The organism is Polaromonas sp. P2_G11, from assembly GCF_056403595.1.
In genome coordinates this window covers 625,620-848,974 of the sequence record NZ_JBFUFE010000002.1, presented here as the reverse complement: position 1 = coordinate 848,974, position 223,355 = coordinate 625,620, and the positions used below count along the sequence as shown (strand labels likewise).

Below are 223,355 nucleotides of genomic sequence, written 5' to 3'. Positions count from 1 at the left end.
TATGGCCCGAAGGTGTCAGGCTGGCGTTCAAGCCCGGCGCCGGGTGCCAGTGTTTGCCGCTGGGCACCGGGTGCAGCAGCTTGAGGCAGCGCAGCGCGTCCTCGCGCGTGTACAGCGGCAGGGCCGGTGCGTGCTTCGAAAAGCCGTGCCGGTTGGCGTATTCGGCTTCTTCTTCCTGCAGGTGGCCGGCGTCGGGCAGCAGGATGCGGCACAGGTCGGCCGTGCCCGGGGTGCAGAATACCTTGCCTTTGAACCCTTGTCGCGCCAGCAGCGGAAGGTAGCCGCTGTGGTCGATATGAGCATGCGTGAGGATCACGGCATCGATGCTGGCCGGGTCCACCGGTAACGGAGACCAGTTGCGCAGCCGCAGCGGCTTGTAGCCCTGGAACAGCCCGCAGTCGACCAGCACCGTGGACTCGCCGTGGCGGACCAGGTATTTGGAGCCGGTGACGGTGTCGGTGGCACCGAGGAATTGGATCTTCATAGCGCCAGCTTAGGCGCGTCGTAGACCGGCGCGTTTGATATAGCGCAGACAGTGCGCATTTTGAGACTTGGAGGGGGCGGCCCCTGATGCTGGATCAAGGTACCAGTACGGCGGCCCCGTTGAGCCGGCCGGCCCGCAGGTCGGCCAGCGCCTCGTTGTAGAACTGGAATACGAAGCCCACGTGCCTGCGCCTGTACCCGGTGAGTTCCGTATCGCCGGCGCCGTTGAGCGCATGGCCGTCGAATTCAAGCTCGCCGCTCGTGGGAACGTCCAGCCCGCCGATGATGTTCAGCAGCGTCGATTTCCCGCTGCCCGATGCGCCGAGAAGCACGATGAACTCGCCGGCCCGGACCTCCAGGTTCACGTCGCGAAGCGCGTGCACGGCGGTCTCGCCCGACCCGTAGGTCTTGCAAAGCCGGCGTACGGAGAGCACCGCTGGGCTGGACATGGGTACGGCGCGTGGTTCAGGCCGCCGCGGGGTAGCCGATGGTCTGTGACAGCAGCACCTGCTGGTCGTGCGTCAGGCCCAGCGCATCGGCGATCGCCGCTTGGTCTATCCACGCGCGTATCACCGCGCCCAGGCCGCTGCTGGCGGCGTAGAGGTAGGCGTTCTGCGCCATGGCCCCGGCCGCGACATGCGCATAGGCCTCGCGGCGGCCGGCGGGGATAAAGCGCATGCGCGCATGGTCAGCGACATAGACCAGGTCCAGCGGCGCATCGTCGACAAAATCCTGGTAGCCGGTGATGCGCCGCAGGTCGGCACCCGCGGCCAGATGCAACTCGTGCCTGGCGGCGTCGTAGCGGTAGGCGCCGGCCGGCAGGGCCGCGAAAATCTCGATCTCATGCGCGCCCAGCGCCGAAGGCGCCGTGCGCCCGCCGTCGTCGCGGTTGACGCCGCCGGCCGCCCACAGCAGGCTGGACAGCAATTGCAACGGCAGCGCGTCCGGCTTGTAATCGCGACGGGAGCGGCGCGCGGCCAGGGCCTCCATCAGCGGCAGGCCGCCCTGCCTGTCGGGCGGCAGCAGGGTGATCACGGCGGCCGCGCCGCCCAGCGCGGGCAGAGGCCGCAGCCTGCCCATCAGGCCGAGGGCGATTTTGCTCATGGTTGTCATGTGATGTCTCCTGGGGTGTTGGTGGGGCCAAGGGCTTCAGTTCGGACGGATTCCTGCGTCCGCGGTCGCGCTGAGCTGGCGCACGGCACGGGCCAGCAGGGGCGTCATGCGGATGGCGTTGGAGGGGTGGGTAACCGTGTCGCATGTCAGCACGCGTGACACGCCGCCTTCGAGCAGGCGGCGATGGGCCTGCGCGTCAAACAGCGCGTGCACGGCGATGCACAGGGGGGCGCCCAGCCCGGCTTTGACCAGCAGGCGTGTCGCGGCGAGCATGGTTTCGCCCGTGGAAATGATGTCGTCAAGCAGCACCGGCACGCGCCCCGGCCAACGTTCGGGGCTTGCCAGCCTGACGCCCACGTCCCGGTCGCCGCGCCGCGTTTTGCGCAGCACGGTCCAGGGGGCGTTGGCCAGCCTGGCCACTTCGGCGACCCACTGTGCGCTTTCCTGGTCGGGCCCGATCAGCCAGGGTGATGCGACGTGACCGCTCAGCCAGCGGGCAATCGTGGGGGCGGCCGGTACCACCTGCGTCCGGATGGAATAGATCTCGTCCAGCCCGTGCACGCGGTGCAGGTGCGGGTCAACGGTCACCAGGAAGTCCAGCGACGCGGACAGCAGCCGGGCATAGCTGCGCGAGGTGACGGCTTCGCCGGGATGAAAGCGCTTGTCCTGCCGCATATAGGCCAGGTAGGGCGCCACCAGGCCGACCTGCGAGGCGCCCAGTTCGCGCGCCGCGTCCGCCGCAAAAATCAGAGGCAGGGTCTTGGCGTCCGGCTGGTCCAGGCTGCCGGCCAGCATGACGCGGCAGCCCTTGACCTCGGCGTCTATGCGCACGCCGGTTTCGCCGTCGGGAAAGTGGTGCAGCGCCAGTTCGCTCCAGCCGCAGCGCAGGCTGCGCGCGAGCGCCGTGGCCAGCGGCGCGCCGCCGGGCAGGGCGAGGACCACCATCGGTTCGCGCTTCATCGCGCGTCCTCCATCACATGCACGGCCTCGGCCTGCGTGGTGGCGTATTCCAGTGCGTAGGCCAATTCGCCCGGTGAGGCGGCGTGCAGCGTGAACAAGGGCTGGCCGCGCTCCACGACCGCGCCCAGTTGCACGTTCATGTCGATTCCGGCGCAGGCCGAGGTGGGCGCTCCCGCGAGTTTGGCGATGCGGGCCAGACGCCGGTTGTCGATGGCGATCACGGTGCCGGCGCGCGGCGAAGGCACGGGCTGCCGGCAGGCGGCGACCGGGGGTTCGCGCAGGCCACCCTGCGCTTCGCATATTTCCTGGAATTTCTTCCAGGCGCGCCCGTCCTCCAGCACGGCGGTGGCCAGCGCGATGCCGCCGCCGACCGGCGCAGCGCCGCCGAATTCAAGAATCTGCCCTGCCAGGTGCAGGGAGCGCTGCGCGAGATCGGCCGGCGCGCTGTCCTCTCGGCGCAGCACCGCCAGCACGTCGCGCGCTTCGAGGGCGGGACCGATGCCGCGGCCCACAGGCGCGACGCCGTCGGTCTGTAACACGCGCATGCGCAGGCCCAGCGCCTGGCCGACCTGCTCCAGCTGCCGCGCGAGCTGATTTGCGGCATGCGCGCTGCGGACTTTGGCGGTCAGGCCGACGGGCATGTCGATCAGCACGTGCGTGGCGCCGGCCGCCGCCTTTTTTGAAAGTATCGATGCGACAAGCTGCCCCTGGCTGTCGAGGTCCAGGGGACGCTCGACACGGATCAGAACATCGTCGGCGGGGCTGAGCCGCACGGCGCCGCCCCAGGCGATGCAGCCGCCGGTGCGCTCGACCACGCGTCGTATCTGCGCCACGTCCAGGTCCACCGGCGCCAGTGTCTCCATGGTGTCGGCCGTGCCGGCGGGCGAGGTGATGGCGCGCGACGAAGTTTTGGGCATGCGCAGCCCGCAAGCCGCGATGATGGGCACGATGACCATGGTGGTCCGGTTGCCTGGCAGGCCGCCCACGCAATGCTTGTCCATGACCGGTCCTTCGCCCCACTGCATGCGCTCGCCGACATTGACCATGGCGCGCGTAAGCGCGATGGTCTCGTCCATGTCCAGGTGATCGCCCGCGCAAGCGGTGACGAAGGCCGCGAGCTGCAGGTCCGAATAGCGGCCTGCCGCCACGTCCCCGATCACCGCGTCGATGGCCGCCTGGCCCAGGCGCTTTCCGTAGACCTTGGCGCGCACGTGGCCCAGCGATTCAAGCGGCGCGGGATGATGCAGGGAAACCTCCGCGCCCGGCCGCGCGTCAAGCAGGCGCCAGGCAGCCTCGGAAAGGCCAGCTTCATCCGGCGGCAGGAAATCGCCGCTGACTACGTTGAGCGTCGCGACGATGGTGCGGCCGTCCAGCCGCAGTTCCACCCGCGACTGTGCTTCGAAACCTTCCGAACGGCAGACGGGGCAGTCGCGGTGCATGTACAGCACCGGTTCCTGGTAGGTGTCTATGCCCAGCCTGCGCAGGCGCAAGCGATTGGCGGTAGCAGCGTGGAGAGGTTCTTGCATGGCAGTCCTTCTTGCCACTGTAGGTGCGGCAAGCGCCTTCAGCCTTGATAAAACGCAAGTTCGGGCCAGGTGCGTCACCCGGCGGGGAGCGCCTGGACGAAAGCGTGCTCTCGCGCGGACAGTGGTTCTGCCGTTTTCCGTAAACCATCCAGTACGGCGGCATCGGCTTCGGAGGCATCGCCGCGGCGCGCCAGCAGGCGCGCGCGCAGCACGTCCAGGGGCGCTTCGCAGTCCACGATGCAAAACGGTACCCGCATGTCCAGCGCCAGCGCATGCGCCTCCTCGCGTTCGGCGCGGCGCAGGAAGGCCGCGTCGAGTATCACCGGGTACCCCGCGCGCAGTGCCGTGCGCGCCATGGCGAAAAGGTGGGAGTAGGTGCGCGCCCCGGCCTCGGCCCGGTACAGATCCAGGCCTTTGGCGCGCGAATCCTCCAGCATGCCCAGGCCGTGCAGGCGTTTGCGTTCAACGTCGGAGCGCAGGCGAATCGCGCATTCCCGCTCGACGATGCGCTGCGACGTGAAAGTTTTGCCGGACCCCGGCAAACCATGGGTTATGAAGAGCCGGACGTTCGAGCGGGCATCTCCGGGCGCGGCCCAGGCAAGCGCGGTATCCAGGTAGCGGCGCGCGACAGGGCCGCCGGCATCGCGCAGCTGCTCCACCTGGGCCCGGACCAGCGCCCGGTAGATCACGGCAAAGCGCAGCGCCGGCAGGCCGCCGTGGTCGCCCGTCCGGTCCAGCCAGGCATTGAGAAAACGGAAACACAGGTCTTTTCGCTGATGGGCCCAGAGATCCATCACCACGAAGGCGATGTCGTCAAGGACGTCGATCCAGCGTAGCGCCGGGTCGAACTCGATGCAGTCGAAGGCCGCAACACCGCCATCGAGGCTCACGATATTGGCCAGGTGCAGGTCGCCGTGGCATTCGCGCACACGGCCGTCCGCCAGCCGCGCGGTCCACAGCGCGGCGAGGGCCGTCGCCTCGGTCTCGAGCCAGGCTTTGAGCGCGACGTGCGCAGCCTCGTCCATAAGCGGCCGGGCGCCTTCGAGCGCGGCCAGTGCCGCCTGCCGGCGTTGCGGTGCGCCTGCGAAACCGCTGGCGGTTTCCGCACGCGGTGCGCTTTCATGAAAGCTGGCAAGCAACGCGGCGAGTTCGTCAATGTCGCCCGCGCCCAGATCGCCCTCGTCGGCTTTTTCGCTTAACAGGGCGCCCGGCGCAAAGCGACGCATGCGCACCGCGTATTCAAGCGCCGGCCCCTCGCCATCCAGCCCCGGTGAATGCGGCGCTCCCGTGATACGGGTGACCCCCAGGTAAAGCGAAGGTGCGAGCCGCCGGTTCAGGCGGACCTCTTCTTCGCAGAACCGCAGCCGGGCTTGCGGGCTGGCGTAATTGACGAAAGGAAGGTGCACCGGCTTTTTGATTTTGTAGGCCCTGTCCCGCGCGAGCAGCACCCAGGAGATGTGCGTCTCCATGATCCGCGCGTGCAGAACACCGGCCAGCGCATAAACCAGTTCACGGGCGGGCAGAAGGGCATCGTCTGCGGTGTGCATGGGAAGAGGATAGGCCGGGATCGGGAACTCCGTTTGATTCCGGTCAAGCGGGCGTATCAAACACGGTTGGCGCCGCATGCGGCCGCAATTTCGGGCACAGCGTATCCCGCTTAAGAAAACCCTAAGGACGGCGCAGCATCATGAAGTCATTCAAAGAAAGAGGTGTCCCCTATGAACTTTTCGTCGCCGCCCCCATGCTGCAGGAGTCTCTACCTCGCAATCGCCGCAGCCTGCCTCGCCGGCACTGTATATACGCAGGTTGCCCAGGCAGCCACGCCGGCGGAGATGTTGGGCGGCTACACCGCCCAGGCCGGTGCGGCTGCCGTGCCGGCCCGGGGCCAGCAGTTGTTTACCACACGACAGGGCCGCGAATGGAGCTGCGCCTCTTGCCATGGCGCTGTGCCCACGCAGGCCGGCAAACATGCATCCACCGGCAAGTCGATTGGCCCGTTGGCGCCGGCCTTCAACCCTGTGCGTTTCACGGATGCAGCGAAAACCGAAAAATGGTTTCGCCGCAACTGCAACGACGTGCTGGGCCGCGAATGCAGCGCAGCCGAAAAGGCCGATGTGCTGAGCTGGCTGCTCACGCTCAAGCCCTGACGCGGGCAACACACCCTCCGGAAAGGAAAACATCATGGTTCGCCGCCTTCGTTCCCGCTTATACAAATACTGCGCCGGCCTGCTTGCTGCCGTGGGCGTGGCGCACACCGCGCTGGCCGATGGCGGGAGTCTGGTGCCGCTGCTGCCCAAGTACCAGCAGGAGTGCGCGGCGTGCCATGTGGCTTACCCGCCGGGCATGCTGCCAGCCGCGTCGTGGCAGCGCGTGATGGGCAACCTGAAGAACCATTACGGCACCGACGCTTCGCTGGACGCGGCCACGGTCAAAGAGCTGTCCGTCTGGCTGGACGCGCACGCGGGTACCTACAAACGCGTGAGACAAGAGCCGCCGCAGGATCGCATCACCCGTTCCGCGTGGTTCATTCGCAAACACGATGAGGTGGCACCCGCCACCTGGAAACTGCCGGCGGTCAAAAGCGCAGCCAACTGCATCGCCTGCCATACACGAGCTGACCAAGGAGAATTCAATGAGCGCGACATCCGCATCCCCCGCTGACACGGCGGGAACCCCTTCGGCTGAAATACCCGCCCAGGCCCAAGGTAGGGGCAGGGTACTTGTCTGGGATGCGCCGGTGCGTGTTTTCCACTGGTTGCTGGTGCTCAGTTTTACGGGGGCCTACATCACCGCCGAAAGCGAAAGCTGGCGACTGCTGCATGTCATGCTGGGCTACACCATGGCGGGTTTGGTGATCTTTCGTGTGCTCTGGGGTCTGGTCGGCACGCGTTACGCGCGCTTTTCCAGCTTTGTGCGCGGCCCGCGCGCGGTGGCAAGCTACCTGCGTGCCCTGCTGCGTCGCCGGCCGGAGCACCATATCGGACACAATCCGGCCGGCGCGATGGCCATCGTGGCGCTCCTGGGGCTGGCCGCGCTCATCGCCGCGACGGGCTGGGCCACCTACAACGACCTTGGCGGCGGCTGGCTGGAAGACCTGCATGAGCTGGGCGCCAACACCATGCTGGCGGTGGTGGGGCTGCACATTGCCGGTGTGCTGGCTGCCAGCTGGCTGCACCGTGAGAACCTGGTTTGGGCCATGGTCACCGGCTACAAAACCGGCCGCCCTCAGGACGCAGTTGCACGGGCCTGGCTCAGCGTGGCAATCCTGATGCTTGTAGCGGTGCTGGGCTTCTGGTGGCTGCAATGGCAAGGCGCTCCCTCGGGCCGCCTGATGGACCGGCCCGCGGCAGCGACGAAAGCTGCCGGCCTGGAGGGTGACGACGACTGAGCGCCCCCGGAACAAATGGGAGAATTGCCACATGCGCATCCTGCTTGCTGAAGACGACATGCTGCTTGGTGACGGCCTGCAGTCCGGCCTGAGGCAGCTTGGCTTTCAGGTTGACTGGGTTCGCGATGGTACGGCCGCAGAACGCGAGTTGCGCGCACAGGTCTATGACGCAGCCGTGCTCGACCTCGGATTACCGCGCAAGGACGGCCTGGAGGTTCTGGGCGCTATTCGGCGGGCGGGCTTCTTGACGCCCATGCTGGTACTGACGGCCCGCGACGCGGTTCCGGACCGCATACGCGGGCTTGATGTCGGGGCCGACGACTATGTGGTCAAGCCGGTCGATATGCAGGAGCTGGCCGCCCGCCTGCGGGCACTGGTGCGCCGTGCTCACGGCCAACCGCAGGAGTGCCTGCGTGTGCAGGATGTCGTGCTCGACCCGGCCGCCCGCTCCGTGCACCAGGCCGGTCAGTTCGTCACACTGTCTACCCGCGAATTTGACCTGTTGCAGGCGCTCATGCTCAGTGCCAACCGTGTTCTTTCCCGTGAACAGCTTGAGCAGCAGCTCTACAGCTGGGGCAAGGAGGTGGAGAGCAACGCCGTGGAAGTCCATGTCCACAACCTGCGGCGCAAGCTGGGCAGCAAGCTGATCCACACGGTGCGTGGGGTCGGTTATATGTTGCAACGCGACGCGCCGAAATCGTGATTCCGCGGCCGCACTCCCTGCAGGGCCGCCTGACGGCCATGGTGCTTTCCGTGGTGCTGACGGTCTGGCTGGCGACCGCGGCGCTGACATGGCTGGATGTGAGCCATGAGCTTGACGAGTTGCTTGATGGCCACCTGGCCCAGGCCGCCGCCCTGCTGGTGGTGCAGCAGGCACAGGAGCTGGAGGAGGGCGACCGTGGCGTTGATACGCCCACACTGCACCGCTACGCGCCCAAAGTGATGTTCCAGGTGTTTCATGAGAACCGGCTTACGCTGCGTTCTGCCAACGCACCTGTCACGCCCATGGTCGAGCGCAGCAAACAGTTCAAAACCGGCTTCACCACCGTGCAGATGGCCGGTTCAGCGTGGCGGGTGTTTGCCACCTATGGCGCAGAGGACGACGTGCAGGTGTATGTAGGGGAGCAAACGGGCTCCCGCAACGACATCTTGCTGGCGGTGCTGCGCAGCACGCTGTGGCCCATGGCGCTGGCTCTGCCTTTGCTTGCCCTGGCGCTGTGGTGGGCCGTGTACCGCGGCGTTGCACCCATGCGCCGGCTGGGCCACGCGCTGGCCGAGCGGCAACCGGCGGCTGTACTGCCGCTTGCCCTGAACGACGTGCCATCGGAGATGGTGCCCATGGTTGATGCCCTGAACGCCCTGTTTGTGCGCATAGCGACGCTGCTGGAGTCTGAACGGCGCTTTACCGCCGATGCCGCCCATGAATTGCGCACACCGATTGCCGCCATCAGGGCACAGGCCGAGGTGGCGCTGGGCGAAACCGCCGAAGGCCCGCGAAGGCAAGCGCTGCACAACACGCTCGAGGGCTGCGACCGGGCGGCCCGGCTTGTGGAGCAGTTGCTCACCCTGTCGAGGCTGGACGCTGTTGCAATGCCGGCGTCTGCGCCCGTGGACATGAGTGCACTGGTACGGCGCGTGGTCGCAGAGCTGGCACCCAAGGCCATCAGTAAAAACCAAACGCTGGAGCTGGACGCCGCGGAATCCTGCCATCTTCAGGGCGACGAAATTCTGCTGACCGTGCTGGTGCGCAACCTTGTAGACAACGCGGTGAGATACAGCCCTGGGATGGCGCGCGTGAAAGTGTCGGTTCAGCAGCAGGATGGACGGGTGGTTTTGCGTGTGGAAGACAGCGGCCCGGGCATGACCGAAGGCGAACTCCAGCGGCTGGGTGAGCGGTTTTTCCGGGTGACCGGCAACACCGAAAGCGGTAGCGGCCTTGGCTGGTCCATTGTGCGGCGCGTCGCGGCCGTGCATGGGATGCGGCTGCAAGTTGAAGCTTCGACCGAGCTGGGCGGTCTTGCGGTGCGGGTGCTTGGGCCGCAGGCATCGAGCCCGTTTTAAATGGCCGCGAGGATTCCGGTTGTTGGACCTGACAGTGTTGAGTCCCGTGGTGCAGTCCGAGGGATTCACTCCAGTCATGTATCAACCTTTTCACTTTTTCGCCACAAGTCTGGACAACTCCACCACGCCGACCGGCGGACGGATCAGCCAGGGCAATATGAAGACCCGTTTGGCCAGTCCGCCGGCCATGCGATCCATCTGCTTGCGCTCACCGGCAAGCCGCGCCGCCAGCAAGCGGTCCGTGGTGCCGGCCGCCAGCACGCTCTTGTTGAGCACCCACGCATAGGGCTCGATGCCGGCGCGGCGCAGGTCGTCCTGCAGGGCGGCGGCCTGTGAGACCGGGGTCACCTCCGGCAGGGCCACCAGAATGATTTTTGTGTACGCCGCATCCTGCAGCCTCATCAATGGCGTGACAACGCGCGTTGCGCCCTGGCCTTCGTACTCCCGCATCATCTGCCGGTGGTAGGCGCCGGTGGCGTCCATCAGCAGCAGGGAATGGCCGGTCGGTGCGGTGTCCAGCACCACAAAGGCACTGCGTCCTTCACTGACAACGTGCGAGAAGGCGTGAAACACGGCCACTTCCTCTGTGCACGGCGACTGGAGGTCTTCCAACAGCAGGGCCTGCTCCTGCGCATCCAGGCCGGGTGACCTGGCCGCCATGATCTTGTCGATGTAGCGCTGCGTTTCGACTTTGGGGTCTATGCGGTCCACCCGCAGGCCCGGCACTTCGCCCCCTATCGTGCCCGCAAGGTGGGCCGCAGGATCGGTGGTGCTCAGGTGCACGGTTTTGCCGCGCTGGACCAGTCCAAGGGCCAGCGCGGCGGCTACTGTCGTTTTGCCGACGCCACCCTTGCCCATGACCATGATCAGCCCGTGTCCGCTCGCAACCAGTTCGTCGGCCAGGGCGTCCAGACCCGGGAAAGGGCCGACGGGCTCTGCCGCAAGCGTCTTGCCGGCCGCCATGCGACCGGTGTCTGCCGCAAGAAGCGCGCGCAGGGCCGGCAAGCCGACGGTGTCGAACACCCTCAAGGGCACTCTGTCCTGCGGCAGTGCACGCAGGGAAGAGGGCATTTCTGCCAGGGCCTGCTGCCCGACAGCCTCGATGGCCGCCGCCACCGCATCGGCTGCATCGCTGGCGTGAAACTCGCCATTGACCACCAGCCGCTGGTTGTTCAGGCTCAAGGCCAGGAGTTCCCCAGAGGTGCGCGCCGCCTCCGCAATCGCGCCCCGGTCCGGCCGGGTAACCAGAATCACCGTCGTTTTAGCCGGGTCGCCCAAAGCCTCTAGCGCCGCCTTGAACCGCTCCTCCTGCATCTTCAGGCCCGAGTGCGGGCCCAGACAGGATGCACCGCGGTCGTTGCCATCCAGAAACCCGCTCCATGCCTTGGGCAGACTAAGAAGGCGCAAGGTGTGTCCCGTCGGCGCCGTGTCAAAAACGATATGGTCGAAGTGGTCCGCATCGTCGGACAGCAGGGATGCGAACTCATCGAACGATGCGATTTCCGTGGTGCAGGCACCTGACAACTGCTCACGAACCGTTGAAAGTTCCGCTTCGCTGGCCCGCGCGTCCATCTGGGTCAGCACACGCTGACGGTAGGACTCTGCAGCCGTGTCCGGGTCGATGTTCAATACCGACAGCCCGGGAGCGCCGGGCACCGCTGTGGGGATGTTGCGCAGCTCGATGCCCAGCATTTCGTCGAGATTCGATGCCGCGTCGGTACTGACCAGTAAAACCTTTTTCCCCGCGTCGGCCAGCGCCAGCGCCGTGGCGGTGGACAGCGATGTCTTGCCGACCCCACCTTTTCCGGTAAAGAAAAGATATCGTGTCGGCATCTTGAGAAAGCCCATGGCCTCGGGCTGCGACCAACGATGTGCTTCTTCATGCGCGCGGATGACGCCGGTATGCGCGATGCCGTCAGTGGTGATGGTGCCGTGTGTGAGCATCTTTGATCGACCTTACATTTATCCCGGATTGAAATCGAAACAACGAACCGCATCCGGCGGCATTCGACGCGTATCCGCCCGGAAGATGTCCGGAGCGGCTTCAGCGCTCACAGGGAATCCTCCGCGACGGCCCAGACAAGCTGAGTCCGACAGGCGCTGGGCGCGGATGCCGATAACCGGCCAATTCCGCGACGTCGGTCTCACTCCTTGTGGAGGGTAAGTTCATGGAGTGACTGTGCATGGGCATCAAAAGGTGTCCGTTCGCCAGCAGACTTAAACCACAGCGCCAAACAGCGCGCCTACACCCGCGGTAACGCCCATGGCCAGTGCACCCCAAAAAGTCACGCGCCACGCGCCAGGCAGAACTGCGGCGCCGCCCGCCCGCGCGGCCATCGCGCCCAGGGATGCCAGAAATACCAGAGAGGTTCCAGACACCCACCAGATCAGCGTGCCGCCGGGCGCCACCGCGGCGACGGCGAGCGGCAAGAGGGCGCCGCACGCAAAGCTGGCTGCCGACGCGAGCGCGGCCTGTAGGGGCCGGGCGGCCATGTCGTCGTAAATGCCCAGCTCGTCGCGCGCATGCGAACCCAGGGCGTCATGGGCCATGAGTTGCTCCGCAACCTGTCGGGCTAGCGCAAGGTCCAGCCCGCGCGCGACATAAATAGCCGTCAGCTCGTGATGTTCGGCCGCGGGATCCTTCTCGAGTTCGGCATGCTCCCGGGCCAGGTCGGCCTTCTCGGTATCGGATTGCGAATGCACCGACACGTATTCGCCCGCGGCCATCGACATCGCGCCGGCCACCAGGGCAGCCACGCCCGTCATCAGCACATTGCCATGAGTCGCGCTGGCGGCGGCGACCCCCACGATCAGGCTGGCGGTGGATACGATGCCGTCATTGGCGCCCAGGACGGACGCGCGGAGCCAGCCGATGCGTGAGGTTCTGTGCCGTTCAATGTGTCTCATGCTTTGTCTTTCGTTGCAAGGGGGAATCAGCGGCGGCCCGGGAGCATGCGTATCAGGGTGTTATCGCGCAGTATGTAGTGGTGATACAGGGCAGCCACTGCATGCAGGCCCACCAGAAAATACCCAACAGTCGCTCCCGCTTCGTGGACTTTCTTGATCCAGTCCGCCGCATCCTTGTTGCCGGCCATCAACGCGGGCAATTGCAGCCCGAAAAAAGGAATGGGTTGCCCACGGGCACTGAGTACCAGCCACCCGGCCAGGGGCATCCCTATCATCAGTAAATAAAGCCCTGCCTGTACCAGCCGGGCCAATTGGCTTTGCCAAAGTGGCGGCGCTGGAGCGACCGGTGGGGAGCGAGTCCAGAGATTAATCACCAGGCGAAGCCAGGCGAGAACAAATACAGACAGGCCCAGCATGTAGTGCCAGGTCCTCAGCTCACTTCGTATGTCGCTTCCCTTGGGAAAAGCCTCGCTGACCTCCATGCAGATGTAAACCGCCGCCAGCAAGAAGAGCATGAACCAGTGCAGTCCCATCGAGAGCAGCCTGTAGCGGTTTTCCAAGTGTTTTTTTAAATTCATTGTCTGTCTCTTCTTATCATTAAAGTGAAGTGTTGACTGCAGGCCCCAACGTTGGTCGGTTGGCGTGACTACATATCTGTGCCACCCTGGCTTAAGTGAGTGCCTCATTCAGCTTTCCCGGATGGCGATAAATGGCAGGGCATCTTCCAGAATAGATAAAGGGCGTGCGTGATACTGGGCCACAGCAGGCTCCTGAGTTATCGGCAGCATGAGCCAGCAGCCGCTGCGGGCACTTGACCTGCGTCAACCGAGACGGACTTTCGGGAGCCACACTGCACACCCCTCGGGTCACCCTCAGCACAATTCAACAGTCGCTCATTCTGCTTTCACAGAGATTGCCGGGAATTGCAGGCGATAGCACCTGGTAAAGCCTGGCGGCGGTGGTACCAGTCCAAATCGCGCTCCATGAATGGCGGCAATCTTTTCGACCACACGCAGACCGGTGCCCAGACCCAATGAACGCGAATTGCTCGCGTTAAGGCTGACCGCAAGGACTTGAATGTCTTTTTTGGCCGAATCACACACCTGGAGCCAACGGGCCACAGGGTCCAGTTGCACTTCCACGCGGGTTCCCGGTGGCGTATGGCTCAAGGCGTTTTCAACCAGATTGCGAAGCACCAGCCTTAGCAGTACCGCGTGCCCCTCAATGCTGAAGAAGCCCGGGCTCACCAAGGATAGATCATGTCGGGTTTCCATGGCAGCCTGGCCGAACTCGGCTATCTCGCTCAGCGCTATTTCATCCAGGTTCAACGCTTGCCGTGCTTCGAGCAAGTCGGTCCGGCTTGCGCGCGCCAGCGCCAGTAGGTTCGCCAGGACCTGGCCTGCCCGCAAAGCGTCCTGCTCGAGTTGCGACAAAAGTAAATCGCGTTCCTCGCCGGAGGCAGCTCGCCTCAAGGCGTGCGCCTGCAGGGTCAGCGAGGCCAGAGGCGTGCGCAGTTCATGCGCCAGTTCACTGGCCAGTTCCCGCTCTCTTTCAACGGCCGATTGGTAGCGACTCGCCAGCGTGTTGATCGAATCCACAACAGCCCGGAACTCACGCTGCGAGTAGGGCCCTTGAAGCGGGGCGGCCCTGTGAATGTCCAGGGCGTCCACATCGCGCGACAAGGCGTACAGGGGTCTTAAACCCCGGTGGATTGCAAAGCCCAGCGCCAGCGCAACCACGGGCAGCAGCCAAAAACCGGGGCCGGCAACTTGCCCGGCAATGTCTTTTGCCAGGTCATCACGCTCTGCTGAATCAAGCAGCACGGTTACCTTGCGCGTTCGGTCAGGCCCGTCCCAGCGCGAAAATGCCCGCCAGGGAACCGGCGGTGAGCCCAGCGTCAGGTTCTCAAAGCCTTCGCGCATATTGAAAGCGACAGGCGGCGCGTCTCCGATACGCATAAGCGTTTTGCCTTGCCCGTCCCACATCACCACGCTCATGGAGCGCTGGTAATCGTGACTCTTCAGGTTGGACAGCGCGGCGGTGTTGCTGAAGTCAGTGCGTGAGTCGACACCGGCAAAACTTTCCGCAAGTTCAAGAAAAGCGACGCTGGCCAAGTGGCCATCCGTGAGCTCGTCAGCCTCGTGAATACCCGTGCGGTAGCCCAATGCGATAAAACCACCCCAGACAATCAATAGCGCGCCCAGCGCCCAAGCCATAAGGCTCGTGGTCAGCGACATCTGCGCAACCCTCATGGTTTCTCCGGTACGAAGTAACCGACGCCGCGCAGTGTGCGTATTACGTCCTCACCCAGCTTCTTTCTCAGGTGATGCACATGAACCTCCACGGCGTTGCTGTCGAGCGCATTGCCCCAACTGTAGAGCCGGGCTTCAATCTGCGGCCGTGACAGTACGCGGGGCCTAACCTCCACTAAAGCCAGCAAGACACCGAACTCCCGCGGGGCCAGCTCAACCGATTTTCCGTTCAGGTGAACGGCCCGCGTGGCCGGATTGATTACTAAGGCGCCGGCCGTTATCGTAGCTTGGGCGCGTCCGACAGCCCTTCGCCGAAGCGCGCGCATGCGCGCGGCCAATTCATCGGGATTAAAGGGCTTCGTCACGTAATCGTCGGCTCCCATATCCAGGCACTCGATCCGTGCGGCAACCTGGTCACGCGCGGTCATGATCAGCGTTGGCGTGCCGGCATCGGGAAGGGAGCCTGCGGGAGCCAAGCGTAGACGCTTAAGCACTTCCGAGCCGTCGCCATCCTCAAGGCCGAGATCGAGCAGAACCAGATCAAAGGGTTCGACCTTTAGCGCGGTCCAAGCCGATTCAACACCGCTAGCGATATCGATAGCCCAGCCCAACTGCTTCAGATGACTTTCAAGCCCTTTGGCAATGCCTTCATCATCCTCGACAACTAATACGCGCATGCAGCATTGTCCGCCGGACCCGCGTGGAAAACAAAGGCATGTAGCCGGTCTGCACCTGCGCACAGGGCTTTAACGCCGCCTTAAGAATGCGTTAAGTATTGGGCGACCTTTTCCTGGGCTTTTGTCAAAATTCGCAGCGTCACCAAATCGTTAAGGAGGATTTAAGACAAGACACCGAAGCTCCACGCCATGCAAAATTCTTCCCAAAAACGGTTTGCGGCGATCACGGTTGCCTCGGCCGTCATTTTTCTGGCGTGGGACGCATCGGGGCTCGATCTGCCGATGGCGCACTGGTTCGGCGGCCTTGCCGGTTTTCCTTTGCAAGATAACTGGTTCCTCACCGTTATCTTGCACGACGGCGCTCGACGGGTGGCCTGGTGCCTCGCTTTACTGCTGTGCCTGGGGGTGTGGTTTCCACTTGGTGGCCTCAAGCGGCTTGAATTCACTAAGCGCCTGCAGTTCGCCTCCACGACTTTGCTGGCAGTTATGACGGTCAGCTCGTTGAAGTTGATGAGCACCACCAGCTGCCCTTACGCCTTATCCGATTTCGGCGGCGTGGCGCATTACGCCTCACATTGGGCCCACCTTTTTCAGCACGACGGTGGTAGTGGAGGGTGCTTCCCCGCAGGGCATGCGTCATCCGGGTTTGCCTTCTTAGGTGGTTACTTCGTTTTTAGCGGCAGCGACAAAATTGCTGCGAAAAAATGGCTTGTCGGTGCGATCACCGCCGGCGTGGTTCTAGGATTCGCGCAGCAGCTGCGCGGCGCGCATTTCATGAGCCATACCTTATGGACTGCATGGATCTGCTGGTGCACTGCCTGGGGCGTCGACAATTTCACGTGCAGGCTCAATTTCATAGGCTTGACAGCTGACCTCGGAGTGACCGGCACCCAAGAATCCATCAAAGGGCGAGCCTAGTCGCAGGCGCCGCTTTTTATTATTTAACATAATATACATCGTGGAATTTCAGAGTGGTTTTGGATGTCTGCGGTGGGCCTAAAGCAGACTCTACTCGTGCTTCTTTCGGATAGCGTCAAGTTTTGCTTTTGCCGCCCGCATTTCATCAGGCGACCGATCGCGCAAAAGCCAACGTGCGCCCAACCCGATTAATGCGACTAGTATCAGCAACAGTAACCAATGCATAGAAGATATTGTGAATGTGGTCGGCGCGGAGCTTCGACTAAAGCCGTCCTAGATCTACTGAGCGGCGGTCCACCGACTGGTTGCTCGGTCAAAATCAATTAGATAGCGCCCAGTGGAAACGTCAGCATGACGAGCCAGGAAAATCCCGCTACCGCATGGTGCGAAGCCTATAAATCCACACCACGCGAAGTAACGCCACCCAATCATTTTCTCGGTAGGCTCATCTCGTTTGACTCCACCCATTTCGGCCCTCACGGAGAAAATGTTACGTTGCGCTTTTCTTCCTCCTTATTAAAGATAAGACGAGCGAAAAAACCATTATTTTTGTCCATGCAATCAATCAATTCATCTACATAGGCCCGCGCTTCGTTTTCATTTTTGAAATTTGGTTTTGGCTTGGATTCAGACATAGTTTTCATGCACTTGGTCATTGACCTTGCGACCTGTATTCCGCCAACGGTTCTAATTGCAAAAAAGCCGCCTATAAGCAGAACTGAAACAATAATAATTTTGGGGAGTGTAATTTTCACGTTGAGCCCTAGGCCTTCTCGGCTAGCGACAGGAGAGATGCGGTTAATTCAACCTTCGCACGACTTGGCAGGATAGGAAAAATCTGTGGGTAGCTATTAGACTTGATTACGCTGCCCTCCTCCAATTCTCCTGAATCGCTCAGGCGTAAAAAACCCTCCAATTAGGGGAGGGTTTGCTTAGGAATACTGACTTGGGCCTAAGCACCCTTAATGCGGCGAAGTTTTTTGCGTTTCGCCGCGCACTTTACAGAATTGGTTCCGCGGATCGCTCCACTGCAGATTCGAGCCGCCTGGCGTCAAGCCACTCGTGCTCATTTCGTCAGGGAATCGAGCGCGCGTTCGCGCTGGGCGCGCGTCATCTGACGTGCTTGTCTGGGAGCGGGTGCGGCCGATACAAACGCGACATTGGTGAGTTGCGGGACGGCACGGCGTACGTCTATCGCCGGGCAATTGTTGCTCGTGTCAAAAATCAGATGGCCACTGGGAAAAACTGCGGGCAGCTTTTCGTGGATCTGGTAGCTCATGTCTATGGGCGGCGCTTCACCGGAATAAAGGATCTGGTTGCTGGGGTTATAAACGGTGTAGCACGCCATGGCTGGCGCGACCAAGGTCGTTAAGGACAGCGCCATTGCGCATTTCAAAGAGGTCATAAGTTTCTCCTGCACGCTCCGGATCAGAGACGTGGTTCAAAGCATATGTCTTATGTGGGTTGCGTCAAGTCGGACGGCGCCGCCACATTCGCAAGGCAAGTGCCGACCGGATAGGGGGGGTGTAGCATCACAAAGATCGCGTCGTGACCTCTGCCGCAGCGGGCAACCAGAGCGTCATGACCAATCCCCCACCCTCACGCAGCCCTGCTTCTACGCGGCCGCCGTGCAACTTCATGGCGCGTCGCGCGATGGCCAGACCCAGACCTACCCCGCGCACCGACTCCCCTCCTTCGACCCGGGTAAACGGCTCGAAGATTTCCTCCAGCATGGGCGCTGGAACTCCCTGGCCACGATCCAGGACTGTCACCACCAGTTGCGTATCGCCGGTGCGGATCCCCGCTTGAATTTCGACGACTGTGCCCGGTGCCGTGTATTTCACCGCATTGCGAATGACGTTTTCAAAAGCCCGGTACAGCAGTTCACCATTGACCTGGGCGACGAACTGGCCTGGCGCGTCGATGCTGACCTGGCGTGACAGCGATCGCGCCTCGAAATCGGCATCTTCGGCAATGGCATGCAAAAGCTCGATCACGTCGACCCGTTCACGCGCCAGGCCGGTGGGTGCCTCCAGGCGATGCAGCGTGAGGAGCTCCTCTATCAGGACATCGAGCCGCTCGCTCTCGCGCTGGATACGCTCGACCATCGCATCGGTCTGGGAAGGGTCCTGTCGCAGCAGGCCGATAGCGGCTTGCAGCCGCGACAACGGGGAACGCAGTTCGTGGGAAATATCGTGCAGCAGCACCTTGCGCGACTCGGTCACCTGCTGCAGCTGTGCAGCCATGCGATCGAACTCTTCAGCCAGGTCCGCTATTTCATCACGTCGCCCTTTCATCAGCGGTTGCACACGCGTGTCGAAACGGCCTTCAGCGGCACGGCGCAAGGCCCAGCGCAGATGCCGCAACGGGCGGGACAAATACCATGCAAGCACCGGGCCGATGATGAGGACGGCGACTATGGCCGATATCAACGGTACGAACGGCACAAAACCGAAGGTGGCGACGTCGTCCGGAGGGGGATGTCCTGTCAGTGTGAAATACGCGATGGTGCCGGCGAACGAAAGCACCATGCTCAGCCACAGCGCGAGCAGCAGCTTCCAGAACAACCGGCCGATGCGGCGCGTCTCCATATCTGTCAGTCCTCCAGCAACTGGTAGCCCATACCGCGAACACTCTGGATCCAGGACTCGCCGTCTGCACGTGTCCCCAGCTTCTGGCGGATGCTGCTGATGTGCACATCGATGCGCCTGTCGAATCGGGCCAGCGGGCGGCTGAACGCCTGCAGCGAAATATCCTGCTTGCTCACGAGCTGGCCGACGTGGCGAGCAAGGACTTCAAGCAAGCTGAACTCCGTGCCTGTCAAATCCAGGGGAATCCCGTGCCATGTTGCCTGTCGGTTGCCCGGCGACAAAACCAGCTCACCCGCCTGCAGCACACGCTGCCCGGAATTGGGCGCCGCCGCTTCACGCGCGTCAGTGCGCCGCAGGATGGCGCGGATGCGCGCGACCAGTTCGCCGGGTGTGCAGGGTTTCGGGACGTAATCGTCGGCGCCCATGTCCAGGCCAACGATGCGATCAACGTTGTCACCGCGCGCCGTAAGCATGAGCACCGGGACTTTGCTAAGGGCGCGAATGCGGCGCAGTGCCTCCATGCCAGACAGCCGGGGCATCATCACATCCAGCACGACGATGTCGTAGCGGCCGGAAGTGGCCTCGGAGACACCGGCCTGGCCGTCGTGTACGGCGCGCACATCGAAGCCCTCGCGGACGAGATACTGCGACAGCATCGCCGTGAGTTCGAGGTCATCATCAACAAGCAGAACCGGAATCATCTCGACATCAGTATCGCTTGAAAGCCCCGGTGCCGGCCAGCGTGGGCCGGTTTTTTACCCAGCTTAACTTTCGCCAACGTTGGCGAGCATTCGCGATACCTACCATGACTGCTGATTTTCAGGAGCAGCATGCAAACCTATCGACTCACCGGCTGGCGACACTTTTCCATTCCTGGGATTGGCCTTGCTATCGGTCTTGCCATCGCGCTTGGCGGCTGTGCGGCGGTCGGGCCGGATTATGCAGAGCCCAACCCCGCAGCGGCGGCGCTTTGGCAGGGGCCCCTGCCCCATGGAGGCAACGTGACTGCGCTCAGCGACTGGTGGAGCCAGTTCAATGACCCGGTGCTGACCCGGCTCCAGCGTTCAGCCGAATCCGGCAGCCCCACGCTCGCCAAGGCATGGGCCAACATCGAGAAGGCGCGCGCCACGTTGTCCAGCGCCGGTGCTTCAGGTCTGCCAGGTGCAAATGGGCAGGCATCGGTGACACGCGGCACACAGCAAACCGGCGAAGTGGCGACCGCCCGCAGCGCAGGCCTGGATTCTTCGTGGGAGCTGGATTTGTTTGGCAAGGTAAGGCGCAGCACCGAATCAGCCAGCGCCCGTATACAGGCGCGCGAAAACGACTGGCACGACGCGCGCGTTTCTCTTGCGGCGGAAGTGGCGGATACGTATGTGCAGTACCGAGCCTGCGGGTTGTTGGCCACCGCTTACGAGCAGGAGCTGGCTTCCATGAGCGAGACGGCCAAAGCCACGGAGTCGCTGGTACGCGCCGGCTTGACCGCCGGCACAGAAGGCTCACTGGCTCGTGCCAGCCTGGCCAGCACCACCTCTGCCGGGCTCGCGCAACGCGCGCAATGCGAGCTGCTGGTGAAGTCATTGGTGAATCTCACTGGAATCGACGAACCCGAGCTGCGTCACCAGCTGGTGCAGGGCGGCACCGGCATCCCGCAGCCGGCGGGCCTCGATGTGCAAGGCGTGCCGGCACAGGCGCTGCGCCAGCGGCCTGATCTTGCCTCGCGCGAGCGCGAGTTGGCAGCTGCAAGTGCAGACATCGGTGTGGCGCAGGCAGACCTCTACCCGAGCCTGTCGCTTTCAGGATCTGTCAAGGTTTCTGCGACCGGCCTCGCTTCGTCATTGACCACCTGGTCGTTCGGCCCCAGCTTATCCATTCCACTCTTCGACGGCGGGCGCACGCGGGCCGCTGTCCACAGCGCTCGGGCCGGCTACGAAGCCGCCTATGCCGACTGGCGTCAAAGTGTGCGAACGGTCGTGAAGGAGGTGGAGCAGTCGCTGGTTCGCCTGGACGGCGCTGCGACGCGCACGGAGCAGTCAGAACGCGCCGCCCACGAATACCGGAGATACCTCGTGGGAGCGGACGCGCAATGGCGCGCGGGCACCATCAGCCTGCTCACGCTGGAAGAGTCAAGGCGCCAGGCGCTGTCAGCCCAGATCGAATTGATCGGCCTGCAACGTGATCGCGTCGAATACTGGATCGCTCTGTACAAGGCACTGGGAGGGGGCTGGCAACCCGCGACCCCGGCAAGTCCCCCCGCAGGCGCCGCCTACGAAGAAAAAGCCAACTCATGAAAAGAATATTCAACGTCAACCGAAAACTGGTGATCACTGTCGCGGCAGCTGTCGCCGTCCTGCTGATCGCGCTACTCGCATGGCGCGCTTTGACGGCCAAAGATCCAGGCACGGCGGCAGGGTCAAGCGCGAGTGCCCTGACGGTCAATGTCGTCTCCGCCGAAACACAAAGTTGGCCGCAGCAGTTGCAGGCCAGCGGCGCCTTGACTGCCTGGCAGGAGATCATCGTCAGTCCTGAGACGGGTGGGTTGCGCATCGCGCAGTTGCTGGTTGATGTGGGTGATTCGGTCCGGCGAGGCCAGCTGATGGCGACGCTTGCCGACGATACGGTACGCGCGGAGCTACACAAGCAGGAAGCCCTGGTGGCACAGGCCGGTGCCAGCTGGGCTCAAGCCAGCACCAACCGGCAACGCGCGCAGTCGGTGGACGTGGCCGGCGCCCTGGCGCCACAGAAGATGGACGAATACCTTACGAATGAGGCGGCAGCGGTGGCGTCTTTATCTTCGGCAAAGGCGGACCTCGAGAGCGCATCCCTGAAACTCAAGCACACGAAGATCGTGGCAGCGGACGACGGCGTCGTCTCTTCCAGGTCGGGGATTCTGGGTAATGTCGTCAACACAGGCGCCGAGTTGTTCCGCCTGGTGCGCCAGGGCCGTGTGGAATGGCGCGCAGAACTGGATTCACGTCAGCTTGCAGGCGTACGCGTGGGCCAGACTGCCCGCCTCGTTTTGCCTGGGGGCAGGAATGTGGAAGGAAAGGTGCGCCTGGTTTCGCCCACGCTGAGCACGGCCACGGGACGTGGGATCGCCTACGTCAGTCTGGCATCCGGCGAAGGGGTGCAGCCAGGGCTTTTCGCCAGCGGCACGATCGAGCTCGACGCAAAGACGGCATTCACCTTGCCGCAATCCGCGGTCGTGTTGCGTGACGGCCGCAGCTACGTCTATGTAGTCGACTCCGTCAACAAGGTAGCCGGCCGGCTGGTCACCACCGCGCGGCGGCAAGGCGACCGGATCGAGATACTGTCCGGGCTCGATGGCACTGCCCGCGTGGTGGCCAGCGGTGGGGCCTTCCTGTCGGAGGGGGCTGCGGTTACCGTAGCGCCAGCGCCCGCGGCGGCAGCGCAGAAAGTGGGTGCCAAGTGAACCTCTCTTCCTGGTCCATCCGCAATCCAGTTCCTGCGGTCCTTCTTTTTTTTCTTCTCACGGTGCTGGGTGTAGTGGGTTTTCAACGCCTGGAAATCCAGGATTTTCCGGACATGGACCTGCCGACTATCCAGGTCAGCGCCTCGCTCGAAGGTGCGGCACCGGCGCAGCTTGAAACCGAGGTGGCACGGAAAATCGAGGACAAGCTTGCTTCACTCACGCGCCTGGATCACGTTACCACCACAATCACCGAAGGTGCGGTGAGCATCAGTGTCAGTTTCCAGCTCGACAAAAACAGCGAGGAGGCCCTGAGTGAAGTGCGTAACGCGGTCGACAGCGCCCGCGCGGAACTTCCGGCAGGCATGAACTCCCCTACCGTCTCCAGGTTGACGGCTGCGGGATCGGCCATCCTCACCTACACGATCGAGTCAGGCCGGATGGACGAGCAGGATCTCACCTGGTTTGTCGACAACGATGTGTCGAAAGCGCTGCTGGCTGTCAAGGGTGTCGCGTCGGTGGCGCGCGTCGGCGGCGTTGACCGAGAGGTGCACGTGGACCTCAATCCCTCGCTGATGGCCGGCCTTGGGGTCACGCCCGCGGCTGTCTCTTCCCAACTCAAGTCTGTGCAGAAGGAAAGCTCAGGCGGCCAGGGGCAGGTCGGATCCCAGCGGCAGTCGACCCGCACCATCGCGACGGTCGGCTCGGCGGCAGAGGTTGCTGCCATCAGCATCCCGTTGACCGACGGGCGTTATGTGCGACTGGACCAGATCGCCCGCATTACCGATACCTACGCCGAGCGCAGTACGCGCGCCTTCCGTGGCAGCAAGTCCGTCGTTGGTTTTCAGGTCAAGCGCTCGAAAGGTTACTCCGACGTGGGTGTTGCCGAGGAGGTACGCGCCGCGGTGGACGCTTTTGCAAAGGCCCACCCGGAAGTGAAGATCGCCGAGGCGAGCAACACGGTGACGCCAATTCAGGAGAACTATGAAGGCTCCATGTTCCTCCTGGTCGAAGGTGCGTTGCTGGCCATCCTGGTGGTCTGGTGGTTCCTGCGCGACTGGCGGGCCACCCTGGTCTCGGCGACCGCACTGCCGCTGTCGATCATCCCTACCTTCGGCGCCATGGCGCTCGCGGGCTACTCGCTCAACACCGTGACGCTGCTGTCGCTTTCCCTGGTGGTGGGCATCCTGGTCGACGACGCTATCGTGGAGGTTGAGAACATCGAGCGGCATCTCCAGATGGGAAAGACACCCTACCAGGCGGCCATGGAGGCAGCCGACGAGATCGGCCTGGCGGTGATCGCCACAACCTTTACCCTGGTCGCGGTGTTTCTTCCCACTGCTTTCATGGGCGGCATCCCGGGCCTCATTTTCCGGCAGTTCGGGATTACTGCCTCGGTCGCGGTGCTGGCGTCGCTTCTGGTCGCGCGGCTGCTCACGCCCATGATGGCGGCCTATCTGCTCAAGCCGCACCAGCCCGGCAAACACAGCGGCAGTACGGACGGGCCGCTGATGACGCGCTACCTGCGGTGGGTCCGCACCACACTGGCACGGCGCAAGGGCACCGTGCTGGCAACCGTGGTGTTCTTTGTGCTGTCACTGGCATTGATCCCCTTGCTACCCACCGGTTTCCTGCCGGCACAGGACAAGGCCCAGTCGAGTGTGAGCCTGAAGCTGCCGCCGGGTGGCACGCTGGAAGAAACCGCGGAGGCCGGCCGCCGTGCGGCCGCATTGCTGCGCGGGCTGCCTGAGGTGAGCGGTGTATTCGTTTCCGCCGGCACCGCGGCCAGCAGTGGCGGCTTGGGCGGCGCCAGCGCATCGACCGATGTCAGCAGCACCACGCTCACGGTTGAGCTGGTGCCGCGCGGGGAACGTAAGCTCAAGCAGTCAGGCGTCGAGGCAAAAATGCGCCAGACCTTGCGGGCCTTGCCCGGTGTACGGGTCTCGGTGGGGAGCGGCGGTAGCGGGGAGTCACTGGACATTACGCTGGCCGGCGATGACCCCGAAGCGCTGGCCTCAGCCGCTACACGGGCCGAGGCCCAGCTTCGCACGCTCAAGGGTATCGGCAACGTGACCTCGAGCGCCGCCATGCAGCGGCCCGAGATTCAAATCCGGCCCAACGCTGAGCGTGCGGCAGCGCTGGGTGTGACCACCGAAGCGCTTGCCGACGCGGTGCGGTTTGCCACCTACGGTGACTATTCCACGGCCCTGCCCAAGCTCAATTTGCCGGAACGCCAGATCCCCATCCGGGTACGGATGGATCCGTCAGTACAAACCAACCTTCAGGCTGTAGGCCAATTGCGCGTTCAGGGCAGCGGCGGCACGGTGAGTCTGGCGTCTGTGGCCGAGATCGTCATGGGCAGCGGCCCTTCCCAGATTGCCCGCCTGGACCGTTCACGTAACCTGACGCTCAGTGTCGAGCTCGGCGGGCGCGCGCTGGGCGAAGTCCAGCGCGAGGCCATGGAACTGCCGGCACTGAAGAACCTGCCCGCGGGTGTGAAGCGCGTGGAGCAAGGCGAATTGCAGCGTATGTCCGAGCTCTTCCAGAGCTTCGGCGTCGCGATGGCCATCGGTATTTTCTGTATCTACGCCGTGCTGGTGCTGCTGTTCCATGATTTCATGCAGCCCGCCACGATCCTGTCAGCTCTGCCGCTGGCGATGGGAGGCGCGCTGATCGCATTGTGGGTGTCGCACCAGGCGTTCTCGATGCCGGCGGTGATCGGCGTTCTGATGCTCATGGGCGTCGTGACCAAGAATTCTATTTTGCTGGTGGAATACGCCATCATGGCGCGGCGCGAGCACGGGGTAAGCCGCCTGGGCGCGCTGATCGACGCCTGCCATAAGCGGGCCCGGCCCATTGTGATGACCACAGTGGCCATGGGTGCGGGCATGTTGCCAAACGCGCTGGGCCTGGGCGCGGAGCCGAGCTTTCGACAGCCCATGGCCATTGTCGTGATTGGCGGCCTGCTCACTTCTACCGTGCTGAGTCTGTTGGTGGTGCCGGTGGTGTTCACCTATGTTGACGACCTGCTGCAATGGTTGCGGCGCCGTTTGGGTCACAAAGAACGAGTGGCCCTGGCGTCCGACGTGCCGTGACAGAAGCATCTGCGCGGATCTCGGGCTTTACTCCCGAGCATCACGTGGTCACCATTGCCCGGCAGGCCGCCTCTTCTGCAAGGCGGTGGTGATGGCTTCTGCGGCGTCGGGCCGGTTGCCTTGCTGGGCAAACTGCAGGGCAGTCAAACCCAGCTGGTTTTTGAGCTGCGGGTCGGCACCCTCCTCCAGGAGAAGACGCACTGCTTCCGTGGTGCCATACATGGCGGCCATCATTAGCGGCGTGGTGCCGTTGGGGGACTCGGCATCAATATAGGCGCTGTTTTCCAGCAGCAGGCTGATGATGGCCACGTGCCCGCCGCTAGCGGCGTAATGCAGCGGCGTCCAGCCGGTCTTGTTGACGTCGGCGCCCTGTTTGACCAGCTTCTCAGCCAGGCCCTGATGGTTCTTGAGGGCGGCCAGCATGAGTGCGCTTTCCCCCTTGTCGTTGAGGGTGTTGACGTCGGTCTTGGGCCAGTCCACCAATACCTGCGCTGCTCTGAGCGATGGCTCCTTCAGCGCGAGAAAGAGCCCACGCTCGCCTTTTGGGTCAGGTGTGTTGGGGTCAAACCCCCGCTGCAGCAGTGCCTGAATAGTGCGGGGATCGTCGCGCTTGACTGCGATGAAAAAATCATCATACGACCCTGCATTTGCCGAAGAAAGTCCATAAAAAACAACGGCAATAATTGCTTTCTTAAAGTAATTCATGAAGTTGTTTTTCATGCTTTAACCCCGCTGAAAAGCTGCTCGAAGTTTCGGCTTGTGGCCTCTGCAATGGCCTGGATGGGTTGTTGGGTGAGTTCCGCAATCTGCTTGGCCACCAGGGGAACATACGAAGGATTATTGGTTTTACCGCGGTACGGCATGGGCGCGAGGTAGGGGCTGTCGGTCTCAATCAGCATACGGTCCATGGGGACAAATCGGGCCACCTCCCGCAAATCCGCCGCGTTCTTGAAGGTCAGGATGCCGGAAAAAGAGATGTAAAACCCGAGGTCCAGGGCGGCTCGGGCCACCGCCTGGGTTTCGGTAAAGCAGTGAAAAACTCCAGTGGCGCTGTCGGCCTGGCCGGCGTTGCCGCCCTCTTCCTTGAGCAACGCAATCGTGTCGTCGGACGCGCTGCGGGTATGAATCACCAGGGGCTTGCCGGTCTGGCGAGCTGCCCGGATGTGCACGCGAAACCGCTCCCGCTGCCATTCCATGTCCGCCACGGTCCGGTCACCCAGCCGGTAATAGTCGAGCCCGGTCTCGCCAATGCCGACCACTTTGGGCAGGCTGGCGCGTGTCAGCAGGTCGTCCAGGCTGGGCTCCCGGACATCTTCGTTGTCGGGATGCACGCCGACGGTTGCCCAGAAATTGTCGTAGGCCGTGGCTAGCCCATGAACAGTTTCGAACTCTTCCAGGGTGGTGCAGATGCACAGCGCGCGGTCGACCTGGGCGGCCAGCATGGCCTGGCGGATTTGCGGCAATTGGGCCTGAAGCTCCGGAAAGCTCAAATGGCAATGGGAGTCAGTGAACATCGCGGTACAAGGTTAGGTATCAAAACAGGCTGCAAGCCTTATTGGCCGTGCGCAAGCAGCTATAAATACCATAGCAACCACGCGCTTGCCGGTGCGGCAGGCCGCGTTCGGCAAGGCCTAAATGGTCTGTGTGGGGCGGTCGGACGCCAAGTGGGCGCCGAGGATTTCTTCAATCTTGATCTTCAGAAGACGGGATTTATCGTCCGACGGGAATCGGACGCCAACGCCTTGCGTGCGGTTGCCGGCCGCCCTTGCGGGTGTGACCCAAGCCACTTTGCCGGCCACCGGATAGCGTTGTGTATCTTCAGGAAGCGTCAGCAGGACGTAGACGTCGTCGCCCAGCTTGTAGTCGCGTGCAGTCGGAATGAAAACGCCGCCTTCCGTGAACAAGGGAATGTAGGCGGCGTAAAGCGCTGCTTTTTCCTTGATGGCCAGCTGGACAACGCTGGGGCGGGCGGTGGCGGCTGCGGGTGAACTGGCGGGCGGTGGTGTGCTCATGGCGCTAGTTTATCGGTTTGACTGCTGCGGCGTCTGCAATTGCAGCATAAAAGAAACGGTTTGGGTTTATTTCGCATTCAGCGCTGTGCGGGCCCGGCTTACCAGCGATTCAAGCATCAGGCCCGGGTTGTAGGGGTGTTCCACCGTGCGGGCAATGGCCGCCAATTCTTTGGACCAGCTTGCAAGGGCGTAAAGCCCGCCACCCGTCTTGCCGGCCGCAGCGGGAAGGGCCGCCGGAAGGTCGCTCGCGTGGAAAAACCGCGGCGCGGCGCCCATGCGCACAGCCAGTACGTCGTGGCAAAGCTTTTGCAGTGCATCCACAGCCTGCGCTGGCGCCCAGTCCGACAGCGCGCTCACGTCGCCGCGCGCCATGGCTTTGGGCAGGGCCTGCCAATGTTGGGCGGCTTCCGCGGGCGGATTGTTCTGTGCCCAGTTCAGCGCGTCGGCGGGTCGCCCGCCCGCGGCCACCAGCAAGGTTTGCAATTCAGCGGCTTTTGGCGCTGCCGCGGCTTTTTTGGTGCTACCGGCGCTATCACCTGCCAGCGTGATTTCCTGCTGGAGCCAGCCCAGAGCCTGGTCAAAGTCCGGCCAGACCATGGTGTGGCCAAGGCACCGGCTCCGGATGGTGGGCAGCAACTGGTGCGCGGCCTCGGTGGCCAGGACGAACTTGACGGCGCCTGGAGGCTCTTCCAGGGTCTTGAGCAGGGTATTGGCCGTGACGTTGTTCATGCGCTCGGCCGGGAACACCAGCACCACCTTGGTGGTGCCGCGTGACCGTGTGAACTGGGTGAAAGACACGGCTTCGCGCGCCGCATCGACCTTGATTTCCTTGCTGGGCTTGCGTTTCTTGCTGTCCAGGTCGTCCTGCGTCTTTTCGTCGAGCGGCCAGCCAAGCGCCAGCGACAGGGTTTCGGGCATCAGCATGCAAAGGTCCGCATGCGTGTGTACATCTACCGCGTGGCAACTGCCGCAGTGCCCGCAGGCCCCCTGCGGCGTGGCTTCTTCGCAAAGCCAGGCCCGCGCCAGTGCCAGCGCCAGTTCAAACTGCCCCAAACCCGAAGGTCCGCTCAGGAGCCACGCATGGCCGCGCTGGGCCAGCAGGCTTTCAAGTTGCGCCTGGAGCCACGGCGCCAGGCGCGGATTGCTGGATTCGGCCGTCGCCGGCAAAGTATCCAGAACGCTCATGACAACCAGCCTTTGGCGATAAACACCTGCTGCACGGCCTGCCAGACTTCGTCGCGGCTTTTCGATGCGTCAATGCGGGCGAAACGTTCGGGGTGATTTTTCTGCCGGTCCGCGTAGCCTTGCGCCACGCGGCGGAAAAACGCCACCGGCTGAGCCTCGAATTTGTCGGGCAGGCGCGCGCCGGTCAGCCGCCGGGCCGCTTCTTCAGGCGCCAGGTCAAACCACACCGTCAAATGCGGCTCGATCACGGTTTCCACCTCGGGCTTCATGGGTGAATTGCCCGCGGGGTCGCCCAGCAGCCCTTCGTCGGATTGCACCCAACGCTCCAGGGTTGAGAGCAGCTTCAGGTCAAAACCGCGCCCTGCGCCCTGGTAGGCAAAGGTTGCGTCGGTAAAACGGTCGCACAGCACCACGTCACCGCGCAGCAGCGCCGGCGCAATCACATTGACGATGTGGTCACGCCGCGCGGCAAAGATCAGCAGCGCCTCTGTCAGCGGGTCCATGGCGTCGTTCAACACCATGGCACGCAGTTTTTCGGCCAGCGGCGTACCACCCGGTTCGCGTGTCAGCGTCACCGCCCTGCCCTCGGCCTTGAAGGCTTCAGCCAGGCCGGCAATGTGCGTAGACTTGCCGGCACCGTCTATGCCTTCGAAGCTGATGAAAAGGCCGCTCAGAGGTCTATTACTCATGATGTCATTCGCGTAACGCCAAGCCGCCAACTGAGCGAAAGTGACACGCAAGCAGGGGCCGCGGAACCGGCTTTGCCGGGCCGCAGGCGCAGCGCCCCCTCGGGGGGCAGCGCAGTACGCGAAGCGACAAGCGTGGGGGCCATAGTTATTACTGGCCTCTTATATATTTGTTCACCGCGCGGTTGTGCTCGTCCAGGCTGCTGCTGAAGTGGCTGGTACCGTCGCCGCGCGCCACAAAATAAATGGCCTTGGTCGGTGCCGGTTGCACGGCGGCCAGCAGGGCGGCCTTGCCCGGCATGGCGATCGGCGTGGGCGGCAACCCGGCGCGGGTGTAGGTGTTGTAGGGCGTATCGGCCAGCAGGTCGCGTTTTCGCAGATTGCCGTCGAACTTGTCGCCGAGCCCGTAAATCACGGTGGGGTCGGTCTGCAGCAGCATGCCCAGGCGCAGCCGGTTGGTGAAAACGCCGCCGATCTGGGCCCGGTCCGACGGCTTGCCGGTTTCCTTTTCGACGATGCTGGCCAGGATCAGGGCCTCGTCAGGGGTTTTCAGCGGTGTGTCCGGGCTTCGCAGTACCCAGGCAGCGTCCAGCCGCTTGTCCATGGCCCGTGCTGCGCGCTTGAGCACGGCCAGGTCGCTGGAACCCTTGGCGTAGGTGTAGGTGTCGGGGAAGAAACGGCCTTCGGGGTGCACACCCGGCCTGCCCAGCTTTTGCATGATGATTTCGGGCGCCAGGCCAAGCGTGTCGGGCGCAAGCTGCTCTGCTTTTTGTAGCGCTGCACGCACCTGGTTGAAGGTCCAGCCTTCTACCAGGGTGACGCTTTTGAGGGCTTGATCGCCGCGCACCAGCATGGCGAGCAGCTTTTGCGGCGTGGTGCCGGGTACCAATTCATAGCTGCCGGCCTTGATGAGCCGGGCCTGGCCCGAAAAGCGAAACCAGGCATGGAGCAACAGGGCCGGGACATCGGCGCCGCTGGCCACGATGACCTCGGCCACGCCGCTGGCGGGCGTGCCGGGCTCGATTTCAAGGTCTACGACCTGGCTGCCGGGGGCCAGCCGCAGGGGAATCGGCTCGTGCAGCCACCACAAACCCGCGCCAAACAACAGCAGGGTGCCGGCAAATACCAGTATCAACAGACTTGTAAAGACACGACGCACAACCCAGCTACCTTTTCTGTACAGAACGCAAAACCTCGAGCCTATGATAATTCAGCCCATCTCCTCATCGAATGTGAACGCCCCATGACCCTGCCTTCTGCCGCTCACCTGATTTCCGGCATCACCGAACTTGCGCACCTGGGTGTCATCCGTGCCTCCGGTGAAGATGCCGTCACGTTTTTGCAGGGCCAGCTGACCCAGGACGTGGCCCTGATGGGGGCTGGCGAAGCGCGCCTGGCGGCTTTCTGCAATGCCAAGGGCCGGATGCAGGCCAGTTTTGTGGTGTTCAAGCGCAGCAGCGATGCCGGCCAGCAGGACGTGCTGCTGCTGTGCAGCCGCGACATCCTGCCCGCCACACTCAAGCGCCTGTCGATGTTTGTGCTGCGTGCCAAGGCCAGACTGACCGACGCCAGTGCCGAATTCGCGCTCTATGGCGTCACCGGAGCCGCTATGGATTCGATAGCTGGTGGCGCCCGTCCTGTATGGTCAAAAGCCGATTTTGGTGATGCAAATATGGTGTTTTTGCAGCCCGGCGCGGGCCAGCCGCGTGCGATTTTGTGCGTACCTGCCACTTCACCCGCTCCCGAAGGACCGCGCATCGACAGCGCCTTGTGGCACTGGCTGGACGTGCAGTCCGGTATTGCGATGATCACGCAACCCATTTTTGAAGCCTTTGTGCCGCAAATGCTGAATTACGAATCCGTCGGAGGGGTGAACTTCAAAAAGGGTTGCTACCCGGGCCAGGAAATCGTTGCGCGCAGCCAGTTCCGCGGCACGCTCAAACGGCGCGCATACCTTGTTCATACCGCCGGAACACCGGCAACAGGCCAGGAGATATTTCACGCCTCCGATGCAGGGCAGCCTTGCGGGCTGGTCGCCGCGGCGGCGGCCAATCCCGCTGGCGGCTTTGACGCCATCGTGTCGATGCAGACCTCTGCCGCCGCCGATGCCGGCGACGGCCGGTTGACGCTGGGAAGCGCCACAGGCGAAGCCTTGAGCCTGCTTCCCCTGCCCTACCCGCTGCTGGAAGATATCTGATGCACGGCACAGGGGCGCGGGGCTCATGACATGTGCCTGATCGCGTTTGCCATTGGCGTATCGGAGCGCTGGCCGCTCCTGATTGCGGCCAACCGCGATGAATTCCTGGACCGGCCGACGCTGCCGCTGGCCCGCTGGCGAACCGCTTCGGGGCAAGAAGTCCTTTCAGGCCGTGACTTGCGTGCCGGCGGCACCTGGATGGGCATGACACCGGGCGGCAGGATTGCTTTTCTCACCAATGTGCGTGGAGCCCGCGCAGATGCCGGGGCCCGCTCGCGGGGGGAACTGGTGACGCGTTGGCTGGAAAGCCGCGATGATGCGGCAGGTTTTGCTTCAGCTCTCGAAGAAGAAGGCGCGGACTACGCAGGCTTTAACCTGGTGGTTGGCGATTTTCAGCGGAACGTCTGGGCCTGGGTGACAAACAAGCCGGCCGTGGTGTCTGGCGCTTCAAACCTGCATCTTCAGGTTCTGTCACCAGGTCTTTACGGGTTGTCCAATGCGGCACTGGATACGCCGTGGCCCAAAACCCTGGAACTCAAACGCTCCCTCCATGCCGCCCTGAAGACGAGCTCAGGCCTGGAAGCAACGGAGCTTCAGGCATCTCTGTGGTCGGCTCTGGGTAATCGCCAGCGCGCGCCGCGCGAAGACCTTCCGGTCACCGGCGTGCCGTTGGCGCTGGAAGAAGCTCTGTCCAGTGCCTTTGTGGATTTTCCGGACCATGCGTACGGCACACGGAGCAGCACCGTGCTGCTGGCAGCAGCAGATCCGGCCGATCTGTCAACGCGATGGGATGTCCAGGTCGAGGAGCATATGTACGTGAGCCCGTCAGCTGAAGAGCCCAGCCACCACCATCAGCCGGCATATCCCGTTTCGCACCGGTTCACTGTTCAATGGCAGAAAGCCGCACCCGCTTCTCAGAGCCTGGACCGGTAGTCGGGGGGAATGCGCTGACGCGTGGCTTCCTTGTCTTTTTCGGGTGATGCGGCCATGGCCGCCTTGTAGAACATCAAAGCCTTCGCGTCATCTTTTTTCCGGATGGCATAGAGGTAGCCCAGTTTGACCAGCCCGTCGACCTGCTGGTCAGGAAAGCTTTTGTTACGCAGTTCCATGCTCTGGACGGCCAGATCCAAGTCGCCGTTTTTCACACCCAGTATCCACCCGGCATCCAGGAGGTCATAGTCATATATACCTTCTGCCAGGTATTGTTTGGTCAGCTTTTGGGCCTCTGCCGTTCTCCCCGACCGGCTCAGCAGGACGACTTCCAGCGATCGGACTGACGCCGCTTTCGGCTGGAGGTTCTTGCTGCGTTCCAGGTATTCGAAAGCCTTGTCCATGGCTCCCATCTGGGCATGCCCACGGGCAATATTCGTCAGCAAGGCCACCACGTACGGACGCGAAGACACCACAGACTCCCAGATCCAGACGGCGTTTGGCCAGTCGCCCCAGCGCGCCAGTTCGTCAGCCACCATGGGCGTCAGCTTGCGGTAGTGGGGATTGATGCGGGTGCCTTCTTTGACCAGCTCCAATATTTCCCGCTTGGTGGCGTTCCAGCGCGGGTTGTTGACATCCCCGGACTGCGTGATGGTTAGTGCCAGTCTGACGGACCTGACGATCCTGCTTTCCGCCATGGCGGCCTGTTGCGATATATAGATCGCCAGCGCGAGGCAAAACATTAAAGTGATGCCCAGCAACTTCGAGTACACAGGCTTCCAGGAAAGTTGTTGGGCGGCAAACTTGCCTTGAACGCCCAGGCGGGCGTCGGAAGCAGTCAGGAACCCCAGCGCCAGCGCAAAGATCGCGTCGGTAGTGGCCATGCGCCAGGGAAAACCGATATTGCTGACGATCAAAAGCGCCAGCAAGCTGGACAGGACAAGCGCACGTTCCGGGGCCTCCTGCAACCACCCGAATCCCCGGTTTCTGAGCGTTTTCCACGCGGCCATGCTGAGATAGCCAAGAAGGGCCAGCAGGAACATCCAGCCCACCAGGCCATATTCGGCCAGCAACTGAAGGATCTCGTTGTGGACGTAATAGTCGGTTTCAAGTTGCGTGCCATCGGCCTGGTACAGCGGAATATCCACTTCCCAGGCGCCAGCGCCAATGCCTCTTAGCGGATGGGCCTGGATGATCCGCGATGTCGCTTTCCACATCACAAAGCGCACGCCCAAGGAACTGTCATTGACGGAAATTGTTGCCGTACGCTTGAAGGCCCGTTCGAAAGCCGTGTTGCCCCGGGCCTCTGCTGTCAGTTTCGGATTGCCGGTCTGGATCAAACCCAAAGCGAGGACGGTGGCCGCCAGAAGCCCGCATGCCAACAATTTCTGGCCGAGGTGCCACGAAGAAATCGCCAGTTGCCGGCGGTAGCGCATGGCGATGAGCGGCAGCAGAAAGATCAGCAGCAGCCATAACGCCATCAATGCCCCACGTGTCCCTGTCATCATGAGCGCCACAACGACAAAGCCGTTGGTCAAGGACAGCAGCGATATTTGCAGCGAGTCCCGTGCCCGCATCAATAGATAAAAGGAGAAGGGAACGGTGCAGACCGCAAATTCGGCAAAAAAGTTGCGGTTGACAAAAGTGGACGCCGGATTCGGACCCTGCGGAAAATAAGTGAAATCAAACCAGAACTGAAGTGCGGTCCAGAGCGAAGCCACGAGGGCGCCCGCATGAATCCCCAGGGCCAAATGAGGCAACCGGTCCCTTGACAGGGTATTGAGCCCCAGCCATAGCAGCAGGCTGAAGACGAACCACCGGATGGCCTCCACGCCACCGAGATAGGCATGCGACCACAGCATGCTTGCCAGGGCGTAAAACATGAGCGACAGGGGTAACCACATGAGGGCATGCCAACGCAGGGGCTCCCGCCGGTGGCGCTGCTGCCAGCAGAAAATCAGGCCGGCACTGATCGCGGAAAACGACACCACCATGGATTTCAGCGTGTCCTGCAGCATTTCTTCATGAGGCACGCCAATTGCCGGCGTCACAAACATCATGAAAGCAAGAAGCACGGTGATCCAGCCGCCGCCCTGCGCCACCTCTGCAGGCAGGGCCGCCGTGGAGTCCGCGCCAGGTGAGTCAGCAGGCTCCAGCTTGGCTACCGTACCTGCGACGGTGGAATGTCCCCGCGCATCGGGGCCGGTTTTTTGGGGGGGCATGAGATCGATCAGCTTTCTGAGTGTTTGAAACAGGCCGTACGCACAGGCGACCGCATGCACCAACAACGCCGTTACGGTGCTCTGACCATCTCAACGTGGGAGATGCCGGCTTCTTCGAAAGGCTCACCCCGGGCCTCAAAGCCAAGGCGCCGGTAAAAGCCCTCCGCACTGCGCTGCGCATGCAGCATGACCTCATGGTCTCCGCGATCCCGGGCGGCGTCCATCAACGCGTTCAAAAGATTTTGGCCAAGGTGAGCTCCGCGCAGCGCCTTGTGCACTGCCATGCGCCCGATCTTCGCCGTGCCATCTGCTTGCCGCACCAGCCGCCCGGTCGCAATGCCCTCTCCCAACCCGTTATAGGCCACGGCGTGCACGGCCGGGTGGTCCGCTTCGTCGCACGCCATCTCCATCGGAATGCCCTGCTCCTGCACAAACACGGCCGTGCGGACCCTGGCCGCGTCGGCGCCCAAGGCGGCCCAATCACCCGTCCTGATGTCCACCATGGCCTCACCGGCCTCAAAGCCCACGAGCAGATTGCGCAGCGCATCCGGCACGGGTCGGGACGTCTGGGTCAGGGGATCGGCAAACACGTAGATGAGTTCGCAGGCGATGAGCAGTTCATCGGCCCTGAACATCGCGCCTGTGAATGTCATCGATGAATTGCCGATGCGTGCGCACTTGAGCGCTACATCGATCCGGTCATCAAAGCGTGCCGAGCCATGGTATTCCAGTGTGGCCTTTTTCACGTACAAGTCACCGCCCATCTTGTGCATGGTTTCCTCGTACGGCAGCGCCAGCGCGCGCCAGTAGTCGGTAATGGCGGTGTCGAAGTACATCAGGTAATGCGCGTTGAACACGATTTTTTGCATGTCCACTTCGGCCCAGCGAACCCGCAGCGGGTGAAAAAATCGGAATTCCTGTCGTTTCATGGCGTGTTGTCCGGAAGATTGAATGCCTGGCGCAGTGCCCGAGCCGCGTCCGCATGGGCTTGCCGTGCTTCGGGAATGATGCGCCCCATCTTGATGAACTCGTGCGTGACGCCGCGGTAGATTTCCAGGTCGACCGGCACGCCGGCCGCGCGCAGCTTGTCGGCATACATCACCCCCTCGTCGACCAGGGGATCGCACTCTGCCAGGCCCAGCCAGGCCGGGGCCACACCGTCCACATCCGGCGCATTGAGCGGCGCGAAGCGCCAGTCCTCGCGGTCGGCGGGGCTTCGCACATAGTGGTTGAAAAACCAGGTGATGTCAGCTTCCTCGAGCACAAAGCCATCAGCAAATAGCCGGTGCGACGGTGTGTCCTGGTGGGCGGCGCAACCGGGGTAAAACAGCAGCTGCAGCGCCAGCGGCAAACCGGCATCGCGGGCCAGGATGGCGCACATGGTTGCCAGCGTGCCGCCCGCGCTGTCGCCGCCGACCGCCACACGGGTTTCGTCAAGACCGAGGCTGGTTGACCGTGCCGTCAGCCACTGCAGGGCATCCCAGGCATCATGGGCAGCTACAGGAAATTTGTACTCCGGTGCCAACCGGTAATCCACGGAAATCACCGCGCAACCTGACAGATGGCTGAGCTGCCGGCACAGCACATCATGCGTTGCCACACTTCCGATGGTGAAGCCGCCGCCATGAAAGTAAATCAGCACCGGCAGGCGGTCATTTAAGGAGGCGTAGAGGCGCGCAGGCAGGCTGTAGCCATCCCTGGCGGGAATGAGCAGGTCTTCGACCCGCGCCAGGGCCGGCCGGGGAATTTCCAGCACGCCCGCACCCGCCTCGTAGGCCGCTTTGGCCCCTGCGGGGGGGAGCGTATGAAACGGTGGGCGCCTGGCCCGCGCCATGCGGCTGAGTACATTCCGCATCGCGGGAGTCAGCAAGTCTTCAGGGGAGGTGCGGCGCATTTATTTGAATGTTACCGACACAGGCTGCGCTCCGGCCAGTCCCTGGTAAGCCGCTGTGGCGGTCAACCCTGGCTTGGGGGGCAGCAGGGGTGAAAACGAGCCCAGGCTGATCAAATCGCCTGGCTTCATGGCAAGACCTTCTTTGGCCAGGGCGCCGGCCAGCCAGACGACTGCGTTGAGCGGATGACCGAGGATGTCGCTGCCCTTGCCTCTTCCCAGTTCTGCACCGCTGCCGTCTGCAAGCACCACGGTCATGTTTTCCAGCATGACCAGCATGGCGTGGCGCTCTGCCCTTGTCACGGGCACGGCCAGGGGCGTGCCGGCCACACCGAACCGGGCACCGACATTGATGGCACTGACCGCCGGGCCATTGAGTCGGGGTGGTGCCTGAACGACCAGATCGGGCAATTCGATAAAGGGAATGATCTGGTCAACGGCTTCAAGCACGTCCAGGGGTGTCCGGGCCTGGTTGATGGCTGCACTTTTGACACGCACCAGCATGTCGGCCTCAAAAAGCGGACGCGCGCCAAAAGCCGCATCGACCACGGACCCGCCGGGCAGCACCATGCCCTCATACAGCTTGCCCCACACGGGTTGGTCGTAGTTGAAGCGTTTTTGTACCGCCGGGTTGGTAAGGCCTGCCTTGTAGCCGACCACTTTGCCGTGGCGTTTTTCCAGCAGCGCATTGAGTTTGGCGCGGGTACAGGCGCCATCGGCTTCGTTGAGACCTTCCGGGTTTGCCGCAGGCTGTCTGGCAGCGATCTTTTCGGCCAGGTCGCCGACTTGCGCATCGCTCAGACATTCGGCCCTGGCCTGAAGAGCCGCTATCGCCAAGGTGACCAGCATCAGGGTTTGCTTGCAATTCATGGGCATCTCCAGCTATTAAAGTAGGGCCAAGCCGATTGGGGCAACCGATTGGGGCAAGATGAGCGGCACGGGAAAACCGCCCAGCATCGTACAACGCGAAAGACAGCAAAACCATGGCCTTTATCTATTACGTCACCCAGATCCAGTTTGAATTCGGCGCGATCAAATTGCTCAAGCAGGAATGTGAGCGTGTCGGCATCACCCGTCCGCTCATCGTCACCGACCCCGGTGTCAAGGCTGCAGGTATTTTGCAAAAAGCGCTTGACGCGCTGCCCGGTGTGCAGGTGACGGTGTTTGACCAAACCCCTTCGAATCCCACCGAGGCAGCCGTTCGCGCAGCCGCCGCGCTGTACAAGTCCGCCGGCTGCGACGGCCTGATCGCGGTCGGTGGAGGCTCAGCCATTGATTGCGCCAAAGGCGTGGCGATTGCCGCAACCCATGAAGGCCCGCTCACGACCTACGCCACCATTGAAGGCGGTTCACTGAAAATCACGGACCGCGCGGCCCCGCTGATTGCCGTACCCACCACCAGCGGCACCGGCAGCGAAGTCGCCCGCGGGGCCATCATCATTGTGGATGACCACCGCAAGCTTGGGTTTCATTCCTGGCATCTGGTGCCGAAAACGGCGATTTGCGATCCGGAGCTCACATTGGGCCTGCCGGCCAAACTGACAGCGGCCACCGGCATGGACGCGATTGCGCATTGCATGGAGACCTTCATGTCAGCCGCCTTCAACCCGCCGGCCGACGGCATCGCGCTGGACGGCCTGGAACGCGGCTGGGCCCATATCGAACGGGCCACGCGCGATGGCAGTGACCGGGATGCCCGCTTCAACCTGATGAGCGCATCCATGCAAGGGGCCATGGCGTTCCAGAAAGGACTGGGCTGCGTGCATTCGCTGAGCCACAGCCTGGGCGGAGTGGACCCGCGCCTGCACCACGGCACGCTGAATGCCATGTTTCTGCCTGTGGTCGTCGACTTCAATGCGGCCGCCGAATCGGTGCAGAAGGACCGGCGCCTCGACCGCATGGCGCGTGCCATGGGCCTTGCTTCGGGCACCGACATTCCGGATGCCATTCGTGAGATGAACGCACGGCTGGGGTTGCCTGACGGCCTCGCAGCAATGGGCGTGCAGCCGCAGAGTTTCGGCAGGATCATCGACGGCGCGCTGGCTGACCATTGCCACAAGACCAATCCACGCATCGCCGACATGGATGATTACCGCCTCATGCTCGAAAAATCGATGTAGCGCAGGTGGGGGGAGAATACGTTCTGCCCAGCTTCCAAGGTTTGCTTGAATTGCCAATTTCAAAATTTCTGCGTTTTTTGATAGTCGGCTTGCTCAACACCGGTTTCGGTTACGGACTGTTCGCAATTCTGAGCCTGCTTGGCATGCCATATCCCGTAGCGATCGGACTGGCGACCGTTGCCGGGATCGCGTTTAACTTTCAGACCACCGGTCGACTCGTGTTCGACGGCGCGCCGCGCAGCAGGCTCGTGCGTTTTGCCGCGGTTTATGTCCTGATTTACGGGCTTAATGTGGGTGGGGTTGCACTCTTGCTTGCGGCAGGTCTCAATCTTTATGCCGCCAACGCGATAGTCCTGCTCCCGCTTGCATTGATCGCCTATAAGATGCAACAGAAATTCGTCTTCGCCATGCCATGAAAAAAATCACAGTAGTCACCCCTTGCTATAACGAAGAGGACAACGTCGAAGAGGTCTATGCGCAGACTCGCGCGGTGTTTGGTGAAATCGAGGGCGTCAGTTACGAACACCTGTTTATCGATAACTGTTCGACTGATCGTACCGAAGCGCTGCTACGCAAACTGGCAGCCGCCGACCCGAAGGTCAAGGTCATCCTGAATGCGCGCAATTTCGGCCATATCCGCTCACCCTACTATGGACTGCTGCAGGCGACTGGCGACGCTGCGATCCTGCTGGTGGCAGACCTGCAAGATCCGCCGGCACTTATGAAAGATTTTGTCGCGCACTGGCTTGACGGTGAAAAAATTGTTGTCGGCGTGAAACCAAGCTCCGAAGAGTCCTCGCTGATGTTCTCGCTGCGCCGCCTTTATTACCGTACCGTCACAAAGATCGCCGACGTCAAGCTGATCCAGAATTTCACGGGCTTCGGCCTGTACGACCACAAGGTACTGGAGGTACTGCGACGCATCGACGATCCATATCCTTATTTGCGCGGCCTTGTTTCCGAGGTTGGTTACGAAGCGGTGCAAATCCCCTACAACCAGCCGCGACGCCTGCGGGGCATTACCAAAAACAACTTCTATACGCTCTACGATATTGCGATGCTCGGCATTACCTCTCACTCGCGCGTGCCGTTACGGCTCGCGACGATGATCGGTTTTGCGCTGTCGGGCTTGAGCTTGCTGGTCTCCCTCGTCTATCTGTTACTCAAACTGCTGTTCTGGAACCAGTTTTCGATGGGCACGGCACCGGTACTGATAGGCGTGTTCTTTTTCGCATCGGTACAGCTGTTTTTTATAGGCTTGCTCGGAGAATATGTCGGCGCGATCCTGACCCATGTCATGAAACGTCCGCTCGTCGTCGAACGTGAACGCATTAATTTCGATAATTGAGACGGCCGAGCCGACAACTCCATTCGGTAGTGTAATTTTCTGAGCCTTGTTCGAGCTGCTGCTCGGGACCTGCACCGATCTGGTTGTCGTCGATCGAAATGTGGGATGGTGTCATCGGTGTCCACGCGCTGGCCAATCACGACTGTGCCACGCTCAGAAGCTGGCTGCTCGACAGCAACTGGTACCTGACCTACGGCCGCTTTTACCTTGCCGATACGCTTCGGCCATTGCTGTCAATCTGGATATTTTCAAGCTCTGGATCACCGTGATGGTGCTCGGTATCGCCGGGGAAGTACGCCGCCTTGGGAGGACATCTTTAAAACATTGAACCAGCGGTTGCCGCATGGCTACCTGCCGCCGTATTGAGCTTCCCGCTCTGGCATGTTTTCTTCGGCTACATGCCAATGCTCGGCTATATCGCCAGATCAGTAGCGAGCAGCCAGGCTGCGTTCTGGCCGAAGAATCAGTCGCAAAATCATTTAATTACTTTTTATAACCATAAATGTCATTGTTGGCAAGAGACTATTTACTTATTTTTTATAACTAAAACCCCATTAACCTCATGCAGTGATTAGCGATTTCACGCGGTGTTTGCTGTCCGCAAACAACAGTGCATGGGACCTGTAGGGCGGCGTCGAATCGATAAGCACGCTTATATCAACAACATTAGGAGACCTGATGAAGACCAAACTATTTGCACTTTCCGTGCTGTCCGCTGCCAGTTGCGCCGCTCAGGCCCAAAGCTCCGTCACGCTGTATGGCGCGGTTGATACCTATTTGGAAGTCGCGTCTGCTGGCAACGGCAATGTGACACGCGTCTCCAGCGGGGGAGCCATGGGTTCGCGTTTCGGGTTTCGCGGTACGGAAGACCTCGGCGGCGGCCTGAAGGCGAATTTCGTGCTGGAGGCCGGCTTTTTAACAGACACGGGCGCTGGCACAGGTACTGCGACCATTCCCACCAGCACTGTGCCGACTGGGGCTAATTACATGTTTCAGCGCCTGGCGATCGTGGGCTTGAGTGGTGACTTCGGCGCCGTCAACATCGGCCGCCAGTACACGCCGCATTTTGGAACCATGGCGGCTTTTGACCCTGCCGGATTCACGATGTCCGGCGCCCTGAACTATTACGCGGGGCCGGGCGTAGGTATCAACGGTGGCTCGCTCTCTGACGCCACCACCCGCCGGGACAATTCCATCCAGTACACAACGCCGACCTGGAGCGGCTTCAAGGCCAATGTGTTTTATGCTTTCGGCGAATCGACCGGCGCGGGCGGCCAACCCAAGTCCACCGGCAACGTGCTCAACATCGCAGCCGGCTACAGCAGTAGCACGCTTGCGGCGCAAGTCAGCTACCTGACGGAAAAAACCATCTACATAGTCGGCAATACCGATAAATACACTGACGTCGCTGTCTCCTACGATTTCGGGTTCATCAAGCCGTCTGCCATCTTTGTGCGCCGTCGCGGCGACACGACTGGTGCGCCCGCGCTTGACGCTTACCAGATCGGCGCCTCGGCACCTGTCGGCGTAGGCAAGCTGATCGCCACCTACGGCCAGCTCAAAAACAAGACCACGGCGAATTCGGATTCCAAGGCCATAGGCCTGCGCTACGACTATCCGCTGTCCAAGCGAACCACGATCTACGGCGGCGCGACCAGGATCAGCAACCAGGCCAACGCAGGCTACACCATCAGCGGCGGCGGTGGCAGTTCGGCTGGCCTGGCGCTCTCGGCGGTCGGCCAAAGCCCGAAGTCGCTGTACGCGGGTATTGCACACGTGTTTTGAGGCTTCCGCTCCAGGCTGATGTGCCTGGCAGCGATCTGGAATCGCCGTATGACGTGCCACGTCATGCGGCTTTTTTATGAGCGCCTCGCCGGGGGAACACTGCATCCAGGCGCGTGTTCCGGCCGGTTTATAAATGATGAACCAGGTTCATGTCCGGACGTTCCAGCCACCGGGCATATTCTTCGGCAAGCTGCCCGGCTTTCGACGTGGCCTGCGACCATGCGCGTATGCGTGCCTGGATATCGGGGCCGTAGCGCATGAAGTCCGCGCGGTCCGGAAGCTTTCCGCCTGGCAATGTCTTGATCCAGTCCGGGTTGGGGGCGAGCAGCACCATATTGTCCAGAAAATGTGTGGCTCCGTGCCGCCACTTCAGGCCCTTGTCGAGCCAGCCAGGCACCACGGCCCTCTGGAAATGCGGGTACAGCACCAATCCCGGCGATGACCCCGCCTCCCCTGCCGGGCCCCCGCGGTGATAGTTCAGGTGCAGGTGGTAGTCGGTGATGCCACCGTCCCAATAGGCGCCGGGCGGCGCACCGGGGATGTTGCGCACGGAGCGCAGCACAAAGGGGATGGAACAGCTGGCCTGAAGCGCCGGCTGAAAATTGGCTTCGTCCATCGGCACCTGGCGGGTCCGGTAGTCGGCCGTTGAAAACGGCAAGGAAGCGTTCTGCGTGGAAAACACCACGCGCTCCAGCCACGCGCCCATGGCCTTGCGGTGCAGGCTGTTGGTGAGGAATGCGCCAAAGTAGCCCAGCGGCGTGGCCACCTTGTGCTCACGGCCCAGCATGTGGCGGCCACGCGAGGTGACGATGTGCAGCCGATAGCGGGGATGGCCAATCACTTCCTGCACCCGGCCCCCGTAGAAAACCTTCAGGCTCTGGCCGAACTGCTCACTGACGGCATCGGCGGTCGGGCGCTTCTGGCCGGGCTTGAGTTCGTAATGCTGGTGGATGTAATCGGTTTCGAGGCGCTGGAATGCGGCCGCAGGGTTGTCCAGGCAGGCCGTGGCCATGCGCCACGCGCCTATGGACGCACCCACCAGGTCCACCGGATGGCTGCTTTGCGCCAGCCAGTCACCAAAGATAAAGCGGTCCAGTGCGCCAAGGATCAAGCCCTTGGGCCCGCCAGCCGCCCCGGGTACAACGGCAATGTCTGCCGGCTTGAGGCCGTTTTTCTCGATATACCGGCGTGCCTTGGGACCGGCGTAGATGCGGAGGGCTTGCATGAAGGTGGATGGTTGCTATTGTTTTGATAGCTGGTTGCGCCCGTCAATCAAGCGCCCGGGCCTGATTCAACCTTAAAAATAGGTCAAATCATGTCTTCCTGGCGACCTGACGTCATGCGCACAATTATTTCTTCAGTGCCGCCAGCTTGCTGAAGGCCGACTCCATGGCTGTCGCGGCGGCCGGTTGTGGTGCGCCTGGGCGGCCTCCATAGTTGCCGCCGCGGTTTTGCCCGCCCGGCGGCCGCGCGCTTTCAAAGCGGTTGTCACGCGGGCCGTCGCGGCGGGCCGGTGCGGCGTCGAGTTTCATGGTGAGGCCAATGCGCTTGCGCGCCACATCGACTTCGGTGACGCGCACCTTGACGATGTCGCCGGTTTTTACCACCTCACGCGCGTCGGTCACGAACTTGTTGGAAAGCTGGCTCACGTGGACCAGACCATCCTGGTGCACGCCGATGTCGATGAAGGCGCCGAAGGCGGCCACATTGCTGACCGTACCTTCCAGCGTCATGCCTTCCTTCAAATCCTTGATGTCTTCCACACCGTCGTTGAAGCGGGCCACCTTGAAGTCGGGGCGCGGGTCGCGGCCGGGTTTTTCAAGTTCGGCAATGATGTCCTTGACGGTGATCACGCCGAACTGCTCGTTGGCAAACAGCTCGGGCTTCAGGGTCTTGAGCATCTCGGCCCGGCCCATGAGCTCGGCCACCGGCTTGCCGGTGTGCACCATGATCTTTTCGACCACCGGGTAGGTTTCGGGGTGCACGCCGGTCATGTCCAGCGGGTTGCTGCTGCTGCGCAGGCGCAAGAAGCCGGCGCTCTGCTCAAAAGTCTTGGCGCCCAGGCCGGTCACCTTGAGCAAATCGGCACGGCTGGCAAACGCGCCATTGGCATCACGCCAGCGCACCACCGACTTGGCCACCGTTTGCGACAGGCCCGACACGCGCGCCAGCAGCGGCACGCTGGCGGTGTTCAGGTCTACGCCGACGCTGTTCACGCAGTCTTCGACCACGGTGTCCAGGCTGCGCGCCAGGTCGCTCTGGTTCACGTCGTGCTGGTACTGGCCGACGCCGATCGATTTCGGGTCGATCTTGACGAGCTCGGCCAGGGGGTCTTGCAGGCGGCGCGCAATGCTGGCCGCGCCGCGCAGGCTCACGTCCACGTCGGGCATTTCCTGCGAAGCGAATTCACTGGCTGAATAAATGGAGGCACCGGCCTCGCTGACCACGACTTTTTCAATGGCCTGTTCCACTTTGGCCATTCCCTTGATCAGGTCCGCTGCCAGCTTGTCGGTTTCGCGGCTGGCTGTGCCATTGCCGATGGCGATCAGGTTGACGCCATGCTTTTCGCACAGCCTGGCCAGCGTGTGCAGGGAGCCATCCCAGTCCTTGCGTGGCTCGTGCGGGTAGACCGTGGAGGTCTCCACCAGCTTGCCGGTGGCGTCGACCACGGCCACCTTCACGCCGGTACGAATGCCCGGGTCCAGACCCATCACCACGCGCGGGCCGGCGGGCGCCGCCAGCAGCAGGTCGCGCAGGTTGTCGGCAAACACCTTGATGGCGACTTTCTCGGCCTCTTCGCGCAAACGGGTAAAGAGGTCGCGCTCGAGCGAAAGGCTGAGCTTGACGCGCCAGGTCCAGGCCACGGCCTTGCGGATCAAATCATCCGCCGGGCGTGCCTTGTGGCTCCAGCCCAGGTGCAGCGCGATCTTGCCTTCGGCGATGCTGGGCTTGCCGGGCTCGGCCTGCTCGGGCAACACCAGCTTGGCATCCAGAATCTCGAGCCCGCGGCCGCGAAAGACCGCCAGCGCACGGTGCGAAGGCACACGGCCAATCGGCTCGTCGTAGTCGAAGTAGTCACGGAATTTGCTGTTGTCGGCGTTGTTCTCGTCTTTGCCGGTCACCAGCTTGGAGCTGAACAGCCCTTCGCTCCAGAGCCAGTTGCGCAGCGACTGCACCAAACCGGCATCTTCGGCCCAGCGTTCACTGAGGATGTCGCGCACGCCGTCGAGCACGGCTTGCACAGTGGTGAAGTCGTCACCGCTTTCGTTCTTTTCGGCCTTCACAAAGGCCGCGGCTTCGTCGGCAGGTACCAGCGACGGGTCGGCAAACAGCTTGTCGGCCAGCGGCTCGATGCCGGCTTCACGCGCAATCTGGCCCTTGGTGCGGCGCCTGGGCTTGAAGGGCAGGTACAAGTCCTCCAGGTCCTGCTTGGTGGCGGCAAACTCAATGGCTGCACGCAACTCGGGCGTGAGCTTGCCCTGCTCTTCAATGCTTTTGAGCACGGCTTCGCGGCGCTCTTCCAGTTCACGCAGGTAGCCCAGCCGGTATTCCAGTTCGCGCAACTGGATGTCGTCCAGCCCGCCGGTGGCTTCCTTGCGGTAGCGCGCGATGAAGGGAACCGTGGCGCCGCCGTCAAGCAGCTCTACGGCCGCCTTGATCTGGTGTTCCTGGACTTTGATTTCTGCCGCGATCTGGCGGATGATTTTCTGCATATTGAAGGAGATGTTCGAAAAAGCTCGGAAAAGAACCAAAAGGAAGTCAATAAGGGGCAAATGCCCGCCCGGCGATGCGGCCTGCCCTGGCGGAAAGCCGATACCTGTGCGCCGAGTACAAACTGACGCCAAGGGTCGGCATTGTCCCACAGCGCCAGCGCTGTTTTGCTTCTGATAATGGTCCTTGCCTTAAAGCAATTTCTTACATTTTCAGGGGAGAGACACATGCGGACTCGCACAATTTTTTTGGTGGTGGCCATGCTGCTGCTGGCGGGCTTTGTGGCCCTCAATGTCGATGAATTCAGCCGTGTGAGCATGCTCAGCCTGGGCTTTACCACCGTGGAGGTGTCGCTGGGCTTCGTGATGCTGCTCTTGCTGGTGGTTGCCACGGTGGTGTTTCTGGCCTCCACGCTCTACATGCAAAGCACCAACTTGCTGGAAACCCGGCGCTACGCACGCGAGCTGAACACGCAGCGTGAGCTGGCTGACAAGGCCGAGGCCTCTCGTTTTACCGAACTGCGGAGCTACCTGGAGGTGCAGGCCCTGGCCGCACAGCACCGGGAAGCCGCCGCCGCCACTGTGCTGGCCGAGCGCTTTTCGCAGCAGCAACAGGCATTGCTGGCGCGGCTGGAGCAGTCGGACAACACCATGGCCGCCCACATGGGCCAGCTCCAGGACCGGCTTGAGCGGCATGGCGGCATTCCTCATCTGGAAAAAGACTCGGAGACCATGCCGCTGGTTTGAGTGCCTGAATACCGGTTGCGCCGCGTCCTTCTTTTCTTTTATTAACCGGGCCCGGCAGGTGTAAGAACCGGCGAAGTCCATCGACCAATGGGGGTCTGCAATCCACGGAGACCCTCATGCTGCACACCGCGCCCCCACGGCCTTCCAGCCGCAATACCCCGCTGATCACCGCAATCGTCCTGATGGCATTGACGTCCAGGGCCTTGTCCGCACAAAACGCTTGCGCCATCAGCTCAGGGCCGACCATCACGCCGGTCGTTGAGCTGTATACCTCTGAGGGCTGCAGCTCCTGCCCGCCCGCTGACAAATGGGCTTCGTCGCTGAAAGGCAGTGGGGCCGTGGTGCAGGCCTTTCATGTCGGCTACTGGGACTACATCGGCTGGGTTGACCGCTTTGCCGCGCCCGCCTACACCAGCCGGCAACGCGAAATAGCGTCCAGGAACAATCTGCGCAGCATCTATACACCGCAGGCCGTACTCAACGGCAAAGACTGGCCCCGCTGGGGTGGCAGGCCTGCCGACAGCAAGGAACCCGCGCGCGCCAGCATCGTGCTCAGGCAACTCGGGCCGGACCAGTTTGAAGCCAGCGTCACCCCGATGTCCGCACCGCAGGTGTCACCGTCCTGGTCAGCCTACTGGACCGTCACTGAACATGGGCACAACTCCAAAGTGAAAGCCGGCGAAAACGCCGGAGAGGTTCTCCAACACGACTTCGTTGTGCGCCAGTACACCCAGGCCGGGGAATACAAAAGCAGCGACACCGGGCCGCAAAAACTGGCCTTTCGCAGCATTGCCCCAACCCAGGGCCATGAGCGCCAGGTGAATCTCGTGGTGTTCGACCCTCAAACCGGCAAGACCCTGCAGGCCGTCAGCCTTCAATGTGCCGCGTAAAGCACGGCCGCTGAAGGACTACCGCCTGGCGCACCGTACAGGCGGGGCAACGCGAGGCCTCGGGCATGCCGCACAATGGCGCAATGGATTCCCCGCAATCACCGCCCTGCGCTCCTTCGCTGGTTTTGCGGCCGCCCGGGGCCGCCGACTATGCGGCGCTGGCCACATGGGTCCAGGATGCCAGCACCTGTCTGCGCTGGGCCGGCCCCAAGCTGAAGTTTCCGTTTGAACCCGAGCGGCTCCCGGTACTGCTGGCTGAACCCGGCGCCTTCAGCTTTGTCATGAGCCGGGGTCCGGCAGAGGCGCTGGGCTTTGGGCAATTCTGGGTGCGTGAGGCAGGTGCTGCCCATCTGGCCCGCATCATCCTGGCGCCCGGCGCGCGCGGCCAGGGTCTGGGTTCGACGCTGTGCAGGCTGCTAATGGCCCAGGCGGCCCGTGACACCGGTGCCACAGCTTTCACACTGCGCGTGTACCGTGACAACCACCCTGCGCTGACCATCTACGAAGGCCTCGGCTTTGCAGTGATTCCCGAGTTTTCAGACGACAGCATCTTTTTCATGCGCAGGGAAGCGCAAAACGGCATGCAGGCGATACAGGCCGAAGGGTGTCCATAGTGCCCATCGATAAACTGTGGGGCCGTGCTGTTGCGGCCACGTCCCTGCACTCCTTTTTCTTTTCGATCGATGCTTTCACTTTTTCTTAAATGCCTGCTGGGTGCGCTTGCCGTGCTGGTTATTGCCCTTCTTTCCCGGTCGCGCAGCTTTTTCATCGCCGGCCTGGTGCCGCTGTTTCCCACCTTTGCCCTGATTGCGCACTACATCGTGGGCAGCGAACGCTCCGCGGCAGACCTTCGCACCACGGCACTGTTCGGCCTGTGGTCCCTCATCCCCTATGCGGTTTACCTGCTGGTGGTGTACTGGCTCAGCGTGCGCGCGGCACTGCCCGTCACGCTTGCCTGCGCCACACTGGCCTGGGCGCTTGCTGCGGGCGGGCTGCTGCTCGGCTGGAGCCGTGCCTACCCTTCGGCGCTTTAAGGAAAACAGATATGGGCAAATTCAAAAAAGTGTTGCGGGCCATTTTGCTTGCGCCTGTCGCGCTGTTTTTGCTATTTGAAGAATGGGGCTGGGAGCCGCTGGCCGCCGGCTTTGCAGCACTGGGGCGCCTGCCCTGGTGGGGGCGGCTGGAGCGCTGGATCACCCGCTTGCCGCCCTGGGCTGCGCTGCTCGCCTTCGGCGTGCCGGTGCTGGCGCTGATCCCGCTGAAGCTGCTGGCGCTTTACCTGTTCGGCCTGGGGCATGTCACTGTCGGCCTGGCGCTGATACTGGCGGCCAAACTCACCGGAACCGCGCTGGCGGCACGCCTCTTTCAACTGACCCAGCCTGCACTCATGCAAATGCCGTGGTTCGCGCGGCTCTACACCCCCTGGAAAGCCTGGAAGGACAAAATCATGACCCAGGCCAGGGCGTCGTTGCCATGGCGCATGGCCCGCCGTTTCAAGACGCGGGTCAAGCTGGCAGCTGCGCGGCTCCTGGCCGCACTGAAAGCCGTATTGTCATGAGCGCCAGGCTCACTGAATTCAACCGCAGCCCTTGACCATGTTCGACTTCATCACGCCACCTTTGTACATCCGCCTGTCGCCTTACCGGCTGACGGTGCGCAATGTGAAAACGGGCGCTTTCATTTCCGAAGTGCCCGAAATTGCGATTTCCCGCAGCCTCAAGCCCAAAGTGCTGGGCGCGGGCGATGACGCCGCCCTGCATAAATCGAGCAAGTCGGCACAGGTCCTCAATCCTTTCAGCCACCCGCGCTCCATGGTGTCCGACTTCACCCACGGTGAGCAGGTACTGAAGGCATTCGTCCGTAAACTTCAGGCCAGCCACGTGCTGGCTCCCGCGCCCCGCATGGTGTTCCATCCTCTGGGCGAGCCCGCAGGTGGTTTCACCCAGGTGGAAATACGGGCCCTCCATGAGATGGCCCTGGGGGCCGGCGCTTCAGAAGTCACCATGTGGCAGGGCCCGGAATTGACAGACGAGCAGGTGCTGTCGCGCAGCTACCCTTCCACGGGACAGGTACTGGAATGACCGCAACCGCCGGCACGGGCATCAGTGACCTGCGCGCGCTCACCCGGCAATTCCCCCACCAAGGGCGGCTTGAGCAAATTTTGCTGAGGCCAGCCCGCCGCAGCCCGGTGCTCAGCGTTGCAACCGTGACAGCACTGGCCGGCCGCGGGCTGGAAGGCGACCGGAGCGCGGCGGCGCCTGCCATTCGCCCGGAAAGCAGCAAACGCCAGGTCACCCTGATCCAGGCCGAGCACCTGCCCGTGCTGGCCGCACTGGCCCGGCTTGGCGCGGTGGAAGCCGCGAGCTTGCGGCGCAACCTGGTGGTGTCGGGCCTGAACCTGCTGGCGGCGAAGTCCCTTTTCAGGGACCAGCCCATGGTGCTGCACATCGGCGATGTGGTGCTGGAAATCACCGGCCCGTGCGAACCCTGTTCGCGCATGGAGGAAGTGCTGGGCCCCGGCGGATACAACGCCATGCGCGGCCATGGCGGGTTGACGGCGCGTGTGTTGCAGGGTGGCTTGCTGCGCGTCGGTGATGCCCTTGTCTGTGAATCTGCCAAATCCGATCGGGAGTCTCCGGCTCAACCGCTATTGATTTGATAGCTGCTTGCGCATGACCAGTAAGGAATAGGGCCATTTTTTGCATTATTTAAGATCTCAAGCCCCGCCGCCCAACCGCGAACCAGCACGGGTATTTCGCTTCCCTCATACTTGTTCCTCATCCACTTTTTGGCGCAGCGGCTTTCCATGAACAAAACTTCGGTCGACAAGCAAAAAATCAAATTCCTGCTGCTCGAGGGCATTCACCCCTCCGCGGTGGAGGTTCTCAAGGCGGCAGGTTACTCGCAGATCGAAAGCCTGGCCGGCGCGCTGCCCGATGACGAACTCAAGGCCAAAATCGCCGACGCGCATTTTGTCGGCATCCGTTCCCGCACCCAGCTCACTGCCGATGTATTTGCCCAGGCCGGCAAGCTGGCGGCGGTCGGCTGCTTTTGCATCGGCACCAACCAGGTCGACCTGAACGCCGCCCGCGAACGCGGCATTGCGGTGTTCAACGCGCCTTTTTCCAATACCCGCTCCGTGGCTGAGCTGGTATTGGCCGAGGCCATTTTGCTGCTGCGCGGCGTGCCCGAGAAAAGCGCCGTGGCGCACCGCGGCGGCTGGCTCAAGTCGGCCGAGAACGCCTACGAAATCCGCGGTAAAACGCTGGGCATCGTGGGCTACGGCTCCATCGGAACGCAGCTGTCGGTGCTGGCCGAAGCGCTGGGCATGCAGGTCGTGTTTTTTGACGTGGTAACCAAGCTGCCGCTGGGCAACGCCCGGCAGGTAGCCCAGCTCAAGGACCTGCTGGCCCAGTCCGACGTGGTGAGCCTGCATGTGCCCGAAACCAAAGCCACCCAATGGATGATGGGCGCGGCCGAGATCGCCGCGATGAAACCCGGCAGCGTGCTGATCAATGCCTCACGCGGCACGGTGGTGGAAATTGAACCGCTGGCCGAGGCGCTGAAGCAAAAAAAGCTGCTGGGCGCGGCAATCGACGTGTTCCCTGTGGAGCCGCGCAGCAACAAGGACATTTTTGAATCGCCCCTGCGCGGCCTGGACAACGTGATCCTGACGCCGCACGTGGGCGGCTCGACCATGGAAGCGCAGGAAAACATCGGCATCGAAGTGGCCGAAAAGCTGGTGAAGTACAGCGACAACGGCACCTCGACGTCTTCCGTCAACTTCCCCGAAGTGGCACTGCCGGCCCACCCGGGCAAGCACCGCCTGCTGCACATTCACCGCAACGTGCCGGGTGTGCTGTCGGAAATCAACAAGGTGTTTGCGGCCAACGGCATCAACATCGCATCGCAGTACCTGCAGACCAACGAAGCTGTGGGTTATGTGGTGATCGACATCGACGCGGCGCACTCCGACATCGCGCTGGCCAAGCTGGCCGAGGTGCCCGGAACCATCCGCAGCCGGGTTTTGTTTTGAACCGGGCTTGAGCCACGGCGCGCAACCGCTATCAAATATATAGCTGGTTGCGCCCGTCTCTATTGGGTTTCAGCCACTTTCCCAAGGAAAAGACCAGATTACTGCGCTGCCGGCGGCTGTAAACCCAGCAAGGTGGCCAGCGCCGCCGTTGACAATGAACCTTCATGTGACACCGTGGCGCCGGTCTGCGCGTGGGTTCCGACGATGGTGGGGATCGAAGCGAAACCCAGCCTGGTCATCAGCTCGGTGTTTTTGGCGACGGCTTCTTTTTGCGCGTCGATATTGCTGGCCGCACTGATGCCGCCACGCCGGGCCTGCAGCGACGTTTCATGCGCGTCCATGGCCGCCACCGGGTCGCTGGCCGCCAGCAGGGTTGCCCCCTGGGCCGTACTGGCGGCGTTGAGCATGCCAACCGGGATCCAGACAAACCTGGCCTGGGACTTCAGCGGTTTTGCCGCTTCCCACAGGGCGCCGCAGTGCGGGCATTGCGCATCAAAAAACACATACACCGTGCGCTTGCTCATCAGGGCGCCGGCTGAAAAACCTTTGGCGCCGGCTTCGATGGCGGCCACGGATACCGGTTCGGTGACAGCCTTTGCCGACGGGCTGCCGGGCGCGGTGCCCGGCGCATCGTTACAGCCGGCAAGCAGCAAGCCGGCCGCGACAACGGCAGCCAGGAAAAGGCGGTTCAGAAATTTGGACATCATCAAAAAAGTTGAATGAAGGAGCGGCAAGGATAGCGCAGCGGCGCTATTTCGACAGCTTGTCCGCCAATTCACCCGCCAGCATGAAGAACTCCGGCGCGCGCTGCACCGACACGTGGGTGGCGTTCATTGCATACGTGACGCGGGTTTTGACGCCGCGCGCCTGCAGCGCCCTGACATAGGCCTCGCTGAACTGGGGCAATGTGTTTTCGTCCTTGTTGCCCACCACCACGCTGATCTGCGTATCCGGGCTGATTTTCTCCGCTTCAGCCAGGGGTGAAAGGCTGCGGCTCCAGGCGCCGGATTTGCCCGCAGAGCTGTTGCGCCATTGCCGCCATGCCGGCACATCGCAGGGGCATCCGGCCAGCAAATAGGCGTCGGCACTGCCGGGAAAGCGGCTGGCGACCAGCGCCGCCATGGCTGCGCCACCCGAATGGCCGACGAGCAGGATTTTCTTGCCGGGGTTGAGGCTGCGCAGGCTGCCCAGCGCGGCGGCAATGATTTCGGCGTTGCTTGGCGTGTAGTCGTCGTCCCTTGGGCCGGACTCGCCGTCCGATACGCCCAGTTCGCTGCGGTAGCCGGGGCGCTGCATCGCCACTGTGACGGCCTGGAGCTTCTCGGCCAGCAAGGCTGCTGTGCCGCTGTCCGCGTTCAATTCCGTGCGCCCGCCGTTGTCGCCGTGCAGAAAGACGACCAGTACCTTGGGTGTGATGCGGGATGTTTGGCCAGGCGCCAGCTTGCGGATGACAAGGCATTGCCGGGCGTCCCCTGCCCGTTCAATGCCGTCGGCAAGTTTTCCGTCGGGGCACTTCACCGGTTGTGCCAACGCGCCTGCCCCCGCCAGCCCAAGCAGCAGGCCGGCCCAAGCAAGGTAGCCGCGGCCCATCAGGCCCCGCGAAGCGCGGCTTTCAGTTGCTGGCCAATTTCAGGCTTGTCGGCAAACGGATCCGTCGGGTTGCGCGCCTGCAGCACGTCTTCAAGCCGTGTCTGCACGGAGTTGATGGCTTTGGGGTGGCTGTAGATGTAGAACTGGTTCTTTGCGATGGCGTCAAACACCAGTTTCGCCACATCGGCGGCGCTCACCTTGCCGGAGCCGACTGCCTTGCCGGTCATGGCCTGCTGGATCATCTGGCTCCTGGTCGGCTTTTCCGCGCCGAGTTCGGCCGGGCGGTTGCGGTGGCTCATGCCGATGCCTGTGGCTACAAAAAATGGGCACAGCACCGAGGCACCAACCTGATCGGTCACCAGGCCCAGGTCCTGGTACAGGGTTTCGCTGAGCGCCACCACGGCGTGTTTGCTGACGTTGTAGACGCCCATATTCGGCGGGTTCAGCAGCCCGGCCATGCTGGCGGTGTTGACGATGTGGCCTTGCCAGAATGGGTCTTTGGCGGCTGCTTCCAGCATCATCGGCGTGAAGATGCGCACGCCGTGCACCACACCCATGACGTTGACGCCCAGCACCCATTCCCAGTCCTTGACGCTGTTTTCCCAGATCAGACCGCCCGAGCCAACGCCGGCGTTGTTAAAAACGAAATGCGGCGCGCCGAAGCGCTCGAACACGGCCTTGCCCATGGCTTCCATCTGCGTTGCGCTGGAGACGTCAAGCTTGAACGAAAGCACCTGGGCACCGGAAGCCTTCATCTCTTCGGTGGCTTTGTCCAGCGCATCCTGCTGCACGTCAACCAGCACGAGGTTCATGCCCAGTTGGGCCCCCAGGCGTGCGCATTCCAGGCCAAAGCCCGAGCCCGCGCCGGTCAGCACTGCCGTTTTACCTTTGAAATCCGTGATCATGGTTCGTTTTCCTTGATGAATATCTTGGTGTCTTGAAGAACAGGAAAATTGTCCGTGCACCCTGTCGCCACAGCTGTCGCTCAGGTAACTATTCAGGCAACCCGCAGCATCTCGATGTGCGGTATGCCGTCCTCGATGTAGGGCTGGCCGGTATTGGCAAAACCGTGCTGCAGGTAGAACTGCTCAAGCCGTGCCTGTGCACCTATGCGGATGGGTTGCGGGCCCCAGTGCTGCTGCAAACGGCCAACGGCCTCTTTCATCAGAACATGGCCAATGCCGCCGCCGCGTGCCGAAGCATGCGTGACCACGCGGCCTATGCTGGCCTCCGCAAACTTCACGCCCGCGGCAAAGCAGCGCGCGTAGGCTATCAGCCGCCCTTCCCTTATGCCCAGCAAATGCATGGCTTGCATGTCCGCGCCGTCCATGTCCTGGAAACTGCAGGCCTGTTCGACCACAAACACTTCGCTGCGAAGCTGCAAGATCTCATAAAGCTCAAGGGTGGTCAGCGCGTCAAAGGGAAGAAAACGCCAGGAAATAACGGAGGTGCCGGAGATGCTCATGCCGGGGCTGCAGCCTTCAGGGTGTAACCGATGCGCGGGAAATGCACATGCACGGTGCCGGCACGCGCATCGGTGCGGCGCAGCGTGTAATGCATGCGGGTGGCGGCGATCAGCTCGCCCTCGGTAGGCTCCGGTCCAAAACTCTCGCCGCTGACCAGCACCTGGCTGCCCAGCGCAATGCCGTGTTCGTCCTGGAACAGGTCACCCGGCAACGGCGCCGGCGTGGATGCGGCGGCCAGTGCCACAGCCTCGGTGGAGCTGAATTTTTCAATGCCGCCATGGCCAATGGCGGCCATGCGGTCCATCCATTCCAGCACGGCCGGCGTGAGGTTCAGGATGCCCGCGAGCACCGGTGTTTGCACCCGCGTGAACCACAGCGGGTGGTACATCGCGAAATCGGCGATGCAGGGCACATCACCCAGTAAAAAAGGCCGGTCGTCGAGCATGTCCGAGATTCGGCGCAAATAGGACTTGTAGGCTGCGGCGGCATCGCTGGCGCGCAGGCGCGGCATGCCGGTGCTCATGGCCTTGCGGTCTTCGCCGAAAGCCCGGGCGGCTTCAGGTGGCGCTTTTTCAAAAATCTGGGCCACGCCCTTGGGCTGCGTGTTGTAGGCCATGGAGGTCCAGAACAGCGTGTTGTCGGCCCAATGCGCCAGCGTGCGCGCCAGGCCCTTGCTGGGTTCCGGGTACACCGAAGGCTCGGGTTGCAGGTGTTCCAGCACGTCGCTGATCAAGGCGGTGTCGCAATAAATGTCGGCACCGATTTGCAGGATGGGCGTCTTGCGGTAGCCGCCGGTCAGCGCCACCACGTCGGGCTTGGGCATGATCATCGGGATGACGACGGACTTCCAGGGCAGGTTTTTGTAACCCAGCATCAGGCGGGTTTTTTCGGCAAATGGCGATGTGGGGTAATGGTGAAGGATCAGATCGCTCATGGTTGTCTCCGGGTGTTCTGCGTATCTTGAAATTCAGCGGGGCATGGCCCGCGCGATGAGGGTGTCGAAATCGGTACCGGCGCCCAGCGTACCGAAAGCATGGCCCCAGTTGCCTGCAATGCGCGAGTCGCAAAAAGCGCTGAAGACGGCAGCGGGCGCGGTCTGATACAGCAAGGCGGCCTGCACCGCCAGCGCGACGTCCTGCGCGAGCCGCCGTGCCTCCACTTCAGTCGCCATTTCTTCCACACGTGTTGGCAAGGCAGCGGCCAGCCGGTCCAGCGCCGGGTGCGCGCCTTTTGCGGCGGCCAGTTCCTGGTTCAGGGCCGCTACGGCGTCGGCTTTGCGCAGCGCGCGCAAAAGGTCCAGCGCCATGATGTTGCCCGCGCCTTCCCAAATCGAATTGAGCGGCATTTCACGGTAAACGCGGGCCATGACGCCCTCGCCGCCCTCCTCCACATAGCCATTGCCGCCCAGGCATTCCATCGCCTCCTGGGCGAAATGGCTACCGCGCTTGCAGATCCAGAACTTGGCGACGGGTGTCAACAGGCGCGCCATGGCGGCCTCGTGGGCATCGCCTGTGTGGTCGAAAGCCCGGGCCAGGCGCATTGCCAGCGCAGTCGCGGCTTCGGATTCAAGCGCGAGGTCGGCCAGCACGTTGCGCATCAGCGGCTGGTCAATCAGCAGCTTGCCGAAGGCTTTTCGCTGCGAGGTGTGGTTCAGCGCCAGGGCCAGCGCCTGCCGCATCAACCCGCTGGTGCCCAGCGCGCAGTCCAGCCGGGTCATGGTGCCCATTTCGAGGATCTGCGGAATGCCGCGGCCTTCGCCCCCGACCAGCCAGGCCTGGGCGTTTTCAAATTCCACTTCAGAACTTGCGTTGGCCTTGTTGCCCAACTTGTCTTTGAGGCGCTGGATGCGGATGGCGTTGAGGCCGCCGTCAGGCAGCACGCGTGGCAGGAAAAAGCAGGAAAGGCCGCTTTGGGTTTGGGCCAGAACCAGGAAGGCGTCGCACATCGGCGCCGAGAAAAACCATTTATGGCCGGTGATGGCATAACGTTCGCCCCAGCCGTCGCGGCCTGCGGGCTCAGCGCGGGTGGTATTGGCCCGGACATCGGAGCCGCCCTGCTTTTCCGTCATGCCCATGCCCATGGTGAGGCCGGCCTTGGCCTGCCATAGCTTGAGTTCCGGGTCATAGGCGCGGCTCGCCAGCTTGGGGCCCCAGTCGGCGTAGATTGCTGTGTTGCCACGCAGCGCGGGCGTGGCCGCGTAGCTCATGGAGATGGGGCACAGGATGGAGGGCTCGAGCTCGGTGAAGAGCATGAAGCCTGCTGCGCGCTGGACATGGGGTGACGGGTTTTCTTCAGACCACGGAGAGCCATGCAGGCCCGAGCCCGTCGCGAGTTTCATGAGCTCGTGATAACTCGGGTGAAACTCCACCTGGTCCACACGACGGCCAAAACGATCATGGCTGTGCAGCGCCGGCCCATGCACATTGGCCAGGCGCGCGTGGGTCTGCATGGCCGTGCTGCCCAGCTTCGCACCGAGCTGCCTCAGCTCGTGCGTGTCCAGCGCCGGCGCATTAAATTTCAGCGCGTCGCGCAGCGGGCGATTGGTGTCAAACAGGTTGTAGTCCGACAGCGCTGCGGGCTGGTTGAAGACTTCATGCGTCATGTCCACCTCCTTTTGACCGCGCCGTGGTCGGGTCAGATCAGCTTGACCAACTGCTTGCCGAAGTTTTTGCCTTTGAGCAACCCGAGGAATGCTTCGGGCGCCGATTCAATCCCCTGCGCCACGCTTTCACGCGGGCGCAGCTTGCCGGTGCCCACCAGCGTGCCGAGTTCCTTGAGCGCTTCGGGCCAGACTTCCATGTGCTCGGCCACGATAAAGCCCTGCAGCTTGAGGCGGCTGGTCAAAATCAGCGCCGGATAGGCCAACGGCATGGGCCGGCCGTCGTAGCCGGCGATCATGCCGCACAGCGCGATGCGGCCGAAAGCGTTCATGCGCGGCAGCACGGCGTCCAGCACCATGCCGCCCACGTTTTCAAAGTAGCCATCAATGCCATCCGGGCAGGCGTCCTTGAGAGCCTTGGTCAGCGAAGCGGCATCGGCGTGCACTTTGTAGTCAATGCAGGCGTCAAAGCCGAGTTCTTCGACGGCATATTTGCATTTGTCGGGGCCGCCGGCAATGCCGACGGCGCGGCAGCCGCGTGCCTTGGCGAGTGCGCCGAACGCGCTCCCCACTGCGCCGGTAGCGGCGCTGACCACCATGGTCTGTCCGGCTTGGGGTTCAATGATTTTCACCAGGCCGTACCAGGCGGTGACGCCCGGCATACCGACCGCGCCCAGATAGTGCGAGAGCGGTACGTGCGTGGTATCCACCTTGCGCAGCGCGCCGGGCTGCTCGGCATTGACCACACTGTATTCCTGCCAGCCGCCCATGCCGACCACCTTGTCGCCGGGCTGGAATTTGGGCGAGCGGCTTTCCACGACCTCACCTGCCGTGCCGCCCAGCATGACCTGGCCCAGCGGATGCGGCGCGGCATAGCTCTTGGCATCGCTCATGCGGCCACGCATGTAAGGGTCCAGGCTCAGGTAATGGTGGCGCACCAGCACCTGGCCATCCTGCAGGGGCGGCGTGTCGCTGGACACCAGCATGAAGTTGCTGGCGACGGCTTCGGCGGTGGGACGGTTGTCGAGCAGGATTTGCTGGTTGATGGGCATGGAAGTCTCCTGTGTGTTGTCGGGAAAGGCAGGCGATTTGCTATTGATTTGATAGCTTCTGGCGCCCGTGTTTATTGGCATGGTCTGTGATTTAACCAATACCTCAGTTCAATCGGTTGATATGCCGCCGCCGGGTAGGTCCGGTGCGCCGGTGTTTTGGGCGGCGGTGGCAATCCGCCGCACGTACTTGAAGGTGCCCGTGGAGTGTGCACAGGCGCGGCCTTCCGCGTCATACAGCGTGGCCTCGGTAAACGCCATGGTGGTGCTGCGATGCATGAGCCGCCCCTTGGCTGTAAGCCGGCTGCCGTCGCCGGGTGCCGGCCGCATGAAGCTGGTCTTCATCTCGATGGTGACCACGCCCATATCTTTCTGTACGCTGCGCGCGGCTGTCGCCATGGTCACGTCCAGCAGCGTCATGATGGCGCCGCCGTGCGTCACGGCAAATGAGTTGAGGTGCTCGGGCTTGGGCGCATAGCCAATGGCCGAAGCACCGCCTTCAAACAGCTCCAGCTCAAAGCCGAGGTGGTTGACGAAAGGGATGTCCGCGCCGAAGTTCATTAACTGTTCCCAGCCCATTTCTTGCTCACCCCCCGGTTACGACCGAAACGCCACCATCGACGGCTATCCACTGGCCAGTGATGTGCTTGCCGGCATCCGACGCATACAGCACGCACAGGCCCTTCAAATCCTCGTCGTCGCCCAGGCGGCCCAGCGGTGCGTGTGAGGCCAGTTTTTCCTCGCCCAACGCTTTCAGCGTGCCCACGGTCATCCGGCTCGGGAAAAAGCCCGGGCAAATCGCATTGACGGTGATGTTGTACTTGCCCCATTCGCAGCCCAGTGCGCGCGTGAAGTTGATGACGGCACCCTTGGAGGTGTTGTAAGCCACGGTGGTCATCTCGCGCGGATTGCCGCCCAGGCCGGCGATGGAGGCTACGTTGATGATGCGGCCGGACTTGCGGGCGATCATGCTGTGTTTGGCGATGTGCTGGCTCAGGATGAAATAGCCGCGGATATTGAGGTTCATGACCTTGTCCCAGGCCTCAACCGGGTGATCTTCAGCAGGTGCGCCCCAGGCGGCGCCGGCGTTGTTGACCAGGATGTCGACATGGCCCAGGCGCTTGATGGCCTCGTCGGCCAGCGCCCGGATGTCTTCTTCTTTGGAGCAGTCGGCGGCGATCCAGTCGACGTCGATGCCGGCGGCTTTGAGCTCTGCAGCGGACTCGACCAGGTCTTCGGCCTTGCGCGAACTCAAAATGACTTTGGCGCCGGCTTCGCCCAGCGCCTGGGCCAGTTGCAGTCCCAGGCCGCGTGAGCCGCCGGTCACGAGTGCGGTTTTGCCTTTGAGGTCGAACAGCTGCTGGATGGTACGGGTCATGAAAGTTGTCTCCTGTTGGGTGTCATCGGGCTTGCCGGGTGCCGCATCGGGACTCCGGCAAGGATGGGGTTGCAAATAATGTGTCGGGTTCAGCCGTGGTTGCGATCTCGATATCGGGATGCGGCGGTCTGCCATATTGGCACAACATCAGGCCTCCTGCAGGTTGCGCTGTCGTGGTGGCGACTTCCGGCCGCTACGAACTGACGTTGATGCGGGAGCGCACGTAAACCAGCGCCGCGCCAACCACCGCCACAATACCGCCCAGCACCACCATGGACCAGCCGATGGCATCGTCCAGGCGCTGAACCGACAGACCCAATACCAACGTCAGCAGCCCGCCGTAGATCAGGACCCAGATCAGGGTCTGCAAGCGAGCCACGGCCTTGTTGGAAACAGGGTCAGCGGACGGTTTGAAAAAAGCCATTAAAACGCCTCCTCGGGCAAATCGGCACAGGTCAGGTCGCGGGTTTCAACGACCTTGAGCCAGGCACCGATCTTCGGTAATTCGTAATGATAAAAATAGCGTGTAGCGCCCATCCGCCCTGCGTGAGCAGCTATCGAATTGGTAGCGGATTGCTGCAATGCCAGGCTGGCCAGCGCCACGTCCAGCCAGATCCACGCCAATACGGTGTGGCCGAAGGCCTGCATGTAGGGTACCGCATTGGCCAGCGCCTCGCCAGGCTCGCCCGCGGCCCACGCCGCCTTGGTGGCGCTGCCCACATGCTGCAATGCCTTGGCCAGTGCGTTGGCATGGGCTGCGAGTTCAGGCACCTGAATCGCCTTTTCAACCGTGGCGTTGATACGCGCTGCCAGCAATTGCAGGCCCCTGCCCCCTTCCATCAGCACCTTGCGGCCCAGCAAATCCATGGCCTGGATGCCATGCGTGCCTTCATGGATCATGTTCAGGCGGTTGTCGCGCCAATACTGCTCGACCGGGAAGTCGCGCGTGTAGCCGTAGCCGCCGTGTACCTGGATGGCCAGCGAATTGGCCTCCAGGCACCATTCGCTGGGCCAGCTCTTGGCAATCGGTGTCAGCACCTCGAGCAGCAGGCGCGCGTCGTCGGCGGCCTGCGCGTCGGCCGTGTGGTGTTCATCAACCAGGCGGGCGCAATACAGCTCCAGCGCCAGCGCGCCTTCGCAGTACGCTTTTTGCGCCAGCAGCATGCGCTTGACGTCGGCGTGCTCGATGATGCGGATCTGCGGCTGGGAGGCGTCTTTGCCCACGGCACCGGCGCCGTTCTTAGATCCTCCGCCGACGGGCCGGCCCTGGGGCCGGTTTTTGGCGTAATCGAGGCTGGCGTAGTAGCCCGCCATGCCCAGCATGGTGGCGGCCGTGCCCACGCCTATACGCGCCTCGTTCATCATGTGGAACATGCAGCGCAGGCCCTCATGCGGCTTGCCTACCAGGTAGCCGACCGCGCCGGCCTGGCCGTCCACCGGGTATTTGCCCTCGCCGAAGTTGAGCAGGGTGTTGGTGGTGCCGCGCCAGCCCAGCTTGTGGTTCAGGCCCGCCAGCGCCACGTCGTTGCGCACGCCGGTGAGTTCGCCTTGGGTATTGACCATTTTCTTGGGCACGATGAAGAGCGAAATGCCGCGTGTGCCGGCGATCAGCTTGCCGTCCGGCCCCGGTATCTTGGCCAGCACCAGGTGGATGATGTTGTCGGTCAGCTCGTGCTCGCCGGCCGAGATCCACATCTTGTTGCCCTTGAGGCGATAGCGTGGGCCCAGCGGGTCGGCCTCAAAGCCGTCGCCATCCGGGACGGCGCGCGTCGTCACGTCGCTGAGCGAGGAACCGGCCTGCGGTTCGGACAAACACATGGTGCCCGAGAAGCGGCCCGAGAACTCATTTTTTGCAAAGACTTCCTTCTGCATGTCGGTGCCGTGCACCATCAGCAGGTTGGCGTTACCAGTGGTCAGCAGGCCCGAGCCGATGCTGACCGAGGCCATGGCGAAGAAGGCATTGGCCGCCGCTTCCACCGTATAGGGCAGCTGCATGCCGCCGACTTCATAGTCCTGCGCGGCGCTGAGCATGCCCGAGGCCGCGTAGGCCTTTTGCGCGTCGTGCGTGGCCTGCGGCAGGATGACTTTTTCGCCGTCGAAGTGCGGCTCCTGCGTATCCACTATGCGGTTGAACGGTGCATACTTTTCACGCGCGATGCGTTCGCAGGTGTCGAACACCGCGTCGAAGGTTTCGCGTGAATGGTCGACGAAACGCTCGCGCTGATTGAGCGACTCGGCACCGAGCCATTGGTAGAGCAGAAAATCGAGGGTCGGCCTGAGGCTCATGACGACCTCCCCGAAACGGCGGGCGTCAAGGCAGGAAACGCCTGCCCTTTCTGAAGGAGCAGGGTTTCATTCATTATGATGCCCGGTTCAGAGGACTTCGTAAATGCCGGCTGCGCCCATGCCGCCGCCAATGCACATGGTCACGCAGACGCGCTTGGCGCCGCGGCGCTTGCCTTCGATCAGCGCGTGGCCCGTCAGGCGCTGGCCGGTCACGCCGTAAGGGTGGCCGACGGCAATCGCACCGCCGTTGACGTTGAGTTTGTCCATGGGAATGCCCAGCTTGTCGGCGCAGTACAGCACCTGTACGGCGAAGGCTTCGTTCAATTCCCACAGATCAATGTCGCTGATCTTCAGGCCCAGCTTGGCCAGTACCTTTGGAATGGCGAAGACCGGGCCAATGCCCATTTCATCGGGTTCGCAACCGGCGACGGCAAAGCCGAGGAAGCGGCCCAGGGGTTTAAGGCCCTTTTTCTCCGCCAGGGTTTCGTTCATGACAACCACGGCGCCGCCGCCGTCGGAGAACTGGCTGGCATTGCCGGCCGCGATCACGCCGCCAGGGATGGCCGGCTTGATGCCGCTGATGCCTTCCTTGGTCGTGCCTTCGCGGATACCTTCGTCCTTGCTGACGGTGACCTCTTTGGTGGTCAGGCCCATGATCTTGTCGGCCACGCCGGCTGTCACGGTGATGGGGGCGATCTCAGCTTCAAAGAGGCCCGCAGCCAGCGCGGCCGTGGCCTTTTGCTGGCTCAGCGCGCCGTATTCGTCCATGCGGTCGCGCGAGATGTTGTAGCGTTTGGCGACCTGCTCAGCGGTCTGGAGCATGTTCCAGTAGATCTCGGGCTTGTTCTTGGCGAGCCAGGTTTCCTGCAGCATGTGGGTGTTCATTTCCTGCTGCACGCAGGAAATGCTTTCGACGCCGCCGGCCACGTAGATGTCGGCTTCACCGGCGATCACGCGCTGGGCCGCCAGGGCGATGGTCTGCAGGCCGGACGAGCAGAAACGGTTGACCGTCATGCCCGATACCGTCACCGGGCAGCCGGCGCGCAGCGCAATCTGGCGTGCGATGTTGGCGCCGGTGGCACCTTCGGGCGTAGCGCAGCCGATGATCACGTCATCGACCTCTGCGGCCTCGATGCCGGCGCGCTTGAGCGCGTGCTCAACGGCGTGTCCGCCCAGGGTGGCGCCGTGCGTCATGTTGAAGGAGCCCTTCCAGCTTTTGGCCAGGGGGGTGCGTGCGGTGGAAACGATTACTGCTGAAGTCATGGAATTCTCCGGATTCTGGGACGTTGATCTGTGCGGTCTGCTGGACTTAGGTAGACAGGTTGAAGGTCTTGCCTTCGGCTGCAAGCTTGGCCAGCAGGGGTGCGGGCTTCCAGAATTTGGCGTCGTCCAGCGGGTTCTGCGCGAAGCGGTTCATGCTTTGCACCACATTGAAGAGGCCGACCTGGTCGGCGTACAGCATGGGGCCACCGCGGTAGACCGGGAAGCCATAGCCCATGATGTAGACCATGTCGATGTCGCTGGCCTTGGAGGCGATGCCTTCTTCCAGGATGTGCGCGGCTTCATTTACCAGCGAATACACCAGGCGCTGCACGATTTCCTCGTCGGAAATCTTGCGTGGCGTGATGCCCAGGCTCTTGCGGTGGTCTTCAATCATCTTGACGACTTCAGCGTTCGGGATCGCGTCGCGCTTGCCGGGTACATAGTCGTACCAGCCGGCGCCGGTCTTCTGGCCGAAGCGGCCTTTCTCGCACAGCAGGTCGGCCGTTTTGCTGTATTTCATGTCCGGCTTTTCGGTGTAGCGGCGCTTGCGGATCGCCCAGCCGATGTCGTTGCCGGCCAGGTCGCCCATGCGGAACGGGCCCATGGCAAAGCCGAATTTCTCGATGGCCTTGTCGACCTGCTCGGGGGTGCAGCCTTCGTCGAGCAGGAAACCGCCCTGGCGGCCGTATTGCTCGATCATGCGGTTGCCGATAAAGCCGTCGCAGACGCCCGACACCACGGCCGTCTTTTTAATCTTTTTACCCACGGCCATCACGGTGGCCAGCACGTCCTTGCCGGTCTTGGCGCCGCGCACGACTTCCAGCAGCTTCATCACATTGGCCGGGCTGAAGAAATGCAGGCCGACCACGTCTTGCGGACGCTTGGTGAAGTCGGCGATTTTGTTGACGTCCAACGTCGAAGTGTTGGACGCCAGGATGGCGCCCGGCTTCATCACGCGGTCCAGTTCCTTGAAGACCTTCTCCTTGACGCCCATTTCTTCAAACACGGCCTCGATCACGAGGTCGGCGTCTTTGAGGTCGTCGTAGCTCAACGTGGTGCTGAGCAGGCCCATGTGCTGGTCATATTTATCCTGCTTAAGCTTGCCCTTCTTGACCTGGGCCTCGTAGTTCTTGCTGATGATGCCGAGGCCTTTGTCCAGGGCCTCCTGCTTCATCTCGAGAATCTTGACCGGGATGCCGGCGTTCAGGAAGTTCATGGCGATACCGCCGCCCATGGTGCCGGCGCCGATCACGGCCACCGAATTGATCTCGCGCTTGGGCGTGTCTTCCGGCACGTCGGGGATCTTGGAGGCCGCACGCTCAGCCATGAAGATATGGCGCAGCGCGCGGCTTTCGGGTGTCCACATCAGGTTGATGAAGCACTCGCGCTCAAAAGTCATGCCGTCTTCGAATTTCTTCTTGGTCGCTGCTTCGACCGCGTCCACGCACTTGAGCGGCGCGGGGAAGTTCTTGGCCATGCCCTTGACCATGTTGCGGGCGAACTGGAAATAAGCGTCGCCATTGGGGTGCTTGGCGCGCAGGTCACGCACCAGCGGAAGCGGCCGGGTGTCGGAAATCGATTGGGCAAAGGCCAGGGCTTCCTGGGCCAGCGATTCGGGCGAGGCAGCAAGCTTGTCGAACAGTTTCTGGCCGGGGATTTGCGCGAGCAGTTCGCTCTTGACGGGTTCGCCGCTCACGATCATGTTCAGGGCCGGTTCCACGCCGAGCACGCGCGGCAGGCGCTGCGTGCCGCCGGCGCCAGGCAACAGGCCGAGCTTGACTTCAGGCAAGGCCACGTTGGTGCCAGGCGCGGCGATGCGGTAGTGGCAGCCCAGGGCCAATTCCAGGCCGCCGCCCATGCAGACGGAATGGATCGCGGCGACGATAGGCTTGCCGGAATTCTCGACCGCGCGGATCACGCTCAGCAGATTGGGTTCGATCAGCGCCTTGGGCGTGCCGAACTCTTTGATGTCGGCGCCACCCGAAAAGGCTTTGCCTGCGCCGGTGATCACGATGGACTTGATGGCGGCATCGGCATTGGCCTTCTGGATGTTGTCGGTCAGGCTCAGGCGCGTGGCGTGGCCCAGGCCGTTGACGGGTGGGTTGCTCAGTGTGATGAGCGCGACGGGGCCGTGAACTTCGTAAAGGGTGGTCATTGCGTTGCTTCTTTCCTTGATGGAGTTTCAGTTTTTGGTTGTCTCGGCTGGCGCTGCGGCCCGGCACGCGCTGGTCGGGCGCACAAAAAAGTACGACCGTTCTTTTTCCATTGTAGGGGGCGTTTGTGACGGCACAAGTCCCCGGATGGACTGTTCAGTCTATTTTTGTCCCTGCGGTGACAGCCGGGGACGATCCACACCGTTTTTTACACCTCGAGCCACTCTTTGCGGATGTAGGCATCAGCCCGCAGGCTGTCGGGGGTGCCGTCAAACACGATGCTGCCGTGGCCCATGACCAGCGCGCGATCGGAAATCGCCATGGCAATCGTCAGTTTCTGTTCGATCAGCAGCACCGAGATGCCCTTGGCCTTCAGCGTTTGCAAATACTGCCCCACCAGCTCAACAATTTTGGGCGCAAGGCCTTCAGTGGGCTCGTCGATGATGATGAGGTCGGGATCGCCCATCAGCGTGCGGCACAGCGTGAGCATCTGCTGCTCGCCGCCCGAGAGCACGCCGGCCTCGGTGTGCTGGCGTTCGCGCAAGCGCGGGAACATCTGGTACATGTCCTCAAACGACCAGCGCGAACCCTTGCCCGAGCCCTTTTGGCCCAACAAAAGGTTCTGGTGCACCGTGAGCTTGGGGAAGATGTCGCGGTTTTCCGGCACATAGCCTATGCCCAGGTGGGCAATCTGGTAGGCCTTCTTGCCGGCGATTTCCTGCTTCTTCCAGAGGATGGAGCCCTGGCAGTCAACCAGGCCCATGATGGCCTTGGCCGTGGTGGAGCGGCCCGAACCGTTGCGACCCAGCAAGGCGACGATCTGGCCGGGCTGCACGTCGAAATGGACACCGTGCAGTACGTGGCTTTTGCCGTAGAAGGCGTGGAGGTTCTGGATATGGAGCATCAGTGACCTCCTCCGTGAGCTTGTGCGTCTGCTACTGAAGAGCCCAAATACGCCTCTTGCACGCGCTGGTCGGCGCGCACGGCCTCGGGCGTGTCGTAGGCAATGATCTCGCCATAAACCACCACCGCAATCTTGTCGGCCAGGCCGAACACCACGCCCATGTCGTGCTCCACCGTCAGCAGGGTCTTGCCCACGGTGACCTCCTTGATCAGGTTGATGAAGCGGCTGGTCTCGGACCGGCTCATGCCGGCCGTCGGTTCGTCCAGCAGGATGACGTTGGCGCCGCCTGCAATCGTGATGCCGATTTCCAGCGCGCGCTGCTCGGCGTAGGTCAGGTTGGTGGCCAGCACGTCACGCTTTTTGTCGAGCTTGATCATGGCCATCAACTCGTCGGCGCGCTCGTTGGCGTCATCCAGGTCGGCCAGGAAGCGGAAGAACGTGTACTTGTAGCCCAGGCTCCACAGCACGCCGCAGCGCAGGTTTTCAAACACGCTGAGTTTGGGGAAGATATTGGTGATCTGGAAGCTGCGCGACAAGCCCAGCCGGTTGATTTCAAACGGCTTTTTGCCGTCGATGCGCTGGCCGTTGAGCAACACTTCGCCGCTGGTGGGCTCAAAACGGCCGCTGATGAGATTGAACAGCGTGGACTTGCCCGCGCCGTTGGGCCCGATGATGGCGACGCGCTCGCCGGCCTGCACCTTCAGGTTGGCGCCGCGGATGATTTCGGTCTTGCCAAAGCTCTTGCGCAGGTCTTTGAGTTCAAGCGAATAGTTCATATCAACCTCCCCACCAGCCAGGGCCGCGGAACCGGCTTTGCCGGGCCGCAGGCGCAGCGCCCCCTCGGGGGGCAGCGACGTACACGAAGTGACGAGCGTGGGGGCTCACAGTAATTCCCTTCGCTTGATTTCTTTCTCGATGTCATTTTGTATCTGGCCCCATTGCGTGAGGAATTGCCGGCGTGTGAGCTCAAACAGGCCCAGGCCGGTGACAAGCACGAAGCCGGCGCCCAGCCAGCTGTTGAGGTTGGTGGCGTTGAGCCGCACGCCCATGAAGCCGAGTTCGGGGCCCAGTGCCGCGTTGAGCTGCAGGTGGTAAATCATTTCCACCATGGCGGCCGCGCCGGCCAGCGCGGTGAGCGCTGTCACGGCCAGTCCCAGGTAGCCCACCCACAATTCCCGCAGCTTGCCGAAAGAGGCCACGCGCAAGTTCATCATGATCAGGCTGGCGATACCACCGGGCGCATACATCACCATGAAGAGGAAGATCAGGCCTACATAGAGCAGCCAGGCCATGGAGAGCTCTGAAAGCAGGATCAGCGCCAGCACCAGCAGGCCGGCGCCGATGATGGGGCCGAAGAAGAATGTCGCCCCGCCCAGGAAGGTGAACAGCAGCAGGCTGCCCGAGCGCACACCGCTCACCACTTCCGCCGTGACGATTTCCGAATTGATGGCCGCCAGACCGCCACCTATACCGGCGAAGAAACCGGCAATGATGAAGGCGTAGTAGCGCACGCGCTGCGTGTTGTATCCGATGAACTCCACGCGTTCGGGGTTGTCGCGCACCGCGTTCAGGATGCGGCCCAGTGGCGTGCGGGTAAACGCAAACATGGCCGCCGTGCAGATGAAGCAATAGAAGGCGATCAGGTAATAGACCTGGATCTGCGGGCCGAAGCTGATGCCGAAAACTGGCCTGCCATAAGCGCGGTTGGTGGTGATGCCGCCCTCACCGCCGAAAAACTCGGGGAACATCAGCGACATCGCAAACACCAGTTCACCCACGCCCAGGGTGATCATGGCAAAGGTGGTGCCGGCCTTCTTGGTCGTGACGTATCCCAGCAGCGCAGCAAAAACCAGACCCGAGAGGCCACCCACCAGCGGAATCAGCGTCAGCGGGATGTAGAAGCTGCCTTTGGTGGCCAGATTCATCGCGTGCACGGCGAGGAAAGAACCCAGCCCGGCATAGACCGCATGCCCGAAACTGAGCATGCCGCCCTGTCCCAGCAGGATGTTGTAGCTCAGGCAGATGATGACCAGGTAACCGGCCTGCGACAGCATGGTGAGCGCCAGGCTGCTTTTGAACATCAGCGGCGCGACGATGAGCAGCAGCGCGTACAGCGACCACAACAGCCAGCGGCCGACGTTATAGGGTTTGAATTCGTGAAAGGGTCGAGTCATATTGGTCTGCCTAGCCTTCGCGTGTGCCCAGTAGACCTTTGGGCCTGAAGATGAGGATCAGCACCAGGAACAGGAACGGCAGAATGGGGGCGACCTGTGAAATGGTGAGCTTGAGCAACGGATAGCCGAAGGAATCAGGCGTCACGGTGTAGCTGAATTTGGCCAGCAGCGTCATGAGCGACTGGTCCATGGCCACGGCAAAGGTCTGGATCAGGCCAATCAGCAGTGAAGCCAGAAAAGCGCCGCTGAGCGAACCCATCCCACCCACCACCACGACGACAAAGATGATGGCGCCGACCGAGCCGGCCATGGCGGGCTCCGTCACAAAGGTATTGCCACCAATGACGCCGGCCAGGCCCGCGAGCGCGGCACCGCCACCAAAGACCAGCATGAAGACCCGCGGCACGTTGTGGCCCAGCGCTTCCACCGTTTCCGGATGGGTGAGCGCGGCCTGTATGACCAGGCCGATGCGTGTGCGCGTGAGCAGCAGCCAGATGCCGGCCAGCATGGCCAGCGAAATGAACATGATGAAGGCGCGCGACTTGGGAAAGTTGGTGCCGAACACCGTGAACAGCGGGCCCTGCAAACCCTCCGGTAACACATAGTTGACGGCCGAGCGGCCCCATACCAGCTGCACCAGCTCCAGCAGCAGGTAGGACAGCCCGAAGGTAACCAGCAGCTCGGGCACATGGCCGAACTTGTGCACCTTGCGCAGGCAAAAGCGCTCGAAGGCCGCGCCCATCACAAACACCAAAAGCGGTGCCACCAGCAGCGACCACCAGAACCCGATGACCTGCGAGGTGCTGTAGGCAATGTAGGCGCCGACCATGTAGAAGGAGGCGTGCGCAAAATTGAGCACGCCCATCATGCTGAAGATCAGCGTCAGGCCGGAGCTCAGCATGAACAGCAGCAGCCCGTAGCTGAGGCCGTTAAGCAGGGAGATGGTGAAAAATTCCAAATTCATCAATGACCGCCTGAAGCTGGAAGGTAAAACAGATACGGGCAGGAAACTGCCGGGATAAAGAAAAAGGCCCGAATGGGTCGGGCCTTCGCCGGTCAGGCGGCCGCCAGGGTCTTAGCCCGGACGCTTCATCTGGCAAGAGGTAGGCGTGCTGGCCACATAGGGCTCATAGTATTTGACCGGCACAAAGGTGTAGCCTGTATTCTCGGCATCGTAAGGGTATTTGCCGCCGGCTTTTTCCCATTTGTCGATGTAGAGGCCCTGCTGCAGTTGGTGGTCGGTCTTGCGCATCTCGACATCGCCGTTGAAGCTCTTGAAGCGCAGGCCTTCCATGGCCTTGGCCACGACGGCGGGTTCAGTCGATTTTGTCTGCGCCATGGCTTCGGTCAGGATGGTGAAGGCATGGAAGATCGCGCCGGTGTAGAAGTCGTCGTTGAACTTCTTCTTGTAGTCGGCCTGGACCTGCTGGATCTCGCCGCCCATGTTGAGGTGGTTGTAGGACACCATGTAGACCCGCCCGGCCGAGGCCGCGCCCAGCGCGGTCGGCGTGCCGGTGACGCCGGCGTAATAAGTGTAGAACTTGACGTTGTTCAGGCCCGCTTCGTTGGCGGCTTTCACCAGCAGCGAGAGGTCGGAACCCCAGTTGCCAGTGATCACGGTGTCGGCACCCGACTGCTTGATTTTGGCGATGTAGGGCGCAAAGTCGCGCACCTGCGCCAGCGGGTGCAGGTCCTCGCCGACGATCTGGATGTCGGGGCGTTTGCTGGCCAGGTTGGCCTTGGCGAACTTGGCGACCTGCTGACCGTGCGAGTAGTTCTGGTTGATCAGGTAGACCTTCTTGATGTCGGGCTGGTCCTTCATGAAGGCCGTCAGCGCTTCCATCTTCATGGAGGTGTCGGCATCCAGGCGGAAGTGCCAGTAGTCGCACTTGCTGTTGGTGAGGTCCGGGTCCACCGCGGCGTAGTTGAGGTAGACGACTTCCTTGCCGGGATTGCGTTCGTTGTACTTGGACAGCGCGTCCATGATGGCCAGCGCCGGGCCGGAGCCGTTGCCCTGCACCACGTAGCGCGCGCCCTGGTCGATGGCCGACTTCAGCGCGTTGGTGGTTTCCTGTGGGCTGAGCTTGTTGTCGATGCCGATGATCTCGAACTTCACGCCGGCCCTGTTCTTCCTGCTGAACTGCTCGGCCAGGAACTGGAAGCCCTTGAGCTGGTTGGTGCCCACGGCCGCCATCAGGCCGGACAGTGGATCAAGCCAGGCGATCTTGACAGTCTGGTTCAGGTTGACGGCACCGGTGGCCGGTGCTGCCACTGCAGCTTTGGCCGGCGCTGCGGCCTTGGCGGGCGCCTGGGCCAGCGCCATGCCGCTGTAAAGCATGGAAGACACCGCCAGGGCGATGCCTGCATGCCGTGCGAAAAATCTGTTCTGGGTTGTCATCCCTTGTCTCCTGGAAATTGTATGAATGCGCGGTGAATCCGCAGAGGGAACCGGCAAAGGTTAGGTCAAATGATGTTGCACTGCGTCAGGGAATGCCCTAGCCGATGTCACGAACGTGACCCCCACGCTCCTCACTTCGTGTGTCGCTGCCCCCCGAGGGGGCCGCTGCGCCTGCGGCCCGGCAAAGCCGGTTCCGCGGCCCCTGCTTGATTAATACCGCCCCACTCTATGGCAGCGCTCAGGCCTGTGGCAATTTGTAATCTTTAAGAAGTTCGCGCAGCTTGGTTTTGAGCATCTTGCCGGTGGCGCCCAGGGGAATCGCGTCGACGAAGACGACGTCGTCGGGGATTTGCCATTTGGCGGTCTTGCCTTCGTAGAAGCGCAGCAGCTCGTCGCGCGTGACTTCCATGCCGGGCTTTTTCACGACCGCGATGATGGGGCGCTCATCCCACTTGGGATGGGCCACGCCTATGCAGGCAGCCATGGCGACGGCCGGGTGCGCCACGGCGATGTTCTCGATCTCGATGGAGCTGATCCATTCGCCGCCGGACTTGATCACGTCCTTGCTGCGGTCTGTGATTTGCAGATAACCGTCGGCGTCTATGGTGCCGACGTCGCCCGTCGGGAACCAGCCGTCCACCAGCGGGTCGCCGCCCTCACCCTTGAAGTATTCGCGCACAATCCACGGCCCCTTGACGTAAAGGTCGCCAAAGACCTTGCCGTCCCAGGGCAGCTCTTCACCGTTGGCGTCGACGATCTTCATGTCGACGCCGTAGATGGCGCGCCCCTGCTTGAGGCGTATCTTCATTCTTTCTGCTTCCGGCAGCGTGTCGTGCTTGTTCTTGAGCGCGCACAGCGTACCCAGCGGGCTCATCTCGGTCATGCCCCAGGCGTGCAGCACTTCCACACCGTAGTCTTCACGGAAGGCATTGATCATGGCCGGTGGACAGGCTGAGCCGCCGATAACGGTGCGGCGCAAGGTGGAGAACTTCAACCCTGACGGCTTCATGTGTGTCAGCAGCATCTGCCAAACGGTGGGCACGCCGGCGGCGTAAGTGACCTTTTCGGCCTCAATCAGCTCATAGATCGATTTGCCGTCGAGCGCAGGCCCTGGAAACACCAGCTTGGCCCCGGTGAGCGCGGCCGAGTACGGAATGCCCCAGGCATTGACATGGAACATGGGCACGACGGGCAGGATGGCATCCCGTGCGGAGATGGACATTACGTCAGGCAGCGCGGCCGCGTAGGCGTGCAGCGTGCTGGAACGGTGGCTATAGAGTGCGGCCTTGGGGTTGCCCGTGGTGCCGCTGGTGTAGCACATACTGGAAGCGGTGTTTTCGTCAAAACTGGGCCAGGCGTAGTCGGCGCTTTGTGCGCCCATCCAGCTTTCGTAGCTTTGCAAATCCGGAATGCCCGAATCGGCCGGCAACTTGTCAGCGTCGCACAGCGCGATGTAGTGCTTGATGGTCGGGCACCTGGCATGCACGGCCTGCACCAGCGGCAGAAAACTCAGGTCAAAGCACAACACCTGGTCTTCGGCGTGGTTGGCGATCCAGGCGATCTGGTCCGGATGCAGGCGCGGGTTGATGGTATGCAGCACCCGGCCAGATCCGCTCACGCCGTAATAAAGCTCCAGGTGCCGGTAGCCGTTCCAGGCCAGCGTGGCAACGCGGTCGCTGAATGCGAGCTTCAGGCCGTCCAGCGCATTGGCAACCCGGCGCGCCCGATGGGCGACATCCTTGTAGGTGTAGCGATGCAGGTCGCCCTCCACGCGGCGCGAGACGATTTCGGCGTCGCCATGATGGCGCTCCGCGAATTCGATCAGGCCGGAAATCAGCAGCGGCTGGCTTTGCATTAACCCAAGCATCGGGAAGTCTCCATTGGTTAAATAGTGTTCAGCAAGCGGTCATCATGCCGCAGCGCACCATGACGGTCATGCGGGATTGCCCGTGAAATCACGGGTTCATGTCAGGTAGGGGACAATTTGCCGATGACCTCTGCAAACCTTCCGGCGCCCGACGATGCAGGTTCCTCTGCCGGTACCTCGCTGACCTGGAGCAACAGCTTCGCCCAACTGGGTGGCGACTTCTACACCCGCTTGCGGCCGCAGTCCCTGCCTGACCCCTATTGGGTTGGCCGCAGCCGCAGCATGGCGCACGAGCTGGGACTGGGCGCAGAATGGCTTGAATCACAGGCAGCCCTGGAAGCCTTGAGCGGCAATGGCGTCCTGCCTGGCTCCGAGCCGTTGGCCAGCGTCTACAGCGGTCACCAGTTTGGCGTCTGGGCCGGGCAACTCGGTGACGGCCGCGCCTTGTTGCTGGGCGAAATCAGTACTCCGCGCGGGCCGCAGGAAATCCAGCTCAAGGGCGCCGGCAAAACACCCTACTCCCGCATGGGTGATGGCCGGGCTGTACTGCGCAGCTCGATTCGCGAATTTTTGTGCTCGGAAGCGATGCATGGCCTGGGCATTCCCACCACGCGGGCGCTGTGCGTTACCGGCTCCGATGCAGCCGTGCGGCGCGAGGAGATCGAGACCGCCGCCGTGGTGAGCCGCACCGCGCCAAGCTTCATCCGCTTCGGCCACTTCGAGCATTTCAGCTACAACGACCAGCATGCGCAGCTCAAGGTGCTGGCCGACTACGTCATCGACCGGTTTTACCCCGCCTGCCGCAAGGCAAAGCAACCTTATGCGGCGCTACTGGAGGCCGTCAGCGAAAAGACCGCACACCTTATGGCTGCGTGGCAGGCTGCAGGTTTTTGCCATGGCGTCATGAACACCGACAACATGAGCATCCTGGGGCTGACCATTGACTATGGCCCGTTCCAGTTTCTCGATGCGTTTGATCCTGGCCACATCTGCAACCATTCGGACACCCAGGGCCGATACGCCTATAACAAGCAGCCAAACATGGCCTATTGGAACCTGTTTTGCCTGGGGCAGGCTTTGCTGCCGCTGATTGAAGACCAGGAGCAGGCTCTTGCAGCCCTGGAACCCTACAAAACCGTGTTCCCTGAGGCATTGCAGGCCCGAATGCGCGGCAAACTTGGCCTGGCGGACGAGCAATCCGAGGACAAGGCCCTGGTGGACAACACCTTCAAACTGTTGGCCGCCAACAAGGTGGACTACACCATCTTCTGGCGGCGCCTGAATGGTTTCACGGCACAAAGCGGCCATGAACCCCTGCGTGACCTGTTCTTTGACCGGGAATCCTTCAACGCCTGGGCGCTACAGTATTCAGAGCGCCTTGCGCAAGTGGATCAAGGGCTGCGGGCTGATTTGATGCTTAACAACAATCCCAAGTTCGTGCTGCGCAACCATTTGGGGGAAGAAGCCATACGCGCCGCGAAACTAAAAGACTTTTCCGGGGTCGACACCTTGCTTGCCTTGCTGCAGGCCCCATTTGAGGAGCATCCGGGGCATGAGAGCTTTGCGGATTTCCCCCCAGACTGGGCCTCATCCATTGAAATCAGTTGCAGTTCGTAACACCTCCGCCAACTCACGCCAGGAACAGAACATGAGCACCAAGATCCAGAAAACCGACGCCGAGTGGAAGGCCCTGCTGGCCGAAAAAGGCGCTGAGCCTGCGGCCTTTGAAGTCACGCGCCACGCCGCCACCGAGCGCCCCTACACCGGCAAATACGAAGCCGTCTGGGCCGACGGCAGCTACCATTGCATCTGCTGCGGTGCCAAACTGTTTGAGTCGGAAACCAAATTTGACGCCGGCTGCGGCTGGCCCAGCTTTTCGGAAGAAGCCGTGCCCGGCGCGATTGAGGAAATTGTGGACCGCAAGCACGGCATGGTGCGCACCGAAACCGTGTGCGCCAGCTGCGGCGCGCATCTGGGCCATGTGTTTCCCGATGGGCCGTCTCCCACAGGCCTGCGCTACTGCATGAACTCGGCAGCGCTTGATTTCAAGAAGAAGTGAAGCCCCCACGGTCGCTCGCTGCGCGTAGCTTCCTGCCCCCCCGAGGGGGCCGCCCGCCTGCGGCCCGGCAAAGCCGGTTCCGCGGCTCATGCTTGCTAATTCGGGACCCAACGCCAGTGAGCTCTTTCGCTTCTTTTACCCCGCGATAATCTGTTTATGAAAATTCTTTTCGACTTTTTGCCGATCGCCCTTTTTTTCGGCATGTTCAAGTACGCCGAAGGCAACAAGGACTGGGCCGCCGCTACAGCCACCGAGTGGCTGGGTTTTATGGTTTCCGGGGGAGTGGTGGGTGCGGCTGAAGCGCCTGTGCTGCTGGCTACCGTGGTTGTGATCGTTGCCACGCTGGCCCAGATCCTCTGGCTCAAGGTAAGCGGCAAGAAGGTCGACACCATGCTGTGGATCAGCCTGGGGCTGGTGACGGTGCTCGGCGGCGCCACCATCTATTTCCACAGCGAGAGCTTCATCAAATGGAAGCCCACGGTACTGTACTGGGTGATGGGCGGCGCGCTGCTGCTGGGGCAGCTGGTGTGGAAGAAAAACGGCATCAAGTCGCTGATGGGCGCGCAGATGAACTTGCCTGACCCGATCTGGCGCGTGGTCAATTTCAGCTGGGTTGGTTTTTTTGCCGTGATGGGCCTGCTCAATCTGTGGGTGGCTTTCACGTTTTCCACCAGCACCTGGGTCAACTTCAAGCTGTTTGGTGGCCTCGGTCTGATGGTGGTGTTTGTGCTTGCGCAGGCGGTGTACCTGAACAAGCACATCAAACCAGGCGCCACACCATGAACGCCGGCGTTTCCAGCGCCCTGCCCGTGCGCACCCACGAGATCGAGCAGCAGCTCAAGGCGCGGCTTCAGCCCACCCGACTGGAAGTGCTGGACGAGAGCGCTTCCCATGCCGGGCATTCGGGCGCTAACGCGGAAGGCTACGGTACCCATTTTCGCATCCGCATTGCCAGCCCGCTCTTTACCGGCAAGAGCCGGGTGGCGCGCCACCGGCTTGTGTATGATGCAATGCAAAATTTCATTGATCAGGGCCTCCATGCCCTGGCGATTGAAGTCATCGAGTCACCCTGAATCTGCGCTGATTTGCCCCGGGGATTTCGGCACAGAGCCGCAGCAACGTCAGAACGCATTGCCAAACGCTTTCAAGCATTACCAAAAGGACTACAAAAACATCATGAAGAAACATCTTTTACTCGGCACCGCCGTAGCGGCACTGCTGGCACTGGGCGCGCAAGGCGCCATGGCGCAGAACGTGGCCATCGTCAATGGCAAGGCCGTTCCAAAATCGCGCCTGGACTCGCTGGCGCAACAGGTCGCCAAGTCCGGCCGGCCAGTAACGCCTGAGATGGAAGGCCAGCTTCGTGAAGAAGTAATTGCGCGCGAAGTGTTCATGCAGGAAGCGGAAAAGCGGGGCCTGGCTTCCAGCGATGACATCAAGGTGCAAATGGAACTGGCACGCCAGACCATCCTGATCCGCGAACTGTTTTCTGACTTCCAGAAGAAGAATCCGGTGACCGATGTCGAGCTGAAGGCTGAATACGACAAATTTGCCGAAGCCAATGGCGGCAAGGAGTACAAGGCCCGCCACATCCTGGTCGAAAAGGAAGCCGAGGCCAAAGAGATCATTGCCAGCCTGAAAAAGGGCGGCAAGTTCGATGACATCGCCAAGAAGAAGTCCAAGGATCCCGGATCCGGTGCCAAGGGCGGCGACCTGGACTGGGCCAACCCTTCCAGCTATGTGCCTGAATTCACCGAGGCACTGGTCAAGCTCAACAAGGGCCAGACCACCGATACCCCGGTGAAAACCCAGTTCGGTTACCACGTCATTCGTGTGGACGACATCCGCACGGCCCAGCTCCCGTCCTTCGAGGAAGTGAAGCCGCAGATCGCTCAGCAAATGCAGCAGCAAAAGCTGGCGGCGTTCCAGGAAGAACTGCGCAAAAAAGCCAAGGTCGAGTAAGCGGCACATCGCTGCGAGCGCCCTGCCCGCCTTGTCTTCCTGAAAAAGCAGCCTTTTGGCTGCTTTTTTCTTGAGGCTCACCGATCAGGACGGATTACGTGAATTGCCGGTTGACGAAGGTACTGGCGGCCGTTCCAATGGCTCACATTCCTCCAGAGGCTCGATGCGCAAGCGCCTTGCTTTTCCTCATCTCTTTCCCCACAGTCGAGGCGCACATGACCGAGCCCAATCCTCTTTCCGGCCCCAGTCTTCCCCAACCCGTGCAGGATGCCTTGCAACGCGGCAACCTGGTTGAAGCCATCCAGCTGATGCGCGCCGGCACCGGCCTGGGCCTGAAGGAAACCAAGGACGCGCTGGAAGCCTATATGCGCGGCGAGCCGCCGGTCACCGGCTTCGCGCCCAACGCCTTGCCCGCCGGCGCGCCCCTGCCCGCGCAGGTGCAAGAGGCGCTGGACCAAGGCAACAAAATAGAGGCGGTACGGCGCTTGCGAGGCCTGACGGGCATGGGGCTCAAGGAAGCCAAGGATGCGGTGGAAGCCGGGGGAATCGGACCGGGTACGGGCGCTGGCGAGGGATCTGGCCCGAGCGAAGGACAATCCCCGGGCCAGGTGAGCAACTCAAACGGCTTGTGGTGGTGGCTTGCCGCACTGGCCGTGCTGGCGCTGGCTGGTTTCGCGCTGCTGGGTTGTGTCTCTGCGCCGCCGGCTCCTGCCGCCGAACTGGCGCCGTCCGGCAAGCTCAGGGCTGCCATCAATTTCGGCAACCCCATACTGGCGGCTCGCATGCCGGACGGTTCACCGCGCGGCGTCTCGGTGGATCTGTCCAACGAACTCGGCAAGCGCCTGGGCGTACCGGTGCAGCTGGTGACCTTCACATCGGCCGGCAAGGTGGTCGAAGCGGTCAGGGATGTGCAGGTTGACATCGCCTTTGTCGCGATAGACCCGGTGCGCGGCGCAGACATGTTGCAGACGCCGCCCTACGTGATCATCGAGGGCGCGTACCTGGTGCGCATGGACTCGCCGATACAACGCAATGAAGAGGTGGACCAGGTGGCCAACCGCGTCGTGGTCGGCAACGGCAGTGCCTACGATCTCTATCTGACCCGTGAACTGAAAGCGGCCAGGCTGGTGAAGGCCCCCACCTCCCCGGCGGTGACCGATGTGATGGTCGCGCAGAACATCGAGGTGGCGGCCGGCGTCAAGCAGCAGTTGGAGGCTGACGCTAAACGCATAACGGGCGTGCGTTTGCTACCGGGGCGCTTCATGGTGATCAACCAGGCTATGGGCCTGCCCAAGGGGCGCGAGGCCGGTGCGCGCTACCTGGCGGCGTTTGTCGAAGAGATGAAGGCTTCGGGATTTGTGGCCACAGCGTTGGCGCGCCACGGCATTGAGGGCGCGGCAGTCGCCCCGCCCTCTACCCGCTAACGCCAAAGACTCATCCCACCCACTTGCGCGCGTTGTGCCAGAGGCTCATCCACGGGCTGCGTTCGCTGGCGCCGCCCGAAGTCCAGCTCTTCTGGATGTTGCGGAACACGCGCTCGGGATGCGGCATCATCGCCGTGAAGCGGCCGTCAGCCGTGGTCACGGCGGTGAGGCCGCCGGCGCTGCCGTTGGGGTTGGCCGGATAAGCTTCGGTCGGCTTGCCATCGTTGTCGGTAAAGCGCATAGCGGCAATCGCCTTGGAGGCATCGCCCCGGAAGGCGAAATTGGCATAGCCCTCGCCATGCGCGACGGCGATCGGCAGGCGGCTGCCGGCCATGCCCTGCAGGAAGATGCTGGGGGACTCCAGCACCTCGACCATGCTCAGGCGTGCTTCAAAGCGCTCGCTGCGGTTGGTGGTAAAGCGCGGCCAGGCCTCGGCGCCCGGGATGATGTCGGCCAGTTCGGCAAACATCTGGCAGCCGTTGCACACGCCCAAACCAAAGGTGTCCTGGCGCGCAAAGAACGCCTTGAACTCTTCGGACAGCACCGGGTTGAAGGTGACTGAGCGCGCCCAGCCGATGCCAGCCCCCAGCGTGTCGCCATAGCTGAAGCCGCCGCAGGCCACGATGCCCTTGAAGTCGGCCAGCCTGGCGCGACCGGTTTGAAGGTCAGTCATATGCACGTCGCAGGCTTCAAAGCCGGCTTCGGTGAAGACGTAAGCCATTTCCACATGCGAATTGACGCCCTGCTCGCGCAGCACCGCCACGCGTGGCCGCGCCGACAGGTTGAGCGCGGGCGCCGACAGCACTTTGACTGGATCAAACGTCAGTTGCACATGCAGGCCCGGGTCGGCGGGGTTGCCGGTGGTCGCGTGTTCAGTATTGGCGCAATCGGGGTTGTCGCGCTGCTGGCAAATCTTCCAGCTGATCGAATCCCAGACCTGATGCAAGTCTTGCAGCTTGGCCGAGAACACGGCCTTGGTGTCGCGCCAGACCTGGATCTCGCCCTTGCCGACTTCGAGCGAGGCGTGCTGTGGGCGCGTCTTGCCGATGAAGTGGCTGAATTTGGAGAGGCCGTGCTCGCGCAGGGTCTGCATCACTTCGTTGCGCGCAGACGTGGCCACCTGGATGACGGCACCCAGCTCTTCGTTGAACAGCGCCTTGAGCGTGAGCTCCTCGCGGCGCGCGCCGACCTGGCTTGCCCAGTTCTTGCTGTCGCCCGTGTCCATGCGGCTGTCGGAAATGCCGTCGCCTTCGACCAGCAGCATGTCGATGTTGAGCGACACGCCCACGTTGCCGGCAAAGCCCATCTCACATACTGCGGCAAACAGGCCACCGTCACTGCGGTCGTGGTAGGCCATGAGCTTGCCCTCTTTGCGCAGCGCATTGATGGCATTGACGAGGTTGACCAGGTCTTTCGGATCGTCGAGATCGGGCACCTTGCCCTCTTCCTTGTCCAGCGTTTGCGCGAGGATGGAGCCGCCCATGCGGTTCTGGCCCTTACCCAGGTCAATCAGGATCAGCGTGCTGTCGGCCTCATCGCGGTTCAGCTGCGGCGTGAGGGTGCCACGCACATCGGGCAGTGTGGCGAAAGCGCTCACGATCAGCGACACCGGCGAGGTGACTTTCTTGCTGTCAGCGCCCTCGCTCCACACGGTGCGCATCGACAAGGAATCCTTGCCAACCGGAATCGACACGCCCAGCGCCGGGCACAGCTCCATGCCGACGGCCTTGACGGTCTCGTAGAGCGCCGCATCCTGGCCGGGCTCGCCGCAGGCGGCCATCCAGTTGGCTGACAGCTTGACACGCGGCAGCTCAATGGGCGCGGCCAGCAGGTTGGTGATGGCCTCGGCGACCGCCATACGCCCCGAAGCGGCCGCGTTGACGGTGGCCAGCGGCGTGCGTTCGCCCATGCTCATGGCTTCGCCCGCAAAACCGCTGTAGTCAGCCAGCGTGACAGCGCAGTCGGCTACCGGCACCTGCCAGGGGCCAACCATCTGATCACGGTGCGTGAGGCCGCTCACGGTGCGGTCGCCGATGGTGATCAGGAAGCGCTTGGACGCGACGGTCGGGTGGCTGAGCACCGCAATCGCACTTTTCTGCAGATCGACGCCGGTCAGGTCGATGGGTTTGATCGTGTGTTTGACCGACTTCACGTCGCGGTGCATTTTGGGCGGCTTGCCGAGCAACACATTCATCGGCATATCCACCGGCGGGGCCGCGTCTTTGTCGGACAGCACCAGTTGCTTTTCTTCCGTCGCAATGCCAATCACCGCAAACGGGCAGCGCTCACGCTCGCAGAAGGCCTGGAACTGCGGCAGTGACTCAGGCGCAACCGCCATCACATAACGCTCCTGGCTTTCATTGCTCCAGATTTCCTTGGGCGAAAGGCCGCTTTCTTCCAGCGGCACGGCACGCAAATCAAACTTCGCACCTCGCCCCGCGTCATTCACCAGCTCAGGAAACGCATTGGACAAACCGCCGGCGCCCACATCGTGGATCGCCAGGATGGGGTTGGCCGCACCCAGTTGGGCGCACTGGTTGATGACCTCTTGCGCGCGGCGCTCGATTTCAGGGTTGCCGCGCTGCACCGAATCAAAGTCAAGCTGGGCCGCATTCGCGCCCGAAGCCATGGAGCTGGCCGCGCTGCCGCCCATGCCGATGCGCATACCAGGGCCGCCCAGCTGGATCAGCAGCGTGCCGGCCGGGAAGAGAATCTTCTTGGTGAGTGCCGCATCAATCGTGCCGACACCACCCGCAATCATGATGGGCTTGTGATAACCCCAGCGCTGGCCGCCGACGGTCTGCTCATATTCGCGGAAGTAGCCGTTGAGGTTGGGCCGGCCGAACTCGTTGTTGAACGCTGCGCCGCCCAGCGGGCCTTCCGTCATGATCTGCAGCGGGCTGGCGATGTGTTCTGGCTTGCCATAGGACGTGGCGGCGTCGTCAAACAGCCTGGACACGGTGAAGCCCGTCAAGCCCGCCTTGGGCTTGGAGCCGCGGCCGGTTGCGCCTTCGTCACGAATCTCTCCGCCCGCACCGGTCGACGCGCCAGGGAAGGGAGAAATAGCCGTGGGATGGTTGTGCGTCTCGACTTTCATCAGCACATGCATCAACACGTCATCCGTAGCGCTATAAGTTTGATAGCTGCTCGCGCTTGTTCCTGTTGGGCGAGGGGCCGGTTTTGTACTAGTTTTGGCATAAAACCGCTGTGTTTTATAGCCTTCCATGACCGAAGCGTTGTCCGAATAAGCCACCACCGTGTGCTGGGGATGCAGCTTTTCGGTGTTGCGGATCATGCCGAACAGGCTTTTCTCCTGCGCAACGCCGTCAATCGTAAAGTCGGCGTTGAAGATCTTGTGGCGGCAGTGCTCGCTGTTGGCCTGGGCGAACATCATGAGCTCAACGTCGGTCGGGTTGCGTTTGAGCTGGGTGAAGGCGGTGACCAGGTAGTCGATTTCATCGGCTGCCAGCGCCAGGCCAAATTCGGCATTGGCGGCTTCCAGGGCCGCTTTGCCACCGGCCAGCACGTCGATGGTCTGTAGCGATGCACCTTGCAATTCGGTGAAGAGGCCGGCAGCCTGCGCGCGATCCAACATCACGCTTTCAGTCATGCGGTCGTGCAGCAGGCCGGCGACCTGCTCGCGCTGGGCATCCGTCAGGGCCGTTTTGCTGAAAAAGCCGCTTTTCAAGGTAATGCGGTATTCGGTGATGCGCTCAATGCGTTTGATGGCCAGGCCGCAGTTGTGGGCGATGTCCGTAGCCTTCGACGCCCAGGGCGAAACGGTGCCAAAGCGCGGCGAGACAATAAAGGTCAGTGCATCATCGGTTTTTCCAGCGCCTGCAATGCAAGGGTCGCCATAGGTAAGCAGTGCTGCGAGCTGGCCCTTGACGGTGTCTGAAGGCGGCGCCTCCGTGGCAACCAGATGCACAAACCGGGCGCTGATGCCCACGATCTTGTCGTGGACGGCTTGCAGGCGGGGAAGGAGTTGCTGGACGCGGAAATCGCTGAGGGCGCTGATCCCGTGGGGTTCGCCCTCAAAAGTCGTCAGGTGCAGGGTCACGGTAGCGGTGGCCTTGTAATGGGAGGTGGGCAGCGCATGGCTGTTGGGTTTAACGGGCTAGCGTTAACCCGTAATTTTATCAGCGACTGAAGGCCTTCCCCGGTTTGCTGCCGGTGCGCCCGGGCACTTTTGCGATCCGTTCGGGCCACATTCGGGCCAAAGCCAAAGCCCCTTGGTCCCATGCTGAAAATGCATGTGCCCGGGAGCGGTGGGATAATCGGGGCCATGAGTATTACTTACAAAGATGCCGCAGGAATTGAAGGCATGCGCCTGGCAGGGAGGCTTGCTTCCGAGGTGCTGGACTACCTCACCCCCTTCGTGAAGCCGGGTGTCACCACCAATGAAATAGACCGGCTGGCCCATGACTACATGACCCAGGTTCAAGGCACCATTCCGGCCACGCTGGGCTATGGCCCTCCCGGCTATGTGCCATATCCCAAGTCGCTGTGCACTTCCATCAACCACCAGGTCTGCCATGGCATTCCCAACGACAAACCGTTGAAAAAAGGCGACATTGTCAATATTGACGTGACCGTCATCACCAAGGACGGCTGGCACGGCGACAACAGCCGCATGTACCTGGTTGGCGAAGCTTCCATTGCGGCCAAGCGGCTCTGCCATGTGACCTATGAAGCCATGTGGCAGGGCATCATGCGCGTCAAGCCTGGGGTCAGGCTGGGCGACATCGGCTTTGCGATCCAGACTTTTGCCGAAAAACAGGGGTTTTCCGTAGTTCGCGAGTTTTGCGGCCATGGAATTGGCCAGAAATTCCACGAAGAACCGCAAGTGCTGCACTACGGCCGCCCCGGCACGCTCGAAGAGCTCACACCGGGCATGACCTTCACCATCGAACCCATGATCAATGCCGGCAAGCGTGACATCAAGGACGGCCCCGAGAAAGACGGCTGGAGCATCGTGACGCGCGACCATTCCTTGTCCGCCCAGTGGGAACACACCATTTTGGTGACTGAAACCGGCTATGAGGTACTTACCCTGTCCGCCGGCAGCCCGCCGATCCCGGCGTTTGTCCCGCAAAGCAGCCCTGCCCAAGCCGCTGTCAGTGCCTGAGCCAGGCGCACAGTGGCGCCCCGCGCACTCTCCGACCCTGCGAGCTCCGCGATGATCGAGCTGGCCCCGGTCCGCGAGCAATACAAAGCGGGGAAAGCCGCCCTCCTCGCCACGCTGGCCGCCAGTGGCGCCTCGTCCCGCGGCATCCACAGCCTGCTGCAAAAATTCGCCCGGCATGCCGATGCGACCCTGCAGCTGCTCTGGCAGCGTGCCGGCTTTCCGGTTTCCGCCTGCCTGGTGGCCGCAGGAGGCTTTGGCCGCGGCGAGCTGTTTCCCCATTCGGATGTAGACGTGCTGCTGCTGCTGTCGGACAACGCCAACATCGACGGCGACCCGGCCCTCAAGGCCAAGGTAGAGAGCTTCATCGGCGCCTGCTGGGATGTGGGCCTGGAAATTGGCTCCAGCGTGCGGACGATTTCCGGTTGTGTCGAAGAAGCGGCCAAAGACGTCACGGTGCAAACCTCGCTGCTCGAAGCCCGCCTGGTCGCCGGATCCAAAAAGAATTTTCTGCAGCTGCAAAACCGGCTGGCCGTCGTGTTGGACCCGCAGGCTTTTTACGTGGCCAAGACGCTGGAGCTGCGCCAGCGCCACAACAAGTTCGAAAATACCCCCTACTCGCTCGAGCCCAACTGCAAGGAATCCCCGGGTGGATTGCGAGACCTGCAGGTGATTTTGTGGGTGGCACGGGCCGCCGGCCTGGGCAAATCCTGGGACGACCTGGCCCGCAACGGCCTGGCTACGGCCTTTGAAGTGCGGCAGATCAAGGCCAATGAAGCCTTGCTGAGCTTGATACGCGCGCGCCTGCACCTGATTGCCGGCCGGCGTGAAGACCGCCTGGTGTTTGACCTGCAGACCGCCGTGGCCGAGTCCTTCGGCTATTCCGCCGAAGCCGACGACGGCAGCAAGGTGCCGCGCCGCGCCAGCGAGGCGGTGATGAAGCGCTACTACTGGGCCGCCAAGGCCGTGACCCAGCTCAACCAGATCCTGTTGCTCAATATCGAAGAACGGCTCAACCCCAACACCTACCCGCTGCGGCCCATCAACGAGCGCTTTTACGACAAGGCCGGCATGCTGGAGGTGGTCAGCGACGACCTGTATGCGCGTGAACCGCACGCCATCCTGGAAACCTTTTTGGTATTCGAGACAACCGTGGGCATCAAGGGCCTGTCGGCGCGCACCCTGCGCGCGCTCTACAACGCCCGCGGACTGATGAACAGCAAGTTCCGCAGCGACCCGGTCAACCGCGACACCTTCCGGCGCATCCTTCAGCAGCCCGAGGGCATCACCCACGCCATGCGGCTGATGAACCAGACATCGGTGCTGGGCCGCTACCTCTGGATCTTCCGCAAGATCGTCGGACAGATGCAGCACGACCTGTTCCATGTTTACACGGTGGACCAGCACATCCTGATGGTTCTGCGCAACGTGCGGCGTTTTTTCATGGCCGAGCACTCGCACGAGTACCCGATGTGCTCGCAGCTCGCGGCCGGCTGGGACAAGCCCTGGATTCTTTATATCGCCGCGCTGTTCCACGACATCGCCAAGGGCCGCGGCGGCGACCACTCCGAGCTGGGTTGCAAGGACGTGCGCGTTTTTTGTCGCCAGCATGGTATTGGCGCCGAAGACTCCAAACTCATCGAATTCCTGGTCGGTGAGCACCTGAGCATGAGCCGCATCGCCCAGAAGGAAGACCTGAGCAACCCCGAAGTGATTGCCGCGTTTGCCAAACGCGTGGGCAACGAGCGTTACCTGACGGCTTTGTACCTGCTGACGGTGGCCGACATCCGCGGCACCAGCCCCAAGGTCTGGAACGCCTGGAAAGGCAAGCTGCTGGAAGACCTGTACCGCTACACGCTGCGCGTGCTGGGTGGCCGCGCGCCCGATGCGGATGCCGAAGTGGAGGCCCGCAAGCGCGAAGCCCTGACCACACTGGCCCTGCACGCCGAACCTTTCGAGGCACACAAGGCACTGTGGGACACGCTGGACGTCAGCTATTTCATGCGCCATGAGGCCTCCGACATCGCCTGGCATGCACGCCAGCTCTCGCGACACGTGGGCAAGGCCAAGGCGATCGTCCGCGCGCGTCGTTCGTCGGCAGGCGAAGGCATGCAGGTACTGGTTTACACGCCCGATGCGCCCGACCTGTTTGCACGCATCTGCGGCTACTTTGACGAAGCCGGCTTCAGCATCCTGGACGCCAAGATCCACACAGCGAAAAATGGTTATGCGCTGGACACCTTCCAGGTGGTCAGCCCCACGCTGGCCGACCACTACCGCGAACTGGCGGCCATGGTGGAGGCCGAACTGGATCGCACCATCGAGAACCCCGGACCTCTGCCGCCTCCGAGTAAAGGCCGTGTATCGCGCCGGGTCAAGAGTTTCCCGATCGCTCCGCGCGTGGACCTGCGGCCCGATGAAAAAGCCCAGCGCTGGCTGCTCAGCGTGTCGGCCAGCGACCGGGTCGGGCTGCTCTACCGCATCGCACGGGTGCTGGCCCGTCACCGCATCAACCTGCAACTGGCCAAGGTAAGCACGCTGGGCGAGCGCGTGGAAGATACATTTTTGATCGATGGACCGGAGCTGCAGCACAACAAGGCACAGATCGCGATCGAGACTGAATTGCTCGAAGCGCTCAATACCTGAAGCTTCAGGCGACTGGTTTCCGCAGGTATTGCAACAGACGCCCCTTGTAACTGCCGCCGGCCGGCAATTTGGTCACGCGCGTCTCGGTGCGCGAATAGCCCAGTGCATCCATTTTGCGATTGAAGCTGGCCCGGTTACCGCGGTCCGGATCGACGATCAGCACTTCGGTGTGCGGCAGCGCATGCAGCTCGATGAACTGCGACAACACCTCCGGCTGGCCACGGTCATACAGCACATCGCTGCCGATGATCAGGTCAAAGCGTTCCAGCAGCGGGTTCGCGCGCGACCAGTTGCCCGTCTGATATTTCATTGCAGGCAAGTGGTTGAGTTTGAGGTTTTCCAGCAGGAACGCCGCTGCCAGCGGATGGCAGTCACTGGCGGTGATGTTTCCGCCGCGGCGATGCACAACAAGGCTGGCTAGCGCCAGGCCGCAGCCCAGCTCCAGAATGCGCTTGCCTTCCAGCTCGAAGGTCAGCATGGCATGGGCCAGCACGCGGCCCGAGGGCCAGAGCAAACCGAATATCGGCCAAGCCGACGAGGAAATGCCTTCGCGTTCCGCTTCGCCCAAGGGATCATGGAATTGCTGGCGGTCCAGCAACGAGCGCAGCTGCAGGTCGTCGCCACTACCGCTCACGGTTTCAAATTTCAGCTGGTAAGGAGGTGGCGAAGCAGCTCCGGTGATGGGAACTGCTCCCGAAACGGGAGCGTGCGACATCCGGAAGCTTTCCTTGCGTACAACACGCTCTGGCGGGGCGAAATAGCCCTCGATCAGCTTCAGTGTACCCCTCGAGGCGTCCTCGGTCAGTCGTCGTCCGACGCGTCCAGTCCGGGGAAAAGCACCTCGGTAAAGCCAAACTGGCTGAAGTCGCGGATGCGCATGGGATAAAGCTTGCCAATCAGGTGATCGCACTCATGCTGCACCACCCGCGCGTGAAAACCGTCCACCGAACGCTCAATCGCATCACCGTACTGGTCAAAGCCGCTGTAACGAATTCGCGAAAGGCGCGGGACCAGGCCGCGCAGACCGGGTACGGAAAGGCAGCCTTCCCAGCCGCCCTCTTCTTCAGGCCCCAGGGGCGTAATCAAAGGGTTCAGCAAGACGGTGCGGGGCACTACCGGTGCATCGGGATAGCGTGGGTTGACCGTGTCAGTCCCGAAAATTACCAGCTGCAGGTCGACCCCAATCTGTGGGGCTGCCAGGCCGGCACCGTTGACAGCGCGCATGGTATCGAACATGTCAGCAATGAGCAGGTGCAGCTCGTCGGTGTCGAAGGCGGTCACGGGCTGAGCCACGCGCAGCAGCCGCGGGTCGCCCATTTTGAGGATTTCGCGAATGGTCATGCGCCAATTATCGTGTCGCAGGGCCTCATCGGGGAAGTTTTAGCGCCAATGCCGGTAGCCCCAACCCCGGTAATAGCCGGGCGCGGGAACCACCACCACGGGGGCTGGCTCTACGTAGACAGGGCGGGCCGGGTAAACAGCCACCGGACGCGGGGCAATCGGCGCCACCACGCAGCCAGACAGCAAAACAGCCAGGCCGGCAGCCCCTGCCAGGACAGATAAACGTTTGTAATTCATGAAAAACTCCTGTGTGTACAGGTCTTTTCAACGTCCGGCGTAGTCGCCTGGCGTGACGTCCGGCGTGCAAACCCCGGTAACGCCATGTAAGGCGCTTCCTTGACGCACTATTCCGTGGTGCTGGCGCTCCAGTAGGCCTGGCTGACCGCAGGCAAATCACCGAGCTGACTGACAAGGCGGTCCATCGCGGGGCCATCCACCGCAATGGCGACCAGCGTCGCCTGGATCTTCACGCCTTCCTCGCCGAAAGCGGACACTTTGAGGTCGTTGGTCGGATAGTGCAGCTCCTCCAGCGATTTCTCCAGGGCACCCAGCACCTCTTTTTGATGCCCCCCGTTCGTGACCACATAGACCGAGTTGGTTACCTCGGCCGACTGCACGTCCAGTGGCAAGCGGTTGATCTGGTTGACGATGGGCCGCAGCAAGGTATTGGCCGCCAGCACGAACAGCGTGGCAATGCCTGCCTGCACTACCAGATCAGCCCCCGCGCAGGCGTCCACAGCACCCGAGCACCACAAGGTAGCGGCCGTGTTGAGCCCGCGCACATTGCCTTCCTCGCGCATGATCACGCCGGCACCCAGAAAGCCAATGCCCGAGACCACATAAGCCACCACATGCACCGCACCCGACGAGCCGGTAAGCCGATTCGCCATGTCGACAAAAATCGCAGAGCCTACAGCCACCAGTACGTTGGTGCGAAGTCCTGCGGTGCGCTGCCGGTACTGGCGCTCAAAACCGATCAAGGCGCCAAAGACGAACGCGGATGACAGGCTCAGGAGCGAGTCCAGGAGGTCCGCAGAGTTGAGGTTTTCGAATGCCTGCATGGGTGTGTTGCCTCCCGTGAGCCTGAAACTATCCGGGTGGGCCAGCCAGCAAGGCCAGCAAGGCCGCTTCGTCGATGACCGGAACACCCAGTGTTTGGGCCTTGACCAGCTTGCTGCCAGCCTCCTCGCCGGCCACTACATAGTCGGTCTTCTTGCTGACCGAGCCAGCCACCTTGCCGCCGGCAGCCTCCACCTTGTCTTTGGCCCCGTCGCGGCTCAAGGTGGGCAATGTGCCGGTGATGACAAAAGTCTTGCCCGACAACGGCTGCGGCGCCCTGGCAGCTGGTTCACCCTCCTCCCAGGTCACGCCACAGGCGCGCAGTTGCTCGACCACTTCGCGGTTGTGCGCCTGCTCAAAGAAGGTGCGAATACTCTGCGCCACGATCGGCCCCACATCGCTGACTTCCAGCAGTTGCTCTTCGGTGGCATCCATGATGGCGTCCAGCTTGCCGAAATGGCGCGCCAGCTCCTTGGCCGTCGCCTCGCCGACGTGGCGTATGCCCAGGCCGAACAGGAAGCGAGGCAAAGTTGTCTGCTTGGACTTTTCAAGCGCTTCCAGCAAGTTGTTGGCAGACTTCTCCGCCATGCGGTCCAGGCTGGCGAGCGCCGTCAGGCCCAGTTTGTAGAGATCGGGCAAGGTGCGGATCACATTCGCATCCACCAGTTGCTCGACCAGCTTGTCACCCAGGCCTTCGACTTCGACGGCGCGCCGGTGTGCGTAATGCAGGATGGCTTCCTTGCGCTGGGCACCGCAGAAAAGTCCGCCAGTGCACCGGTAATCGGCTTCATCTTCTTCTCGCACGGCGTCGGAGCCGCAGACGGGGCATTTGCGTGGCATCGTGAATTGCGGCGCATCCTGGACCCGTTTGTCGAGCAGCACGCTGACGACCTCGGGGATCACGTCACCCGCGCGGCGCACGATCACGGTGTCTCCCACCCGCACGTCCTTGCGGCGTGCTTCGTCTTCGTTGTGCAGCGTGGCGTTGGTCACGGTGACACCGCCCACAAACACCGGTGCCAGCTTGGCAACCGGCGTCAGCTTGCCGGTGCGTCCCACCTGCACTTCAATGGCCAGCACGGTGGTGAGCTGCTCCTGCGCCGGGTATTTGTGGGCCACGGCCCAGCGCGGCTCGCGCGTGACAAAGCCCATTTTTTTCTGCAGCGCCAGGCTGTTGACCTTGTAGACCACACCGTCAATGTCGTAAGGCAGGCTGTCGCGCTGCTTGCCCATGGTCTGGTGGAATGCTATTAATTCAGGAGCGCCTTGCGCAAGTTGCGTCTGGGCTGCGACCGGAAAACCCCATGATTTGAGTGTTAGCAGGAGCTGAAAATGGGTTTCGAACGCCGGACCGCCCTCTTCCGGCGGAGAGATATCCCCCAAACCGTAAGCAAAAAAACTCAAGCGCCGCCGCGCGGCCAACGCTGGATCCAGCTGGCGCACGCCGCCAGCCGCGGCGTTGCGCGGATTGACGAAGGTTTTTTCGCCCTTGGCGCCTTGCGCGATCTTCTCGCGCTGCTTCTCGTTGAGCGCTTCGAAGTCAGCGCGGCGCATATAAACCTCGCCACGCACTTCCATGACCGGCGGAGCGTCGGCAGGCAATCGAAGCGGAATCTGGTTGATGGTCCGGATGTTCTGCGTTACGTCCTCGCCGACTTCACCGTCACCGCGCGTGGCGGCCTGCACCAGGATACCGTTTTTATAACGCAGGCTCATCGCCAGGCCATCGAACTTGAGTTCCGCGACATATTCGACAGGCGGATCGGATTCCGCCAGACCCAACTCCTTGCGCACGCGGGTATCGAAATTCTGGGCGCCTGTGGCTTCCGTGTCGGTTTCAGTGCGAATGCTGAGCATGGGCACCTTGTGGCGCACACTGGCGAATTGGTCCAGCGGCTTGCCGCCCACGCGCTGGGTCGGTGAATCGGGTGTCAGCAGTTCCGGATGAGCCGCCTCAAGCGCCTGCAACTCTTTGAACAGCTTGTCGTACTCGGCATCGGGAATCGTGGGCTCATCGAGCACGTAGTAGCGGTGCGCGTGCAGATGCAGCTCTGCGCGCAACGCAGCGACGCGCTCCGCGGCGGAGGCCGGCTGCGGCGAGGGTTCGGGCTGCGCAAACAGGTCTTTGATGGCCATGAAGAAAGTCGGAAACGGGCGAAAAGCCCGGGAAATTCAGGAAAAAAGCCGGCGCCCCAACACCGAGCCCGCCGACAAATCGCGGCTGTCGAGCGTGTCATACAGCTGCTCCAGGTCTGCATGGATGACCTCCATCGCCTCAGGTCGGATCAGGTTGCCGTTGTCGTCGATGATCACGCCGTCCATATTGGCGGCCAGGGAGAGCGCGGCTTCGCACATGCGTGCAAAAGGCTGCTCAGAGCGGGAAACCTGTGGAACGTCGAGCGACAGCGTCAGTTCACGCAGCGCGGTCTGCTCCGGGTCTTCGGCCATTGCAGCCTGAGTATCAAAAGCCAGCCCCAGGATGGGAGCCTGCCCCTGCTGGCTTGCCGGCAACACCATGCGCCCGGGAATGGAACCTGGAACGAAACCCAGCCGGGCCGCACTTTGGTGGACATAACCCGGACTCCAGGCCGTGTTGACGGCGCGCAGGGTAAAGCTCAGCTGTGCGTCATGGCCGCTGGCAAACTGGTCGAGTTCGCGGGCTCGCGCCACCTCGTCCAGCATTTCCGGAAACTCCGGCTCGCCGCCCACCGCATCGGCAAACGCCTGCGCCTTCATCACGAATTCAGAGTATTCAATCTGGTTGAGCGCACCGGTACGGTTGGCCAGCTGCACGCCGCACTGAAAGGCGCTGTAACGATGCCCTGCTGTGGGAAATTCCCATTCGCCGGTAATGGCGCTCAGGCCTTCCACGCCGAAAGGCTTGCTGCCGGCCCGGCGCGTGCTGGGCATGGCGGCAAGCGCGGCTTCGCCCGACACCATGCCCTCGATCACCACGGGCGCAACGGCATCAATCAGCACGTCAAGGCCTGGTTTTCTTTCGGATGCATTCATCGTGGCGAGCGAGGCCAGCGATGCCAGGCCAGAATCCACGTCAAAGCTGGGTTCCTGCCGTTCAGCTGCGGCACCTTCGCCACTTTGTGCGGGTGCAAGCTCTTGCTCGGGAGCGGGGGCTTCCGGTGTGGCCTGCTTGGGCAGGTTCCTGCGCGACGACCAGGCGCTGTGTGCCACCACGCCGGCCAGCACCAGCCCGCCCACCACCGCCAGACTGATCTGCAAAGTGCTCATTTTGGGGTCAGGCTGCTTCTGCGAAACCGATGGCGGCTTCCATGTCCACCGCTACGATGCGCGACACGCCCTGCTCCTGCATGGTCACGCCAATCAACTGCTCGGCCATTTCCATGGCGATCTTGTTGTGGCTGATGAAGAGGAACTGCGTTTCCTTGCTCATGGAACGCACCAGCTTGGCATAGCGCTCGGTGTTGGCGTCGTCCAGCGGCGCGTCAACCTCATCCAGCAAACAGAAAGGTGCGGGGTTAAGCTGGAAGATCGCAAACACCAGGGCGATGGCCGTGAGCGCCTTTTCGCCACCTGAAAGCAGGTGAATGGTCTGGTTCTTCTTGCCAGGCGGCTGGGCGATCACCTGCACGCCGGCGTCGAGGATTTCCTCGCCCGTCATCATGAGCTTGGCATTGCCGCCGCCGAAGAGTTCGGGGAACATCCGGCCGAAATGGCCGTTGACCGTGTCGAAGGTGCTTGAGAGCAGGTCGCGCGTTTCGATGTCGATCTTCTTGATCGCATCTTCCAGCGTGGTCATGGCTTCATTCAGGTCGGCGGACTGCGCGTCTAGGAACTGCTTGCGTTCGCGCGCGGTGCTCAGCTCGTCGAGCGCGGCCAGGTTGACGGCGCCCAGCGACTGGATTTCGCGGTTGATACGGTCGATTTCGCCTTGCAGGCCGGTCAGTCGCACGTTGCCGGACTGGATGGATTGCTCCACCGCAGCCAGGTCGGCCTGCGCGTCGGCCAGCAACTGCGCGTATTGCTCAAAGCCCAGGCGCGCTGCCTGCTCTTTCAGCTGGAACTCGGTGATGCGCTGGCGCAGCGGATCCAGCTCGCGCTCCAGTTGCAGGCGCCGCTCGTCGCTGGCGCGCAGCTTGTTGGTCAGGTCGTCGTACTGGCTGCGCTTGGCGCCCAGATCGGCCTCACGCTCGAGCTTCACGCTCAGCGCGCTTTGCAGGCCGGCCTGCGCTGCGGCGTCTGTCAGGCGCGTGAGCTCTTCACGGGCTTGCGCTTCTTCACTTGCAATGGAGCTGGCTTGCTGGGCGGCAATGTCGATGGAACGGGTTAGCTCTTCGCGGCGGGAGGCCAAGCTGCGCAACGCAAACGTGGCTTCCTGCGCCTGGCGTTCCAGCGTGCGCTGCTGCTCACGTGATTCGCCCAGCTTGCGCTCGGTTTCGATCACGCGGTCATCCAGCTGCGCGTGGCGTTCCTGGCTGTCGGCCAGTTGCATATCAAGCTCTTCAAAACGGCCTTCAGCCGTGACCTTGCGCTCCTGCAATTCGCCAAGCTGCGCTTCGATTTCGGCCATGTCGGCCTGAATCTGCTCGCTGCGGGCCCGGGTCTGCTCGGCCAGTTGCGTCAGGCGCAGCACTTCGACCTGCAGCTCATGGGTGCGGCTCTGGCCTTCGGCGGTTTCGCGGCGTGCCGTGGCAAGGCGCTGGGCGGCGTCGGCGTAAGCGGCTTCGGCGCGAATCAGCGCGGAACGGGCCTCTTCGCTGATCAGGGCCTGGGCCTTGAGCTGCTTGTCGAGGTTTTCGATTTCCTGGGCGCGGGCAAGCAGGCCGGCCTGTTCGGAATCCTGGGCGTAAAAACTCACGCTGTGGTGCGTCACGGCATGGCCGCTTTGCACATAAATCACTTCGCCGGCCTGCAGCTTGTCGCGTGCGGCCAGGGCGTCGTCCAGGCTTTGCGCCGTGTAGCAACCCTGCAACCAGTCACCCAGTAACGCAGACTGGCCAGCGTCGTTCAGGCGCAGCAATTCGGTCAGCGGTTTGAGTGTGATGGCCGCATTGGTGCGGGCGGGTGCGGCGGCGCTGGGCGGTGAGTAAAACGAGAGCTTGGCGGGCGGCGTATCGCGCCCGTCGGTACCGGCAAAGCCGCGCACCATGTCGAGCCGACTGACTTCGAGTGCGCCCAGGCGCTCGCGCAGCGCGGCTTCAAGCGCGTTTTCCCAACCTTGTTCGATGTGGATGCGGCTCCACAGGCCTTGCAGGCCATCGAGGCCGTGCTTGGCCAGCCAGGGCTTGAGCTTGCCGTCGGTTTTGACCTTTTCCTGCAGGGCCTTGAGCGCTTCCATGCGCGCCGACAGGTCGGCCCGCTTGGCGGATTCGCTGTTGACGGTGTGCTGCAGCGTGCGGCGCTCTTCGTCGAGCTGCGGCACGCTGTCGGTCAACTCGTGCAGGCGGGCTTCGGCTTCAGCCTGGGCTTCCTGTGCGGCGGTGAACTGCGTGGTCAGGTTGGCCAGACGGGCTTCGTCGGGCGCGTTGAGTGCGTTGCGGTCTGCCGTGAGCTTTTCCAGCCGCAATCCCAGGCTGCGCGACTGCTCTTCGATGTTGCGCTGGTCGGCGGCCAGCACCTGGATTTGCTGCTGCACCTGGCCGACGCTGGTACGCTGCTCGTTGGCTTTGGCCTGGGCTTGGCGCAGGGCGTCTTCCAGGGCGGGCAGTTGGGTCTGGTGCTCTTCGGTCTGCGCAGCCAGGAGCTCGGCTTTTTCTTCGGCTTCAATGGCCTGCGCGGCGAGGTTTTCCGTCTCGACGGCGGCGTCTTCCTTGCGTGTGGCCCACTGGGCGGTTTGTTCCTTGAGCTGGGCCAGGCGCTGCTCGACACGCTGACGGCCGTCGACCACAAAGCGGATCTCGGCCTCCAGGCGCCCGACTTCGGCGCTGGCCTCATAGAGCTTGCCCTGGGCCTGGTTGACCTGGTCGCCGGCCGAGTAGTGCGCCTGGCGAATGGTTTCGAGGTCGGCCTCGATGTGGCGCAGGTCGGCCACGCGGCTTTCCAGGTCGTTCACGGCTTTTTCGGCGTCAGCCTTGACCTTGGACTGGTCGGCTTCGCTTTCGGCGCGTTTGAGGAACCACAGTTGGTGCTGCTTCAGGCTCGCGTCGGCATGCAGCGTGTTGTAACGCATGGCCACCTCGGCCTGCTTTTCAAGCCGGTCAAGATTGGCGTTCAGCTCACGCAGGATGTCTTCGACACGTGTCAGGTTTTCGCGCGTGTCGGACAGGCGGTTGGCGGTCTCGCGGCGGCGCTCCTTGTATTTGGAAACACCGGCGGCCTCTTCGAGGAAGAGGCGCAGCTCTTCGGGTTTGGACTCGATGATGCGGCTGATGGTGCCCTGGCCGATGATGGCGTAGGCGCGCGGACCCAGGCCGGTGCCCAGGAATACATCCTGCACGTCGCGGCGGCGCACCGGCTGGTTGTTGATGTAGTAGCTGGAGGTGCCGTCGCGCGTCAGCACGCGCTTGACGGCGATCTCGACAAACTGGCCCCACTGGCCGCCGGCGCGGTGGTCGGCGTTGTCAAAGACCAGTTCCACGCTGGAGCGGCTGGCGGGCTTGCGTGTGGTGGTGCCGTTGAAGATGACGTCCTGCATGGACTCGCCGCGCAGCTCGGAGGCCTTGCTTTCGCCCAGCACCCAGCGCACCGCGTCCATGATGTTGGACTTGCCGCAACCGTTGGGGCCCACCACACCGACCAGTTGGCCCGGCAGTACGAAATTGGTGGGCTCTGCGAATGATTTGAAACCAGATAGCTTGATCGAATTGAGACGCACGGCTGTCCCTGTTTTTTTGAGCCTGAGGTAGGGAATTACAACCCTAACTCGTTGATTTTTATGGCGTTTTACGGAAAAACGCTGACACACGCCGTGTACCACTTTCAGTAGCGCACGGTCCGCCATGTTACCCGAGCGGGACGCAGATTTTGCCGGGAAAAAGGCCCTTGACGGGCCCGGCGTGAAACACTTTGCTTCGCACGGCGGCGGTCTGTCAGGGTGACGCCCGGCCCTGCGCTGCCTGAAAATGGCTGGCTACCAGGGAAATTTGGATGAAATCAGCCTGAAGCCCAACAAGGACAAGCGCGAGCAGCTATTAATTTAATAGCGATCAGACCAGGGCATGACAAACCGCAACCCAGACCGGCGGCGGGTGAGCAAGGCGAGGCTGGATAATCAAGGCATGAATCCCCTGCTTTCACGCCTCCAGCCCTACCCGTTTGAACGGCTGCGCCAGTTGCACGCCGATGTCACCCCCAACCCGGCTTACAAACCCATCAGCCTTGGCATAGGCGAACCCCGCCATGCCACGCCCCAGCTCATCAAGGATGCGCTGACAGCCAGCCTGGACGGCCTGGCCAGTTACCCCGGCACGCTGGGGGAGCCGAAGCTGCGCCAGGCCATGACCGACTGGCTGGCCCGCCGCTACAACCTGAAACTGGACCCGGCCACGCAAATCCTGCCGGTCAACGGCTCGCGCGAGGCGCTGTTTTCACTGGCGCAAACCGTGCTGGACGCCAGCAAACCGGGCGCCACCGTGGTCTGCCCGAATCCGTTCTATCAAATTTATGAAGGCGCAGCCCTGCTGGCGGGCGCACAGACCTGGTTCGCCCCCAGCGACCCGGCGCGCAACTTCGGCATCGACTGGGCGGCAGTGCCGGCGGACGTCTGGGCCAAAACCCAGCTGGTGTTTGTCTGCTCGCCCGGCAACCCCACAGGCTCGGTGATGTCGCTGGCCGAATGGAAGCTGCTGTTTGAACTGAGCGACCGCTACGGCTTTGTGATTGCTTCGGACGAGTGCTACAGCGAAATTTACTTCCGTGATGAGGCGCCTCTGGGCGGCCTGCAAGCAGCCGCAGAGCTGGGCCGGCATGACTTCAAGAATCTGATTTCCCTCACCAGCCTTTCCAAGCGCAGCAATGTGCCCGGCCTGCGCAGCGGCTTTGTGGCTGGAGATGCGGCGCTGATCAAGCCGTTTTTGCTCTACCGCACCTACCACGGCAGCGCCATGAGCCCCATCGTGCAGGCGGCCAGCATTGCCGCCTGGAATGACGAGCAACATGTGGTGGACAACCGCGCCATGTACCGCGAAAAATTTTCCAAAGTCACGCCCATGCTGTCGGCGGTGATGGACGTCGCCCTGCCCGACGCAGGCTTTTACCTGTGGGCCGGAATCCCCCAAGCATTCAAGGGCTCGGACACCGCGTTTTCGCGCGAGCTGCTCGCTCTTTACAATGTCGTGGTGTTGCCGGGCAGTTACCTGGCACGCGATGCGCAGGGGCACAACCCCGGCGCCGGCAGAATTCGCATGGCGCTGGTGGCAGAAACCGCCGAATGCGTGGAGGCCGCAGAGCGCATCGTCCAGTTCATCCAATCCAAAGTTCACTGAAAAACCATTCTCATGACTCAAGCCAACCTGCAAGCGCTCCAGCAAACCATTGACGCCGCCTGGGAAGACCGCGCCAACCTGTCGCCCAAGTCGGCGCCCAAGGACATCCTGGAGGCAGTGGAGCAAACGATTTCCCAGCTGAACAATGGCTCGCTGCGCGTGGCCACCCGTGAAAGCGTGGGTGTGTGGACGACGCACCAGTGGATCAAGAAGGCGGTGCTGCTGAGCTTTCGCCTGAAAGACAACGAACTGATGCGCGCCGGTGACCTCGGCTTTTTCGACAAGGTCAAAACCAAATTTGCGCACCTGAGCGAAGCCGAAATGCGCGAAACCGGTGTGCGCGTGGTGCCCCCCGCCGTGGCCCGCCGCGGCAGCTTCATCGCCAAGGGCGCGATCCTGATGCCCAGCTACGTCAACATCGGCGCCTGGGTTGGCGAAGGGACCATGGTCGACACCTGGGCCACCGTGGGCAGCTGCGCGCAGGTCGGCAACAACGTGCACCTTTCAGGCGGCGTCGGCCTGGGCGGCGTGCTGGAGCCGCTGCAGGCCAACCCCACCATCATTGAAGACAACTGCTTTATCGGCGCACGCTCTGAAGTGGTCGAAGGCGTGATCGTCGAAGAAAATTCGGTGATCTCTATGGGTGTCTACATCGGCCAGAGCACGCCGATTTACGACCGCGAAGCCGACACCGTCACCTACGGCCGCATTCCTGCAGGCTCCGTCGTGGTGTCGGGTAACCTGCCAAAGGCCGGCGGCAAGTACAGCATGTACTGCGCGGTGATCGTCAAGCGCGTGGACGCAAAAACCCGTTCCACCACCAGCCTGAACGATTTACTCCGCGACTAGACATGGCCCCCACGCTTCTCGCTTCGCGTAGTGCGCTGCCCCCCGAGGGGGCCGCTGCGCCTGCGGCCCGGCAAAGCCGGTTCCGCGGCCCCTGCTGGCGAGGAACCGTAAGCCGGGTGGCCAACGTTGTATTTCATTTCAATCAAGAGGGTGGACTATGAGCACGATGGAAAGAATCCTGCGTTTGATGGTGGACAAGAAGGCGTCTGACGTCTACCTGTCGGCCCATTCGCCCGCCCTGATCAAGATCAATGGCCAGGCCATCCCGATCAATGCGCAGATCCTGCCGCCGGAGGCGCCGCGCAACCTGCTGGCTGAAGTGCTGCCGCCCGAGCGCATCGAAGAGATGGAGGAAATGGGTGAGCTCAACATGGCGCTGCCAATTGCCGGCCTGGGCAACTTCCGTATCAGCGGATTCAAGCAGCGCAGCACCTACGCCGCCGTGATTCGCTATATCCCCAGCGATATCCCGCCGCTGGACAGCCTGAACGTGCCGCCCATCCTGGCCGACCTGATCATGGAAAAGCGCGGCCTGCTGCTGATGGTGGGCTCCACCGGCGCCGGCAAAAGCACCACACTGGCCTCCATGATCGATCTGCGCAACGAGACAACGCTGGGCCACATCCTCACCATCGAGGACCCGGTCGAATTTTTGTTCACCAACAAGAAGTCTGTTGTGAACCAGCGCGAGGTCGGCAGCGATACACAATCGCTGCAGGTGGCGCTGAAAAATGCGTTGCGGCAGGCGCCTGACGTCATCCTGATCGGTGAAATCCGCGACCGCGAAACCATGTCGGCGGCCATTGCCTATGCGCAATCGGGCCATTTGTGCCTGGCGACCATGCACGCCAACAACAGCTACCAGGCGCTGAACCGGATCCTGAGCTTTTACCCGGTGGAAGTGCGCAGCACCATGCTGGGCGATCTGGGTGCCGCGCTCAAGGCCATCGTGTCGCAGCGGCTGCTGCGCACACAGGACGGCGGCCGAACGCCGGCGGTGGAAGTCATGCTCAATACCAAGCTGATCTCCGAGTTGATCGAAAAAGGCGATTTTTCAGGCGTCAAGGAAGCGATGGAAAAATCCATGGCCGAAGGCTCACAGACCTTCGAGCAGGACATCGCCAAGCTGATCGTGGCCGGCACCGTCACACGCAAGGAAGGTGTTCTCTACGCCGACTCGCCGACCAATCTGATGTGGCGGCTGGAGAATGACTTTGCCGTCAAGGCCAAGACACTGGAGCCAGAAGAGGACCCGGATGACGAACCGTCCTTTACGGAAATCACGCTGGACGTGAAGCACTAAAAACACGGCCGCGCTCGTTTCGGGCCGGTGTTAACAGGCCCTAAACGACATGTCCCGAACCCTGCATCTGGCTGAACAGCTGATTTCCCGCCCCTCCGTCACGCCTGACGACGCAGATTGCCAGGCCCTGCTGATCGCACGGCTGGCGCCGCTGGGCTTTCGATGCGAAACCATCGTCAGCGGCCCTGCCGACTTCCGCGTCACCAACCTGTGGGCTCGGCGTGAAGGGAAATCTCATGATTTAAGGGCTGCAGCCCAATCAGGACGGGCGCAAGCAGCTACTGAATTAATAGCAAAAAGCGATAGCGCCGCGCCGGCCAAAACCCTGGTGTTCGCCGGCCACACCGACGTGGTGCCCACCGGCCCGCTCGACCAGTGGCACAGCCACCCGTTCACCCCGAGCCATCGCGACGGAAAGATGTACGGGCGCGGTACCGCCGACATGAAAACATCGATCGCGGCGATGGTGGTCGCAGTCGAGGAATTCCTGGCCGCCCACCCGGATCCGGCCTTGTCGATCGCCTTCCTGATCACCAGCGACGAGGAAGGCCCGGCCGTGGACGGCACGGTCATGGTCTGCGAGCAGTTGAAAGCGCGCGGAGAAACGCTGGACTATTGCATCGTGGGTGAACCCACCTCGGTCGAGCGCCTGGGCGACATGATCAAGAACGGCCGCCGCGGCACCATGAGCGGCAAGCTCACCGTGAAGGGCGTGCAGGGCCATATTGCCTACCCGCACCTGGCCAAAAATCCGATCCACCTGTTTGCACCGGCTCTGGCCGAACTGGTGGCCACCGAATGGGACAAAGGCAATGCTTTCTTCCCGGCCACGAGCTGGCAGGTCTCCAACATCCACGGTGGCACCGGCGCGTCCAACGTCATTCCGGGCGAGCTGGTGGTGGACTTCAATTTCCGCTTCTGCACCGAATCCACCCCCGAAAGCCTGCAACAGCGCCTGCAAGCCGTGCTCAGCCAGCACCAGCTGGAGTACGACCTCAAATGGACCCTGGGCGGCCTCCCCTTTCTGACCACTCCGGGCACGCTGGTGGATGCGGTGCGTGGAGCGATCCAGGCTGAAACCGGCCTGAGAACCGAGCTTTCGACCACGGGCGGCACGAGTGACGGCCGCTTTATCGCCAAAATCTGCCCGCAGGTCATTGAATTCGGCCCCCTCAACGCTTCGATCCACAAGATCAACGAGCATGTTCTGGTGAGCTCACTCGATCCGCTCAAAAACATCTACAAAGGTGTTCTGGAACGACTGGCGGCAGCATGACGAGCCCGGCAACTCCTGCTTCATCGCTGACGGTGCTGGCGCTGGTCGAGGAAATGGCCGCCAGGCTGGAAGCGGCAGGCCTGCACTTTTCAGACGGATTCGGGCAAGGCACGACCAACGCCTTCGACGAGGCCGCGTGGCTGGTGCTGTGGAAGCTTGGGTTGCCGCTGGACGACCTGGATTCTGTAGAGAATCGGCCTGTAACCCAAGAGGAACGGGCGCAAGCAGCTATGCTTTTGGAAGCACGCATCAGCACCCGCAAGCCGGCGGCTTACCTGACGAACGAAGCCTGGCTGATGGGCGTGCCCTTTTATGTGGATGAGCGTGTGATCATTCCACGCTCCCTCATTGCCGAGCTGCTGGCCGACGCCAGCATAGACCCCTGGCTGGGCGAGCACACCCACCGCGTGCTTGACCTCTGCACCGGTAACGGCAGCCTCGCGGTGCTGGCGGCCATGACCTACCCTGACGTGGTGGTGGACGCCGCCGACATCAGCCTGGACGCTCTGGAGGTGGCCCGTATCAATGTGGACCGTCATCGTCTCGACGGCCGCATCACGCTGATCGAATCTGACGGCATGGCTGCCTGCGCGGGCCTGTATGACCTGGTTTTGTGCAACCCGCCCTATGTGAACGCTGCCAGCATGGCGGCCCTTCCGGCCGAATTCCGGGCTGAACCCGGCCTGGCACTGGACGGTAACCGGCACGGCGGCACCGACGGTATGGACTTCATTCGAGACCTTTTTCAAAGCGCCGCACGCCATATGAGCGAAAATGCCGTGCTGGTGCTGGAAATCGGCAATGAGCGCGAGAATTTTGAGCGCGCTTTCCCGACGCTTGAACCGCTGTGGTTCGAAACCAGCTCGGGCGCCGACCAGGTCTTGCTGCTGACGCGCGAACAACTGGCCTGAAGGCCAGGCCGGTGCTCAGCCCCGGCCTGGATGACTGGCGCAGCGCTTGCATGGCAAGCGTGTGCGACGCCCCACCGCTCCGAATACTTTTCCTGAAGCTTTTTATTAAATGATTACCCTTAAAAACGTCGTGCTGCGCCGCGGCGCCAAAGTGATTCTGGACGGTGCGTCCGTCACCCTCAACCCCGGCGAAAACGTTGGCTTGGTGGGGCGTAACGGCGCGGGCAAATCCTCGTTGTTTGCCATGCTCAACGGCACGCTGCATGAGGACGGCGGTGAGTTTTCGATTCCTACGCAATGGCGCATGGCCCAAGTAGCGCAGGACATGCCCGAAACCGAGCAAAGCGCCACCGAATACGTCATCGAAGGCGACGTAGTACTGATGGCCGCGCAGGCCGAAGTGGCGGCCGCCGAGGCCAGCGGTGACGGCGACCGCATGGCGCACGCGTATATGGAGCTGTACGACTCCGGCGCGCATGACTCGCAGGCCCGCGCGCAGGCATTGATCCTGGGGCTGGGCTTCAAGGTCAGCGAACTGGACAACCCCGTCAACAGCTTTTCCGGCGGCTGGCGCATGCGCCTGCAACTGGCGCGCGCGCTGATGTGCCCGTCTGACCTGTTGCTGCTGGACGAACCCACCAATCACCTGGATCTGGACGCACTGGTCTGGCTGGAAGCCTGGCTCAAGCGCTACCAGGGCACCATGCTGGTCATCAGCCATGACCGCGAATTTCTCGACGCCGTGACCGACGTGACGGTACATATCGAAAGCGCAAAACTCACTCGCTACGGCGGCAATTACAGCAAGTTCGAAGATTTGCGTTCCGAGCAGATGGCGCTGCAACAGACTGCGTTTTCCAAACAGCAGGACAAGATTGCCCACCTGCAGAAGTTCATCGCCCGCTTCAAAGCCAAAGCCAGCAAGGCCAAACAGGCGCAAAGCCGCGTCAAGGCACTGGACCGGATGGAGAAGATCGCCCCGCTGCTGGCTGAAGCCGACTTCACTTTCGAGTTCAAGGAGCCGGCCAACCTGCCCAATCCCATGCTGTCGATGCAGAACGCCTACTTCGGCTACCCACCGCTTGAAGACGCCCCGGAAGGTACGCCGCCCACAGTCATCGTGCAGAACGTCAGCAAGTCGGTGCTGGCCGGACAGCGCATCGGCATCCTGGGCGCCAACGGGCAGGGCAAGTCCACACTGGTGAAAACTGTGGCGCGCGCACTCGCGCCCATCAGCGGCGAGATGATTGAGGGCAAGGGCCTGAACATCGGCTACTTCGCCCAGCAGGAGCTGGACGTGCTGCGCCCGGCCGACAACCCGCTTGAGCACATGATCCGCCTTGTAAAGGAAGTCACCGCCGCCGGCAAGATGGGCAACCAGCCTACACGTGAGCAGGATTTGCGCAGCTTTCTGGGTAATTTCAATTTTGGCGGAGACATGGTCAAACAGGCCGTGGGCAGCATGAGTGGCGGTGAAAAAGCACGCCTGGTGTTGTGCATGATCGTCTGGCAGCGCCCCAACCTGCTGCTGCTTGATGAGCCGACCAACCACCTGGACCTGGCCACGCGCGAAGCCTTGTCGATGGCACTCAATGAGTTTGAAGGCACCGTCATGCTGGTGAGCCACGACCGCGCGTTGCTGCGCGCCGTCTGCGACGAGTTCTGGATGGTGTCCCAAGGCGGCGTCGCCCCCTTTGACGGCGACCTGGACGACTACCAGAAGTACCTGCTGGACCATGCCAAACGCCAGCGCGAGGAAGCCAAAAAGACCGGCAGCGCGACCCCGGTTGCCGCTGCCAAGTCAGTTACCCCCGCTGCGGCAGCTGAAGAAAAGAAAGCCGTGCCGCGCGAGACGCCCGAGCAACGCAAGCTCGATGCACAGCGCCGCCAGCAGCAGGCCGAAGCCACCAAGCCGCTGCGCAAGGAAATCGAGAAAATCGACCTTCGCATGAAGGCACTCACCAGCGAGCGCGACAGCCTTCAAGCGCTGTTGACCACCACCACCGCGCCGGCGGAGATCGCCCAGACCGGCAAGCGCCTCAAGGCCATCGAGGGCGAAATAGACATGCTGGAAGAACGGTGGCTTGAGCTGACCGAACAGATCGAGACGGCTGCAGTGTAAAGTGGCGAAAGGATCCTTGACGGCACCACGCCGCCGGGGTCACCCATTTTGTGAAAGGGCCCGATTGATGCCTTCAGCCTTGCACATGGCCGCGGACGACGCGGCACTTGAAGCCGCCGTCAAACGCAGCCGCAAACTGCTGAACAAGCGCGCCATGGTGGCGGCCGCAGCCAGTGCCGTGCCGGTGCCTGGGCTGGACTGGGCGGTGGACGCGGCGATGCTGTCCCGGCTCATCCCGGAAATCAACAGGGAGTTCGGTCTCACGCCCCAACAGCTTGACAGGCTGGAGCCCAGAAAGCGCGACCAGGTGCAAAAAGCCGTCACGCTGGTAGGTTCGGTGCTCATCGGAAAATTTATCAGCCGTGACCTTGTCATCAAGGCTGCCACCAAGATCGGCGTTCGCCTGACCACCAAACAGGTTGCCAAGTATGTGCCACTGGCCGGCCAGATCGTATCGGCCGCAGTCGGCTATGCGGCGATACGCTACCTGGGCGAAGAGCACATGAAAGACTGTATCCGGGTGGCGAAGCAGGCGGAGATGGAGCTGCCCTTGCTGGGCTACTCGGCTTGAGCCCGCAAAGCCCGCCTTCGGGAGTTTGTCAGCAGAACAACAAAAAAGGACCTAGCCTTGCGGCTAAGTCCTTGATGTACTTGGTGGGTTCTGACAGATTCGAACTGTCGACCTACGGATTAAGAGTCCGCTGCTCTACCAACTGAGCTAAGAACCCGGAAATTCTGGTGGGACCAGCGGGGGTCGAACCCACGACAAACGGATTAAAAGTCCGCTGCTCTACCAACTGAGCTATGGTCCCAAGAACGTATCTTGCGATACATCCCGGTATTTGCTGCTTCGAGGGCAGCAAAGCCTTGAATTATAGCGTGATTTTTTAAGCCTTCGCAAAAACTCAGGCCGCAATTTTGTCGAGTGCCCAGCCGGCCGCGCATAGGCCGAAGGTCGAGGTCACGCTGACGACCGATCCATAGCCGTGGCAGTTCAGACTGCCGTCGCTTTGGTCTGCGGCATCGGGCTGCAGCACAGCCTCGCGGCTGAAGACACAGGCTACACCTATCTTGCCTTTGCGTGCGCCGCCGTGCTCCTTGCGCAGCCGGTAACGCAACTGCGCCAGCAAGGGGTCGTGCGTGACCAGCGACAGGTCGTCGATGTCCACGCGGTGCGCCAGCCGCTTGCCGCCCGCGGCGCCTACACTGACCAGATTCACCTTGTTGGCAATCGCCCAAGCTGCCATGGCGGTTTTGGCTTTCACCTGGTCGCAGGCGTCGATGACGGCCAGCTGCTTGCGGTCAAAGCCCTCTTCGAGGCCCAGGATGCCCGGCCAGTTGGCGGCGTCGACAAATTCCTCGATGCCGTCCACGCGGCAGCCCGGGTGAATCTGCGCGATGCGTTCGCGCATGGCCTGCACCTTGGCCTGCCCCAGCGTGCTGTCCAGCGCATGGACCTGGCGGTTGATGTTCGATTCGGCGATGTGATCGAGGTCGATCAGGGTCAGGCGGGCCACGCCGCTGCGGGCCGCGGCCTCGGCCGCCCAGGAACCCACGCCGCCCAGGCCCACCACCACAACGTGCGCCCGGCGTATGCGCTGCGCCCCCGCCGCGCCGTAAAGGCGCGCCAGGCCGCCGAACCGGCGCTCCAAGTCGGCGGGAAGTTCTTCGATGAGGGATGTCATTGGAAATGCGGATCGTTGCCGGGACGTGCTCAGGCAGAACGTTCCAGCCGCCAGATCTGGTACTTCAATCCCGCCACGCAGCCCGCGAGAATGGCAGCCAGCGCCACAAAGCTGGTCGCGCTCAGGGTCGAGATGCCCGACAAGCCCTGTCCCACGGTACAACCCATGGCGCAGACGCCGCCTACGCCCATCAATGTGGCTCCCACCAGGTGATTGGCAGTGTCTTCCGCGTCACGAAAACCTTCCCAGCGGAAACTGCGCGACAGCACGGCGTAGACGGCCGAACCAACCACCACACCGAACACCGACACGATGCCCAGCGTGAGCACCTTGCTCTTGTCGCTGAAAAACATGAGCCAGTCTACGGTGTAAGCCACGGGCGAGACAAAACTCAGCGCCTCGGCGCGGCCCGAGTTGGTGGCGAGAAAGGCTTCCTGCAACGTCTCCGGATGTTCGGCCACATAGCCCAGGCGCCCGCTGACCCACCACATGGCCGCAATGACGCCGCCAATGCCCAGACCTGCAAGCAGGTTATCAAAGCGACGGAAGTCCTGGCCGAACAGCGCCCAGACGATAAGGCCCAACCCGATGAGGATGGCCAGGCCGATACCGGCGGCGGCGGGTGTGATACCGATGGCGCCGGCCACCCAGTTGGGCAAGGTCGCATTGGCCGTGAAATCGACGGCAATCTTGTCGACCGTAGCCACACGGACCACAGCCGTGATGCCTTTGAGTGTCGCAAAAGCTGCGATGCCCATCACGGCAAATACCACGACGGACTTGAGGCTGCCCCCTCCAATACGCACCAGCGTTTTGCTGCCGCAGCCTGAAGCCAGGACCATGCCAAAACCGAACATCGCGCCGCCCACCGATGCGGAAAGCCAGATAAAACGGTTGGAGGCATACAAGGTCTTGGATGGATCAATCACACCGGCCGCGGCCATGGTGAAAAACCCGATCATGGCTACACCAATCGCCATTCCCCACATGCGCATACGGGTCCAGTCACCCATGTTCACGATGTCGCTGACGGCGCCCATGGTGCAGAAGTGCGTTCGCTGGGCAATCGCGCCAAAAACCATGGCGAGAATAAAACCGGCCCAGAGAACGTGGGCCGTGAGACTATTGAGTGCGGAGATGTCCATCGCCCGATTTTAGGGGCGAATGATCTTTGCCCCCGGGCCAGCCGGATAGCCTGCCCGAGGTGCGGCTTACTTCAGCTTGGCCAGCCGTTCCTTGGCGACGGAAGCCGCCTCGGCCTGGGGATAGGTCTTGACCAGGTCCTCCAGCGTCTTGCGGGCCGACTTGGTGTCCTTGAGTTCCACCTGGCAGTTGGCCAGCGAAAGCATGGCCTCCGGCGCGCGCATATGATCGGGTTCAGCCGTCACGAGCGAGCGGAAATTAGTCACCGCGTCGCGGTAGTTGCGCAGGGCGTACTGCGCATTGCCCAGCCAGAACAGGGACGATGTCCGGTAGCCGGTTTGCGGATAACGCTTCAGGAAGCCCAGGAAGCTCGTCTGCGCTGCTGCGAAGTCGCCCTTGCGAAGCGTGGCCAGTGCGGTTTCGAACTCCTGTTTTTCAGCGGGCTCGGCCACAAATTCCTTGCCGTCCACATTGACTTTGCCGGGCTCGAACTTGCGCAGACGCTCGTCCACGCCTGTCGTCAGGTCTTTCTGGGTGCGCTGCATCTCGGCCACGCTGCGCGTCAGGTTTTCGTTCTGCCCACGCAGGTTGGCGACTTCGCTGCGCAGTGCCTCAATCTGATTGGACAGGTCGAGTACGCTGCGGCGCAACTGAGCGTTGTCTTCCGTGTTTTTCCGCACGTCATCGGCCATGCGCAGCTGCGACGCATCGACCTTTTGCCGCAAATCGAGGATCGCCCGGCGGGCCTCATCGTCTTCAAACAGGCCGGCGTTTGCATTGAACGCCAGCACGCAGGCCGCGGCTACCGCGGCATACCGAAACATGTTCACGGTTCGGGCCCCGTTTAACGGTAGTTGAGTTCAGCGCGGCGATTCTTCGCCATGGAGTCCTCATCAGAGCCCGTAGCTGCCGGCTTTTCCTTGCCGAAGCTCACGGCCTCGACTTGCGGATCAGCCACGCCCAGCAAGCCCAGCGCGCGGCGAACTGCCTCAGCGCGCCGTTGGCCCAGAGCCAGGTTGTACTCGCGGCCGCCGCGCTCGTCGGTATGGCCTTCAATAGCCATCTTGCGGCCCTTGTTGGCCGTCAGGTATTTGGCATGGGCCTCGATTGCTCCCTGGAACTCGGGCTTGACCACGTAGCTGTCGAAGTCAAAGTAGATGACCTTGGTGGTATTGGCAGGGCCCGCCAACGAGGCATCGGCGCCTTCAACCTGTACCGGCGCAACAGCACGGCCAGTCGCGCCTGGTGTACCGCCTTGCTGGGTCGTGCCGGTGCGATCCTCGACCGGCACGTCGTTCAGCTTGACGCCGGAACCGCAGGCTGCCAGCGTGGCCGCCAGGACAAGGGAGAAGATGATTGAAAAAACGGTGCGTTTCATGAAGTACCTCTACAAAAAAATAGGCCGTATGGAAAACAAAAATAATGCCGGGTGTTGCCGGTCACCGCTGGAAAGGGCCCCAATCGGGTTCCCGGATGTCACCGCTTGCCCCGGACAGTCTTGCCTTGATCTTGCCGTCCAGCGTTGTAGTCATCAGGGCTTCCCTGCCCTGCTGCTGGGTGGCATACACAATCAATCGGCTGTTGGGTGCAAAGCTCGGACTTTCATCGGCCGTGGTTTCGGTGATTGGAGTGACCGTACCGCTGGCAAGTTCCATGACGTGCAGCTTGAAGGCGCCGCCCACCCGGGAAACATAGGCCAGCCATCGACCGTCAGGGCTGAGCGCCGGGGAGATGTTGTAGGTCCCGGTAAAGGTGACCCGCTCGGCATTGCCACCATTGGGGCTCATGCGGTAGATTTGCGGCGCGCCGCCGCGGTCGCTCACGAAATAGATGTAGCGACCATCGGGCGAGAAGGCAGGCTCGGTGTCTATGCTGGAAGATTGAGTCAGCCGTTTGGGCTCGCCCCCATTGAGGCCGATCGCATAAAGCTGCGAACCACCGTCGCGGCTCAGCGTCGCCACCAACTGTTTGCCGTCCGGCGACCATGCGGGCGCGCTGTTGGAGCCTCGAAAGTTGGCCAGCAGGCGTCGCTTGCCGGATGCCACGTCGTGTGCGTAGATCACCGGCTTGCGCGACTCAAACGACACATAAGCCAGTTGGGAGCCGTTAGGTGACCAGGCGGGCGAAATAATGGGTTCGGGGCTGGTCAGGGCCGACTGCGCGCCCTCACCGTCGGAGTCGGCCACCCAGAGGTTGTATTTCTGGGCCGCCTTGGTCACGTAAGCGATACGCGTCGAGAAAATGCCTTTTTCGCCAGTGAGTTTTTCATAGACAAAATCGGAAATGCGGTGTGCAGACAGCCGCAAGTCAGCAGGCCCTACCGTGTAACTCTGGCCTCCCAAATCCTGTCCGCGCACGATATCCCAGAGGCGAAGACGAACATCAAAACGACCATCTGCCAACGGGGAAATGCTGCCGGTCACCATCGAATCAGCGCCTTTTTGCTTCCAGGCAGCCAGATCCGGGCGGGTATTCTCATCCGCGACGATCCCTGCGGTATCGATCGGTCGAAACATGCCACTACGTTCAAGGTCTGCCCGGACGATGGCGCCGATCTTTTGCGGTGCCTGCGCTTCTCCCCGAAACGTGGCGATGGCGATGGGCAGTTGGGTCAGGCCAACTCCGGAAACCTCAACGCGAAATTGCGCCAGAGCCGGCACTGCCGGGAGCGTGGCAGCAACCAGCATTCCAGCAATGGTGCGACGGCGAATAAGGGGTGTGATGCTCATGGTTTTTTTTCAGGTCAATGCAAATGCGTTATTTTGATGGGTGTTTGAGGGGCAATCTGGCCCAGCCCTTTCTCCGCCTGCGTGACAGCAGTTTTCATGCGCTGGAGCACCCTGTTTTTATTGATGGATTCCTGGTCGCGCCTGTTCTCTCGGTGCCAAAGATGAAATACTTCCGTACCCATAAAACCATTTTTGCGCCGAATTCCCATATGGCTGAGCCTCAACACCAGATCGGCATCTTCATGACCCCACCCCTGAAAAGTTTCGTCAAATCCGTTGACGTTAAAAAAATCCCGCCGCCAGACACCCAGATTGCAGCTGCGAATGCCTTGCCACTGAAAACCTTGTTGTACCCTGAATAAACGCCATGGCCAGGACAGGAGGTGCAATAATTTGTTGCTATCGCCCTGCAGCCGGGCGCGAATCCAGAACGATACAGGACGGCTGGGTAAATCAATAGCGCCATTGACTACACGTTCTGTAAGACGTTGGCTGATCAATACCCGGCTTCCGTTGACAAAACATCCTGGCTCGGCGAGGCGAGCATGCTCCGCCACAAAGCGCGGCCCGGGAACGCAGTCTCCATCAAGAAAAACCAGATAGTCGGCCGTAGCCAGACTGGCTCCGAGGTTGCGAGCCTGCGCTGCGGTAAAGCCCACGTCAGGGTGCCAAACGTGGCGGACGGAGCAGTTGAAGTCCGGACATTGCTTATGGAGCATCTCCACTTCATCCGCGCGAGATCCATCATCGGCAATGATGACTTCATGCGCCGGCCCGCATTGACCTGCGAGTGACTTCAAAACAACCAGCAACGCATTGGTTCGGTTATAGGTCAGCACAATAAAGCTGACCTTCACGGTGTGCTCGTTCACTTGCCGGAATTCCGTTGCAGCAACCAAAGCTTCAGGTAGCGGTAATAGGTACCTTCGGCATTTGAAATGGCAAGCACAAGCCCCATGCGCCCGTCCATGAAACCCAAGCGCAAAAAATAGGTTCGAAAGAATGCCCAAAAACCATGGCCGAGCGCTTTGCTGATCGATGATTTTTTACCCTTGCTGTGCAGCACTTGGGCACCGGCACTGGAATAGCGGTTGGCCTTGTCGAGAACCGACTCAAAGTTTGCGAAACTTTCGTGGAGCAGGGAGGAGTTCAACTGCCCTACCGGGTTCGACGTAAGAATTTTTTCATGGACAAGATCATCCGAAAAACGGGCACTCTCGCGCCGAAACAGTCGCGTCACACGATCGGGATACCAGCCGGAATGCCGCATATATTGCCCGCAATAGCTGGAAAGACGAGGAAAAGAATAGACGTCAAACGCCGGCGCCTGAAGCGCTTTGATGATTTCACGCTGAAGCTCGGGGGTAACTCTTTCGTCCGCATCCAGAGAAAGAACCCATTGGGAACTCGCCAGGGCCAATGCGCGGTTTTTCTGGGCACCAAACCCCGGCCAGTCATGGTCGATGCTGACGCGAGCTCCCATGGACCTGGCAATGGCCACAGTTCCATCACTGCTGCCTGAATCGAGGACCACGACCTCATCGGCGAAAGCTACCGAGCGTAAACAGGCCTCCATGTTATGGGCCTCATTCTTGGTGATGATGGTTACGGACAAGCTTGCCAACGAATGCCTACTCAGAAGATCACAAGGGGGATTTACCAGTGAAGTCGCGTTGCTTCATCCCCTGACAGCATAGCAGAGGACCCGTACGCGCCCCCTCGTCGGCAAGTGTGGAATCACCGATAATGCGGGCTGCTCATCAGGTACTGACTGCGACCATTTTGTTAAATAAGACGCTCAATTTTCGGCTCGCCATTATTTGCTTAGCCACGGCCTCTATTGGATTGTCTATGGCAATAATCAGTATTGCCAAGCTTTTGCTGGTGCTTTGCGGGCTCGCTACCCTGCTGGCCATGCGACAAACCGGGCAATACAAGAATCCGCTTGCAGGGTTGCGCGTACCAATCGCCGTGCTGGTCATCCTGTTCGCGTTCACGCTTAGCCTGATATGGACCGTTGCGCCACTGACCGATGCATTGAGCTCGGTTGGAAAATATGGCAAGCTGCTTGAGATCATCCTGATCGTATTTCTTGTTCGCGATGCGCGTGAGGCGATGTGTGCGTTTGCCACATTTGTTGCTGCACAGGTATTTTTGCTGGCCGGTTCCTGGATGCTTTTTTTCCATCTCCCGGTACCCTGGGCAACTTCCAATATGGCGCTGACAAACTACGCCGTATTCTCCAGCTATCTGGACCAGAGCATCATGAGCGGAGTGTTCGCAGCGGTCTGCTGGCATTTACGCGCCCTCTTCCCCGGGCGCTTTGGCCCACATTTCGCTGTATTGGCCGCGATCTTGGCGCTGTGCAATGTATTTTTTGTGCTGAGTGGCCGTACCGGGCACGTGGTGGCAATCCTTTTGCTGTCGAGCGCCATCATGTGGGAACTACCCAAGCGCTATCGAATAGTCACTGTACTTCTGCCTTTTATCTTTCTTGTAGCTCTCTCATTTGGTTCATCCAAAATGCACCAGAGAATTGTGGAAGCGCAGACCGAAATAAAGTCTTTTTCCTTTAAAAAGGGGGCCGATATAGCAACCGGTTACGGCGCAGTATCCAGCTCTTCAGGCATCCGGCTCCATTTTTGGCACAGGGCGGTGCAGTCGATTGGCGACAACCCGATTCTGGGCGCCGGGGCCGGGAGCTGGGCAAGCGAATACAACCGGCTTGAGCAACGGGAAAAGCAGGATTACAAGCCTGTACAAAACGGAAATCCGCATCAGGAATACCTGCTGTGGGGTGTTCAGCTGGGCATTCCGGGAATTGCCCTACTTTGCGGGTTGATGTTTTCGATCTTCAAAGATACCGCCGGGATGGACAAACCATATGCCCGGGCGGTGCAGTCCACTTTGTTGGCACTGGCCGCTTCGTGCTTTTTCAATGCATCCATTTATGACGCGCTGATCGGGGATTTTTTCTGTGTATTGCTCGGTTTGCTGCTGGTTTTAGGGCTCCGCAGCCCGACGCACGAATCTGCTGGTCAATCCAAAAACGAAGCAACAGCATGAGCAGCAGCACAGAAAAAGGCTCCTTGAATTCACCATCAAAGCCGTCCCTGCAGCACAGGATTGCGAGAGTCTGGCCTTATTTCAGCAGCTCACGCGGTGGATGGGCATTAGCCATTGGCGCCACTATCGTGGCTTCGGCAACCGAGCCGTTTGTACCGGCATTACTCAAGCCACTCCTGGACCGGGGATTTCAGCGGGACTCATTCAATCTCTGGCTGGTTCCACTGACATTGATGCTGCTATTCACCCTGCGGGGACTCTCCGGGTTTCTGGCGCAGTACGCCCTGGCCAAGGTCACCAACGAGGGCCTCCAGTCGCTGCGCCGGGCGATGTTCGGCAAACTGCTGAGCTCGCGCCTGTCGCTGTTCGCGGACCAGTCCTCCAGCGCCATCGCCAACACCGTTGTCTACGAGGTGTTCAACGGCTCGTCGATGATGATCAATGCGGTCATGAAGCTGGCGCGCGACGTTCTCACGCTGGTGGCCTTGGTGGCTTACTTGCTCTTCCTGAACTGGAAGCTGATGCTGATCGTCTCCTTGCTGTTCCCAGCCGTCGCGCTGGTGATTCAGCTACTGACGCGCCGCCTTTACCGGCTGACCCGCGAAAGCCAGGTGGCCACGGACAACCTGGCCTATGTCGTCGAAGAGAACGTGCTGGCTCACCGCGACGTGCGGCTGCATGGCGCGCAGGCCGGTCAGGCTTCGCGCTTCGAGGCGCTGAGCAACACGCTGCGGCGGCTGTCCATCAAATCCACCGTCGCCTACGCAGGCATGAGCGCCATCACCCAGGTGCTGGCCGCAGTGGCGCTGTCGGCCGTCATCTCCATCGCCCTGCTCCAGGGCTCGGAAAACACCACCACTGTGGGCGGCTTCGTGGCCTTCGTGACGGCCATGCTGCTGCTGATCGCCCCCATCAAAAGCTTGTCCGACGGTGCCACGCCCATCACGCGCGGGCTGGCGGCGATCGAGCGCGGGCTGGACCTGGTCGACCTCATCGAGGACGAAAGCAGCGGCAGCTTCAGCACGGCCAGGGTCGCCGGCGACATTGAATTTTCAGGCGTCAGCGTTGTCTACAAGCCGGATACGCCGCCGGCGTTGGACGGCATCAGCCTGGCGATACGCGCCGGCGAGACCGTGGCGCTGGTCGGCTCGTCCGGTTCTGGCAAGACCACGCTGGCCAGCCTGCTTCCGCGCTTTGTCGACTACAGCGCCGGCAGCATACTGCTGGACGGCACGGAACTACGAGACTGGGACCTGGCTTCGCTGCGCTCGCAGTTCGCCTTCGTAAGCCAGCACGTCGTCATGTTCAACAACAGCATGGCCTTCAACGTCGCGCTGGGTCAGTCTTTCGACAGTGACAAGATCGTGCGCTGCCTGACCGCCGCCAATCTGGGCCAGTTGCTCGAGGAACTGCCGCAGGGCATAGACACCGTGCTCGGCCACAACGCCATGCAGCTGTCCGGCGGCCAGCGCCAACGGCTGGCGATTGCCCGGGCACTGTACAAGGATGCGCCCGTGCTCATCCTCGACGAAGCCACCTCGGCCCTGGACACCGAGTCGGAAAAAGCCGTACAGGAAGCCATACAGCGGCTGGCCGCGGGCCGCACCTCGCTGATCATCGCCCACCGGCTGTCCACCATCCAGCATGCCGACCGCATCATCATGATGAACGCCGGCCGCATCGTCGAGCAAGGCAGCCATGCTGAGCTGCTCCAGAACAACGGCGCTTATGCCCACCTTTACCGCCTGGGCTTCCAGGGCGCAGCCTAGAAAGTCATTCCCGATGCCAGTCTCCATCAGCGGCTTTACCTTTATTCGCAACGGCGTGGGCCTGGGCTTTCCCTTTGAGGCCTCCATCCGCTCCCTGTTGCCCCTGGTCGATGAATTCGTCGTGGCCGTGGGCAAGGGCGAGGACGACACGCTGGAACGCGTCAAGGCCATCAACGACCCGAAAATCCGAATCATCGAAACACTGTGGAACGAACGCATGGCAGACCGCGGTTTTGTTTATGCGCAGCAAAAAATGATCGCCCAATACTCCTGCACCGGCGATTGGGCGTTCTACCTGGAGGGCGATGAAGTGGTACACGAAGGCGAGCTTGCCGCCATTCGGGCCAGTGTTGAGCGCCATCACTTCAATCCCGCAGTCGAAGCGCTGGTGTTTGACTACCATCACTTTTATGGCTCTCCCGACTGGATTTCCATCAGCCCGGGATGGTACCGTCGCGAATGCCGTTTGATCCGCAATACCATTCGAAGCTATGCACCCGATGGCCAGTATTGGCTGGTCACTACACAGCACAAACGGGGGCGTAACCCCCAGGGCGCACTTGCCGGTGCGCACATTTACCACTACGGCTGGATACGGCGCAACGAGGAAATGCAGAAGAAACTGGATCAGGTCAGCAAGTACTGGGGCGAGGCCTCAGCGGCGCAAATCACCTACAGCCAGTTTGATCGCCGCGCGCTCGCCCCTTTTAAGGGCACGCACCCCCAGGCGGTGCAGGAATGGCTGGCCACTGAGGCTGAACCGGTCCTGAACATCGACCCGGCCTACAAGCCCACGCCCAAGGAAAACAAATACCACTTCATGCGGCAGGTGGAAACGCTGACCGGGCTGGATTTCAGCCGCAAGCATTTCAAACTGGTGGCTTGACCCACCTGACGGCTTCAGGAACCCGCGATCTTTGCCGCCACAGCTGAAAGGTACAGCGCCTCCTGCTGCAGCGCGATTTCACGCCACTGGTAGTGTGCGGCAAAGGCCACGGCGCCGTCCGCCAGCGTTTCCCGCAACGTCGCCTGGGCAAGCAAATCGCCCAACGCCCGCGTCAGTTCACCCGCATCCCGGGGATCGTCCAGCATCAAGGCATTCACACCCTGGCTCAGCAGGCCGGAAATACCGCAGTAATTCGGCCCGCTGACCACCACCGGCAGGCCGTGGGCCATGGCCTCCAGCACCACCATCGCAAAAGTGTCCTCGAAGGTGGGGTGCACCAGGATATCGGCGGCCTCGTAGGCCGGGCTGACGTCCTTGAGCGCACCCAGGAAAAACACCCGTGCACCGAGTTTGAGTGTTCCGGCAAGTGCGCGGAATTCGGCAATATGCGCAGGGTTACCCACCACCGCCAGCACCACATCGGCTGGCAGCCGCGTCATGGCTTGCAGCAAGGCCTCCAGGCCCTTCTTGCGGTAATCGTTGCCCACAAACAGCAGGCAGGTGCCCTCTGCCGGCAACCCCAGTAGCGCCCTCGCCTGGCGTTTGCGATCAGCGTTCATCGAGCTGGGCAGCGTGATCCCCGGCGTGATCACTGAAATCGCGGCGCTGTTGTCCGGGTAAGCAGCCGCCATGATGGGCCGCAGGCTTTCGGACGTCACCACCACTTGCCGGCCCGGGCGCGGGATATAGCGCGCGCGCTCCAGTGCCAGGTAAGCCAGCAGGCGCGGGCTGGTCACGACCTTGATCCAGCGCAAGAAGCGGCGAAGGCCGCGGCGTCCCCGGAACAGGCTGTGTTTGACCGGCATCACGTGCACCGTCTGCACCTCGCCGTGCCAGGTGTTTTCATGCGAGTGCACCACGTCGAAGCCGTGCCGTGTCGCCCACCAGGTGGCCGTGGCAAACCACAGCTGATTCACCCAGCGCGGCTTGCGCAGCGGGGAAGAGACCTTGTGGTAAGTCACACCGGGCCACTTGTGGTCGATGTCCTGCGCGAACACATGCATCTCGTGCCGGGCCGAGAGCTGCTCGACGAGGGCGATGGAATAGCGCTCTGCGCCGCCGCCGGTGGGCGAGAAGGTTCGGTTGAAGACGGCGACGCGCAGTTTCCTGGAGGAAGAATCAGGCGGGCTCATTTTTTCCGGCGGTCCTCGTAGGCCGTGGCGATCTTGAGCCAGAACACCGGCAAGGTGGTCGAGCGCAGCACCGGCACCCGCGGCAGCTGCAGCAGGTTCATGCCAGCATGGCAGCGGCTGCGCTGCGTGGTGGTGGCGGTGGCAAACCCCAGCTCCCGAACCAGCTCGACGTGCCTGGCCTCGTAGTGGCCGTAGGGATAGCAGAAATGCTCGACCGGCTGGGCCAAGACGGCCTCCAGCCCGGTCTTTCCCAGCACCATCTCCTCGCGGCAGCCCGGCTCGTCGGTTTCCATTAGATTGACATGGCTGTGGGTGTGCGAGCCTATCTCCTGCCCGCCCGCCACCCATTGGCGGATCTCGGCCTCGTCCATCAGCGGGGTCTGCGGGATGCCTATGCCCCCGTCCCAGATATTGGTTTTCCCGAGCAGACCGCTGACTGCATAACAGGTCGACGAAAAGCCCTGCTTCACCAGCACCGGCAGGGCTTGGGTCAGGTTGTTGCGGTAACCGTCGTCAAATGTGATGCCAACCACCTTGCCGCTACGCTCGCCGCGCAGGTAAGGCAGCAGGCCGCTCATCGAAACGCCCGTGTAGCCCAGTCGCTTGAGCCAGGCCATTTGCCGCGCGAAAGCCGCGGGTGCCACATAGAGCCCGCGAAACGGACTGCTGCCCTTGGGCGGAGCCTCGGCAATCTGGTGGTAGACCAGGATGGGAATGGGTTGGCGGTTCTGGCTGAACATTGAAAGAGGCATGAAGGTCACAGCAGCACGATGTCGTATTGTTCCTGAGCCATCGCCGCTTCCGCCTGCAGGGAAATGGGTTTACCGATGAAGTCGCTCAGGCTGGCCAGGTGCTGGCTTTCTTCGTCGAGGAAAAGTTCAATCACCTTGGGCGAAGCCACCACCCTGAATTCGCGCGGGTTGAACTGCCGCGCTTCGCGCAGGATTTCGCGCAGGATGTCGTAGGTCACGCTCCGCGCCGTTTTAACCACGCCTTTGCCCATGCAAGCGGCGCAGGGCTCACAAAGCTGATGGGCCAGCGATTCGCGGGTGCGCTTGCGCGTCATCTCCAGCAGGCCCAGCGCAGAAAAACCGTTGACACTGGTCTTGATACGGTCTCGTGAAAGCTGTTTTTGAAATTCGGTCAGCACCGCATCTCGGTGGTTTTCCTTGATCATGTCGATGAAATCAACGATCACAATGCCGCCAAGATTGCGCAGGCGCAGCTGTCGGGCAATCGCCTGCGATGCCTCCAGGTTGGTCTTGAAAATCGTGTCGTCGAAGTTGCGGGCGCCGACAAATCCGCCGGTATTGACATCGACGGTTGTCAGCGCTTCCGTCTGGTCGATGATCAGGTAACCGCCTGACTTGAGATCGACCCGCCGGCCCAGTGCTTTGGCAATTTCCTCGTCAATGTTGAACAAGTCAAAAATAGGACGTTCGCCGCCGTAGTGCTGCAGCTTCGGTTCGGTTGCCGGCATGAACTCCACAGCAAACGCCTTCAGCTTTTCAAACTGCTCACGTGAATCAATGCGGATGGTCTGCGTTTCCTCTACCACCAGGTCGCGCAGCACGCGTTGCAGCAGATTAAGGTCCTGGTGCAGCACGGAAGCGGGGGGTAAACGCACAGACGCATCCTTGATCCGTCCCCAGGTCTTGCGCAGGTAGGTGATGTCCTCTGCCAGTTCAGCGTCTGTCGCGTCCTCGCCATTGGTTCTCAGTATGAATCCGCCACCCATGTCCGCAGTCAGGGCCTGAACCCGTTGACGAAGCTCTTCGCGTTGCCTGGGGGGTATTTTTTGCGACACACCGATGTGGTTGTCTTGCGGCAAAAACACCAGCAACCGGCCGGCAATGCTGATTTGTGCCGTCAGCCGTGCGCCCTTGGTGCCTATCGGGTCCTTGAGAACCTGCACCATGACGGCCTGCCCTTCGAACAGCTGCTTTTCAATCGGTTGCAGCGACGCCATGGCCGGTGCGATAAGTCCACCGGCGGCCTGTGCGTCGGAGTCGGCATGGCGGCTGTTGATGCTGCTCATGAGGTCTGCCACGTGCAGAAAGGCTGCACGGTCCAGGCCGATGTCGATGAAGGCCGACTGCATGCCGGGCAGCACGCGGGCGACCTTGCCCAGGTACACATTGCCGACCAGGCCGCGTTCCAGGGTGCGTTCAACGTGAAGCTCCTGCACTGCGCCGTGTTCGACCATCGCCACCCGGGTTTCCTGGGGAGACCAGTTGATCAGGATGTCTTGTTGCATGTCTTTTGGAAGATTGAGTTGGCTAGAGGCGCTAGAGACGAATACCCGCGGCCTGCAACAGCCGGGCGGTTTCCCTCAGCGGGAGCCCCATGATGCCACTGTAGGAGCCATCGATGCGGCTGATGTGCATCGCCACCCTGCCCTGCACAGCATATGCGCCGGCTTTACCCATGGGCTCGCCACTGGCCACATAACTGCGGATCTGCGCGGGCGTCAGCGCGTCAAAACTGACACGCGAAGTGCTCAGCGCCTCGAAACGACGGCGCCCGAACTGCACCGCCACCGCGGTCAGCACCCTGTGCGTGCCGTCCGAAAGCTCGCGCAGCATGCGGGCCGCGTCTTTCCCGTCCTCCGGCTTGCCGTAAATCACCCGACCCATGGCCACCGTAGTGTCCGAACAAAGGATGGGCGCCGGCGGCAGCTTGCGCCGCTTCATGCGGGCGATTGCCGCATCGAGCTTGAGGCCGGTGACACGCTGGACGTAGGTAGCGGGTGCCTCGTTTTTAAGCACCGCCTCCAGCGACTCAGCGTCCTCATCGGCGTCCGGCAGCAGCAGTTCGTGACGCACGCCGAGTTGTTCCAGCAATTGCCGTCGCCTCGGGCTTTGCGAGGCCAGGTAGATGAAGTCAGCCATGGACGGGACTATTCGCGATGATAAGGATGGTTAATGGTGATGCTCCAGGCACGGTAAAGCTGCTCAATCAGCAGCACGCGCACCATGGCATGGGGCAAGGTCAGGTCTGAGAGGCGCAGACGCTCATGCGCAGACTGTTTGAAACCGGCGTCCAGCCCGTCGGGCCCGCCGATAACGATGGCGACGTCGTCACCGGAGAGTTGCCAGGCCTTGAGCCGTTCAGCCAGTGCCACAGTAGTGACGGCCGTGCCGCGTTCATCGAGCGCCACGACGCGGGTGCCGCGGGCGATGCTGGCCTCTATGCGCCCGCGCTCAGCCGACAGCAGGTTTTCCAGGGTCTTGGAGGCGCGCGGTTCGGTCTTGACGGCTTTGAGCTCGACTTTCAACTCAGGCGGGAAGCGCTTGGCGTAGTCGTCATAGGCCGTTTGCGCCCAGTCGGGCACTTTCTGGCCGACCGCTACGATCGTGAGCCTCATTTTCTCCGGGACGGAGTTTTCCTGGCGGCGGGTTTGCGGGCTGCCGTTTTAGCGGCGGTTTTCGCTGCTGTTTTCTTCGCCGCCACCTTTTTGGCTACGGGCACTTTGACAATCGGTGTTTTAACCGCAGGCTTTGCCGATGACTTGCCAGGAGCCGCTTTGGCGCCTGCCCGTGCCGGCTTTGCGGCTGGTTCGGTAGCCGGCGTGGCGGCATTGCGCTTGGCGGTCCAGTCATTGGTCTTGCCAACACGGCCCACATAGCTTGAATCGGGGGCAGTCGGCGCCTTTGCAGGTGCTTTGGCCGCCGACTTCGCGGAGGTCTTTGCGCCTGGTTTCGCAGTTTTCGCGCCGGCGCGGGAAACCTTGGGTTTGGCTTCCAGCTCGACATCGGCCTTCGACGCCTTCACCAGCGGCGCGGGCGCGCCCAGCTTGAGTTTGATGGGCTTGTCGCCCCACAGCTCTTCCAGGTGGTAGTACTGACGAATGGTCGGCTGCATGATGTGCGCCACGGCGGCGCCGCAATCGACAATGATCCATTCCCCGTTGTCTTCGCCTTCGATGCGAGGCTTGGCAAAACCTGCGTCCCGCACGGCATCCCGCACGCTGGCGGCCAATGCCTTGGTCTGACGGTTGGAGCTGCCGGAGGCGATGATCACGCGCTCGAACAGTGACGTAATGTGCTCCGTGTCAAACACCTGGATGTCCTGCGCCTTGACGTCTTCCAGACCGTCAATGATGGCACGCTGCAGTTTCTGCACGTCCTTTTTGTCGGCGGCGGCGGAGGTTTTGACGGTGGTGGATGTCATGCAGTGTTTTGCTTCGATAAAGTGGGAAATTAATGGGAACCGTACAGCTGGTGAAGTGAAATATAACGCGCAACGGCTTCAGGGACCAACTGGGTAATTCCCCCTGTCACCGCGGCTCCGGAGGCCATTAACTGGCGAATCTGGGTGGCGCTGACAGGCATCAGGGGAAGATTGAGCAGGACAAAACGGTTGCTGCGGCTTTCGTAGGACTCAAATTGAGCTCCAGCCAGCGTGGATTGTGCGCGATCAGCTATACAAATTATAGCGAGGTCAAGAATGTCCTGCCACCGGTGCCATTGCCTGAAGACGGCAAACTGGTCTGCGCCAATGAACAGGTAAAGCTGGGCGCCCGGATTCTCCTCCTGGAGCGCCAAAAGCGTGTCAATGGTGAAAGTCGGCCCGCTGCGTTCAACCTCGCGCGCATCCACCCGAACGCCAGAAATATCGCCAAAAGCCAGTCTGGCCATGGCCAGCCGGTGAGCCGGCGCGCTCAGGGCGCGTGACTTGTGCCAGGCGTGGCCGGTCGGAACAACGTACAGGGTATCAAGGCCAAACTGCCGGATCGCCTCCTGCACCAGTGCAACGTGCGCACTGTGCGGCGGATCAAACGCACCACCAAACATGCCGATGCGCTTTTGCGCCGGTGACGGCGTTGCCATCAAACCCAGTCCCGTCTCGGCAAAAACTCCGTATACAGGCGCTCTTCAGGGCTGCCCGCCTCTACGCCCCGCTGATAAGACCAGCTCGCCAGCGGCGGCATGGACATCAGGATCGACTCCGTGCGCCCCCCGGACTGCAAACCAAAGTGCGTGCCGCGGTCCCATACAAGGTTGAACTCCACATACCGGCCCCGCCGGTAAAGCTGGAATTCGCGCTCCCGCTCGCCATGCGGTGTGTCCTTGCGCCGTTCAACGATTGGCAAATAGGCCTGCAAAAATGAGTCGGCCACACCCTGCATCAGGGCAAAGCTCCGGTCCAGCCCCAGCTCCTGGAAGTCGTCAAAGAAAACGCCGCCAATTCCGCGCTGCTCCTGCCGGTGCTTCAGGTAAAAGTACTCATCACACCATTGTTTGAACCGGGGGTACTTGTCGTCGCCAAACGGTGCCAGCGCGTCCTTGCAGGTCTGGTGGAAATGCACCGCGTCCTCTTCAAACCCGTAATAAGGCGTCAGGTCCATGCCGCCGCCAAACCAGCAGACGGGCTCGCCCGAGCCTGACACCGGGGTCGCGGCCAGCATGCGCACATTCATGTGGACTGTCGGCACGTAGGGATTACGCGGGTGAAACACCAGCGAAACCCCCAGGGCCTCAAAAGGTGCGCCTGTCAACTCCGGACGGTGCTGCGTCGCCGAAGGCGGCAGCTTGGGGCCCCGCACATGCGAGAACCCACAGCCGGCACGCTCAAACACCTGGCCCTGCTCCAGGATCATGGTGATGCCATTGCCCTGCAGCGTCTCGCCTGGCGCTTTCTGCCAATGGTCCGCCGTGAAGGACTGGCCGTCGATCCCGGAAACGGCGCCGGTGATGCGCTGCTGCAGCGCCAGCAGAAAGTCTCGAACGCCTGGAATATCGGTCATGCTGCAGTGTTACCCGAAGGGCGGAAGAAAAAACGAGCGCGCATTGCGTGATCAGGACTTGACCGCGCGCCAGCCGATGTCTTTGCGGTACTGCGCGCCATCAAATCCGATGTCCTGGGCGACTTCGTAGGCACGTTGCTGCGCGGCTTTCACCGTACTGCCGAGCGCCGTCACGCACAAAACCCGGCCGCCAGCCGTCACCGTCGCGTCGCCCTGCTTGCGAGTTCCGGCATGAAAAACCATCGAATCTTCGGCTGCATCGGTTCCTTTTTGCAGGCCATGAATCACGTCGCCCTTGCGAGGGTTCAGCGGATAGCCGTGCGCGGCCATCACCACGCCCAGGGCCGGCCGGCGGTCCCAGTCCAGCTCGATCTGGTCCAGCGCACCCGAGGTGGCGGCCATCATCACCTCATACAGGTCGGTTTTGAGGCGCATCATGATCGGCTGCGTCTCCGGGTCGCCCATGCGGCAGTTGAACTCCAGTGTTTTCGGCTTGCCTTCCGCATCAATCATCAGGCCGGCATACAAAAATCCGGTGAACGGAATGCCGTCTTTTTCCATGCCCTTGATGGTCGGCAGGATGATCTCGCGCATGGCACGGCCATGCACTTCGGGGGTAACGACTGGGGCCGGTGAATACGCGCCCATGCCGCCGGTGTTGGGACCTTCGTCACCGTCAAGCAAGCGCTTGTGGTCCTGGCTGGTCGCCATGGCGGCCACATTCTTGCCGTCACACATCACGATGAAGCTGGCTTCTTCACCCTGCAAAAATTCTTCAATCACCACGCGCGCGCCACCTTCGTTATGTGCCACGCCAAGCGGGTTGAAGTCGGGGTTCGGTGCCAGCATGAATTCAATGGCCTCGTGCGCCTCGTGCAGCGTCATGGCCACCACCACGCCCTTGCCGGCCGCAAGGCCGTCGGCCTTGACGACGATGGGGGCGCCTTTTTCGTCCACATAGGCATGGGCCGCCGCGGCGTCGGTGAAGGTTTCGTATTCGGCCGTCGGAATACCGTGGCGCTTCATGAAGGCCTTGGAGAATGCCTTGGAGCTTTCCAGCTGCGCCGCCGCCTTGGTCGGGCCAAAAACCCGCAAGCCGTGCGCTCGGAACTCGTCAACGATACCGGCCGCAAGCGGCTGCTCGGGGCCCACCACTGTCAGCGCGATCTTCTCGGTCAGCGCCCATTCGCGCAGCGCCTTCACGTCGGTGATGTCAACATTTTCAAGGCGCGCATCCAGCGCGGTACCGCCGTTGCCGGGCGCAACATACACCGCCTGAACCTTGGGAGACTGCGCCAGTTTCCAGGCCAGCGCGTGCTCACGGCCGCCGCCGCCAATAACAAGAACTTTCACGGGAGGTTCAATCTAAAAAACAGCAAATAGCTGAGGTACACAACAAGAATAAATACGATGCCGAAAATGACCTTGACGGCCACCTTGGCGCGGCGCTGCATATCCAGCGCCTGATCATTGACTTTGCCGGCTTTCACAATGTTGGCACGGGTTTCATCGACCAGCGACTTCTGCACGGCCAGGGATTCCTTCTGCAGGGCGATCGCCTCGCTGCGCAGGCGGTTTCCCTCCTGCAGCAGGGTTTCAATGCGGGCCAGCCGTTCGGAGTCATCCACAATTTCACCCACCGCCGTTCAGGTTTCGAGGGCCGCGTTGTGGAATACATCCTGGGTGTCGTCCAGGTCCTCCAGCACGTCCAGCAGTTTTTGCATCTTGCGGGCATCCTCGCCGGTCAGCTCAATCGTGTTGTCGGCGCGCATGGTGACTTCGGCAATCTCGGGCTTGAGGCCGGCGGCTTCCAGCGCGTTCCTCACGGCTTCAAAGCCCGTGTAAGGCGTCAACACCTCAATGGCACCGTCTTCATGCGTGATGACGTCGTCGGCGCCGGACTCCAGCGCGACTTCCATGATCTTGTCTTCACTGGTGCCGGGCGCAAAAATGAGCTGGCCGCAATGTTTGAACTGGAAAGCCACTGAGCCTTCGGTGCCCATGTTGCCGCCATGTTTGGAAAAAGCGTGCCGCACTTCAGCCACGGTACGCACCTTGTTATCGGTCATACAGTCCACGATGATGGCCGCGCCGCCTATGCCGTAGCCTTCGTAACGGACTTCCTCGTAATGCACGCCTTCCAGGCTGCCCGTGGCCTTGGCAATGCCGTATTTGACGTTCTCATTGGGCATGTTGGCCGCCTTGGCCTTGTCTACCGCCAGGCGCAGGCGCGGGTTCGTGCCCAGGTCGCCACCGCCCATGCGGGCCGCCACCATGATTTCACGCATTACCCGGGTCCAGATGCGCTGGCGCTTTTCATCCTGGCGCCCCTTGCGGTGTTGAATATTCGCCCATTTACTGTGACCGGCCACGAAGAATCCCTTATCAGACTGATTAATTGATTTAATCTACAACCCGCATTTTACTTTTTCACTCCAGGACACCCCATGGCCGAGCCGTTACTGATTGCCAAGCACGATTCCATCCACTGCGAGATCCTCCCCGCCCTGGCCAACCGCCATGGGCTGATCACCGGGGCCACGGGCACCGGCAAGACCGTGACGCTGCAAACACTGGCCGAAAACTTCTCGAAAATCGGCGTCCCGGTCTTCATGGCCGACGTCAAAGGGGACCTGACCGGCATCAGCCAGGCCGGCACCATCGGCGGCAAAATGGCCGGCATCCTCAAGGAACGCGGCATCGACCTCCCCGAGTCGCTGGCCTGCCCCGCCACGCTGTGGGACGTCTTCGGCGAACAGGGCCACCCCGTGCGTGCCACCATTTCCGACATGGGCCCACTGCTGCTGGGCCGCATGCTCAACCTCAACGAAACCCAGGCCGGCGTGCTCAACCTGGTGTTCAAGATCGCCGACGACAACGGCATGCTGCTGCTGGACCTGAAAGACCTGCGCGCCATGCTGCAGTACGTCGGCGACAACGCCAGCGAGTTCACCACCAAATACGGCAACGTCAGCGCCGCCAGCGTGGGCGCCATCCAGCGCGGGCTGATGCAGATCGAAAGCCAGGGCGGCGACAAGTTCTTCGGCGAGCCCATGCTCAATATCAGCGACTTCATGCAAACCGTTGATGGCAAAGGGGTGATCAACATCCTGGCGGCCGACAAGCTCATGAACTCGCCCCGCCTCTACGCCACCTTCTTGCTGTGGATGCTGTCCGAGCTGTTCGAACAACTGCCTGAAATCGGCGACCCGGACCAGCCCAAGCTCGTCTTCTTCTTCGACGAGGCCCACCTGCTCTTCAACGAAGCGCCCAAGGTGCTGGTCGAGCGCATCGAGCTGGTGGTGCGCCTGGTGCGCTCCAAGGGCGTCGGCGTGTATTTTGTGACGCAAAACCCGCTGGACATTCCCGATTCGGTGCTGGCCCAGCTCGGCAACCGGGTGCAGCACGCCCTGCGCGCCTTCACGCCGCGCGACCAGAAAGCCGTCAAGGCCACCGCCCAGACCATGCGGCAAAAGCCCGGCCTCGACATCGAAACCGCAATCACCGAACTGGCCGTCGGCGAGGCCCTGGTGAGTTTTCTCGACAGCAAAGGGCGCCCCAGCGTGACGGAACGCGTTTACGTGCTGCCGCCCGGCAGCCAGATCGGACCCATCACACCGCCACAACGCCAGCAGCTGCTGCAAAACTCGCTGGTAGCCGGCGCCTACGAAAAGACCGTGGACCGCGAGTCGGCCTACGAAGCCATCAAAGGCCGCGCGGAAGTCGCGGCCACGGAAGCGGCCAAGGCACCCCAGGGCGGCGCGGCCGGGCAAACCGATTCGGGCGGCATCATGGGCGGGCTCAACGATGTCCTGTTCGGCACCACCGGCCCGCGCGGCGGCAAGCACGACGGCCTGGCGCAAAGCATGGCCAAGTCCGCCGTGCGCACCATGGGCTCGGCCGTGGGCCGGGAAATCATCCGCGGCGTCCTCGGCAGCATTTTTGGCGGCAAAAAACGCTGAGCCCGCGCACAGGCCCGGTGCGTTCGGCCAAGCCTGTCGCAAATTAACGACCCGGCAAAACTGCCGGGCTTGTCAATCCCGGCACGCATCGCTACATTGGATTTTTTAAGGATTCGCAATGCCTGCTGAAGTTGCCGTCAAGTCACCTGATCCAAGGCCGGCCTCCCCCTCGCCTGTTTCTGCGCCTGCCTCCTCCACAGCTCCGGCCAGCCCTGCGATCTCCCACATCCGATTGACCTCTCACGCAGGAGGTTATGGCGCCCTGCCTATCCGCTGGGCCGCCGCCACTGCCGCCGAACGCGGCCCGGTGGTGGGCACCACCACCAAACGCAGCCACCGCAACGTCATCGGCACGCACAGCGGCTCGTACAGCGTCTACCGCGCGCTCGCCGTCGCTTCCGGCGCGCTCAAGGCCAGCCACAAAGCCGACCTGACGAACACCTCGCCGACCGACGTGATCGGTCCCTACCCGCAATGGAGCGAGCCCGGCCGCATCGTCGCTATGGACCCATGGGGCGCGATGGTGGCCGACGTTTTTTCCAGTGAGCTGGCAGCGGGGTACGATATCCGGCCAACCATCGCCGTAACCCAGGCCCACGTGATCCTGCCCGAGGTGATCGAAGCCCTGCAGTCGGGCAGGCTCAAGGCCGACGGCAAGTTTTTGACAGCCGGCGGCGCGGCCATGGTGACCAAGGTCGCCGTTGAACCGGTCTGGTACCTGCCCGAAATTGCCCGCCGCTTTGGCTGCAGCGAAACCGATTTGCGCCGCGTGCTGTTTGAAGAAACCGGCGGCATGTACCCCGAGCTCGTCACCCGCAGCGACCTGGAAGTCTTCCTGCCGCCCATCGGCGGCCTCACCGCCTACATTTTTGGCCGCCCGCGCGACCTGGCCAACCCCGATGTCGAACTCACCGCCCGCGTGCACGACGAATGCAACGGCTCCGACGTCTTCGGCTCCGACATCTGCACCTGCCGCCCCTACCTCACACACGCCATTGAAGAGTGCATCCAGGGTGCCCAGCGCGGCGGTGTGGGCTTGGTGTCCTATTTCCGCAAGGAAGGCCGGGCGCTAGGCGAAGTCACGAAATTCCTCGTCTACAACGCGCGCAAGCGCCAGGTCGGTGGAGACACCGCCGACCAGTACTTCAACCGCACGGAGTGCGTTGCCGGCGTACAAGACATGCGCTTCCAGGAACTTATGCCAGACGTGCTCAACTGGCTGGGCATCCGCAAAATCCACCGGCTCGTTTCCATGAGCAACATGAAGTACGACGCCATCACCCGCTCGGGCATCGAGGTAGTTCAGCGCATCAATATTCCCGAACACATGATCCCGGCCGACGCCCAGGTCGAAATGGACGCCAAGATGGCCGCAGGCTATTTCACCCCCGGCGCGGTGCCCGACGCCGAAGAACTGAAAAAAGCCAAGGGCCGGGGGCTGGATGTCTGAAACCACACCTGCTCCTGACAGTCCCAGCAACCCCGCCAACGCCACCTACACCATCGCCGGAAACCTGCGCGGGATCAGCGCCGCCGCGGAATTGCGTTCCACCAGAACCATACGCGCCCGCGCCTCTGCCCTGCTTGAGCGCGCACGCCGCGGCGAATCCGCCTGGTTTACCGTCAACGACGGCGCCATGACCACCGCCGCTGCGCTGGTTGCCGAAATCACCCGCGCCCGCTACCCGGACCTGGACATTCCGTACCACAGCCGCTGGCGACATTTTGAAGCTGGCGGCATTGACCGCCTGGGTTTACTCAATGCAGCACTGGCATCCGCCACGCCTGCCGGGCGCGCCCGCGCCCAGATTGACCTCGCGCTCATCAGCGTGCTGCTGGACGCCGGCGCCGGCGCCCAGTGGCACTACCTCGAAGCCGCCCAAGGGGAGCATCCCTGCAGCGAATACAGCCGTTCCGAGGGCCTGGGGGTGGCAAGTTTTCACGCCTTCATGGCTGGCCTCTTTTCCAGCGATCCACAGCAACCGCTGCAGGCCGATGCCCTCAAGCTCAAAACCATTACCGCAGACCAGCTTGCCCTGGCTTTTCAGGTCACGCCCGAAAACCCGCTGATCGGCCTCGAAGGCCGCGCCGCGCTGCTGCGGCGCCTCGGCCAGGCACTGCAGGACCAGCCTGCCCTCTTTGGCCAGCGCGGCCGTCCCGGCCATCTGTTTGAAGCGCTGGCGCAACCCGGGCAAAGTGCTATCGAGGCGCACGAGCTGCTGTCGGTGCTGCTCACCAGCCTCTCGTCTATCTGGCCAGCCCAAAATGTCATGGGCAACATTCCCCTGGGCGACTGCTGGCAGCACAGCGCGGCAGGCGACGATGAGTCCGAAAAAGCTGGGCCCAGTCATGGCTGGATGCCTTTCCACAAGCTGTCGCAGTGGCTCACCTATTCACTGCTGGAGCCTTTCGAATGGGCCGGTGTGCAGGTCAAAGGGCTCGACGCGCTGACCGGCCTGCCCGAGTACCGTAATGGCGGCCTGTTCCTCGATGCCGGCGTGCTGATTTTGAAAGACCCGGCGCAGGCCGACCGCTTGCATGCCGCCGGCGACGAACTGATCGTCGAATGGCGCGCCCTCACCGTGGCCCTTCTCGACGAGCTCGCCCCACTGGTGCGCGAGCAGCTGGGATTGACCGCCGAGCAGATGCCACTGGCCTGCGTGCTCGAAGGCGGCACCTGGGCCGCAGGGCGTGCACTGGCACAGCAATTGCATCAAGGTTTGCCGCCCCTGAACATCGAAAGCGACGGCACCGTATTCTGAACATCGATCCCGAAAGACGCGCGGACCCGACGGGCACCGGCACAGGTAAAAGCAGAACAAAAATAACAACCGGACAAAACAAAGACAGAACACAGAGGCACACAAGAAAATGACCATCCAGAGCAACAAAGTCCACCTGATCGACCACCCGCTGGTGCAGCACAAGCTCACCCTGATGCGCCGCAAGGACGCCTCCACCAACACCTTCCGCACACTGCTCAACGAGCTCAGCATGCTGATGGCCTACGAGGTCACGCGCGACATGCCGATGCAGGACATCGAGATCGAGACCCCGCTCGAAATCACCACCTCCAAAGTCATCGACGGTAAAAAGCTGGTGTTTGTCTCCATCCTGCGCGCCGGCAACGGCATTCTTGAGGGCATGCTCAGCGTGGTGCCCGGCGCCCGCGTCGGCCACGTCGGCCTGTACCGCGACCCGAAAACCCTGACGGCGGTCGAGTACTACTTCAAGATGCCGCACGACATGGAAGAGCGCGACATTGTCGTGGTCGACCCGATGCTCGCCACCGGCAACTCGGCCATCGCCGCAGTCGAGCGGCTCAAAGAGCTCAACCCCAAGTCCATCAAGTTCGTCTGCCTGCTGACCTGCCCGGAAGGTATCAAGGCCCTGCAGGCCGCACATCCGGACGTGCCGATCTACACCGCGGCGATCGACCGCGAGCTCAACAGCCATGGCTACATCCTGCCGGGCCTGGGCGACGCGGGCGACCGGATTTTCGGAACGAAATGAGCCCCCACGGTCGCTCACTGCGTGTAGCTCCCTGCCCCCCGAGGGGGCCGCTGCGCCTGCGGCCCGGCAAAGCCGGTTCCGCGGCCCCGACTGGCGAATTCGGGGAGCCTGCGAGCGTTTGATTTTTTGCTCCTGTTTTAGTTTTTCTGTTTGTCACCCAAAACCTGAACCTACCCGGAGGAACTCATGCACCAGACCTTCAAGCGCCGTCAACTCGTCCTATTGGCCACTGCCCTCGCAACCGCCCTGCCCGGCCTGGCACTTGCCCAGGCAGCCAAAACCAAAGTTGCGGCCATCTACACCGTGCCGTTTGAGCAGCAATGGGTCAGCCGCCTGCACAAGGCGCTCAAAGCCGCCGAAGCGCGCGGCGAGATCGAATACAAGGCGACCGAGAACGTCTCCAATGCCGACTACGAACGTGTCATGCGCGAATACGCCACGGCCGGCAACGCGCTCATCGTCGGCGAGGCTTTTGCGGTGGAAGCCGCGGCCCGCAAGGTCGCCAAGGACTTCCCGAAAGTGTCTTTTCTCGTGGGCTCGTCGGGCAAGGCGCAGGCGCCCAACTTTTCGGTGTTCGACAACTACATCCAGGAACCGGCCTACCTCTCCGGCATGATCGCCGGGGGCGTGACCAAGAGCAACAAGATCGGCATGGTCGGCGGCTTCCCGATTCCCGAAGTCAACCGCCTGATGAATGCCTTCATGGCCGGCGCGAAAGAAACCAACCCCAAGGTCGAGTTCAGCGTGAGCTTCATCAACAGCTGGTTTGACCCGCCCAAAGCCAAGGAAGCCGCCTTCGCCATGATCGACAAGGGCGCCGACGTGATGTACGCCGAGCGCTTTGGCGTGAGCGACGCCGCCAAGGAAAAAGGCAAGCTGGCCATCGGCAACGTGATCAACACACAAGACAAATACCCCGACACCGTGGTGGCGTCAGCCCTCTGGAACATGGAGCCCAGCATCGACCGCGCGATCAAGGCCGTCAAGGAAGGCAAATTCAAGGCCGAAGACTACGGCCCCTATTCCATGATGAAGTACAAGGGCTCCGAACTCGCCCCACTGGGCACCTTCGAGAAAAAGGTGCCCGCCGACATCGTCGCCAAGGTCAAGGCCAAAGAGGCCGACATCCTGGCCGGCAAGTTCACCGTCAAGGTCGACGACGGCCAGCCCAAGTCCACCGCCAAATAAGGCGGCGTTTCACCGCCTCACCTGAAAGCGCCGTATGCATTCCCTGTTTTGCCTGCGGCGTTTTCTTTTCAGCCAGCCTGTTGCCTGGCGGGCCGCGGCTCCGCTGGCCTTCCTGGCCTTTCTATCATTTGGCCTGTTGGGATGCGCGGGCCCGGCGTCTGTCCCATCCAATCCATCAGGCGCAGCTGCGGGCATTCCTGTCCGGCTCGACGCCACGCCCCGCATCGCGGTGATATCGGCTTTTCAGCCCGAACTGACTCTGCTGCTCAACCGCTTGCAGGGCCCTGCCAGGCACCGCATCAACGGCGTCGATTTCACCACCGGTACCCTGCAGGGCAAGCCGGTCGTGCTGTTCCTTTCCGGCATCAGCATGGTCAATGCGTCCATGAACACGCAGCTGGTGCTGGACCGTTTCAACATCACACACATCGTCTTCAGCGGCATCGCTGGTGGCGTCAACCCGGCCCTGCACATCGGCGACGTCAGCGTACCCACCCAGTGGAGCCAATACCTGGAAGTGCTGATGGCACGCGAAACTTCGCCGGGCCGGTTCACCATCCCGCCGCGCATGGAGGCGCAGACCCTGGCGCCCTTCGGCATGCTGCACCCGCGACCGGTCGAAACGCGCACCGCCGCCAACCCGGCGCCCGTACGCAAGTTCTGGTTTGAAGCCGACCCCGCAATGCTCGAGGTTGCCAGGGGCATGGGCAACATCGAACTCGGCGCCTGCAACGCGGGGGTATGCCTCACGCACAAACCGCAATTGATGGTGGGCGGCAACGGTGTGTCGGGCCAGGCCTTTGTCGACAACGCCGCCTTCCGCGAATATGCCTTCAAGACCTTCCAGGCCAACGTACTCGACATGGAAACCGCCGCCGTGGGCATGGTGGCCTACAGCAACAGCGTGCCTTACATCGCTTTCCGCTCGCTCAGCGACCTGGCCGGCGGCGGTGAAGCGGCCAATGAAATGGTCACGTTCATGAACATCGCTGCCGACAACTCAGCCAAGGTGTTGCTGGCGTTCCTGGCCGCCTGGAAATAGCATGCCCGAGCTCACCGGCATAGACCACATCTACATTGCCGTGAGCAACATGGCCGAGTCGGAAGCGTTCTACGACAAGCTGATGCTCAAGACGCTCAGCTGCCGCAAAAACACCTTCACGATAGGCGGCGACCCGCACATCCAGTACTACAACCGCCACTTTGGTTATGTGCTGCGGCCTGCCCGCTCGCAAGCCGCGCACGACTCGTATTCGCCCGGCCTTCATCACTTCTGCCTGCGCGTAGACACTGTCGAAGACGTGGCCGAATGCGCGCGGCTGCTGCAAGCCTCCGGCATCAACGCCAGCGAGCCGCACAACCACGGCGAATACGCACCCGACTACTGGGCCACTTTTTTCACCGACCCCGACGGCCTTCGTCTGGAGATCACCAACTACCGCCAGGAGCGGCGCGACCGGCATGACCACTGGGAATCCCTCGGTTAAGCATTCGCAGCCGCCAGTGCTGCGGTCCCTGTTGATCTGAAAGCCACATTGCTAAACACTGCTTCTTTCGGATGACCGCGCCCCTTCTCCCTGTTCTACGGCTCATCTTGCTACCCGGAATGGATGGCACAGGAGATTTGCTTGCGCCGCTGGTCAACGCACTGACGCCATCCATGCACGTTGAAGTCGTGCGCTACCCTGGACATGACGCGCTGGGTTATGACGACTTGCACAAGTTCATCCTGGCGCGCATGACCGCAGCGCCATTCGTATTGCTGGGTGAATCTTTTTCCGGGCCTTTGGCCATTTCCATTGCGGCTACCCGGCCTGCCGGCTTGCGTGGAGTGATCCTGAGCTGTACTTTTGCGCAAAATCCCCGTCCTGCCTTTTCCTTTGTCTCCCATCTTGCGGACAACTGGGTGTCCCGGAAAATCCCTCCGCATCTGCTGACCCGCCTTGTCAGCCCCTTTTTGCTCGGTAGATTTGCATCTCCCCAGCTGAGAAACTCTCTTGAGCAGGCACTGCGGCAGCTTTCACCGCAAGCAATGGCCAAGCGAACTCAAGAGGTTCTTCATGTGAATGTGAGGGATAAACTCAAACAGCTCCACGTGCCGGTGATGTATCTGCAGGCAACGCAGGATCAGGTGGTTCCTGCATCTGCCGCGCAATCTCTGAAGCAAGACCTTCCGTCCATAGAGATCGTGAAAATAGAAGGTCCGCATTGCCTTTTGCAAGTCTCACCAGCTCCCGCCGCGTTGGCCATCCAGTCGTTCTGCCGCAAGCTGGGGTCTGCCTCGTCATGACTGCCCCGGTTCTTCGCCTCAGTGGCATCACCAAACGCTTCGGCCCGCTGGTTGCCAATAACGCGATTTCGCTCGAGCTGCACAGCGGCGAAATCCTCGCGCTGCTTGGTGAAAACGGTGCCGGCAAGTCCACGCTGGTGTCCATCCTCTTCGGCCACTACACAGCCGACGAAGGTGATATCGAAATCTTTGGCCAGCCGCTGCCGCCCGGCAACCCAAAGGCCGCGCTGGCAGCCGGCGTTGGCATGGTGCACCAGCATTTCACACTGGCCGACAACCTCAGCGTGCTCGACAACGTGATGCTGGGCGACGAGCCGCTGTGGCAGCTGTTTTCACGCCGCAGCGCAGCCCGCGCCAGATTGCTGGAGGTGGCACAGCGCTTTGGCTTGCCCGTGGCGCCCGATGCCAAAGTGGGCAGCCTCTCGGTCGGCGAACGCCAGCGGGTCGAGATCCTGAAAGCCCTGTACCGCGGCGCACGCATCCTGATCCTGGACGAACCCACCGCCGTGCTGACGCCGCAGGAAAGCGAGGCGCTCTTCGGCACGCTGGGCCAGATGGTGGCGCAGGGCCTGTCCATCATTTTCATCAGTCACAAGCTGGGCGAGGTGCTGCGCGTGTCAAACCGTGTGGCTGTGCTGCGCGGTGGCAAGCTGGTGGCCGAAGCACCAGCCGCCGGCACCAGCCAGGCGCAGCTGGCGCAATGGATGGTGGGCCATGCTGTCACCAGCACACAGCGCCGCCCCGCGCCGTCAACCGGCCTGCCGGTCTGCACACTGGAAGGTGTCAGCACGGCCAATGCGGGGCAAGACCGCCTGGATGGCGTTTCGCTCGAACTCAGGGCCGGTGAAATCGTCGCCATTGCGGGCGTCTCAGGCAACGGCCAGCTCGCCCTGGCCGACTTGTTGTGCGGCACCCGCGCCGCCAGCCAGGGCTCTGTGACATTTTTGGGTCAGCCCATGAAGGCCTCGCCAGCCTGGCTGGTCACCCAGGGCGTGGCGCGCATCCCCGAAGACCGGCATGGCGTCGGCGTGGTCGGCGACCTCAGCGTCTGGGAAAACGCCGTGTCAGAGCGCCTGCGCAGCCCGGCGTTTTCCAAAGCGCTGTGGGTCAAGCGCAAGGCCGCGCAGACCCATGCGGCCCGCATCATGCGCGAGTTTGACGTGCGCGGCGGCGGGCCGCACACCGCGGCGCGCTCACTGTCGGGCGGCAACATGCAAAAGCTCATCCTCGGGCGGGCGCTCGTGGCCCCCACGCTTGTCGCTTCGCGTACTGCGCTGCCCCCCGAGGGGGCTATTTTTTCTAGGGGCGGCCCGTCGGAAAAATGTTTCCCCTCTTCCGAAACCGCACCCCAGCCGGCCAAACTGATCATCGCCCACCAGCCCACCTGGGGCCTGGACATTGGTGCCGTTGCCTATGTGCAGCAGCAACTGATCGCCGCGCGAGACGCTGGCGCGGCCGTGCTGGTCATTTCTGACGACCTGGACGAAGTGGTGGCGCTCGGCGACCGAGTGGCTGTGATGCACGCGGGCCAGCTGACGGAGGCCCTGCCCGCCGAGACTTGGTCGCGAGAGTTGATCGGGTTGGCGATGGCCGGTGTCCGTGCCGAGCCCGCGTTGGGAGTGGCCTCATGAGGTTGGAGAAAAGAACGCAAACCTCGCGCTGGGCCCTGGTGCTGGCACCCATCGGCGCCATCGCGTTCACCTTGCTGATCAGCGCACTGCTGGTGCTGTGGGCCGGTGCGCCGCTGGGCCAAACCTATGTGCTGCTGTTCAAGGGCGGCTTTGGCTCCGTCTTTGCCCTCAGCGAAACCTTTACCCGTGCGGTGCCCCTCATCCTGACCGGCCTGGCCGCCACGGTGGCCTTCAAGGCGAGGCTTTTCAACATTGGCGCGGAAGGCCAGCTTTATGCCGGCGCGCTGGCCGCCGTGGCTGTGGGCGGCATGCACGGGGGTAGCGGTTTTGATTTGCCCATCTGGCTGCTGTTCGGGCTGATGATGCTGGCCGCCGCCATTGCCGGCGCACTGCTGTTGCTGGGCCCGGCCTTGCTGAAGGCCCGCCTGGGTGTCGATGAAGTCGTCACCACCCTGTTGCTCAACTTCATCATGCTGCTGTTCGTGTCGGCGATGCTCGACGGCCCCATGAAAGACCCCACTGCCATGGGCTGGCCGCAAAGCGTGGCGCTGCAGGGCGAGCTGGAGCTTTCCAGGCTCGTCGCGCAGACACGCATCCACACCGGACTGCTGTGGGCCGCCGCGCTGGCTATAGCGCTGTGGGCCTTGCTGAAGTACACCGTACTGGGCTTTGACATACGCGCCGTGGGCGCCAACGCCAAAGCCGCGGCATTCGCCGGCGTGCCCGTCACCCGCACGGTGGTGCTGGTTGCGCTGTTGTCGGGTGCTCTGGCTGGGCTGGCCGGCGCCATTGAGGTGGCGGGCCGCACCAGCTACGTCACGCTCGACATGTCACCCGGCTACGGCTACACCGGCATCGTGATTGCCATGCTGGCCGCACTCAACCCCCTGGGCGTTCTGGCGGCAGCCGTGTTTGTGGCGGGCGTGCTGGTCGGCGCCGACACCATGAGCCGCGCCGTGGGCGTGCCCACCTATATCGCTGACGTCATCGTGGCGGCGTCGCTGATCTCGGTGCTGGTGGCCACGTTGATGACGCAATACCGGCTGGTCGTAAAAGAAAAAGGCCGGGCCGCATGAAATTCTTCAGCACCCGCGCCCTGCCAACCCATGCGGCCACTGCCGCCCGGGCTGAAGCTACACGCACAGCTCTTAAGCAAATAATAGCCACAAGCCAATACAGACAAGCGCAACCAGCTATTAAATCCATAGCACCAGCAACCTGCAAGCCAACGGGAAAAGGCGTCCTGCATGGCTGAAATGCTCGATATCCTTACCGCAGCGCCCTTCTGGATAGCCGTGCTGCGCATCGCCACGCCGCTCATCCTTGGCACGCTGGGCGTGCTGCTGTGTGAACGCGCCGGCGTGCTCAATCTGGGCATCGAGGGCATCATGGTCGCCGGCGCCTTCAGCGGCTGGCTGGCCGTGTACGGCGGCGCGCCGCTGTGGGCAGGCGTGGGCGTGGCGGCGCTTACCGGTGCGGTGTTCGGCCTGCTGCACGCCTTCCTCACAGTCGGCCTGGCGCTGTCCCAGCACGTGTCCGGGCTTGGCATCACCTTGCTGGCCACCTCGCTCAGCTATTACGGCTACCGCGTCAGCTTTCCCAAAGTCGACACGCCACCCACCATCACACCCTTCGCCCCCATGCACTGGCTCGACGGCTTTCCCGGCGGCGGGCTGAACGTGGTGGCAGCGCAGACCTCGCTCACGTTGCTGGCACTAGCGCTGGTGCCGCTGATCGCCTGGCTGCTCTACCGCACGCCGGCGGGCCTGGCCATCCGCATGGTCGGCGAGAACCCCCAGGCCGCCGAAGGCCAGGGCGTCTCCGTCGCGGCCACCCGCACCGCTGCCATCGTGGCCGGCTCGGCGCTCATGGGCGTGGCGGGCTCTTTCCTCACGCTGTCGGCGTTTAACGCCTTTTTCTTCAACATGGTCAATGGCCGCGGCTGGGTGTGCGTGGCACTGGTGGTGTTTGCCTCGTGGCGGCCGGGCAAGGCGCTGCTGGGCGCGCTGCTGTTCGCCTTTTTCGACGCACTGCAGCTGCGCCTGCAAACCTCGGGCATCGTGAATGTGCCCTATCAGGTGTACCTGATGCTGCCCTACGCCCTTTCCATCCTGGCGCTGGTGCTGGTGGCGCGCAAGGCGGCGTATCCTCAGGCGTTGATGAAACCTTACCGAAAAGGCGAACGCTGATGATGACGACACCCCTTGCCCCACGCGGCACACTGCTGGCAGCCTTGCTGGCACTGGGCTGCGCCAACGCGCAGGCACTGGGCAGTGACTACAGCTACGACAGCTTCAAGACGCCTGACGCCGTCAGCTGGGTGCAAATGTGCGGCACATGGGGCAAAGGCCGCCAGGGCACCTACCGCGTCGTGCACGCAGACCAGTACGCACAATCATTCCTCTACATCCAGTGGATGACACGCGATGCCAATGGCAGCCTGCATGCCGGGCACACCGTGGGGATCGCCGAATTGAACAACGACCACTCGGAAATCATGCTCAGCGGTCTCACCTGCCGCACAACGCCACGCGGCATCGTGCTCACGGCGCGCGCCGCCTCCGGCCATGACGACAGGCTGCGCCGCGTCACCATCGAGGTCGGTCCAGAAATCGGCCAGTATCGCTACCGCAAAGGAGAGCGTTAGTCCATGCGCAGCACGCCCTCAGGCCACGTCGCCGTCCCTCCCGCCTTTCTGGCAGGCGCGCGCGTACGCCTGCGCCCCTGGGTGGGCGATGACCGCACTCCCTTTGCCGCACTGAATGCAGACCCCAAGGTCATGGAACACTTTCCCGCGACGCTTACACGCGCGCAAAGTGACGCGCTGGTTGACCGCATCAGCACCTCGATCACCGAACGTGGCTGGGGCCTGTGGGCAGCGGAATACCGGCCAGCGGGCACCCATGCACCTCAGTTCATCGGCTTCGTGGGCCTGAACAGCCCGACCGCGGATCTGCCCTTCAACCCTTGCGTTGAAATCGGCTGGCGCCTGGCCCAGCCCTATTGGGGCCACGGCCTAGCCCAGGAAGCCGCACGCCTGGCGCTGCGCATCGGGTTTGACGTCTTGCAGCTGGACGAAATCGTGGCCTTCACCAGCCTCAACAACGCTCGCTCCCGCGCCGTAATGCACCGTTTGGGAATGGAGGAAAGCCCCGGTGAACAGTTTGACCACCCTTCCGTACCAGCCGACAGCCCGGTGCGGCGACACCGCCTGTACCGCTTGCCCCAAAAAGATTGGGGCAAAACCACGCGCGACAACACAGCGCCCACAGCCTGACCGCGCAGAAGAAATGGAGCACCTTTCCCATGCTTGACCTGCTGATCAACAACACCAGCCTGCCCGACGGCCGCACCGGCATGACCATCGCCGTGCAGAACGGCAAGATCACCCAGGTCAGCGAAGGCCCTATCGCGGGTGCGCAAGCCCATGAAACGGTAGACGCCGGTGGCTACCTGCTGAGCCCGCCTTTTGTCGACCCGCACTTCCACATGGACGCCACGCTCAGTTACGGCCTGCCACGTGTCAATGAAAGCGGGACGCTGCTCGAAGGCATCGCGCTGTGGGGCGAACTGAAGCCCCTGCTCACAGCCGAAGCGCTTATCGAACGCGCCCTCACCTACTGCGACTGGGCCGTCGCCAAAGGGCTGTTGGCCATTCGCAGCCACGTGGACACCAGCGAACCCAGCCTATTGGCGGTAGACGCATTGCTTGAAGTCAAAAAGCAGGTCGCCCCATACATCGACCTGCAACTGGTCGCCTTCCCGCAAGACGGCGTGCTGCGAACAAAAGGCGGTATCAACAACCTGGAGCGCGCACTCGACAAGGGCGTGGACGTGGTCGGCGGCATCCCCCACTTTGAACGCACCATGGCCGACGGCGCAGCCAGCGTGAAGTTGCTGTGCGAGATTGCGGCCGAACGCGGCCTGCTGGTCGACATGCACTGCGATGAATCCGACGACCCGCTCTCCCGCCATATCGAAACCCTGGCCGACGAAACCCAGCGCCTGGGCCTGCAGGGCCGCGTCAACGGCAGCCACTGCACCTCCATGCACAGCATGGACAACTACTATGTCAGCAAGCTGCTGCCGCTTATCGCCGAGAGTGGCGTCAGCGTCATCGCCAACCCGCTGATCAATATCACCCTGCAAGGCCGCCACGACACGTACCCGAAGCGCCGCGGCATGACCCGCGTGCCCGAGCTCATGGCGGCAGGCGTCAACGTCGCCTTCGGTCACGACTGCGTGATGGACCCCTGGTACGGCATGGGCAGCGGCGACATGCTGGAAGTGGCGCACATGGGCCTGCACGTGGCGCAAATGACCAGCCAGAAAGGCATACGCCAGTGCTTCGACGCGGTGACGGTCAATGCCGCCAGGGCCATGCATTTGCAGGGCTATGGCCTGGACGTAGGCTGCGACGCAAGCTTTGTGTTGCTCCAGGCGCGCGACCCGGTGGAGGCAATCCGCTTGCGGGCGAACCGATTAAAAGTGTGGAAGAAGGGCCAATTGCTGGCGCAAACCCCGGAGGTGGTGGCAACGCTCCACCTGCCCGGCCGTCCCGATATCACCTCATTCCAGACTAGCTCGTAAAGACCCAACGCCAGCCACGTTCCCAGCGGAATCGTTGGCTAAGGCACGACGGCGTGCTCACACTCCAATCGGCAATTGGGCAATATTGGCAATTGGGCCTCCCGCTGCCAAAGCTCCCCTAAACAGATGATGCGCCATGAGCTCGGCTCACCAAGAATCAAGCGCCACACATCAAAAAAAGGGGGGATCCCATGCTCAAACTCTCGATTCTGACGGCCGCGTCGCTGGCCCTTGCCGGTTGCACGACCCAACTACAAACAAAACCTGTATCGAAAGAGGCGGATGCGACGGTCGGTGTGCTCTACAACCTGCCTATGGCAGCTTTCGACGCTGAAGCCAGGTTTCTTGTCAAGGGATGCTCAATATTGTCACCAGGTGGTGCCCCAGTCTTGGCGTACGAGTTAGTTGCGGGCTCAGCGGTACTCCATTTGGAGCCTGATCCACTCGAAACCTACAGCCTTCGCTACGAGTTGCTCAACTCACCCATGAAGGTTACCGCTGCCACCATCAAACTTCACCCGAACGGGATGATCAAGTCGCTGAGCGCCGAAGCTGATGATCGAACGGCTCAGGTAATTGCTTCTGTCTCGGGTACGGTATTAAATCTGGCTAAGGCGGTTGCGCTAGCGGGCGTGTCAGCAACCTCTGCCTCGGCATACGGCGATTGCGCAGATTTCATGACTGAGCGAATTGCGGAACGGCAAAAGATCTTGAGCAAAGATTTGCCTCTTCTGAAGGCAGCGGATAAGGACCAAAAAGACGACAAAGCCTTAGCTGCAGTCTGGACGAAGAAATTGAAGATTGAGCAAGATAAGCTTGCAAAAGTACGTGAGCGTAAAAGTAAGAGCCGGGACGTCGACGTTAAGCAACTGCTGCTTCAAATCGCAGATATCCAGTTCCAGATCGATTTGGCAACTGTGGACGGTCGAAAAGCAAAGAATCTGGTTCTTCAGGCTCGTCTGGCTTCTCTCACGGAGGACTTGACTACGACAGCCAGGTATGTAGGCTGGTCCCCTCGGCAGTCCAATGGCGAGAAAGTCTGCCAGGAATTCTCCTCTAGTCAAGCGGAATACTGGACCAGGCTCGCGACATCCAGCTTCGCACCCGACACGGCCAAACCGGCGGATGGAAAGCTTTTTTCTGCAGAGATATGTGTGCAAGTTCCCGAAAGAGCTCGAAAAGCCGGTACAGCCACTGACGTCGTGGCAGGCGTGAAGGACGCTGAGTACGCAGGGGTTGTTTACCTGCTGCCATCGACGGGCTATGTTTTCGTAGGTGATAAAACCCAAAATGGCGTCAAATTTTATTCAGCAAACTCTGTAAGCCTGCCTCAATTTGGCGCCAAAGGCTTGGTGTGGTTGAAAAACGAGCCATTTGATAACAACTCGGTAAATGCTTCTTTCAACGAAGACGGATCAATGAGTGAGTTGAGCTTCAAAGCGGCCGCGAGGGCTGAGCGGGGGGCCGCTGCTGCATCGGATACGGCCAAATCCCTTGCAGATTTAATGCAACTGCGCGTCGATACCTTGAAAGCTAAAGCAGCGGCCACTGATGAAAGGCAAAAGAAAGAGCAGCAGAATCAGATCAATGCCATCGATTCCCAGATTGCTCTAACGACCAAACAAAATGAACTTGACCTGGCGAAGGCTTCGGCGGGTGACCCGCTTACAAAAGAGAAAGCCCTGCTCCAGAAGCAGATCGAAGTAGAAACGCTTAAACAGCAGTACGACGCACTTCTCAAGAAGAAAGTCGAGTAGCCCGTGAAAGCAGTAATTCTATTCAGTCTGGTGCTCTGGGCAGGGCACGGTACTGCTCAAGAAATTCAGCTACGGGAAAGACTTGACAGTCGTGACGTTGAACAGCTCCGGGAACTTCGATTGGAACGGGCAAAAAGCCGTATCGCAGAGGTCAACTTGAATGACTCCACGAAAGAGCGATTGTTCAAGAGTTACGACCTCGATGTACTCGACGCAGTTCTTAAGGATCAAAGCGGCCGTAGCGGCGTTGATCTGAATAACAAGGCAAACGCACGTTTAAACCTGCTCAAACTGGGCACCGCATTGAAAGATCAGATTCCCTCGGGAAGGATCAACGCAAGCGGAATAGATTCCAAGTTAATTCTGGAGCTGGCTCGCAAATCTTCAAACCCGGAGATCGCCTCTCGCATCCTGGATTCGAAGCTTCGCCTGGATAAAAATAACCGTATCGTGCTCGGACTCGGTGCGGTCTTTAGCACCAATCCCGAGGTGAACGCACCTGACAAATCCCAGCCTGGGAAAATCCCTGGGAATTACAAGGGACTCAAGCCGACGGTATGGAGGTCGGGTTTGCTTTACTCCGGCATGCTGGCGCTGACGCGTCCGGACAAAAACTACATGCTTTGCTCAGGGACGGTCATAGCGAAATACTGGTTTCTAACTGCAGCTCATTGCTTGCTAAACGAAGAGACGCGAGGTAAGTTTTCGCCGGCGGAGGTTGCGGTCTTCTTGCCATTTCAACAAGGTTCCGAAACGGTCAACGCGATGCGAGGACATCTGAATCTAAACATGAAAAAAGTTTTGGTCGAAGCAACCGAATGGCTCGGAGACGGTATTCCGGAAGCTTTCCCGAATACTGTTGACGCTCTTAACCAGATGATTCGAGAGGGAAAAGATATTGCACTTCTGAGGTTGAAGAAGTCGGATATGGACGCACTCCCCTCAAGTATTGAGAGCGTCAGAATACTCAGTGGTCTTCCCAAGTCTTCACAGGTCAGTGTAGTTGGCTATGGCGTTACCAACATTTATGACAACAGCGATCTCACATTAATGGTGGCAATTCGAAATAACCTACCTGAAGGCCTGGATGCCAACGCTGACCTGATCACTTTTGGCGCACCTGCAGGATCGACCGCAGGTGGTATTTGTGGGGGAGATTCCGGCGGAGGACTTTTCGCTGGGCGGGTGAATGGCATAAGTAGCAGTCCGCGACTGATTGGTGTAGTGAGTGCCCTGCTCCAATCTGCGGACACGAGCAGCGCGGACGCGTGCATCGCTTCCGCTCAAGGCCATGCATCCTTGCTAAGCTCACGAAATCATGGTTTTATTTGCGGCAGGCTTCCTGAAGCCTGCATTCAATAAACCCAACCTAAGTCTACTTGCCATGGCATTCAGTGACTTTTAAATCCTCTTACAGACCCATACAAGTGCAGAGTGTGGGCGTTCCCCACACTACTTGTGGTTTTCTCGCCCCCCGATGCCAATAGTCTGGGTGTGGTTCAAAAATCCTTACCCAATCACGTTGCGTACATTGACAGGAAGTTGCGGCGTTCTGTATCGGCTTGCAGCGCTGTGCGTGACCCGGTGGAGACCATCCGCTTGCGGGCGAACCGGTTGAGGGTGTGGAAGAAGGGCATGCTGTTGGCGGAGACAGCCGAAGTAGTGGCAAAGTTGCGCATGAACGGAGACCGGGTGCGGTCGCGTTTTCACAGGCCTGAATCCAGCATCCGTAGATATTTCCCCTGTCTGCGGCGTGCTTTAACTATAAGATCAGCGCGATCACCAAAACAACAAGGTTGCAGCACAAGCCGCCTTCCGCCCGGGGACCAGAAGTGAAAACAGTGAAGAGCCTGACAGCACAAGCTTCGATCGTCAGGGGCCAATTTTCGCGGGTTCTGGTTCTTTGTGCCTTGGCCCTGCTGCCGGCGGCACGCGCATCCGCAGCGCAAAGCGCTGCGGATGCTTCTCGACACCCAGCCCTCTACCAGGTTGTGCAGGAACTTGATCAGGTTGCGCAACAACTACCCGGCTCCAGCAACCTGAAAAAAGCAGAGATACTGGAGGGCACTTTCAGGTTCGAGAGCGGCGTCAGTGCCGCCGACAGCGTCGCTCTGACCGGCAGGCTTGCACCGGATGCCAATCATTGGCTTGGCCCCTATACCCTCAAGCGCTTGCCCGGCGACGCGGACATGGAATTCAAGGCAGCTATCCGTCACGGCCTGCCCATCCCGGTTCCAACCCTGTCCTCACCTCGGCTGGGCGACACCTATATATTGCGCCTCCACGAATATGCAAGCCAGCAGAGCATCCGTTTCGATATCTTTAAAGCGGACCCGGTCGGCTCTCCGAACAGCGGCCTGTTTCGCTTCCATTTCAAGATCACCGCTCCTTACAAGGAAATGCTTGATTTTCTGGTCAACTCGCCTGTGCTCAGCGAAGCGCTGGTTGAGCGAATCAGTTTTGTAAAAAGCAACGCCGCATCCGTCACCGTGGAGGGCTGGGTCTATCTCGGCGACCTGGTGCTGGAGCAGGCGCAGGCCGTTGAATACCGCCAACAACTCGCCAAAGCAAGGCAAAGCGCCTTGGGCGCCAAGAACCCATTCACCGGCACAGACAGCGCCCAAGGCACGCGTGAACCGCTCGAGTCCGCATTGCTGGTGGACCTGGCCGTGGCGGGTGTTTTTGGCCAAGGAAGTGAGAAGTTTGCGCTGGTGATGCACAAAAAAACGCCTCCCCAACTCTACAGGGTGCGGGTCGGAAACTATCTCGGGCCCGAGCGCGGGAAGATCATCTCCATTACAGACAAGGAAATTGTGATCGTCGAGCAGGTTCAAGACGCGGAAGGCAAAAAAAACGAGCGTCGCTCCGCCCTCCCCGTCCCCGCTCTTGGCAAGCCGCCCTGGGCGCAATAGCAGCGGTCAGGTTCAATACGACAATCGGTCTTCATGGCCCCGCAAAACGCCGCGCAACGATTGACAACCGCGCGAACCGGCGGGCCCACTGTGCCTTGGCGCGACATGCTCCCGGCCGACCACGCCGGCGCCTACGCCATCCAGGACGCCACGCTCGCGGCCATTGGCCCCGTCGCCGGCTGGAAGGTAGGCGCCAAAGGCCCGCACGCCGAACCGCGTTGCGCTCCGCTTCCCGCATCAGGCATCCATGCGTCCGGCGTCACGCTCACAGGCCCCGCCTGGCGATGGCGCTGTGTCGAGCTTGAAGTCGCCTTCCGGCTTGGCCGCGACCTGGACCCCAAAGGCAGGCTGCTTGCACCCGCTGAACTGGCCGAAGCCTTTGACGCCGTGCAGCCGGCTATCGAGGTGGTGGAAAGCCGCTTGCTTGATGGCCAGACGGCCGACCCGCTGGCCCAGTTGGCCGACTTGCAATGCCACGGCGCCTTGGTGCTGGGCAGCCCGTCAGCTTTTGCGCCCGCTCGGCTGGACTTACGCACGGTAGAGGCATCACTAGACTTCGGCACAGCATCAGCAGCCCACACGCACGGCGGCAACCCGGCGCAAGACGTCTGGCGCCTGCTGTCGTGGCTTGCACGGCACTGCGCCCGGCGCGGCCAGCCGCTTCGCGCGGGCCAGATCGTGACCACCGGGTCCTGTACCGGCCTGCTGACCGCACCCCTGGACGAGACGGTGCGTGGTGAAATAGCGAGCGTCGGCGCGGTGGAGCTGCGTTTTGAACGCTAGGCGCAGGTAGCCAGTAACGCCAGTCAACCAGTAAGAGGTACCCCGTGAACTCATCCATTGCCCATGCCGAACTTATCGCCACTTTTAGAAGGGCGGAAGCAGAGGCTGCCCACAAGTCCGGATTAATCAAGGCGGCTGCAGCCAAAGGCCCCAAGGCGATCCAGATGGCCGTCGAGACAGCAGACAAGGCAGCAAAACGCCGGGATGCGTACGCGAAAAAGCTCGCGGCGCTAGGGGTGGAGCTCAAGGTCTGAGCAATATCCGGCGCCCTCCCCGCGAAGGACAAGGGTTGGTTGCGGATAATCGGGATTTGGAGAGAAACCCGATGCAAACAGACGCACCAGAAGACGCACCAGAAGACGCACCAGAAGACGCACTGGACGAAGCACCCGACGACGAACCGGAGCCGATCGAGGAATACGTCCCCGGCGTCGCCAACGGCCGGCATTACATGGCCAGGCTGTGCCACCTCCCTGACGGTCCCTGGTACATCGATGTCGTACACGTTGAATCGCTGCCGCCCCTGCACGACAGCGACAGGACCTGGCCCACGCGTGCTGAAGCCGTTGAGGCGGCAGACAAGCTGGTTTCCAATCTGGCGCATTGACGGAAGACCCGGCGCCCCTCCTGGCGCGCAAACGTAACGGCGCGTTAGTGCCCTTGTAGCCCGGGCAAGCACCTCCATTTGAAACTCAGCAGCCCGCCGGGCCTGCATCTGCACCCAAGGAGCTTTCATGTTCAAACGTCTGACCCTGCTTTGGGTTGTGATACGCGGCGATGCCCGGCGGCTGTGGACTGCCCTGCGCCATCCCGAAGCGCCCGTTTGGCTGAAATGGGGTACAGCAGCGATTGCGCTCTACCTGTTCTCCCCCATTGATTTCATCCCCGACTTCCTGCCGGTCATCGGAATTGCTGACGATCTCGTGCTGGTTCCGCTGGCGATCCGGTGGCTGCTCAACCGCCTGCCGCCCGGGATCGCCGATCCGGCGCCGAAGCGTTCGGCCTGAGCACTGGCGATGCTGTAATGGGCATCCCAAGCCAGTTCGCCATTTCAGCTCGCCCTTTCTATTGATGCCCACACGCCCCGTTTCACTGAACATTCCGCTCCCTTCGGGCGGCACCACCTCCGGCCTGCTGCAAAAACCTGCCAGCGCCAAGGCGTGTTATGTGTTCGCCCACGGCGCAGGCGCAGGCATGAACCACGCCTTTATGGAGGCGATTGCTCAGGGCCTCGCGGAACGCGGCATCGCCAGCTTGCGCTTCAATTTTCTGTTCATGGAACAAGGCTCCAAACGACCGGACTCCCCCGCCGTTGCCCATGCGGCGATCCGGGCGGCAGTTGCTGAAGCGGCGCGGCAAATGCCTGATGTGCTGCTGTTTGCCGGTGGCAGGTCCTACGGTGGTCGCATGAGCACGCAGGCGCAGGCGGCTGAGCCATTGCCCGGACTAAAGGGCCTTGTGCTGGTGGGCTTTCCATTGCACCCAGCCGGCAAGCCTTCAACCGAACGCGCCGCGCACCTGGACGGCGTGAAGCTGCCGATGCTTTTTCTGCAAGGCACACGCGACGGCCTCGCTGATCTGGACTTGATCACCCAGACCACGGCAAGCCTCGGTAAAAAGGCAACCCTGCACATCGTGGATGGCGCCGACCACGCCTTCCATGTGCTGGTGCGTTCAGGCCGCACCGATGCGCAGGTGCGCGAGGAATTGCTGGACACCATGGCCACGTGGATGACGAAGCACCAGCGTACAGCGTGATCGTCGGTTCCCTGATGTACCAGGAGAGCCGCCTGGCGCTCTGTAGGGAGTGTGAGGCAAGACAAATACCCGCTTAAACCTGACCGCCGCTAGGCATGGCTGCTGACAGGCGATGCGCCTTATGCGCCCCAGACTGGCCTGACTACGAAAGCCCGTCATGCCGTTCGATACCCCTTCCTCTCTTCGCCTTGTAACCCCACAGCTTTCCCGGCTCTCCCGTCGCACCCTCGTCACTGCCTTGTGCCTCACCGGGCTGGGCCTGGCCGGCAACGGCGCATGGGCGGCCAAGCCCAAAAACACGGCGGCGGGCAACCAGCCCCTTGACACAGAAGCCTTCAACAACGCCACCGACAGTCCCTTGCTGCGCAGTGGCAGCAAAGGCGCAGCGGTAGCGCGCGCACAGATCATGCTGGACCGGGCCTGGTTCTCCTGCGGGGAGATCGATGGGCGCTTTGCCACCAACATGCAGCGCATGGTCAAGGCCTACCAGATCGCGCACGACCTCAAACCCACGGGCACCGTCACTGCGGAAACCTGGGCTTCGTTGCGCAAGGACGGTGCTCCGCTTCTGACAAGCTATACCGTGACAGAGAAGGACGCAGCCGGCCCGTTTGAAAAGACGCCTGTGGCGATGGACGAGCGCGCGAAGATGAAAGCGCTGGTGTATGAATCGGTGGAAGAAGCGCTGGCGGAAAAATTCCACACCAGCACCGGCTACCTCAAGCAGCTCAACGGCGGCATCAACATCGAGGCCGGCAAGCAAATCACCGTGCCATATATCGCGGTCAGCGCCATGCCGGTCAACGCGGTTTCCATCGAAATCGACAAGTCCGAGCGTGTGCTCTACGTGCTGGACACCGCCAAGCGGTTGGTGGCGGGTTTTCCCATCAGCATAGGCAATGAAAAGAACGACCCGCTGCCGCTGGGCATGATGGCCATCAAGAACGAGGTCAAAAATCCCGGCTTCACCTACAACCCTGCGCTGCTGAAAAACGCACCCAAGGATGCGCAAAAGGTCGACATCGCAGCCGGTCCCAACAACCCCGTCGGCACCATCTGGCTGGGCCTGACCAAACCGCACTGGGGCATTCACGGCACACCCAACCCTTCCAATGTGGGCCATTCCGAAACCAATGGCTGCATTCACATGACCAACTGGGACGCAGAACGCCTGTCGACCCTGGCGAAAGCCGGCTTCAAAGTGAGTGTCAAGGCTTGATGGCATCCACACCCGCCCGCCTCAAGAGAACGGCGTTTGCCATCTGCGCGTTGCTGGCCGTGGCGGCAGGCGTGATGCTGGGCACGCGCAAGGAAGAGGCAGTTACACAAGTCATACAGCCCGCTACACCGCCAGCCCGCCAGGCGCTGGTGCCCGCCGTGCCGGCAAGAGAGGCCGACAAGCCACCGCTTGTGGTTCAGACCATAGAGGCAGCCGCGCCCTCACCTGCCCTGCCGCCCCCACCCGCATCTGTCGCCGATGACACGGACATTTCGCAGTTACGACTACGCGTCCTGACACTTCCGGTGCAAGGCGTCATGCCCGCCCAGCTCAGCGACACCTACACCCAGGCGCGCGCAGCAGGAGCCCCGCATGAAGCCATAGACATCATGAGCCCACGCGGCACGCCAGTGCTCGCCGTCGAGGACGGCAAAGTGGCCAAGCTGTTCCTGAGCAAGCCAGGCGGCATCACGATTTACCAGTTCGACCCGGCCAGCCAGTACGCGTACTACTACGCCCACCTGGACCGCTACGCCGAAGGCCTCAGCGAAGGCGCCAGCCTGCGCAAAGGCCAGGTCATCGGCTATGTCGGCAGCACCGGGAATGCATCTCCCGACGCACCGCACCTGCACTTCGCGATCTTCAAACTGGGGCCGGAGCGCCAGTGGTGGCGCGGCGCACCGCTGAATCCTTATCTTGTCTGGCGCGACGCCAGGCCGTAAACAACCCGGCCGATGACGTGCCGGCTCATGCTGACGCGCTATGCACTTGCCAGCCTGGCAAGCGCCTTCACCCCTGCCTTCCTGAACAGTCGCGCACCTAACCGCAAACCGCCGCAGGGCAGGCGGCTCCTTCACGACCTCAACGACCACGCAAGACCTGAACAACAGATGGTTGTTGTTATCGAGGCCGAGTGCATCACGCTTTCGCGGGTATAAATCCTGCATTGCCACCTATTTCTGCCGATAGTTGGCTTGAATATAAGATCGGCGCGATCACCAAAAACAAGCTTGCTGCGCAAGCCGCCTTTCATCGGAGGGAGACCGATACGTGAAAACAGCAAATACCCACGCAAAAGAGCGTGGCCCTGAAAACCAGAGGGTGGGTTCTGGTTTTTTGTGCCCTGGCCTTGCCGCCGACGAGAAACAGGCTCACTCGTACCGCCCGGCAGCCCGGGCAGCGATACAGCCATGACACGAACCCTGCGCGCCATTCTCTGCAGCATGCTTCTGCTCCAGAACGGGGCTTTTGCGGCCAATGCCTCGTCCGTGCCGACTCCCTTCACCACTGCGTTGTACGGAACACCTGTGGGCAGCAATGCCGCGCAGGCCTACTTTCTGGTGAATGTCTTGCGCAGTGCCGAAGCGCCCAAGGCGGACATTGAAGCCTTGCGCAGCGAACTGCTGCATGGCTATGTGGCGCAGGTCACCGGCGCGCCGCCACCGCCGGCCCTGGCTGTGCCAGAGCCCAGGACCAGCGCCTGGAAGTCATTCCTGCGCCGGTTGCCGGGCGGTTCGAAGGCGCCGGTCGACGATGTGGCCGTGGCCATCGCGCGCGGCCGCCAGCGCGACGACGTGATGGGCCCCGCTTTCCGCGCTACCTGGCAGGCGGCCTTCAACCAGGCACTAGCCCTGCGCTGGGAATCAGGCGCCTCGCGTGCGCCCCTCTTCACCCTGGAGATGCGCGACATGCAGCCCATCGCGCCCGGCATCTGGGCTGCGCCTTCTGCCGAAGGCCAGGTACGCCTGATGCTGTCGCTGCGCCTGGCCAATACCAGCTCCGTGCCGCTGCCGCTCTACCGCCCCGACATCGTCTTGCAAGGCACGCTGCGCTTTACCTGCGACTGGGACCGGGTGCGAGCACCGCAAAGCGTCATGCGAGCCAATGAAGTCACCTTGCTTCAGCCCGGCGCCGAGTCCGGGCCACTGGCGTGCGAGGCCCCTCCGGCGGCCGGGTACTGGCGTGAGCAATTGGCTGCGCTGCAGGCGGCCAACGGCAAGGCAGGCCTGCAGACCGTGCTGGTCCCGCATGACCTCGACAGTGCCCAGCGCCTGTACCACACAGAACTGGCATTCGCGAATGCATCGCCATTAAGAGTCAGCTGGAGCCAGCGCCAGCTGAAGGCCCGGCACGAGCCGTACCGCCAGTGGTCCCCTGCCAAAAAAGCAATGGACCCACCCGAGTCGGGCAGCCTGACGGCTGCACCGCATCACGGATGGAAGGCAACCGTCACACTGCTGACTACCTTCCTCGGCGCTACCGTGTTGGCGCTCGGCCTGTTTGCCGGTGGCCGCGCGGCGCGTAGCGCGGGCGTGCCGGAGGGCATGGTTGCCGTTGTCACGGTGCTGCTGGTAGGCGGCGCGTGGGTGCTGGCCACTGTGAAACTGGGCGGTGGCGGCACGGGTTACGACCATCCCCTGTATCTCGGCATTGCCCTGGGGGCGGGCTTCGTCGGGCCGGTGGTGCTGGGTGTGGTGGCCCTGCACGCCCTGCACAAGGTGCTGGACGACGAGGATATGGAATGGTGGCAGGCCGTAGCCACCGGCTGGCGCCTTACGCTGAACGTCACCGCAAAAACCAGCCGGGCCGAGTTCTGGGGCTTTCTGGCGCATTGCGCCTGGTTGTGGGCGCTGGCGCGTGTCTGCCTCATGCCGCTGGACCGCTGGATAGGCCTCGCCTTGCTGGTCCCGGTGGTGACGCTGACGGCCCGCCGCATGCTCAGCATGACGAGTCAGGAATGGCTCGAGATGGGGGTGATCGTGGTGTGCCTGCTGCTGCTTGCGCTGATGTGAGGTGCTGCGAGATGGTGACGAAGTTGCGGGCACCAAAAACAACGTTCCTGACTTGCTCTCAGGCCGTCGCCAGCTTGGCGGGTACGGCCGACTCTTTCTCCTGAACCACCGCATATTCCACAGCCAGCCGCAGCATCGTGGGTGTAACGTAGTGGCGATGCACATAGTCAATGGCCGCCATGTAAAAGCGGCCAAAAGCATTCTTGCAATGAACCCGCGTACCCAGCATCACATCCACATGATGCTTGTCGACGATTTCCACGCTGACACAGGACCTGAACAGCAGATGTTTGTCATTGGCGCCCAGAATGACCTGCGCCTTGGTATCGGCTGTATTAACGCTTTGGTCAAGCACCGGGTAGCGGTTGGCGAACAGGTTGCTGGTGTCCGGTGACAACAGCGAAGACACGGGGCAGCCCAATGGCGATGTACGCAGGCCCAGGGGTTTAACCAGAACGTTGCGCAGCGCCATCAGATTGGACACACCGCTGGGCGCATTGAGCAGAAAGCCCTCCAGGACCGCGGCAAGCAGATTCGTGGCGCTGGTGTGCCCGAAGTTGGTACCGGTCACGCGCAAGCGAAAAGTGTCTTCATGATGGACGCGCAGGTTGGTCAGTTGCTGAAGCAGCAGCGAATCCACTGGTGGGCTACTGAGCTCCTTCACGCTTCGGGCGGATCCGCCATGTGACAAAAAGCCCGACGCCCCTTTCCACGAACCCCACAAGCCTCGCATCACGCCTGCGCCGCTGCGCACAGTGTTGCATACCACTCGATGGAACGTCCCGGGTGGAGCATCCAGCGACAAAGTCGTGGTCGGCACGGTATCGGCCTTGAAGTCCTTGGCCTGAAGCAACGCCTTCACCTCGTCCGGCAGCAACTCCGTCAATGATGGGATACTCGCCTTATTGGTCAGCACCTCCTGTTTCAAAGACTCCGACAAATTGCCGCCCAGTTCATTGGTATGGCAAGACAGCGCAAAAAAAACAGGGTGCAAGGAATTACGCGAGAGCGGAGAAAACTGGTGCCAGGTTTCACCGCCAAAACGCACAGTGAACATGCAGTCCGGCGGGATGTTCACAAAACGGAGGGCGCGGATGAAGTTTTGCGGGTCTTCCTGGATTTGCTGCTCCGACGCGCTGGAAAAGCGCAACTGGGCCCCACCGCTGCCCGACACTGCCGTAAATATGCGGTGCCCCGCATGGCGATGAAACGGATGGCCTTTAGGCCCCACGACGAATGAATACAGCGACGTTGCATCACCTTTGGGAAAGTTGGTCCCACCCAACTTCGCCGAGGGCTCATCCAGCTCATCGACAAACGCACTGTGCTGCCGCTGCCTGGATGCCACGCTGGCAAATAAATGGTTGCCTGCACCATGACCAATCTGGGCAATCAATGACACCTCGACGGCCAAACCGCCCGATTCGGATGGAATGCGAACCGACGGAAACGTTTCAATCACCTGTGTGAGATTCAGCATGGGTCCCTCTCTCCTTGTTACCTGGCTTTTTGTGTTTTGGCCGCAACGCGTTCCCGTTTCAGGGGCCGCGCGACCGGGCATAGTTCGAATGCATAACCCGTGAGGCTGTTGACGAGGCTGTCACCGTTGAGCTTGTAGAGCACAAACTGGCCGCTGCGCTCGCTGGTCACCAAGCCGGCGTTTTCAAGCACCGACAGGTGGCGAGAAACGGCCGGCGTGCTCATGGCAAAGCGCTCGGCCAGCTCAGTGGTGCTGAGTTCTTTCTCGGTGAGGTACGCCAGAATTTGGCGCCTGGGCCCCGAGGCGAGCGCTTCAAATATTTTGTCAAGGGATGCAGGCATTGATGTATTAACTTATTTGTTAATAACTTTATTCAAGATGGTCCGTGCTGTCAAGCGGCTTCTGGCCTGAGGCCGGCGCTTTTCTTTGCCCCATCGATCCGCTAAGCTTTGCTTCGTCCCCACTTCAGGTACCAAGGCCACCCCATGACAAGCTACTGGCTCATGAAATCCGAACCCGAAGAATGCTCGGTCGAAGACGCGCTCGCGGCGAAGGACTCAACAGTCCCCTGGGTCGGCGTTCGCAACTACCAGGCGCGCAACTTCATGCGTGACGGAATGCAAGTCGGCGATGGCGTGCTGTTCTACCACTCAAGCTGCGCCGAGCCGGGCATTGTCGGCATCGGCCGGGTGGCATCTACGGCCTACCCTGACCCTACGCAGTTTGATGCGAAGTCGCCCTACTACGACCCCAAGTCAAAACCTGAAGAACCGCGATGGATGCTGGTGAATGTGCAGGTATTGCGCAAGATACCCAACATCACCCTGCCCGTCCTGCGTGCACGGCCAGAACTGGCAGACCTGCAGGTGCTGCGCAAGGGCAACCGCCTTTCCATCACGCCCGTCGAGCCGCAGCACTGGAAAGCCATCACCAGCAAAAAGTGAGAAACCTGTCAGGCGCCGGACTGCGGCAGGCTTTGCAGGCGGCGCAACCCGAAGAGGTCCTTGATGATGATCTGGCCGCGCTGGCTTTTCAGGAAACCTTCGGCCACCAGCCCCTGCATCAGCCGCGCCACCACTTCACGCGACGTACCCAGATGCCCTGCCAGCTGCTGCTGCGTCGTTTTCAGTACCCCGTCGGACGAGGCGTGCAGCAACACAAAATGCACAAGGCGTTGCCGGTGGTTGAAGGAATGAACGGCATCGAGTTCTGCCATCAACCTGAAAACAAGCGTCGAGAGCGCATGCAGCGTCAGGTCCTGGATGCACGCTTCCTGCTTGAAGAGCTGCCGGTACAACGGACCGGGGATGACGGCGACACGCGTCGCCTTGTCGGCCTGAACCCAGGCGGGATAAAGAAGATCGTTGAACAGGCAGTTGAGCGAGAGCACGCAGGTCTCGCCGGGCTCCACCAGATACAGCGTCGCCTCGGTGCCCGCAGGCGTGATGGTGTACACGCGCAGCCGGCCCGACAGCACGACATAGGCGCCGGAGGCAGGCTGACCCTTGTGAATGATGCCTGTTCCCGCCAGTGCACTCATTGGAACCGCACCCTGGGTTAACAGGTTACGGCCGTCGGCACTCAGGCGGCTGAAAGGCTCGAAAAGGGCAAGTTCACGTAAGACCTGCATATTGCTCCATTCGCGGCAACCTGCCGCACCGTCAAACCATCGGTGCCACGTGGCCACGCTTGATCCATAACAGGGCACCTTCAGAACTGGCCAGGGCGGGCTGCCTGGTGAGTGGATTTCGCAGCCAGCACACCGCGCCGAGGTCCTGCGCACCCGCAGCGCGTGCGTTCGTATCGTCGCCGGCTTCGACACGGACCGAGCCCTCGACGACAAGCATTTCCTGACCGCCATGCGCGTACTGCGCGGCCATGGTACACCCCGGTTCCAGCCGTTCGAGGAATGCGGTTTCCCTGGGGCCCTCGTACAGCAATGCACGCCGATGCCGGGCGATTCCGGCATCCACCCAGGGCCTGTCTGCTGCACGGATGACGACGCGGCGCTGTTCAAGCGGGTCCATCTGCCGCAGCTTGACGAAAATGGTACAGCCCTCGTCGCTGAAGGGCCTGTGGCTGGAGCCCGGCGGGTTGCGCACATAGGTACCGGGGCCGTACGAGCCGTGCTCGTCGGAAAATACGCCGCAAAGCACAAAAAACTCTTCGCCCAGCGCATGCGAATGCGCGTCAAACCGGCTACCAGCCGCATAACGCACGAGTGACGTTGCCAAAGCCACCTCTGCACCGGTACGCTCGAGCATGCGCCGCTCGACCCCGGGTTGCGGCGACGGCAGCCACGGCAGCGACCCGGCCCGTAGGAGGACGGGCTCCGTGCGGTCGGCGTTCACGTGCATCAGCTCCATCAGAACTTCTCCGACGCGGTTCGCAGGTCCAGCTCCTGCGTCCATGCGGTGCACGCCTGTTGCGCCAGCCACAGGAAATTGGCAGCCACGCCGTCGGGCGCCATCACCGGGGCTTCTGCTGCCGCGTAGCGGGATGCGGCAGCAGAGCCGCGAAGCATGCCGTCCAGCACGACGTGGGCCACGTGGATGCCCTGCGGCTGGAACTCTCTTGTCAGTGACTGCACGAGCCCACGAAGGGCAAATTTGCCCGCGGCCATGGCCGCGAAGCGGGCCGAACCGCGCAGCGAAGCCGTGGCGCCGGTGAAGAGCAGGTTGCCGCGCCCCACGGCCAGCATGCCCGGCAGCACGGCCCGGGCGCAGTGCGCCGCCCCGACAGGGCCGGCTTCAAGGCACTCGCGCAGCGCACTCGCCTCCAGTTCAAGAAAAGGAGCCACTGCCAGATGACCCGCGTTGTACAGCAGCGTGTCGATGTGTCCGTGGCGCTCAACCAGGGCCGCGACGGCTTGCGCCACTGCGTCACCATCCGCCAGATCGCAATCTGCGCGCCGCAGGCCCGCCACTTCGTACCCCGCCCCGCTGAACTGCAGCGCGAGCGATTCGCCGAGCACGCCACCGCTTCCCGCGATGAGTGCGAAGGGCCGGCTCACAGCACCCCCAGCGGGCGCCCGATCAACACCAGTGTGGCCGCCCAGCCCGCTGCCCAGGCAAGGGTGCGTGCGCCGGGAACACCAAGCGTGTAAACGACGTAGTGAATGAGCCGCGCAAAAAAGTAGACGGCGCAGGCGATGGCCGTCACCGAATCGGCTCGGCCGCTGGCCTGCACGGCCAGCACGGCCGGCGCAAAAATCACCAGGTTTTCGGTGGCATTGGCCTGGGCCCGCTGTGCGCGCTGGGCCCATTCGGCAAGGGGTTTTTCTGTGGCGGTCGGGTTGGCCAGCGTACCGCCCAGCCCGCGCACGGCGATGCGATTGAGGACATAAGGCAAGGCGAACAACGCCGCAGCGGCCAGGGTCAATGCCAGCCAGTAGATTTCCTTGGACATGATGGGTTTTTCCTTCTTCGTGACATGCCGCAATGCGGGCACGAACGCGAAGATAGCCGCGCCGGGAAAAGCGTTCTGTAGCTTTTGCTACAGAGCCACAAAAATCTGGAAGACCTGATCATCCTGCGCAAGGGCAACCGGCTGTCCATCAAGCCGGCGGAGCCAGCGTTGGCGCGTGATTACCAAACTGCTGGCGAAGTAGCCCTCGCAATCAGGGCACGTCGCCCTGCCCGCGCAGCACCTGGCCCGCACCTGCGCATACGGTGTTGCCATCGCGGCAAGCGAGCTGGCCGTTAACAAAAACGGCATCAATACCTGAGCTGACCTCGGTCGGATGCCCATAGCTCGCGTTGGCGTTCACGCGGTCCGGGTCAAAGATGACGATATCGGCGTGATGGCCCGGCGCCAGCGTTCCCCGGCCTGTAAGGCCAAAGCGCCGGGCGCTGAGGCCGGTCATCTTGTAGATGGCTGTCTCGAGCGAAAAGAGCTTTCTCTCGCGCACGTAATGCCCCAGCACGCGGGGGAAAGTGCCCCACAGGCGCGGGTGCGGCCGCACGTCATGCGCCAGGCCGTCGGAGCCGACCATGGCCATCGGGTGGCTCAGGATGCGGCTGACATCGTCTTCACTCATGGCGAAGTAAATGGCCCCCGCCGGCTGCAAGGCACGGGCCACGTCTTCTTCGGTCTGGTTGCGTTCGCGCGCCAGCTCTTTCAGCGAACGGCCGGCCACACCCGGCTCGGGTTGCGACCAGGTCACCAGCACATCGCTGGACTGCTTCACGCGGGACGGCAGCAGCATCGTGGACGAGGCGTTGTATGGGTAGCAGTCGAAACACACCGGCTGCCCTTGCGCGGCCTGCTCCAGCAGGGCCAATGTCTCTACAGACCGGCCGTGGTTGGCCGTGCCAACCAGCTTGTGATGGGAAATCACGGTGCCCACGCCCAGCTCGCGGCCAATGTGCAGGGCCTCGCGCAGCGCCTCGTCAATGGCGTCGCCTTCGTCGCGAATGTGCATGGCCACGATGCCTCCAGCCGCCTTGAGCTGTGCGCCTACGGCAATCACCTCTTCGGCCGTCGCGGCTTTTGCGGGCGGATAGTACAAACCCGTCGACAAACCAATGGCCCCAGCGTCTAGTGCGGCCGTGAGTTCTGCCGCCATGGCAGCAGCCTCTTCAGGCGTTGCGGCCCTTTCAAGGTCTGCCACGTGCTTGACCCGCAGCGTGGAATGGCCAACAAGGCAAGCCACGTTAACGGCCAGGCTGGACTGGGCCAGTGCATCCAGGTAGGCCGCAAAACTTCGGTAGACCCAGCCGTCGGTTCCCAGAATGTCCAGCGGCGCTGGCGGGTTGGCGGTTTCCAGCGGGGCCAGGCTGACGCCGCAATTGCCCGCTATGACTGTCGTGACGCCCTGCGACAGCTTGGGGTGCGGGCCCGCCGTGGGCATCAGCAGCAAGCGGTCGTCATGGGTGTGTGTATCAATAAAGCCCGGCGCCACGATGCGCCCAAGCGCACTGACGCGCTCTGTTGCCGGTGCAGATGCCAGGTCGCCGATGGCAGCAATCTTGCCCTGGAATACACCCACGTCGGCACGCAGGCGGGGCGCGCCAGTTCCATCAATCACCTCGCCGCCTTCAACGATGACATCGAACATGCGCGCTCAATCCAGGTGGACGCCGGCGCGCTTGACGACATCCGCCCACATCCGCGTCTCCCGCATGGCGCGGTCAAACAGGCGGTCGGGTGGGCCCATGGTGGTTTCGAAGGAAATGGCGGCATAGCGTTCATTGACGGTGGCATTCCCCAGCACCTTGTTGATTTCGCTGTTGAGCCGCATCACGATGTCCCGCGGTGTACCGGCCGGCGCCACGATGCCGCCCCAGGCCGTCGTTTCATAGCCTTTAACGGACTCCCCGATGGTGGGCACGTCGGGCAACTGCACGCTGCGTGCCCGGCCTGAGACGCCCAGCGCCTTGACGCGGCCGCTCTTGATGTGCGGCGCGATGGACGACAGGTTGTCGAACATCAGGTCGACCTGGCCGCCCATCAGGTCCTGAATCGCCTGCGGGCTGCCGCGGTAAGGCACGTGGGTCATGAAAGTGCCGGTCATGCTTTTGAACAGCTCGCCCCCCAGGTGCCCGGTGGTGCCGTTGCCGGGAGACGCCATGCTGAGCTTGCCGGGCCTGGATTTGGCCAGCGCAATCAAATCGGCCACGTTATTCACGCCAAGGTCGTTGCGCACGACAAGCGCGTTTTGCACATAGCCGATCAACGCCACGGGTACCAGTTGCTTGTCGGGGTCGTACGGGAGTTTGGAGAAAAGGGCTTTGTTGATCGCCAGCGTGACCACGTTGCCGTAGCCCAGGGTGTAGCCGTCCGGTGCGGCCCGCACGATCTCCTGCATGCCGATGTTGCCGCTTGCGCCGGGCTTGTTGTCAATCACAAAAGGCTGCCCCAGCGTCTTCATCAACTCGCCGGTAAGGATGCGGCAAATGTTGTCCGGCGAGCCACCGGCAGAAGACGGCACGATCAACCGGATGGGCCGGTCGGGCCAGGCGGCGCGCGCCAGCAGGGGCGACGCTGCCATCGCCGCGGCACCCAGCTTGAGAAGCGCTCGCCGGCTTGCTTGAAATTCAGTCATGAAGGCCACCTTTAGGGTTGATCAATGAGAAAACTGAATGATGCTTGGACAAATCTTTGGCTACAAACGACAATTTGTCCGTCTTCCATGTCTTTTTCTCATGCACCATGATGCTACGCGCGCCTTCCACGATGTCCCTGCTGTGCCTTGAAGCCAGCGCGCGGCTGCGGTCTTTTACCGCAGCTGCGCAAGAGCTTCACCTGACACAAGGTGCAGTCAGCCGTCAGATCATGGCGCTTGAAAGCCGCCTTGACCTCAAGCTGTTTGTGCGGCGCCGGGATGCGGTGGTCCTGACGGAGGCCGGCCGCTATTACCTGGAAGAAGTCAGCGCCATTCTCCAGCGCCTTGAGCGCGCCACGGCCAATGTGATGGCACTCAAAGGGCGCGGGGGTTCGCTGACGCTGTCGGTCGGCGCATCGCTGGGCAGCTACTGGCTGATTCCGCGCCTGCCGGACTTCACCCGCGCGTACAGCGAAATCACTCTTAACTTCGCCACCCGCGTGGGCTCGGTTGATTTCAAGAGCATGCCGGTAGATGCCTCGCTCGAATTTGGCGACGGGAAACGGCCGGGCCTGCACAACGACTTTGTTTTGCCCCTGGCCATGGCTCCGTATGCCGCACCGGCATGGATAGCCAAAAACGGAAAGTCGCTGACGTCCCGAACGCCTTTATCCGCCCTGGTACACCACACAACGGTATTGGACGCCTGGCAAAAGTGGTTCGACTACGCAGGCATGGAAATCGGCACCGGGCAAGAGGGGCCACGCTATGAGTTGATGTCGATGGCCCTGAATGCCGCGGTGGTGGGCCTGGGCGCAGTGCTGCTGCCTGATTTCATGGCCAAGGATGCGGTCGCCACCGGCCGCTTGCGCCAGCTTTCGAAGAAACAATGGGTGTCTACGCGCGGCTACTACCTGGTATATCCAGAAGAGTCGGCCGGGCTTGAAGCCCTCAAGGTATTTCGCACCTGGCTGCTGGCGGAAGCGACAGCTGGGCAGGTCTGAGACAAGGGCAAGTTGCAGGCCTATCCGCCGGCAGACTTGAGCGCCACCAGCACCACAACGACCACAGCCAGAACCAGCGAAACACCCCGCCAAAACGCCACCGGGTTGCGCTCAAGCAAGGCCGGACGGGTCTTGTCCAGGAATGACTGGTTGGGGTGACGCAGGTCGTACAAGAACTCCGACAGCTCACCATAGCGCTTGGCGGGATCGGGGTGAACGGCCTTGCGCAGCACGCCGTCTATCCATGCGGGTATGTCACGGTCTTCGTACAGAACGGAGTCATAGCGCAGCTTGCTTTGTGCGGCCCGGGTCCGGCACTTGGCCACTTCGGCGCCGTAGGGCAGCTTGCCTGTCAGCATCTGGTAGGTGATGACGCCGAGCGAGAAAAGGTCTGAACGCGTGGTGCCGCCCTCGCCCACAAAATACTCCGGCGCCGAATACTGGGCCGTGCCCAGAATGTCGTTGTGCCCGCCGGGCGCATCTGCTTCCATGAGGCTGGCTACGCGGGTTGAGCCAAAGTCAATGATTTTGGCCGTGCCGGTCTTGTCGATCATGACGTTCTCGGGTCGCAGGTCCTGGTGCAGCATCTCCAGCCGGTGAAACGCGCGCAGGCCTTTGGCGATTTGCTCCACCAGCCCGCGCACGGCTTCCAGGCCGGGCCGGGGGTTGTCGATCATCCACTGACTCAGTGTTTGCCCGTCGATGTATTCGGTGGCCACGTACACGTAATGACGCTTTCGGGTCGGCACATAAGGCTTCAACACATGCGCGCTGTTGATGCGCCTGGCGATCCACTCCTCCGTCAAAAACCTTTCAAGGTAGGCCGGGTCACCGCCCAGATCTATCGACGGTGTTTTAAGGATGACGAGCGCGCCCGTGTCGTTGTCGGTGGCCAGGTAGATGTGGCTGCGGCTGCTGCCGTGCACTTCGCGGACGATGGTGTAGCCGTCAAACTGCGTCCTGGCCTCCAGGATGGGCGGAAGCGGTAGGCCTGACAGCTGCTGGAGCAGCTCGCCGGCCTGCCCGTTGGGCAGCTCATCGACGCGGACAATTTGTGCCGTGAGGTTGTCGCCACTGCCTCGCTCCAGGGCTTTTTCGACGATGGACTTGGCTGCCATATCCAGCCCGCCAGGCTCGTCGGCACAGATGTGGATGAGGCCGGCCATGTCGTATTCGCTGACGTGTTCATACACGCCGTCGGTGGCCAGAAGAAAGATGTCGCCCTGCTCCACCTGCTGGGTCTGGTAGTCGATCTCAAGCTGCGGCTTGAAGCCCAGCGCGCGGCCCAGATAGCTTTGGCCCTGGGAAATCCACACACGGTGGTCGTTGGTCAGTTGTTCCAGCGCCTTGCCGCGCAGGCGGTAAATGCGTGAATCACCGACATGAAAAATATGCGCAGTGGTCGACTTGATGACCATGGCACTCAGGGTGCACACATAGCCTTTGTCCTTGTCGTAGCGGTACTGGCTTTTCTGTGTCTGCGCATGCAGCCAGGAGTTGGTGGCGCTCAGGATCCGCTCGGCCGATGTCTTGACCGACCAGGCTTCCGAGGTGCAGTAATAGTCCTCAAGGAAACCGGTGACGGCGTACTGGCTGGCCACGTCGCTGACGGCACTGCTGCTGATGCCGTCGGCCAATGCAATGGCAATGCCCTTGGCGCTCAGTTGCGGCTCTTTGGGTACATAGATGCCGTGGAAATCCTGGTTGGTTTCCTTGCGGCCCTTGTCCGAATACTGACCTGCCGATATCTTCAGTTCACTGGACATGTGGGGTACCGGCAAAGCCCCCGCGCATCTTTGTATCTTGCATGCGCGGGAGCTTTTGTTTTGAAAGCAGGTTATTTAAAGGAACGTGACGGTCCGGTTTTAATGTGCGTGGCATACAGCGTCAAGCCGGTGAAGGCCAGGCCGCCCACCAGGTTGCCCAGCACCGTCGGAATTTCGTTCCAGATCAGGTAGTCCATGATGGTGAAATGCGCGCCCAGCAGCAGGCCGGACGGGAACAGGAACATGTTCACGATGGAATGCTCGAACACCATGTAGAAGAACAGCATGATGGGCATCCACATCGCGATCACCTTGCCGCTCACCTGGGTGGAGATCATCGCCCCCACCACGCCGGCCGACACCATCCAGTTGCACAGCATGCCGCGCACGAACAATGTGAGCATGCCGTTGGCGCCGTACTTCTGGTAGCCCAGCGTGCGGTTCTCGCCCACAACGCCGATGGCCTTGCCCACGGCGTTGGGCTCGGTCGAAAAGCCGTTGGTGACGTAGATTGCCATCATCACGGCCACCGTGAAGGCACCCAGGAAGTTGCCGGTGAACACCAGGCCCCAATTGCGCAGAACGCCCTTGACCGTGACGCCCGGGCGTTTGTCGATCAGCGCCAGCGGGCACAGCACGAACACGCCGGTGAGCAAGTCGAAGCCGAACAGGTAGAGCATGACAAAACCGACCGGAAACAGCACGGCGCCCAGCAGCGGCTGGCCGGTTTGCACGTTGATGGTGACGGCGAACCAGGCCGCCAGCGCCAGGATGGCGCCGGCCATATAGGCCCGGATCACGGTGTCGCGGGTAGACATGAAGATTTTGGATTCACCCGCATCCACCATCTTGGTCACAAATTCCGAAGGCACTAAATAAGCCATACGATCCCTCTAAATCCTGTTTTGCCAAAAAAAAATCCACTTCGAGATCTTCAAAAAGATTGAAGACCGAAGTGGACGCCGTTATCCATTCAGATCGATTGGGCACCGCGAAGCTCGCTTTACCCTGCGCAGGCCTTCGTCAGCCTGACCTCAGGGATGCAAGCACATACCGTGCCGCTAGCAAAACACCGCGGATCCGGCCTTGCTGGCCCCCGGAGGCACTGCGGAGGCGATTGCGTCGCCCCAAATTTGTGCATTTCAACGCCATTGACAAATATTTTGGTGCCAACCGTTACATCGTCTGGCCACCCAGGCGCTGGCTTGGACGATGCGCACCCGGCAGCACTACAGCTTTTCGACGGGCAGATGATTCATGAAGCTGACATGTCCTGCCAAAAGAATAGGCGCTCCAACGCCACTACTTTTTCTGGAGAAACCCATGGATCGCCGACAATTTGTTAATTCGACTGCTGCCGTGTTGGGAGGCTCGGCCATGGTGCTTCCCCGCCTCGCCAAGGCGCAGTCAGCCCCTGCCCTCATCACGCGCGAAGCCATGCGGCCCCAAATGGCCCACGGGGTTCAAAGTGGCGACCCAAAAGCGGACGGCGCGGTGATATGGACCCGCAGCGACCGGCCTTCACGCCTTTGGCTCGAGTGGGCAACGACCGCCAGTTTTACCAATGCCACGCGCGTGCGGGGCCCTTACCTGATGGACGACACCGACTTCACCGGGCGCGTGGACCTGACGGGCCTGCCGGCGGGCCAGGAAATTTTCTACCGGGTGGTGCTGCAAGACCTGCATAACGAACGTGTGCTGTCTGAAGCCGTGGCCGGCCACCTGCGTCTGCCTGCCGGCGCAGGGGCCAAGGCTGTACGCGACGTGCGCTTCACATGGAGTGGCGATACGGCCGGGCAAGGCTGGGGCATCAACGAGGCATGGGGCGGCATGAAAATCTACGAGCAGATGCGAAAGGTCAACCCTGACTTCTTCCTGCATTGTGGCGACACGATTTACGCCGATGGTCCCATCACGGCGCAGGTCAAGCTTGCTGATGGTTCCCTCTGGAACAACGTGGTCACCGAAGAGGTCAGCAAGGTCGCGGAAACACTCAACGAGTACCGCGGCCGCTATCGCTACAACCTGATGGACACCAATGTGCGCCGCATGGCAGCTGAAGTGCCGCAAATCTGGCAATGGGATGACCACGAGGTGGCCAATAACTGGTCTGACTCCAAAGACTTCGGTGCCGACAAGCGTTACACCGAAAAGAATGTGCCCTTGCTGGTGGCGCGCGCCACCCGGGCCTTTCATGAATTTGCGCCCATACGCCGTACCGCCGACGTGGAGAGTGAGCGTGTGTACCGCCATTTGCCCCAAGGCCCCCTGCTGGACATGTTTGTGGTCGACATGCGCAGCTATCGCGGTCCCAACAGCCATAACCTGCAAACCAGCGAAACCGAAGAAAGCGCCTTTATGGGCCGCCCTCAAGTTGCCTGGCTGCTGGACGGCCTGAAGCGCTCAAAATCGGTCTGGAAAGTGATCGCCGCCGACATGCCCATCAGCCTGCATGTGGACGATGGCAAAGACAGCGACGGCCGCAGCCGCTGGGAAGCCATCGCCAACGGTGACGATGGCGTCCCCCTGGGTCGCGAAATCGAAATTGCGCGCCTGCTGCGCGAGATCAAGCGTGCCGGCATCAAGAATGTGGTGTGGCTGACGGCCGATGTTCACTACACCGCCGCGCATTATTTCGACCCGGCCAAGGCCAGGTTCAATGATTTTTCGCCATTCTGGGAGTTTGTGTCGGGTCCGCTCAACGCCGGTGGATTTGGGCCCAACAAAACCGACGCCACCTTCGGCATGCAGGTGATGTACCAGAAAGCCCCCACCGAAGTGAACGCGCCACCCACCAACGGCATGCAGTTCTTTGGCCAGGTCGACATCGACGCGAAAACCAGGGCCATGACAGTCACCTTGAAAGACCTGGCCGGCGCGTCGCTTTACACCAAGACACTGGCGCCGCAACGCGCCTGACCGGCTGAAACACGAGGCCGCGTCAAAGCCGCGGTAGCGCAGTCAGCTTCGCTGCGTCGGCAGTGCTCTGGTGCACTGGCCGGCAGCAACTGAATGCGTCACTTGCCTTCCATTAACTTCACCAGCGCCCACAACACCCGGTTCGCCGGCGTGGCCACACCCAGCGCTTCACCGCGCCTGACGACCAGCCCGTTGAGGTAGTCGATCTCGGTGGGTTTGCCGCGCGCCAGGTCTTGTGCGGTGGATGACAACTGGTTGGGCATGCTGCCGGCCAGCTTGTCCACGGCCAGGTGCATGTCGCCCTGCACCTGCACGCCTTCGGCCTCTGCCACGGCCAGGCATTCGGCCACCACGTCGCGCATGACGTCTTTCACGCCCTCGCCCTGCACGGTTTTGCCGTACGGCAGCTGCGCGATGGCCGAGACGGCGTTGTAAGCGCAGTTGAGGATGAGTTTGGCCCACAACGCGCCGCGCACATTGCTGGAGATTTCAACCGGCACACCGGCTGCGATGAAGGCCTGGGCCACGGCCTCGCTCCGGCTGGCCGGCTCAATCACCAGCTCGCCGCGGCCGTGGTGCCTGACGTGGCCGGGGCCGGCCATTTCGGTAGCGACGTACACCACGGCGGCAGCCACTGCATGCTGCGGCAGCACAGTGCGCAGGCGGTCGGCGTTGTCGACGCCGTTTTGCAGGCAGAGCACCAGCGCATCTGGCGCCAGGTGCGGCCGGATCAATGCACCGGCCGCTTCGGTGTCGGTGGACTTCACGCAGAACAGCACCAGGCCGGCGCCCTGCACGGCGGTGGGTTCGCTGCTGGCGGCCAGGCGCACGTGTTCGTCGAAAGTGCGGGTTTCCATGTGCAGGCCGTCACTCTGAATGGCGTCAGCATGCCGGGGCCGGGCGATCAGCACCACGTCAAGCCCCGCACGGGCCAGCATGCCGCCGTAATAACAACCAACGGCGCCTGCGCCCATCACGGCGGCTTTGAGGGATTGGGTCATGGGTGTCTTTGCCTTCAATGAGATACGGAAACGGAAGGGGAAACGTAAAAAGGAATTGTGGGCGAAGTCTGCCGCCCTTGCCGGCGACCGGGCCTCTTAGCCCGGGCCGCCCTTGCCGGCGACCGGGCCTCTTAGCCCGGGCCGCCGGTAAAGCGCCGGGCCAGTTGGTCGCGCTCGAAGGCCTCGACCACAAAATCGATGAACACCCGCGTCTTGACAGGCATCTGGCTGCGCGTGGCGTAGTAAATCGAGATCACGCCGGCATCGACATACCACTGCGGCAGCACCCTGACGAGTTCACCGCGCTCCAGCAAAGGCAGTACATCGGGCAAAGCCACGAGCGTCACGCCCAGGCCCAGCAACGCTGCCGCGCGCATGGCCGTCGGGTCGTTCACCACCACCGAATCCATGAAACCTGCCGGAACTTCCGCGCCGGCCGCATTGCGCATGACCCACTGGCGAACCCGGCCCGTTCCGCTGGAACGCAGGGCGATGCCTTTGAGCCCGGCCAGGCCCGCGGGGTCGGCCGGGGCCTGCTGGCCTGCCATATAGGCGGGCGATGCCACGGCGACCAGGTGGATCGGGGCCAGTGCGCGCGACACCACGCCTGGCGACAGCTCAAAGCCGCCGCCGATGGCCGCGTCATACCCCTCGGCGATCAGGTCGACCGGGCGGTTTTCAAAGTACCAGTCAGGACGTATGAGCGGATAACGGTCCAGGAAGGCCGGCAGCAGCGGCACGATGTAGTCGATGCCAAAGGTGGGCGACATGCTGACCTTGAGTTGACCTGCGGGGGCGCCGCTGTCGCTGGAGATGGCCGCGATGGCGGACTGCAGCGCATCGAGGTTGCCGCTGATCGAGACCAGGAAGCGTTCACCGGCTTCGGTCAGCGTGAGTTTGCGGGTCGAGCGCTGAAACAGCCGCACGCCCAGGTTTCGCTCCAGCATGGCGACGTTGCGGCTGACGGCGGCAGGCGTCAGGGCCAAGCGCCGTGCCGCCTCAGAAAAGCTGCGGCCTTCGGCGCTGCGAATAAACGATTCGAGGTTGGCCAGGGTTTCCATTTCACCATTTTAAAGTAATGATTGAAAATAATTCAATCAATTACCTGCTTATCAAAAGGCAATCAAAAACCCATCATTCACCCATCAACAACCAAGGAGTGAATTTATGTCTACCCTCTCAACCCCATCCAGCACCCCCAGCATCGGGATCGTCGGTGCCGGCGCCATCGGCACGGCATTTGCCAAAACCCTGGCCCGCCAGGGCATCCATGCCACGCTGTCCAACAGCCGCGGCCCGGACTCGCTCAAAGACATCGTGCGCGAACTCGGCCCCACCATCCACGCCGGCACCGTCAAGGAAGCCGCCACAAAAGACATCGTGCTGGTGGCCGTCAACTGGGGTCGCCTGCCTGAAGCGCTGGCCGGTTTGCCCAACTTTGGCGGCCGTGTCGTCATTGACGCCAACAACGCGGTCGAAGGCCCTCCTCTCCGGCCCGTTGAGTTGAACGGCCGCGCCTCCAGCGAAGTGTTTGCCGAGCTGGTGCCCGGCGCGCGCGTGGTGAAGGCCTTTAACCACCTGGTCGCCCAGTTGCTGGCCACTGACCCCGCCGACCAGGGCGGCAAACGCGTGCTGTTTTTCTCGGGCGACGACGCCAAGGCAAAGGCGACCGTGGCGGCACTGATCAGCCAGCTCGGGTTCTCGGGAATCGACCTCGGCACTTTGGCCGTGGGTGGACGCCTGGCGCAGTTTCCCGGCGGCCCGCTGCCCATTCTCAACCTGGTGCAGTTCGGGTGAAGCCGCAGCAATCGCTATCAAATCAATAGCTGCTTGCGCTCGTCTCTATTGGCCTGCAGCCCGTTTTGACACTCAAAAAAGGCCTTTCGAGGCCTTTTTTTGGGGTGTTTCAGGCCCGCGGCAGCGTGATCCGGGCGCAGAGGCCCCCGCCGTCGGCAGGCAGCAGCTCAAACTTGCCGCCGTGCGCGCGCACGATGCGGTCCACGATGGCCAGGCCCAGCCCGGCGCCCGGCGGGCCGGTGCGTGTGCTTTCAGCGCGGCGAAAGGGTTGCTTCAAGGCCTCGGCCTGCCCGGCGTCAATGCCGGCGCCGTGATCCGTCACCGCTATCCAGACCGAATCGCCCTGCGTACCGGTGGCTATGGTGACCGGCGGGAGCCCATGGCGCCAGGCATTTTCAACCAGGTTGGTGAGCACGCGGCGCATCGCACGCGGGCGCAAGGGCACCGGCGGCGGGTTGCCGCCCTGCAGCGCCACCGGCATGCCGTGGCCGGCCGAGGCGGCCGCCACCTCAGCCGCCAGCACATCCAGCGCCACCGGCGCCGGCGCTTCGCTTTCGGTGCTGCGGGCAAAGTCCAGGAACTGGCTGATGATGGCGTCCATTTCTTCCACGCCGCGTGTCATTCGGGCCATCAGCTCATCGTCGCCTTGACCGGCTTTTTCGGCCTTGTCGCGCAGGATCTCGATGCCCAGGCGCAGCTTGGTCAGCGGTGTGCGCAGGTCGTGCGACACCCCGGCCAGCATTAGCGCTCGCTCGTCGTCGGCCTGGGCCAGGCTGCGCACCATCTGGTTAAAGCTGCGGCTCAGGTCGGCGATTTCCGTGGGGCCGTCTTCGGGCAGCGGCTGCGGGCTGGTGCCGCCCGCCAGCGTGTGCGCCGAAGCCATCACGCGGCGCAGGGGCTGGTTCAGGTAACGGTGAATCAGCAGCGCGCCCAGCAAGGCCAGCAAGGCGCTGGCGAGCGAGGTTACGACCCAGGCGCCGGTGAATTCACGCGCCGGCAGCACGCCGGGCAGGTTGACCCAATGGTCGGCGCCGTCCAGGCGCAGCCGCACCGCCAGGCTGCCGCCGGCTTCGCGGCGCCAGATGATCTCGGAGCCCTCGCCTTCCAGCGCGATGCCGCGCGAGGCTTCATTGACGAAGCGCCGCTCAAGCCGGCTCAGCAGCCGGCGTTCGCCACGGCCGTCACCCTCGTCGTCATCGGCAATGCCCTGCATGGCGCGGCGGTTGAACTGCGCGACAAAAGCCTCGCGCTGCGCGGGCGGCATGGCGGCCAGGCCGGCACGGATGGAGCTGACATTGCGCGCCACCGCCACCGAAAGCTGCGCCAGTCGGGGCTTGATGATCAGCTGGCGCACCAGCAGCGCGCTGGCCAGCTGGCCCACCACGATAAGCACCACGATCAGCAGCACATTGCGGCCGAACAGGCTGCGCGGAAACAGCTTCATGGAAATAGCCTCACGGCTTGCCCGCCTTGCCGCTTTTTGCCGCACCGCCTTCCGGCACAAACACATAACCCACGCCCCACACGGTCTGGATGTGCGCCGGCTGGGAAGGGTCCGCCTCAATCAACTTGCGCAGGCGCATGACCTGCACGTCGATGCTGCGGTCGGTGGCTTCGTGGTCGCGGCCATAGGCCAGCTCGATCAGCCTGTCGCGGCCCAACGGCCGGTTGGGGTGCAGGGCCAATGCCTGCAGGAGGCTGAATTCACCGGTGGTGAGTGGCACGTCTTCGCCGTTTTTTTCCAGCCGGCGTGCTTCCAGCTTCAGGGTGAAGGCGCCAAACTGCACCGTACCCTGGCCGGGCAACGGGCCGCTGTGCGCGCCCAGCATACGCTGCCGGCGCACCAGCGCCTGGATGCGGGCCAGCAGCTCGCGCGGATTGAAGGGCTTGGGCAAGTAATCGTCGGCCCCCATTTCCAGCCCGACGATGCGGTCCACCGGGTCGCCGCGGGCGGTCAGCATGACGATGGGAATGGTTTCGCCCTGCACGCGCAGGCGGCGGCACACCGCCAGCCCGTCTTCGCCCGGCATCATGACGTCGAGCACCAGCACGTCAAAACGTTCGCGCGCCAGCAGGGTGTCCAAGGTTTTGGCGTCTTCGAGTGTGCGCACGGCGTAACCCTGGTCGCTCAGGTAACGCTGCAACAGGCTGCGCAGGTCGGCCTCGTCGTCGACCACCAGGACCCGGGCTAGCGGCTCGCTCATCGTGAAGGGCCTGTTTGCAAAAGCGCGCTGAAAACAACCATAAGAAAACACCCCGCCGCAAGAAAGATGCCCCATGGTAGCGGCCCGCGCCTGGCCACCTGCCCGGCAAATCATGACAAACGATGACAAAGCCGGGATTTATTCATGCCTTGTCATCAAGAGGCCGCTTGCAGCCATGCCTGGCTCACATCTGGCGGCCACAGTGGCATCACGGCGCTGCGATGCGGCCGGAACCTCAAGACGCTTCACCGTTCAACGTCAACCTTCAAGGAGTTCACCATGAAAACCATGCTTTCCGCCACTGCCCTGACCACCGCCCTGACATGCACCCTGCTGGCCGCAGGTTTTGCCACCCCCGCCGAAGCGGCCAGCCGCCACGTGGTGCGGACCCATGCCGATGGCAGCGCCACCGCCACCAGGGCGGTCACCCGCGAGGGCCCACAAGGCGGCACACGGGTACGCAACCGCAGCACTACCGCCGACGGGCAAGGCAATGCCAGTACCGTGGGCAGTGCCTCCACCACAGGCCCCAACGGCGCCACCGCCGTGCGCACCGGCCAGGCCAGCCGCAGCGCGGACGGCTCGGCACAACGCAGCGGGGAGTTTGCCGCCACCGGCGCCAAAGGCAGCGTGCAAAGCAGCGGCAACAGCAGCAAAACCGCCGACGGCGCCGTCAACGCCAGCCGCAACACCACGGCCACCAGCGCCGCCACCGGCAACAGTGTGCAAAGCACGGCCTCCTACAACCAGGCCACCGGTGTCACCCGCAGCACGACCTGCTATGACGCTGCCGGCGCGGCGATGAGCTGCCCTTCGCGCTAAACGGGCCTGGGCCTTTTATCAAATCCGGTTTTCAAAATTTCAACCTTCACTTTCATTTTTTTTGGAGCGCTCTCATGGCCTTCTCTTTCAATCTCCGCACACTTTCAATCATGGGCCTCATGGGCTTTCTCATGCTGGGTACCGCGGCCCATGCACAGGCACCCAACGCCGCCCGACTGGAAAAGGCCCGCACCGAACTGCAAAAACGCTTTGAGGCGGCCGACACCAACAAGGACGGCAAGCTGACCCGCGAAGAAGCGCAGGCAAAAATGCCCAAGGTGTACAAGAACTTTGACGCCATCGACGCCAGCCATGCAGGCACTATCTCGCTGGCCGACATCGAGACCTTTGTGGCGTCGAAAAAAGGCTCGCGCAAACCGGCTGGCTAATGACTGCGCATCGCGCCGCCCGAATACCTGACCCATCGTTGACGCACAAGGTCAGAGGCGGGCCGGATATGCTGTCCGGCCTGCCCGCCGCAACACCACTGGAGCCATGACATGTCCCTTGCCCCTCGCCTCCCCACGCACTGGCCGACGCTTGCGCTTGCGTTCCTGCTCACCGCGGTTCTCTATGCCGGGCCGGTGGCTGCCCAGCAGGACAGTGGCCGCCTGGCGCGAAAAACCGCCAGGTCCACCGTGCCGGCCGGTGTGCAGCAAATCCCCGACATCGCCTACGGCACAGACCCACGCCAGCGCATGGATGCCTACCTGCCGCTGCAGCCGGCAGCCAACGCACCGGTCATCGTCATGGTGCACGGCGGCGCCTGGATGGTGGGCAACAAGGCCATGGCCAACGTGACCGACAACAAGGTGGCCTGGTGGGTCAAACAGAAGGGCTACATCCTGGTGTCGGTGGGCTATCGCCTGTCGCCGCAGGTTGACCCGCTGGTGCAGGCACGCGATGTAGCCAGCGCCCTGGCCAAGACGCAAGCCATGGCCGCCTCGTGGGGTGGCGATCCGGCGAAGGTCATCCTCATGGGACATTCGGCCGGCGCGCACCTGGTGGCGCTGCTGGGCGCTTCGCCGGCACTGGCACGCGAGTCTGGTGCCAAACCCTGGCTCGGCACCGTGGCGCTTGACAGCGCCGCGCTGGACCTTGAGCGCATCATGAAAGCACGGCACATGCGGTTTTACGACCGCGTGTTTGGCGCCGACCCAACCTATTGGCGCACTGTGTCACCCAGCAGCGTGCTGGCGGCTGACGCCACGCCGATGCTGCTGGTCTGCTCGACACAACGGGCGGATGACCCCTGCGCACAGTCGCGTGACTTTGCCGCGAAGGTGACAGCCAGGGGTGCGCGGGCCAGTGTGCTGCCGCAAGACCTAACGCATGAGCAGGTCAACACCACGCTGGGCCTGCCCGGCGGGTATACCGATGCGGTAGACGGTTTTATGGCGGGGCTGCTGCCGCGCTGACGAATTTAAAGAAAAACAGGCTGAAGCCCTCAGTAAACGGGCGCAACACGCTATTGATTTGATAGCGGATCAGGCTCAGCTACTTTGCCGCACCAGGCTCTGCCGCAGCCAGGGCAGCATTGCGGCGGTGGTAGGTAAAAAACGTCCACATCATGAGCGTGGCGTCCGGGCCCTCGGGCTCGCTGTATTCCATGCTGGCGTCTCCGCCGCTCCAGGCGTGGCCCAGAGCATCTACGTCGCACTTCACCAGCTGCGGCTTGCGGCCGGCGTACCAGGTCGTCGTCTGGTAGGCATGGCGTGGCCGCCTGCCGCTGCGGCGCTCGGGGTAGCGGCGAACCACCGGCTCGAGGCGGGCCGCATTTTGGGTAATGACCGGGTTGTTGATGATTTCGAACTGCTCGGCCAGCTGCTCGGCGTTCACCCGCCGCACCACGGCATCGTTGTCGCCATGGATCAGGATGGCCGGCATGCCCGGGAACTCCGGCTGGTCGCTGGCAAACAAGCGCGCCACCGCATCGTAAGACGAGCCCGAGCCGTGTTGCATGGCCCGGTAGGCGCTGAAGGGCGAATGGGTGGTGCCGAACACGGGTGCCGAGTGCATGCCCACGGCCGCGATCAGCTCCGGGTGGCGCAGTGCCACGATGGCCGCCAGCGCGGCGCCGGCCGACAGGCCCGCCACGTAAGTTCGTGAAGCGTCAAGCCCGTGTTTTTGCTGCACCTGCGAAATCATGGCGGCGATCACGCCCACATCGCCCTCCCCGTTTTGTGTGGCCCGCTTGTACCAGTGCCAGCAGCGGTGGGCGTCGGCTGCACTGGATTGCTGGGGGTAGAGCACCGCAAAACCCTTGCGCTCGGCCAGCTCGTTCATGCGGCTGCCCGCTGCAAAGTCGGCCGCCGTCTGCTGGCAGCCGTGCAGCATCACCACCAGCGGGCGCGGTGCCGCAGGGGCATCGGGAACCCCGGCAGTAACGGCCGTAGCGGCCGTAGCGGCCGTAGCGGCCGTAGCGGGAAGGTACAACCAGTACAGCATGCGCCGGGAATCCGTCAGCAATCCGTCCCCGGGCAAAGTAAACCAGGCCTTGCGCCAGGTGCCGGGCAACCCGGCTGCGGCGCGGGCCTGTGCAGCCGTGGGCCGGCGGGCTTTTTTGGCGGGCCGGGCAACCACCGGTTTCAGCAGCTTGACCCCGGGCCTGCGTCTGCGCGGCGTTGTGGCGGCAGGCAACGCCGGTGTGACCTTGGGCAGCAGGCTTTCAAACAGCCGCAAGCCTTGCGCCTGCTGGGCCTTGCCCATGCGGCGCATGCTTTTAAGCCAAAGACTGCTTATGCTTCTGGACATGGTTTGACAAAAAGTGGTGGGCCATCTGGGGTCGGTTCGAGGTCGGCGTCTACGTTGATTTCCAGGAAGGGATTTGCGCCAGATCAATAAGTACACGGTCATTTTGCTGCATTGCAACAAAATGTCTACCAGCATGGCCATAAAACATTGAATTCGGCGCTTTCCGTCACAAAATCGGGGTTACAAAATGCTAAGACCCGAGCCGCTACGATGGAGCCTGGGAGCGCTTGTGCCATTTCGGCGCGGTATCGGCGCCATTTCAGCGCGTGTACGCACCATTTAGGGTCTTTTCGCGTTTTCCGACTTTTGTCCCTGTTTGCCCTCTTTTTGAACCACCGCACATTTCTTTTCGCTTTTCGCCTGTTTTTTCATGTCTGACTTCCTGACCGCTGCCCTTTACCAGTTCGTTGAGCTGCCCGATTTCGCCGAGCTGCAGGCGCCGTTGCTGGCGCAGTGCGAAGCCCATGGTGTCAAGGGCACGCTGCTGCTTGCGGCAGAAGGCATCAACGGCACTATTGCCGGGCCTGAAGAAGGTGTGCGCGCCGTGCTGGCGTATCTGCGCAGTGACCCGCGCCTGGCGAAGCTCGAGCACAAGGAGGCCTGGGCTGAGTCCATGCCCTTCTACCGGATGAAGGTGCGCCTCAAGCGCGAGATCGTCACCATGGGGGTGCCGGAAGTGCACCCCGCGCTGATGGCGGGCGAATACGTCAAGCCGCAGGAGTGGAACCAGCTGATCAACGAGCCGGGCGTGGTGCTGGTCGATACACGCAACGACTACGAGGTGTCCATCGGCACCTTCCACGGCGCCATCAACCCGCACACCAGCAGCTTTTCAGAGCTGCCCGGCTGGGTGGAGCGCGAAATGGCCGAAGGCGGCAAGCTGGCGGCGCATGACGGCAAAAAGCCGAAGGTAGCCATGTTCTGCACCGGGGGCATTCGCTGCGAGAAATCCACCGCGCTGCTTCGCTCCAAAGGCTTTGAAGAGGTCTACCACCTCGAAGGCGGCATCCTCAAGTACCTGGAAACCGTGCCCGAGGCGCAAAGCACCTGGGAAGGCGAATGTTTTGTGTTTGACGAGCGTGTGTCCGTCGGCCACGGCCTCAAGCCCGGCGCCTTCACGCTGTGCCGCTCGTGCCGCGACCCACTGAGCGAGGCAGACCGCCAGTCGCCGCTGTACGAGCTGGGCGTGAGCTGCGCGCACTGCCATGGGAAGACGACGGAAGAACAGAAAGCCGGCTACCGCGAGCGCCAGCGCCAGGTCGAACTGGCCGAAGCGCGCAATGCCGCGCACATCGGCGTGCGGCAATCCGGCACCTGAAGCACCTGGTGTCTCAGGCCATGAACAGCGCCCTGCCCGTCCTGTATTCCTTTCGCCGCTGCCCGTATGCCATGCGCGCCCGGCTGGCGCTGGCCGTGAGTGGCGAGCCGCACGAGCTGCGCGAAGTCGTGTTGAAGAACAAACCCATGCCAATGCTGGCCGCGTCACCCAAAGGCACGGTGCCCGTGCTGGTGCTGCCCGGCGGCGAAGTCATTGATGAAAGCCTGGACGTGATGCTGTGGGCACTGCGGCGCAATGATCCCGAGGGCTGGCTCTCACCACCCAAGGGTTCCATCGATGACATGCTCGCGCTGATTGCCGGCAACGACGGTGCTTTCAAGCGCAGCCTGGACCGCTACAAATACCCGAATCGCTACACCGAAGAATCCGCAGGCAATACCGAGGCTTTTGCGCAGCTGCAGCGCGGCCTGGGTGCGGCATGGCTGCTCAAGCTGGACGGCATGCTGGCAGGCGGGTGGCTGTTTGGCGCACGCGCCAGCCTGGCCGACATGGCGCTGCTGCCATTTGTGCGCCAGTTCGCGCATACCGACCCCGCCTGGTTTGCAGGCCAGCCCTGGCCGCAACTGCTAGCCTGGCTGGCGCACTTTGAAGCCAGCGCGCTATATGCCGGCGTGATGGACAAGCATGCGCCATGGCAGGCGGGCACAGCATGAAGCTTCAGTCGCTATCAAATCAATAGCTTCTTGCGCTCGCCTTCATTGGGCTTGGCAGCAATTTTGTGCCTGAGATTTGGGGGAATCGGAAAAAACTGCTGCCGGGGGCTTGCGGTTTGATTTGCCTTTTGCAGGCATGTACCGGAACAAGGACTTTCAACGTAAAGCGCAACCAAAACCTTGCAAAACCGCTGGATCGCGTGGGGGCTGCTCCTGCAGACTGTGAGGAAGCAACAGCAGCAACAAACAGTCAGCTCTGCCGGTTTCCCTTTCGCCACTTCACGACGCCAGCCACTCACCATGCACATCCGTATCGCCACCCCGCAAGATGAGCCAGCCATCGTGGCCATGGCCGTCGCCTTTCGCAACCATCTGGAGCGGCACACGCCCTCGGACGTCCAGTTTGGCGACAGCGTCCGCAAGTTGCTTGGGTCGCAAGACGCGGAATTCTTCATCGCCATGGTTCACGGCCAAGCCTCGGGTTACGTGCTGCAACGCTATCGCCATTCCATGTGGGCCAGCGGCACCGAGGCCACCATTGAAGACCTGTTTGTTGACCCGTCCGTTCGCAGGCAGGGTACGGGCAAGGCGCTCATCGAGTTCGCACTGGCGCATGCGTGCCAGGCCGGCTGCGCCAGCGTGTGCCTGGACACGAACGAGTTCAATGCGGCTTCGACCAGAATCTATACGGGCCTCGGGTTTAGCGCCATGTCAAAACGCTGGAACGGCCGGCAGATTTTCTTTCGCAAGTCAGTTGAGGGTCGGCTTCAAGCGGCCTAGCGGTGAATCCGCGTAGACAGCACCACTGAGGTATTGGTGCGCTCCACCCCGTCGAGCAGGCCAATGCCGTCGATCAGCGCGTCCAGCCGCTCGATCGAGCCGGCCTGCACGATGGCGATCATGTCGAAGGTGCCGCTGACCGAGAGCAGTGAGCGGACCTCGGGGATCTTGCGCAGCGCCGCCTCGACCGGGCCCGACAGCTTGGGGCCGACGGTGAGCATCACGTGGGCGGCTACCTGCGATTGCTCATAGGCGTCGCCGGTGCGCACGCCGTAACCGGTGATGACCTTGTCACGCTCCAGCCGCTCTATGCGGGCCTGCACTGCCGTGCGCGACAGGCTCACCTTGCGGGCGAGCAAGGCCACCGGGCAACGCGCGTTTTCACGCAGCTCGCTGAGCAATATCTGGTCTATGGCGTCAAGGTTCATGCGTTGGGGTGGGCCGCGCCCTGTTATGGGAGATGAATAGTCAAATAGAAGGTAGAAATCTTCTATTTGTCTAAATTATGGCTTCTATTTGTATAAATTGATACTACCAACCGCCGGTACTGCGTTCCACAATCACTCAACGCCCCTCGCTTGGAGGGGCCCCCAAAGGAGCTGATATGAAAAAAATCATGGTGGTAGGCGCAGGCAAAATCGGCTCAACCATTGCCGCCCTGCTGGGCGCCAGCCAGGACTATGCGGTCACGGTGGTGGATGCATCACAGGCCGCACTGGCAGGCATGAAGGCCAGCGCCGGGGTTCAATTAAAAGTGCTGGACGTCACCGACCCTGTCGCCCTGCGCGCGGAGCTTGAAGGGCAGTTTGCGGTGCTCAGTGCGGCGCCGTTTCATCTCACCACGTCCATTGCCGAAGCTGCCGTGGCAGCCGGTGTGCACTACCTGGATCTGACCGAAGACGTGGCCAGCACGCGGCGCGTACGTGAACTGGCCGCCACCGCGCGCTCGGCGCTGATCCCGCAGTGCGGCCTGGCGCCGGGCTTTGTGTCCATCGTGGCGGCCGACCTGTGCCGGCGGTTTGACAGCCTGCACAGCGTGCGCATGCGCGTGGGCGCCCTGCCCCAGTACCCGTCGAACGCGCTGAACTACAACCTGACCTGGAGCACCGACGGCGTCATCAACGAGTACTGCGAGCCCTGCGAAGCCATTGTGGAAGGCGTGCTGCGCGAGGTGCCGCCGCTGGCCGAGCACGAGGAGTTTTCGCTCGACGGCGTGACCTACGAGGCCTTCAATACTTCAGGCGGCTTGGGCACCTTGTGCGAGACGCTTCAAAGCAAGGTCACCAACCTCAACTACAAGACCATCCGCTACCCCGGCCACGCGGCCATCATGAAGGCCCTGCTCAACGACCTGCGCCTGCGCGACCGCCGCGGTGTGCTCAAGGACATCCTGGAAAACGCCCTGCCCACGACGATGCAGGACGTGGTCATCGTGTTCGTCACCGTGAGCGGCCAGCGCGAGGGCCGGCTGATGCAGGAGACCTACGCCCACAAGGTATACAGCCATGTGGTCGGCGGCGTGCTGCGCAGCGCGATCCAGATCACCACGGCGGCTGGTATTTGTACGGTGCTGGACTTGCTGGCTAACGGGCGGTTGCCTGCGAAGGGGTTTGTGCGGCAGGAAGATATTGCTTTGGGGGATTTTCTGGCCAACCGGTTTGGTGGGGCTTATGCGCCTTTGGTGGAGCGGGTCGCGGCTTGAGTTTTTTTAGGAAACAGGCGTTTTGATTAATTAGGGCGAGCGCTAGCAGCTATTGAATTGATAGCGGCTTCTTTTTGGGTTGTTGTTGGTTTGATGGGCGCGCGCTTTGCTGAGAGCTGCTGGCCGGGGGGTTGCCCGGCCAGCTACCGTCAGCAAAGAGCGCCTAGGCCAAGACAAGCCTGACCTGCAAAAGCCACCTACGACATCTCCGGCGCAATCATCTCCGCATACTCATAAAGCGCCTCAAGCACCACCTGCCCCTTCGCATCCGCCGTTTCCGCCAACACATCTATCTCGGCAAACAGCGCATCCACATTCCGCGCCCCGCCCTCACCCTCCAGCAGGCGCGCAGCGCGGTGCGCCTCCCAGCGTTCCGCGTCTTCGGGCGACAGGGTCTCGGCAAAGTTGCGTGCCCGGTAACGAAACACCAGCTCCCCGAGTCGTTCGTCGTCAAAGCCGATGCGGGCGTGGGCCAGCTCGGCGGGTGACAAGGCGCGCAACTGGTTCAGGCGGCGGCGGTCGGTGTTGTTGATGAAGCCGCCGTACAGGTCTTCGTCGACATCCGGCGTGGGCTCTTTGGGCCGCTGGAAGACTTCGGGCCAAATGGCGCTCATGTCGGGCAGGCTGGCCGCTTTCTCGGCGTTGGCCAGGGCTGCGGGGATGTCTACATTCCATTTGGCCGCCATCTCCGGCGACAGCGTGGCGAGCTTGCGCACGACCATGGGTGACTTGTTCAGGTGAACCGATTTGATGGGCAGGCGCAGCACACCTTCGGGCAGCTCGGCCGATTTGCTGAAGAGGCGTTGCCGCAGCGTGGCAACGTCGAGCAAAGGCAGCTCACTCGGGTCTTGCGACAAGTCCCAGGCCAGCAGCTCGTTCTTGTTCGTCGGATGCGTTGCCAGCGGCCACATGACGGCCAGGCAGCCGCGCTCTGGCGGGAACATGCCCGAGACGTGCAAAAACGGCTGGGCCGTTTGCGGGCTGGTGGGCAGGCCCAGCTCTGCGGCCACGCGGTCTTTTTTATGCAGGCCCAGGCAAAAATCAAAGAGCTTGGGTTGCGCTTTGCGGATCAGGCGGGCCAGCGCGATGGTGGCGCGCACGTCAGACAGGGCGTCGTGCGCCGACTCGTGCATGAGGCCGTTGGCACGCGCCAGGTCTTCGAGCTTGAAGCTGGGGCGTACGGCGCTGGCGTCGTCCGGCCTGCGTTCATCGGGCTTGAGCGGCCAGGCGATGCCTTCGGGCCGCAGCGCATAGGCCATGCGCACGACATCGAGCAGATCCCAGCGGCCGCAGTCGTTTTGCCATTCGCGCGCATACGGGTCAATGAGGTTGCGCCAGAACAGGTAGCGCGTGACTTCGTCGTCGAAGCGGATGGTGTTGTAGCCCACGCCGATCGTGCCGGGCTCGGCCAGCACGGCTTCGATCTGCGCGGCGAATTCGTGCTCGGCCACACCACGCTCCATGCACAACTGGGGAGTGATGCCGGTGAGCAGGCAGGACTCTGGATTGGGCAGGTAGTCGTTGGCCGGCTTGCAATAAATCATCAGCGGCTCGCCGATTTCATTGAGCTCTGCGTCGGTGCGAATGCCGGCAAACTGCGCGGGCCGGTCACGGCGCGGGTTGATGCCGAAGGTTTCGTAGTCGTGCCAGAGGAAGGTGTGGGGCATGAAGAACTCGAAGTAGGTAATTAGAGCAAGGGGGAAAACAGCCGCGCCGTGGCATCGAGCAGGCGCATCAAAAAATTCTGGGGGCGATGTGCGCGCACAGGCGCGGCGCTGAGCAGGTCGGTTTCAAACTGCGCAGCGAGCGGCCCTGCCAGCGCGGGGCCGTAGACCACGGCCATCACTTCAAAGTTGAGGCGAAAACTGCGGTTGTCGAAATTGGCGGTGCCGACCATGGCACAGCTGTCGTCGACGACCAGTGTTTTGGAGTGCAGCATGCGGGCCTTGTACTCCCAGACCTTGACACCGGCAGCGATCAGTTCGTCGAAGTAGGAGCGCGCCGCGGCGCTGACAATAAAGCTGTCGCTGCGGCGCGGCACCAGCAGGCGCACGTCGACGCCGCGCAGCGCGGCGCTGGTCAGCGCCATCAGCGCGGGCTCTCCCGGCACGAAGTAAGGCGTGGTCAGCCAGGCGCGCTGGGTGGAGGCATTGATGGCGGCCAGGTGCATGCGGTGAATCGGCTCCAGCATGTTGTCCGGCCCGCTGGTCACCACCTGCACCGGAATGTCGCCGGCTTCTTCGTCGGGCACCAGGAGGGGCAGCAGGTGCGGAAGGGTCCCGTCCGTGTCGGCTATCGATTCGCCGGTGGCGTAGGTCCAGTCTTCCAGGAAGGTGGTCTGCAGCCATCGCACCGCGCTGCCTTCAATGCGCAGGTGCACATCATGGTAGGCATCGGCGCGGGTACGCCGGTCTTCTTCATCGGTGATGTTGACGCCGCCCGTGAAGCCGACGCGGCCGTCGCAGACGACGATCTTGCGGTGGGTACGGTAGTTGGTCACCGGGCGCAGGCGGCGGCCTATGCGGGTATCGTGAAAGAACGCAATCTCGACGCCGGCAGCCTCCAGTGGCGCCAGAAACCGGCTCCCAAGCCGCTTGGAGCCGAGCGCATCGACCAGCAGCCGTACCTTGACGCCCTGCTCAGCCCTTTCGGCCAGCAGGTCACGCAGGGCAGTGCCGATGCGGTCGGGCTCAAAAATATAGTACTCGAGGTGCACATGATGGCGGGCGTCGCGGATCGCGTCGAAGATGCTGTCGAAGGTATGCGCACCCCCTGAAAGCAGCTGGACGCCGGTAGCACTGGACACCGGAAGACCGCAGGCGGCGGTTCCCAGGGCGGTCATCTGCCGCAGGGCCGGAGGTGCTCTTTCGGCCACGCCCTGCAACTGGGCCAGATCGGCATCGCCACGCGCGCCGGCGCGGCTGCGCAGCCGCTTGAGGCGCTGCTTTTTGAGGCGCTGGGGACCGAGGAAGTAGTAAATCACGAAGCCGGCAAACGGCAGCAAGGCCAGCGACAGGATCCAGCTCATGGTGGAGACCGGCGCGCGCTTTTGCATCACGATCCAGACCGACAGCACGGCAATGTAGGCACTCCATGCCAGGGAGAGGCCGGTTTTCCATTCTGAGCTGAGTTCGGGAAGGGTCAAGGCGGGGCGTCTTTTGTTTTAGGAAGCGCGGGTGAAATGAAAAAAGGCCGATAGCGTGATGCTACCGGCCTTTTTTGGGTGCGCGGAACTATCCGCTCCGCTGGATTGGTGGATCCGCGAAATGGTCAGTTGGTCTCTGCCGCTTCGGCTTCCGGCTTGGCTTTGCCTTCCTTCTTGGGCAGCGGCTGGATGTCGAGCTGGACTTCCCCGGTCTCAACGCCCTTCTCGTCCGTCGTGACCTTCATGTCCACCGTCAGGCGGCCACCGTCGGTCAGCCGGCCAAACAGCAGCTCGTCGGCCAGCGCACGGCGGATCGTGTCCTGGATCAGGCGCTGCATCGGGCGGGCACCCATCAGCGGATCAAAGCCCTTCTTGCCGAGGTACTTGCGCAACGTGTCGGTGAAGGTGACTTCCACCTTCTTCTCGGCAAGTTGCGTTTCAAGCTGCAGCAGGAATTTGTCGACCACGCGCAGGATGACGGTTTCGTCCAGTGCCTTGAAGCTGACAGTCGCGTCCAGGCGGTTGCGGAACTCGGGCGTGAACAGGCGCTTGATGTCGGCCATCTCGTCGCCGGACTCGCGCGGGTTGGTAAAGCCGATGGTCGCCTTGTTCATCGTCTCGGCACCGGCGTTGGTGGTCATGACGATGATGACGTTGCGGAAATCGGCCTTGCGCCCGTTGTTGTCCGTCAGCGTGCCGTGGTCCATGACCTGCAGCAACACGTTGAAGATGTCCGGGTGCGCCTTTTCGATCTCGTCAAGCAGCAGCACGGCGTGCGGCTTCTTCGTGATGGCCTCGGTCAGCAGGCCACCCTGGTCAAAACCGACGTAACCCGGAGGTGCGCCAATCAGGCGGCTCACGGCGTGGCGTTCCATGTACTCGGACATGTCGAAGCGGATCAACTCGATGCCCATGATGTAAGCCAGTTGCTTGGCAGCTTCCGTCTTGCCGACGCCCGTGGGGCCGGAGAACAGGAAGGAGCCGATCGGCTTGTCGTCCTTGCCCAGGCCGGAGCGCGCCATCTTGACGGCCGAGGCCAGCACTTCAAGGGCCTTGTCCTGGCCGAAGACCACGCTCTTCAGGTCGCGCTCGAGCGTCTGCAGCTTGCCGCGGTCGTCGTTGGAGACATTGGCGGGCGGGATGCGGGCGATCTTGGCGACGATCTCTTCGACCTCAGCCTTGGTGATGATCTTCTTGCGTTTGGACGCGGGCAGGATACGCTGGGCAGCGCCGGCTTCATCGATCACGTCAATGGCCTTGTCGGGCAGATGGCGGTCGTTGATGTACTTGGCGCTGAGCTCGGCAGCAGCCTGCAGGGCGGCCACGGCGTACTTGACGCTGTGGTGCTCTTCAAAGCGCGACTTCAGGCCCTTGAGGATGTCGACCGTTTCCTGCACGGTAGGCTCGACCACATCGACCTTCTGGAAGCGGCGCGACAGGGCCGCATCTTTTTCGAAGATGCCGCGGTATTCGGTGAAGGTGGTCGCGCCTATGCACTTGAGCTGGCCGCTGGACAGCGCCGGCTTGAGCAGGTTGGACGCATCCAGCGTGCCACCCGAGGCCGCACCGGCACCGATCAGGGTGTGGATTTCGTCGATAAAGAGGATGCCGTTGGGTTTGTCCTTCAGTGCCTTGAGCACGCCCTTCAGGCGTTGTTCGAAGTCACCGCGGTACTTGGTGCCGGCCAGCAACGCGCCCATATCGAGCGAGTACACATTGGCTTCGGCCAGGATCTCGGGCACGTCTTTTTGCGTGATGCGCCAGGCCAGGCCCTCGGCAATCGCGGTTTTACCCACACCGGCCTCACCGACCAGCAACGGATTGTTCTTGCGGCGGCGGCAGAGAATCTGAATGACGCGCTCGACTTCATACTGGCGGCCGATCAGCGGATCGATTTTGCCGTCCCTGGCGAGCTGGTTCAGGTTGACGGTGAATTGCTCAAGCGGTGAGGCTTTTTCGTTCTTCTCGCCGCCCTCTTCGTTCTCGGCGGCGCTCTCGCCAGCCTTGGCTGGTTCGGGCGGGTCGCTCTTCTTGATGCCGTGTGCAATGAAATTCACCACGTCCAGGCGGGTTACGCCCTGCTGGTGGAGGTAATACACGGCGTGTGAATCCTTTTCACCAAAAATGGCGACCAGCACATTGGCGCCGGTGACTTCCTTCTTGCCATTGCCGGTGGACTGTACGTGCATGATGGCGCGCTGGATCACGCGCTGGAAGCCCAGCGTGGGCTGCGTGTCGACATCGTCGGTGCCGGCGACCTGCGGGGTGTTGTCCTTGATGAAATTGGCCAACGACTTGCGCAAGTCGTCCACATTGGCTGAGCAGGCGCGCAATACCTCGGCTGCACTGGGGTTGTCCAGCAAGGCAAGCAAGAGATGCTCAACGGTGATGAACTCGTGGCGCTGCTGACGCGCCTCGACAAACGCCATATGCAAGCTGACTTCTAGTTCCTGGGCAATCATTGATCTTCCTTTCGGCTTGCTTGGGTTAACTCTACTGACTTATGAAGGGAATATTGGCCGGATTTACGATTATTCAATGGGCTCACTGACACACTGCAGCGGATGGCCGTTTTTCCGGGCAGCTTCGGTCACCTGGTCCACCTTGGTCGCCGCTACGTCCCTGGAAAACACGCCGCAGACGCCTTTGCCGTCCAGATGGATCTTCAGCATGATCTGCGTGGCGGTGTCATGGTCCTTGTTGAAAAACTCCTGGATTACCACCACCACGAACTCCATGGGGGTGTAGTCGTCGTTGAGCAGGACCACCTGGTACATCTGCGGGGGCTTGGTCTTTTGCGGCCGGCGCTCCAATACGACCGACTCTCCCCCATTGCCGTTATCAGGCTTGATAGCCGGGACTGGGGGCTGCACCGGAGAGTTGGGGGATTTGGGAGACTTGGTTGCCATGGAATTCATTCTAGCCACCGATGTAGTCCAGTGCGCCTGATAGGGAAATTGGTGGCGGGAACGCGACATTCAAGCGTGATTTTTTTCCTTTTCTGCGGCCAAGAAAAAAACCGCCGCGGGATTGCTCCCGGGCGGTTCTCGGAAAAACCGGCTGAGCCAGCTTTACATGTGGTCGATCATGACCTGGCCAAAGCCGGAGCAGCTGACCTGGGTTGCGCCTTCCATGAGGCGGGCGAAGTCATAAGTGACCTTCTTGGAGTCGATGGATTTTTCCATCGAGCTGATGATCAGGTCGGCAGCCTTGGTCCAGCCCATGTGGCGCAGCATCATTTCGGCCGAGAGGATTTCGGAACCGGGGTTCACGTAGTCCTTGCCGGCATACTTGGGCGCAGTACCGTGGGTGGCTTCAAACATGGCGACAGTGTCGCTCAGGTTGGCGCCGGGAGCGATGCCGATGCCGCCGACCTGGGCAGCCAGCGCGTCGGACACGTAGTCGCCGTTCAGGTTCAGGGTAGCGATCACGCTGTATTCAGCGGGACGCAGCAGGATCTGCTGCAGGAAAGCATCGGCGATGCTGTCCTTGACGGTGATTTCCTTGCCGGTCTTGGGGTTCTTGAACTTCATCCATGGGCCGCCGTCGATTTCCACAGCGCCGAATTCCTTCTTGGCCAGGGCATAAGCCCAGTCACGGAAGCCGCCTTCGGTGAACTTCATGATGTTGCCCTTGTGCACGATGGTCACGCTGGGCTTGTCGTTGTCGATGGCGTACTGGATGGCCTTGCGCACCAGGCGCTCGGTGCCTTCGCTGGAAACCGGCTTGATACCGATGCCGGAGGTGTTCGGGAAGCGAATCTTCTTGACGCCCATCTCGTCCTGCAGGAACTTGATGAGTTTTTTGGCCTTGTCGCTGCCGGATTCGAACTCGATGCCGGCGTAGATGTCCTCCGAGTTTTCGCGGAAGATGACCATGTGGGTCTTTTCAGGCTCTTTGACGGGCGAAGGAACGCCCTTGAAATACTGGATGGGGCGCAGACAGACGTAAAGATCCAGCTCCTGGCGCAGCGCAACGTTCAGGCTGCGGATGCCGCCGCCCACAGGGGTCGTCAGCGGACCCTTGATCGACACGACGTAGTCACGAACAGCGTGCAGGGTTTCTTCTGGCAGCCAGACGTCCGGGCCATAGACCTTGGTCGACTTCTCACCGGCAAACACTTCCATCCAGTGGATCTTTTTCTTGCCGCCGTAGGCTTTGGCAACAGCAGCATCAACCACTTTCAGCATAACCGGCGTAATGTCTGCGCCGGTGCCGTCGCCTTCAATGAACGGAATGATGGGTTCGTCAGGTACGTTCAACGAGTTGTCGGCATTGACAGTGATTTTTTGGCCTTGGGAAGGCACCTTGATGTGCTGATACATGAACAAAAGTCTCCGGTAAGCGCAAGGCGTCCAGGGGCACGCCACGCAACAGTTAGGTAAAAACCCCTAAATTCTAGCCGTAAAACCATACAGCAAAAGAATTTGGGGGCATCGTGTCAACGGCTTTGGAACCGGCCTCGTTACGGTAGGGCCTCCGAGAAGTTCGGGGTATTTTTTCCAATAACGTTATCAAAGGAAATTCCAAATGAACAAAATCCTCGCTGCTTTGATCGCTGGCCTCTTCGCTGCTGGTGCTTTCGCACAAGCTTCCGCTCCTGCGGCTACTCCAGCCAAGCCAGCTGTTGCCGCAACGCCAGCCGCTCCCGCTGCAAAAGCAGAAGCCAAAGCTGAAGCCAAGCCAGCCAAAATGACCAAAGAAGAAAAAGCTGCTGCCAAGGCCGCAAAGAAAGAAAAAGCTGCTGCTGACAAGAAAGCAAAAGCTGAAGCCGCTGCAGCCAAGAAAGCCGAAGCTGCTGCCGCCAAAAAAGCAAAAGCTGAAGCCAAGAAGTAATTCCTGGTGACTTCGGTCAAAATGCCCGCCGCGTGCGGGCATTTTTTATGCGCGTCGTTTATGCTGGCCGATCAACTTCATGCGTGGTGACTCTATGTTTTTCAAACCCGGTACCGTCTTGTTTCGTGGGGCGTTCAAGGGCCTCACCCAGATGCTGGCTGTTGCCGCCCTGTTCGTGCCCCTGGGTGCTTCGGCGCAGGACGGCCCCCAGATGAATTTACAGCGCGTCAAGCTGTCGGCCGGCATGCACCTGATTGATGCGCAGGTGGCCCTCACGCCGGAACAGCGGCAAATCGGCCTGATGTTCCGCAAGGAAATGCCGCAACAGGAAGGCATGATTTTTATCTTCGAGCAGCCAGCCCAGCAGTGCTTCTGGATGAAAAACACCTTGCTGCCGCTGACCGCCGCCTTTGTGGCGGATGACGGCACCATCGTGAACCTCGCCGACATGAAACCTCAAACCACAGACCCACACTGCTCTGCCCAACCCGTGCGCTTTGTCCTGGAAATGAACAAGGGCTGGTTTGCGCGAAAACGCATCAAGGCCGGCAGCAAACTGGGCGGCCCGATTTTCGAGGCGAAGCGCTGATTTCTCGCTTTTAAAACAAAAAAGCCGACTCATGTCGGCTTTTTTGTGGGCGAAGGCCTCTCGCCTCAGGCGAAGTTGGCCTCGGCAAAACTCCAGTTCACCAGATTGGAGAGGAAGGTCTCGACAAATTTCGGACGCAGGTTGCGGTAGTCAATGTAGTAGGCATGCTCCCAGACATCCACCGTCAGCAAGGCCTTATCGGCAGTGGTGAGCGGGGTACCTGCCGGGCCGGTGTTGACAATATCAACCGTGCCGTCGGCTTTTTTTACAAGCCACGTCCAGCCGGAACCGAAATTGCCAACGGCCGACTTGACGAAAGCCTCTTTGAACGCAGCGTAAGAGCCAAACTTGGCATTGATGGCTGCAGCCAGTGCGCCGCCAGGCTCGCCGCCGCCAGCGGGCTTCATGCAGCTCCAGAAGAAGGTGTGGTTCCAGATCTGGGCAGCATTGTTGTACACACCACCACTGGATTTCTTGACGATCTCTTCGAGCGTCATGGCTTCAAACTCAGTGCCCTTTTGCAGGTTGTTGAGGTTCACCACGTAAGCATTGTGGTGCTTGCCATGGTGGTATTCAAAGGCTTCCTGGCTGTAATGCGGCGCCAGGGCGTCGATCGGGTACGGTAGCGGGGGGAGTTTGTGTTCCATGATTTTTTCCTCGTGGTGATGAATAAACTGCTTTTAACGATGTCATTGTAAAAACTAAATCAGTCTGCGCGCAGAAACTGTCAAATCGACCTCGCCGTCGGCAAGGGTAGCGCGTACAGGTTGCCCCACATGGGTCTTTTCGCGGCTTGTAATGGGTTGCCCCTGAAGGTCGGCAAGCCAGGCGTAGCCGCGCTTCAGAACCAGTTTGGGGTCCAGCAACTCAAGCCTTAACTGCGCGCGCTCGATGCGCTGCCGGCCGCGCTGCAGGCTGCCTTGCACTTCGTGCGGAAAATTGCTGCCCAAGACCTGTAGCTTGCGCTGTTCGTGCTGCAGTGCCAAACGCGCTGCATGGCTCAGGCTCTGGCCGAGCCCGGCCAGGCGGGCATGCTGCCTGGTAACCAGATGCGACGGCCGGCTAATCCGGGAAGCCGCCCAGTCCAGGCGCTGGTTGTGCGACTCCAGCTGGCGGTCTACGCCGTTTTGCAGCCGCGACACGGCCATGTCGAGCGCACCCAACCACACCGCTTGGGGCTGCGCGCAGAGTTCTGCCGCGGCGGTCGGCGTGGGCGCACGCACGTCAGCGCAAAAATCGACGATCGTGAAATCGGTTTCATGCCCTACCCCGCTAATCACTGGCATGGGCGATTCCACCAGGGTTCGGGCGAGCTGCTCATCATTAAAAGCCCACAGGTCTTCCATGGCGCCGCCACCGCGTACCACCAGCAAGACATCCACGCGGTCCTGGGATCGCCGCTGATAGGCTTTGAGCAAAGCGGCGCGCAATTCGCCGGCTGCCTGGCTGCCCTGCACGCTGGCAGGATAAATAACCACGGGAATATGCGGCACACGGCGCTGCAAAGCACTCGTGACATCGTGCAAGGCGGCGGCACCCAGCGAAGTCACCACACCAATGGCGCGGGGCAGCAAAGGCAAAGGCCTTTTACGGCCTGGGTCGAAAAGGCCCTCAGCTTCAAGTCTGGCCTTGAGCAGCAGGAACTGTTCAAAAAGATTGCCCTGGCCTGCCTGGCGCATGGACTCGACCACCAGTTGTAGTTCACCGCGCGGCTCATAAACACCCAGCCGTCCCCGCAGCTCCACCAATTGGCCGTCGCGCGGGGAAAACTCCAGCATCGTGGCAGCGCGGCGAAACATGGCGCAGCGAACCTGCCCCTGTTCATCTTTGAGCGAAAAATAGCAGTGGCCGCTGGCTGCACGCGAAAACCCGCTGATCTCACCCTGCACCGCGACCGGGTTAAATCGGGCTTCAAGGCTGTCCGAAATAGCCCTTAGCAAAGACCCGACGGGCCATACCCGGATGCCCGCGTCGCGCGCTCCCGCTTGCGGCTTCTCGGAAGGAGCCGATGCATCAAACACCCCTAAATCCCTTGGTAATCCGGGTGTAATACTCCACAGAGAGCCGTCCCTCAAGGCTCGACCCCCTGGTTTCGCGCGGATATCGAGATAAATTCGTGTAACTCATTGATTTTGAATAACTTAATTCTGCTCAAAATTTCATCGTTCTGTCACATGCACGATTTGGCGCGGCTTGCAGGCCGCTGCGCCACCACTTGCTAACAAAGTTATCCACAGCTTCTGTGGGCTACGTCCGACACGCGATCACGTTGCGAACATTTAACAGATCAGGCTCAGCCGCAACGAGATGGCAGTTTCTGTAAGCCATAATCCACCACAACTTACTGCCTGGAGATGTGCATTGTTTTCGATCATACAAGCCGCAGGTTGGCCGATTTGGCCCCTGGTTGCCTGCTCTGTCTTGGCCCTTGCTCTGGTTATCGAGCGTTTTACCAGCCTTAAAACCCGAAAAGTCGCCCCCGCCAAGTTGCTTGACGAAGCCATCACCGTCTCCCGCGCCTCCGTCCCCTCACCCGATGTCGTGGCGCAGCTTGAACAAAACTCGCTGCTCGGCGAAGTGCTTGCCAGCGGTTTTCGCGCCCTGAACACCAATCCAAGGATCAGCGAGGATGACCTGCGTTCCACGCTGGAAGGCGCAGGACGCAAGGCGGCCCACAAGCTGGAACGATACTTGGCAGCCCTGGCGACCATCGCCTCTGCCGCCCCCCTGCTCGGCCTATTGGGCACAGTCATCGGCATGATCGAGATTTTCGGCTCCCAGGCAGGTGGTGGAGGTGTGAGCAATGCCGCTGGCGGCAACCCTGCCCAGTTGGCGCAAGGCATTTCGATTGCGCTCTACAACACGGCTTTCGGCCTGATGGTGGCCATTCCCTCGCTGATTTTCTGGCGCTATTTCCGGGCGCGAGTGGACGGATATCTGCTGACGATGGAGCTGGCGGCCGAGCGTTTTGTACGCCACCTCAATACCCTCAGAAAATGAACTTCCGCCCCCATCCTCATGACGAGCCGGAGATCAATCTGATCCCCTTCATCGATGTACTGCTCGTGGTGCTGATCTTCCTGATGCTGTCCACCACCTACAGCAAGTTCACCGAACTTCAGGTCAAGCTGCCGATCGCCAACGCCGAACAGCAGCGCGATTATCCCAAGGAAGTCATCGTCGCCGTGAGCAGCGACGGCCGCTACATGGTCAACAAGACTCTGGTGGAAGGCCGTGGCATCGAAGTGCTGGGAGCCGCGCTTGCCGAAGCAGCGAAAGCCGGCAAGGAAAGCGTCATCATCATCAGCGCCGATGCCAACGCCACGCATCAGGCCGTTATTACGGTCATGGAGGCCGCACGCCGCCAGGGGCTGACACAAATCACATTTGCAACGCAAAGCGCCGCAACGGCCGGGGCCAGATAGGCCAGGGCCGGTTGCCCATTCCATGCAGCCTTCGCGGCGAAATGGCAGTCATCACGTGAAACAGATTTTGCAGAATGCCTGGCGCAAACGGGGTTGGCCGGCATGCCTGCTCTGGCCGCTGGCCCAGGCCTATGGCCTGGTCGTGCGGCTGCGGTGGGTGCTGTATCGCCGTCACATTCTCCGGTCCGAACATTTCGGCGTTCCGGTGATCGTGGTCGGAAACGTCATTGCCGGCGGCGCCGGAAAAACACCGCTGGTGATTGCCCTGGTGAAACATCTGCAGGCGCAACAGATACGGGTGGGGGTGGTGTCGCGGGGTTATGGACGGCACGGCACCGCCTGCCTGGAGGTGGTCCCCGGCGCATCCCCTCACCTCACAGGCGACGAGCCGGCCCTTATCAAGCGCGCAACGGGTGCGCCTGTTTTTGTTGCCGGCAAGCGTGCAGACGCCGTGCGCGCATTGCTTGCGGCATATCCGGGCACGGCTGTAGTCGTGTGTGACGACGGTCTGCAGCACTACGCCCTGCAGCGCGATATCGAGATTGCCGTGTTCGATGACCGAGGTGTGGGGAACGGCTGGCTGCTACCGGCAGGTCCGTTGCGTGAGCCCTGGCCCGCACGCGAACGGGTTGGCTTGAATTTTGTGCTGCACACCGGGCAAAAACCGGCATTTGAAGGGTTTGTTTCCAACCGGAAACTGAGCAACGAAGCTTATTCCGCCCGGGACGAACCGGTCTCGCTGGCGAGCCTGCGGGGCCGGCCTCTGGCGGCACTTGCGGGCATAGCCAATCCTGAAGCATTTTTCGGAATGCTGAGGGAAACCGGCCTGACGCTGCAGGCCACAACGGCCCTGCCCGACCACCATGACTTCACCGATCAAGACCTGGAAGCGGAGGAACTCAAAGGGCGTGTGGTGCTGTGCACTGAAAAAGACGCCGTCAAGCTTTTTGCCCTGCAGGGCACATCACAAAAGGAGGTTCTGGCCGTACCTTTGGTGTTTACGCCCGAACCAGCGTTCTTTGCCGCACTCGATGCCCGGCTGGCCCCGCTGATTTCTCCCTTACCATCAGGCCATGGACACCAAACTGCTTGAACTGCTGGTCTGCCCTGTGACCAAAGGCCCGCTCGACTACGACCGGGAAAAACAGGAACTTGTTTCCCGCAGCGCCCGCCTCGCCTACCCGGTGCGCGACGGGCTTCCCGTGCTGCTGGAAAGCGAAGCGCGGACCTTGACTGATGAAGAACTCGGTCTGTGAACGGCGCCTTGAAAAAAACAAGCAAGACCCCGAAAGCATGAGCTTCACCGTCCTCATTCCGGCCAGGCTGGCCTCTACACGCCTGCCCAACAAGCCGCTGGCCGACATCGGCGGTGCACCCATGGTCGTGCGTGTTGCGCAGCGCGCGATGCGGAGCACTGCCCTGCGCACCGTCGTCGCAACCGACAGTAACGAAATCATCGAAAAATGCGCGTCTTTCGGCATCGCCGCCGTGCTGACACGAGAAGACCACCCCAGCGGCAGCGACCGGCTCGCGGAAGCCTGCAGCGTGCTGGGACTCGCGGACGACGACATTGTGGTGAATGTGCAAGGTGACGAGCCGCTGATTGACCCGGCCTTGATCGACGCGGTCGCACGCCTGCTCATCGAGCGCCCAGACTGCGCCATGAGCACGGCGGCGCATGCCATCCAGCAGCTGGCCGACCTGAACAACCCCAATGTGGTCAAGGTGGTGCTTGATGCGCGCCATACGGCCCTTTACTTCAGCCGCTCACCCATTCCGGCCGCGCGCGACTTTACCGGCAAGGCGTGGTGGGAGGCCGGCAGCAGCCTGCCCCGGCCACTCCGGCACGTAGGCATTTACGGCTATCGGGTGGGATTTCTGCGGGAGTTCCCGCGCCTTCCCCAGTCGCCACTCGAGCAACTGGAGTGCCTTGAGCAACTCCGGGCGCTGTGGCACGGCCATCGCATCGCCGTGCACATCACTGGCGACGCGCCTGGGCCGGGCGTTGACACGCCGGAAGACCTGGACCTCGCCCGCAAGCTGTTTTCCTGACCTGCCCTCCCCGGCATGACGCGGGCTCGTAAGTTGCTGTCAGGGGTGCATGCTATCCTTGGGAAAAACACAAGTGTGAGGCCTGCAGGGCGTGCCGGCAGCCCTCCATACCTGTCAAGCAGCCCCTGCGGAAACCGGCCGGCGGTTCGGGCTGACTTCAAGAATTCATAAAATCCGAGGACATCCATGAGACTGATTTTGTTGGGCGCGCCTGGCGCGGGCAAGGGGACGCAAGCGACCTTCATCTGCCAGAAGTACGGCATTCCCCAGATTTCCACCGGCGACATGCTTCGTGCGGCCGTCAAAGCCGGCACGCAGCTGGGCATTGAAGCCAAAAAAATCATGGACTCGGGTGCACTGGTCAGCGACGACCTGATCATCAATTTAGTCAAAGAGCGCATTGCCCAGCCCGACTGCGCCAAGGGCTTTCTGTTTGACGGCTTTCCGCGCACCATTCCGCAGGCGGACGCCATGAAGTCTGCCGGCGTCAAGCTGGACTACGTTCTTGAAATCGACGTCCCCTTCGACGCCATCATCGAGCGCATGAGCGGACGCCGTTCGCACCCCGCCTCAGGCCGCACCTACCACGTCAAGTTCAATCCGCCCAAGGTTGAAGGCAAAGACGATGTGACCGGCGAGCCGCTGATCCAGCGCGATGACGACAAGGAAGAAACTGTCCGCAAGCGCCTGGAGGTTTACAGCGCCCAGACCCGTCCGCTGGTTGAGTACTACTCCAGCTGGGCAAAGTCAGAGCCTGAACTGGCCCCGAAATACCGTGCCATCAGCGGCATGGGCGGTGTTGACGAGATCACCGCCCGGGCATTTAAGGCGCTGGCGGGTTGAACCGGCCTAACGCGAGTCCACTTGCCCCAAAAAAGCCGTCAGCCCGACGGCTTTTTTTATTCCGGCTTCCGGACCTGGTGGACTGCAATTGCAAGCGCGGCTTCAACTCTCCGCCAGCAACTCGAGCATCATCGCTATCCTCGCCTTCACGGGACTCAGCCCCTGCGAATCAGAAAACAGATCCCCCGGTGTGGGCAAGACCCGGCCATTGAAGCATCTTGTCGCACGGACGACCCGAACCCCCGCAGACCGCGCGCGAAGCAAGGCCGCCTCCAGCGCGTGGTGCAAGGTGCCATTACCCGTGGCAGCAACCACCAGCCCCTGGACACCCTGTGCCAGCAACGCGTCCACGATCGCACCACTGGCGCCGGCATGGTTCATGACAATCTCAACGCGCGGCCACTGGAGCGGAATCATGGAATTCGCTATTATTTTTATAGCTGCTTGCGCCCGTTCCACATGGGTTTCCGGCCAATTTCTCACTAACCTGAGGAATCCTTCCTCCACATAGCCAATCGGCCCCGCATCACCGGAGTCAAAAGCGTCAACCCTGTAGGTATGCACTTTCTGCACGTCCAGCGCGCTGTGGATGGTTCCGGCACACACCGCGACAACACCCATTGCCCCAGCATGACGCGCCACCGCCATGGCATCCAGCATGTTCTGGGGGCCGTCAGGCACCAGCGCAGTCGCCGGCCGCATGGCACAGGCCAGCACCACAGGTTTATCGGGGCGGCACACCGCATGAAGGAAATACGCCGTTTCTTCCAGCGTGTCCGTGCCGTGCGTGATGACAATGCCCTGCACGTCCGGCTGGGCCAGAAAGTGATTGACCCGACTGGCCAGCCGCACCCATACATCGAAGCTCATGTCCTTGCTGTCGACCTGCGCGACCTGCTCGGTCATCAAGGGGCCGAACCTGGCCAAAGGCGGGACCGCCGCCACAAGTTGCTCAACGCCCACCTGGGCAGCGGTATAGCCGATGTTGTCCGACGCACTCGCAGCCTGCCCGGCAATCGTGCCGCCGGTGCCCAGAATCACAATATTTTGAGGATGCATAAAACGTAAACTTGCAATCTTTTAAAAACTGGATGAAAATACAGTTACTGGATATTAAAACAGCTACGGCAACGTTGCGTACCCAAAGCCAGCAGGCAATACGCAAGCGGGCTGAAGCAGTGATTCAAGGAGCAACAGTGATGAGCACACTCGATAACTTTTCGCATTTTCCCTCTGAGGCTCCCAAGCTCACTGCGCGCCAGCAGCAAATTCTGGAATTGATCCAGAGCGCCATCGCGCGCACGGGCGCCCCGCCCACCCGTGCTGAAATCGCCGCTGAGCTTGGCTTTCGCTCTGCCAATGCCGCCGAGGAGCACTTGCAGGCGCTGGCCCGCAAAGGCGTCATCGAGCTGGTCAGCGGGACCTCACGCGGCATACGTTTGCGCAATGACGCCCTTCGCAGCCTGAACGAATCCAGAATCAAACAGTTTTCCCTGCCGTTGCAAAGCCTGGCCCAACTCGCCCTACCTCTGGTGGGGCGGGTTGCTGCTGGCAGCCCGATTCTCGCGCAGGAACATGTCGAGCAAACCTATTATTTTGAAAGCAGCCTGTTTCAGCGCCAGCCCGACTACCTGCTCAAGGTCCGCGGCATGAGCATGCGGGACGCAGGCATCATGGATGGCGACCTGCTGGCCGTCAAGCAATCCAAGGAAGCCAAGAATGGTCAAATTGTCGTGGCCCGGCTGGGTGATGAAGTGACCGTCAAGCGCTTTCGTCGCAACAAGCACCTGATCGAACTTCTGCCCGAAAACCCGGACTTTAAAACCATTGTGGTCGAGCCCGGCGAGCCTTTCGAACTGGAAGGCCTGGCCGTCGGCCTCATTCGCAACACGATGCTGATGTAGGCAGCTCACCTGGCCACGCACCAGGTGGCGGGCGTTTGGCCGTTGTGATGGCCAACACCCTGGTGTCGGGGCCTTCCTGGCAATTTGCCAGTTTGCAATCCTGCCTGTGTAAACCTCTCTCATACAGGAGTTCATCATGGGAATCATCAGTTTTTCACATTCACCAATGTCGTCAGTCCTGCTGGCACCCGTGCAGGCATTGGTGTCATTGTTTTTGCCGGCGCAGGGTATGACTGGGGCAAGCCGTTTTTCCGCGCCAGCCGGCGCACAGCCCAGATCTCACCAGCTTGCGCTACCCTTTGCTTCCGGCGATTTCGCGGCAATGCGCGGCCCGTCTGCCCGCGCCACTGGTGCTCTTGCCGTCCAACGCTCTGTCAAGGCGTCCCGACCCAGCCGGCTGCGAGTTGTCCGTGAGTTTGACTCCAATGTCGGCCCAGCGTGCGCTGGCCGCATGGTGATATCCGGCCGCATGGCCGACGTCTGCGCGGAACTTGAGCGCATGAGCCAGCGAGAAACCTCTTTGAGATAACTGGTACGGCAAGCATCCCACCAGAAGTTCAGCCCGGGCCTATGTGCTTTGCGGCGCCGTCTGGTGCGTTTCCTTGAGATACAAAATCCCCAGTCGGAAGTGACCCCGGCGGCAAGGAAGAAAAATCTTGCAGGCACAATATCGGCATGAATATTGTGATCCTCGACGACTATCAGGACGCGGTGCGGAAATTGAACTGCGCAGCCAAGCTGGAGGCCTACCCTGCCAAGGTCTATACCAACACCGTTAAAGGCATCGGCCAGCTGTCCGTCCGCCTCAAGGATGCCGATGTCATCGTCCTGATCCGGGAGAGAACCCAGCTCAACCGGCAAGTTATTGAAAAGCTGCCCAAACTCAAGCTGATTGCCCAGACAGGCCGTGTCGGAAGCCATATAGATGTCGCGGCTTGCACAGAACGCGGCATCGCGGTTGCCGAGGGCATTGGGTCTCCTACGGCACCCGCGGAGCTGACCTGGGCACTGGTAATGACCGCCATGCGCCGCATTCCGCACTATGTAGCCCACTTGAAGCATGGCGCCTGGCAGCAGGCAGGGCTCAAGTCAGCTTCGATGCCACCCAACTTCGGCATTGGCTCCGTCCTCAAGGGCAAGACATTGGGGGTATGGAGCTACGGGAAGATCGGGCAAATTGTGGCTGGCTACGGCAGGGCCTTTGGTATGCGTGTCGTGATATGGGGCCGCGACGCATCACTGGAGCGGGCACAGGCCGATGGCTTTGAAGTCGCGGCCAGCAAAGCCGAATTCTTTGAGCAAAGCGATGTACTGAGCCTTCACCTGCGGCTCAACGCAGAGACACGCGGTATCGTCACGCTGGAAGACCTGTCGCGCATGAAAACCACGTCCCTGCTGGTGAATACGTCAAGGGCGGAGCTGATCGAACCGGAAGCATTGATCGCCTCCCTCAATCGCGGGCGGCCCGGCCTGGCGGCCATCGATGTTTTTGAGTCGGAGCCCATCCTGCAAGGCCATGCGCTGCTCCGCCTGGAAAACTGCATTTGCACGCCGCATATTGGCTATGTTGAACAGGACAGCTATGAGCTGTACTTTGGCGCGGCGTTTGACAACGTCGTCAACTTCATCAAGGGCACGCCCACCAATATCGTCAACCCGGGGGCCTTGCAAGTACGGCGCTGATGTGACACGCGCAGCCTGATCAAGTGCGCGTAAACCCGGGATTCCCGGCGAGCCAGGCTCAAACTTCGCTCAAGTTTTCTGCGTCGGCCCCGAAGAATCCGGAAAGTCGAGGTCAAACTCGATGAGATTGTTGGCAGCGGATTGCGGCGGCTGCGCACCTGCATCGATTGATGGAAACGGGGCCAGGTCCGCCCCCTCGCCTGCACTCAAATCAATATCAAGACCAAGCCGGGGGGAAGCGGGAGGCTGTGTCGGGTCGGTTGCACCTGCCACGGCAGGAGATGGCAAGGGCGCCACGATCTGGAACCGGGCTGACAGTGGCTGGATGCTGGTAGGCCCAAAACCTGCAACGCCAGGGAGCGTGTCCGGCATGGTCGGAACCGAAGGTGCGTCCGACAACCTGACCGGTGCTTCGGCGTTGCCGGGCGGCCGGCTAACAATCCTTTTTGCGATAGAGTGGAGGAGCAACAGCTCGCGGTAGGCGGCCAGGCTGAAGACCTCTCCCCGCGAATCCGGTTTGCGGAATATGGACTCTTCAAGTACGTCGAGCACCTTGGGAGTTGGCCAGAGGGCCTCAATCCGCGAGAGGGCCTCCGTGTAATACTCCAGATCGTGCGTATCCGCCGCGTATTCGTCGAATGCCGGCACCTTGGCATTGAACATCTTGTTGAAGTCTGTGCGCAACGCGTCGTAATCCTCGCGGCGGCCCAAGCTGTGATAGAGGTCAAACAGGTCGAGATAGACGAGCGCGCTTGTTTCCACGTTGTCCATGATGTGGTGACGCAGAACATCTACCGCCTTGTCGGGCCGGCCGAGCGACAGGAAGAAATCGGCCTGTTGCTGCACATCAAACAGCTCTTCGGCATTCACAATCCGCGGCATGCTGCTGATACCGCTCAGGCTAGGCAGAAATTCCGAGGGGAATCTGGATTCGGCAACCCTTGGGCGCGCCACGGCGCTTGAAGCCGGCGTATTTTTCGGCGCCTCGAAAAATGGTTCGCTGGGATCGAAATCAACCAGCGAATCGGGCAAAGGCCCGGCGCTCACCGATTCAGCTTCTGAGGCCCTGCGCAAGAAGGCTTTCCCGGTGTTACCCGTACCTTCAGTCACATAAGGCGCGCTGTCTTCGGCAAACCCTTTGCCCCACCAGGATCCCCGGCTGACACGGCTTTGCTGTCGGCTACGTATCCATAGTGCCAGGATCGCAAGAAGGGAGGCGGCCAGCAAGGCGTAAAGGGCGTATACGAGCCAGTTGTTATAGCGTTCACCGCGCGCCTGCTCAAGCTGGCCGCGCATTTCCATCACGGCTTTTTCGGTTTTCTGGCTTCGCGCGAGCATGCCGGCAACATCGGCTTCCAGGGATTTCAGGCGCTGGCTGTCGCGCACCATGTCTTGCGGCTGTGCATTAAGCGCCTGCCACAGTGCGGCGGCGGCAGCGCGCTGCTGGGCGTCTGTTGAGGGCTCCGTCAGCAGCTCCGGCGAAGACCGGAGCACAGGGTCGCGCTCGGCCGCCAGGTCAATGGGGTCAAGTTTCAGGCGAGAACGGAGCTTGCCCGCTGGCCCGGATGCGGACTTGCCAGCCCCGCGAACAGCAGGCGTTGCCTGCAGCAACCCAACTGAGGTAGCCGATCGCAATTCACTGCCTCCGACAGGCGGGACTTTTCCGGACCTCGCTCTTGGGGCTTTTCCCGGGCTGGAGGGCGCGGAGCCTGCCTGTGCCTTTGCGGCGTTACCGCCGGCGCCAGCAACTCCAGGCATCTGCGCCACCAGAGGCGCAGTCGCAACGGCTTCTCCGCCGACAACGGGAACCGGGCTGGTGTTTTCTCCGGCCACTTCCGCCAGCAGCACATACTTGCGCGTGTTTTTCTGCAGGCATCCTTCACGCACATAGAGTGTCACGACCGGCTCATCGACGCCGGAGCTTGTGCGGATGCGGATCAGCGCTTCACCGGAAGCGCCTTGCGACGTGATGACACGTACCTTGTCCTGGGCAACCTGGCTGTCGCCAAAAAACACATCTGCCGCCACACAGACTGCAGACAACCCTTCCGTGCCGTCCAGGTGCGCCGACAGGGTGACATCAAGGGGGCGTCCGACAAGGGTGGCGCCGCGCATGCGCCCCAGCGACAAGGCCACGCTGTGGACGGCAACGCCCATCAGCAGAACGCCAAGGAGATATTTGACAGGCTTCTTGGCAAGTTTCATGGGGTGGGCAATTTTGACACGGTACCCTGCCAAATACGGTCAGCCATAATTCAGGCATGGAAGTAAATTACACGAATGTGGGAATAGTTGGCACCGGCGCCATGGGGCGCGGCATTGCGCAGATCGCCGTGCAGGCCGGCAGCACCGTCAGGCTGATGGACGCGCAGGCAGGCGCCGCGGAAAAAGCGCGCGAAGCCATCTGTGCCCAATGGGACAAGCTCGTTGAAAAAGGCCGCATCGACGCAGCCGCGGCAGCCGGGCACAAAGACCGGCTTGTGCTGGCCGCCACCCTCACCGACCTGGCGGCCTGCGACCTCATCATCGAAGCCATCGTGGAGCGGCTGGAGGTCAAGAAAGCCCTGTTCGCCGAACTCGAGACACTGGTACCTGTGCACACCATTCTGGCCAGCAATACCTCCTCGCTTTCTGTAACGGCCATCGCCGCAGACCTGAAGCACCCCGAACGCCTTGCCGGTTACCATTTCTTCAATCCCGTTCCACTGATGAAAGTGGTGGAGGTCATCGCCGGCCTGAAGACCAGTCCCGCTGTGTGCGAAGGCCTGAGCCAATACGCCCGGCAAATGGGCCACACACCCGTGCAGGCCCAAGACACGCCCGGCTTCATCGTCAACCACGCCGGCCGAGGCTACGGCACCGAAGCGCTGCGCATCGTCAGCGAAGGCGTCGCCGACTTCGCCACCATAGACCGCATCCTGCGCGACCAGGCCGGCTTCAAGCTGGGTCCTTTCGAGCTGATGGACTTGACCGGGCTCGACGTCTCCCATCCCGTGATGGAGTCAATCTACCACCAGTACTACCAAGAAGCCCGCTACCGCCCCAATGTGATCACGGCGCAGCGCCTGGCCGGCGGAGTGCTGGGCCGCAAGACCGGTGAAGGCTTTTACCGCTACACCGACGGCACCATGCAAGTTCCGCCCGAGCAGGCCGTCCCTGGTGTGACCGAACTTCCGCCGGTGTGGGTGTCGCCGCGTGCTTCGCGCCGCTCGGAGCTGTTGCAACTGCTCAAAAACCTGGGCGCCAAAATTGAGACCGGCGCCTCCGCATCGCCGCAGGCCCTGATGCTGGTGGCGCCCCTTGGCTTTGACATCACCACCGTCGCCGTCGTGGAGCGGCTGGACCCGGCCCGCACCGTGGGCATCGACATGCTGATCGACGACGCAGCCACCAAGCGGCGCGTACTGGCGACCAACCCGGCCACCCGTACCGACATGCGCGACGCCGCCCATGCCCTCTTCGCCCGCGACGGCAAAGCGGTCAGCGTGATCCGCGACAGCGGCGGCTTTGTCACCCAGCGCGTGGTGGCCACCATCGTCAACATCGCCAGCGACATTTGCCAGCAAGGCATTTGCAGCCCGAAAGACCTTGAGACGGCTGTGACGCTGGGCCTCGGTTACCCCTTGGGCCCGCTGGCCATGGGTGACCGCTACGGCCCCACCAATGTGCTGGAAGTGTTGTTCAACATGCAGACCGTTTACGGCGACCAACGCTACCGCCCTTCCCCCTGGCTGCGGCGGCGCGGCGCCATCGGCCTTAGCCTGTTACACCAGGAGGAATAACACCCCCTTCGGATGCTCACTTCGTGTAGCACCTTCCCCCCTCGAGGGGGCGGCGCCTGCGGCCTGGCGAAGCCAGTTCCGCGGCCCCCACTGGCAAGGGGATCTGTACGGGGACTTGGTCCCTGCCTATTTCTTATTTCGATGCATTGGAAAAACTAGCATGGCAGGCGCAATCAAAGGTACGAGCGAGGGTCAGACCCTTATCCTGACGATCAGCAACCCCGAGTTCAAGAACGCGCTCGGCCCCGATATTTACGCTGCGGGCATTGAGGCGCTAAATGCTGCTGAAAACAACCCAGACATCCGCAGCGTGGTGATCACCGGCGAAGGTGCCATGTTTTGCGCTGGGGGCAACCTGCAGCGACTGGAAGCCAACCGCCGCGAGGCGCCGGAGGTGCAAGCCCAGAGCATTGAAGGCCTGCACAACTGGATCGACTCGATCCGGACTTATCCCAAGCCGGTGATCGCCGCCGTGGAAGGTGCTGCCGCCGGCGCGGGTTTTTCACTGGCGCTGGCCTGCGACTTCGTCGTTGCAGCGGATAACGCTGTGTTCGTGATGTCTTACAGCACCGTGGCACTCTCACCCGACGGTGGCGGCAGCTGGGTCCTGGCGCGCGCCTTGCCGCGTGCGCTGGCCAGCGAATTGCTGATGGCCGGCGAACGCATAGGCGCGCGCCGACTGCACGATTTTGGCCTGGTGAACCGCGTTGCGGCCCCGGGTGAGGCCTTGGCCCAAGCGCTTGAACTGGCCGAAAACCTGAATGCGCGCGCGCCCAATGCGCTGGCCAGCATCAAGGAACTCATCAACGACGCAGCCGGCAGCACGCTGACCGAGCAGCTCACCCACGAACGTGATCACTTCGTGCGCAACCTGCACGACGCCAACGCGGGTGAAGGCATAGACGCCTTCCTGAACAAGCGCACGCCGCACTACCGCTAGGCGGCAGGCAGCCAGTCGCGGGCTGCCCAACCGACAATCCAGGCCTCCGGCCGGGCGACACCCATGCGACAGCCCACTGGCGCCGGGCGGGTCCCTCAAGCGACAATGGTCGTCTTGTTAGTCACTCAAAAGACAGACCATGGACGATCCCATTCTTACGATAGAGGAACGAGAGGCCATTAACAATGGCCGCTGGTTTTCATCCCTGTCCCCATCCCTGAGGCACGACATACTCCGATGCGCCTACGTCAAACGCTACAAAGACGGCGAACTCATCAGCGCGCGCGGCGACGTGCCCGAGGAATGGATCTCTTGCGCACGTGGGGCCATTCGTGTCAGCTCGACCTCGATTTCGGGCAAGCAGGTCACGCTGACCTATGTGGAGCCCGGCCTTTGGGTCGGCGATGTGGCGATCTTCGACGGAGAGCGGCGTACCCACGACTCCTATGCCCATGGCGAGACCACCTTGCTGTGTGTCTCGCGCGCCGATCTGCGCAAGATCCTGAGCCAGCATGTCGAACTCTACGAGGCCCTGTTGCGCCTGCATGCACGGCGCATACGGCAGCTCTTCGGTCTGGTGGAAGACCTCAACACCCTGCCCTTGCGGGCGCGGCTGGCCAAGCAGCTGCTGCACCTGGTGCGCAGCTACGGTGTGCCCAGCCTGGCGGACAGCGGCGAGGTGCGAATCGGCCTGCAGCTGGCACAAGAGGAATTGGCGCAACTGCTGGGCGCCTCGCGCCAGCGCGTCAACCAGGAGCTCAAATCCATGGAGCGCGAAGAAGCCATCCGGATCGAGCCGGGAGGCCTGGTGGTGCGCAACCGCACAACCCTGATGCGCATCTCTGAAGCTGAAATTGACAAATAAACAGAGACAACACGTTTGAGCATGAGCAATTTCGATCACTTTGTCGGTACACGGGCTGTTTCGGGTGCGCACGCTTTTGATCTCGAAGCCCTTGCCGCTTATCTCGACAAGCACCTGCCTGGCTTCCAGGGCCCGCTGACCGCGGAAATCTTCAAGGGCGGCCAGTCCAACCCGACGTACAAGTTGATCACACCCACCGCTTCTTATGTGATGCGCGCCAAGCCGGGACCGGTGGCCAAATTGCTGCCGTCGGCCCATGCGGTGGAGCGCGAATTCAAGGTCATGCAGGGGCTGCACGGCACCGACGTGCCGGTACCCAGGATGTATTGCCTCTGCGAGGACGAATCCGTGATCGGCCGCGCTTTCTATGTAATGGAATTCGTCGAAGGCCGCGTGCTATGGGACCAGTCACTTCCCGGCATGACCAGCGCCCAGCGCGGGGATATCTACAACGAGATGAACCGCGTGGTCGCCGCACTGCACAAGGTGAAGTTTACCGAGCGGGGCCTGGCCGACTACGGCAAGCCCGGCAACTACTTTGAACGCCAGATCGGCCGCTGGAGCAAGCAGTACGCCGCATCCATCACCCAGCCCATCGCCGAGATGAACAGCCTGATGCAGTGGCTGCCGGCCAACATCCCGGCCAGCGCGCGCGACGACAGCATGGTCTCCGTCGTGCATGGTGATTTCCGGCTGGACAACCTGCTCTTTCACCCCACCGAGCCGCGTGTGCTGGCCGTGCTTGACTGGGAGCTCTCCACCCTGGGCCATCCACTGGCCGACTTCAGCTACCACTGCATGGCCTGGCACATTCCGCCGGGCGCTTTCCGCGGCATTGGCGGGCTGGACGTGGTCAGCCTGGGCATTCCCACCGAATCCGACTACATACGCCTTTACTGCGAGCGCACCGGGCTGACCACACCCGAGGCGCTCAAGGTCGACTGGAACTTCTACATGGCCTACAACCTGTTTCGCATCGCGGCCATTCTGCAAGGCATTGCCAAGCGCGTCGAGGCCGGCACGGCTTCCAGCGCCCAGGCCGTCAGCTCGGCCGCCGGCGCGCCGCTGCTGGCCAGGATGGCCTGGGGCTTTGCCCTGAAAAGCCAGGGCTGAACGACCGCTGTCTCATAACAACATCGCCTCACATCTTTCTGGAGATTTCATGGACTTCAACTACACCCCCAAAGTACAGGAACTGCGGGCGCGCCTGCTCAAGTTCATGGACGAGCATGTTTACCCCAATGAGGCCCGCTTTTTCCGCGAAATCGCCGAGAACCGCGCCAAGGGCAATGCCTGGATCCCGACCAGGCTGGTCGAGGAGCTCAAACCCAAGGCGCGTGCCGCCGGCCTGTGGAACCTGTTTTTGCCGCACTCGCCGCGCGCCCCTGAAGGTCTGTCCAACCTCGAATACGCGCCGCTGTGCGAAATCATGGGCCGCGTGCCCTTTGCGGCCGAGGTGTTCAATTGCTCGGCGCCCGACACCGGCAACATGGAAACCATCGCCCGCTACGGCTCCGAAGCCAACAAGGACCAGTGGCTGGATCCGCTGCTCAAGGGCGAGATCCGTTCTGCCTTCCTGATGACCGAGCCGGAAGTCGCTTCGTCCGACGCCACCAACATCCAGTGCCGCATCGAGCGCGACGGCGACGACTACGTCCTCAACGGCCTCAAGTGGTGGTCATCCGGCGCGGGCGATCCGCGCTGTGCCATCTACATCGTCATGGGTAAAACCAACCCCGACGCCGGCCGCCACGAACAGCAGTCCATGATCCTGGTGCCCGCCAACACGCCCGGCATCGAGGTCATCCGCCCGCTGTCGGTCTTCGGCTACGACGACGCCCCGCACGGCCACATGGAAGTGCGCCTGACGAATGTGCGCGTGCCCGCCGCCAATTTGATGCTGGGCGAAGGCCGTGGTTTCGAAATTGCCCAGGGGCGCCTCGGGCCCGGACGCATTCACCACTGCATGCGCAGCATCGGCATTGCCGAGCGCGCGCTGGAGCTGATGTGCAAGCGCCTCAATACCCGCGTGGCTTTCGGCAAACCGATCGCAAGCCAGTCGGTCTGGCACGAGCGCATTGCCGAAGCCCGCTGCATGATCGAGCAGGCCCGCCTGCTGACGCTCAAGGCGGCCTACATGATGGACACCGTTGGGAATAAGGTTGCCAAGGCCGAGATCGCCATGATCAAGGTGGTGGCGCCCAACATGGCCTGCCAGATCATCGACTGGGCCATCCAGGCCCACGGCGGAGGCGGTGTGTCGGACGACTTCCCGCTGGCCTATGCCTACGCCAGCCAGCGCACCCTGCGCCTGGCCGACGGCCCGGACGAGGTGCATCGAGCTTCTCTGGCCAAGCTTGAGCTGGCCAAGCACTTGCTGATGCCCGGCGAAATCGAGATGCCCATAACGCGTGGCGGCTGATACGCTCAAATTTTGCTATTAAATCAATAGCTACTCGCGCTCACCCCATACGGCTAAAGTGCCAATTTCACCCTGAAAATGGCAATGCGATCAGAGCGTGATGTCGTTGGACAGGCCTGCAATGGCCGATTCGCAGGCGCTCGTGAAGATCTGGGCCGCATGTTCCAGCGTCGGCATGTCGGCGGGGGTGTATTGCATGCGCAGGTAAGCCTTGCCGCGCAGAATCATCAGGATAAAAGGCACTTGCGCATCTGGTGATGGCTCCGGCCAGTTCATCAGCAAGTCGACCAGGTGGGTGTCCAGCCAGGCCTGCGCATGCACACGCTGGTCTGCCATGACTGCGTAGCGCTGCCAGAACGGCTTGGGCAGGCTTTCCCAACCTACTTCCGAATACATGGCCAGCCAGCGCACCTCTTCCGGCATGCTCAGGTCTGCGGTGGTCTGCAGGGTGTCGGTATAGGCCTGGTAAGCACGTTTTTCAAGTGAATCCTTCAGTGCCCGGTTCATGACCAGCACCGTGACGTCGTCGTTGACCTTGATCTCACCGCGGGCGCGGAGTTCTTCGCCGCGGATGTAGTCGCGCGAGGCCCGGCCACGCTCCATCTTCCAGGGTTTGCCACTCACGGAACCTTTCAGGGCAAAACCCTTGCCTTCCCCCAGGCCGGTATAAGAAAAGCCGCGGGTACCGGCCCACTCGGACACGGCATCGTCGGAGGCGCCGGCGTCGCCCGCATCCCCCTTACCCCCGACAAAGACTTTCTTCAACCGCTCAAACATGGTTTTGGCTTTTCTCTTAAAGTGCAGCAACCTCATGTTAGTCCAAGGAAGCGCCAATGATCAATGTTTACTCCTGGCCCACACCGAACGGCCACAAGGTCCACATCATGCTGGAAGAATGCGGGCTGCAGCTGGACCGGGACTGGCAAGCGATTCCAGTCAATATCGGCACCGGCGACCAGTTCAAGCCCGAATTTCTGGCTATCAGCCCGAATAACAAGATTCCTGCGCTGGTTGACCCGGTCGGCCCCGACGGCAAGCCGATCCCGGTGTTTGAATCCGGCGCCATCCTGCTGTACCTGGCCGCAAAAACCGGCCAGTTTTTGCCAAAAAGCGACCGCCTCAAATTCCAGGTGCTGCAGTGGCTGATGTTCCAGATGGGCGGCGTCGGCCCCATGATCGGGCAAACCCACCATTTCCGGCAGTACGCGCCCGAGAAAATCGACTACGCCATCAACCGCTACACGAATGAAACGAAGCGGCTTTACGGCGTGATGGACAAGCAGCTTTCCACCCACAAGTTCATCGCCTGCGATGAATACACCATCGCCGACATCGCCATCTTCCCCTGGCTGCGCAATTGGCAAAACCACGGCATCGACTGGGCCGACTACCCTCACCTCAAGAAATGGTTTGACCTGATCAGCGACCGCCCCGCCGTGCAGCGTGGCGTCAAGGTACTGGCCGATCTGCGCAGGCCCATCACCGACGACAAGGCGCGGGAAATCCTGTTTGGCAAGACGCAGTACGAAAAACGTTGAGTCCGGCGGCGATCCGATACCAGGAGCGTTGTCCCCCGATTTGGGATCAGATCGCGTAGCGAGAACGCGTCAGCAAGCCCGAGCCGCACCGGAAGAGCCGGAGCGGTAAGTAAGGATAAAAGCGCATCGAGCTGACGCCCAGACAAGAAAATCGGCCGATAGCAAGCGTAGCGAGGACCCGTCAGCAAAGCCAAACCGTACCGCAGCGACCGGAACGTACCTTCGGGTACGTGAGGATCGCGAGGAACGTATTGGCTTTGATCACGGGTCCGCAGTAGCTTGAAGCGGTCGATTGGCCTGCCCGGAGGGGATCGAACCCCCGACCCTCAGCTTAGAAGGCTGATGCTCTATCCAACTGAGCTACGGGCAGTCTGTATGTGTGTCAGCGCGGCGGAGCCGCAAACGTGCGAACTGCAGGATTCAGTTCGTCGCGAATCATACCTTCAAACGCCTGCCGGATACCCCGGGCAACAGGGTCGGACATGTCCGGCACGCAGTGATTCGGACACGGCGGTTTGTTGTGGTTCTCACACACCGCAATGACTCACCTATGGCTGGCTCCCTGTCAGGGGTATATTGTCTACACGAAAGAAACGCAAAGGCACGCACATGACCCGACCAATCCTGCTGCTGGTGGAAGACAACCCTGCCCATGTAGAGCTCACCACGGTGACATTGCAGGAAAACGGTGCGGACCATGAAATCATCGTTGCCCGCGACGGCACGGAAGCCCTGGAATACCTTTTCTGCGAAGGTGCTTACAGCAACCGGCCCAACGACCATCCGCCCGAACTCGTCATGCTGGACCTGAATTTGCCCGGCCTCAGCGGGCTGGAAGTCATGCAGCGCATGCGGGCCGACCCCCGCACCTTCTTTGTACCCGTCATCCTCCTGACGTCCGAATCCAAATACTCCCCGGTGGTGAAAGAGCTCCAGGGCGGGCTTAACAGCTACGTGCGCAAGCCGCTGCACTTTCGGGATTTTCAGGAAAAACTGGAACAGGTGCGCGAATACTGGCGCACATCCAACTTTGGGTCGTTACTCAAGCCCTGAAAACGCCGCCGTTGGCGAGACTGAGGGCTGCCAAGGCCGAACTGGCGAGGCGCCCCAACAGACAGGCGTGAAAAAGCCCACATAAGTGGGCTTTTTGCTGGGAATTTTTGGTCGGAGTACAAGGATTCGAACCTTGGACCCCCTGGTCCCAAACCAGGTGCGCTACCAGACTGCGCCACACTCCGACTAGTCAAATATTATAGCCTGAACCCGCTACACTTTCCCGCACCCCTCCTCATTTTTTCCATTCACTGGATTACCCAATGAAACTTCGCCTCGTTGCCCAGCCTGATCCGCACCGGCCCGAGGGGAAGGCTGGCAGCAGCCTTGCCGCCGCATGATGATGCGGGCCGCCGCCGGGGCCGTGTCCTGGATCGACAAGGGTCTGACACGCATGACAGCAGTATTCGGGCTGCTGGTGCTACCGCTGGCGGCACTGCTGCTGGCCCAATGGCCGCTGCGCGAACTCGTCCAGGCCTACTCACGCCAGGCCAATGATGCGGCGCAAGTGCTATTCGCACTGTACGTGGCTGTAGCCGTGACCGCGGCCTCCAGAAGCCATACCCACCTCGCTTCCCTGCAGCCGCACCCTTCCGGCGCACCCCGCCCGCGCTGGCATTCCTGGGCGCTGCTGGTCTGCATCGCGCCCTGGGCGCTGTTCATGCTCTGGGCCGGCTGGCCACTACTGGTGGCTTCCGTGGCTACTTTCGAACGGTTCGGTGAAACACTCAGCCCGGGTTACTTCGTGATCAAGATCGCGATGGTGTTGATGCTCTTGCTGGTGCTGGCGGAAGGCCTGCTCGAACTCCTGCCGCACGGCCGCGCGCCGGGCTCGCCATGAGTTTCACCGGCCCCCTCGCGGGCTTGTGGATGCTTCTGCTCCTGGGCGTGCTGATTCTCGCCACCGGCCTGCCGGTCTGGGCCTTGCTGATCGGCGTCTCCAGCTTATTCGCCACGTTGGGCCTGGCCGCAGGCGCTTTTGACCTCCAGATCTTGCAGGCCCTGCCCGTGCGAACACTGGGCCTGCTGGAAAACGATTTGCTGCAGGCTATGCCGCTGTATGTCTTCATGGGCGTGTTGCTGCAGCGCCTGACAGTGGCCGACGCCCTGTTCTCCGCCTTGCTGCGGCTGTTCCGGCCCCTGGCCGGCGCGCACGCCCTCTCGGCCCTGGGTGTCGGCGCCCTTATCGCGCCCATGAACGGCTCGGTCGCTTCCAGTTCGGCCCTGCTTTCGCGCCTGATAGCACCGCGCATGGCGCACCTGGACACCGCGCAGGCCATCTCCATCATCAGTGTGGCCGCCACCATAGGCGTGGTAGTGCCGCCTTCTCTGGTCTTGCTGCTGCTGGGCGATGCCATGATGCTGGCGCACCTGGAAGCCAGCCGGCTGCCGGGCTACCTGCAGGCCGGCCAGCGCATCATCAACACCCAGGACGTGATGCATGCCGCGCTGTTGCCCGCCCTGTGCGTACTGGCGCTCTGGGCCCTAGTGGCCTGGCGCCAGGCGCGAAAGCTTCAGGAAAAGCCGCAGCACACCCCGCTCAGCCGTGCGCAGGTGGCAGTCGCCCTGCTCGCGGGCGGCACCATCGTGCTGCTGTTGGCCGGCGTCTTTACCGGCAAGCTCTATGCGGTGGAAGCGGCGGCCACGGGTGCCATGCTGCTGGTCGCAGCCGCCCTCGCGGGCCGCTCGATTTCGGCGGCAGGCTGGCAAGCGGTGCTGGCCGACACGCTCAAGCTCAGCGGTGCCCTGTTTGCACTCCTGGTGGGTGCCACTACCTTCAGCCTGGTCTTCCGGGTGTTCGGCACCGACCGCTGGCTCAACGGCCTGCTGCTGGGCTCCACGCTACCGCCGGGCGTGACGGCGGCCCTGGTACTGCTGCTGGTGGCCTCGTGCGCCTGGGTGCTGGATGCGTTCGAAATGATTTTTGTCATCGTGCCCATCGTCGCGCCGGCGCTGATCGCGCGGCTGGGCGATGCCCAGCAGGCGGCAGTGTTGCTGCTGCTGGTGCTGCAGCTGAGTTTCCTGATACCGCCCATGGGCTATGCCGTGCTGATGGCCCGGGCCCGCTCGGGCCTGCCGGCCGTTTCGAGCCGGCGCCTGTTGGGCGCGCTATGGCCCATGCTGCTGGTGCAGGTGGCGCTCACGGTGGTGGTGTTCGCCTTTCCGGCCGCGGTGCATTGGCTGGACACGCCGGCCCCTGTGGCTTCTGAGAAAGCGCCAATGGCCGAAGATGAGATCGCGCGCCAGATACGGGAGATGTCGCGCGTTGAGTCCCCTGAGCCGGGCACCGCCGCCGCGCCCTGAGTCGTTCCAGAACAGGGTTCTTGAACCGTTCGCCAAAAAGGAGACCGTAATGGCCATCAGGATCGTCAGGCTGGGCACGGCGCGAAGTGCCAACGAAGGTTTGCGCATAGGCACGGTGCGAAGACCGCCGCGCGGCGTGCCGAAAACCGAGTTCGCCTCGCAGGACTGGTATGACGTCTGGTACCCCAGCCTCGCGCCCAGCGTGGAAACCATGAAGTTGGGCCAGTCGGTTAACTCCGACAAGGACTGGGCAGCCTTCAGCAAAAAATACCGGGCTGAAATGAACGAACCCGATGCCAGCCGCAACCTGGACCTGCTGGCGGCGCTGTCACACCAGGCGAATTTCGCCATGGGCTGCTATTGCGAAAACGAGGCGCGTTGCCATCGCTCGCTACTGCGGGACTTACTCAAAGAACGCGGCGCAAATATCGCCTGAGGCTGGTGAAGCGGTCACGTCAAATCAAGCCGGGGCCGCGGGACTGGCTTTGCCAGACCGCAGGCGCAGCGGCCCCTCGGGGGGCAGGGAACTACACGAAGTGAGCGACCGTGGGGGCCATATTCACAATTTGACGTATTCGTACTCCAAGGGGTTGGCGTTGATACCGCGGTCCGGCGGCGCGATCCAGGCGGCCATCTTGCCGGGTTCGGTAACTCGGTTCATCAGGCTTTTGACAAATGCCGTATCGGCCGGCGTGGGCAGCCACTGGTCTTTTTTCGCTTCGAAATCGGCGGCGCTGATCGGGTTGCCCTGCGGGTCGGTGAAATTACCGGCCCAGGCGCCGACCGCGCGGCGAAAACGTGTGGACGGCAGGGTCAACTCAAAATCCACACCCGCGCGCTTGATGCCCATGTTCCAGCGCGTCACGCCGACATTGCAGTCCTTGACGTACTCGAGGCGCGTGATCTCATTCATGCCGTTGCGGGTCGAGATCGTCTCGTTTTTGAGACCGCCCTGCCCGTTCGGCACCACGATGCTCATCTCGGTTTCGAGTTCCACGTGGTCGGCGAACTTGGCTTCGTCCGGCCGGCCCTTGATGCCGTTGCTGAAGTAGTTGGCGGCGTTCGACGACGCTTCCGAGCCGAACAGGTCCAACGACGACGTGAACCAGAAGTTCATGAATTTCTGCACCGTGGGCAGGTCGATTACACCGGCTTTGCGCAGTGTGGCGACGTCGTCGGTGTCCAGCTCTTTCATCACTTCCAGCGTGCGTTTGATGACACGGCCAACCCCGGTCTCGCCCACGAACATGTGGTGGGCTTCCTCGGTCAGCATGAAGCGCGTGGTACGCGCCAGCGGGTCAAAGGCGGATTCTGCGAATGACTTGAGCTGGAACTTGCCGTCGCGGTCGGTGAAGTAGGTGAACATGAAAAAGCTCAGCCAGTTGTCCATGGGCTCGTTGAAAGTGCCCAGGATTCGCGGCTTGTCGGCATCGCCGCTGTGGCGCATCAAGAGCTCTTCCGCTTCTTCGCGGCCATCGCGGCCGAAGTGCGCATGCAGCAAATACACCATGGCCCAGAGGTGTCGGCCTTCCTCGACGTTGACCTGGAAAAGATTGCGCAGGTCATACAGCGACGGCGCGGTGTGGCCCAAGAGGCGCTGTTGCTCGACAGACGCCGGCTCGGTGTCGCCCTGCGTCACGATCAGACGGCGGAAGGTCGAGCGGTATTCGCCGGGCACGTCCTGCCAGACGTCTTCACCCATGTGGTCGCCAAAGCCAATCTTGCGACCCTCTTCCTTGTCAGCCAAAAAGATGCCCCAGCGGTAATCGGGCATGGGCGTGTAGCCGTAGCTGGCCCAGCCTGATGCATCCACGCCGACAGCAGTGCGCAAATAGACTTCCTTGGCCTTGAAGTCGCTGGGACCCATTTCGTCCCACCAGTTCAGAAAGGCGGGTTGCCAGTGCTCCAGCGCGCGCTGGAGCTGGCGGTTTTCGCCCAGGTGGACGTTGTTGGGGATGAGGGCTTGCAGATCTATTGAGCTCATGGCGTTCTTCCATCAAATAAGTTGCGAGGCGGCAGCAGCAATGTCAGTACCAGTGCCAGCGCGGAACCGGCTTTGCCGGGCCGCAGGTGGCGCCCCCTGGGGGGAGGCGCCGCAGGCGCTTCGGGGGGTTACACCCTCTTCCAGTCGAACTTGGCTTTCTTGCCCGTGCCGAAAAGTTTCAAGGCACCGTCCTCACCCACCGCATTCGGACGAATGAAAATCCAGTTCTGCCAGGCCGAGAGCCGCCCAAACACGCGCGTCTCCATCGTCTCTTTCCCCGGGAAGCGCAACGAGGCTTCCATGCCGGTCATGGCGTCGGGCGAGAGCGAAGCACGCTCTTCCAGCATGATGCGGATCTCGTCTTCCCAGTCAATGTCGTCGGGCGTCAAGGTCACAAGGCCCAGCGCCAGCGCCTGATCAGCGCGCAGCGGGCTGTCGCCGAGTTTTTGCAACTGTGCAATGGTGGCATCGTCTTCGCAGAATCGGGTTTGCAGGCGCGTCAGGCCATTGACGGCGGGGAACCAGCCGAAGTTGGCCGGACTCAGTTGCAGCGCAGGCGCGGCGTCTGGTGAATCGGGCAAGTCCAGCATGTAGATGCGGTCGCAGGCCAGAGCCAGTTCGTAGAAAGTGCCGGCAAAGCACGAACCCGCATCGACCAGCGCAATCAGCGAACGGCTGGTGACGTCCAGCCGGGCCAGGGTGCGGCGCAGCGCACCCGTGGTTTCCTTGACCAGCCAGTGGTCTTTCAGTTTGGCCAGCGTTTCGTCCATGCGGATCACCTGGCCGGCATCGCCTGTGGTCTTGATGACCCAGGTGCCGACTTCCAGTTCGTTGGTGCGCAGGTTGAGGATGGCGTCATCCAGTTCGCGCTGCAATTTCAGCGGGTACCAGTTGGCGCCTGCGGCTTCGATGGCATCGGGCGTGGACTCAATGGCTGCGGCTGGCGCCTTCACCGTGATGGTGGCAATGCGCTTTTCACGGTCGACCTGCGCATCAACGAGGCTGTATCGGTAGCCGGCATCATCAATGACGGCCTTCAGCGGTGTGAGTTCAATGCCTTTTGAGGCTGCAGCCCTTGTAGACTGTGCGCGAAGTGCTTCAATTTCTGTAGCAAGCAGATCGCCAAACTGCTGCGGCTTGGCGTGGGCGTCGATCAGTTTCCAGTCCTTGGCGCGGTCGGCGCGCACGCCTTCGCTGGTGGTGCAGAAGATGTCTGCCAGATCGCGGCGCACCTTGCGCTTGTCGGTCACGCGGGTCAGGCCGCCAGTGCCGGGCAACACACCCAGCAAGGGCACTTCAGGCAGGCTGACGGTGGAAGAACGGTCGTCCACCATGATGATACGGTCACAGGCCAGGGCCAGCTCGTAGCCGCCGCCGGCACACGCGCCGGTCACGGAGGCAATCGCCTTGAGGCCGTCATGGCGCGAGGAGTCTTCCAGGCCGTTGCGGGTTTCGTTGGTGAATTTGCAGAAGTTGACCTTCCAGCCGTGCGTCGACAGGCCCAGCATGTAGATGTTGGCGCCCGAGCACCAGATCTTTTCCTTGCCCGACTCGAACACCACCACCTTGACGGCCGGGTGCTCAAAGCGCACACGGTTGATCGCGTCGTGCAGTTCGATGTCCACGCCGAGGTCATAGCTGTTGAGCTTGAGCTTGTAGCCGGGCTTGATGCCGCCGTCTTCGTTGATGTCCAGCTTCAGACGCGCGACGTCACCCTCCACGCTCAGCGTCCAGTGCTGGTATTTGCTGGGGTGGGTGGAGAAACTCACGAGCTCGCGCTCCTGGCCTTCGATGACCTGTTTGAATAAAAGCGGTTCTGTCATGGCGTTCATGGGGTGTCTCCGGTTATGCCCGTTCGACGGTGTCGCGGACGGTTGTTTTGGGAACGGCGCGTTCCAGGTCTTTGAGGCTTTGTTTCAGTGTGCGCGCAGCGGTATCAACCACGGCGTCGGCGCGGGCATAGAGCGCTTCGCGGCTCGAAAGGATGCGGCGGATGTCTTCCATCGCCTCGTCGGTCGCGCCGCGGGTCGTGTCGAAAGGCCGCATGTCGCCCTGGGCCACCACGCGGGCCATGTGTTCTTCGGGGCTGGCTTTGAGCCAGACGCAGTAAAAACGGCTTTGCAGCAAATCGAAGGTTTCGCGCTCGCTCACGATGCTGCCGCCCGTGGTCATGACAACGCCATCCGGGTGGTCTTCGGCGATGCGGAACAGCGCGCGGCGCTCATAGCGCCGGTAGCCGGCCTGCCCATGCAGCAGCAAAATTTCGTTCATGCTGGTACCGGCTTCGCGTTCAATCTCGCGGTCCAGCTCGATAAAAGGCACGCCACGCTCGGCCGCCAGCTGGCTGCCCAAGGTGGACTTGCCGGCGCCACGCAGGCCGATCAGCGCGACCCGCTGCTCGCGGCCCAATGAGTCGCTGAGGCCGAAGGTGCTGCCGAGCAGGCTGTAGGCCTGGTCCAGTTGCGAATCATCCAGCCGCGTCAACAAGCCCTGCACACGGGCCAAAGCCGGCCGCGGCGCGTCCTGCAGCAGCTCAAGGATAGAGATGTTCAGCGCGCGGGCCGCGGCTTCCAGGGAATTGATCGAAACGTTGCCCTTGCCGGTTTCCACATCGGCCAGAAAGCGTTCGCTCAGGCCAGAGTCCGACGCCAGCTGTTTGCGCGTCATGCCCCGGCGCGCGCGCCACGCACGAACGCGGGCGCCCAGTTCACTGAGCGTGGCTTTCGATTCCTGTTCGGACATGATTTCCAAGAAGCACCTGTGTAAAAAGTCGCCCTTTCAGGGCTTTGCCAGTTGCATTTCGTCTAAATTGCAGTATACTTCAGGTTAAATTGATGTCAAGCAGTTTAGTGCATCTTTTATTTGGAGACTTCTTGATGAAACTCAAAATCCTTGTAGGTACCATGACCAGTACCGCCGACTATGTGGCACAGGCCATACAGATGGATTGCGCCGACCTCGTGAGCGACATTGAAGTCGAACTGATGGACAACCTGGACATCAGCGTCTTTGATGCTTCGAAGGCGGAAGATGCACTTTATCTCATCTGCAGTTCTACCTACGGCTCTGGTGATGTACCCGACAACGCCCGTGCCCTCTACGAATCATTGAGCGCCAACCCACAATTCCTGGGGCATGTGCGCTACGGCGTTATCGCGCTCGGCGACCGTACCTATATGCAGACCTTCTGCTTCGGCGGCAAGAAGTTCGACGAACGCCTGACCGACCTGGGCGCCCAGCGCATCGGCGATATCTGGTGCCACGACGCCAGCAGCGGAACCATGCCCGAAACAGAAGGCACTGAGTGGTGCCGCCAGTGGCTCACCGGCGCACTGCAGACGCTGGGAGCAAGCCCGGCCACCGCTTGATCTGCATCATGAATTTATAAGAAATCGGCCCGTAGCGCTTGATGTGCATGCGCAAGCAGCTACCAAAATAATAGCAAGAGCAATCTGGAGACAAGCATGCAAGCAAGCAGCGCAGACCATTCGGCAAGCCCGCCACGGGTAACCATTCCGCGCAATTACAACGCCGCGCACGACCTGCTGCAGCGCAATGCCGGCCGTGCGGGCAAGGTCGCCTTCATCGATGCCACCACCGGCGAGGCGCTGACTTACGGCGAACTCATCGACCAGGCCCACCGTTTTGCCAACGCCTTGCGTGCCCAGGGGGTGGCCCCTGAAAGCCGCGTGCTGCTGGCCATGCTGGACACGCCGCAGTGGCCCGTCGCTTTCCTCGGCTGCATTCTTGCGGGTGCGGTGCCCGTGGCGGCCAACACCCTGCTCACACCTCCCGACTTCGAGTTCATGCTGCGCGACTCGCGGGCACAGGGCCTTATCGTCTCCAGTGCCCTGCTCCCGGCCTTTGAGCCACTGCTCAAAAAAATGGACACGCTAAAAACCGTGATCGTCGCCGGCATTGAAGAATCCCCGCGATATCCCACGCTGAGTGGCGTCCTGCGTGCGCAAGAAGCTACCAAAACCATAGCAGACACCTGCGCCGATGGGGTCTGCTTCTGGCTTTACTCCAGCGGCTCGACCGGTGCACCCAAAGGCACCGTACACCTGCACAGCCACCTGATCCAGACGGCCGAGCTGTATGGCCGCGGCGTGCTTGGCATCCGGGAAGACGACGTGGTGTATTCCGCTGCCAAGCTCTTTTTTGCCTACGGCCTGGGCAACGCACTGACTTTTCCCATGAGTGTGGGTGCCACCACGGTGTTGCTGCCCGCGCGGCCCACGCCTGCTGACGTGTTTGCATTGCTCAAAAAATACCAGCCCACGATTTTTTATGGTGTGCCCACCTTGTATGCGGCCCTGCTGGCCGATCCGGCCCGGCCGGCGAAGTCCGAGTTGCGCCTGCGCGTGTGCACCAGCGCCGGGGAAGCCCTGCCCGCTGAAATCGGAAAAAAATGGACCGCGCAATACGGCTGCGAAATCCTGGATGGCATCGGCTCCACCGAGATGCTGCACATCTTTTTAAGCAATCGTCCCGGCCAGGTGCGCTACGGCACAACCGGCCAGGCCGTGCCGGGTTACGGGCTGCGCATCATCGGCGACGACGGGCGTGAATGCGCCGACGGGGAAATCGGAGAGCTGCAGATCAGCGGGCCCAGCGCGGCCATCATGTACTGGAACAACCGCACCAAGACCAAAGCCACCTTTGCCGGCGAATGGACCAAGAGCGGCGACAAATACACCCGCGACGCTGACGGCTACTACACCTACGGCGGGCGCAGCGACGACATGCTCAAGGTCGGCGGCATTTACGTCTCGCCGTTTGAAGTCGAAGCCTGCCTGATGACGCACCCCGCCGTACTGGAAGTGGCGGTGATCGGCGTGGCCGACGCTGACGAACTCATCAAGCCCAAGGCCTATGTGGTGCTCAAGGCCGGGCAGGCCGCCACCGTGGACGAACTCAAGGCCCATGTGAAGCTGCAGCTTGCACCCTACAAATACCCGCGCTGGATTGAATTTGTGAGCGAACTGCCCAAGACGGCCACCGGCAAGATCCAGCGCTTCAAGCTGCGCCAGCCGCACTGACATGGAAAACCCCGGGAAGCAGGCAGCCGGAAAATACCCTGCGCCGGCGGGCCGAAAAAATGCGCAAATCGGGCACGGCTATTGCTTTAGGTGTAAACAATTTAATCTTCAATCTCGGGTTTTACACTAGGGCTGCATACACAACGCACGCTTACTATTCGTCTCACTGTCTTCAGTCTCAACCAGGAGCTATTCCATGACTTCACGCCGACTTGTATTGACCCGCAGTGCTGCCGTTATCGGTGCCGCTTCCACCGGCCTTTTGCTGCCCGAAATCGTGCGTGCGCAGTCCGCCAAGGTGCGTGTGGGTTTCATGCTGCCCTATACCGGCACCTTCGCCCAGCTCGGCGTCGCCATTGAAAACGGCTTTCGCATGGCCATCAACGAACAAGGCGGCAAACTCGGCGGCCGCGAGATCGAATACTTCAAGGTCGACGACGAGTCCGAACCTTCCAAAGGCATTGAAAACGCCAACAAACTGGTGCAGCGCGACAAGGTCGACGTGCTCGTCGGCACGGTGCACTCGGGCGTGCAGATGGGCATCCAGAAAGTCGCCCGCGACTCCGGCGTGCTGAGCCTGATCCCCAACGCCGGCGTGCACGCCGCCACGCGCAGCCTGTGCGCGCCCAATGTGTTTCGCACGTCTTTCACCAACTCGCAGCCCACGCGCGCGCTGGGCAAGGCCATGGTTGACCGCGGCCACAAAAAGGCTGTGTGGATCACCTGGAAATATGCCGCAGGCGACGAGGCCTTTGAAGGCTTCAAGGAAAGCTATACCGCTGCGGGCGGCACCATCGTCAAGGAGCTCGGCCTGCCCTTCCCGCAGGTCGAATTCCAGGCCTTGCTGACCGAAATCGCCGCGCTCAAGCCTGACGCCGTGGCCTGCTTCTTCGCCGGCGGCGGCGCGGCCAAATTCATCAAGGACTACGCCGCCTCGGGCCTGAAGGAAAAAATTCCCCTGTACGGCTCCGGCTTCCTGACAGAAGGCGTGCTCGAGGCCGCCGGCCCCGCTGCCAACGGCATCATCACGACCATGCACTACAGCGACTCGCTACCGACGCAGCGCAATGGCCAGTTCCGCCTGAGCTACGCCAAGACCTTCCGACTGCAGCCCGACGTCTACGCCGTGCAGGGCTACGACACCGGCCTGCTGCTGATTCAGGGCGCCAACGCGGTGAAGGGCGACCTGAGCAGCAAGCCGGCCCTCTACAAAGCCCTGGAAGGCGCCGTCATCGACAGCCCGCGCGGCAAGTGGACCATGAGCCCGTCGCACAACCCTGTGCAGGACATGTACCTGCGCGTGGTCGAGAACAAGGAAAACAAGGTGATTGGTGTGGCAGCCAAGGCGCTGGCCGACTCGGGCGCCGGCTGCAAGATGGCCTGAAGACGTGGCCCCCACGGTCGCTCACTTCGTGTAGCTCCCTGCCCCCCGAGGGGGCCGCCCGCCTGCGGTCTGGCAAAGCCAGTCCCGCGGCTCATGCTGGTATGAAGTCACATGGGCCGCCCCGCCTCATTCTTAGGTAAAACTGGTATGAGGTGTGCTTTCTGTCTTGTAGCATCCTCACCATGACGCTCACTACCTACCTCCTCTACGTCGCAGCAGTCGCCCTGCTGATCCTCACACCCGGCCCGACCATGCTGATGTGCATGACGAATGCGCTCAACCATGGTCCGCGCAAGGCCATGACTTCGGTGGCTGGAAGCGTCAGCGCGGTGCTGTGTGTGATGCTGCTGTCGGCCATGGGACTAGGCGCGTTGCTGGCGGCGTCTGAAACCGCCTTTACCGTAGCCAAGGTGATTGGCGCTGCATATCTGATCTGGTTGGGGATCAAGACCTTCCGCAGTGAAGCGGCTGTCTTTGATCCTGCCGCAGGTGAAGCACCAGCCCAGCGCCGTTCGTTTTTCCTGCGCGGCTTCCTGGTCGGCGCCAGCAACCCCAAAGCGGTCCTGTTCTTTGCCGCGTTCTTCCCGCAATTTTTGAATCCGGCCGCGCCCTTTGTGCCGCAGTTCGCCATCCTCGCCCTCACCTTCATGGCGTTTGAGTTCACCGTGCTGACCGGCTGCGCCTTGGGCGTGGCGCGCATCGCACCGCTGCTGAGATCCAGCCGGGCCGTGCGCTGGTTTAACCGCGTTTCGGGTGGCCTCTTTACCCTGATGGGCAGCCTGCTCCTATTCACTCGCCGACATACATGAGCCCCCACGTTCGCTCACTTTGTGTAGCTCTCTGCCCCCCGAGGGGGCGCTGCGCCTGCGGCCCGGCGAAGCCGGTTCCGCGGCCCCTGCTGGCTGGCATTGCCGTCAATTCACAGTCTCCGAATTTTTAGAGCGCACATGGATCTAGCCAACTTCCTCATTCAGTTGCTCAACAGCGTCCAGTACGGCCTGCTGCTGTTCATGCTGGCCGCCGGCCTCACGCTGATTTTCGGCATCATGGGTGTGGTCAACCTGGCTCATGGCAGCTTCTACATGCTGGGCGCCTACCTGGCCTGGTCGCTCAGCACGCTGACAGGAAGCCTCACGCTGGCCATCCTGCTGGGCGCGGTGCTGTCGGTCGTCTTCGGGCTGGCTTTGGAGTGGTTGCTGTTTCGCCATTTCTACCAGCGCGACCACCTGGACCAGGTGTTACTGACCTTCGGCCTGATCTATATCTTTGAAGAAGTGCGCTCCATCCTCTGGGGCGACGATGTCCATGGCGTCACGATTCCCGACCTGCTGGGCGCCTCGATCCCGCTCACCGACAACCTCTCCTACCCGGTCTACCGCCTCTTCATGTCAGGCGTGTGCATCGCGCTGGCACTGGGCCTTCATTTCATGATCTCCAAAACCCGCCTGGGCATGAAGATACGCGCCGGCGCCTTTAACCGCGACATGGCCGAATCGCTGGGCATCAACATCAAGCTGATCCACGCCGTGGTGTTCGCGTTGGGCGTGGGCTTGGCCGCAGTGGCCGGCATGATCGCCGCGCCCGTGGCCAGCGTCTATCCCAACATGGGCTCGCAAGTCCTCATCATGTGTTTTGTGGTGGTGGTCATTGGCGGCATCGGCTCGGTGCGCGGTGCGCTGATTTCCGCCTTGCTGGTCGGCCTGGTCGATACCTTTGGCAAAGTGCTCCTGCCTTCGATGGCGGGCATGCTGGTGTATATGTTGATGGCAGGCGTGCTGCTCTGGAAACCTGAAGGTCTGTTCAAGCAATGAGCTCTGCCAAAGCAAATCTCGAAATCCTGCCGCGCGGCGTGCAGGTGGCGCTGGGCCTGGGTCTGATCGCGCTGGTCGCCTTCCCCTTCGTCGGCACCGACTTCTACACCCAGATGGTCACGCGCATGATGATCATGGCGATCTTTGCCATGAGCCTGGACCTGCTGCAGGGCGTGACCGGTCTGGTGTCGCTGGGCCACGCGGCTTACTTCGGCCTGGCCGGCTATGCGCTGGCCTTTTTAACACCCGCCGGCGAGCCTGTCAGCCTGTGGTGGACCTTGCCTGTGGCCGTGGCGGCCTCTGGCCTGGCCGCCCTCATCATCGGTTTCTTTGTAGTGCGCACGCACGGCATCTACTTCATCATGGTCACCATGGCCTTCGCGCAAATGGTGTTCTACCTCTTCTTCGACAACAAGGCGCTGGGCGGCTCTGACGGGCTGTACGTCAACTTCAAGCCGAGCGCAGCCATCTTCGGCTGGGTGCCCTTCGACCTCGACAAGAAGGTCACGCTCTACTACTTCACGCTCGCGGCCGTGCTGCTGGTTTACGCCTTCTTGCGCCGCCTGCTCTGGAGCCCGTTTGGCCGCACGCTGGCCGGCATACGCGTCAACGAGCACCGCATGCGCGCCATGGGCTTCGGCACCTTCGGCTACAAGCTCTCCGCCTTCACGCTGGCCGGCGCGCTGGCGGGTCTGGCGGGTTACCTGTGGGGTGCGCAAACGGGCTACATCAACCCCGAGCTCATGGGCTTTCACATGAGCGCGCACGCGATCATGATGGTCATTTTGGGCGGCATGGGCAATTTTGCCGGTGCCATCGTTGGCGCGTTCGCCTTTGAGTATTTGCTGCACGTCTTCAAGGACCTGCCGCAAATCGGCAGCGTCAACCTGGGCAAGCACTGGCAGCTGTGGATGGGCCTCTTTATCGTGCTGCTGGTCACGTTTGCGCCGCGCGGCATCCTGGGCTTGGTCGAAAAATTCACCCAGCGCAAGAATAAGGCGGAGGCTGGCCATGAGTGAAGTCCTCCTCAGTGCAAAGAACCTGACAAAACGCTTCGGCGGGTTGGCTGCCGTCAACGACGTATCGGTCGATCTCTGGCGCAACCACATTCACGCCGTCATCGGCCCCAACGGTGCCGGCAAATCCACGCTGACCAACCTGCTCTCTGGCGACTTGCCGCCGACCTCGGGTACGGTCACGCTGGGCGGGCATGACATCACTGGCTGGACACCCGAAAAAATCTCGGGCAAGGGACTGGGGCGCAGCTACCAGAAGACCAATATCTTCCTGCCCTTCAGCGTCTGGGAAAACGTGCGGCTGGCGTCACAGTCGCGTGCGCCGCATGCCGCGCACTGGCTCAAGCGTGCCACGAACTTCGCGGCAGTCAACACCCGCGCCGAAGAAGCGCTGGAACTGGCTGGCCTGCAACACCGCAAGCACAGCATCGCCGGCACTATCAGCCACGGTGAGCAGCGTCAACTCGAAATCGCCATGACCCTGGCCACCGAGCCGCAGGTGCTGCTGCTCGACGAGCCGCTGGCCGGCATGGGTGTGGCCGAAGCCGAGCGCATGGTCGCCCTGCTGCAGGCCATCAAGAAAAACCACGGCATCCTGCTAGTCGAGCACGACATGGACGCGGTGTTCGCGCTGGCCGACAAGCTCACCGTGATGGTCAACGGGCAGGTGATCGCCAGCGGCACGCCCGCGCAAATCCGTGCCGACGCAGGCGTGCAGGCAGCGTATTTAGGCGAGGAGCACTGAGAATATGGCCCCCACGCTTTTCACTTCGAGCCTGCGGCGCGCTGCCCCTTTCACTTCACCAGGGGCTGGCCTTGCTTGGGGCGGCCCGGCGCTGCGGCCCCGCCTGGAGACCTTATGAGCATGGTTGAGAAACAGATCGACATCCTGATCGGCGCCCAGGACATTCACACCTATTACGGCGCCAGCCACGTACTGCGCGGCATAGACTTTCACGTCGCGCGCGGCGAGACCATAGGCCTCATGGGCCGCAACGGCATGGGCAAGAGCACGCTGCTCAAAAGCATCATGGGCCTCGTCAAGCCACGCTCGGGCTCGGTCGCCATCAACGGCAGGCCCATGACGGGCGCCCCGCCCTACGAAATCGCCCGCCTCGGCATCGCCTATGTGCCCGAAGGCCGCGGCATCTTCGGCAACCTCAGCGTGACCGAAAACCTCAAGATGGCGGCGCGCGCCGGCAGACCAGGAAGCGCCGCAGACGGCGTGGGCCGCAGAAACGACTGGACCTACGAGCGCGTGCTGGAGACCTTTCCGCGCCTGAAAGAACGCCTGAACCACGGCGGGCAGCAGCTTTCCGGTGGCGAACAGCAAATGCTGACGATCGGCCGCGCACTGATGACCAATCCCGACGTGCTGATCCTCGACGAAGCCACCGAAGGCCTGGCGCCGCTGATTGCGCGGGACATCTGGCGCATCTGCGGCCTGATCCGAGAGACCGGCATCAGCAGCGTGATCGTCGACAAGAACTGGAAACACGTCACCCAGATTACCGACCGCAATGTCATCCTGGTCAAGGGCCAGGTGGTATTTGAAGGCAGCTCGGCCGAGCTGCACGCCAAACCCGAACTGCTGGCGCAATACCTTGGCGTATGAGCCGGGAGTCACCATCCTGGCATGACTGAAACTTTGGCCGCCCAGAAATGTCCAAGCGCTTTTCCGTCAGTCCCTAGCCGCCGCTGCGGCCGGCTGGCAAAAGTTGGCAAGCCCAAGCGCAGGGCGCCGACGGGCGCACGCAACGCGGCGTCGGCCTGAACGCACAGTTCGCCCGGGAGCGGTCACCATGAAAGTATCACCGGCCACCTCAACGCTGGGCCTCACCGTGCTGGCCATGCTCGCCTTTGCGGGCAACTCGCTCCTGTGCCGCCTCGCACTGCGCAGCACACCGATTGACGCGGCCAGCTTTACAGCCCTTCGCATCGCTTCAGGTGCGCTGGTGCTCTGGCTTTTCATGTGGCGGCGTGGTGTCACGGCGACCGGCAACTGGCCGTCGGCCGGTGCGCTGTTCGTGTACGCTGCCGCATTCTCGCTGGCCTACGTCAGCCTGCCGGCAGCCACGGGCGCGCTGCTGCTGTTCGGCTCGGTGCAACTCACGATGCTGGGCACCGGGCTGGCCCGCGGCGAACGGCTGGACGCCAGGCAAAGCGCCGGCCTGGTAATTGCCGTGGCGGGCCTCATCGCGCTGTTGCTGCCCGGCGCCGCCGCACCAAGCTTGCCATCGGCCTTGCTGATGTTGCTGGCCGGCATGGCATGGGCGGTGTATTCGCTGCGCGGAAAACACGCCGGTGATGCGACGCAGGCCACCGCAGGAAACTTCCTGCGCGCCACACCACTGGCACTGTTGTTGGCCTGTTTGATGTTCCCGCAACTGATCTGGGACATGCGCGGGGCGGCGTATGCGGTGACCTCTGGTGCGATCACTTCCGGGATGGGCTACATCATCTGGTACGCGGCGGTGAGGCGGCTTCCCGCCACTACGGCGGCCTCGGTACAACTTTCAGTGCCGGCCATTACCGCACTGGGCGGCATCGTCTTTCTTGGAGAGCCGCTGGGCTGGACGCTCGCCGCTAGTTGCACGGCCATTCTGGGCGGCGTCGCGCTGGCCGTGCGCCCTTCGCCACCCAAAAGCTAAAGCAGCGAACGCAGCTCCCTCGCGGCATCCAGCAGCAAGGGCAGCAATTCGCGCCGCATGGCCTCCGGCCTCAGCCGCTGCGGCGACGACACCACATTGAGCGCGGCCACCGTGTGCCCCTGCATGTCACGCAGCGGCACGGCCAGGGCGTGCACACCCAGTTCATGCTCTTCACTGGCCACGCAGTAGTCGTCAAGCCGCACCTGGTCAACAAGGGCGCGTAGTTTGCGCGGATCGGTCGTCGTGTGCAGGGTCAACCGCGCCAGGTTGCCTGTGTCGGTCCTGGCTTTCAGCCATGCATTGAACCCGGTTTTAGTCTTGGCAGCCAGCAGCACGCGCCCGGTGGAAGTCGCATGCGCCGGCAGGCGCGCACCGAGGTGCAAGCCGTAAGCCAGCACGCGCGCCGGCGTCGCCCTGCCGCTGTCTGCCGGTGACTTCCACTCAAAACCGCTGCGGCCAATGATGACAATCTCGTCGCCGTCCAGCACTGCGACGGAAAACGACTCCTGCGTTTGCGCGGCCAGCCGGTTCAGCGCGGGTTGAACAGCGCGCGGCAGGCGTGCGGTGGCCAGGTAGCTGCCTGAAAAGCGCAGCACCTTGGCAGCCAGCCAGAAATAGCTGCCGTCGGTTTCCAGGTAACCCAGGTGTGTGAGCGTGAGCAGGTGGCGGCGCGCGGCCGCCCGCGTGATGCCCGCGCGTTCCGCCGCCAGCGTGGCGTTCAGGCGCTGGCGCTGCGTGTCAAAACTCTCGAGCACGGCCATGCCTTTGGCCATGCCTTCAATCATGTCGGGCTTGGCGATCGGGAAAGCGCCGGTTTTCAAAGCGGTTTTTGAGATGACCATTGCGCGATCATCGCACAAGTGAGCCGGACATCGTGCAAAGCCGCGGCCACGCGCTGGGCGCGGCGCACGCAGCCGCATAACCTTCTCGCTTGGGGCACATTGCCCGACAAATTGAACGGAGACACCATGCGCGTACAGGTAGCCATCGTGGGCGGCGGCCCCGCCGGGCATTTGCTGGGCCAGCTGCTTCATAAGGCCGGCATCCATGCCATCGTGATTGAGCAGCGCAGCAAAGAGTATGTGCTGGGACGCATACGCGCAGGCGTGCTGGAGCAAGGTACAACCGACCTGCTTGACGAGGTCGGTGTAGGCGGCCGCATGCACAAGGAAGGGCTCGTGCACGGCGGCTTTGCCCTCGGCTTTGGCGGCACCCATCACCGCATTGACCTGCAGCAGCTGACCGGCGGCAAACAGGTGATGGTCTACGGCCAGACCGAAGTCACGCGCGACCTGATGGACGCGCGCGCCGCAGCAGGCCTGGCAACCGCGTATGAAGCCGAAAACGTGAGCCTTCATGACTTTGACGGGCCACACCCCAAGGTGCGTTATGTGCAGCACGGCGTGGCGCACGAAGTGGAATGCGACTTCATCGCCGGCTGCGACGGTTTTCACGGCGTGAGCCGCGCCAGCGTGCCGGCCAATGCGCTGCAGACCTTTGAGCGCGTCTATCCCTTCGGCTGGCTGGGCGTGCTGTCAGAGACGCCGCCCGTTTCCCACGAACTCGTCTACAGCAACCACACGCGCGGTTTTGCCCTGTGCAGCATGCGCAGCCACACCCGCAGCCGCTACTACGTGCAATGCCCGCTGGACGACAAGGTGGAGAACTGGAGCGACGACGCCTTCTGGGACGAACTGCGCCGCCGCCTGGCGCCCGAGCTGGCGGAAAGCCTGGTCACAGGTCCCTCTATTGAAAAAAGCATTGCGCCGCTGCGCAGCTTTGTCGCCGAGCCCATGCGCTTCGGCCGCCTCTTCCTGGCAGGCGACGCGGCCCACATCGTGCCGCCCACGGGCGCCAAGGGTTTGAACCTGGCGGCCAGCGATGTGCGTTACCTGGCACGCGCGCTGACAGAGTTTTACGACGGTAGCGAGGCCGGTATCAACAGCTATTCAGACACCTGCCTGCGCCGCGTCTGGAAGGCTGTGCGTTTTTCCTGGTGGTTCACGTCACTCATGCACAAGTTTCCCGATGCAGGCGGCTTCGGGCAAAAGCTCCAGGAGGCAGAGCTGGATTATTTGATCCATTCGCAGGCCGCTTCAACGGCGCTGGCTGAAAACTACGTGGGCCTGCCGCTTTAAGCAGCCTTTTTCTGCGGGCCTTTTCCTTTTGTCAGGCCGTGCTCGCCGCACTGATCGCCTGCCGGGCCCATACCAGCAACTGCGCCGGGTCATCGAGCAGCTCCGCTGGCGCGGCGTAGTACTTGCGCACCTGCACCACACCGTTCTTTGTTGAGTAGCTGAAGGGCTTGGAGCCCTTCTTCTCATATGCCGGCCGCGAGGCGTCGTCCACCCGGAAGTACAGGGTGTTGCCCATGACCATGGCGAACTGCTTTCCACGGTGCTTCATCGCATGACCACCAAAGAACTTTCCATCGCGGATGTCTC

The 223,355-nt window shown here is 62.0% G+C and carries 211 protein-coding genes, 4 tRNA genes and 2 pseudogenes (2 of these 217 cut by a window edge); 110 read left to right on the top strand and 107 right to left on the bottom strand.

The window, feature by feature from the left end; genetic code table 11:
• From AC1DWQ_RS10605 to AC1DWQ_RS10580, 6 genes and pseudogenes are all read right to left on the bottom strand, one after another.
• Window positions 1-484: the beginning of an MBL fold metallo-hydrolase gene (locus tag AC1DWQ_RS10605; protein ID WP_477669579.1), read on the bottom strand. It extends 878 nt beyond the left edge of the window; only the first 484 of its 1,362 coding nucleotides appear in the window; the start codon lies at window positions 482-484; its stop codon lies beyond the left edge, outside the window.
• Between the two features lie 154 nt (window positions 485-638).
• Window positions 639-932 (bottom strand): annotated as a pseudogene (locus AC1DWQ_RS10600) (ATP-binding cassette domain-containing protein); the annotation flags it as partial.
• A gap of 16 nt (window positions 933-948) precedes the next feature.
• Window positions 949-1,587, bottom strand: a complete 639-nt coding sequence (locus AC1DWQ_RS10595) for a SagB/ThcOx family dehydrogenase (RefSeq protein WP_477669578.1) — start codon at window positions 1,585-1,587, stop codon at window positions 949-951.
• Window positions 1,588-1,632: 45 nt separating this feature from the next.
• Window positions 1,633-2,556: a ribose-phosphate pyrophosphokinase gene (locus AC1DWQ_RS10590; protein ID WP_477669577.1), complete on the bottom strand. Its 924-nt coding sequence runs from the start codon at window positions 2,554-2,556 to the stop codon at window positions 1,633-1,635.
• The gene (locus AC1DWQ_RS10585) at window positions 2,553-4,082 is read right to left on the bottom strand and encodes a thymidine phosphorylase family protein (RefSeq protein WP_477669576.1); all 1,530 of its coding nucleotides are present in this window, start codon (window positions 4,080-4,082) and stop codon (window positions 2,553-2,555) included. Before AC1DWQ_RS10585 ends, AC1DWQ_RS10590 begins: the two co-directional genes overlap by 4 nt.
• A 74-nt stretch (window positions 4,083-4,156) precedes the next feature.
• Window positions 4,157-5,629, bottom strand: coding sequence for a bifunctional aminoglycoside phosphotransferase/ATP-binding protein (locus tag AC1DWQ_RS10580; RefSeq protein WP_477669575.1), 1,473 nt, complete (start codon window positions 5,627-5,629; stop codon window positions 4,157-4,159).
• A gap of 171 nt (window positions 5,630-5,800) precedes the next feature.
• On the opposite strand from AC1DWQ_RS10580, the gene AC1DWQ_RS10575 reads away from it, so the two are divergent.
• From AC1DWQ_RS10575 to AC1DWQ_RS10555, 5 genes are read left to right on the top strand one after another with little or no spacing between them, the layout of a single operon-like run.
• Window positions 5,801-6,229 carry a DUF1924 domain-containing protein gene (locus AC1DWQ_RS10575; RefSeq protein WP_477669574.1) on the top strand — a complete coding sequence of 143 codons (429 nt, stop codon included), beginning with the start codon at window positions 5,801-5,803 and terminating at the stop codon, window positions 6,227-6,229.
• A 34-nt stretch (window positions 6,230-6,263) separates the two neighbouring features.
• On the top strand, window positions 6,264-6,743 hold the full coding sequence (locus AC1DWQ_RS10570; RefSeq protein ID WP_477669573.1) for a diheme cytochrome c: 480 nt from the start codon (window positions 6,264-6,266) through the stop codon (window positions 6,741-6,743).
• Complete coding sequence (locus AC1DWQ_RS10565; RefSeq protein ID WP_477669572.1) at window positions 6,715-7,470, top strand: cytochrome b/b6 domain-containing protein; 756 nt, start codon at window positions 6,715-6,717, stop codon at window positions 7,468-7,470. Before AC1DWQ_RS10570 ends, AC1DWQ_RS10565 begins: the two co-directional genes overlap by 29 nt.
• Window positions 7,471-7,501: 31 nt before the next feature.
• On the top strand, window positions 7,502-8,173 hold the full coding sequence (locus AC1DWQ_RS10560) for a response regulator (protein ID WP_477669571.1): 672 nt from the start codon (window positions 7,502-7,504) through the stop codon (window positions 8,171-8,173).
• Window positions 8,173-9,531 (top strand): ATP-binding protein, encoded by a 1,359-nt coding sequence (locus AC1DWQ_RS10555; protein WP_477669628.1) that lies wholly within the window; start codon window positions 8,173-8,175, stop codon window positions 9,529-9,531. The genes AC1DWQ_RS10560 and AC1DWQ_RS10555 overlap by 1 nt, the downstream gene beginning before the upstream one ends.
• 90 nt (window positions 9,532-9,621) lie before the next feature.
• Here the strand turns inward: AC1DWQ_RS10555 and arsA are convergent, their stop codons facing one another.
• From arsA to AC1DWQ_RS10530, 5 genes are all read right to left on the bottom strand, one after another.
• On the bottom strand, window positions 9,622-11,379 hold the full coding sequence (gene arsA, locus AC1DWQ_RS10550) for an arsenical pump-driving ATPase (RefSeq protein ID WP_477669627.1): 1,758 nt from the start codon (window positions 11,377-11,379) through the stop codon (window positions 9,622-9,624).
• 369 nt (window positions 11,380-11,748) lie between these two features.
• The gene (locus AC1DWQ_RS10545) at window positions 11,749-12,438 is read right to left on the bottom strand and encodes a VIT1/CCC1 transporter family protein (protein ID WP_477669570.1); all 690 of its coding nucleotides are present in this window, start codon (window positions 12,436-12,438) and stop codon (window positions 11,749-11,751) included.
• A gap of 26 nt (window positions 12,439-12,464) precedes the next feature.
• Window positions 12,465-13,016, bottom strand: a complete 552-nt coding sequence (locus tag AC1DWQ_RS10540) for a cytochrome b (protein ID WP_477669569.1) — start codon at window positions 13,014-13,016, stop codon at window positions 12,465-12,467.
• A 315-nt stretch (window positions 13,017-13,331) separates the two neighbouring features.
• Window positions 13,332-14,690, bottom strand: coding sequence for a histidine kinase dimerization/phospho-acceptor domain-containing protein (locus AC1DWQ_RS10535; RefSeq protein ID WP_477669568.1), 1,359 nt, complete (start codon window positions 14,688-14,690; stop codon window positions 13,332-13,334).
• Entirely contained in the window at window positions 14,687-15,367 is a 681-nt protein-coding gene (locus AC1DWQ_RS10530) for a response regulator transcription factor (RefSeq protein WP_477669567.1), read from the bottom strand. Before AC1DWQ_RS10530 ends, AC1DWQ_RS10535 begins: the two co-directional genes overlap by 4 nt.
• Window positions 15,368-15,556: 189 nt before the next feature.
• Here AC1DWQ_RS10530 and AC1DWQ_RS10525 point away from each other — a divergent pair, with 189 nt between their 5' ends.
• The gene (locus AC1DWQ_RS10525) at window positions 15,557-16,285 is read left to right on the top strand and encodes a phosphatase PAP2 family protein (RefSeq protein ID WP_477669566.1); all 729 of its coding nucleotides are present in this window, start codon (window positions 15,557-15,559) and stop codon (window positions 16,283-16,285) included.
• A 476-nt stretch (window positions 16,286-16,761) separates the two neighbouring features.
• On the opposite strand, the gene AC1DWQ_RS10520 is transcribed toward AC1DWQ_RS10525, so the two are convergent.
• From AC1DWQ_RS10520 to AC1DWQ_RS10505, 4 genes are all read right to left on the bottom strand, one after another.
• Complete coding sequence (locus AC1DWQ_RS10520; protein ID WP_477669565.1) at window positions 16,762-17,040, bottom strand: hypothetical protein; 279 nt, start codon at window positions 17,038-17,040, stop codon at window positions 16,762-16,764.
• Window positions 17,041-17,351: 311 nt separating this feature from the next.
• Window positions 17,352-17,690 (bottom strand): hypothetical protein, encoded by a 339-nt coding sequence (locus AC1DWQ_RS10515; protein ID WP_477669564.1) that lies wholly within the window; start codon window positions 17,688-17,690, stop codon window positions 17,352-17,354.
• 127 nt (window positions 17,691-17,817) lie between these two features.
• Window positions 17,818-18,876, bottom strand: a complete 1,059-nt coding sequence (locus AC1DWQ_RS10510) for a HAMP domain-containing sensor histidine kinase (protein WP_477669563.1) — start codon at window positions 18,874-18,876, stop codon at window positions 17,818-17,820.
• A 5-nt stretch (window positions 18,877-18,881) separates the two neighbouring features.
• Window positions 18,882-19,577 carry a response regulator gene (locus AC1DWQ_RS10505; RefSeq protein ID WP_477669562.1) on the bottom strand — a complete coding sequence of 232 codons (696 nt, stop codon included), beginning with the start codon at window positions 19,575-19,577 and terminating at the stop codon, window positions 18,882-18,884.
• A gap of 129 nt (window positions 19,578-19,706) precedes the next feature.
• On the opposite strand from AC1DWQ_RS10505, the gene AC1DWQ_RS10500 reads away from it, so the two are divergent.
• From AC1DWQ_RS10500 to AC1DWQ_RS10490, 3 genes are read left to right on the top strand one after another with little or no spacing between them, the layout of a single operon-like run.
• Window positions 19,707-21,164, top strand: a complete 1,458-nt coding sequence (locus tag AC1DWQ_RS10500; RefSeq protein WP_477669561.1) for an efflux transporter outer membrane subunit — start codon at window positions 19,707-19,709, stop codon at window positions 21,162-21,164.
• Window positions 21,161-22,306, top strand: a complete 1,146-nt coding sequence (locus AC1DWQ_RS10495; protein WP_477669560.1) for an efflux RND transporter periplasmic adaptor subunit — start codon at window positions 21,161-21,163, stop codon at window positions 22,304-22,306. Before AC1DWQ_RS10500 ends, AC1DWQ_RS10495 begins: the two co-directional genes overlap by 4 nt.
• Complete coding sequence (locus AC1DWQ_RS10490; protein ID WP_477669559.1) at window positions 22,303-25,398, top strand: efflux RND transporter permease subunit; 3,096 nt, start codon at window positions 22,303-22,305, stop codon at window positions 25,396-25,398. The genes AC1DWQ_RS10495 and AC1DWQ_RS10490 overlap by 4 nt, the downstream gene beginning before the upstream one ends.
• A gap of 48 nt (window positions 25,399-25,446) precedes the next feature.
• On the opposite strand, the gene AC1DWQ_RS10485 is transcribed toward AC1DWQ_RS10490, so the two are convergent.
• The 6 genes from AC1DWQ_RS10485 to mltG all read right to left on the bottom strand — a co-directional run bounded on the left by AC1DWQ_RS10485 (window position 25,447) and on the right by mltG (window position 30,440).
• Window positions 25,447-26,103: an ankyrin repeat domain-containing protein gene (locus tag AC1DWQ_RS10485; RefSeq protein ID WP_477669558.1), complete on the bottom strand. Its 657-nt coding sequence runs from the start codon at window positions 26,101-26,103 to the stop codon at window positions 25,447-25,449.
• 11 nt (window positions 26,104-26,114) lie between these two features.
• Window positions 26,115-26,912, bottom strand: coding sequence for a TatD family hydrolase (locus AC1DWQ_RS10480; RefSeq protein ID WP_477669557.1), 798 nt, complete (start codon window positions 26,910-26,912; stop codon window positions 26,115-26,117).
• Window positions 26,913-27,029: 117 nt separating this feature from the next.
• A complete protein-coding gene (locus AC1DWQ_RS10475; RefSeq protein WP_477669556.1) occupies window positions 27,030-27,410 on the bottom strand; it encodes a PilZ domain-containing protein in 381 nt (126 codons plus the stop codon).
• Between the two features lie 66 nt (window positions 27,411-27,476).
• Complete coding sequence (locus AC1DWQ_RS10470; RefSeq protein WP_477669555.1) at window positions 27,477-28,595, bottom strand: DNA polymerase III subunit delta'; 1,119 nt, start codon at window positions 28,593-28,595, stop codon at window positions 27,477-27,479.
• The gene (gene tmk / locus AC1DWQ_RS10465) at window positions 28,592-29,284 is read right to left on the bottom strand and encodes a dTMP kinase (protein ID WP_477669554.1); all 693 of its coding nucleotides are present in this window, start codon (window positions 29,282-29,284) and stop codon (window positions 28,592-28,594) included. The genes AC1DWQ_RS10470 and tmk overlap by 4 nt, the downstream gene beginning before the upstream one ends.
• Window positions 29,285-29,432: 148 nt before the next feature.
• Entirely contained in the window at window positions 29,433-30,440 is a 1,008-nt protein-coding gene (mltG, locus tag AC1DWQ_RS10460) for an endolytic transglycosylase MltG (RefSeq protein ID WP_477669553.1), read from the bottom strand.
• An 84-nt stretch (window positions 30,441-30,524) separates the two neighbouring features.
• Between mltG and ygfZ the strand changes: the two genes are divergently transcribed.
• Both ygfZ and AC1DWQ_RS10450 read left to right on the top strand, forming a co-directional pair.
• Window positions 30,525-31,478, top strand: coding sequence for a CAF17-like 4Fe-4S cluster assembly/insertion protein YgfZ (gene ygfZ, locus AC1DWQ_RS10455; RefSeq protein WP_477669552.1), 954 nt, complete (start codon window positions 30,525-30,527; stop codon window positions 31,476-31,478).
• 30 nt (window positions 31,479-31,508) lie between these two features.
• Window positions 31,509-32,411 carry an NRDE family protein gene (locus AC1DWQ_RS10450; protein ID WP_477669551.1) on the top strand — a complete coding sequence of 301 codons (903 nt, stop codon included), beginning with the start codon at window positions 31,509-31,511 and terminating at the stop codon, window positions 32,409-32,411.
• On the opposite strand, the gene AC1DWQ_RS10445 is transcribed toward AC1DWQ_RS10450, so the two are convergent.
• The 4 genes from AC1DWQ_RS10445 to AC1DWQ_RS10430 form a co-directional block, all read right to left on the bottom strand.
• Window positions 32,393-34,630, bottom strand: coding sequence for an O-antigen ligase family protein (locus AC1DWQ_RS10445; RefSeq protein ID WP_477669550.1), 2,238 nt, complete (start codon window positions 34,628-34,630; stop codon window positions 32,393-32,395). The genes AC1DWQ_RS10450 and AC1DWQ_RS10445 overlap by 19 nt on opposite strands.
• A gap of 71 nt (window positions 34,631-34,701) precedes the next feature.
• Complete coding sequence (locus AC1DWQ_RS10440) at window positions 34,702-35,559, bottom strand: YbgC/FadM family acyl-CoA thioesterase (protein ID WP_477669549.1); 858 nt, start codon at window positions 35,557-35,559, stop codon at window positions 34,702-34,704.
• Entirely contained in the window at window positions 35,556-36,524 is a 969-nt protein-coding gene (locus AC1DWQ_RS10435) for an alpha/beta hydrolase (protein WP_477669548.1), read from the bottom strand. Before AC1DWQ_RS10435 ends, AC1DWQ_RS10440 begins: the two co-directional genes overlap by 4 nt.
• Window positions 36,525-37,391 carry a 2-keto-4-pentenoate hydratase gene (locus tag AC1DWQ_RS10430; protein WP_477669547.1) on the bottom strand — a complete coding sequence of 289 codons (867 nt, stop codon included), beginning with the start codon at window positions 37,389-37,391 and terminating at the stop codon, window positions 36,525-36,527.
• A gap of 113 nt (window positions 37,392-37,504) precedes the next feature.
• Here AC1DWQ_RS10430 and AC1DWQ_RS10425 point away from each other — a divergent pair, with 113 nt between their 5' ends.
• The 4 genes from AC1DWQ_RS10425 (at window position 37,505) to AC1DWQ_RS10410 (ending at window position 41,774) form a co-directional block, all read left to right on the top strand.
• Window positions 37,505-38,641, top strand: coding sequence for an iron-containing alcohol dehydrogenase (locus AC1DWQ_RS10425; RefSeq protein ID WP_477669546.1), 1,137 nt, complete (start codon window positions 37,505-37,507; stop codon window positions 38,639-38,641).
• 41 nt (window positions 38,642-38,682) lie between these two features.
• Window positions 38,683-39,057, top strand: coding sequence for a GtrA family protein (locus tag AC1DWQ_RS10420; protein WP_477669545.1), 375 nt, complete (start codon window positions 38,683-38,685; stop codon window positions 39,055-39,057).
• Window positions 39,054-39,989: a glycosyltransferase family 2 protein gene (locus AC1DWQ_RS10415; RefSeq protein ID WP_477669544.1), complete on the top strand. Its 936-nt coding sequence runs from the start codon at window positions 39,054-39,056 to the stop codon at window positions 39,987-39,989. Before AC1DWQ_RS10420 ends, AC1DWQ_RS10415 begins: the two co-directional genes overlap by 4 nt.
• 678 nt (window positions 39,990-40,667) lie before the next feature.
• Complete coding sequence (locus AC1DWQ_RS10410; protein WP_477669543.1) at window positions 40,668-41,774, top strand: porin; 1,107 nt, start codon at window positions 40,668-40,670, stop codon at window positions 41,772-41,774.
• Window positions 41,775-41,901: 127 nt separating this feature from the next.
• Here the strand turns inward: AC1DWQ_RS10410 and AC1DWQ_RS10405 are convergent, their stop codons facing one another.
• Entirely contained in the window at window positions 41,902-42,999 is a 1,098-nt protein-coding gene (locus tag AC1DWQ_RS10405) for a patatin-like phospholipase family protein (RefSeq protein ID WP_477669542.1), read from the bottom strand.
• A 124-nt stretch (window positions 43,000-43,123) separates the two neighbouring features.
• Window positions 43,124-45,487 carry a Tex family protein gene (locus AC1DWQ_RS10400; RefSeq protein WP_477669541.1) on the bottom strand — a complete coding sequence of 788 codons (2,364 nt, stop codon included), beginning with the start codon at window positions 45,485-45,487 and terminating at the stop codon, window positions 43,124-43,126.
• Window positions 45,488-45,712: 225 nt separating this feature from the next.
• On the opposite strand from AC1DWQ_RS10400, the gene AC1DWQ_RS10395 reads away from it, so the two are divergent.
• From AC1DWQ_RS10395 to serA, 8 genes are all read left to right on the top strand, one after another.
• Window positions 45,713-46,231 carry a hypothetical protein gene (locus AC1DWQ_RS10395; RefSeq protein ID WP_457280877.1) on the top strand — a complete coding sequence of 173 codons (519 nt, stop codon included), beginning with the start codon at window positions 45,713-45,715 and terminating at the stop codon, window positions 46,229-46,231.
• A 116-nt stretch (window positions 46,232-46,347) separates the two neighbouring features.
• Window positions 46,348-47,121: a DUF1223 domain-containing protein gene (locus AC1DWQ_RS10390; RefSeq protein ID WP_477669540.1), complete on the top strand. Its 774-nt coding sequence runs from the start codon at window positions 46,348-46,350 to the stop codon at window positions 47,119-47,121.
• Window positions 47,122-47,204: 83 nt separating this feature from the next.
• Complete coding sequence (locus tag AC1DWQ_RS10385; protein WP_477669539.1) at window positions 47,205-47,735, top strand: GNAT family N-acetyltransferase; 531 nt, start codon at window positions 47,205-47,207, stop codon at window positions 47,733-47,735.
• 69 nt (window positions 47,736-47,804) lie between these two features.
• Window positions 47,805-48,155, top strand: a complete 351-nt coding sequence (locus tag AC1DWQ_RS10380; protein WP_477669538.1) for a GlpM family protein — start codon at window positions 47,805-47,807, stop codon at window positions 48,153-48,155.
• A gap of 11 nt (window positions 48,156-48,166) precedes the next feature.
• Window positions 48,167-48,679, top strand: coding sequence for a hypothetical protein (locus AC1DWQ_RS10375; protein WP_477669537.1), 513 nt, complete (start codon window positions 48,167-48,169; stop codon window positions 48,677-48,679).
• A 37-nt stretch (window positions 48,680-48,716) separates the two neighbouring features.
• A complete protein-coding gene (locus AC1DWQ_RS10370; RefSeq protein WP_477669536.1) occupies window positions 48,717-49,202 on the top strand; it encodes a rod shape-determining protein in 486 nt (161 codons plus the stop codon).
• Window positions 49,199-49,780 carry an MOSC domain-containing protein gene (locus tag AC1DWQ_RS10365; protein WP_477669535.1) on the top strand — a complete coding sequence of 194 codons (582 nt, stop codon included), beginning with the start codon at window positions 49,199-49,201 and terminating at the stop codon, window positions 49,778-49,780. Before AC1DWQ_RS10370 ends, AC1DWQ_RS10365 begins: the two co-directional genes overlap by 4 nt.
• A gap of 147 nt (window positions 49,781-49,927) precedes the next feature.
• A complete protein-coding gene (gene serA, locus AC1DWQ_RS10360) occupies window positions 49,928-51,157 on the top strand; it encodes a phosphoglycerate dehydrogenase (protein ID WP_477669534.1) in 1,230 nt (409 codons plus the stop codon).
• A 98-nt stretch (window positions 51,158-51,255) separates the two neighbouring features.
• On the opposite strand, the gene AC1DWQ_RS10355 is transcribed toward serA, so the two are convergent.
• The 19 genes from AC1DWQ_RS10355 to AC1DWQ_RS10265 all read right to left on the bottom strand — a co-directional run bounded on the left by AC1DWQ_RS10355 (window position 51,256) and on the right by AC1DWQ_RS10265 (window position 72,284).
• Entirely contained in the window at window positions 51,256-51,864 is a 609-nt protein-coding gene (locus tag AC1DWQ_RS10355; protein WP_477669533.1) for a thioredoxin domain-containing protein, read from the bottom strand.
• A 43-nt stretch (window positions 51,865-51,907) separates the two neighbouring features.
• Window positions 51,908-52,747: an alpha/beta hydrolase family protein gene (locus AC1DWQ_RS10350; RefSeq protein WP_477669532.1), complete on the bottom strand. Its 840-nt coding sequence runs from the start codon at window positions 52,745-52,747 to the stop codon at window positions 51,908-51,910.
• The gene (locus tag AC1DWQ_RS10345; protein ID WP_477669531.1) at window positions 52,747-53,652 is read right to left on the bottom strand and encodes an SDR family oxidoreductase; all 906 of its coding nucleotides are present in this window, start codon (window positions 53,650-53,652) and stop codon (window positions 52,747-52,749) included. Before AC1DWQ_RS10345 ends, AC1DWQ_RS10350 begins: the two co-directional genes overlap by 1 nt.
• A 92-nt stretch (window positions 53,653-53,744) precedes the next feature.
• On the bottom strand, window positions 53,745-54,212 hold the full coding sequence (locus AC1DWQ_RS10340; protein ID WP_477669530.1) for a GNAT family N-acetyltransferase: 468 nt from the start codon (window positions 54,210-54,212) through the stop codon (window positions 53,745-53,747).
• A complete protein-coding gene (locus tag AC1DWQ_RS10335; protein ID WP_477669529.1) occupies window positions 54,209-55,147 on the bottom strand; it encodes a glutathione S-transferase family protein in 939 nt (312 codons plus the stop codon). The genes AC1DWQ_RS10340 and AC1DWQ_RS10335 overlap by 4 nt, the downstream gene beginning before the upstream one ends.
• A 33-nt stretch (window positions 55,148-55,180) precedes the next feature.
• The gene (locus AC1DWQ_RS10330; protein ID WP_477669528.1) at window positions 55,181-56,821 is read right to left on the bottom strand and encodes an isovaleryl-CoA dehydrogenase; all 1,641 of its coding nucleotides are present in this window, start codon (window positions 56,819-56,821) and stop codon (window positions 55,181-55,183) included.
• A gap of 26 nt (window positions 56,822-56,847) precedes the next feature.
• Complete coding sequence (locus tag AC1DWQ_RS10325; RefSeq protein WP_477669527.1) at window positions 56,848-57,864, bottom strand: NADP-dependent oxidoreductase; 1,017 nt, start codon at window positions 57,862-57,864, stop codon at window positions 56,848-56,850.
• 108 nt (window positions 57,865-57,972) lie between these two features.
• Window positions 57,973-58,422, bottom strand: a complete 450-nt coding sequence (locus AC1DWQ_RS10320; protein ID WP_477669526.1) for a PaaI family thioesterase — start codon at window positions 58,420-58,422, stop codon at window positions 57,973-57,975.
• A 25-nt stretch (window positions 58,423-58,447) separates the two neighbouring features.
• Window positions 58,448-59,239 carry an SDR family oxidoreductase gene (locus AC1DWQ_RS10315; protein WP_477669525.1) on the bottom strand — a complete coding sequence of 264 codons (792 nt, stop codon included), beginning with the start codon at window positions 59,237-59,239 and terminating at the stop codon, window positions 58,448-58,450.
• A 193-nt stretch (window positions 59,240-59,432) separates the two neighbouring features.
• Window positions 59,433-59,663 carry a hypothetical protein gene (locus tag AC1DWQ_RS10310; protein ID WP_477669524.1) on the bottom strand — a complete coding sequence of 77 codons (231 nt, stop codon included), beginning with the start codon at window positions 59,661-59,663 and terminating at the stop codon, window positions 59,433-59,435.
• A complete protein-coding gene (locus AC1DWQ_RS10305; protein ID WP_477669523.1) occupies window positions 59,663-61,525 on the bottom strand; it encodes an acyl-CoA dehydrogenase in 1,863 nt (620 codons plus the stop codon). The genes AC1DWQ_RS10310 and AC1DWQ_RS10305 overlap by 1 nt, the downstream gene beginning before the upstream one ends.
• An 87-nt stretch (window positions 61,526-61,612) precedes the next feature.
• Complete coding sequence (locus AC1DWQ_RS10300; RefSeq protein WP_477669522.1) at window positions 61,613-62,788, bottom strand: acetyl-CoA C-acyltransferase; 1,176 nt, start codon at window positions 62,786-62,788, stop codon at window positions 61,613-61,615.
• 46 nt (window positions 62,789-62,834) lie between these two features.
• A complete protein-coding gene (locus AC1DWQ_RS10295; RefSeq protein ID WP_477669521.1) occupies window positions 62,835-64,943 on the bottom strand; it encodes a 3-hydroxyacyl-CoA dehydrogenase NAD-binding domain-containing protein in 2,109 nt (702 codons plus the stop codon).
• A gap of 206 nt (window positions 64,944-65,149) precedes the next feature.
• The gene (locus AC1DWQ_RS10290) at window positions 65,150-65,845 is read right to left on the bottom strand and encodes an ABC transporter ATP-binding protein (protein WP_477669520.1); all 696 of its coding nucleotides are present in this window, start codon (window positions 65,843-65,845) and stop codon (window positions 65,150-65,152) included.
• Window positions 65,845-66,621, bottom strand: a complete 777-nt coding sequence (locus AC1DWQ_RS10285) for an ABC transporter ATP-binding protein (RefSeq protein WP_477669519.1) — start codon at window positions 66,619-66,621, stop codon at window positions 65,845-65,847. Before AC1DWQ_RS10285 ends, AC1DWQ_RS10290 begins: the two co-directional genes overlap by 1 nt.
• 105 nt (window positions 66,622-66,726) lie before the next feature.
• On the bottom strand, window positions 66,727-68,019 hold the full coding sequence (locus tag AC1DWQ_RS10280) for a branched-chain amino acid ABC transporter permease (protein ID WP_477669518.1): 1,293 nt from the start codon (window positions 68,017-68,019) through the stop codon (window positions 66,727-66,729).
• Window positions 68,020-68,029: 10 nt separating this feature from the next.
• Window positions 68,030-68,983, bottom strand: coding sequence for a branched-chain amino acid ABC transporter permease (locus AC1DWQ_RS10275; RefSeq protein WP_477669517.1), 954 nt, complete (start codon window positions 68,981-68,983; stop codon window positions 68,030-68,032).
• A gap of 111 nt (window positions 68,984-69,094) precedes the next feature.
• A complete protein-coding gene (locus AC1DWQ_RS10270) occupies window positions 69,095-70,342 on the bottom strand; it encodes a branched-chain amino acid ABC transporter substrate-binding protein (protein ID WP_477669626.1) in 1,248 nt (415 codons plus the stop codon).
• A gap of 313 nt (window positions 70,343-70,655) precedes the next feature.
• Window positions 70,656-72,284 carry a 3-(methylthio)propionyl-CoA ligase gene (locus AC1DWQ_RS10265; protein WP_477669516.1) on the bottom strand — a complete coding sequence of 543 codons (1,629 nt, stop codon included), beginning with the start codon at window positions 72,282-72,284 and terminating at the stop codon, window positions 70,656-70,658.
• A 123-nt stretch (window positions 72,285-72,407) separates the two neighbouring features.
• Between AC1DWQ_RS10265 and AC1DWQ_RS10260 the strand changes: the two genes are divergently transcribed.
• From AC1DWQ_RS10260 to AC1DWQ_RS10230, 7 genes and pseudogenes are all read left to right on the top strand, one after another.
• Window positions 72,408-73,901: a protein adenylyltransferase SelO gene (locus AC1DWQ_RS10260; RefSeq protein ID WP_477669515.1), complete on the top strand. Its 1,494-nt coding sequence runs from the start codon at window positions 72,408-72,410 to the stop codon at window positions 73,899-73,901.
• A 31-nt stretch (window positions 73,902-73,932) separates the two neighbouring features.
• A complete protein-coding gene (gene msrB, locus AC1DWQ_RS10255; RefSeq protein WP_477648405.1) occupies window positions 73,933-74,343 on the top strand; it encodes a peptide-methionine (R)-S-oxide reductase MsrB in 411 nt (136 codons plus the stop codon).
• A 156-nt stretch (window positions 74,344-74,499) separates the two neighbouring features.
• Window positions 74,500-75,126 carry a septation protein A gene (locus AC1DWQ_RS10250; protein ID WP_457280850.1) on the top strand — a complete coding sequence of 209 codons (627 nt, stop codon included), beginning with the start codon at window positions 74,500-74,502 and terminating at the stop codon, window positions 75,124-75,126.
• Complete coding sequence (locus AC1DWQ_RS10245) at window positions 75,123-75,416, top strand: BolA family protein (RefSeq protein ID WP_477669514.1); 294 nt, start codon at window positions 75,123-75,125, stop codon at window positions 75,414-75,416. The genes AC1DWQ_RS10250 and AC1DWQ_RS10245 overlap by 4 nt, the downstream gene beginning before the upstream one ends.
• A gap of 103 nt (window positions 75,417-75,519) precedes the next feature.
• A complete protein-coding gene (locus AC1DWQ_RS10240; RefSeq protein WP_477669513.1) occupies window positions 75,520-76,305 on the top strand; it encodes a peptidylprolyl isomerase in 786 nt (261 codons plus the stop codon).
• Window positions 76,306-76,442: 137 nt separating this feature from the next.
• A pseudogene (locus tag AC1DWQ_RS10235) lies at window positions 76,443-76,832 on the top strand (hypothetical protein); the annotation flags it as partial.
• Between the two features lie 150 nt (window positions 76,833-76,982).
• Window positions 76,983-77,729 (top strand): ABC transporter substrate-binding protein, encoded by a 747-nt coding sequence (locus AC1DWQ_RS10230; RefSeq protein WP_477669625.1) that lies wholly within the window; start codon window positions 76,983-76,985, stop codon window positions 77,727-77,729.
• Between the two features lie 10 nt (window positions 77,730-77,739).
• Here the strand turns inward: AC1DWQ_RS10230 and purL are convergent, their stop codons facing one another.
• On the bottom strand, window positions 77,740-81,789 hold the full coding sequence (gene purL / locus AC1DWQ_RS10225; RefSeq protein WP_477669512.1) for a phosphoribosylformylglycinamidine synthase: 4,050 nt from the start codon (window positions 81,787-81,789) through the stop codon (window positions 77,740-77,742).
• 225 nt (window positions 81,790-82,014) lie between these two features.
• Between purL and map the strand changes: the two genes are divergently transcribed.
• Together map and AC1DWQ_RS10215 are read left to right on the top strand one after the other, a co-directional pair.
• Window positions 82,015-82,857, top strand: a complete 843-nt coding sequence (gene map / locus AC1DWQ_RS10220) for a type I methionyl aminopeptidase (protein WP_457280845.1) — start codon at window positions 82,015-82,017, stop codon at window positions 82,855-82,857.
• 51 nt (window positions 82,858-82,908) lie between these two features.
• Window positions 82,909-85,500, top strand: a complete 2,592-nt coding sequence (locus tag AC1DWQ_RS10215; protein WP_477669511.1) for a [protein-PII] uridylyltransferase — start codon at window positions 82,909-82,911, stop codon at window positions 85,498-85,500.
• 4 nt (window positions 85,501-85,504) lie between these two features.
• Here the strand turns inward: AC1DWQ_RS10215 and AC1DWQ_RS10210 are convergent, their stop codons facing one another.
• From AC1DWQ_RS10210 to smc, 7 genes are all read right to left on the bottom strand, one after another.
• Window positions 85,505-86,215 carry a class I SAM-dependent methyltransferase gene (locus AC1DWQ_RS10210; protein ID WP_477669510.1) on the bottom strand — a complete coding sequence of 237 codons (711 nt, stop codon included), beginning with the start codon at window positions 86,213-86,215 and terminating at the stop codon, window positions 85,505-85,507.
• Window positions 86,216-86,301: 86 nt separating this feature from the next.
• Complete coding sequence (gene def, locus AC1DWQ_RS10205; RefSeq protein ID WP_457280842.1) at window positions 86,302-86,841, bottom strand: peptide deformylase; 540 nt, start codon at window positions 86,839-86,841, stop codon at window positions 86,302-86,304.
• Window positions 86,842-86,880: 39 nt separating this feature from the next.
• A complete protein-coding gene (locus tag AC1DWQ_RS10200; RefSeq protein ID WP_477669509.1) occupies window positions 86,881-87,078 on the bottom strand; it encodes a hypothetical protein in 198 nt (65 codons plus the stop codon).
• 107 nt (window positions 87,079-87,185) lie between these two features.
• Window positions 87,186-87,902, bottom strand: a complete 717-nt coding sequence (locus tag AC1DWQ_RS10195) for an MgtC/SapB family protein (RefSeq protein WP_477669508.1) — start codon at window positions 87,900-87,902, stop codon at window positions 87,186-87,188.
• A 28-nt stretch (window positions 87,903-87,930) separates the two neighbouring features.
• Window positions 87,931-90,036: an NAD-dependent DNA ligase LigA gene (gene ligA, locus AC1DWQ_RS10190; protein WP_477669507.1), complete on the bottom strand. Its 2,106-nt coding sequence runs from the start codon at window positions 90,034-90,036 to the stop codon at window positions 87,931-87,933.
• Between the two features lie 36 nt (window positions 90,037-90,072).
• The gene (locus AC1DWQ_RS10185) at window positions 90,073-91,146 is read right to left on the bottom strand and encodes a cell division protein ZipA C-terminal FtsZ-binding domain-containing protein (protein ID WP_477669506.1); all 1,074 of its coding nucleotides are present in this window, start codon (window positions 91,144-91,146) and stop codon (window positions 90,073-90,075) included.
• 7 nt (window positions 91,147-91,153) lie between these two features.
• Complete coding sequence (gene smc, locus AC1DWQ_RS10180; RefSeq protein ID WP_477669505.1) at window positions 91,154-94,690, bottom strand: chromosome segregation protein SMC; 3,537 nt, start codon at window positions 94,688-94,690, stop codon at window positions 91,154-91,156.
• 403 nt (window positions 94,691-95,093) lie between these two features.
• Between smc and dapC the strand changes: the two genes are divergently transcribed.
• The 7 genes from dapC to AC1DWQ_RS10145 all read left to right on the top strand — a co-directional run bounded on the left by dapC (window position 95,094) and on the right by AC1DWQ_RS10145 (window position 103,331).
• Window positions 95,094-96,299, top strand: coding sequence for a succinyldiaminopimelate transaminase (gene dapC / locus AC1DWQ_RS10175; protein WP_477669504.1), 1,206 nt, complete (start codon window positions 95,094-95,096; stop codon window positions 96,297-96,299).
• 12 nt (window positions 96,300-96,311) lie between these two features.
• Window positions 96,312-97,148 carry a 2,3,4,5-tetrahydropyridine-2,6-dicarboxylate N-succinyltransferase gene (gene dapD, locus AC1DWQ_RS10170; RefSeq protein ID WP_457280835.1) on the top strand — a complete coding sequence of 279 codons (837 nt, stop codon included), beginning with the start codon at window positions 96,312-96,314 and terminating at the stop codon, window positions 97,146-97,148.
• A gap of 157 nt (window positions 97,149-97,305) precedes the next feature.
• Complete coding sequence (locus tag AC1DWQ_RS10165; RefSeq protein ID WP_477669503.1) at window positions 97,306-98,451, top strand: PilT/PilU family type 4a pilus ATPase; 1,146 nt, start codon at window positions 97,306-97,308, stop codon at window positions 98,449-98,451.
• Window positions 98,452-98,500: 49 nt separating this feature from the next.
• Window positions 98,501-99,727, top strand: a complete 1,227-nt coding sequence (gene dapE / locus AC1DWQ_RS10160) for a succinyl-diaminopimelate desuccinylase (RefSeq protein WP_477669502.1) — start codon at window positions 98,501-98,503, stop codon at window positions 99,725-99,727.
• On the top strand, window positions 99,724-100,638 hold the full coding sequence (prmB, locus tag AC1DWQ_RS10155) for a 50S ribosomal protein L3 N(5)-glutamine methyltransferase (RefSeq protein ID WP_477669501.1): 915 nt from the start codon (window positions 99,724-99,726) through the stop codon (window positions 100,636-100,638). Before dapE ends, prmB begins: the two co-directional genes overlap by 4 nt.
• Window positions 100,639-100,747: 109 nt before the next feature.
• Complete coding sequence (locus AC1DWQ_RS10150) at window positions 100,748-102,760, top strand: ABC-F family ATP-binding cassette domain-containing protein (protein ID WP_477669500.1); 2,013 nt, start codon at window positions 100,748-100,750, stop codon at window positions 102,758-102,760.
• A 67-nt stretch (window positions 102,761-102,827) separates the two neighbouring features.
• Window positions 102,828-103,331 (top strand): hypothetical protein, encoded by a 504-nt coding sequence (locus AC1DWQ_RS10145; protein WP_457280831.1) that lies wholly within the window; start codon window positions 102,828-102,830, stop codon window positions 103,329-103,331.
• An 81-nt stretch (window positions 103,332-103,412) separates the two neighbouring features.
• On the opposite strand, the gene AC1DWQ_RS10140 is transcribed toward AC1DWQ_RS10145, so the two are convergent.
• The 9 genes from AC1DWQ_RS10140 to AC1DWQ_RS10100 form a co-directional block, all read right to left on the bottom strand.
• Window positions 103,413-103,488 (bottom strand) — tRNA-Lys (locus AC1DWQ_RS10140).
• Between the two features lie 8 nt (window positions 103,489-103,496).
• Window positions 103,497-103,572: transfer RNA gene (locus tag AC1DWQ_RS10135), tRNA-Lys, on the bottom strand.
• 93 nt (window positions 103,573-103,665) lie between these two features.
• The gene (locus tag AC1DWQ_RS10130; RefSeq protein WP_477669499.1) at window positions 103,666-104,445 is read right to left on the bottom strand and encodes a tRNA threonylcarbamoyladenosine dehydratase; all 780 of its coding nucleotides are present in this window, start codon (window positions 104,443-104,445) and stop codon (window positions 103,666-103,668) included.
• A 29-nt stretch (window positions 104,446-104,474) separates the two neighbouring features.
• Window positions 104,475-105,590 carry a YeeE/YedE family protein gene (locus AC1DWQ_RS10125; RefSeq protein WP_477669498.1) on the bottom strand — a complete coding sequence of 372 codons (1,116 nt, stop codon included), beginning with the start codon at window positions 105,588-105,590 and terminating at the stop codon, window positions 104,475-104,477.
• Window positions 105,591-105,656: 66 nt separating this feature from the next.
• Window positions 105,657-106,412 carry a tol-pal system protein YbgF gene (gene ybgF / locus AC1DWQ_RS10120; RefSeq protein WP_457280991.1) on the bottom strand — a complete coding sequence of 252 codons (756 nt, stop codon included), beginning with the start codon at window positions 106,410-106,412 and terminating at the stop codon, window positions 105,657-105,659.
• A 20-nt stretch (window positions 106,413-106,432) separates the two neighbouring features.
• Window positions 106,433-106,966: a peptidoglycan-associated lipoprotein Pal gene (gene pal, locus AC1DWQ_RS10115; protein ID WP_477669497.1), complete on the bottom strand. Its 534-nt coding sequence runs from the start codon at window positions 106,964-106,966 to the stop codon at window positions 106,433-106,435.
• Window positions 106,967-107,027: 61 nt separating this feature from the next.
• A complete protein-coding gene (gene tolB / locus AC1DWQ_RS10110; protein ID WP_477669496.1) occupies window positions 107,028-108,317 on the bottom strand; it encodes a Tol-Pal system beta propeller repeat protein TolB in 1,290 nt (429 codons plus the stop codon).
• Between the two features lie 14 nt (window positions 108,318-108,331).
• Window positions 108,332-109,189: a glycosyltransferase family 2 protein gene (locus tag AC1DWQ_RS10105; RefSeq protein ID WP_477669495.1), complete on the bottom strand. Its 858-nt coding sequence runs from the start codon at window positions 109,187-109,189 to the stop codon at window positions 108,332-108,334.
• A complete protein-coding gene (locus AC1DWQ_RS10100) occupies window positions 109,186-109,941 on the bottom strand; it encodes a glycosyltransferase family 2 protein (RefSeq protein WP_477669494.1) in 756 nt (251 codons plus the stop codon). Before AC1DWQ_RS10100 ends, AC1DWQ_RS10105 begins: the two co-directional genes overlap by 4 nt.
• A 227-nt stretch (window positions 109,942-110,168) precedes the next feature.
• Here AC1DWQ_RS10100 and AC1DWQ_RS10095 point away from each other — a divergent pair, with 227 nt between their 5' ends.
• From AC1DWQ_RS10095 to AC1DWQ_RS10085, 3 genes are read left to right on the top strand one after another with little or no spacing between them, the layout of a single operon-like run.
• The gene (locus AC1DWQ_RS10095) at window positions 110,169-111,383 is read left to right on the top strand and encodes an O-antigen ligase family protein (RefSeq protein ID WP_477669493.1); all 1,215 of its coding nucleotides are present in this window, start codon (window positions 110,169-110,171) and stop codon (window positions 111,381-111,383) included.
• On the top strand, window positions 111,380-113,152 hold the full coding sequence (gene msbA, locus AC1DWQ_RS10090; RefSeq protein WP_477669492.1) for a lipid A export permease/ATP-binding protein MsbA: 1,773 nt from the start codon (window positions 111,380-111,382) through the stop codon (window positions 113,150-113,152). The genes AC1DWQ_RS10095 and msbA overlap by 4 nt, the downstream gene beginning before the upstream one ends.
• A gap of 13 nt (window positions 113,153-113,165) precedes the next feature.
• Window positions 113,166-114,038 carry a glycosyltransferase family protein gene (locus AC1DWQ_RS10085; RefSeq protein WP_477669491.1) on the top strand — a complete coding sequence of 291 codons (873 nt, stop codon included), beginning with the start codon at window positions 113,166-113,168 and terminating at the stop codon, window positions 114,036-114,038.
• Between the two features lie 14 nt (window positions 114,039-114,052).
• Here AC1DWQ_RS10085 and AC1DWQ_RS10080 read toward each other — a convergent pair whose 3' ends face one another.
• The 11 genes from AC1DWQ_RS10080 to AC1DWQ_RS10030 form a co-directional block, all read right to left on the bottom strand.
• Window positions 114,053-115,231, bottom strand: coding sequence for a glycosyltransferase family 4 protein (locus tag AC1DWQ_RS10080; RefSeq protein WP_477669490.1), 1,179 nt, complete (start codon window positions 115,229-115,231; stop codon window positions 114,053-114,055).
• A complete protein-coding gene (locus AC1DWQ_RS10075) occupies window positions 115,228-115,971 on the bottom strand; it encodes a polysaccharide deacetylase family protein (protein WP_477669489.1) in 744 nt (247 codons plus the stop codon). The genes AC1DWQ_RS10080 and AC1DWQ_RS10075 overlap by 4 nt, the downstream gene beginning before the upstream one ends.
• A 17-nt stretch (window positions 115,972-115,988) precedes the next feature.
• Window positions 115,989-117,437 (bottom strand): ribonuclease G, encoded by a 1,449-nt coding sequence (rng, locus tag AC1DWQ_RS10070; protein WP_477669624.1) that lies wholly within the window; start codon window positions 117,435-117,437, stop codon window positions 115,989-115,991.
• Between the two features lie 82 nt (window positions 117,438-117,519).
• Complete coding sequence (locus AC1DWQ_RS10065; RefSeq protein WP_477669488.1) at window positions 117,520-118,122, bottom strand: Maf family protein; 603 nt, start codon at window positions 118,120-118,122, stop codon at window positions 117,520-117,522.
• Window positions 118,123-118,130: 8 nt separating this feature from the next.
• The gene (gene rlmH / locus AC1DWQ_RS10060) at window positions 118,131-118,598 is read right to left on the bottom strand and encodes a 23S rRNA (pseudouridine(1915)-N(3))-methyltransferase RlmH (protein ID WP_477659088.1); all 468 of its coding nucleotides are present in this window, start codon (window positions 118,596-118,598) and stop codon (window positions 118,131-118,133) included.
• On the bottom strand, window positions 118,595-119,404 hold the full coding sequence (gene rsfS / locus AC1DWQ_RS10055; RefSeq protein ID WP_477669487.1) for a ribosome silencing factor: 810 nt from the start codon (window positions 119,402-119,404) through the stop codon (window positions 118,595-118,597). Before rsfS ends, rlmH begins: the two co-directional genes overlap by 4 nt.
• 29 nt (window positions 119,405-119,433) lie before the next feature.
• Entirely contained in the window at window positions 119,434-120,063 is a 630-nt protein-coding gene (gene nadD, locus AC1DWQ_RS10050) for a nicotinate (nicotinamide) nucleotide adenylyltransferase (RefSeq protein WP_477649511.1), read from the bottom strand.
• On the bottom strand, window positions 120,063-120,980 hold the full coding sequence (gene hemF / locus AC1DWQ_RS10045) for an oxygen-dependent coproporphyrinogen oxidase (protein ID WP_477669486.1): 918 nt from the start codon (window positions 120,978-120,980) through the stop codon (window positions 120,063-120,065). Before hemF ends, nadD begins: the two co-directional genes overlap by 1 nt.
• 51 nt (window positions 120,981-121,031) lie before the next feature.
• Window positions 121,032-122,333 (bottom strand): phosphoribosylamine--glycine ligase, encoded by a 1,302-nt coding sequence (gene purD / locus AC1DWQ_RS10040; protein WP_477669485.1) that lies wholly within the window; start codon window positions 122,331-122,333, stop codon window positions 121,032-121,034.
• On the bottom strand, window positions 122,330-122,620 hold the full coding sequence (locus tag AC1DWQ_RS10035) for a hypothetical protein (RefSeq protein WP_477669484.1): 291 nt from the start codon (window positions 122,618-122,620) through the stop codon (window positions 122,330-122,332). Before AC1DWQ_RS10035 ends, purD begins: the two co-directional genes overlap by 4 nt.
• A 6-nt stretch (window positions 122,621-122,626) precedes the next feature.
• Window positions 122,627-123,352, bottom strand: a complete 726-nt coding sequence (locus AC1DWQ_RS10030; protein WP_477669483.1) for a YebC/PmpR family DNA-binding transcriptional regulator — start codon at window positions 123,350-123,352, stop codon at window positions 122,627-122,629.
• 75 nt (window positions 123,353-123,427) lie between these two features.
• Here AC1DWQ_RS10030 and AC1DWQ_RS10025 point away from each other — a divergent pair, with 75 nt between their 5' ends.
• The 26 genes from AC1DWQ_RS10025 (at window position 123,428) to AC1DWQ_RS09900 (ending at window position 149,375) form a co-directional block, all read left to right on the top strand.
• Entirely contained in the window at window positions 123,428-124,942 is a 1,515-nt protein-coding gene (locus AC1DWQ_RS10025) for a helicase HerA-like C-terminal domain-containing protein (protein ID WP_477669482.1), read from the top strand.
• A gap of 118 nt (window positions 124,943-125,060) precedes the next feature.
• Entirely contained in the window at window positions 125,061-126,392 is a 1,332-nt protein-coding gene (locus AC1DWQ_RS10020) for a GTP cyclohydrolase II (protein ID WP_477669481.1), read from the top strand.
• Window positions 126,385-127,704, top strand: coding sequence for a URC4/urg3 family protein (locus AC1DWQ_RS10015; protein ID WP_477669480.1), 1,320 nt, complete (start codon window positions 126,385-126,387; stop codon window positions 127,702-127,704). The genes AC1DWQ_RS10020 and AC1DWQ_RS10015 overlap by 8 nt, the downstream gene beginning before the upstream one ends.
• Window positions 127,705-127,813: 109 nt before the next feature.
• Window positions 127,814-128,455, top strand: a complete 642-nt coding sequence (gene upp, locus AC1DWQ_RS10010; protein ID WP_477669479.1) for a uracil phosphoribosyltransferase — start codon at window positions 127,814-127,816, stop codon at window positions 128,453-128,455.
• 186 nt (window positions 128,456-128,641) lie between these two features.
• Complete coding sequence (locus tag AC1DWQ_RS10005; protein WP_477669478.1) at window positions 128,642-129,643, top strand: BMP family protein; 1,002 nt, start codon at window positions 128,642-128,644, stop codon at window positions 129,641-129,643.
• A gap of 34 nt (window positions 129,644-129,677) precedes the next feature.
• Window positions 129,678-130,685 (top strand): 5'-methylthioadenosine/S-adenosylhomocysteine nucleosidase, encoded by a 1,008-nt coding sequence (locus tag AC1DWQ_RS10000; RefSeq protein WP_477669477.1) that lies wholly within the window; start codon window positions 129,678-129,680, stop codon window positions 130,683-130,685.
• A gap of 1 nt (window position 130,686) precedes the next feature.
• Window positions 130,687-131,130 (top strand): VOC family protein, encoded by a 444-nt coding sequence (locus AC1DWQ_RS09995; RefSeq protein WP_477669476.1) that lies wholly within the window; start codon window positions 130,687-130,689, stop codon window positions 131,128-131,130.
• Window positions 131,131-131,249: 119 nt separating this feature from the next.
• Complete coding sequence (locus tag AC1DWQ_RS09990) at window positions 131,250-131,933, top strand: alpha/beta fold hydrolase (RefSeq protein ID WP_477669475.1); 684 nt, start codon at window positions 131,250-131,252, stop codon at window positions 131,931-131,933.
• Entirely contained in the window at window positions 131,930-133,564 is a 1,635-nt protein-coding gene (locus AC1DWQ_RS09985) for an ABC transporter ATP-binding protein (protein ID WP_477669474.1), read from the top strand. The genes AC1DWQ_RS09990 and AC1DWQ_RS09985 overlap by 4 nt, the downstream gene beginning before the upstream one ends.
• A complete protein-coding gene (locus AC1DWQ_RS09980) occupies window positions 133,561-134,640 on the top strand; it encodes an ABC transporter permease (protein ID WP_477669473.1) in 1,080 nt (359 codons plus the stop codon). The genes AC1DWQ_RS09985 and AC1DWQ_RS09980 overlap by 4 nt, the downstream gene beginning before the upstream one ends.
• A gap of 171 nt (window positions 134,641-134,811) precedes the next feature.
• Window positions 134,812-135,753 (top strand): ABC transporter permease, encoded by a 942-nt coding sequence (locus tag AC1DWQ_RS09975; RefSeq protein WP_477669472.1) that lies wholly within the window; start codon window positions 134,812-134,814, stop codon window positions 135,751-135,753.
• On the top strand, window positions 135,753-136,211 hold the full coding sequence (locus tag AC1DWQ_RS09970; RefSeq protein WP_477669471.1) for a hypothetical protein: 459 nt from the start codon (window positions 135,753-135,755) through the stop codon (window positions 136,209-136,211). The genes AC1DWQ_RS09975 and AC1DWQ_RS09970 overlap by 1 nt, the downstream gene beginning before the upstream one ends.
• Window positions 136,212-136,214: 3 nt before the next feature.
• A complete protein-coding gene (locus AC1DWQ_RS09965) occupies window positions 136,215-136,841 on the top strand; it encodes a GNAT family N-acetyltransferase (RefSeq protein ID WP_477669470.1) in 627 nt (208 codons plus the stop codon).
• A 29-nt stretch (window positions 136,842-136,870) separates the two neighbouring features.
• Window positions 136,871-138,154: an amidohydrolase family protein gene (locus AC1DWQ_RS09960; RefSeq protein WP_477669469.1), complete on the top strand. Its 1,284-nt coding sequence runs from the start codon at window positions 136,871-136,873 to the stop codon at window positions 138,152-138,154.
• A 191-nt stretch (window positions 138,155-138,345) separates the two neighbouring features.
• Complete coding sequence (locus tag AC1DWQ_RS09955) at window positions 138,346-139,911, top strand: hypothetical protein (RefSeq protein ID WP_477669468.1); 1,566 nt, start codon at window positions 138,346-138,348, stop codon at window positions 139,909-139,911.
• Between the two features lie 3 nt (window positions 139,912-139,914).
• The gene (locus AC1DWQ_RS09950; protein WP_477669467.1) at window positions 139,915-141,273 is read left to right on the top strand and encodes a trypsin-like serine protease; all 1,359 of its coding nucleotides are present in this window, start codon (window positions 139,915-139,917) and stop codon (window positions 141,271-141,273) included.
• Between the two features lie 479 nt (window positions 141,274-141,752).
• On the top strand, window positions 141,753-142,823 hold the full coding sequence (locus AC1DWQ_RS09945; RefSeq protein ID WP_477669466.1) for a pilus assembly protein PilP: 1,071 nt from the start codon (window positions 141,753-141,755) through the stop codon (window positions 142,821-142,823).
• 33 nt (window positions 142,824-142,856) lie between these two features.
• Window positions 142,857-143,606 (top strand): 2-keto-4-pentenoate hydratase, encoded by a 750-nt coding sequence (locus AC1DWQ_RS09940; protein WP_477669465.1) that lies wholly within the window; start codon window positions 142,857-142,859, stop codon window positions 143,604-143,606.
• Between the two features lie 44 nt (window positions 143,607-143,650).
• Complete coding sequence (locus tag AC1DWQ_RS09935) at window positions 143,651-143,860, top strand: hypothetical protein (RefSeq protein ID WP_477669464.1); 210 nt, start codon at window positions 143,651-143,653, stop codon at window positions 143,858-143,860.
• 71 nt (window positions 143,861-143,931) lie between these two features.
• Window positions 143,932-144,213, top strand: coding sequence for a hypothetical protein (locus tag AC1DWQ_RS09930; protein ID WP_477669463.1), 282 nt, complete (start codon window positions 143,932-143,934; stop codon window positions 144,211-144,213).
• 127 nt (window positions 144,214-144,340) lie between these two features.
• Window positions 144,341-144,613, top strand: a complete 273-nt coding sequence (locus AC1DWQ_RS09925) for a YkvA family protein (protein WP_477669462.1) — start codon at window positions 144,341-144,343, stop codon at window positions 144,611-144,613.
• Window positions 144,614-144,677: 64 nt separating this feature from the next.
• Complete coding sequence (locus AC1DWQ_RS09920) at window positions 144,678-145,364, top strand: alpha/beta hydrolase family protein (RefSeq protein ID WP_477669461.1); 687 nt, start codon at window positions 144,678-144,680, stop codon at window positions 145,362-145,364.
• Window positions 145,365-145,521: 157 nt separating this feature from the next.
• Complete coding sequence (locus tag AC1DWQ_RS09915; protein WP_477669460.1) at window positions 145,522-146,583, top strand: L,D-transpeptidase family protein; 1,062 nt, start codon at window positions 145,522-145,524, stop codon at window positions 146,581-146,583.
• A complete protein-coding gene (locus AC1DWQ_RS09910; protein ID WP_477669459.1) occupies window positions 146,583-147,305 on the top strand; it encodes a M23 family metallopeptidase in 723 nt (240 codons plus the stop codon). The genes AC1DWQ_RS09915 and AC1DWQ_RS09910 overlap by 1 nt, the downstream gene beginning before the upstream one ends.
• A 27-nt stretch (window positions 147,306-147,332) precedes the next feature.
• Entirely contained in the window at window positions 147,333-147,521 is a 189-nt protein-coding gene (locus AC1DWQ_RS09905) for a hypothetical protein (protein ID WP_477669458.1), read from the top strand.
• Between the two features lie 252 nt (window positions 147,522-147,773).
• Window positions 147,774-149,375, top strand: a complete 1,602-nt coding sequence (locus AC1DWQ_RS09900) for a hypothetical protein (protein WP_477669457.1) — start codon at window positions 147,774-147,776, stop codon at window positions 149,373-149,375.
• Between the two features lie 58 nt (window positions 149,376-149,433).
• Here AC1DWQ_RS09900 and AC1DWQ_RS09895 read toward each other — a convergent pair whose 3' ends face one another.
• Together AC1DWQ_RS09895 and AC1DWQ_RS09890 are read right to left on the bottom strand one after the other, a co-directional pair.
• Entirely contained in the window at window positions 149,434-150,855 is a 1,422-nt protein-coding gene (locus AC1DWQ_RS09895) for a DUF2867 domain-containing protein (protein ID WP_477669456.1), read from the bottom strand.
• A gap of 17 nt (window positions 150,856-150,872) precedes the next feature.
• Window positions 150,873-151,196, bottom strand: a complete 324-nt coding sequence (locus tag AC1DWQ_RS09890; RefSeq protein ID WP_477669455.1) for a metalloregulator ArsR/SmtB family transcription factor — start codon at window positions 151,194-151,196, stop codon at window positions 150,873-150,875.
• Window positions 151,197-151,340: 144 nt separating this feature from the next.
• On the opposite strand from AC1DWQ_RS09890, the gene AC1DWQ_RS09885 reads away from it, so the two are divergent.
• Window positions 151,341-151,799 carry an EVE domain-containing protein gene (locus AC1DWQ_RS09885; protein WP_477669454.1) on the top strand — a complete coding sequence of 153 codons (459 nt, stop codon included), beginning with the start codon at window positions 151,341-151,343 and terminating at the stop codon, window positions 151,797-151,799.
• An 8-nt stretch (window positions 151,800-151,807) separates the two neighbouring features.
• On the opposite strand, the gene AC1DWQ_RS09880 is transcribed toward AC1DWQ_RS09885, so the two are convergent.
• The 6 genes from AC1DWQ_RS09880 to AC1DWQ_RS09855 form a co-directional block, all read right to left on the bottom strand.
• Window positions 151,808-152,542: a Crp/Fnr family transcriptional regulator gene (locus AC1DWQ_RS09880; protein ID WP_477669453.1), complete on the bottom strand. Its 735-nt coding sequence runs from the start codon at window positions 152,540-152,542 to the stop codon at window positions 151,808-151,810.
• The gene (locus AC1DWQ_RS09875) at window positions 152,517-153,212 is read right to left on the bottom strand and encodes a cupin domain-containing protein (protein WP_477669623.1); all 696 of its coding nucleotides are present in this window, start codon (window positions 153,210-153,212) and stop codon (window positions 152,517-152,519) included. Before AC1DWQ_RS09875 ends, AC1DWQ_RS09880 begins: the two co-directional genes overlap by 26 nt.
• Window positions 153,213-153,220: 8 nt before the next feature.
• Window positions 153,221-153,868, bottom strand: a complete 648-nt coding sequence (locus AC1DWQ_RS09870; RefSeq protein WP_477669452.1) for an SDR family NAD(P)-dependent oxidoreductase — start codon at window positions 153,866-153,868, stop codon at window positions 153,221-153,223.
• Window positions 153,865-154,263 (bottom strand): MAPEG family protein, encoded by a 399-nt coding sequence (locus AC1DWQ_RS09865; RefSeq protein WP_477669451.1) that lies wholly within the window; start codon window positions 154,261-154,263, stop codon window positions 153,865-153,867. The genes AC1DWQ_RS09870 and AC1DWQ_RS09865 overlap by 4 nt, the downstream gene beginning before the upstream one ends.
• A gap of 211 nt (window positions 154,264-154,474) precedes the next feature.
• Window positions 154,475-155,914 carry an N-acyl-D-amino-acid deacylase family protein gene (locus AC1DWQ_RS09860; RefSeq protein WP_477669450.1) on the bottom strand — a complete coding sequence of 480 codons (1,440 nt, stop codon included), beginning with the start codon at window positions 155,912-155,914 and terminating at the stop codon, window positions 154,475-154,477.
• Window positions 155,915-155,920: 6 nt separating this feature from the next.
• The gene (locus AC1DWQ_RS09855) at window positions 155,921-156,901 is read right to left on the bottom strand and encodes a Bug family tripartite tricarboxylate transporter substrate binding protein (RefSeq protein ID WP_477669449.1); all 981 of its coding nucleotides are present in this window, start codon (window positions 156,899-156,901) and stop codon (window positions 155,921-155,923) included.
• A gap of 107 nt (window positions 156,902-157,008) precedes the next feature.
• On the opposite strand from AC1DWQ_RS09855, the gene AC1DWQ_RS09850 reads away from it, so the two are divergent.
• Window positions 157,009-157,905: a LysR substrate-binding domain-containing protein gene (locus AC1DWQ_RS09850; RefSeq protein WP_477669448.1), complete on the top strand. Its 897-nt coding sequence runs from the start codon at window positions 157,009-157,011 to the stop codon at window positions 157,903-157,905.
• 20 nt (window positions 157,906-157,925) lie between these two features.
• Here the strand turns inward: AC1DWQ_RS09850 and AC1DWQ_RS09845 are convergent, their stop codons facing one another.
• Both AC1DWQ_RS09845 and AC1DWQ_RS09840 read right to left on the bottom strand, forming a co-directional pair.
• Window positions 157,926-159,671, bottom strand: coding sequence for a bifunctional protein-serine/threonine kinase/phosphatase (locus AC1DWQ_RS09845; protein WP_477669447.1), 1,746 nt, complete (start codon window positions 159,669-159,671; stop codon window positions 157,926-157,928).
• A 71-nt stretch (window positions 159,672-159,742) separates the two neighbouring features.
• Complete coding sequence (locus AC1DWQ_RS09840; RefSeq protein WP_477669446.1) at window positions 159,743-160,555, bottom strand: formate/nitrite transporter family protein; 813 nt, start codon at window positions 160,553-160,555, stop codon at window positions 159,743-159,745.
• Between the two features lie 439 nt (window positions 160,556-160,994).
• On the opposite strand from AC1DWQ_RS09840, the gene AC1DWQ_RS09835 reads away from it, so the two are divergent.
• Window positions 160,995-162,590 (top strand): alkaline phosphatase D family protein, encoded by a 1,596-nt coding sequence (locus tag AC1DWQ_RS09835; RefSeq protein WP_477669445.1) that lies wholly within the window; start codon window positions 160,995-160,997, stop codon window positions 162,588-162,590.
• A 98-nt stretch (window positions 162,591-162,688) separates the two neighbouring features.
• On the opposite strand, the gene AC1DWQ_RS09830 is transcribed toward AC1DWQ_RS09835, so the two are convergent.
• Complete coding sequence (locus tag AC1DWQ_RS09830; RefSeq protein ID WP_477669444.1) at window positions 162,689-163,591, bottom strand: ketopantoate reductase family protein; 903 nt, start codon at window positions 163,589-163,591, stop codon at window positions 162,689-162,691.
• Between the two features lie 131 nt (window positions 163,592-163,722).
• The gene (locus AC1DWQ_RS09825) at window positions 163,723-164,652 is read right to left on the bottom strand and encodes a LysR family transcriptional regulator (protein ID WP_477669443.1); all 930 of its coding nucleotides are present in this window, start codon (window positions 164,650-164,652) and stop codon (window positions 163,723-163,725) included.
• Window positions 164,653-164,758: 106 nt separating this feature from the next.
• On the opposite strand from AC1DWQ_RS09825, the gene AC1DWQ_RS09820 reads away from it, so the two are divergent.
• Window positions 164,759-165,388, top strand: a complete 630-nt coding sequence (locus AC1DWQ_RS09820; RefSeq protein ID WP_477669442.1) for an NADPH-dependent F420 reductase — start codon at window positions 164,759-164,761, stop codon at window positions 165,386-165,388.
• A 109-nt stretch (window positions 165,389-165,497) separates the two neighbouring features.
• Here AC1DWQ_RS09820 and AC1DWQ_RS09815 read toward each other — a convergent pair whose 3' ends face one another.
• Together AC1DWQ_RS09815 and ompR are read right to left on the bottom strand one after the other, a co-directional pair.
• Entirely contained in the window at window positions 165,498-166,832 is a 1,335-nt protein-coding gene (locus tag AC1DWQ_RS09815; protein ID WP_477669441.1) for an ATP-binding protein, read from the bottom strand.
• 10 nt (window positions 166,833-166,842) lie between these two features.
• The gene (gene ompR / locus AC1DWQ_RS09810; RefSeq protein WP_477669440.1) at window positions 166,843-167,592 is read right to left on the bottom strand and encodes an osmolarity response regulator transcription factor OmpR; all 750 of its coding nucleotides are present in this window, start codon (window positions 167,590-167,592) and stop codon (window positions 166,843-166,845) included.
• A gap of 279 nt (window positions 167,593-167,871) precedes the next feature.
• Between ompR and AC1DWQ_RS09805 the strand changes: the two genes are divergently transcribed.
• The 3 genes from AC1DWQ_RS09805 (at window position 167,872) to AC1DWQ_RS09795 (ending at window position 169,832) form a co-directional block, all read left to right on the top strand.
• Entirely contained in the window at window positions 167,872-168,414 is a 543-nt protein-coding gene (locus AC1DWQ_RS09805; RefSeq protein WP_477669439.1) for a hypothetical protein, read from the top strand.
• A gap of 74 nt (window positions 168,415-168,488) precedes the next feature.
• A complete protein-coding gene (locus tag AC1DWQ_RS09800) occupies window positions 168,489-168,803 on the top strand; it encodes an EF-hand domain-containing protein (RefSeq protein WP_477669438.1) in 315 nt (104 codons plus the stop codon).
• 111 nt (window positions 168,804-168,914) lie between these two features.
• Entirely contained in the window at window positions 168,915-169,832 is a 918-nt protein-coding gene (locus AC1DWQ_RS09795; protein ID WP_477669437.1) for an alpha/beta hydrolase, read from the top strand.
• 79 nt (window positions 169,833-169,911) lie between these two features.
• On the opposite strand, the gene AC1DWQ_RS09790 is transcribed toward AC1DWQ_RS09795, so the two are convergent.
• Window positions 169,912-171,168, bottom strand: coding sequence for an extracellular catalytic domain type 1 short-chain-length polyhydroxyalkanoate depolymerase (locus tag AC1DWQ_RS09790; protein WP_477669436.1), 1,257 nt, complete (start codon window positions 171,166-171,168; stop codon window positions 169,912-169,914).
• Between the two features lie 370 nt (window positions 171,169-171,538).
• Here AC1DWQ_RS09790 and trhO point away from each other — a divergent pair, with 370 nt between their 5' ends.
• The 3 genes from trhO to AC1DWQ_RS09775 all read left to right on the top strand — a co-directional run bounded on the left by trhO (window position 171,539) and on the right by AC1DWQ_RS09775 (window position 173,940).
• Window positions 171,539-172,486 carry an oxygen-dependent tRNA uridine(34) hydroxylase TrhO gene (gene trhO, locus AC1DWQ_RS09785; RefSeq protein WP_477669435.1) on the top strand — a complete coding sequence of 316 codons (948 nt, stop codon included), beginning with the start codon at window positions 171,539-171,541 and terminating at the stop codon, window positions 172,484-172,486.
• 20 nt (window positions 172,487-172,506) lie between these two features.
• Window positions 172,507-173,160, top strand: a complete 654-nt coding sequence (locus AC1DWQ_RS09780) for a glutathione S-transferase (RefSeq protein WP_477669434.1) — start codon at window positions 172,507-172,509, stop codon at window positions 173,158-173,160.
• A gap of 300 nt (window positions 173,161-173,460) precedes the next feature.
• Window positions 173,461-173,940, top strand: a complete 480-nt coding sequence (locus AC1DWQ_RS09775; protein WP_477669433.1) for a GNAT family N-acetyltransferase — start codon at window positions 173,461-173,463, stop codon at window positions 173,938-173,940.
• On the opposite strand, the gene AC1DWQ_RS09770 is transcribed toward AC1DWQ_RS09775, so the two are convergent.
• A complete protein-coding gene (locus AC1DWQ_RS09770) occupies window positions 173,937-174,368 on the bottom strand; it encodes an Lrp/AsnC family transcriptional regulator (RefSeq protein WP_477669432.1) in 432 nt (143 codons plus the stop codon). The genes AC1DWQ_RS09775 and AC1DWQ_RS09770 overlap by 4 nt on opposite strands.
• A gap of 176 nt (window positions 174,369-174,544) precedes the next feature.
• On the opposite strand from AC1DWQ_RS09770, the gene AC1DWQ_RS09765 reads away from it, so the two are divergent.
• Window positions 174,545-175,642: a saccharopine dehydrogenase family protein gene (locus AC1DWQ_RS09765; protein ID WP_477669431.1), complete on the top strand. Its 1,098-nt coding sequence runs from the start codon at window positions 174,545-174,547 to the stop codon at window positions 175,640-175,642.
• Window positions 175,643-175,839: 197 nt separating this feature from the next.
• Here the strand turns inward: AC1DWQ_RS09765 and sbcB are convergent, their stop codons facing one another.
• From sbcB to icd, 5 genes are all read right to left on the bottom strand, one after another.
• Entirely contained in the window at window positions 175,840-177,309 is a 1,470-nt protein-coding gene (gene sbcB, locus AC1DWQ_RS09760) for an exodeoxyribonuclease I (protein ID WP_477669430.1), read from the bottom strand.
• Between the two features lie 20 nt (window positions 177,310-177,329).
• Window positions 177,330-178,787 (bottom strand): cardiolipin synthase, encoded by a 1,458-nt coding sequence (cls, locus tag AC1DWQ_RS09755; RefSeq protein WP_477669429.1) that lies wholly within the window; start codon window positions 178,785-178,787, stop codon window positions 177,330-177,332.
• A 125-nt stretch (window positions 178,788-178,912) separates the two neighbouring features.
• The gene (gene clpA, locus AC1DWQ_RS09750) at window positions 178,913-181,249 is read right to left on the bottom strand and encodes an ATP-dependent Clp protease ATP-binding subunit ClpA (RefSeq protein WP_477669428.1); all 2,337 of its coding nucleotides are present in this window, start codon (window positions 181,247-181,249) and stop codon (window positions 178,913-178,915) included.
• 69 nt (window positions 181,250-181,318) lie between these two features.
• Complete coding sequence (clpS, locus tag AC1DWQ_RS09745) at window positions 181,319-181,696, bottom strand: ATP-dependent Clp protease adapter ClpS (protein ID WP_457280765.1); 378 nt, start codon at window positions 181,694-181,696, stop codon at window positions 181,319-181,321.
• 162 nt (window positions 181,697-181,858) lie between these two features.
• A complete protein-coding gene (gene icd, locus AC1DWQ_RS09740; protein WP_457280764.1) occupies window positions 181,859-183,118 on the bottom strand; it encodes an NADP-dependent isocitrate dehydrogenase in 1,260 nt (419 codons plus the stop codon).
• A 199-nt stretch (window positions 183,119-183,317) separates the two neighbouring features.
• Between icd and AC1DWQ_RS09735 the strand changes: the two genes are divergently transcribed.
• Together AC1DWQ_RS09735 and AC1DWQ_RS09730 are read left to right on the top strand one after the other, a co-directional pair.
• Window positions 183,318-183,623, top strand: a complete 306-nt coding sequence (locus AC1DWQ_RS09735) for a hypothetical protein (protein ID WP_457280763.1) — start codon at window positions 183,318-183,320, stop codon at window positions 183,621-183,623.
• 94 nt (window positions 183,624-183,717) lie between these two features.
• Window positions 183,718-184,212 (top strand): DUF192 domain-containing protein, encoded by a 495-nt coding sequence (locus AC1DWQ_RS09730; RefSeq protein WP_477669427.1) that lies wholly within the window; start codon window positions 183,718-183,720, stop codon window positions 184,210-184,212.
• A gap of 65 nt (window positions 184,213-184,277) precedes the next feature.
• On the opposite strand, the gene AC1DWQ_RS09725 is transcribed toward AC1DWQ_RS09730, so the two are convergent.
• Window positions 184,278-184,859, bottom strand: coding sequence for a Fe-Mn family superoxide dismutase (locus AC1DWQ_RS09725; protein WP_431096247.1), 582 nt, complete (start codon window positions 184,857-184,859; stop codon window positions 184,278-184,280).
• A 54-nt stretch (window positions 184,860-184,913) separates the two neighbouring features.
• Entirely contained in the window at window positions 184,914-186,233 is a 1,320-nt protein-coding gene (xseA, locus tag AC1DWQ_RS09720) for an exodeoxyribonuclease VII large subunit (protein ID WP_477669426.1), read from the bottom strand.
• A 340-nt stretch (window positions 186,234-186,573) separates the two neighbouring features.
• Between xseA and AC1DWQ_RS09715 the strand changes: the two genes are divergently transcribed.
• The 6 genes from AC1DWQ_RS09715 (at window position 186,574) to adk (ending at window position 190,532) form a co-directional block, all read left to right on the top strand.
• On the top strand, window positions 186,574-187,212 hold the full coding sequence (locus tag AC1DWQ_RS09715; protein ID WP_477648746.1) for a MotA/TolQ/ExbB proton channel family protein: 639 nt from the start codon (window positions 186,574-186,576) through the stop codon (window positions 187,210-187,212).
• Window positions 187,209-187,637, top strand: a complete 429-nt coding sequence (locus AC1DWQ_RS09710) for an ExbD/TolR family protein (protein WP_457280760.1) — start codon at window positions 187,209-187,211, stop codon at window positions 187,635-187,637. Before AC1DWQ_RS09715 ends, AC1DWQ_RS09710 begins: the two co-directional genes overlap by 4 nt.
• Before the next feature lie 22 nt (window positions 187,638-187,659).
• Window positions 187,660-188,730: a tetraacyldisaccharide 4'-kinase gene (lpxK, locus tag AC1DWQ_RS09705; RefSeq protein ID WP_477669425.1), complete on the top strand. Its 1,071-nt coding sequence runs from the start codon at window positions 187,660-187,662 to the stop codon at window positions 188,728-188,730.
• Entirely contained in the window at window positions 188,711-188,893 is a 183-nt protein-coding gene (locus AC1DWQ_RS09700) for a Trm112 family protein (protein ID WP_122956562.1), read from the top strand. Before lpxK ends, AC1DWQ_RS09700 begins: the two co-directional genes overlap by 20 nt.
• 37 nt (window positions 188,894-188,930) lie before the next feature.
• Window positions 188,931-189,689 carry a 3-deoxy-manno-octulosonate cytidylyltransferase gene (kdsB, locus tag AC1DWQ_RS09695; RefSeq protein ID WP_477669424.1) on the top strand — a complete coding sequence of 253 codons (759 nt, stop codon included), beginning with the start codon at window positions 188,931-188,933 and terminating at the stop codon, window positions 189,687-189,689.
• Between the two features lie 186 nt (window positions 189,690-189,875).
• Complete coding sequence (gene adk, locus AC1DWQ_RS09690) at window positions 189,876-190,532, top strand: adenylate kinase (protein WP_477648743.1); 657 nt, start codon at window positions 189,876-189,878, stop codon at window positions 190,530-190,532.
• Between the two features lie 102 nt (window positions 190,533-190,634).
• On the opposite strand, the gene AC1DWQ_RS09685 is transcribed toward adk, so the two are convergent.
• Window positions 190,635-191,591, bottom strand: coding sequence for an asparaginase (locus AC1DWQ_RS09685; protein ID WP_477669423.1), 957 nt, complete (start codon window positions 191,589-191,591; stop codon window positions 190,635-190,637).
• 140 nt (window positions 191,592-191,731) lie between these two features.
• Here AC1DWQ_RS09685 and lexA point away from each other — a divergent pair, with 140 nt between their 5' ends.
• The 3 genes from lexA to AC1DWQ_RS09670 all read left to right on the top strand — a co-directional run bounded on the left by lexA (window position 191,732) and on the right by AC1DWQ_RS09670 (window position 194,119).
• Window positions 191,732-192,436, top strand: coding sequence for a transcriptional repressor LexA (lexA, locus tag AC1DWQ_RS09680; protein WP_477669422.1), 705 nt, complete (start codon window positions 191,732-191,734; stop codon window positions 192,434-192,436).
• Window positions 192,437-192,572: 136 nt separating this feature from the next.
• Window positions 192,573-192,965: a hypothetical protein gene (locus AC1DWQ_RS09675; RefSeq protein WP_477669421.1), complete on the top strand. Its 393-nt coding sequence runs from the start codon at window positions 192,573-192,575 to the stop codon at window positions 192,963-192,965.
• Between the two features lie 146 nt (window positions 192,966-193,111).
• Window positions 193,112-194,119, top strand: a complete 1,008-nt coding sequence (locus tag AC1DWQ_RS09670) for a D-2-hydroxyacid dehydrogenase family protein (RefSeq protein WP_457280754.1) — start codon at window positions 193,112-193,114, stop codon at window positions 194,117-194,119.
• A 69-nt stretch (window positions 194,120-194,188) separates the two neighbouring features.
• Here AC1DWQ_RS09670 and AC1DWQ_RS09665 read toward each other — a convergent pair whose 3' ends face one another.
• Complete coding sequence (locus tag AC1DWQ_RS09665) at window positions 194,189-196,324, bottom strand: type IV pilus assembly protein FimV (protein WP_477669420.1); 2,136 nt, start codon at window positions 196,322-196,324, stop codon at window positions 194,189-194,191.
• Between the two features lie 56 nt (window positions 196,325-196,380).
• On the opposite strand from AC1DWQ_RS09665, the gene AC1DWQ_RS09660 reads away from it, so the two are divergent.
• From AC1DWQ_RS09660 to AC1DWQ_RS09640, 5 genes are all read left to right on the top strand, one after another.
• A complete protein-coding gene (locus tag AC1DWQ_RS09660) occupies window positions 196,381-197,901 on the top strand; it encodes a 3-hydroxyacyl-CoA dehydrogenase (protein WP_477669419.1) in 1,521 nt (506 codons plus the stop codon).
• Window positions 197,902-198,061: 160 nt separating this feature from the next.
• Window positions 198,062-198,841: an oxepin-CoA hydrolase, alternative type gene (locus AC1DWQ_RS09655; protein ID WP_477669418.1), complete on the top strand. Its 780-nt coding sequence runs from the start codon at window positions 198,062-198,064 to the stop codon at window positions 198,839-198,841.
• A gap of 139 nt (window positions 198,842-198,980) precedes the next feature.
• Window positions 198,981-199,706: a Crp/Fnr family transcriptional regulator gene (locus tag AC1DWQ_RS09650; protein ID WP_477669417.1), complete on the top strand. Its 726-nt coding sequence runs from the start codon at window positions 198,981-198,983 to the stop codon at window positions 199,704-199,706.
• 21 nt (window positions 199,707-199,727) lie between these two features.
• Complete coding sequence (locus AC1DWQ_RS09645) at window positions 199,728-200,819, top strand: phosphotransferase (RefSeq protein WP_477669416.1); 1,092 nt, start codon at window positions 199,728-199,730, stop codon at window positions 200,817-200,819.
• Between the two features lie 49 nt (window positions 200,820-200,868).
• Window positions 200,869-202,128: an acyl-CoA dehydrogenase family protein gene (locus AC1DWQ_RS09640; RefSeq protein WP_477669415.1), complete on the top strand. Its 1,260-nt coding sequence runs from the start codon at window positions 200,869-200,871 to the stop codon at window positions 202,126-202,128.
• Between the two features lie 90 nt (window positions 202,129-202,218).
• Here the strand turns inward: AC1DWQ_RS09640 and AC1DWQ_RS09635 are convergent, their stop codons facing one another.
• On the bottom strand, window positions 202,219-202,905 hold the full coding sequence (locus tag AC1DWQ_RS09635) for a hypothetical protein (RefSeq protein ID WP_457280747.1): 687 nt from the start codon (window positions 202,903-202,905) through the stop codon (window positions 202,219-202,221).
• 56 nt (window positions 202,906-202,961) lie between these two features.
• On the opposite strand from AC1DWQ_RS09635, the gene AC1DWQ_RS09630 reads away from it, so the two are divergent.
• Window positions 202,962-203,666 carry a glutathione binding-like protein gene (locus tag AC1DWQ_RS09630; protein ID WP_477669414.1) on the top strand — a complete coding sequence of 235 codons (705 nt, stop codon included), beginning with the start codon at window positions 202,962-202,964 and terminating at the stop codon, window positions 203,664-203,666.
• A 293-nt stretch (window positions 203,667-203,959) separates the two neighbouring features.
• Here AC1DWQ_RS09630 and AC1DWQ_RS09625 read toward each other — a convergent pair.
• Window positions 203,960-204,036: transfer RNA gene (locus tag AC1DWQ_RS09625), tRNA-Arg, on the bottom strand.
• A gap of 239 nt (window positions 204,037-204,275) precedes the next feature.
• Here AC1DWQ_RS09625 and AC1DWQ_RS09620 point away from each other — a divergent pair.
• Window positions 204,276-204,719, top strand: a complete 444-nt coding sequence (locus AC1DWQ_RS09620) for a response regulator (protein ID WP_477648732.1) — start codon at window positions 204,276-204,278, stop codon at window positions 204,717-204,719.
• A 108-nt stretch (window positions 204,720-204,827) separates the two neighbouring features.
• Here the strand turns inward: AC1DWQ_RS09620 and AC1DWQ_RS09615 are convergent.
• Window positions 204,828-204,904 (bottom strand) — tRNA-Pro (locus AC1DWQ_RS09615).
• Window positions 204,905-205,113: 209 nt separating this feature from the next.
• Here AC1DWQ_RS09615 and AC1DWQ_RS09610 point away from each other — a divergent pair.
• From AC1DWQ_RS09610 to AC1DWQ_RS09600, 3 genes are read left to right on the top strand one after another with little or no spacing between them, the layout of a single operon-like run.
• On the top strand, window positions 205,114-205,560 hold the full coding sequence (locus AC1DWQ_RS09610) for a C4-dicarboxylate ABC transporter substrate-binding protein (RefSeq protein ID WP_477669413.1): 447 nt from the start codon (window positions 205,114-205,116) through the stop codon (window positions 205,558-205,560).
• Entirely contained in the window at window positions 205,557-207,023 is a 1,467-nt protein-coding gene (locus AC1DWQ_RS09605) for a TRAP transporter large permease subunit (RefSeq protein WP_477669412.1), read from the top strand. The genes AC1DWQ_RS09610 and AC1DWQ_RS09605 overlap by 4 nt, the downstream gene beginning before the upstream one ends.
• A 49-nt stretch (window positions 207,024-207,072) precedes the next feature.
• Entirely contained in the window at window positions 207,073-207,459 is a 387-nt protein-coding gene (locus tag AC1DWQ_RS09600; protein ID WP_477669411.1) for a DUF488 domain-containing protein, read from the top strand.
• Between the two features lie 123 nt (window positions 207,460-207,582).
• Here AC1DWQ_RS09600 and boxB read toward each other — a convergent pair whose 3' ends face one another.
• The 3 genes from boxB to AC1DWQ_RS09585 all read right to left on the bottom strand — a co-directional run bounded on the left by boxB (window position 207,583) and on the right by AC1DWQ_RS09585 (window position 211,749).
• The gene (boxB, locus tag AC1DWQ_RS09595) at window positions 207,583-209,007 is read right to left on the bottom strand and encodes a benzoyl-CoA 2,3-epoxidase subunit BoxB (RefSeq protein ID WP_477669410.1); all 1,425 of its coding nucleotides are present in this window, start codon (window positions 209,005-209,007) and stop codon (window positions 207,583-207,585) included.
• Between the two features lie 128 nt (window positions 209,008-209,135).
• Entirely contained in the window at window positions 209,136-210,830 is a 1,695-nt protein-coding gene (gene boxC, locus AC1DWQ_RS09590; protein ID WP_477669622.1) for a 2,3-epoxybenzoyl-CoA dihydrolase, read from the bottom strand.
• A 22-nt stretch (window positions 210,831-210,852) separates the two neighbouring features.
• On the bottom strand, window positions 210,853-211,749 hold the full coding sequence (locus tag AC1DWQ_RS09585; RefSeq protein ID WP_477665943.1) for a helix-turn-helix transcriptional regulator: 897 nt from the start codon (window positions 211,747-211,749) through the stop codon (window positions 210,853-210,855).
• A gap of 134 nt (window positions 211,750-211,883) precedes the next feature.
• Between AC1DWQ_RS09585 and AC1DWQ_RS09580 the strand changes: the two genes are divergently transcribed.
• From AC1DWQ_RS09580 to AC1DWQ_RS09540, 9 genes are all read left to right on the top strand, one after another.
• Window positions 211,884-212,375 carry a flavodoxin domain-containing protein gene (locus tag AC1DWQ_RS09580; RefSeq protein ID WP_457280740.1) on the top strand — a complete coding sequence of 164 codons (492 nt, stop codon included), beginning with the start codon at window positions 211,884-211,886 and terminating at the stop codon, window positions 212,373-212,375.
• Between the two features lie 96 nt (window positions 212,376-212,471).
• Entirely contained in the window at window positions 212,472-214,049 is a 1,578-nt protein-coding gene (locus AC1DWQ_RS09575) for a benzoate-CoA ligase family protein (protein WP_477669409.1), read from the top strand.
• Between the two features lie 196 nt (window positions 214,050-214,245).
• Complete coding sequence (locus tag AC1DWQ_RS09570; RefSeq protein ID WP_457280738.1) at window positions 214,246-215,433, top strand: ABC transporter substrate-binding protein; 1,188 nt, start codon at window positions 214,246-214,248, stop codon at window positions 215,431-215,433.
• Window positions 215,434-215,615: 182 nt separating this feature from the next.
• Window positions 215,616-216,242 carry a LysE family translocator gene (locus AC1DWQ_RS09565; RefSeq protein ID WP_457280737.1) on the top strand — a complete coding sequence of 209 codons (627 nt, stop codon included), beginning with the start codon at window positions 215,616-215,618 and terminating at the stop codon, window positions 216,240-216,242.
• A 138-nt stretch (window positions 216,243-216,380) separates the two neighbouring features.
• Window positions 216,381-217,244, top strand: coding sequence for a branched-chain amino acid ABC transporter permease (locus AC1DWQ_RS09560; protein WP_477669408.1), 864 nt, complete (start codon window positions 216,381-216,383; stop codon window positions 217,242-217,244).
• The gene (locus AC1DWQ_RS09555) at window positions 217,241-218,263 is read left to right on the top strand and encodes a branched-chain amino acid ABC transporter permease (RefSeq protein WP_477669407.1); all 1,023 of its coding nucleotides are present in this window, start codon (window positions 217,241-217,243) and stop codon (window positions 218,261-218,263) included. Before AC1DWQ_RS09560 ends, AC1DWQ_RS09555 begins: the two co-directional genes overlap by 4 nt.
• Complete coding sequence (locus AC1DWQ_RS09550; protein ID WP_477669406.1) at window positions 218,256-219,005, top strand: ABC transporter ATP-binding protein; 750 nt, start codon at window positions 218,256-218,258, stop codon at window positions 219,003-219,005. Before AC1DWQ_RS09555 ends, AC1DWQ_RS09550 begins: the two co-directional genes overlap by 8 nt.
• Window positions 219,006-219,119: 114 nt before the next feature.
• Window positions 219,120-219,875: an ABC transporter ATP-binding protein gene (locus AC1DWQ_RS09545; RefSeq protein ID WP_477669405.1), complete on the top strand. Its 756-nt coding sequence runs from the start codon at window positions 219,120-219,122 to the stop codon at window positions 219,873-219,875.
• A gap of 187 nt (window positions 219,876-220,062) precedes the next feature.
• Entirely contained in the window at window positions 220,063-220,911 is an 849-nt protein-coding gene (locus tag AC1DWQ_RS09540) for a DMT family transporter (protein ID WP_477669404.1), read from the top strand.
• On the opposite strand, the gene AC1DWQ_RS09535 is transcribed toward AC1DWQ_RS09540, so the two are convergent.
• On the bottom strand, window positions 220,908-221,753 hold the full coding sequence (locus AC1DWQ_RS09535) for an IclR family transcriptional regulator domain-containing protein (RefSeq protein WP_477669403.1): 846 nt from the start codon (window positions 221,751-221,753) through the stop codon (window positions 220,908-220,910). The two genes, AC1DWQ_RS09540 and AC1DWQ_RS09535, sit on opposite strands and share 4 nt — an antisense overlap.
• A 126-nt stretch (window positions 221,754-221,879) precedes the next feature.
• Here AC1DWQ_RS09535 and pobA point away from each other — a divergent pair, with 126 nt between their 5' ends.
• On the top strand, window positions 221,880-223,049 hold the full coding sequence (gene pobA, locus AC1DWQ_RS09530) for a 4-hydroxybenzoate 3-monooxygenase (protein ID WP_477669402.1): 1,170 nt from the start codon (window positions 221,880-221,882) through the stop codon (window positions 223,047-223,049).
• Between the two features lie 31 nt (window positions 223,050-223,080).
• Here the strand turns inward: pobA and AC1DWQ_RS09525 are convergent, their stop codons facing one another.
• A protein-coding gene (locus AC1DWQ_RS09525) for a TfoX/Sxy family protein (RefSeq protein WP_477669401.1) crosses the window boundary here: on the bottom strand, window positions 223,081-223,355 show its 3' portion. It continues 55 nt past the right edge of the window; only the last 275 of its 330 coding nucleotides appear in the window; its start codon lies off the right edge, out of view; it ends in the stop codon at window positions 223,081-223,083.

Excerpts from the sequence above, each read along its gene's own strand:
- ybgF (WP_457280991.1), bottom strand. The coding sequence starts at position 106,412 with ATGTTTCGGTATGCCGCGGTAGCCGCGGCCTGCGTGCTGGCGTTCAAT.
- AC1DWQ_RS10400 (WP_477669541.1), bottom strand. The coding sequence starts at position 45,487 with ATGCAGAAAATCATCCGCCAGATCGCGGCAGAAATCAAAGTCCAGGAA.
- AC1DWQ_RS09800 (WP_477669438.1), top strand. The coding sequence starts at position 168,489 with ATGGCCTTCTCTTTCAATCTCCGCACACTTTCAATCATGGGCCTCATG.
- AC1DWQ_RS10275 (WP_477669517.1), bottom strand. The coding sequence starts at position 68,983 with ATGAATTTGGAATTTTTCACCATCTCCCTGCTTAACGGCCTCAGCTAC.
- AC1DWQ_RS09855 (WP_477669449.1), bottom strand. The coding sequence starts at position 156,901 with ATGACTGAATTTCAAGCAAGCCGGCGAGCGCTTCTCAAGCTGGGTGCC.
- AC1DWQ_RS09735 (WP_457280763.1), top strand. The coding sequence starts at position 183,318 with ATGAACAAAATCCTCGCTGCTTTGATCGCTGGCCTCTTCGCTGCTGGT.
- tmk (WP_477669554.1), bottom strand. The coding sequence starts at position 29,284 with ATGAGTAATAGACCTCTGAGCGGCCTTTTCATCAGCTTCGAAGGCATA.
- AC1DWQ_RS09535 (WP_477669403.1), bottom strand. The coding sequence starts at position 221,753 with ATGGTCATCTCAAAAACCGCTTTGAAAACCGGCGCTTTCCCGATCGCC.
- AC1DWQ_RS10125 (WP_477669498.1), bottom strand. The coding sequence starts at position 105,590 with ATGGACATCTCCGCACTCAATAGTCTCACGGCCCACGTTCTCTGGGCC.
- AC1DWQ_RS09650 (WP_477669417.1), top strand. The coding sequence starts at position 198,981 with ATGGACGATCCCATTCTTACGATAGAGGAACGAGAGGCCATTAACAAT.
- AC1DWQ_RS10315 (WP_477669525.1), bottom strand. The coding sequence starts at position 59,239 with ATGACCCGTACCATCCAGCAGCTGTTCGACCTCAAAGGCAAAACCGCA.
- AC1DWQ_RS09635 (WP_457280747.1), bottom strand. The coding sequence starts at position 202,905 with ATGTTTGAGCGGTTGAAGAAAGTCTTTGTCGGGGGTAAGGGGGATGCG.
- nadD (WP_477649511.1), bottom strand. The coding sequence starts at position 120,063 with ATGGCAACGCCGTCACCGGCGCAAAAGCGCATCGGCATGTTTGGTGGT.
- clpS (WP_457280765.1), bottom strand. The coding sequence starts at position 181,696 with ATGGCAACCAAGTCTCCCAAATCCCCCAACTCTCCGGTGCAGCCCCCA.
- pal (WP_477669497.1), bottom strand. The coding sequence starts at position 106,966 with ATGAAACGCACCGTTTTTTCAATCATCTTCTCCCTTGTCCTGGCGGCC.
- hemF (WP_477669486.1), bottom strand. The coding sequence starts at position 120,980 with ATGACCGATATTCCAGGCGTTCGAGACTTTCTGCTGGCGCTGCAGCAG.
- AC1DWQ_RS09675 (WP_477669421.1), top strand. The coding sequence starts at position 192,573 with ATGGGAATCATCAGTTTTTCACATTCACCAATGTCGTCAGTCCTGCTG.
- AC1DWQ_RS10280 (WP_477669518.1), bottom strand. The coding sequence starts at position 68,019 with ATGACTCGACCCTTTCACGAATTCAAACCCTATAACGTCGGCCGCTGG.
- AC1DWQ_RS09725 (WP_431096247.1), bottom strand. The coding sequence starts at position 184,859 with ATGGAACACAAACTCCCCCCGCTACCGTACCCGATCGACGCCCTGGCG.
- AC1DWQ_RS09780 (WP_477669434.1), top strand. The coding sequence starts at position 172,507 with ATGAACAGCGCCCTGCCCGTCCTGTATTCCTTTCGCCGCTGCCCGTAT.
- AC1DWQ_RS10395 (WP_457280877.1), top strand. The coding sequence starts at position 45,713 with ATGCGGACTCGCACAATTTTTTTGGTGGTGGCCATGCTGCTGCTGGCG.
- AC1DWQ_RS09825 (WP_477669443.1), bottom strand. The coding sequence starts at position 164,652 with ATGGAAACCCTGGCCAACCTCGAATCGTTTATTCGCAGCGCCGAAGGC.
- upp (WP_477669479.1), top strand. The coding sequence starts at position 127,814 with ATGACCATCCAGAGCAACAAAGTCCACCTGATCGACCACCCGCTGGTG.
- AC1DWQ_RS10375 (WP_477669537.1), top strand. The coding sequence starts at position 48,167 with ATGGGCAAATTCAAAAAAGTGTTGCGGGCCATTTTGCTTGCGCCTGTC.
- AC1DWQ_RS10450 (WP_477669551.1), top strand. The coding sequence starts at position 31,509 with ATGTGCCTGATCGCGTTTGCCATTGGCGTATCGGAGCGCTGGCCGCTC.
- AC1DWQ_RS09915 (WP_477669460.1), top strand. The coding sequence starts at position 145,522 with ATGCCGTTCGATACCCCTTCCTCTCTTCGCCTTGTAACCCCACAGCTT.
- AC1DWQ_RS09575 (WP_477669409.1), top strand. The coding sequence starts at position 212,472 with ATGCAAGCAAGCAGCGCAGACCATTCGGCAAGCCCGCCACGGGTAACC.
- AC1DWQ_RS10385 (WP_477669539.1), top strand. The coding sequence starts at position 47,205 with ATGGATTCCCCGCAATCACCGCCCTGCGCTCCTTCGCTGGTTTTGCGG.
- AC1DWQ_RS09605 (WP_477669412.1), top strand. The coding sequence starts at position 205,557 with ATGAGTTTCACCGGCCCCCTCGCGGGCTTGTGGATGCTTCTGCTCCTG.
- AC1DWQ_RS10595 (WP_477669578.1), bottom strand. The coding sequence starts at position 1,587 with ATGAGCAAAATCGCCCTCGGCCTGATGGGCAGGCTGCGGCCTCTGCCC.
- AC1DWQ_RS09790 (WP_477669436.1), bottom strand. The coding sequence starts at position 171,168 with ATGTCCAGAAGCATAAGCAGTCTTTGGCTTAAAAGCATGCGCCGCATG.
- AC1DWQ_RS10580 (WP_477669575.1), bottom strand. The coding sequence starts at position 5,629 with ATGCACACCGCAGACGATGCCCTTCTGCCCGCCCGTGAACTGGTTTAT.
- AC1DWQ_RS10440 (WP_477669549.1), bottom strand. The coding sequence starts at position 35,559 with ATGAAACGACAGGAATTCCGATTTTTTCACCCGCTGCGGGTTCGCTGG.
- dapE (WP_477669502.1), top strand. The coding sequence starts at position 98,501 with ATGTCCCGAACCCTGCATCTGGCTGAACAGCTGATTTCCCGCCCCTCC.
- AC1DWQ_RS10260 (WP_477669515.1), top strand. The coding sequence starts at position 72,408 with ATGACCTCTGCAAACCTTCCGGCGCCCGACGATGCAGGTTCCTCTGCC.
- AC1DWQ_RS10545 (WP_477669570.1), bottom strand. The coding sequence starts at position 12,438 with ATGAGACACATTGAACGGCACAGAACCTCACGCATCGGCTGGCTCCGC.
- AC1DWQ_RS10300 (WP_477669522.1), bottom strand. The coding sequence starts at position 62,788 with ATGACTTCAGCAGTAATCGTTTCCACCGCACGCACCCCCCTGGCCAAA.
- AC1DWQ_RS10015 (WP_477669480.1), top strand. The coding sequence starts at position 126,385 with ATGTCTGAAACCACACCTGCTCCTGACAGTCCCAGCAACCCCGCCAAC.
- AC1DWQ_RS10505 (WP_477669562.1), bottom strand. The coding sequence starts at position 19,577 with ATGATTCCGGTTCTGCTTGTTGATGATGACCTCGAACTCACGGCGATG.
- ygfZ (WP_477669552.1), top strand. The coding sequence starts at position 30,525 with ATGACCCTGCCTTCTGCCGCTCACCTGATTTCCGGCATCACCGAACTT.
- AC1DWQ_RS09580 (WP_457280740.1), top strand. The coding sequence starts at position 211,884 with ATGAAACTCAAAATCCTTGTAGGTACCATGACCAGTACCGCCGACTAT.
- AC1DWQ_RS10535 (WP_477669568.1), bottom strand. The coding sequence starts at position 14,690 with ATGAGGGTTGCGCAGATGTCGCTGACCACGAGCCTTATGGCTTGGGCG.
- AC1DWQ_RS10365 (WP_477669535.1), top strand. The coding sequence starts at position 49,199 with ATGACCGCAACCGCCGGCACGGGCATCAGTGACCTGCGCGCGCTCACC.
- lexA (WP_477669422.1), top strand. The coding sequence starts at position 191,732 with ATGAGCACACTCGATAACTTTTCGCATTTTCCCTCTGAGGCTCCCAAG.
- AC1DWQ_RS09765 (WP_477669431.1), top strand. The coding sequence starts at position 174,545 with ATGAAAAAAATCATGGTGGTAGGCGCAGGCAAAATCGGCTCAACCATT.
- rsfS (WP_477669487.1), bottom strand. The coding sequence starts at position 119,404 with ATGACATCCACCACCGTCAAAACCTCCGCCGCCGCCGACAAAAAGGAC.
- AC1DWQ_RS09540 (WP_477669404.1), top strand. The coding sequence starts at position 220,063 with ATGAAAGTATCACCGGCCACCTCAACGCTGGGCCTCACCGTGCTGGCC.
- AC1DWQ_RS09940 (WP_477669465.1), top strand. The coding sequence starts at position 142,857 with ATGGCCCCGCAAAACGCCGCGCAACGATTGACAACCGCGCGAACCGGC.
- AC1DWQ_RS09815 (WP_477669441.1), bottom strand. The coding sequence starts at position 166,832 with ATGAAGCTGTTTCCGCGCAGCCTGTTCGGCCGCAATGTGCTGCTGATC.
- AC1DWQ_RS10335 (WP_477669529.1), bottom strand. The coding sequence starts at position 55,147 with ATGAGCGATCTGATCCTTCACCATTACCCCACATCGCCATTTGCCGAA.
- msbA (WP_477669492.1), top strand. The coding sequence starts at position 111,380 with ATGAGCAGCAGCACAGAAAAAGGCTCCTTGAATTCACCATCAAAGCCG.
- AC1DWQ_RS10500 (WP_477669561.1), top strand. The coding sequence starts at position 19,707 with ATGCAAACCTATCGACTCACCGGCTGGCGACACTTTTCCATTCCTGGG.
- AC1DWQ_RS10480 (WP_477669557.1), bottom strand. The coding sequence starts at position 26,912 with ATGTTCACTGACTCCCATTGCCATTTGAGCTTTCCGGAGCTTCAGGCC.
- AC1DWQ_RS10020 (WP_477669481.1), top strand. The coding sequence starts at position 125,061 with ATGCCTGCTGAAGTTGCCGTCAAGTCACCTGATCCAAGGCCGGCCTCC.
- AC1DWQ_RS09685 (WP_477669423.1), bottom strand. The coding sequence starts at position 191,591 with ATGCATCCTCAAAATATTGTGATTCTGGGCACCGGCGGCACGATTGCC.
- AC1DWQ_RS10560 (WP_477669571.1), top strand. The coding sequence starts at position 7,502 with ATGCGCATCCTGCTTGCTGAAGACGACATGCTGCTTGGTGACGGCCTG.
- AC1DWQ_RS10000 (WP_477669477.1), top strand. The coding sequence starts at position 129,678 with ATGCATTCCCTGTTTTGCCTGCGGCGTTTTCTTTTCAGCCAGCCTGTT.
- AC1DWQ_RS10565 (WP_477669572.1), top strand. The coding sequence starts at position 6,715 with ATGAGCGCGACATCCGCATCCCCCGCTGACACGGCGGGAACCCCTTCG.
- AC1DWQ_RS09845 (WP_477669447.1), bottom strand. The coding sequence starts at position 159,671 with ATGTCCAGTGAACTGAAGATATCGGCAGGTCAGTATTCGGACAAGGGC.
- AC1DWQ_RS09955 (WP_477669468.1), top strand. The coding sequence starts at position 138,346 with ATGCTCAAACTCTCGATTCTGACGGCCGCGTCGCTGGCCCTTGCCGGT.
- AC1DWQ_RS10150 (WP_477669500.1), top strand. The coding sequence starts at position 100,748 with ATGATTACCCTTAAAAACGTCGTGCTGCGCCGCGGCGCCAAAGTGATT.
- AC1DWQ_RS10165 (WP_477669503.1), top strand. The coding sequence starts at position 97,306 with ATGAGCACGATGGAAAGAATCCTGCGTTTGATGGTGGACAAGAAGGCG.
- AC1DWQ_RS09565 (WP_457280737.1), top strand. The coding sequence starts at position 215,616 with ATGACGCTCACTACCTACCTCCTCTACGTCGCAGCAGTCGCCCTGCTG.
- AC1DWQ_RS10185 (WP_477669506.1), bottom strand. The coding sequence starts at position 91,146 with ATGAGCACTTTGCAGATCAGTCTGGCGGTGGTGGGCGGGCTGGTGCTG.
- AC1DWQ_RS09610 (WP_477669413.1), top strand. The coding sequence starts at position 205,114 with ATGACAGCAGTATTCGGGCTGCTGGTGCTACCGCTGGCGGCACTGCTG.
- AC1DWQ_RS09895 (WP_477669456.1), bottom strand. The coding sequence starts at position 150,855 with ATGCTGAATCTCACACAGGTGATTGAAACGTTTCCGTCGGTTCGCATT.
- AC1DWQ_RS09600 (WP_477669411.1), top strand. The coding sequence starts at position 207,073 with ATGGCCATCAGGATCGTCAGGCTGGGCACGGCGCGAAGTGCCAACGAA.
- AC1DWQ_RS09965 (WP_477669470.1), top strand. The coding sequence starts at position 136,215 with ATGCGCAGCACGCCCTCAGGCCACGTCGCCGTCCCTCCCGCCTTTCTG.
- AC1DWQ_RS10405 (WP_477669542.1), bottom strand. The coding sequence starts at position 42,999 with ATGCAAGCCCTCCGCATCTACGCCGGTCCCAAGGCACGCCGGTATATC.
- AC1DWQ_RS09920 (WP_477669461.1), top strand. The coding sequence starts at position 144,678 with ATGCCCACACGCCCCGTTTCACTGAACATTCCGCTCCCTTCGGGCGGC.
- AC1DWQ_RS10485 (WP_477669558.1), bottom strand. The coding sequence starts at position 26,103 with ATGAATTACTTTAAGAAAGCAATTATTGCCGTTGTTTTTTATGGACTT.
- AC1DWQ_RS09670 (WP_457280754.1), top strand. The coding sequence starts at position 193,112 with ATGAATATTGTGATCCTCGACGACTATCAGGACGCGGTGCGGAAATTG.
- AC1DWQ_RS10575 (WP_477669574.1), top strand. The coding sequence starts at position 5,801 with ATGAACTTTTCGTCGCCGCCCCCATGCTGCAGGAGTCTCTACCTCGCA.
- AC1DWQ_RS10085 (WP_477669491.1), top strand. The coding sequence starts at position 113,166 with ATGCCAGTCTCCATCAGCGGCTTTACCTTTATTCGCAACGGCGTGGGC.
- AC1DWQ_RS10095 (WP_477669493.1), top strand. The coding sequence starts at position 110,169 with ATGGCAATAATCAGTATTGCCAAGCTTTTGCTGGTGCTTTGCGGGCTC.
- AC1DWQ_RS09730 (WP_477669427.1), top strand. The coding sequence starts at position 183,718 with ATGTTTTTCAAACCCGGTACCGTCTTGTTTCGTGGGGCGTTCAAGGGC.
- AC1DWQ_RS10065 (WP_477669488.1), bottom strand. The coding sequence starts at position 118,122 with ATGGCTGACTTCATCTACCTGGCCTCGCAAAGCCCGAGGCGACGGCAA.
- ligA (WP_477669507.1), bottom strand. The coding sequence starts at position 90,036 with ATGGCCATCAAAGACCTGTTTGCGCAGCCCGAACCCTCGCCGCAGCCG.
- AC1DWQ_RS10445 (WP_477669550.1), bottom strand. The coding sequence starts at position 34,630 with ATGCCCCCCCAAAAAACCGGCCCCGATGCGCGGGGACATTCCACCGTC.
- AC1DWQ_RS09630 (WP_477669414.1), top strand. The coding sequence starts at position 202,962 with ATGATCAATGTTTACTCCTGGCCCACACCGAACGGCCACAAGGTCCAC.
- AC1DWQ_RS10345 (WP_477669531.1), bottom strand. The coding sequence starts at position 53,652 with ATGATCACGGATTTCAAAGGTAAAACGGCAGTGCTGACCGGCGCGGGC.
- AC1DWQ_RS10005 (WP_477669478.1), top strand. The coding sequence starts at position 128,642 with ATGCACCAGACCTTCAAGCGCCGTCAACTCGTCCTATTGGCCACTGCC.
- dapC (WP_477669504.1), top strand. The coding sequence starts at position 95,094 with ATGAATCCCCTGCTTTCACGCCTCCAGCCCTACCCGTTTGAACGGCTG.
- AC1DWQ_RS09555 (WP_477669407.1), top strand. The coding sequence starts at position 217,241 with ATGAGCTCTGCCAAAGCAAATCTCGAAATCCTGCCGCGCGGCGTGCAG.
- arsA (WP_477669627.1), bottom strand. The coding sequence starts at position 11,379 with ATGGGCTTTCTCAAGATGCCGACACGATATCTTTTCTTTACCGGAAAA.
- def (WP_457280842.1), bottom strand. The coding sequence starts at position 86,841 with ATGACCATTCGCGAAATCCTCAAAATGGGCGACCCGCGGCTGCTGCGC.
- AC1DWQ_RS10075 (WP_477669489.1), bottom strand. The coding sequence starts at position 115,971 with ATGTTCAGCCAGAACCGCCAACCCATTCCCATCCTGGTCTACCACCAG.
- AC1DWQ_RS10590 (WP_477669577.1), bottom strand. The coding sequence starts at position 2,556 with ATGAAGCGCGAACCGATGGTGGTCCTCGCCCTGCCCGGCGGCGCGCCG.
- AC1DWQ_RS10430 (WP_477669547.1), bottom strand. The coding sequence starts at position 37,391 with ATGAATTGCAAGCAAACCCTGATGCTGGTCACCTTGGCGATAGCGGCT.
- map (WP_457280845.1), top strand. The coding sequence starts at position 82,015 with ATGAGTATTACTTACAAAGATGCCGCAGGAATTGAAGGCATGCGCCTG.
- AC1DWQ_RS10425 (WP_477669546.1), top strand. The coding sequence starts at position 37,505 with ATGGCCTTTATCTATTACGTCACCCAGATCCAGTTTGAATTCGGCGCG.
- tolB (WP_477669496.1), bottom strand. The coding sequence starts at position 108,317 with ATGAGCATCACACCCCTTATTCGCCGTCGCACCATTGCTGGAATGCTG.
- AC1DWQ_RS09665 (WP_477669420.1), bottom strand. The coding sequence starts at position 196,324 with ATGAAACTTGCCAAGAAGCCTGTCAAATATCTCCTTGGCGTTCTGCTG.
- AC1DWQ_RS10240 (WP_477669513.1), top strand. The coding sequence starts at position 75,520 with ATGAAGAAACATCTTTTACTCGGCACCGCCGTAGCGGCACTGCTGGCA.
- AC1DWQ_RS09820 (WP_477669442.1), top strand. The coding sequence starts at position 164,759 with ATGTCTACCCTCTCAACCCCATCCAGCACCCCCAGCATCGGGATCGTC.
- AC1DWQ_RS09925 (WP_477669462.1), top strand. The coding sequence starts at position 144,341 with ATGTTCAAACGTCTGACCCTGCTTTGGGTTGTGATACGCGGCGATGCC.
- AC1DWQ_RS10285 (WP_477669519.1), bottom strand. The coding sequence starts at position 66,621 with ATGAACTATTCGCTTGAACTCAAAGACCTGCGCAAGAGCTTTGGCAAG.
- kdsB (WP_477669424.1), top strand. The coding sequence starts at position 188,931 with ATGAGCTTCACCGTCCTCATTCCGGCCAGGCTGGCCTCTACACGCCTG.
- AC1DWQ_RS10340 (WP_477669530.1), bottom strand. The coding sequence starts at position 54,212 with ATGAGCATCTCCGGCACCTCCGTTATTTCCTGGCGTTTTCTTCCCTTT.
- dapD (WP_457280835.1), top strand. The coding sequence starts at position 96,312 with ATGACTCAAGCCAACCTGCAAGCGCTCCAGCAAACCATTGACGCCGCC.
- AC1DWQ_RS10320 (WP_477669526.1), bottom strand. The coding sequence starts at position 58,422 with ATGAACTTCGGCGCGGACATCCCTTTCGTCAACCACCTCGGCTTTGAG.
- AC1DWQ_RS09645 (WP_477669416.1), top strand. The coding sequence starts at position 199,728 with ATGAGCAATTTCGATCACTTTGTCGGTACACGGGCTGTTTCGGGTGCG.
- msrB (WP_477648405.1), top strand. The coding sequence starts at position 73,933 with ATGAGCACCAAGATCCAGAAAACCGACGCCGAGTGGAAGGCCCTGCTG.
- AC1DWQ_RS10195 (WP_477669508.1), bottom strand. The coding sequence starts at position 87,902 with ATGCAGGCATTCGAAAACCTCAACTCTGCGGACCTCCTGGACTCGCTC.
- AC1DWQ_RS10250 (WP_457280850.1), top strand. The coding sequence starts at position 74,500 with ATGAAAATTCTTTTCGACTTTTTGCCGATCGCCCTTTTTTTCGGCATG.
- AC1DWQ_RS10390 (WP_477669540.1), top strand. The coding sequence starts at position 46,348 with ATGCTGCACACCGCGCCCCCACGGCCTTCCAGCCGCAATACCCCGCTG.
- AC1DWQ_RS10410 (WP_477669543.1), top strand. The coding sequence starts at position 40,668 with ATGAAGACCAAACTATTTGCACTTTCCGTGCTGTCCGCTGCCAGTTGC.
- AC1DWQ_RS09905 (WP_477669458.1), top strand. The coding sequence starts at position 147,333 with ATGCTGACGCGCTATGCACTTGCCAGCCTGGCAAGCGCCTTCACCCCT.
- AC1DWQ_RS09840 (WP_477669446.1), bottom strand. The coding sequence starts at position 160,555 with ATGGCTTATTTAGTGCCTTCGGAATTTGTGACCAAGATGGTGGATGCG.
- AC1DWQ_RS10525 (WP_477669566.1), top strand. The coding sequence starts at position 15,557 with ATGCAAAATTCTTCCCAAAAACGGTTTGCGGCGATCACGGTTGCCTCG.
- AC1DWQ_RS10025 (WP_477669482.1), top strand. The coding sequence starts at position 123,428 with ATGGCCGAGCCGTTACTGATTGCCAAGCACGATTCCATCCACTGCGAG.
- AC1DWQ_RS09885 (WP_477669454.1), top strand. The coding sequence starts at position 151,341 with ATGACAAGCTACTGGCTCATGAAATCCGAACCCGAAGAATGCTCGGTC.
- AC1DWQ_RS09910 (WP_477669459.1), top strand. The coding sequence starts at position 146,583 with ATGGCATCCACACCCGCCCGCCTCAAGAGAACGGCGTTTGCCATCTGC.
- AC1DWQ_RS09890 (WP_477669455.1), bottom strand. The coding sequence starts at position 151,196 with ATGCCTGCATCCCTTGACAAAATATTTGAAGCGCTCGCCTCGGGGCCC.
- adk (WP_477648743.1), top strand. The coding sequence starts at position 189,876 with ATGAGACTGATTTTGTTGGGCGCGCCTGGCGCGGGCAAGGGGACGCAA.
- AC1DWQ_RS09865 (WP_477669451.1), bottom strand. The coding sequence starts at position 154,263 with ATGTCCAAGGAAATCTACTGGCTGGCATTGACCCTGGCCGCTGCGGCG.
- AC1DWQ_RS09585 (WP_477665943.1), bottom strand. The coding sequence starts at position 211,749 with ATGTCCGAACAGGAATCGAAAGCCACGCTCAGTGAACTGGGCGCCCGC.
- AC1DWQ_RS09975 (WP_477669472.1), top strand. The coding sequence starts at position 134,812 with ATGGCTGAAATGCTCGATATCCTTACCGCAGCGCCCTTCTGGATAGCC.
- rlmH (WP_477659088.1), bottom strand. The coding sequence starts at position 118,598 with ATGAGGCTCACGATCGTAGCGGTCGGCCAGAAAGTGCCCGACTGGGCG.
- AC1DWQ_RS10350 (WP_477669532.1), bottom strand. The coding sequence starts at position 52,747 with ATGGGCCGCGGCTACCTTGCTTGGGCCGGCCTGCTGCTTGGGCTGGCG.
- AC1DWQ_RS10570 (WP_477669573.1), top strand. The coding sequence starts at position 6,264 with ATGGTTCGCCGCCTTCGTTCCCGCTTATACAAATACTGCGCCGGCCTG.
- AC1DWQ_RS09660 (WP_477669419.1), top strand. The coding sequence starts at position 196,381 with ATGGAAGTAAATTACACGAATGTGGGAATAGTTGGCACCGGCGCCATG.
- AC1DWQ_RS09770 (WP_477669432.1), bottom strand. The coding sequence starts at position 174,368 with ATGAACCTTGACGCCATAGACCAGATATTGCTCAGCGAGCTGCGTGAA.
- AC1DWQ_RS10380 (WP_477669538.1), top strand. The coding sequence starts at position 47,805 with ATGCTTTCACTTTTTCTTAAATGCCTGCTGGGTGCGCTTGCCGTGCTG.
- AC1DWQ_RS09775 (WP_477669433.1), top strand. The coding sequence starts at position 173,461 with ATGCACATCCGTATCGCCACCCCGCAAGATGAGCCAGCCATCGTGGCC.
- AC1DWQ_RS09795 (WP_477669437.1), top strand. The coding sequence starts at position 168,915 with ATGTCCCTTGCCCCTCGCCTCCCCACGCACTGGCCGACGCTTGCGCTT.
- AC1DWQ_RS09700 (WP_122956562.1), top strand. The coding sequence starts at position 188,711 with ATGGACACCAAACTGCTTGAACTGCTGGTCTGCCCTGTGACCAAAGGC.
- AC1DWQ_RS10265 (WP_477669516.1), bottom strand. The coding sequence starts at position 72,284 with ATGCTTGGGTTAATGCAAAGCCAGCCGCTGCTGATTTCCGGCCTGATC.
- AC1DWQ_RS09550 (WP_477669406.1), top strand. The coding sequence starts at position 218,256 with ATGAGTGAAGTCCTCCTCAGTGCAAAGAACCTGACAAAACGCTTCGGC.
- AC1DWQ_RS10245 (WP_477669514.1), top strand. The coding sequence starts at position 75,123 with ATGAACGCCGGCGTTTCCAGCGCCCTGCCCGTGCGCACCCACGAGATC.
- boxB (WP_477669410.1), bottom strand. The coding sequence starts at position 209,007 with ATGAGCTCAATAGATCTGCAAGCCCTCATCCCCAACAACGTCCACCTG.
- AC1DWQ_RS10435 (WP_477669548.1), bottom strand. The coding sequence starts at position 36,524 with ATGCGCCGCACCTCCCCTGAAGACTTGCTGACTCCCGCGATGCGGAAT.
- AC1DWQ_RS09850 (WP_477669448.1), top strand. The coding sequence starts at position 157,009 with ATGATGCTACGCGCGCCTTCCACGATGTCCCTGCTGTGCCTTGAAGCC.
- AC1DWQ_RS10290 (WP_477669520.1), bottom strand. The coding sequence starts at position 65,845 with ATGCTCCATATCCAGAACCTCCACGCCTTCTACGGCAAAAGCCACGTA.
- AC1DWQ_RS09640 (WP_477669415.1), top strand. The coding sequence starts at position 200,869 with ATGGACTTCAACTACACCCCCAAAGTACAGGAACTGCGGGCGCGCCTG.
- AC1DWQ_RS10270 (WP_477669626.1), bottom strand. The coding sequence starts at position 70,342 with ATGGCGCTGGCCCAGGCGCCCGCCAAGGCCGCAGCGCCGGCCAAAGCT.
- lpxK (WP_477669425.1), top strand. The coding sequence starts at position 187,660 with ATGCAGCCTTCGCGGCGAAATGGCAGTCATCACGTGAAACAGATTTTG.
- AC1DWQ_RS09830 (WP_477669444.1), bottom strand. The coding sequence starts at position 163,591 with ATGACCCAATCCCTCAAAGCCGCCGTGATGGGCGCAGGCGCCGTTGGT.
- prmB (WP_477669501.1), top strand. The coding sequence starts at position 99,724 with ATGACGAGCCCGGCAACTCCTGCTTCATCGCTGACGGTGCTGGCGCTG.
- AC1DWQ_RS09805 (WP_477669439.1), top strand. The coding sequence starts at position 167,872 with ATGAAAACCATGCTTTCCGCCACTGCCCTGACCACCGCCCTGACATGC.
- AC1DWQ_RS10130 (WP_477669499.1), bottom strand. The coding sequence starts at position 104,445 with ATGACATCCCTCATCGAAGAACTTCCCGCCGACTTGGAGCGCCGGTTC.
- AC1DWQ_RS10585 (WP_477669576.1), bottom strand. The coding sequence starts at position 4,082 with ATGCAAGAACCTCTCCACGCTGCTACCGCCAATCGCTTGCGCCTGCGC.
- rng (WP_477669624.1), bottom strand. The coding sequence starts at position 117,437 with ATGGTCGAACACGGCGCAGTGCAGGAGCTTCACGTTGAACGCACCCTG.
- AC1DWQ_RS10510 (WP_477669563.1), bottom strand. The coding sequence starts at position 18,876 with ATGGAGACGCGCCGCATCGGCCGGTTGTTCTGGAAGCTGCTGCTCGCG.
- AC1DWQ_RS09545 (WP_477669405.1), top strand. The coding sequence starts at position 219,120 with ATGAGCATGGTTGAGAAACAGATCGACATCCTGATCGGCGCCCAGGAC.
- AC1DWQ_RS09960 (WP_477669469.1), top strand. The coding sequence starts at position 136,871 with ATGCTTGACCTGCTGATCAACAACACCAGCCTGCCCGACGGCCGCACC.
- AC1DWQ_RS09560 (WP_477669408.1), top strand. The coding sequence starts at position 216,381 with ATGGATCTAGCCAACTTCCTCATTCAGTTGCTCAACAGCGTCCAGTAC.
- AC1DWQ_RS09835 (WP_477669445.1), top strand. The coding sequence starts at position 160,995 with ATGGATCGCCGACAATTTGTTAATTCGACTGCTGCCGTGTTGGGAGGC.
- pobA (WP_477669402.1), top strand. The coding sequence starts at position 221,880 with ATGCGCGTACAGGTAGCCATCGTGGGCGGCGGCCCCGCCGGGCATTTG.
- AC1DWQ_RS10080 (WP_477669490.1), bottom strand. The coding sequence starts at position 115,231 with ATGAGCCCGCCTGATTCTTCCTCCAGGAAACTGCGCGTCGCCGTCTTC.
- AC1DWQ_RS10415 (WP_477669544.1), top strand. The coding sequence starts at position 39,054 with ATGAAAAAAATCACAGTAGTCACCCCTTGCTATAACGAAGAGGACAAC.
- AC1DWQ_RS10470 (WP_477669555.1), bottom strand. The coding sequence starts at position 28,595 with ATGAGCGTTCTGGATACTTTGCCGGCGACGGCCGAATCCAGCAATCCG.
- boxC (WP_477669622.1), bottom strand. The coding sequence starts at position 210,830 with ATGACAGAACCGCTTTTATTCAAACAGGTCATCGAAGGCCAGGAGCGC.
- AC1DWQ_RS09860 (WP_477669450.1), bottom strand. The coding sequence starts at position 155,914 with ATGTTCGATGTCATCGTTGAAGGCGGCGAGGTGATTGATGGAACTGGC.
- AC1DWQ_RS10145 (WP_457280831.1), top strand. The coding sequence starts at position 102,828 with ATGCCTTCAGCCTTGCACATGGCCGCGGACGACGCGGCACTTGAAGCC.
- AC1DWQ_RS09995 (WP_477669476.1), top strand. The coding sequence starts at position 130,687 with ATGCCCGAGCTCACCGGCATAGACCACATCTACATTGCCGTGAGCAAC.
- AC1DWQ_RS10370 (WP_477669536.1), top strand. The coding sequence starts at position 48,717 with ATGTTCGACTTCATCACGCCACCTTTGTACATCCGCCTGTCGCCTTAC.
- AC1DWQ_RS09710 (WP_457280760.1), top strand. The coding sequence starts at position 187,209 with ATGAACTTCCGCCCCCATCCTCATGACGAGCCGGAGATCAATCTGATC.
- AC1DWQ_RS10325 (WP_477669527.1), bottom strand. The coding sequence starts at position 57,864 with ATGCCCATCAACCAGCAAATCCTGCTCGACAACCGTCCCACCGCCGAA.
- AC1DWQ_RS10530 (WP_477669567.1), bottom strand. The coding sequence starts at position 15,367 with ATGCGCGTATTAGTTGTCGAGGATGATGAAGGCATTGCCAAAGGGCTT.
- AC1DWQ_RS09980 (WP_477669473.1), top strand. The coding sequence starts at position 133,561 with ATGAGGTTGGAGAAAAGAACGCAAACCTCGCGCTGGGCCCTGGTGCTG.
- AC1DWQ_RS09900 (WP_477669457.1), top strand. The coding sequence starts at position 147,774 with ATGACACGAACCCTGCGCGCCATTCTCTGCAGCATGCTTCTGCTCCAG.
- AC1DWQ_RS10495 (WP_477669560.1), top strand. The coding sequence starts at position 21,161 with ATGAAAAGAATATTCAACGTCAACCGAAAACTGGTGATCACTGTCGCG.
- clpA (WP_477669428.1), bottom strand. The coding sequence starts at position 181,249 with ATGATTGCCCAGGAACTAGAAGTCAGCTTGCATATGGCGTTTGTCGAG.
- AC1DWQ_RS09620 (WP_477648732.1), top strand. The coding sequence starts at position 204,276 with ATGACCCGACCAATCCTGCTGCTGGTGGAAGACAACCCTGCCCATGTA.
- AC1DWQ_RS09970 (WP_477669471.1), top strand. The coding sequence starts at position 135,753 with ATGATGACGACACCCCTTGCCCCACGCGGCACACTGCTGGCAGCCTTG.
- AC1DWQ_RS09990 (WP_477669475.1), top strand. The coding sequence starts at position 131,250 with ATGGATGGCACAGGAGATTTGCTTGCGCCGCTGGTCAACGCACTGACG.
- AC1DWQ_RS10540 (WP_477669569.1), bottom strand. The coding sequence starts at position 13,016 with ATGAATTTAAAAAAACACTTGGAAAACCGCTACAGGCTGCTCTCGATG.
- AC1DWQ_RS09570 (WP_457280738.1), top strand. The coding sequence starts at position 214,246 with ATGACTTCACGCCGACTTGTATTGACCCGCAGTGCTGCCGTTATCGGT.
- AC1DWQ_RS10295 (WP_477669521.1), bottom strand. The coding sequence starts at position 64,943 with ATGACCACCCTTTACGAAGTTCACGGCCCCGTCGCGCTCATCACACTG.
- AC1DWQ_RS09930 (WP_477669463.1), top strand. The coding sequence starts at position 143,932 with ATGCAAACAGACGCACCAGAAGACGCACCAGAAGACGCACCAGAAGAC.
- AC1DWQ_RS09875 (WP_477669623.1), bottom strand. The coding sequence starts at position 153,212 with ATGCACGTGAACGCCGACCGCACGGAGCCCGTCCTCCTACGGGCCGGG.
- AC1DWQ_RS10215 (WP_477669511.1), top strand. The coding sequence starts at position 82,909 with ATGATCGAGCTGGCCCCGGTCCGCGAGCAATACAAAGCGGGGAAAGCC.
- trhO (WP_477669435.1), top strand. The coding sequence starts at position 171,539 with ATGTCTGACTTCCTGACCGCTGCCCTTTACCAGTTCGTTGAGCTGCCC.
- AC1DWQ_RS10355 (WP_477669533.1), bottom strand. The coding sequence starts at position 51,864 with ATGATGTCCAAATTTCTGAACCGCCTTTTCCTGGCTGCCGTTGTCGCG.
- AC1DWQ_RS10210 (WP_477669510.1), bottom strand. The coding sequence starts at position 86,215 with ATGTCGCACGCTCCCGTTTCGGGAGCAGTTCCCATCACCGGAGCTGCT.
- serA (WP_477669534.1), top strand. The coding sequence starts at position 49,928 with ATGAACAAAACTTCGGTCGACAAGCAAAAAATCAAATTCCTGCTGCTC.
- AC1DWQ_RS10515 (WP_477669564.1), bottom strand. The coding sequence starts at position 17,690 with ATGACCTCTTTGAAATGCGCAATGGCGCTGTCCTTAACGACCTTGGTC.
- AC1DWQ_RS10200 (WP_477669509.1), bottom strand. The coding sequence starts at position 87,078 with ATGAATTACAAACGTTTATCTGTCCTGGCAGGGGCTGCCGGCCTGGCT.
- AC1DWQ_RS10305 (WP_477669523.1), bottom strand. The coding sequence starts at position 61,525 with ATGAGCCTCAGGCCGACCCTCGATTTTCTGCTCTACCAATGGCTCGGT.
- sbcB (WP_477669430.1), bottom strand. The coding sequence starts at position 177,309 with ATGCCCCACACCTTCCTCTGGCACGACTACGAAACCTTCGGCATCAAC.
- AC1DWQ_RS10310 (WP_477669524.1), bottom strand. The coding sequence starts at position 59,663 with ATGGCTTTTTTCAAACCGTCCGCTGACCCTGTTTCCAACAAGGCCGTG.
- AC1DWQ_RS10475 (WP_477669556.1), bottom strand. The coding sequence starts at position 27,410 with ATGAGCACACCACCGCCCGCCAGTTCACCCGCAGCCGCCACCGCCCGC.
- AC1DWQ_RS09655 (WP_477669418.1), top strand. The coding sequence starts at position 198,062 with ATGGCAGGCGCAATCAAAGGTACGAGCGAGGGTCAGACCCTTATCCTG.
- AC1DWQ_RS09985 (WP_477669474.1), top strand. The coding sequence starts at position 131,930 with ATGACTGCCCCGGTTCTTCGCCTCAGTGGCATCACCAAACGCTTCGGC.
- ompR (WP_477669440.1), bottom strand. The coding sequence starts at position 167,592 with ATGAGCGAGCCGCTAGCCCGGGTCCTGGTGGTCGACGACGAGGCCGAC.